Genomic DNA, 230,686 nt, shown 5'->3' with positions numbered 1-230,686 from the left:
AAACAAGCTGAGGTTGGGATTGCCGTTTCGAATGCGGCAGATGTTGCAAAAAGATCAGGCAAAATGGTTCTTTTAAATGACGGTTTATCTTCAATAGTTAAGATACTTGATGCCGGACACAGAGTTTACCAGAGAATGACGACATGGTCATTAACCAAGCTGGCCAGAACTGCTCAACTAACCATGCTATTGACCTTTGGCTATTTATTCTTCAACTATATTCCGATGGCTCTAAACGCCATGGTTATTTATACAATCATGAATAATATGGTGACGATGATGATCGGTACCGACAGAACCCATATCACATATAAACCTGAAAATTGGAATATGGCAAAATTGGCTAAGATTGCCTTTTCATTAGCTTTCGGCTGGACGGTAATTGGAATAGCAGGTATTGCTTATCTTAATACTCATGGCTGGAGCCATGGCACCATATCAACAATGGTCTATGTCTATTTAGTTCTAAGTGCAATGTTTATTGTCCTGATCACCAGAACTAAAAAGTATTTCTGGCAAGATTACCCTTCTAAAGCTGTTGGCTTAACCCAATTAGGTGATGTTCTCTTAACTGTCGTTTTAGCTTTATTAGGAATTGCTATGACGAAAATTAGCTGGACGAATTTGCTACTCACTTTCGCTGTTGCCCTAGTGGCTGCCATACTGATTGATCTCTTTTACCAACCAATTATGAAGAATCGCTAATTAAATAAAAGCAAAGAGAAAAACCTGATAATGGAAAAAACTCCATTATCAGGTTTTTAGTTTTGAATAGATTGTTATTGTGATATTTGATAACAATTTTTTCTTTTATTTAAGTAGTTCATAAACATATGAGGTTTCGTTAGGACGGTAAGCGCCATGCAAATAACCTACTTTAGAAAAACCCATCTTTGCAATCAAATGTTGCATGGCTTTATTGTCTTCGTGAGTATCAATTCTGATTGAGTCAATATCGTCCCTGTTGTTTTTGATGTCATTGATAACAGCCTGTAACAGCTTGGTAGCATAGCCTTTACCAGAATGCTGAGAATGAATTGCCACACGATGAATAACCACATATTTATTAGTATCAGCCAACCATTTGCCATCTAAATGATCATAAACATGGTCTGGTCCGTCCACTATGGCAATAGCACCAACTGTTTCCTGGTCTTCAGAAACAGCCAAAAAGGCCCAGCCGTTTTCAATATCTTCTTTAATTTGTGCTTTTGACGGATAATCTCCTTGCCACTGATCAACACCACGTTCAGCCAGCTGATTGGCTCCGTCTTTTAAAATAGCGATAATTCGGTCAAAATCGGCCATTGTTGCTCTTCTTAATTGCAAATTACTCTATTCTCCTTTTTTAAAAATACTGTATCATTATATATACTTGACTTTGTCTTGTAAAAAATTTGCACTCAAAAAGAGCATAAAAGTTTTCATTTTTCAGAAATCGTTTTCCTTAAAATTTAAGTTTTGCGTCAGCAATTTATTTTAGTCATGAAAAAAGTGCTCCTAATAGTTGACTTTATGGTCTAACTATTAAGAGCACTTGAGATAAAAGCAGTATTTAATTGTAATTCATGAATTCACCATAAATTGCTAGCTTTTGGTGATTTTAAGCACCATGATATTTAACGAGTGAAAATACGTCAAGTCCTGGTAATTTTTCTTTTCCCTTCAAATCTGGTAATTCAATATAAAAAGCTGAACCCACTAGTTCTCCACCAAGATTTTCAATTAGCTCTTTACATGCCCTTAAAGTTCCTGCAGTAGCAAGTAAATCATCACAGACTACTACACGCTGACCAGGTTTAATAGCATCTTTATGAATTTCCAAGCTGTTTGAACCGTATTCCAGATCATATGAAGCCCTTTCGACTTCCCGCGGTAATTTATGCGGCTTTCTAGCTGGAACAAAACCAATACCCAACTCTGTAGCCACAGGGCAACCAACAATAAAGCCACGGGCCTCCGGACCAACAATTACATCAGCATTTTTACTTTTAACATATTCAGCTAACTTATGAGTAGCTGCTTGAAACAACTTGCCATCCTGTAGAACAGGGGTAATGTCACGAAAGATAATACCCTTATTAGGGAAATCCTTAACACTTGCAATATGTTTCTCAAAATCGTTTGCCATAAGAAGAAAAAACCTCCAAAACTTAACTTTCTTGCTAAAGCTTACTCGACCTTAATATTCTAACAGATTTTGAACTTAAAAGCATTAAATCCGTGAGAAATTAATGTTGTTTTAATTGCTCATTCACGTACATTAGTAATTTTTGACTTGGCATCTGTCTTAAATCAGTTATAAATTTAATTTGGGAATTAGTTGCCCTAAAATAATTAGAATCTGTTAATTTTCTTTTTATGGGATTGGCAACGCCGAATATTCTATCATCTTCTAATTTGACAAATTTTAGTTCAAAAAACACCCGCAAAATGAAAAGAATCTTATCATAAGTGATTTGTAAAAATAAACCTACCGCTCGATAATCGGCTACAGCCAAACCAGGGTGAGAATACACGTATTTCAGCAGCCTCACAAAATCAGCTTTTAGCGGTAGTTGCTTAACAGGCAATTGATCCATAATAAAGCGCAAATAAAGTTGGTCGTAATTATTAGTTAAAGCTAAATTGAGTTCCTGCAGATTACGGGGAACATCTAGAAAAGCAGCTACTTCACCCTCATTCTTATAATCATTTACCAAAGTAATTTTAGCTGGATCAATATCATACAGGCTAGAAGCAATATTTTTATTTCTTTTATCAAAAATCAAATACCTATCGGCAAATCCCATTATGTATTTTTCATTCCGCAAATCAATAACAGGTGCAGGAACTGCTAATTTTGGCGCAGCAAAAATGATGCCCTTGATTATTCCTTGTAGTTTTATCTGATTACGATAACAATTTTCCTGCAGCTCAATAAATATTTGATCTACATATGGTAAGAGAATCTTGGTCAAATATTTTTTGTTAAAGCCGACAACATCAATATTCTTATTATTTTTTCCAATATTTAACTTAATATGGTTTTTTTCTTTTCCCATGTAAAAGCAGCTATTTATTGCAGGATGCAATATGCTGAAAACAGGAGTTACATTATCGCTGCCAAACGGCCCCGCCTTTTTAATGTCAGTAATTATTTTCAAGTCAAGATTAGAAAATGGTAATTCACAATCATAATAGCGAATATTTTGATTATAAATTCCTTTAAAACTTTTCTCGAAAGTGGCACGCAATGAAGTTATCTTGTCTTCTGTCATTGACAGACCACAGGCAAAGTCATGACCGCCAAATTTGAGAAACAGTTTATCTTTCAAAGGTTCTAATGCATTAAAAAGATTAAAACCGTCTACAGACCTCCCAGAACCTTTTATGATTCCCTTGTCATTTTTAGTCAATACTATAGTTGGTTTGTGAGTTTTTTCTACCAGTTTATTGGCAACTAATCCTAAAACGCCTTCATGAAACTTAGGATTATATAAAACTAAGGCTTTCTTTCTTTCCCAGCCATTATTTTTAATTTGATTGAGACAGGAATTGTAAACTTTACTAGTTAAATTTTTACGTTTAGCGTTTAATTCTTCAATTTTATCTGCAATCTTTTCTGCCTCATCATCAGTTTCACACAAAAGAAGGTCTACAGCTAAACTGGCATTATCCAGTCTGCCAACCGCATTCAGTCTTGGTGCAATATTAAAACCAACATCTGTTTCATCTATGTGTCCCATTTGCAAGCCGGCTTTTTTTATTAGAGCTCTCAAACCTGGTCGCTCAGTTTCGTTGAGCATTTTAAGGCCCCGCTTGACGAGAATGTGGCCTTCCCCTGAGACTTTAACCATGTCGCCGATTGTACCAATCATTGCCAGCTCCAATAATTCTGGCATTGAATCTTGCATCAAGGCTCGGCTAATTGTATAGGCTACTCCAGCGCCGCAATAGTCATCAAACGGATATTTTTGTCCGGGGTAATTACAATGAACTAGGGCATAACTTTCAGGCACTTTATCTTGAAATTTATGGTGATCAGTAATTATTGTATCTACACCTTCACTTTTAGCAAAAGCAACCTCGTCAACCCCAGTAATCCCGTTATCTACAGTAATGATCAGTTTAGTCCCATCTGCTACAATTTTCTTGTAGGCATCAAGATTTGGACCATAGCCATCTTTAAAGCGATCAGGAATGAAGAAATGAACATCGGCTCCTAAAATTCCCAGCGTCTCCATCATGATACTGGTGGCAGTAATACCATCTGCGTCATAATCACCATAAATAGTAATTTTTTCACCTGCATCAATTGCCTGGTTAATCCTTGTAGCAGCTTTTTGCATATCGTGCATTAAGTACGGGTCTGCTAAATCGTCTTCAGTTGCATTAAACCAAAATGCAAGTTTTGCGTCAGTATTTATTCCGCGCAAAGAAAGCAGCTTAGCCGTAATCGGACTAAGCTGATACTTTTCAATCAATTCTGGAGCTAATTTTTCACCCTTGCGCTCACGCCATTCAATCATTAACTAATTCAGCCTTTTTATTTTCCTACTATTTTGAATTTAAATCATCATCATTCATTTTTAAAACTGCCATAAAAGCATCTTGAGGAATTTCAACATGCCCTACAGCCTTCATCCGCTTTTTACCCCTCTTTTGCTTTTCTAGTAATTTAGCTCTTCTATCAGGGTCTCCCGTATGAATTTTCCAAGTAACATCTTTACGGTATGGCTTAACAGTGGCACGCGAAATTATTTTAGCACCAATTGCTCCCTGAATATCAACCTCAAAGTTTTGCCGCGGAATTAATTTCTTAAGCATCGAGGTCATTTGTCTTGCTCTATTTTGTGCTTCATCCCGGTGGGCTATGAAACTTAAAGCATCAACAACTTGCTTATTCAAAAGAATATCAATTTTAACTAAATCTGTTGCGCGGTAACCCGTAATTTCGTAATCAAGAGAAGCATAACCCTTAGTAGAAGACTTCAAATCATCAAAAAAGTCATAAATAATTTCGGCTAATGGCATATTGTAAATTACGTTAATCCGATATTTGTCTAAATAGTCCATTGTCACAAACTCGCCCCGTTTGCGTTGACATAATTCCATCACAGGACCGACAAAATCATTCGGTACCATTACTTCTGCTTTAACAAAAGGTTCCTGCACTTCCTTATATTCACCTGCAGACGGTAAATCAGAAGGATTATCAATTACTTTGGTCGTACCGTCATTCATAATTGCATGATAATCTACAGAAGGGGCAGTCATAATCAAGTCTAGGTCAAATTCCTGTTCAAGTCTCTCCTGCACCACATCCATGTGGAGTAAACCTAAAAAGCCGCACCTAAAGCCAAAGCCTAAAGCGGTTGAAGTTTCAGGTTCAAATTCTAAAGCAGCATCATTGAGCTGCAATTTTTGCAAAGCTTCTTTAAGATCATCATATTTTGCATTGTCTACGGGATACATACCTGAATAAACCATTGGTGGTATTTGCCGATACCCAGATAATGGCTCAGCTGTGGGATGTTCCGCTGCAGTAATTGTATCACCAACACGAGTTTCACGAACGGACTTGATGTTAGCCGTTAGGTAACCAACATCCCCCGCAATCAGAATATCCTTTTTAACCGGATGTGGACTAGAAACTCCCACTTCAGTTACTTCATACTCTTTACCCGTATTCATGATTTTTATTTTATCGCCAGGTTTAACCGTACCTTCTTCAATCCTGACAGAGAGAACTACCCCGCGATAGTCATCATACTTAGAATCAAAAATTAATGCTTTAAGTGGGTTTTGCAAATTACCCTGCGGTGCCGGAATGTCTTTTACGATTCGTTCAAGCAACTCCTTAATGCCCTGACCAGTTTTACCAGAAACTTCAACAGCGTCGGATGCATCAAGTCCCAGCATTTCTGTAATTTCTTCTTTAGCCTGCTCTGGGTTAGCCGAAGGCAAATCGATCTTGTTTATTACAGGCAATATTTCTAAATCATCATCAATTGCCAAGTAAGTATTTGCCAAAGTTTGGGCTTGTACGCCTTGCGAAGCGTCGACTACTAAGAGCGCTCCTTCACACGCGGCTAAAGAACGTGAAACTTCGTATGAAAAATCCACGTGTCCTGGTGTATCAATTAGATGAAAAATGTAGTCTTCGCCATCTTGAGCATGATATTTAATTTCAACCGAGTTCATCTTAATGGTAATACCGCGTTGGCGCTCAAGCGGCATATCGTCTAACATCTGATTTTTTAATTGGCGTTCAGATACTGTATCGGTCAACTCTAAAATACGGTCCGCAATCGTTGATTTTCCATGATCAATATGAGCAACAATGGAAAAGTTGCGAATATGTTTTTGATAATCTTGTAATTTTGTTATGTCCATAAATAATTTGCACCCTTTACTCTATCTTTATTATAGCAAATTCAACAGACTGTATAAAACTAAATAAGAAACATGACAAAATTAAAGAGCTAATTCCTTTATATTTTAGGAATCAGCTCTTGTTCAAATTGCCAAAAATGTTAATAATACTTGATTATACCGTGCTTATCAGGTTTTCCATTTTTTGCAAAAAGTTTCATATATTTATGAAATTCTTTTTTTGCCCATTGAGGTGCATCCGCCGATATAGTTATCCCGGTATCATTTTTATTCCAATATTTATAACCCTTAGGACATTCTAACATTGCAATTTTTCTTCTATTTTAATCAAAAAGATCTAATCAGTGAAGTTATGATAACGTAATTATCACTGCAATTTTTCTTTTAGCCTTTCAAAAAATCCTTTTTCTTGCGGCATTATTGACCCTCCACCTGCTTTGACAAAATCAACTAGAGCCTGTTTTTGCTTCTCATTAATTGATTTTGGAATTTGAACTTGAACGGTAGTAATCTGGTCACCATTACCGTTGCCACGCAAATACGGAACACCTTGTCCGTGGATGGTAAACTTCTTATTTGGTTGAGTACCTGCAGGAATTTTTAGCTTCTTTTCGCCGTGTACAGTTTTAACATTAATCTCATCGCCTAACGTTGCCTGGGCAAATGAAATTGGAACGGTCGTATAAATAGTTGTACCTTTACGCTCAAATTCCTTTGATGGTTTAATCCGATAATTGATGTACAAATCACCGTAAGGACCACCATTTTTACCAGCTTCGCCTTGACCTTCATAACGCAATTGCTGACCATTATCTATTCCAGCAGGAATATTAACTTCAATGGTATTCTTACCGTCAATTACGCCATTACCATGACAAGTTTGACATGGATGTTCAATAATTACACCTTTTCCATGGCATTTGTCACAAACAGCTTGCTGTCGTATCATACCTATCAGGGATTTTTGAGTAATAGTCATATAACCTGAGCCATTACATTTATCACAAATTATCGGATGTGTGCCTTTTTCAGCACCATTGCCCCCACAAGTTGGGCAGGTTTCACTCCTAGTATAGGAAACTTGTGTTTTCTTACCCGTAATTGCATCCATAAAATCAATAGACAACGTATAATCTAAGTCCTCACCGCGAGTTGGCGCCGTGGGATTTACATGTTGTTGATTGGCACCTGTGGCACCACCGAAGAAATCATTAAATATATCGCCAAAATCACCGAAGCCCCCAAAGTCACTGTATCCTTGACCAGCACCGCCAAAACCTCCTTGACCATTGACTCCAGCTGAACCAAATTGATCATATTGGGCTCTTTTTTGCTTGTCATGTAATACTTCATAGGCTTCGTTAACCTTTTTATATTTTTCCTCAGCACCAGGCTCATGGTTTAAATCGGGGTGATACTTCTTGGCAAGTTTGCGATAAGCAGAGGTAATTTCTTTGTCACTGGCATTGCGATCTACTCCCAGCACTTCATAATAATCTTCTTGTGCCATCTATAAGCTCCTTAACCTTACAAAAGAAAAGAACTACTTTTCCTGGCAGTTCTTTTCTAATTTATTCAATTATAAACCCTTTACTTATCTGGGTCTACCTTATGAAATTCACCTTCACCTGCAGAACCATTATTACCATCTTGTGAACCAGGATTTTGTGGTCCGGCTTGAGGTCCAGCTTGTCCTTGTGCACCTTGAGCTCCACCATTAGCTTGGTACAATTTGACTGCTAAGTCTTGTGCAACCTTGGATAATTCATCTTTCTTAGCTTTCATTTCATCCAAATTGTTGTCTTTTTGAGCTTTCTTTAAAGCATCAAGTGCATCTTGAACTTTCTTAGTATCATCATCAGAGACTTTGCCTTTGACATCTTTCAAGGTCTTTTCAGTGGAGAAGATTAATTGATCAACTTCATTACGTAAGTCGACTTCTTCTTTCTTCTTCTTATCCTCTTCCGCATGTTCTTCAGCTTCTTTTTGCATCTTCTTAATTTCTTCATCAGATAAGCCGGATGAACTCTTGATAGTAATCTTTTGTTCTTTACCAGTTCCCATATCCTTAGCAGAAACATTAACGATACCGTTCTTGTCAATATCAAAAGTAACTTGAATTTGTGGTACACCACGAGGGGCTGCAGGAATATCAGTTAATTCAAACCGTCCTAAAGTCTTATCATCGGCAGCCATTGGGCGTTCACCTTGCAAAACGTGCACGTCAACAGCTGGTTGATTATCAGCAGCAGTTGAGAAAATCTGGCTCTTTGAAGTTGGAATAGTTGTATTCTTTTCAATAAGTTTGGTAAATACACCACCCATTGTCTCAATACCAAGTGATAATGGGGTTACATCAAGTAAAACAACATCCTTAACGTCACCTGAAATGACACCACCTTGAATAGCAGCACCTAAAGCAACAGCTTCGTCTGGGTTAATTGAGTGATCAGGTTCTTTACCAGCCCACTTCTTAACTGCATCCTGTACAGCAGGAATTCGGGTAGAACCACCATTTAAAATGACTTTGTCAATGTCATTAACTGTTAAATCAGCGTCTTTTAAAGCATTATCAAATGGGATCTTAGTCTTTTCAACTAAGTCAGAAGTTAATTCATCGAATTTTGCCCGAGTTAAATCGGCTTCAAGGTGCAATGGGCCAGATTCACCTGCAGAGATAAATGGCAATGAAATATGGGTTGCTGAAACACCAGACAAATCTTTCTTCGCTTTTTCAGCAGCATCCTTTAATCTTTGCAAAGCCATCTTATCTTTTGAAAGGTCAACGCCATTTTCATCTTTAAAGTTCTTAATCAGCCAATCAATAATCTTATTATCAAAATCATCACCACCAAGGTGGGTATCACCATTAGTTGACAATACTTGAAAGACGCCATCACCTAACTGCAGTACGGAAACATCGAAAGTACCACCACCAAGGTCGTAAACTAAGACTTTTTCATCTTCTGCGTCCTTGTCCAAACCATATGCAAGTGAAGATGCAGTAGGTTCGTTAATGATTCGCTTAACATCAAGGCCAGCTATTTTACCAGCATCCTTGGTAGCTTGACGCTGAGCGTCATTAAAGTATGCAGGTACAGTAATAACAGCATCGGTTACTTTCTCGCCCAAATAATCTTCAGAGAATTTCTTGATATACTGCAAGATCATTGCTGAAATTTCCTGTGGTGTATAAGCTTTATCACCAATTTTGACCTTATAATCAGTTTCGCCCATGTGACGTTTAATAGAAGAAATAGTATTGGGATTGGTAATTGCTTGTCTTTTGGCAACTTCACCAACTTGGATTTCTCCATCTTTAAAGGCAACTACTGAAGGGGTAGTGCGATTTCCTTCTGGGTTAGTAATAATTTTGGGTTCTTTACCCTCCAAAACGGCAACTGCTGAGTTAGTAGTTCCGAGGTCAATTCCGATAACTTTTGACATTGATATGCTTCCTTTCAATTATTGTGCTACAACAACCATAGCCGGTCTTAAAGTACGATCCTTGTACAAGTATCCCTTTTGTAAAACTCGTACAACATGATCTTTTTGATCATCATTTTCAGCTGCAACGGTTTGAACAGCTTGGTGTAAATTGGGATCAAATTTGACACCTTCAGCTATAATTTCACTGATACCGTGATCTTTCATCGCTTTAACCAGTGAATCAAGTGTCATCTGGACACCTTTTTTAAGCTGTTTTGATGCTTCGTCATCGACTTTAGTAGCTAAAGCTCTTTCTAAATTATCCATCGCTGGCAAAACATCTTTAGCTAAGGATTGAGACTCATATTTGATAAGCTGCGCTCTTTCTTTATTGTAGCGATTTTGCATATTTTGCATCTCAGCTTGACTGCGCAAATACTTATCTTCCAGATCGTCTTTTTCTTTTTGCAATTGAGTCAAATTACGCTGCAATTTACTTTCCAAAGACTCTGGTTTCTTTTCTTCGTTAGCCTTAGTCTTAGAATTTTCTACTTCTGTCTTTGACTTTTTATGCTCATCTTTTTTTGGCTCTTTTTTTGAGTTTTTACTATTATTTTCTTCTTTACTCACGGCTAACCTCCTTTATTTGAATCTACCATAATAATCAAGTAATTTTTTAGATAGTTCGTTTCTGAAATACTCGAGTAATCCAATCACCTGAGAATACGGCATATTATCAGGGCCAAGTAAAGCAATTATGCCCTTTCCATGAGAGCCAACGCTGTACTCTGCCGTAAGCAGACTGTAATCCTTTAACAAATCATTTGATAATTCGGATCCTAAACTAACTCGAACCGGATACCTGTCGCTTTTCAAATTTTGCCTATTGTCCAAAATACTGGAAATCAAATCATTATGCTCAATCATTTCATAGAGCGATCTTAAGTTTGAAATATCGTCCAGAGAAATGTTGTTAAGCAGGTTAATCTGACCATCAACATAGGTTTGCTCACTGGCAGCATCGTTAATAACATCCTCGACCAAATTAATCAGTTCAGAGACATGAGCAACTTTAAGTTTATTGCCCAAAGTCTTTTTAAGATAGTCTGGAGTAACTTGATCTAAAGTTTTGCCCACCAGCTGATCGTTAATCATGCGCACAGCCTGTTCAATTTCATCACCATTAACATTATAAGGTAAAGTATAAACCTGGTCATGAACGTCACCGTCACTAGTTCCTAAGACAGCCATAATCTGTCTGTTAAACAATGGCACGATACGAAAACCAGTAATAGTTAATTCACTATTTTCAGGACCTTCCGCAAATGCTGTGTAATTGGTTAGATCCGATAAAATTTTGACAGCTGCCTGTACGATATCGTTAACCTGATGAAATGGTTGATCAAGCTGACTAATGATTCGCTTGTATACAGAAGATGAAATTTGTAAAGGTTCAACTAAATTGTCAAGATAGTAGCGGTAGCCTTCAGTTGAAGGCACGCGGCCACTAGACAAATGAGTTTTCTCAATCAAACCCTTATCTTCTAAAACAGCCATTTCGTTACGAATAGTAGCACTTGAAACCTTAATAGGCAGTTGATTCATAACAGTTTTGGACCCAACAGGATCATGTGTCTGCGTAAAATCATTGATAATTGTTTTTAAAATTAATTCTTGACGTTCGGTCAACATAAATATCGCCCTCACTTTTAGCACTCAATCTGATTAGGTGCTAACAATTTATATGATACTAGCTTTTAGCAGAATGTCAAGTTGAGTGCTAACTTTTTTCTTAAAAAACGTCAATCATTTTTTCAGTATCATTAATTAATTCATCGCAGCAAAATAATTTTTAATTTCAGCCTCGTCTTGACTCATTTGTTGTGTTAGCTCTTTTAAATTGGCAAATTTAATTTCACCACGGGTATACTTATACCATTTAATTACCATTTCCTCATCATAAGCTTCCTGATCAAAGCCAAATAAGTTTGACTCAATATAAAGCTTTTTCCCCTGATTGATAGTCACATTATAGCCTACACTTGTCATTGAGTCATACCACTTACCACAAATCTTGGTTTTAGTCGCATAAACGCCAATTTTAGGAACAGCCTTGTCTTCACTCCAAACCAAATTAGCTGTGGGAAAACCTAGTTTATGCCCATTGCGCAAACCGTGACCTACATAGCCTGACATAACATAGGGAAAGCCTAACAACTTAGCGGCTAATTCCATATTTCCGCTAGTAATCGCTTTTTTGATTTCCGTAGAACCAATTTTTTGACCATCATAAGACTGCTTAGGGACATTAATTATATTGAACCTTCCCTGAGCAAACTTAGGGAAATTTTTCATATTAGCCGTGTCTTTAGGGCCATATGTGTAGTCAAAGCCAGCAACTACAGTGTCAGCATGTAATTTTACTATAATATTATCAACAAATTCCTGTGCAGTTAGTTTACTAAAAGCTTCATTAAAGTGCATCACCAACAAATAGTCAACTTTAAGTTTCTGCATCTTGTATGCTTTTTCTGGAAGAGTATCAATGTATGTAACTTTTTTATTTTGATAAACTTCTTTTGGATGACGATCAAACGTCATTACTACTAGTGGTAAATGTCTTTGCTTTGCTTTTTCTTTTGCGATTTTGATTAATTCTTGATGTCCGCGATGAACCCCATCGAAGAAACCTAAAGCAAGAATTATATTTTGGGGAATTATGTTTTCCTTAAAAGGGTATGTTAAATGGATAATTTCCATAATAAGACCTTCATTCACCTATTCATTTTGTAAAAGCATTAAATAAGGGCGATAAATGGTACCATCTTTGCGATAGATTGCCTTAACTTTATTATTGTAACTTAATGCCACCTTTTTTGCATTCGTTTTCAAAGAAATAGCTGCACCATTTTTAACTTTAGACCATAATTTATCATCAAGATCCATTTGCACGTAATTTCTAAAAAAAGAATCAATTGGTTGAATAATTTGATCAATTAATTTAGGATCTTCGGTAATTTCAGAAAGTTTTACAGACTGACTAATATCAAAACCTGAACTAGATGTGCGGCGCAAACTTTTCATTACTGCTGGTATTTTCAGTTGGGTACCTAAATCATTTATTAAAGAACGAACGTAGGTTCCTTTACTACATTCAATTTCAAAGTCAAACATTTCTTGACCTTTTTCTTTATCAAAGATAGGTTCATTTACAAGATTATAAGCAAAAATTTTAACTTGCCTTTTAGGTCGTTCTACCTCAATGCCAGCTCGTGCATATTCATATAAATGCCTACCGTTAACCCTCACAGCAGAATAGATCGGCGGCACCTGTTCAATTTGTCCCACAAATTCTTGCATTGCATCTTTTATCTCAGTTGATTTGACTTTATTCGTGATCTTTTTGCTAGCTGTTATTTTGCCGCTAATATCGCAACTATCAGTGGCAAAACCAAGTATTCCCTGGCCGATATATCTTTTATTTTGAGTATGCATTAACTCAATTAGTTTAGTAGCCTGTCCTATTGCGATTGGTAAAACACCTGTAACATCAGGATCAAGAGTACCAGCATGACCTATTTTCTTAATGTGCAAGACTTTGCGTAATTGATAGACAACATCAGCACTCGTCATGCCTTTTTCTTTGTCTATCACCAATATACCATTTAACATTTTTCCCGTACCTTAACCATGAAAAAAGCGCCTAACAGCGCTTTTATTAATTATTTCGATTTTCATCCTGCTTTTTAACTTCAGCAATTAACCGATCAATTTTGCTACCGTATTTAACTGAATTATCTCGTTTAAATATTAATTCAGGAACTTTGTAGACAGTTAAGACTTGACCCAACAAATGCCGCATCATGCCCTTTGCCTTATTTAAACCAGCTGCAGCCTCTTCTTCCTTTTTAGCATCTTCTGAAAGAATACTGTAGTAAACAGTAGCATACGAGAGATCATTAGTGCATTCAACTGCTGTAATAGTAACGTCATTAACACGTGGATCACGAATATTTTTGCGCAAAATTTTCGTTAATTCACGGAGGATTTCTCCTTCAACACGACCAATTCTGTGTTTCATGCTTTCCTCCCTGTTAATTACTCAGGTTTGACTTCTTGCTTTTCAACGGCTTCCATCTCATCACCAATTTTGATATCATTGTAGCCCTCAATTGTTAAACCACAGTCAAACCCTTGTTTAACCATTTTAGCATCATCTTTAAATCTTTTAAGTGAAGCCACTTTTCCAGTATATATTACAACACCGTCACGAATCAAATTGATTTCAGAATCTTTTGAAACATAACCAGAATCGACAAAGGCACCAGCAATTGTTCCTACCTTGGAAACCTTCCAAGTTTCCCGTACTGTCAAATTGCCCACAACCTTATCTTCATAAGTTGGTTCAAGCATACCCTTCATGGCTGCTTTAACATCGTCAATAGCCTTGTATATGATGCTATACAGACGAATATCTACACCATCTGTTTCAGCTTGTGACTTTGCGGTAGCTGTTGGACGAACATTAAAGCCAATTATGAAGGCATTCGAAGCGCCAGCCAAGGTAACATCTGATTCATTTACAGCACCAACTCCAGCATGAATGATGTTTACACGCACACCTTCAACTTCTATCTTTTCAAGTGACTGCTGTAAAGCCTCTACAGAACCTTGAACATCCGCTTTTAAGACAACATCTACTTCCTTCATGTTTTCTTTTTTCATTGTGTCAAACAGGTTATCAAGAGTAACATGTTGAACATTTTCACGAGATTGTTGCAAAGCTTGTTGCGCTCTTTGTTCACCAACACTTCTAGCCGTCTTTTCATCATCGAACACTACTATTTTATCAGCAGATTCTGGAACATCATTTAATCCGGTAATTTCTACTGGCATTGATGGAGTAGCCTTTTCGACTTGACGACCGCGGTCATTAGTCATAACACGAACTCTACCAAAGCGGTTCCCAACTACAATTGGATCGCCAACTTTTAGTGTTCCTTGTTGAACCAAAAGGTCGGCAACAGGACCACGTCCACGAGAAAGTCTGGCTTCAATAACAGTACCAATTGCTTTTTGCGTTGGGTCTGCTTTCAATTCCATCACATCCGCTTGCAAAAGGATCATTTGCAAAAGTTCATCAACATTTTCACCAGTTTTAGCAGAAATGTTAACAAATATTGTGTCACCACCGTAATTTTCCGGAATTAAATTGTACTTCATTAACTGCTCAGTAACATGCTCAGGGTTTGCTCCCGGAACATCCATCTTGTTAATGGCAACAATAATTGGAACTTTAGCACTCTTAGCATGATCAATTGCTTCAACAGTTTGAGGCATTACACCGTCATCTGCAGCAACAACCAAGACAACAATATCGGTAATTTCTGCTCCACGTTCACGCATATTTGAGAATGCGGCATGTCCTGGTGTATCCAAGAAAGTAATTGGCTGATTATCAACTCTTACCTGATAAGCACCAATTTTTTGCGTAATTCCTCCAGCTTCATGAGCCGAAACATGCGTATGACGTAAACGATCAAGCAGTGTTGTCTTACCATGGTCAACGTGTCCCATAATAGTAACTACTGGTGGGCGTTTAATTAAATGCTTAGATTTCAGAGAAGCTTTCATTCTCTTGTCATAAAGATTATCAATGTCAGATATATCCTCATGCACCTTTTCTTGAGCATTAATATTATATTCAGCCGCTACTAACTCTATTGCATCTTTATCAAGGGATTGATTTTGATTAGTCATGACACCCAGCATAAATAATTTTTTGACTATTTCAGCTGGCTCTCTGTGCAAAATTTTTCCTAAGTCTTGAGCATTCATACCCACTTCGTAAACCAGAGTATCTGGTAATGGCCGCTCTTTTCTTTGCGTTGGCTGCTTTTTAGGTACTTGTTCAAACTGCTTCTTCTTATTTTTACGCTTACGCTTTTCTTGGTGTTTCGAATAATTATTTGCACCATAGGTTTGATTTTTACCTTTTCTGCCTGGCTTGCCAGAGTTACGACCATGACCGTTGCCACGACGTTTTTCTTCTTTTTCGGGTTCAGGAGCAGCAGTATCTAAAATTTTAGGCTGGCGAACAGGCGTAGACTTTTGATTATTCTTAAACCTGGCTGGTGAAGGTTTAAGAATTTTAGGTCCAGTCACTTTAGGAGCAGTAGTTTCAGTTTTAACTACTTTATTTTCATTCTTAGAAACAGGTTTATTAGTTTCAGCAGACGTTGGTTTAGTTTTAGTCTGATTTTCCTTATAAGACTTTTGTGCTCTTTCTGTTTGCCGATTTAATTTTTTCTCTTCCACTCGTTGTTTTTGCTTTAATTGCTTTAATAAATCTTGGGCTACTGGTTTAGAAGTTTTTTGACTCAAATTGGAATGTTGTCTAGTGCGATCTTGACTTTGTCTAGATCTATTATTTGACTTGTGAAAGTTATTGTTTTTTCTATTACTTTTACCATTCTTAGTTTCATCATGCTTTTTTTCATTTTTACGAATTGAAGTAACAGAAATTTTGATTTTACTGCTCTTTTTCGCTGGTCTTTCTTGCTTTTTGGCGGGAGCGGAGCTACTGCGGAAACTACCCTTTATTTGCTCTACTTGTGTATCTTCAAGTGATGACATATGATTTTTAACATCAAACCCCAGGTCCTTTGCTTTATTGACCACAGTTTTATTATCGATGCCTAATTCTTTCGCCAATTCATAAATTCTTGTTTTAGTCATCAAATCACACTCCTTCTTTGATTTTTTGTAACAATGCTTTGCCAAAACCAGTATCAGTAATTCCCAAAACTTTACGCTTTTTACCAATAGCTTGGGAAATTTCACTACTATTAAATTCTGTAATCACAGATACGTTATTTTGTTTTCCAATCTTGGTAATCTTTGCGGTGGTATCCGTCTGTGCGTCTTGAGCTAAAATAATCAGCTTAACTTTTTTAGCCTTTACGCTTATTGACACAATTTCAAATCCTGAAACCAGTTTACCTGCCTTTTGGCTTAGTCCTATTAAATTTAATGCTTTTTGTCTATTTTGCAAACCTATTTATCACCAAACAATTCTTTTCTTGCCTTTTGATGGTCAACATATGAATAAAGCTCTTGGTAAAACTCTTCAGGCACTTTTGTTCCTAAGCTGCGCTCAATCAATCCCTTTTTCTGAGCGTTTTTGATCTGACTTGGATCAAGTGAGACATATGCTCCTCTACCAGGTTTCTTTCCAGTAGGATCAACTGCGATATTTTTTTCTTTGTCTACCACAATTCTGACCAATTCTTTTTTGGGCTGCATAGTATTAGTTAACAAGTCTTTTCGCATTGGAATCTTTCTTTTTTTCAAAAAGTTTCACCCCTTGCATTACTCTTCAGTAGTATCTATCGTTTCACCGTTAGTAGCTTCAGCTTGAAGTCCATCTTCTGTTTTGGTCTCATCAGATGAAGTTTCTGCTTCAGGTTCTTCTTCTGCAGCAGAATCTTCTGTTATATCACTTGCAGAACTTGCATCACCTGCTACTAAATTGTCAGACTCAGCTTCTTTATTTTCCTTTTCAGCTTGATCACTGCTTTCATCAACAAATTCTACTTCTGATTCTGGTCTGATATCTATTTTATAACCGGTTAACCGTGCAGCCAAACGAACATTTTGGCCCTTTTTCCCAATTGCCAGTGATAATTGGTAATCAGGAACTATTACTAAAGCACTTTTTTCATCGTCTTCATCGCCAAATTGCACGGCAATAACTTCTGCAGGATTCAAAGCATTAGCTATATAATCTGATGGATCTTCTTCGTATTTAACTACATCTATATTTTCACCGTCAAGTTCGTTGACCACATTTTGCACTCTGGCACCTCTTTGACCAACGCAAGTACCAACCGGATCAATGTTAGGATCATTCGATTTCACGGCAATCTTGGTTCTGTCTCCTGCTTCACGTGCAATTGAAACAACTTCTACAGTTCCATCGTAAATTTCAGGTACTTCCTGTTCAAATAACCTTTTTACCATATCAGGGGCAGTGCGTGAAACCGTAATTTGGGCTCCCTTAGAATCCGAGCCAACGTGAGTCACTAAAACGCGAATCTGATCTTGTGGATTATAAGTTTCACCTGGCATTTGATCATTGCGAGGCATTACTGCTTCAACATTACCAATTTTAACATAAACAAAGCGATTATCACGTCTTTCAACTGTGCCAGTTATCAATTCATCTTCATATTGAGAATATTCATCAATAATATGGTTTCTTTCAGCTTCGCGTAAATGTTGCATAATAACCTGTTTAGCAGTTTGAGCAGCAATACGACCAAAGTTCTTGGGAGCAACCTCAAAACGAATTTTATCACCAAGTTCATATGCCCGGTTAATTGTCAAAGCATTTTTTAAACTGATTTCTAGGCGTTCATCATGAACTTCCTCAACGACAGTTTTTTCAGTCATTAATTTGAAGTCCCCTCTGCGTTCGTCGAATTCAACTATGACATTTGTTGCTTGGTTATAATTCTTTTTATATGCTGCAACTAATGCCGCTTTTATTGCTTCAACAATTACATCTTGTTTTATACCTTTAGTTTTTTCCAAAGTAGCAAACGCTTCAAGCATTTCTTTAGACATAATTTCTAAATCAACCTTTCTAAAACTCAATTGCAAAACGAATATTTGCAATTAATTTACGGGGAAGTGATAAAACCCTTTTCCTTGTTTTTACTCTTATTTCAAGTTTGATTTCGTTATCATCATAAGATTTTAAAGTTCCCTCATATTCCTTTTCGCCTTCAACTTTTTGATAAAGGTTAACATGTACATAGTCATTTAAAGCCTTTTGCCAGTCAGAAGCATTTTTTAATGGTCTCTCGATACCAGGTGAAGAAACTTCTAAAATATATGGATCAGGAAATGGATCAGGTTGCAACTGATCAAGTTTCGTAGATAATAGTTCACTTAACCCCGCAATTTCATCCATATCAATACCATTTTCACGGTCAACGTATATTCTTAAATAATTCTGACCTTTTTCTTTAACATATTCCATATCGACAAACTCATCGTTTCGTTCAGCAATAATTGGTTTGATCTCTTCGATAACAGAATCTTTAACTTTCGCCAAGTACTTTCCTCCGTAATAAAAAGAGTGAGCAAATTTGCCCACTCCGAATCATTTATTCGAACTTCTTTAGGAAGTATAACACATTTATATTAATACTGCAAAATTTTAAAAGAGTGAGAGTTGATTTTGGTCTGGCATACCTGCTAAGACTTCGTTATCCTCCAAATAATCCATGATCGATTGCGATACTTTGCCCCGATTAGCCAAATCTTCTTTGGATAAAAACTCTTGCTCAGTTCTAGCAGCCACAATCTGTTTAGCTGCATTGTTTCCTAATCCAGGAACAGCATTGAACGGTGCTAAAATAGTATGCTTATCTATTATTTTAAAATTGGTCGCTTCTGACCTATTTATATCGACCATTTTAATTTTAATTCCACGTTCTAAACATTCATTAGCAATTTCAAGAACAGTTAACAAACTCTTGTCCTTTGCCGATGCATCGTTTCCCTGATTCTGAATATCGGCCATTGCCTTTTTGACCGTATTTTTACCATGACTCATAGCGACCAAGTCAAATAAGTCGGCACGGACTGAAAAATAAGCGGTATAGTAAATTTCAGGATAATAAACCTTGAACCAGGCAATTCTAAGAGCCATTAGGATATAAGCGGTAGCATGGGCCTTAGGAAACATATACTTAATTTTGAGACACGACGGAATATACCAGTCAGGTATCTTATCGTTTTTCTTTAAAACAGCCATGTCTTCATCACTAATTCCGCGGCCATGACGCACAGATTCCATTGTAGAAAAGGCTACTTCAGGTTTAACACCCCAGTGGATCAGGTCCATCATGATATTGTCACGACAGCCAATAACATCTTTTAACTTACACGTACCATTATTAACCAATTCCTCGGCATTTCCTAGCCAAACGTCAGTACCATGTGACAAACCTGAAATTTGCAACAGCTCAGAAAAAGTAGTTGGCTTGGTTTCTTCAAGCATCCCTCTAACAAATTTAGTACCAAATTCCGGTACCCCTAGGGTACCTGTTTCTGATTGAATTTGATCAGGGGTCACACCTAATATTTTAGGACTTGAAAATAGTGACATCACTCCGGGATCATCAGGTGGGATTGTTAACGGATCAACGCCTGAAAGATCCTGCAACATCCTAATCATCGTTGGATCATCATGGCCTAAAATATCAAATTTCAAGATATTATCATGAATGGAATGAAAGTCAAAATGCGTCGTTAACCAGGCAGCATTAACATCATCTGCTGGGTATTGTACCGGAGTAAAGTCATAAATATCCATATCATCGGGAACCACAACAATTCCTGCCGGGTGCTGACCTGTTGTCCTTTTAACGCCGCTGACTCCAGCTGCAAGACGATCTAGTTCTGCTCCGCGCAAATTCAATTCTTTTTCTTCATCATAATGCTTAGCATAACCATAGGCTGTTTTATCTGCCACTGTGGCAATTGTACCGGCACGGTATGAATTATCAGGTCCAAACATTACCCGAATAAAGTTATGAGCCACTGGTTGATAGTCACCAGAGAAATTCAAATCAATATCTGGAACTTTGTCACCATGGAATCCTAAAAATGTTGCAAATGGAATATCCTGTCCGTCTTTAACTAACTCTGCCCCACAGTTGGGACACTTTTTATCAGGCAAGTCATAGCCTGAACCAAATTCACCATTTTCAAAGAACTCCGAGTATTTACATTTTGGACAACGATAGTGCGGTGGCAGAGGATTGACTTCAGTGATTCCTGACATTGTAGCAACAAGGCTGGAGCCCACAGAGCCCCGAGAGCCAACTAAGTAGCCGTCTTTATTAGATTTAGCCACCAATCTTTGTGAAATCAAGTAAATAACTGCATAACCATTTGAAATGATCGAGTTGAGTTCCATGTCAAGTCTGTCTTGAACTATCTTAGGTAACGGATCTCCATAAAGTTCATGAGCCTTGTCATAAGTCAAACGTTTCATTTCTTCATCTGCATTATCAATGTGAGGAGGATAAAGTCCATCTTTAATAGGTGAAATTTCTTCAATTGATTCAGCTATTTTATTAGGGTTGGTTATGACTATTTCCTTAGCAACATCTTCACCTAAAAAGCTAAATGCGTCCAGCATTTCCTGAGTGGTGTAAAAGTGCATATCAGGCTGCTTTTTGTTTCTATCAGGATTGCTGCGTTGTGCCGAAATTAAAATTGTACGGTAAATAGCATCATGTTCCTCAATGTAATGCGCGTCACCAGTAGCTACCACTGGTTTATTCAATTCCTTACCCAATTTATAAATGTTAGTCAGAATTTCTTCAAGTTCGGCTTCATCGGCAATCAAATGATCTTCAATCATAATGGAATAATTTGCGGGAGGTTGAATTTCGAGATAATCATAAAAGCGGGCTTTTTTACGGGCCTCATCATATCCCTTCTGCATCATTGCGACAAAAACATCGCCCTCAGAACAACCTGAACCGTATAACAAACCTTCATGATTTTTCACCAAATCAGACTTTGGCGTTCTTGGTATCCGATAAAAATCTTTTGTACTTGCGATTGAAACCAACCTGTACATGTTTTTAAGACCCGTCTGATTTTTAGCTAAGATAGTCATGTGTTGTGGTCGTGCTCTCTTAAACACTTGACCTTGAGCAGCATATTCGTTCATCTTACCTAAATCATCTTCATGATACTTTTTGGTAAAAGCTTCCAGAAGCTTAAACATTAAATAGCCCGTAGCCTCAGCGTCCTGATTAGCTCGATGATGATGCTCTAAGACTACATTATATTTTTTAGCCAGTGAATCAAGCGTATGTCTTGATTGTTCTGGGTGAAGCAAGCGCGATACTTCAAGTGTATCCACTACCGGTTGAGTTATTTCGCTGAGGTCTGCCCGTCTTAATGCAGCATTAACAAATCCAACGTCAAATTGCACATTATGACCGCAAAGTGGTCGATCGCCATAAAAATCTTGAAATTGCTTAATTACTACAGCTTCGTCATCAGCAGCCCCAACCATTTCATCAGTAATTGAAGTTAAGTTAATTGTCTGTTCGCTTAATGGATGGTGGGGATTAATAAATTTATCGAATCTTTCTAGAACTTCACCATTTTTCATCTTAACGGCGCCAATTTCAATAATAGTATCGTAAACAGAAGAAAGACCAGTTGTTTCAACGTCAAAAATGACAAATTCACGATCTTTATAAGTCATTGATGCAGGATTAAGAACAAGCAGAGCATGATCATCAATCATATTAGCTTCAAGACCATAAATAATTTTGACGCCATTCTTTTTACCAGCATTATATGCTTCTGGAAAGGCTTGAACATCGGCATGGTCTGTAATGGCGATTGCTTTTTGACCAAACTTTTTGGCGGCTTTGACAAAGTCTGTTGCCGTATTGGTTGCATCAAGCTGACTCATATTGGTGTGCAGATGTAATTCTACTCTTTTTTCTTCGCCTTGATACTTTTCCGTTCGACCGACATGCTCAATAATTTCCAAAGCGGAAATGTTAAAAACTGTATCATGACTCCACTGGTCCTGAGAAGCTGATCCCTGCATTTTTGCCCAGATTCCAGGTTTTATGTCTTTCATACTTTGAATTTGATCTTTATCAGAAACAAATTTCTTAAATGAGATAGAATCAGTATAGTCTGTTATTTCACCAGTAAATATAATTGAACCGGTTTTTAATTCTCTGCTGGAAATATTAAAAATATTTCCCTCTATTACAACATTTCTGCTGCCATCGATAACATCTTTAATTTGTGTTATAGGCAGATTTTCATCAAGCTTACGGTTGCCATAACGACTTTTTTTAGTAGGATAACTTGGAGTTTTGACTTTTTCTTGTGTTGGAGCAGCATCATATTCTTCCTGCATATTTTGCTCATGCTGCTGCTGCAATTCTTGCAGACTGGCTAAATTATTGAGAGAATTTTCATCATCGATTTCAGTTACAAACTTTAAATTAAAGAAACCGTAATTCCTCATTTCTTCAGCTAGCTCATCAAGCATCTTTTGTTCAAGCAGCCCATCAACAACCAAATTATCTACGGGAATAATCCAGCGTCCATCTTCCTTTTTAGGTTTATGGCTGGAAATAAATTCTCGAGCCACCGGCTGCAAAGCCTGAGAATTCTGGACAGCATAGTGCCAATAATCGGTTAAGTAGTCATCCGCTCCATCCAGAGAACGAATATACAAGCGAGTATTTACAAAAGAAGAAAAATTAGCGGTTATTGCCTTATTTAGTGCATCAAAAGTTGTAAATTTTAACGGTGTAGTAAAAAGAACGTGGATATCCCACCTGTGTTCTCTAGCGTAAACATCCACGTTCTCAATTTCGCCTTTTTGCAACAATTTATTATCTGCAAATTCTTGCGGAAACTTTATTTGCTGCAATAACCTTAAAAATAGTTTATTTTTATCAGTCACGAAAATTATCCTAACTCTTTATTAACAAAATCATCTAATTCAGACAGTGTCATTTCAGTAGCTTTTTCGTCAGCAGGTCTTTTGACTTCGACTACACCTTCAGCTGCTTTTTTACCGACTGTTACCCTGACCGGAGCGCCAAGTAAGTCAGCATCCGCAAACTTCACACCAGCACGCTCATTACGATCATCATATAATACATCATACTTAGCACTATATTTTTCTTCAAGTTTTTGAGCCAGAGCAGATTGATCATTATCTTTCATTTTCATTTGAACGATATGAAGACTAAATGGTGCGATTTCTTTGGGCCAGGCTACACCATTTTTGGTTAAATGTTGTTCAATGACCGCAGATAATACTCTAGTAACACCAATGCCGTATGAACCCATTATAACGGGCTGGTCTTTACCATTCTGATCTAAAAAGTCTGCACCCATAGTTTTGGTATAATATGTTCCCAGTTTAAAAATATGACCAACTTCAATAGAAGTAGTGAATTTTAAAGGGAGATGATCAACCGGATCCGGTTCACCTTCATTGGCTACCCTAATATCTCCAAACTTGTCTGGATTAATATCACGCTTTAAATTCACATTTTTAAATTGAAAACCAGTTTTATTAGCACCAACAACAACATTATACAAGTTTTTTACCGTGTTATCTGCAACAACTTGATCTGCCCAGTCAGCATTAATTGGTCCGACGCTACCCTTAGTGACACCAGTTATCTGTTCTAGTTCATCATCTGTAGCTACTCTAAGTGAATTTACATCTAACAGGTGCTTTAATTTTACTTCGTTGATCTGTTTGTCGCCACGAATTAAAACCAATACCTTTGCTTTTTCATCAGCAAGGTAAAGGATACTTTTAACTATCCGTGTAGCTGGCACTTGCAGGAATTGAACAAGATCAGAAATAGTTTCTTTACCTGGAGTAGCAACTTCTTCAACTTGCTTTAATTGTTCTTCTTCTGGCTTGAAAGTATCGACACTTGAAGCCATTTCTAAGTTAGCTGAGTATGTTCCTGTTTCATTAGTGGCAATAGTATCTTCACCAATTGCTGCAGGAGCTTGGAATTCTGTCGAATTTTTGCCACCCATAGTACCAGAATCAGCAATTACTGGGGTAACCTTTAAACCACACCGATGATAAGCGGCCGTAAAAGCTTTCTTTTCATCCTCAAACTGCTGATCAAGTTGCTCTTTGGTAGCAGCAAAGCTATAGGCATCAAGCATTATAAATTCACGAGACCTTAATAAACCAAAACGAGGTCTGTTTTCGTCCCTAAACTTTGATTGAATTTGGAAAAGAGCGATTGGCATTTGTTTATAGCTCTTTAAATCTTTAGCGACAATATCAGTAAAAGTTTCCTCATGAGTCGGTCCCAGTAAACTTTGGCGACCATGTCTGTCCTTTAATTTAAACATTTCAGGCCCATATTTTTGCCATCTACCCGATTCTTCCCATAGAGTCGCAGGCAAAAGATCTGGCATTGCCATTTCCGGCACGTTGATTTTTGCCATTTCTTCGCGCATTATTTTCTCGGCTTTACTTAAGACGCGATATCCTAAGGGCAAATAGGCATAAACTCCAGCTGTTACTTGGCGAACATATCCACCTCGCAACATTAATTTATGACTTTCAGCAACAGCATCAGCTGGTGCCTCTTTTAAAGTCGGCATAAATAATTTAGATTGACGCATTAATTCTCTCTCCCAAATTGTTTTTTATTTAATTTTTTTATTTAATAAAGTACCGGTAGATATCATTGCCCGTTACAGCAATAATTAAAACTAACAGTAAACCGAAACCGATTAATTCCACTATAGCTTCATGATTTTCAGAAATTGGTTTACCACGAATGATTTCAATAATGTTTAATAAAAATTTACCACCATCTAAGCCAGGAATTGGTATTAGGTTAACAATACCTAGGTTAATAGAAATCATTGCCAAAAAAGCTAAAATATAGGTGAAGCCCATTTTAGAAACCTGTGAAGTCTGTGAATAAATCCCAACTGGGCCGGAAAGTTTATTTAAGCTGAAGTGACGGAATAAACCACCAACTGCATTAAAAATCATCCCCGTAGTGGAAACGGCTGTATCCCAGCCCCGCTTAAACTTAGCATTAAAACTATCATCGCTTTTGGCTCTAATTCCAATCTGATAAACTTTTTGCCCCTGCACCTTAACGACTTGTGGTTGAACACTTATCACTTTTTGGTGATTATTTTTGACCACCGCAATATTAGTTTTTTCGCCTTTGCTTTGATAAATTTCTTCAGATATTTGTTCAAAAGAGGTTATTTTATGACCATTAACAGCCGTTATTTTTGAACCAGGCTCAAGTTTTGCAAGCGCAGCCGGCGAATTTGGTGCCACTTCTGCTACTTCTGTAGTAGCTGGTCCAGGAACGGTAAAGGTCCAAATCAAAAAAACAACAAAACCCAGAATAATATTCATCAAAGGGCCAGCAATGTTAGTAGCTAATTTTTGCCAGACATTTGCTTCTTGAAACTGCGTGTCACGGGGAGCAATAATCAGTTCAGTATTTGATTGATCAATGATAGTGGCATCATGATTAACATGATATGTTACTAGTTTTTCTTCTTCGCCGTTTTCATACCCTGAAATAAAGAGTTTATCAACTAGATCAAACTTAGTGATCTGCAATGGAATTCCTTCAAGCGGGACATCCGACTCAGAAGCATCAATCCTGACTACTTCATTTTGCTGATTAAGTTGTAAAACTACTCTCATACCAGGAGCTAACGTAGTTTCATCATCTTTACTTGCCAAACGCACATAGCCACCTAAAGGCAGCCATCTAATGGTATAAGTAGTAGGATTGCGTCGTACTTGGAAAAGTTTAGGTCCCATCCCAATTGAAAATTCACGCACTAAAATGCCGCATTTTTTAGCAACAATAAAATGCCCAAACTCATGGACAAAAACCAATATTCCAAATACAACTAAAAAGATTAGTATACCTTTCACAAGAATTCTCCTAGTGCATGATTCCCATTAGAGCAGCAAATACAGGCAAAACAAAGAGCATACTGTCAAAACGATCTAAAATACCGCCATGACCAGGTAGTATTTTGCCAGAATCCTTAACCCCGTAATATCTCTTATAAGCTGATTCAACTAGGTCGCCCATTTGGCCAACAATTGATAGCACAAAGGCAAAAATAATCATTTCAACTTGAGAATGATTTAAGTTGACAAAATAAACATAAATTGCCGCACAAATCACTGCACAAATTGTGCCTCCAATTGATCCTTCCCATGTTTTATTGGGACTTATCACAGGCCATAACTTATGTTTACCAATTTTTCGGCCAATCATATATGCACCTGTGTCAGTAAGCCATACAACGACAAAAACGTAGCAAAGAAGTGCAAGACCATTACTTGCATTTCTGACGCTTGCCATATAATGAAAGCCTGTGCCGACATATAATGAGCCTAAAGTATAAACGGCTACATCGTCAAAAGTGGTTTTATTTTTAGTTAAAACAGTCCAGGTAAGCATTAGCATGATAAGGGCAAAATAAATACCATATTTCGTCCAGTGAAATGGCATTGACTGGATAAAATTATCTGGTACAGCCCAAGTGATTGTAGCCAGTAACGCCAATAAAAAATTGACTGAAACCAGAATTTGCTTTTTCATTAAAAAGAATTCACTAATACCAACGGCTGCAAAGATGACGGTGAGCCATTCCATCCAGAGCCCACCCATAATTACAATAGGAATAAATAAAATTAAAGCAATTACTGCTGTGATTATACGTTGTTTCATATAAATACCTAACTATCCGATTCATCAAGTTTGCCGAAACGACGATGACGATTCTGAAAATCATTAACAAATTTTTCTAAATCAGTTTTAGTAAAATCTGGCCAATTTTTCTCACTAAAAGCAAGTTCTGAATAAGCTAACTGCCAAAGCATAAAATTAGAAATCCTTTGTTCACCAGATGTTCTAATTAATAAATCAGGATCGCTATATTCGCCAAAACTCGCAGTCATCAATCTGTGGGAAATCATTTTCTCATCAATTTCTTCGCTTGTTATCGCATTTGTTTCAACGAGCGTGGCAAGTTCTTTTACTGCAGTCGTAATCTCTCTTCTAGAGCCATAATTGAAAGCAAAGTTCAAAATTAAGCCGCTATTTGTGGCGGTTTCCGCCATTGCTCTTTGGACGACATCATAAGTCTTAGGCGGCAGCTCATCCAAGTAGCCCATAATATTCACTTTGACATTTTCCTTCATCAGTGTAGGCATAAATTTATCAAAAAAACGCACTGGCAAGTTCATCAGATATGCTACTTCCTCCTTAGGTCTGGCCCAATTTTCTGTAGAAAATGCATATAGTGATAAGACTTTGATACCAAGCTGATCTGCTGCCAAAGTTATTCTTTCGACATTATTCATGCCTTCGTAATGGCCTGCAATTCGTGGTTTCCCTTGCCTAGTTGCCCAACGACCATTACCATCCATTATAATAGCTAAATGGTTTAATTGATTTTTTTTACTTGCCATTTAATTAGCCTTGTGTAATTTCCTTACGCTTTTCTTCCGCAATTTTGTCGATTCTTTTAGTAGCATCATCCGTAACTTTCTGCACTTTCTTTTCCAAATTGCGTTGTTCGTCTTCCGTGATTTCATCGTCTTTCTGTTGTTTTTTCAGACTGTTCATAGCATCACGACGAACATTCCTAATGGCAATCTTACTCTCTTCAGCCATCTTGTTGACTTCTTTGGCAATTTCTTGTCGTCTTTCACCAGTAAGTTGCGGAATCACTAAACGGATCACCTTACCATCATTTGCAGGTGTTAAGCCCAAGTTTGAAGCCAAAAGAGCATGTTCAATATTATCAAGACTGCTTTTGTCATAGGGCGTGATTAATAATACTCGCGGCTCCGGAATAGTGACACTGGACATTTGCGTTAGTGGTGTCGGGGCACCATAATAATCAACTTTTACACCTTCAAGTAAAGCTGCATTAGCAACACCAGCACGAATAGAGCCCAAGTTTTTTTCAAAAACGGTAATTGATTTATTCATATTATCTTGTGCTTTTTTAATAGCATCATTATTCATTATTTTCTCCTCCGATTACTGTTCCAATATTTTCACCTAAAACCACTTTTTTAATATTACCTTCAGTATTAACGTTGAATACAATAAGAGGGATGTTCGTGTCCATTGAAAGTGAACTTGCCGTTCTGTCCATGACTTTTAAGTTTTTAGAAATAAGATCTAACTGAGAAAGTGCACTATATTTTTTGGCATTGGGATCAACTTTCGGATCAGCAGAGTAAACTCCGTCAACTCCATTTTTAGCCATCAGAATGACATCCGCGCCTATTTCAGCGGCTCTTAGTGCAGCAGTGGTATCAGTCGAAAAGTAAGGATTACCAGTGCCACCACCCATAATTACTACTCGCCCTTTTTCTAAATGACGAATTGCTTTTCTTCTAATATATGGTTCTGCTATTTGTCTCATTTCAATCGATGTTTGTAATCTAGTAGGTACGCCTACATGTTCCAAGCCATCTTGAAGAGCTAAACCATTCATTATAGTAGCAAGCATACCCATATAATCAGCTTGTGAACGCTCCATTCCTAGTTTTGCACCAGTTTCACCTCGCCACATGTTACCGCCACCAACGACAATACCAATATCAACACCGAGATCATGAACTGATTTGATTTCTTTTGCTAAATGACTAATGACCGTGGGATTTATTCCAGTTCCTTCAGCACCAGCAAGAGCTTCACCAGAAATTTTTAAAACTATACGCTTATACTTAACTTTAGTCATGACAGCCTCCTCTATTAACTTTAGTTATTCTACCATATAAAAAGCGCAAATGTGGACTTAGAAATAAAAGAGAGGGATTTCTTAAAAAAATTCTTTGAACTAAAAATTAACGGGAAAAGCAAAAAATCTCAAAGTTATCTACTTCGAGATTTTCAAAATATAATTAATATTTATTTTCCCTATTAATTTGCAGCAATAAATTATAAAGTGACCCATACAAATTTGAATCGTTCCTAAAATGAGCAGAAACAATGGCAGGCTTAGTTAAAGTATTTCCTATAATAGGGTTCTTTTCCTGTACCAATTTGTCATATTCTTTGTTAATACCACTTATTAAAATTGGTTGGGCACTGATACCACCACCAATAGCAATTTTTTCAACATCTACTACGGTTTGGATATTGAGAATTAAACCAGCTATTGTAAGACAATAGTTCTGAAAGATATTTACCGCGTCAGGTGACTTCTCCTTAATTGCCTCAAAAGCATGAAGTCCATCATTTTCTTTAGGATAATTAAGTTTGTGGTTTATCTTTTTAATAAAATTGACGGCAGAGCCAATGTTACCCAAAGAGCCCTGCATATTATCTGGGTGAGACAAATCATTAATCATAAAACTTAATTCACCAGCCTGATAATGTGTTCCTCTTAATAAGTGACCATCAATAATTATACCACCGCCAACTCCTGTTCCCAAAGTAATAGCGGCACAATTTTGTTCACCTTTTAGACTCCCCAACCAGTTTTCAGCTAGAACACTGGCTTTACCATCATTAATAACAGCAACCGCTATGTGATACTTTTTACCATATATTTCGGCAAAGTCAATGCCATCTAAAAATGGTAAGGCCCCGCCAAATCTTATTTTAGTATTTTCAATTTTACCAGGAGCACAAAAGCCGATGCCCTTGATATCTGAAATATAGCGGTTAACAATCTGGTCAATATTTTCTAAAAACTTTGCTTTATCTTGATCAGTAGCAATTTTATCTTTTTCAATTATATTTCCAGCAGAATCTAATTTAGCAAATTTAATTTCAGTTCCACCAATATCAATGCTCAAATAATTTTTCATAAATCTCTTCCATATAATGACAAAATCAATAAAACCGTTTGGCTTTAAAGCTAGCACAATCCAGCACTCAAAATTTTACACCAAAACAGTTTTAAATTTGAAATATAATTTATTACTTGGTGTTTAAATTTTATTTCAACAAGTTGTTCATTATAGCAAAATTTACAATTTTAGAACAGCTTTTATTTATGCTGCTTAAAAAGCCATGGTAAAAGCTCAGGATTATTATATGCATATGCCCAGCTAGCATGTGGATTTGGTCTCACTTTTCCTTTAGGGAAAATTGTCACCTTCAGTTTCTTTCCCCCAGCGTTTTTAATTGCCTCCTCAGCTTTTTTAGTGCCTAAAACCCCTACTACCGGATCATCTTCAGCATGAAAAGCCCAGATCGGTAGTTGCGCCAAGGACTGTCCTTCTTCACTCGTAGCCAACATATATCTGCCCTTTCCTTGTTCTCCATAACCTTTTTTGCCATCTTCATAGACATAACCTGAACAAGGAACGAGTGCTGCAAACAAATCAGGATAATTAGCTCCCAAAAACCAGGTAGTAGAGGCACCATTTGAAAGTCCTGTTAGATAAATTCGTTTTGAATCAATATTATATTCTTTTGTTATCTGTTTCAATAATTGAAACAGAGCAGCGCGAAATTCTTTTCTAAACCAACCATTTAATGTCGGTGCCCAGGTAGCTTGGGGAACCAAAATTACAGCATTCTCTTTTTCCTTAGCATATCTATATAAGGTCTTGGGGACATCATTTCCTAAAAGTGGCATACCATTATAAAAGCCGCGTTCACCTGAACCATGTAAAAATAATACCAAAGGCCTGGGAACATTTTTATTACCAGAAGCATAAATTGAATAGCTCAACTGTACTTTATCGGTTTGTATGATTTTTTCTGCAAAATCTTTTAAGAAGGGATCTTTGCGGTATTCTGCTGCAATATGTGGTAAATGATTTTTAACTTGAACAAGAATATTAGGCAATGATACATTATTAATAAATTTCTCGGCATCAAAGCTTAAAACTGACAATTCACTCATTTCTTCAAAGTAATAAATTAAGCTATTTGATTTTTCTTCAACGTTTCTAATATTAATTTCTTTATTATTTACCGTAAAAGAAACGTCCTTTTTTAGTTTTTTTAAATCAGTATCAGACTTGAGCATAGCACTAGTGACAAAAGTGCCATTATCTGTAACTTCTTCTTGGTAAATTATATTAATATTCATTTTGTGATACCTGCCTTAATTTCTTTTTGCTAACTTATTGCGCAAAACTGCTAGTATTATAAAAACTATTCCCACGAACACCAGGTACCACATTCCTATTTTAATAATAGCAATTGGGCCGGAAACACCTAAAATGGATGCTGTCAGCGCCATTGTATATGGGGAAAGGAATGCTCCCCCATTATTAAATACCTTAGCAAGAGAGAGGAAAAAGTCTTTCGAAGTTGCGGGCACATCTTCCATTACTGCGCCATAAATGTAAGGAAAAATGATATTAGTGGCCGAAATAATCATCATTGAAATGGTAAATACCAGCATGTTAGGCGAATGTATGATGCCCCAATAACCGATAATACCTAAGACCATTGCAAATACAGGAGTATAATGTTTCAGCACTTTATAAATTTTGCCGTAAAAAGCGGTAAAAACAGCTCCCACAAGACCAGCCAAAGCTAAAGAGGTGGAAAAGAATTCCTGATGATTCAAATTTAATTGCTGGATTACTAGTGGCGCATCAGTTTGTTGTGGCATAATGGCATTGAAATAAACAAAAGACATCAAAATAGCTATTAAAGCCAAAACTGGTACATTTGTGGTCTTTTTTTCAGCTTTAGCATTTTTGAAAATTTCTTTTTGTTCGGCTTGTATTCGGTTTTCAGTACTTTGTGTATATCCCAAGGCAAAAAGAATAATAATTGGGATAAAAAGCAAATAAACTAAGTATGCCGCATGCCAATTTATTCCCAGTAATAGTCCAGCAACAAAAACTGCTAGGCTTTGGCCAAATGTTTGAATGGCCGACTGGTATCCCAGAAGTGTCCTTTGTTCATCTCCTGCCCAAATATCACCTATTAAACTCGCAGTTGAGGTGGAATAAAGTCCATTACCCATTCCGAGAACAAATCTCGATACCTGAATTACATGAAAATTATTTATAAAAAATGGTAAGGTTCCACCAATTAAACCTAAAAATAGCCCCAGCAAAACGGTTTTGCGCTTACCTAAATATTTAATAAAAATAGATGACAACAGCACAAAAATTACCATTCCGATTGATGGTATAGTCAGTAAAGCCTTCACATTTGCTGATCCTTCACCTGAAAACTGCTTTTCCATCATTGGCATAGTACCAGAAACTGCACTGGCAGCTGTCAATAAGGTTGAAATAGCTAAAATACCTATTTTTAAAAGCGGCTTATTTTTATCAATTTTAATAGTCATAGCTCCTCCTTAATATGTAATCGCTTGCATTAACTACACACTAAGTATAGGGAAAATGTGCTTTACAAAGTTAAAAAATTAACTTATAATAGGCAAATTATTGACTTTTTAATTGTTCACGATATTGTTTAGGAGAAACTTGGTATATTTTTTTAAATAGCTTTTGTAGGCTCTTAACATTAGCAAAGCCACAATGATCGGCAATAATATTAATGGGTAAGTTGGTATTGGCAATTTCCTGATAAGCATATTGTAATCTAATCAATTGGAGGTAATGCATAAGACTTGTATGAACTTCCTTTTCAAAAAGACGATCAAGATAATTTTTAGAGAAATTAAAGTGTTTTGCTATATCGCTAAGTGTCAAATTTTCGGTAAAATTTTGCGAAAGATAAGCAATAATTTCTTTAACTTTATCCTGTTTTTTAACCTCATTAAATGTTAAAACTTCGTTTTTTTGGACTAAAAAATCTTGCAGAAGATGCGAAAATAGTAAATAAAAGTGCCCGAGAATTTCAATTTGAGCATAGTGATTATCCTTCTTCGTCCACAAATAATAAATGGCCGCTAACTCCTTTTTAATAATTTTATTTTTCTTAGGATCGGTATGTTGGGAAACAAAATAGTAATTAGCAATATTAGGCACCATCTTTTTCATGGTTTTTGCAGGAATTAAAAGAGTGAGCGATCTTCTTTTGTCACCTGGAGCAATGTTTTCAACACCATGAACTTCTCCAGAATTTATAATTATGAAATCTCCATCTTTTAAATGAGTTTTATGACCTGAAACAAAATAGTCACCATCACCGTGTACTGTATAATCAATTTCGAGAGATTGATGCCAGTGCTTAGTGATTTGAATAACAGACTTGTTATGAATAATGATTTTAAACGGTAAAATTCCTTGTGTAATGACTATTTCGTGTCGAAACATTTTAATTGCCCCCTCCAGGTAAATAGCCGCTTGCTAATAGAAAATGGCGTAAAAGTTGGTTGAACTGGCTTGGTACTTCTGCCATTATATCATGTCCACAGTTATCCAAAATGGCGCACTTAATGTGTAGATTATTTTGACACATCCACTCGGCAAATTTTGCATTGTAATATGGACTTTGGCGGGAAGCAAAAACAGCCATTTTACGATCAGTATATTTTATAAGATCGCGCCAATCATATTGAATATGCTCTTGTAAAAGGTCCAGATTGCTTTGTCTATTAAAAGGGAACTTTCTTTTAATTAAATTAAGTCTATGAGTTACATCCGAATCAAGTCCATGTAAAGTTTCCTGAGTATTCGGGGCTTTTTGACATTGAGTTTTGTAATTTTGAGCAGTGAAATTCATAAAGCCAAAATGCCAATTTGTCGTGTTTAGCATATATGGACTCTGATCAACAATACAAGCTAAATCAATTAAGCTTGGTTTGCTATCAATTAAAGCAAATAAAACGCTGCCTCCCATTGAGTGACCAATAAAAGCAGCGTGATTAATTGCAAGAAAATCCAACAATTCAATTAGATCAGTAGTTAATCGCCTAAGAGTATGACCGCATGCCGTCCGCTCACTTTGACCCATGTTACGATGATCATAAGTTAAGACCTGGTAACCCATATCCACTATATAAGAGATTTGTTTCAGCCAAATTTCTTGATAACCTCCAAAACCGGTTATTAGCACTATTGGTTTACCTTTGCCGTAGAGATGAAAATTTAAATTTACACCGTCTTTTGTTTGATAATAGCTCATCTAGTTTACCTTTAAAAAATGCCATGGATCAGCCGTAAGGACTGGGCCAGCAGTTGTCTTGACTAATACTTTGGGACTACGGTTTGCTGCGTATTCTGCTAACGCAAACCCATTTTGTCCTTTAACTACCTGAACATCTGCATGAACTTGATATTGGTTTAGCATGGTCATTAATTTTCTAGACTGTTCAATATTAATCTTTCTTTTTGCAACTAAAATTATGTCTAAATCACTTCTATGATTTAAATTATTTTGTACCATAGCAATGCCTGTTGCCATTTCATAAGCCAAGGAGCCTCCAATACCCCAAACATATTCACTTAATATGGGATATATTTTTTCCAGAGCTTGAAACTGAGGCAGCTTTCGCCTTTCAGGAGCTAATTTTTGCCATGATTTGTTTTTTATAAAATAAGCTGGACTATAACGACTTATTACTCGCTTTTTCACTAAAAATCCAGCTAAACGCTGACTCCTACGACTTCCTCTCAAACCCACAGGAATAAGTCCCTGCTTTGCAAGCCCACGTCTGACAACAACGATTTTTGCTTTAGACAAAGAATCCTTTGCCCAGTCAGGTAAAGGATTCCCTTTTAAAATTAAATCATGGTTGTCATTGAATGTTAGCAAGTCATGTGGCCAAACTTGTTTTATTTCTTCCATTGATCAAACACAATCCGGCGCATTTCGTTTGTCGCTTTTCGTCCACTTTCAACAGCAATTGGTGTCTCGTATCTAAAACTTAAATCAGTTGGTTGATTCTTTGTGCTTGCAATTGCTTCATCAATAATTGTTTCAATCTTTTGAGTCGCTTCCACATTAGCATCCCATGAAGAAACGTCAGGCACTAACTTGTATAAAGCACCAAGTTTTTCATAATTATGAATATCATAGGCCATTGCTGGAACGTGCTTAGTAGCCTCTTCAAGTTCCGCAATTGTACGCTCAGTAATTCGAGCGGCAGAAGCTTTAGACATAGCCTGGATTGTGATTGAATCGTCTGTTAAAGCAATAATGCGATTTGATTGCAATCCGTGGGCCAAAAATCCACCTGAAACAGCATCACCAGGAATAAAGGCAATTACGGGATGCCCAGATTGACGGGCTTTTGCGTAAGCCGCAGCAGCAGATGCCAAACTTATATGAATACCAATTAATTCCTCTTTATAACCATAAGCCTGACTTGGTACATCCACCACTAAAACCAGCGGACGCTTTGTCTGCTTATCTTTATCTTCTGCAACAATCTGGTTAACAACTTTAGCTACTAAGAAACCTTCCTGTAAGCCAACTTCACCTTCTCGTACTCGAGGAAAACGATTATGCTCATCAGGAACAATAGCAATATATTCTTTCCCATCTTTTGCAGCATGAAGAACCGTAGAGTAATTAGATTCAGCATTTTCAATTCCTGTCAGTTTTTCAAACCAGAGTCGACCACGTGATTTTGTTTTTGGTTGTTTACTTGCATGAGCTTCTTGAACTTCATGCTCTACTGGATTGTTTGCCGCAAATAAATTACTATACTCCTTGGTATCTAGGGGTTGAGTAAAATCAATTTTATCTATTAAAGAAAGATAAAAATCAGCTTGCTCAGTTCTATGTGCATCCTTATTTTCCATAATTGCATCTGAAATAGCTTCTTTAATGGCTGCAACATCATCTGTAACGACTTCATCAGCAATGCCAGTTTTAACCCTTTGACGTGTGCCTAAAGTGTCCCATATTAAATTCTTATCACTTGAATCAAATTCTCTAACACCAGCTTCTTGCTCTATAACTTCTGGGCCATTCAGCGCAATCCTGGCTTTTGGAGTTGTAATAAGGTATGAGAGAATTGCACTTGTAATAGACATGCCGCCAAAACTACCTACTCTTCCAGGTACAACACCTATTACCGGCACATATTTCTTGAGAGCAATAACTGCATTTTGTATTTCTGAAATTGACAACAACCCGTAATTAGCTTCCTGCAAACGTACGCCACCAGTATCAAGGATAATAATTGGATACTCTTTTTCACCTTTTTTATTATCCTCAAGCGTTTTTTCTAAGGCAGCTACAATTTTTGCACCAGAAACCTCACCAATTCCGCCTCCTTGAAAGCTTCCTTCAATTGAGATTATAACGGCATCCTTTTTGTTTAATTTACCTTTGACGACAATCACACCATCATCACTTTCAGGAACAATGTTTTGTGGTTCCAAATGTGGTGAAATGAAATCAAATTCAGGGCCAACAATTTCGCGGCCTGAATTTTCATCAAGTAAACTAAAAGCACGTTGACGTCCATTCAATTCTACAAAACTATTTTTCATCGTTTAATGCCTCCATTGCTTGAGTGAGGCGAAGATTAACCACGCCTGGGGTCGCTCCAAAATCATGAATAACAAATTTACCCTTTAAAGGATAACGAGTAAAAAAGCGATCAAGAACATTATGCCAAACTTCTTTGAACCCATCACTACCAGTTACGATGTCTACCGTTGTCTTCTCAGCCGGATAAAGTAAGATTTCCAAGTCTCCGGAAGCCACTACACCAACATGAACAAATTTTTTTACAGTTTCTGAATTTTGATAAGTAAAATTAAGTTTCTCCATTTTATTGACCTCCATTATGACCATGATCTGAACTTAGCCGGTGGATTGTATAAACCGTGTGACCATTCGACCAGATCATCCATTGTTTGAGCAGCTAGTAATGAGCGTTTAGCATCTTGTCTGCGAACTCCTAAGTCTTCAGGAAAAGCAACAATCCCTTGGGCGCGCAATTTCTTAACCTCTGCAGAATCAGAACGAAGCCCAATAGGAGTGACACCGGCAATTGCTTCAATAGCAGCTTTACGCTCTTGCATACTATCTGTTTTATAAAGATATGCAATCCCTTCTTCAGTCACAATATGCGTGGTATCTTCTGTGTAAATCATGATTGGCACATTAGCTAGTTTTGCTTCTTTTCTAACTTCCTCTGCGTCCAAATGATCGACAAAAACTGGTTTTTTATTTGAACCAAAGGTTTCAACCATTTGTACCACTAATTTTTGACCTTTTGCTAACGGATTATCGGCCGGCTTTAAGCTTTGCCAGGCTGCAGTCGAATGCCGTCTCCCTGTTGGATTTGAGCCCATGTTAGGAGCACCACCAAAGCCTGATAAACGACCATGAGTAACAGTAGAAGAGTTGCCCCACTGATCAATTTGCAAAGTTGAGCCAACAAACATATCGCAGGCATATTGACCAGCTACCTGCCCAAGAGCACGGTTAGAACGCATAGTGCCGTCTTTACCCACAAAGAAAATGTCAGGACGAGCAGCAATATATTTTTCCATACCAACTTCTCCGCCGAATGAATGGATCGAATCGACCCAGCCACTTTCAATTGCAGGAATTAAAGTTGGAGTCGGGTTCAATTCCCAGTTGCGACAAATTTTACCTTTAAGACCTAACTGCTCGCCATATGTTGGCAGTAAAAGCTCAATGGCAGAAGTATTAAAGCCGACACCATGGTTAAGAGTTTGAACATTATGTTTTTCATAAATTCCGCGAATTGCCATCATTCCCATCAAAATTTGCAATTCACTAATTGCTTGGGGGTCACGCGTAAACAAGGGTTCAAGTTGATAAGGTTTATCAGCAGGAATGACTACATCTACCCAATCAGCCGGAATATCTACCCGAGGAACCTTGTCAACAATTTCATTTGCCTGCACAATGACAATTCCATCGTGAAAAGCTGCTGCTTCAACTATTGTAGGTGTTTCTTCAGTGTTAAAGCCGGTGTATAAATTACCTTCATGGTCAACTTTGTCCGCTGCTACTAAAACAACATTTGGAATTAAATCAATGAACAAACGCCCAAAAAGCTCTAGATAAGTATGAATGTCACCTACTTTCATGGTCCCATCGGCAATCATCTGTGATACTCGCGTACTTTGTGGGCCAGCATATGAAAAGTCCATTTTAGTAGCAATACCTAAATCAAAAATATCAAGATGTTCCGGCCTGGAAATGCTGGACATAATCATATGCAAATCATGAACTTTTTCCACATCTACTTTAGCTAGGGCTTCAGACAAGAAGGAAGCCTGTTTCTGGTTATCACCTTCTAAAACCACTTTATCCTGAGGCTTAATTAAAGTCTCAAGAACCTTAACAACATCTTCCGTTTGAGCAAATTTACCATCCAGAAGCTTACTTGCACTATTTAGCCGAGCAAGCTTTGCATCTCGATGAGAATGCCAATTTCTTTCACTCATTTTATTATCCTTTCCATTTATTTAGTAAAAAGTCGGCATCTGACACTGACATTTCACTTAAAACAATATTAGCTATTTGATCTGTTTTCATTTTTAATAATTTGGTAAACGCGTTCCCGGGAGAGAACTCAATACTAATTTGAGGATTATACTCAAGCGCCACATCGATCATTGTTTCCCAAAAAACTGGATGGATTAAATTATTTGCTAAATCATATTTAACTTCTTCAGCTTTTTTCACAGGATGACCATTATTATTTGCTAGATAAATACAATCAGGATCCTGCAAGTTCAGCTTTGTTATTTCCTGACTCAATTTATTTGCTACTTTTGCCATTAAAGGCGAATGTGATGGGTTGGGAACGCGCAACAATTTAGCCTTTGTCGCACCACTTTTAGTAGCAAGATTTAGTACCTGCTTAATAGCAGAAAGCTTGCCTGACAATGTGTTTTGCAATTCCGAATTTTGATTAGACAAATATACCGGATTTTCTGAGGTATGTATAGTTTTAACCATTTCAGCAACTTCTTGCCGAGATAAACCTACTATTACTCCCATACCATAGCCTTCTGGATAAGAAGACTGCATTAATTTTGCCCTTAAACTAACTAATTTAAAAACATCCTCTTTAGTAATTACATTTGCGGCATAAGCAGCGCCAAAAACTCCGAGAGAATGACCCGCAACAAGATCTGGTTGCCAACCCATTTTTTTAAGTTGATCAACCTCGCTAACTTGCAAAAGCAATATACTTAGCTGTATCTGTTGTGAATCTTGGTAGCCTTCTAAACTGTCTGTTAACTTCACTCCCGTCCAATTTTCAACTTTTAATTTCAAATCTGGGTCTATATCTTTTAACATACCTGGGTTTTGACCTCCCTGCCCAGGAAACAACCACAAACACTTCACGTTATCACCTCTTTGGATCTCACAATATTAGTTTAATCCCATTTAATAACCATTTATAATAGAAAATAGGAATAATAGTTAACTAAAAAGTTATTAATGAAGGTAAAAAATGAACTTAACAAGTCTGAAGTATTTTGTCAGTGTTGCAAGCCTTGGATCAGTTACTGAAGCTGCTAAAAGGGCGTTTGTAAGTGAATCGGCAATTAGTAAAACGATTAAACAACTTGAAGAAGAAATTGGGGTTAAGTTGTTTGATCGTCAAGGAAGAACTATTAAATTGAATCAACAAGGAAAAGTTTTTTACACGTATGTTTCTGACAGCCTTAATTTATTGAATCGTGGCATAAACGCTGTTAGGGTTAATTCTATAAACAAAACCAGTGAAATTAACGTACTTTTTACCGTAGGTTCTCCCTTAATTCCAATTATTGCTTTAAAAATGCAAAAATTACTGCCCAATGTCAGTTTGAACATTCATCAAAGGACAACCTTTGCCAAGGATCTCAAGCAATTCGATTTTATTATTTCTTCAAATAAGATCACCGATTTTACGACAATTCCACTTTTAAGAGAAGAAATTGTAATTGGCTGGAAAAGAAACTTTATGCGAAAAAAGAATATGTTTAATATCACTGAACTAGAAAATTTTACTTTTGTAGGTGAAAATGACGAAACAGAATTACAGCAAACTATCAATAAATTTATGCTCAGTAATGATTTAAAATTGAATTTTAAATACCAGTCAGATGAACCGGCGACTGTTAGAGAAATGATCATTGCTGGATTAGGAATAGGTTTTATTCCTTCAGTAACTTGGGGAGAATACTTTAAAAATTCTAATGCAATTGATATTGCCAGAATTATTCCTAAACCTCCTCATCGCATAATTTATTTAAACACGCCACATCAGACATTAACTGACACGCAAAGATTGTTCAGTAATGAAATTGCCAATGTATTGGTAGAAGCACAATCATATTAAATTACAGAAAATGAGCTTGCATTTTTTTAAAAAAGCGCATATATTGAATTTAACTTCTTAGGGATCTCACAAATCTACTAAGAAAGGTCTTAAATAAAATGGATAAATATCATTATCCGGCATACGAAATAGCTGACATAGGTGATTACCTGAAGGTTTTTGCTTGCAGCGCCGTTATGTCTCAACCAATAATGTCCTTAATTATGGGAGTGGGACAACCATATAATACGCAAGATATTTTTGGCGTTATGTATAATTTGGTTAAGTACACTGCTCCAGCATTTATCTTTGGCATTTTGTATACAACTATTCGTACTAACGATATAGCAGGCAATTTTTCATACCAAAAACATTTACGAGCAAACTGGTCAAATTTGTTTGTTCCTACAATCTGGTGGACTTTGATCTACTTGTTGGGAATGCCCTGGCTTCAGCAAATAAGAAAGTTCAATAATTTTGGTACATTTTGCTGGCAATTTGTCAACGGTAACGCTGCTCCTCATCTATGGTATAACACCATGATGTTACAATTTATAATTTTGATGCCAATTTTCTGGGGAATCAGTCGTTATGTTACTAACAACGTAAAACGGGGTTTATCAGTTGCCGGTATTACGTTTGTTTTGTATTTTTTCTGGCTGTGGTTTTATGACTTTTACGTTTTTCATGGGCCACACGAAAAAAGCTGGTATCTGCTGGATCGTATTTTCATTTCGTTTGCGATTTACGGTGTTTTTGGTGTATTGGCGTGGCAATTTAGGGATTACGTTAACACATTTTTATATAAGTTTTGGTGGCTAATTTTAGTTGTTTTTGCTGCATGCTTTTTCTGGACTAATTTTGAATTACATGGCTTTGGCCATCCGGTTCTTTTTGCAAATGCGCCTTATTATAAACCATCAATGACATTTTATTGCTTGGCTGTAATTGCTTTGGTAGCTGCACTATGTCTATTTAATATCAGGCACAAATCGGAGAAATGTTTAAAAATTTTTCACTTTTTAGCAACCTATGCCTATAGAGCATATTTATCAAATGTGTTTTGGGATCAACTGCTGTGGCGTGGACTAAATATGAGTTATCATGCCGTTTACCATCCATTTCTAACCTTTTTTGGCATGTGGGTACTGACATGGACATTATCCTTCACTTCAGCATATTTTCTTCATATTTGGTGGTCAAAAGCAAAAAAGTTCTTAAGCGGGTTTAGTCTAAAATAATAAATATTTCTAACCAAAAAGCACCTTGACACTAAAAAGAGTCAAAGTGCTTTATTTTTTTACTTTTTTACTATAGAAGCAATGCCTGCCATAATATTTAAGTACTGCTTTTCATTTTCTACAAAAGAATCATTGTTAACAATAATATCTGCTATGTCCTTTACTTTTAGTGCCCCATGCTTGATTTTGAACTGATCCTTATTTTTGGTCCGTTCTACTATTTCGTCAAAAGTAAAATCTTTGCCGTTATCAATTGTTTGCTTTTGGTATTCTCTTTGTGAGCGAACTTCAAGAGGCGCTTCAATGTAAATGTTCATCATTTTAGGACCCAGTTCTTTTTTAAGATAGACACCTAATTCCGAACGGTAGAGGCTTTCTATTGATGCATAATGAATATTTTCTTCTTGCATTTTACCTATTAAACGATATAAAAACTCTTTAAACACTTGTTCAGTGTCTTTGGCATAAAGATTGGTAAAATCTTGTTCTGATGGATGTCCAGTGAACTGATAATTACGTTCTATCATCATTTCTTTTTCTATTGCAATAATCTTCATTCGTTTAATACCAATGCTGTCAAAATAGATTCCAGCGGCAGATTTACCGCATTCACTTAATCCGCCCAAAGAAAACATACCTTTGACAAAATTTTTACGATTTTCAAAATCTTGCTCAGTAAATTCCATTTTCACGCCTCCATTAAAAACTAAAATACTGCGCTGTAAATTAACAGTGCAGTTTTAAAGTATACACGGAATGCTAATCTTTTGCAAGCGATTTCATGATAAATCAAGTGATTTTCATTACAAATTCGGCTCCGTCTGGAGTAGACAAGAAAATAGCTCCAGCTATTAATAAGAAACCGACCAAAAAAGCAATATATTTTGTTGTTTTAGAAAACCGACCAGCAAAGCTAAGATAAATTAATATTGCTCCAAAGGCAAGACCTAAAACCATAATCCAAAACTTCATAAATTTCCTCCTATGTTACTATTTTCACCACTTACTTTTTATTGGTATCCAGGCCTCATCATATCTGATATGCTTTTGCGAATTATCTAAGACTAAAAGTAAGGAAGTTATGATATCACCATTTAAAAGATAATTATTTTCTTTTAAATAAGATCTTATAGAATTTAACCACCCCTTATTATCAATATTTTGAGCATTACCCACTACAACTGTATGCAAGCAAGTTTTGGAAGGGATAGTATTAACACGATTACTATTTTTTAAACCAAAAGCTTTGAAATATTTTTCGCTGATAATCATTTCAATTTCTGGTTCAATTTTTGATGTTTTATTCAAAATATCCTTTTTTCTATAACGGATTGAGCCATTCGTTATCGGCATTAACTCATTCCAAGTGCGATATTCATCTGTTTGTTCTTGATTACTTTTATGAGGACCGTCCATTTCTCGTAAAAACAATGTTTTTAATGTTGGTGATTTTGTTATTTCAAAAAAACGCTGATAGTTTAAAACTTTTTGTAAAAGTTTTATGTTATGAGTCATTACTTCTATGGAGGCTTTAATACGGTCAAATTCTTTTTCAGAATCATGCAAATTTTTTATTAAAAACTCTAAAGCAATATGTTCTTTGGGAGCATTTAAGACATCCAGTGTGTCATTAAGAGTTAAACCCGACTGACTAAGATACCTAGCCATGAAAATTCGATATGTATCATTTAAATTAAACTGTCTCTGTTTATTATTGCCTACTCTTTTAGGGTTGATTAATTTTTTTCTCTCATAATATTCTATGCCTTTAATGGAAATTCCAAAATACTTTCCCAACTGTGAAGAAGTATAAACATAGGGATACGCTTTATGATCTATCATTTTTCTACTTCCTTTGCATGCTTATAGCTATATTAAAGCAGAAAAAAAGACTTTAATATATTTTGTCAAAGTCTTTTAAATTTTTTTAACTAGTTTTCATTCAATTTAGAAACTGCATCTTTAGCTGCAGCGCGTCCAAATACTCCACAATTTAGTAATGACATACCATCTCCAAAGTAATCGATTCCCATTACTCCACTGTCAGCACATGAACCGGCTGCGTATAATCCTGGAACGGGCTTTTCAGTACTGTCAAGAACCTGACCGTTTTCATTAATTTTTGCTCCAGTATAACCATCAGTACAAATTTGTGGCATTCTTAAAATGTAAAATGGCGCAGTTATTTTGATCATATTTTTACTGTTTTTGTGGAAGTCCTCATCTTTTCCTTTTTCACAGAGTATATTGTACCGCGAAACTGTTTCTTTGAGGTTATCAGGATTAATTCCAACATCCTTTGCCAATTTTTCAAGATTATCTTCTTTATAACCAAAGTTTTTACCATGAATTGTCTTTTTGGTTAGGCCCAATTCCGTCATAACTGGGTACTTTTCTGCCGTCTTCTGCCCATAAACGGCATAGCCTTCATCATAACCATTACGCCAGCATCTTTTAGTAAACTCAAATGTGAAATCATCTTCAGAAACCAGTCTGTGACCGCCACCATCAACACATAAGACATCATAGTTTGGTAAAGTAGGAGATTCAGGAATCGCCTCTGGGAATTTATCGCCAAAAGAGACACCGTAAAAGTAATACATAAATTGCAAATAAGGAACATTTATTATTTTGGCATTAACCTGCTTGAAAAAGTTCAAAGCTGATCCATCGCCATTGCCAACTATTACCTCTATATTGGTCATTTTAGGATTAAGTTCCTTAATTTTTGCCATATTTGCGGTATAAGAACCTGTTCCAACTATTACCGCTGACGCATAGATCGACAGTTTATCACCATCTACAGTAGTTGCTTTAACACCTTTAACTTTTCCATCTTCCACGATTAGCTCATCTACTTTTATTCCCAATCGCAGATCTACACCTTTTGCTTTGGCTGAATCAACCAGAGCATGAATTAAAGTGGTTCCCATACCTTTAATAGTGTGAGCGCGTTTTGTTAATCTTGGCTTTTTAGGAGCTATATTAACCACTTTATCCCATTTTATTCCCTGATTTTCTAAAAATGAAATATAATCTGCAGACTCATTAGCTAGCTTGCGTAACAATTTGGGTTCAATATTTGGCTCATCACCATAAACAGTCATTAAATCATTATAAAAGTCATCGGCTGAGTCCTTAATCCCCCTTCTCTTTTGTTCATCCGTATCAGCACCCATGACAAATCCTTGTGCACGGGTAGTAGAACTGCTATAAGTTTGTCCTGCTTCTAGAAGGATTACTTTAGCACCTTCGTCTGCTGCTTCAATTGCAGCACTAAACCCAGTTAAACCTGCTCCAATAGCTATAACATCTGTATGTATTTCCTTATGCTTAGGAGCAGGTTTGTGAATTTTGCGATTTGCAAAAGATTGTGGGTTACCCTCTGCTTTTGAAATTGCTTTTGCAACACCAGAAAGGTATGCATTTGAAGAAACTGTTGCACTAGTGATCACATCAACAGCAGTAGACTGATTTTCTATTATTTTATTTTTTAACAAATCAAATGCCATTCCGCCAATTACTGGCGTATCAGTATATTCTGGCACAACAATATTTGTTATTTTATTATCTTTAAATGTGACATTCATCAAAGCCCTGCCAGTACCAGGCAGTCCCTGGTTTTCTTTAAAAGACTTTACTTCAACTGTATAATTACCATCTTTTACAGTAGTTTCTGTTTCGGCTTCTACACCATTAAGCTGATTCTCAATTTCTTTTAGCGCATCATTAAAACCCTTAGAGGTTCTGGAAGCACCAGAAACAGCATCTACTTGAAAACTCTTATTTTTATTAGCTGCAGTAATTAATTTGGGTAAAGCCTTTTCGCCGATATCTTGGCTTTCATTACTTGAAATTAACTGTATTTCACTTAATTTATTGTCAGCAAATTCTCCTTTTAAAACTATCTGACTCTTAAATCCCTGGCCTTTACCTACAAATGATTTCTTAGTCATCTTTAAATCTCCTTATTAAATATCTTTTACAAATTTATTTTAATTGATGAAGTAACTTCATCGTCAAGATCATAAGTGATAAAAGTCACAATTTTTATAAAAAAAGTATCTTGCTGCCAGTGCAACAAGATACAGTGCCAATTTTTATAAAAGCTCTAGCACTTAAATACATTTCACTTTCCTATGTGATTTTCATTATAAAGTCCGCTCCGTCTGGTGTAGCTATAAAAATGGCTCCAGCTAACAGTAAAAATCCTGCTAAAAAAGCAATATATTTTGTTGTTTTAGAAAGCCGACCAGCAAAGCTAAGGTATATTAGTATTGCTCCGAAAATTAGTGAAAGAATCATAACCCAGAAACCCATAAATATCACCTCGTTTTAAATAAATCTAGTTATAAACAAAATTTTGTCCTTTAATAAATACTGCACTAATTCTAAAAGAAATTCCGCAATAAATGTAAATTGCTTTTAAAAATAAAAGAAAATTTAAGTTTTTTTGTTGAGATAGCTGTTTATTTTATACGTTATCTTGTTTTTTCTTATCATTTAGGCTTGATTAAGATTTTTGTTACCTTAAAATGAGCGTTCAACTGAATACAAAAAGCCCTCATCAATAGAGATGAGAGCTTTTCATCAGATAATTTTATCAAAAATATCTATTTCATTTGTTCTTTTACTTCAGCAGCAAAGTCTTCTTGTTTCTTTTCAATACCTTCGCCAACTTCGTAGCGCTTGTAGCCGACAACTTCGCAGCCTTCTGATTTAGCATATTCTGCTACAGTCATGTCGCCATCTTTAACATAAGGTTGGTCTACTAAACAAATTTCACTAAGATACTTGTTTACTCTACCTTCAACAATCTTAGGAATAATCTTAGCAGGTTTGCCTTCATTTTCAGTTTCCTTAGTGAAAACTTCTTTTTGACGATCAAAGTCAGCCTTTGGTACAGAATCTTTGTTCAAGTATTCTGGATTAATTGCGGCAACGTGCATGGCAATGTTCTTAGCTGCTTCTTCACTGTTTCCTTTTAAGGTAACAACCGCAACAATTGCACCACCATTATGCTTGTATGCACCAAAGACTTCGTCATCATTTTTAGTAATTAAATCAAATCTTCTTAAAGTGATTTTTTCACCAATAACTGCTGTTAAATTAGTGATAGCATCACCAATTGTTGAATCAGCCAACGGAGCTTTCAATGCTTCGTCAACGTTTGCTGGTTTCGCTGCCAAAATAGCTTTGGTAACATCATCTACCAATTTAATGAATTTGTCATTAGATGAAACGAAGTCAGTTTCTGAGTTGACTTCAACCACAACTGCATCGTTGCCATCAAAAGCATATTCAGCCAGGCCTTCAGCTGCGATACGACCACTCTTCTTCGCAGCTTTAGCAACGCCATTTTCTCTTAAAATGTCAATTGCTTTTTCAATATCACCATCAGCTTTAACCAAAGCCTTCTTGGAATCCATCATGCCAGCACCGGTGCGGTCACGTAGTTCTTTTACTTGTTTAGCAGTAATATTTGCCATTATTTTCCCTTCCAAATAAAAACTTATTAATAATTAAAAACTAGTCTTCATCTGAGTCAGAAGTTTCTTCAGCTTCTACTGCTTTTTCTGCATCATTTTCAGTATCAGCATGCTTTTCTTCTGCACCCTTAGCCATTTCAGCTTCGGCATTATCGTCATCTTGACCTTGTTTACCTTCAATAACAGCGTCAGCCATGGCACCAGTAATTAAACGAATTGCACGGATAGCGTCATCATTTGCCGGTATGACTACATCAACTGGATCTGGATCAGTGTTAGTGTCAACCATAGCAACAACAGGGATACCAAGAATGTTAGCTTCGTGAACAGCAATCTTTTCTTTCTTAGGATCAACTACGAATAAAACGTCAGGAATTCTAGGCATATCTTCAATACCACCTAAGAATCTTTCCAATTTATCCTTTTCTTTAGTCAAAAGAGAAGCTTCCTTCTTTGGCAACACATCAAATGTGCCATCTTCTGACATCTTCTTCAAATCTTTTAATCTTTGTACTCGGCTTTGGATAGTCTTCCAGTTAGTCAAGGTACCACCTAACCAACGTTGGTTAACGTAGTATTGACCAGCACGAGTAGCTTCCTCAGCAATTGAATCTTGTGCTTGCTTCTTAGTACCAACAAAAAGAATAACTCCGCCATTTTGAGCAACGGCTCTAACAAAGGCATAAGCATCATCCAACATTTTGATGGTTTTTTGCAAATCAATGATGTAAATACCATTTCTTTGGGTGAAGATATACGGAGCCATCTTAGGATCCCATCTTCTGGTTTGGTGACCAAAATGGACACCAGCTTCAAGCAATTGTTTCATTGAAACTACTGACATATTAAATTCCTCCTACGGTTTTAATCCTCTCAAGCGGTCATTTCAGTATTTCACCATTGTGTGGCACCAAAATACTGATCGCCCTTGATGTTTTCTACATATATGCTAAAACGCATACGTTAAAATAATACTAGATTATTGCTGAAGATGCAAGGCTAAAAGTCAACTTTATGCTCTTTTAAAAACTTTTCTTTCCATAATCTGTTATGGTGTTTAAACCAGTATTCTCTTTTAAGTGCCAAATTTTTATCCTGAAATTCTTCATGATAAATTAACTTTACTGGTCTGCGTGATTTAGTATATTTAGCACCCTTACCGCTGTTATGTGCCTCTAATCTTTTTAGTAAATCATCTGTAAAGCCCCCATAAAAGCTGCCATCACTACACAACAAAACATAAAAAAAGTATTTTTTAATTTTTTCCCTTTTAGCCTTTTCTTGTACAGTCTCACGAATGATACACTGAATAGCAGGAAGATAATTGCCTTTTTGATCGTGTACCTCAATTGCATCTTTTAACACTAATCCGTCGCTACCAGTATGCTTAACTGCTTCAATAATTATCAAATTGCAGTCTTCTCCACGGTGAGAAACGTATGGCTGGATCACTTTTATACTCAAATCATGCTGAAGACAAAAATAAGCAATTTCGTTTAACCGCTCAGGCCTATGAACCATAAACATTTTTCCCTTCATCTTAAGCAGGCCGCTCGCCACAGCAATTATTTCTTCAAGATTAATTAAGATCTCGTGTCTAGCAATGGCTTTTGCTGGATCGGGATTAACTTTATGGTTTGGCGCCACTTTAAAATACGGTGGGTTTACGACAATAACATCATAAGAATCTTTTCTTAAAAATTTGGGGGCAGCCTTAACATTTTTTTGAAAAACTTGAATCCTATTTTCCATATGGTTTAATGCAATAGATCGTCTGGCCTGTGACGCCACTTCTTTTTGAATTTCAATTGCATCATATTTGGCACGATTAAAATAAGCCATATACATTGTGGCTGCACAATTACCGGCACATAAATCAGCTACTTTAGAACTGTCTTTGATAGCATTTTTTGCGGTTGCCGCTAATAACAGCGTATCTAGAGAGAAACTAAAAGAGGTCTTATTTTGAATAATTCGTAAATCATCACTATACATATAATCAATGCGTTCATTTTTCAATAATTTTGCCATAAAAATTTGTCCTCTTCCTCAGCTTTGTTATAATATTCTACATCAATTGGAGGAAATTATGTTTTATCATTTTATTCGTCCCGTAGCTCGCTTTATAGTTTGGCTATTAAACGGACATCTACACGTTAATCATAAAGAAAGAATTCCAGAAGGCAACTATATTTTAGCAGCACCGCACAGAACATGGTGGGAACCAATATTGTTTGCACTTGCCGCTAGTCCCAAAGAATTTATGTTTATGGCTAAGATAGAATTATTCAAAAATCCCATATTGCGCTTTATCTTAAAGCACGCACATGCTTTTCCTGTTGATCGGAAACATCCTGGACCTTCAGCTTTAAAAACACCAATTAAAGGTTTGAAAAATGGGAACTATTCACTAATTATTTTCCCCTCGGGTACCAGACATTCAGCTGAAATGAAAGGTGGCACTATTGCTATTGCCAAGCTGTCGAGTAAGCCCATAGTCCCCGTCGTTTATCAAGGTCCCCTCACGTTTACCGGATTGCTAAAACGGCAACCTTTGGAAGTTTGTTTTGGCGAACCATTCATGGTTGATCGTAAAACTAAGCTTACACATGAAAATGAAGCACAGATCGATAACAAATTAAAAAAGGCCTGGGATAAAATTGATTACGAACAGAATCCAAATTTTCATTACCATCCTCAATAAAAAGAGATAGTTTTACATAAAAATTATTTTATTCCAGTGTTAGAATATTAGTGTAAAAATGTCAGACGGAGGATTTTGAAAATTGTTAGAAAAAACTTTTTACAGAACAATGTTAAGTAAGTCTTTCCCGTTCCCGGTTAAAGTAACTTACTGGGACGGTAAAAGCGAAATATATGGAAACGGTACTCCGAATATTGAGATTATTTTTAACGAAAAGATCCCAACCAGCGCTATTTCTAAAAATGCTTCTTTAGCTCTTGGAGAAGCATATATGGATAAAAAAATTGAAATTAAAGGGAGTTTGCAAAAATTAATTTGCGGAGCTTATGAAAGTGCTGGAAGCTTTTTGCGCTCCAGTAAATTCCGGAAATTTTTACCAAAAGAAAAGCATACAGAAGAACAAAGCGAAAAAGATGTTCAACGTCATTATGATATCGGTAATGACTTTTACAAATTATGGCTCGATCCTACTTTAACTTATTCCTGTGCTTATTTCGAAAATGAAAATGATGACCTTGAAACTGCGCAGTTGGCAAAAATACATCATATTCTCAACAAATTAAATCCGGAAAAAGGCAAAACTTTACTTGATATTGGTTGTGGTTGGGGAACGCTCATGCTGCTAGCTGCAAAGGAATACGGCCTAAAGGTGACCGGTGTAACCCTGAGTGAAGAACAATATAAGTTAGTGCAAAAGAAAATCTATGATCAAAACTTACAAGATGTTGCTGAAGTTAAATTAGAGGACTATCGGGAATTAGGCAATCAACAGTGGGACTACGTAACTTCTGTCGGCATGTTTGAACACGTTGGTAAAGAAAACTTAGGCCAATACTTCGGAGATGTTGCAAAATACTTAAAGAAGGACGGAGTCGCTTTAATTCACGGTATAACTCGTCAACAGGGTGGTGCTAAAAATGCTTGGCTTAATAAGTACATTTTCCCAGGTGGTTATATACCTGGTTTAGCCGAAAATATCGACCATATTATTGCAAATAATATGCAAATTGCAGACATCGAAATGCTAAGAAGACATTATCAAAAAACTTTGGAAATTTGGGATCATAACTTCAACAGCAAACGAGATCAAATTCAAAAGAATATGGGCGAACGTTTTACCCGAATGTGGGATCTATACTTACAGGCTTGTGCTGCTTCCTTTGAATCGGGAAATATTGATGTTGTGCAATATCTCATTACCAAAGGACCATCCGGTAAAAATTTACCTATGACTAGGAAATATATGTTAAACAAGTAAAAAAATATCACATACAAAAAAGCTGATAAAACAAAATTTATCAGCTTTTTTAATGTTAAAACAAGAAAATATTTTAAGGCTCAAAAATTTTTCCTGGGTTGATAATATAATTAGGGTCAAACAGCTTTTTAACTTCACGCAATAAATCAGTATATTCTTTGCCATAAAAGTCTTCAAAGTAATTTGCTCTGGCATAACCAATACCATGTTCACCTGACATATTACCATCAAGAGATTTAGCAGTCTTATATAGTTCAGAAATAACCTTATCGCTGGTCTTGGCATATTCTTCATCTGTCATATTGTCAGAGCAAAGGTAGATATGCAGGTTACCATCGCCTGCGTGACCAAAGTTTGGAATGCGAATATTTAGTTCCTGTTCAAGTTCTTCAATACGATCCAAAACTACAGGAATGTGATTTATTGGTACACAAACATCAATTTCGTCCATTTTTGGAGTGGAATTTTGAATTGCTAAAAGCAATTCTTCACGACATTTCCAAATTTTCTTGGCTTCTTCGGAATCAGCACCCAGGACAACAGCTTTTTCAGCTTTAAACGGCTTTACTACTTCCAAAGTTTCCTTCAGCTCAGCCTTCCACTCATCTTCAGTAAAGGCATCAATACCAATCATAATGAAGCCATCACCTTTTTTAAGTGGAAATTCATCTTTAGCATATGATTCCCATAATTTAATCACTTTACGTCCCATAAATTCAACAGTTGTTGGCACAACACCTGATCTTAGGATAGCCGGAACGGATTTAATTGCATCATTTAGAGTTGGAAATGGAATAATAGCATTTATTGACTTGTGAGGTTTTGGATATAACCGGATTGTAACTTCCGTTATAACCCCAAGAGTACCTTCAGCACCGATAAACAAATCTTTTAACGAATAACCTGACGATGATTTAACTGCTTTGGAGCCAAATTTATATAACTTGCCATTTGTCAAAACAGCCTTGATCTCACGAATATGCTCTCTGGTTACACCGTACTTTATAGCCTTAAGACCACCGGCGTTTGTTGAAACATTTCCGCCTATTGTAGCCCAATGCATAGCAGGTGCTGGCATATAAACAAATGGCTTATCAGCACAAAACTCGTCTAGGTCCTTCAACCTGATTCCTGCTTGAACTGTCATTGTCAAGTTTTCAGGATCGTATTCTAAAATCTTATTCATCTTGATCATATCAAGTGAAATTCCGCCATCAACTGTCAAGTTAGCTCCCATTAAACCGGTGGAATTACCTCTTGGAACTAAAGGTATTGAGTGGTCACTTGCATATTTAACAACGTTCATGACTTCTTCATTAGTTGTCGGTTGAATTACCAAATCTGGCATTGCCCTCACAGTACGAAATTGGTCATGATCCCAGTGCTTTGTGGGATTAGTAATAAATCTTTCTGGATCTGAGATAAATTTTCTTAAATTTTCCAAATCAGTTTCATTGATTTTATGATATTCCATTATAATTCCCTTCTTACTAAAAAGCATAGTATCCTATGCTTATAAATTAATTTACCCTATACTGGAAACGCTGTCAATAGTGTATATATTTATAACGTATATAAATATTTTCCAAGTTAAAAGTCCATTAAAAGTTTGAATTACACTTATTTAATCCTAGAAAATAAAAAATAAAAGCTTTTAATTTGGTTTCTTTTATTAAAAATAGACACAATAAAACCTCCAAATTGAAATAATTTGGAGGTTTTATCAAAGTTTTTATCGACTAACGTTTTTACTTTTGACTGTTCTGTAATGTATACAAGTTATAATAATAACCCTTTTGTGAAAGAAGCTCTTCGTGATTACCCCTTTCAACGATTTTGCTGTCATTTAATACAATAATTTGATCTGCATCCACAATAGTTGAAAGTCTGTGCGCAATAGCAAGAGTAGTACGACCCTTACGAAGCCGTTTCAAGCCCTGTTGAATAAGTGTTTCGGTTTCAGTATCAACATTTGCTGTAGCTTCATCTAAAACTAAAATTTTAGGATCAGTAACTAATGTACGAGCAAATGAAATCAGTTGTCTTTGTCCTTGGCTAAATTCACTTCCTCCTTCACCCACTTTTGCATGATATTTACCAGGAAGATTTTCAATAAAGCCGTCCGCTTGGACAGTTTCAGCAGCCTCTTTTATTTGTTCATCAGTAATATCTTTATTATAAAGACGGATATTTGAATTTATATCCCCATAAAACATGAATGGCTCCTGCAATACCAGGCCAAGTTTTTTACGCAGTTCAGCTTTAGGATACTTTTTAATATCTACACCATCAATTAAGACTTCACCCTGATAGAATTCATAAAAACGCATCATCACGTTTATAATTGAACTTTTACCTGAGCCAGTATGACCTACAATACCGAGAGTTTCACCGGGATTAACGGTGAATGAAATATCATGTAAAATTTCGTTTTTACCATCGTATGAAAAACTGACGTGCTTAAATTCAATTTTTCCTTGTGTTATTGTCAGGCCTTTTTCAGCATTTTGTTTAGGTTCATAGTCAGTATTATCCAGAATCCGGAAAATTCTCTTGCCCGCAACGATACCGTCCTGGAAGAAAGTCATTTGATCCATCATATTAGCGATTGGATTGAAAAACTGTGAGATGTACTGTGAAAATGCGTAAACCACACCAGCTGGTACAAAAGTTTCCCTTAATGGAAAACCAAAGTACATTAAAGTTAAAGCAAGGGCGAGTGAATACAGTAAACTAGTCAAAGGGGAAAGCAAAAGAGAATTAAGATTTATCATATTAAATCTTGTTTTCATTAAAGCTGTATTTTCATCTTCAAAATGATTAGTCATACGTTTTTCCTGCTTAAATTGCTGGATTAACGAAACTCCTTCGATTGACTCATTCAGGTTAGTATTAATGCGACTCAATCGCTCACGGTAACTGCGGTAAAGTTTGGAACTTCTTTTAGAATATTGCCATATTATTACCAAGAGTAAGGGCAGAAAAGCCAACACAATCAGCCCAGCCATCACATTTGTTGAAAACATTGCCACCATGGCTGAAATGATTGAGAAAAACGACATTACAACACTAGATAAAACGGTAAGAAAATTACTCAATGTCATAGTATCATTAGTTACTCTTGAAACTATCGATCCAGCCGGAGTTTGATCAAAGTAGCGCATTCCCAGAGTATGTAATTTTTGATACAATTCCGCACGCAAGCCTTCAAGCGATTTTTCAGAACCTAGGGCAAAGAAGTACTCGTATGTGAATTGTAAAATTCCTTTGACAACTGAACCAAAAGCATAGAGAAAACCAGCAAATAATATTATTTGAGTGGTTACATCTGCTTTTACCAAAAAGTTATCTAAAAAATACTGTAAACCATAAGGCAGCAGAACATTAATTATACTTACTAAAAGCGCTCCAATTCCGGCAATAATCATTTCGTTCTTAAAATGCATTACAAAACGCAAAAGGCGCTTAAAAATGCTGAGCTGTTCTTTTACTGGTATTTCTTGAGACCAAACAGATTGAAATGAGTTTTCATCATCCATCTTATTCACCCACCTTGTCTTCTAATTCCTGTCTTTGCCACATATCAGCGTACCAGCCATCTAGTTTGAGTAACTGATCGTGAGTACCTCTTTCAACAATGCGGCCGTCTTTTAATACTAAAATTAAATCGGCATTCATGACAGAAGTAAGTCTGTGTGTCGCAATTAAAGTTGTCTTGCCTTGTCTTTCTTTCTTTAAAGAATGCAAAATAGCCATTTCTGTTCTGGCATCAACAGCAGAGAGAGCATCATCTAAAACTAATATTTGACTGTGCTTAAGTAAAGCTCTTGCAATCGACATCCTTTGCTTTTGCCCACCAGAAAGTGAAACACCATTTTCACCAACCAGGGTGTTGTAGCCACCCGGCATTTCTAAAATGTCATTGTGTAAATCACTCTTTTTTGCGGCAGTGATAATTGCATCCTTATCACTATCTGCATTTGAAAATGCAATGTTCTTTTGAATACTAGTAGAAAATAAATAATTATCCTGCGGTACATAAGAAATTTGCCGCAATAAAACATTAAGTGGAATTTCTCTAATATCATACCCATTTAGAGTTATCTGGCCATCATACTTGTCAAATTCTCTCAGCAAAAGCTGAATTATAGTTGTTTTACCGGCTCCAACTTTACCAACAAGTCCCAAAGTTTGTCCCGTTTTTAGAGTAAAATTAATATTATTCAGCACTTGAACATTTGGTTCATCCGGATATGCGAAAAATTTAACGTGATAAGCAAGATCCCCTGCTATGTCCTTAGCCGAAATCTTTTGATCTGCAAATTTATCAGTAATTTCTGATTTTTCTTCCAGCAACTTTTCTATCCGGTCGTAACTGGCACTACCACGCTCTAAGATGTTAAAAAGATAACCAATCGCAAACATCGGCCAAACCATATTGCCAATATATGCAATAAAAGAAACCAGTTGACCAATGGTAAGAGCTTTATTGAAAACCAAAAGACCACCATAAATAATGGTAATAGTATAGGTTAAACCAATAAGCAATGTTCCTAAAGGATCAAACAGTGAATCCCATTTAAAAACTTGTTTATTAATTTTAATGGTGTCTTCAACCATCTGGTCAAAAGCGGCAGTATCTTCTTGACCCTGACCAAATGTTTTTAAAACTTTAATACCTGAAACTGATTCCTGCGTTTTATTATTCAGCCTTGAAAAAGCCGCTTGGGATTTGTCAAATGCATCGTGAAGCCTGTCACCTAATTTCCAAGCTCCCCAAGCTAGAAATGGTAATGGCAAAAGAGCAACAATCGTCAGGCGCCAATCAACAAATGCAATCATTGCAACCATAGTCGATACACTCATGATAAGAGAATCCACCAAAGTTAAAACGCCTTCACCCGCAACTTCCTGGACAGCTGAAACATCATTTGTGGCATGAGCCATTAAGTCCCCGGTTCTGTGACGTTGATAAAAAGTACGATCCATCGCCATAAAGTGATCAAATAATTTCGATCTCAATTGCAATTCAAGTTCAGCAGCTCCACCCCATATTTGTCTACGCCAAAAATAGCGAAAGCCATAAAGCAAAAGGGCGGAGAAAATAATAGCTAAAATTAACAGACTATATTCTTGCCAGCTAATGTGACCCTTATCCAATTGATCTGCCATTAAGCCTAATATTCTTGGTGGTACTAAGTTAACAACAGATGTAAGTGCTAAAAATGTAATACCGATGAGGTAACGCTTTTTCTCTTTTTTAAAGAACCAACCTAATTTAAAAAATATTCCCATTATTCACCTTAAAATTCAGTAAAAAAGCGGAGAAATTATTCTCCGCCGCACTAATTCAATCTAGTAAAATTGTTATTTTTGGTGCTTCATCATGTTCATCACTTGGTTGACCTTCTTAGCCGAAGGCTTTTGGCCCATTTGAGACATCATAGCAACAATCATATCTTCACTGATTGGCGGATTATCTTTAAAATATTTTTTCATATATGATCTAGCACCATAGAAGCCCCCTACAAGGCCCAATAATAGTGCAATCACAATCAGAAAAATCGCTAATCCTAAATTCATAAAAAATCACCTCAATTTGTCCAATAGTTATATCTTACCTAAAAAATAAGGAAAATTAAAGATCAAAGTTAATCTTTTCTTAAACCTTTTTTTCTTTGAGCTCGCTTTGCTTTCTCAGACGTAATTTCCTTACCATTCTTGTCAATTATGACTAAATTTTCAACATCTTGCTTGAAGCCAGCTCTAAAATTTTTGATAAATTCCTGGTGTAATTCCTTACGTTCTTTCTCTTCAGCTTCAGTTAAGCCTACGGATTTCTTTTTGTGATAAAGCTCATTAATACGATTGATTAATTTTTTTTCGGGATCTTCACTCATCTTTGCACCTCTCAATTAAAAAATTCTACCTTATTTTGGCAACGAAAAAAAGTATAAATTTTTTTAGAACGTTTGTTTGCATTATACGAAATATTTTGCTAAAATTAAATATATAAGAAAACGTTTATAATACTGGAGATAATTATGACAACTAAACAAAATACTAAGCAGTTGCAAATTCTACGCTATATATATGAAACAGTTGAGGACAGAGGATTCCCTCCTACTGTACGCGAAATTTGTCATGCTGTAGATTTATCTTCAACTTCAACTGTACACGGCCATTTATCTAGGCTAGAAAATAAAGGTCTACTGATCAAGGATGCCACCAAACCAAGAGCTCTGGAAATAACCGATGAAGGTAAAAAAGCAATTGGCGTCCAGCCGAAAGAAATTCCCGTAGTTGGTGATGTCACAGCTGGTCAACCGATTTTGGCTGTTGAAGATATAGAAGATTACTTTCCCTTACCTCCAGATCTGGCAAACGATGCCGGAGATCTTTTCATGTTGAGAGTTCATGGTGAAAGTATGATAAACGCTGGTATCTTAAACGGAGACAATGTCATTGTCCGTAAGCAGTCTTCAGCAATCAACGGAGAAATTGTAGTGGCTATGACCGATGAAAATGAAGCAACTGTAAAACGGTTTTACAAGGAAAAAGGTCACTATCGATTGCAGCCTGAAAATGATACGATGGCACCGATTATATTGTCAAGTGTTCACATTTTAGGTAAGGTAGTTGGTCTGTACCGTAATACTATTATTTAATAAAAGAACTTTATAGCATTATTGGGATAAATAAAAATCATTTTTTACGAGTTTCAATAATGCTTTTTATTTGCAAAATTTCTCCTACTTCTTCCAGCACTTTTTTCTGCATTTTTAATTTGTTTATTTTTGCATTTATAACAGCTATTTTATCCTTAATTAACTTTAAGTTTTGTTTACGCTGCTTTTCAGTACTACACGACTCATCGTGTAGTTTTTTTATGTCCTTTATTTCTTGAAGTGAAAAGCCTAAGCCTTGGAACTCTTTAATTGCTTCAAAAGTATCAGTTTCGTTTTCAGTAAACCAATAGTTTTTTCCCTTACGACCAGGATTTAATAATTTTAAATAGATATAATGTCTAACGGTATCAGGTGTAGTATTTTCCTTTTGAATAAATTCTTTCAAATACATAATTATTTCCTTGACGTTGGGTCGACCCCAGATGGTTAAATTTTTGTGGAGGTATTAAAATGTCATATCTTACAATCTTATTTAATATTATATATGGTGTTATCATGATCAGCGCCAGCTTTCTATCTTTTACTAGTTTGCCAATTTGGCTAATCATGATCAACGTTTTGTTTGCATTAGGCATTATTGCCGGAAGTTTTCTAAAAAAACCACTTTTAACTACTATATTTCTAGTAGCAGTTTTACTTACCGCTCTAGCAAATGGAATTTTTCTTTACGGACAAATCACTTGGTCTCACTGGTTTATCAGACTTATTTTGACTATTATTTTGATTTGCTTGAACTTTAAGTATTTTTAGATATTTATCTAGCAAAACTCCTGTTAATAGTCAAGCGTAACTTCTCAAAATACTGTCATGATGGCAAGAAATTGACTTTCCACAACTAATGCATTAAATCTATTCACAAACTTTATATTGAAAATATACTTGAAAATGTTGTTTCTAAAGCTTTTATGTTATTTGCTTGTGAATTGTGTGGCTGTTTCACTTTGGTTCCACAGCAGTATTTTTTCACAAACTTGGTTAAATTTCCTTAATAATATTTGCTGCCAAATTAATGGCTGTCTCATGAGCATCTCTGCCCCAGCTTCTGTCATCATGCTTTTCTAGGTCTTTAAGAGAATCCGCTGTAAATAATATTTGTGCAAAATCTGCCTCTCTAAATTGTGCACACGCAGCCATTGCTGCACATTCCATCTCTACACAAGAGGCTCCCAACTCTTTAGCCTGCTTTACTTTCTTGACAGTTTCCCTAAAGAAGCCATCAGTTGTCCAGGTAGTTACTTCTTCAACCTTAAGACCTTCTTCTTTCAGCAATTTTTTGGTCTTAGTTAAAAACTCTGACTTTAAGTCAATATACGTTCCTGGTTTCATATAGTGGAAAGAAGTGCCCTCATCTCTAATAGCTTTTGTAGGCACTAGAAAATAGTTTTCTGGTAAATCAACTAAGCAGCCTGCTGATCCTATTGCTAAAATCTGTTTAACTCCGTAACTTATTAACCAATCTAATAGCGCTACAGCAGCTGCAGCACCTATCTTTGCCTGACAAAAAGTAATTTTTTGTCCGTCTAAATCAACCTCATAAATTGGAGTTTCTCCTTCGAAGCAGTCAAAGAATCCAAGCTTTTTATGAGGATAACGAGCCAAAAAATCACTGATTACAGCAGGAGTTAAGAATGCAAACAACAGCTTGGGCTGAAAATGAAAGTTATTAATTTCTTGTTCGTGATCGGGTTCTAAAACAGCCCTCGGATCAGTATCAAAAGTTAACAAAAATGGTTCTTTCATAATTCTCCTCCTCAATAAAAATATATTGCTAAAGATTTTAACATAAACAAAAAAGAGAATCATCCCTTTTGGAAATGATTCTCTTTCACTTAAGCGTGAATTAACGACGCTTTTCTGCAATTCTAGCAGACTTGCCGTGACGATCACGTAAGTAGTAAAGTTTAGCACGACGTACACGACCATGACGCAATACTTCAACTTTAGCAACACGGGGATCGTTTACAGGAAAAGTACGTTCTACACCAACACCAGATGCCATTTTACGCACTGTGTAACTGGCACCAATGCCAGTGCCCTTACGCTTGATAACTACGCCTTCAAACATCTGAATACGTTCATGTGAACCTTCGACAACACGCACATGAACACGAACTGTGTCCCCTGCACGGAAGTCAGGTATATCATCACGTAATTGTTCTTTAGTTAATTCTTGAATTAATGGATCCATTTTTATTTTCTCCTTCTGCGGCATTCATTAGCGTTTTCTACGTCAGCGGAATACCCCTAACTATTAGTGCAAAATAAATTTACACCTCAATCATACTAGCAAAAATACCAGGTAAAATCAAGTTTGATCTTCTTCTTGTTTTATTTCTGCCAGCATTTTTTCTTCTTCTGCACTTAAAGCATGTTGCTCAAGTAAATCTGGTCTGCGTAAATAAGTTGCACGCAATGCTTCTTTATGACGCCACTGCGCAATTTTTTGGTGATTGCCTGAGGTTAAAACCGCTGGAACTTTCATTCCTTGAAAATTCTCCGGTCTAGTGTATTGGGGATATTCCAGTAACCCATGAGCAAAGCTTTCCTCTACTGGTGAAGCATCATTACCTAAAATTCCGGGAATTAACCTGACTGTAGCGTCTATCATACTCATTGTTGGCAGTTCACCACCTGTCAAAACATAATCACCGATTGAAACAATTTCATCAGCCAAATCATAAACGCGTTGATCAAAACCCTCATAATGACCGCAAATAAATGTCAGGTTTTCTGCTTGAGACCAATCCTGCGCCATTTTTTGATTAAAAGTTTTACCCTGCGGTGCGGTAATGATTACTTTACCTTTATTCTTAATTGAGTCGAGTGCTTTTTTGATCGGCATAATTTGCAAAACCATGCCAGCACCCCCACCATAAGGACTGTCATCAACGTGATGGTGAATATCAGTGGTAAAATCACGAAAATTGACTAAATTGAGCTGCCATTTGCCATCATCTAGCCCACGCCCAAGCATCGAAGTCGTGAGCGGGGTAAACATGTCAGGAAAAAGCGTCAATACATTAATCTTCATTGCGTAATCCTTCCAAAAGTTCTACAAATATCTTTTTATGTGCAATATCTATTTTCTTAACTACTTCATCAATATAGGGGATTAAATATTCATTACCATTTTGTTCGGTAACTTCCCAGACATCGTTTGCACCGGGAGTCTCAATACCAGTTATTTTACCTAAATCATTGCCTGACTGATTATCTATGATTGCACAACCCAAAATATCGCGGTAATAATATGCGCCATCAGGCAGGTTATGTTGATTTTGCTTGCTGACAACTAGCGTTTTTCCTAGCAATTTTTCAGCGCTATCAATATCAGTTATTTCATTAAATTGCACTAGCCAAAATTGCTTAAAAGGTCTACCGCATTTAACAGTTAATTTGGTTTGCGGATTATCCTTTAAAGCTAGTTCTTGGTTTGAGGCAAAGCGTTCTTCAGGAAAATCAGTAATCAGAGCAACTTTTACCTCTCCTTTTAGTCCATGGGTAGACAATATACGCGCAACATCATAAAATTGCATAGTTTCTCCTACTCAAAGAAAAAAGCTTGAAGCAGTTGACTTCAAACTTTTAATAAACGATTCACTATTTATTGAACTTTGAATCATGCAGCTTCTTCATTAAGCCTGCACCTGAAAGTAGTGAACGTACAGTATCTGAAGGTTGTGCACCCTTCTTTAGCCATTCAAAAATTTTATCTTCATCTAATTTCAATTCCTTAGGAACGGAAACTGGATTATAATAGCCAACTTCTTCAATAAAACGACCATCACGTGGCATTCTGGAATCAGCGACAACAATTCTGTAAAATGGCTTTCTCTTGGCACCCATACGGCGCATACGAATTTTTACTGACATAAAATTATTTCCTCCTAAAAGTTACGTTAAATAATATAGCACGTATTTTTAAAGGTGTAAAGTGTTTTTACTTAACAGGTGCTTTTTTTATGAATGATACCTCTTGACCTTCATCCGTTTTTTCTTATTCTTCTTAAATTTCTTCCCCATGTGACGCATAGCCATTCGTCCCATTGGTGAATTCATTCCAGGCAAATTATCCATTCCCTTAAAATTACCTTTGGTAATTTTACTCATCATATCTCGGGCTTGTTTAAATTGCTTAATCATTCTGTTGACTTCAACAATTGGCCGACCGGAACCAGCTGCGATTCTCCTTCTGCGACTTGGATTGAGCAATTCGGGATTTTCTCGTTCTTCTTTAGTCATAGATGAGATGATCGCTTTTATGTAGACAATTTGTTTTTTATCAAAATTAACATTTTTAAGCTGTGGATTGTTAGCCATTCCGGGAATCATCTTCATCAATTGATCAAGAGGACCCATTTTCTCAACTTGTTCAATCTGATCGACAAAATCGTTGAAATCGAAGGTATTTTCCTTCATCTTTTCAGCAACTTCTTCAGCCTTTTTGGCATCATAATCCTGCTGGGCTTTTTCAATTAAAGTCAGCATGTCGCCCATGCCTAAGATTCTTGATGCCATCCGGTCAGGATAAAACGGCTCTAAGTCAGTTAATTTTTCACCCTGTCCGGTATAGATAATCGGTTTACCAGTTACAGCTCTGATTGACAGTGCAGCACCACCACGAGTATCACCGTCAAGTTTGGTTAAAATCACTCCCGTAATATCTAAGCGGCTATCAAAGCCTTTGGCAACATCTGTTGCAGCTTGACCTGTCATGGCATCTACTACCAATAAAATGTTATCTGGCTGCGCCACCTTTTTAACTTGCTCAAGTTCTGCCATTAACGGTTCATCAATTTCCAAACGACCAGCCGTATCAATGATGACATAATCATTTTTATTTTTATCAGCTTGACTTAAACCATTTTGGACAATTTGAGCGACGTCTTTTTCGTCTCTTTCACTATAAACAGGGACTTTTAACTGGTCACCAATTTGCTCAAGCTGGTCAATGGCGGCTGGACGATAAACGTCGCCTGCAATTAACAGCGGCCGCGCTTTTTCTTTTTGCATTAATCTGTTAGCCAACTTGCCCACTGTGGTAGTTTTACCAGTACCTTGCAATCCTACCATCATGATAATAGTGGGAATGTGCTTAGACTTGTTTAAGGTTACGGCACTTTCCCCCATCATCTTGGTTAATTCGTCATTAACGATTTTAATAACCTGCTGACCGGGATTAAGGCTTTCCTGAACCTCTTTACCCAAGGCTTCTTGTTTAATCTTTTTGATAAAATCTTTAACAACCTTAAAGTTGACGTCAGCCTCAAGTAAGGCCAGTCTGATTTCTCGACTGGCGCTATTGATATCTTCTTCAGATATTTTCCCTTTACCGGTTAAATTTTTTAAAGCTTTTTGAATTCTCTCACTTAAATTTTCAAATGCCATAGAATTATTCTCCCCTCAGTTGGTTTAATAAATCAGTAGTTATTTGCAAAGCCAGGTCTGACTTGTCTTTCCGAAGTGCAGTCGTAACTTTAAGCAATTTGTCTTCTATCATGTTGTAATCTCTTTGCATGTGCAATTTATCTTCGTATTTTTTAAGCAGGCGCCGGCAACGACGCAAATTGTCGTATACGGCTTGACGAGAAACTTGATGGTTTATAGCTATTTCTCCTAAAGATAAGTCATTATAATAATAATCTTCAAAATAATCTTGTTGACTCTTGGTTAAAAGACTACCATAGTATGCGTATAGATCGCCTAGCATTTCATTTTTTTCAAGTTCGTCCATTACTCTCACCTTGAACCAGTATAGCAAAAATGTCAGAAGTTGACGATCTTGAAAGCCAAAATTTAAGTAAATGAAAAATATAAATTCTTGCTTTCTGAAATGTAAATCTGTATCATTATTTTTAATTTGGTTTTGGGGATACCTATGTCAATTTTGAATAAATTATCCCTTAAAATTCTACAAACGGTACATATTATTATATAATTTCGTACCGTTTTTTATTTGGAATCTCTGCCAAAATATCTGAATGAGGTAAGTTAGTAACAACTGTTTAACCCGTTCGCATTTAAACATTAGCAAGTGCTTTTAAAAACGCAGTGTATTTTCAAACAAATTATAAACTAAAGTTAAGGGGTAGTTTAATGTGAATTTATGGCAATTAATGAATCGCAAAGAAGATCCAGGCATTTATCAAGAAAAAGACGGTCATTTAGTTAGAACGCTCAAGGTGCGTGACTTCCTGGCACTTGGTGTGGGCACAATTGTTTCTACTTCAATTTTTACTTTGCCTGGAGAGGTTGCGGCTTTACACACCGGTCCGGCCGTAGCCATATCATGTGTGATAGCATCTATTGTCGCCGGTCTGGTAGCTTTTGCTTATGCAGAAATGGCTGCAGCTATGCCTTTTGCAGGTTCAGTTTATTCTTGGATTAATGTCATTTTCGGTGAATTTTGGGGCTGGTTTTCAGGCTGGGCTTTACTAGCAGAGTATTTGATAGGAATGGCCTTCATTAGCTCCGGTTTGTCAGCCAATTTGCGTGCACTAATTGCTCCACTCGGCTGGAAACTACCTGCTAGTTTAGCTAATCCATTAGGTGTCAATGGCGGTTTATTAGATTTGGTCGCTCTATTAGCTATTTTATTAGCAGCCTTTCTAGTTAGTTTTGGCGTTTCTAAAGCCTCTAGAGTTGAAAACATCCTGGTAGTTGTCAAAGTGCTCGCTATTTTACTTTTTGTCGTTGTTGGCTTAACAGTTATCAAAAAAGCTAACTTTATTCCTTTTATACCTCATTATCGCGCCACAAGTCACGGTCCTTTTGGTGGCTGGCAAGGAATCTATGCCGGAGTTTCCATGATTTATATCTCCTTTTTAGGCTTTGATACAATCGCTTCAAACTCGGCTGAAGCTGTTAATCCCCAAAAGACTATGCCGCGTGGAATTATCGGCTCTTTATTAATTGCGGTGGTGCTTTTTGTGGCTGTGAGCTTGGTTTTAGTGGGTATGGTTCCTTACCAGCAATATTTAAATTCTGCTGAACCAGTCGGATACGCTTTGAGAACAGCCGGTTTTACTCACATAGCCACCATAGTACAATCGGTTGCTATTTTAGGGATGTTTACAGCTTTGATCGGCTTATGTATGGCAAGTTCCCGCTTAGTGTATTCATTTGGCCGTGATGGTATGATTCCTAATAAACTGGGTAAATTAAATAATAATCACCGTCCCGCAAACTCATTATGGATTGTGGCGCTAATTGCGATTATTATTTCAGCTTTTATTCCCTTTTCATTTTTAACACAATTGGTTTCTGCCGGTACTTTGATAGCTTTCATGTTTGTTTCAATCGGTATTTACCGTTTGAGACCACGTGAAGGAAGAGATATTGCCGATCCGGCTTTTAAAATGCCCTGGTATCCGGTCCTTCCGCTTCTGGCATTTTTAGGTTCTTTTGCTGTTTTTTGGGGATTAGATCTGCAAGCAAAGAAATACATGTTAATCTGGTCACTAATAGGGATTGTTATCTATTTTGTTTATGGTATTCGTCACTCAGCCATGAACAAAAGCAACAAAAATTGAATCATTTAGCTATAGTTAACAAAAAAGTCTGGAAAAATTTTCCAGACTTTTTTAAATATTTTTAAACCAGAATTGAATTTATAGGTTTTCATCCATATTAAAAGTTAATTTTGACATATTAATTGAATCAATCATCATTTGCGCCCATAATTTCTCAGACCGTTTTCTGGTATAAGCAACTGTTTCTTGGTTTGCTTTGGTTAAGTATGAAGTCAACTCACTGCCATTTTTAGTTCCTGCTGCTTTAATAACATCATAAACCCGGCGACGATAATATTGGTTCAATTCATTTAAATAATCTGTATCCAATTGCACAAATTGTGGATAGTGGGTTTCTACCAAAGCCGCCAGTGATTTATAGTACCACCAAGCATCGTTAAGATTATATGTCATAGAAGTATTATTATATGAAGGATCCGTGTCCTTCATATTAGCAAAAAATGGTACAAATGGTGTGAAAGTTGGACCACCAATGCACAACCACATAATAGCAGCTTTATCATGATCAACATCATTTCTAATTTGCAAGATATGAGAATTTTGGGTTCTGTTTAATCCAATTGGCCGAAAACGGTGTTTTTGCTCCTCTGTTCCTTTACCAAATGGATCATAAGGTGTGTTTTGGTAATGACTGCCGAGGACAAATTCAATATCCTCTCTGGTTATTTTCTTCGCCGCACGCCGAATGAATGGTAAATCACCGTCAGTCGGTTCTTGTTCAATTTCAGGGTTAAAATATTTTTGACCATACCAAACTCTATTAGTGTTATAGTAACGATCTTGTTCACTATAAGTGCCAAAAATGTGGCGGAAATTCCAACCTTGATGATCAACATTTAAATGATTTTGCGAAACAAATTCTTGGATTCCATCACTCCACATAAAGTTTGCAGTATCATCAAAATCAACTTGTGCGATTGAAACCCGGTTGGCTGCTATTGCATAAGCATCATCTGGAATACGCTGTGCTACCCAGTGATGGCCGGTAACTATTTCCATATACCATATTTCATCTTTATCACTAAAGAGAACTGAGTTACCAGCTGGCGAACCGAATTTGGCAATCAGTTTTCCTAAATATTCAACTCCGTTTCTAGCAGAATCAATATATGGCAGCACAACAGATTGCATGCAATCTTCGTCAAGTCCGTCCTTTACCAGGGGATCGAAAGCTAGTGCACGTTCATTGCCATATGTCGATTCAGTACAGGACATAGCAACATTTTTTTGATTAATGCCGCTCTCATCGTAATAGCCGCGATTTTTATAGTCAACGTTAGGTACAGCTGGAACCGCCTGAGCGTTTTCCGGTAAGTCTAACTTAAAATTGTTTAACCAAGATTTAATTTGACGGCCACTTTCATTTTTAGCTGCAGGTCTGATAATGAACTTTTGCGGCGTAATAGGACGAAAAGTATCATCATTCCGAGCAATCATAGTTGAACCATCAACCGACGCATTTTTACCTACTAAAATTGTTGTACACGCACTGTATGCTTTCATTAAGTATCTTCCTTTTGCACAAATTTTATTCTTAAATTAAATCATGAAATAGTCCAACTGCATAATTTGCAGCATCAAAATCTGCCAAATCGCTTGCCTTTTCACCTAAACCGACTAATTTAACCGGTAATTTCATTTCGTTTCTGATCGCTAATACTACCCCACCTTTTGAGGAGCCATCTAACTTAGTGAGCACCAAACCTGTTAGTTTGGTAGTTTTATCAAAATCTTTGGCCTGCAATAATGCATTTTGACCCGTTGAGCCATCAAGCACTAAAAGAGTTTCAGTAGGTTCTTCTGGAGCTTGCTTTTTTATCGTTCTTTCAATCTTTTCCAGCTCATTCATTAAATTCTTTTTATTTTGCAATCTACCAGCTGTATCCACAAGTAAAAAATCATAATTTTCTTGCAGAGCTTTTGTCGTGGCGTCATAAACAACAGAAGCCGGATCGGCTTGTTCCTTGCCAGTTACAACAGAAACACCAACTCTTTTTCCCCATTCACTGAGCTGTTCAACTGCACCAGCTCTAAATGTATCGGCTGCAGCTAAGAGAACAGACTTACCTTGGTCCTTAAAACGTTTTGCCAATTTGCCAATTGTAGTGGTTTTACCGGCGCCATTGACTCCGACAAAGAGATAGATATTTGGTTTACCGTCATTATGAACAGTTAGCTTTTCATTTTCTGAATTACCACTTTCATCATAAAGGTCAACTAATTTTTCTACTATCACCTTTTTTAAATCGTCTCGAGATTTGGCTTTTTGCAATTTAGCTTCATCACGCAGTTCGTCTGTCAGTTCTTCAGCTGTTTCATAGCCAACATCAGACTCAATTAGTAGCTCCTCCAAATCGTCAAAAAAGTCTTCGTCAACTGTTCTAAACTGTGCGAAAAAGCGATTTAATCTAGCACCAAAACCTTGATTCGTTTTCTCCAAGCCTTTTTCATATAACTCAGTTTCATCCTCCTGATCTTCGCTAGCTGTTTCGTCCTCAGCTTCTTCATTTGGAGTCTGCTCCAGCGATGAAGTAGTAAAATCTTCATTTTGCTTTTCAGATTCATCTGTCTCAGCAGAATCTTTTTCTATTGCAGCTGACTCGTTACTACCGTCTTTAGTAATTTTTGTTTTTTCATCTTCTGCTTGGTCAGCGGAAACGTCTTGATCCTCTTTAGGACTTTCGTTTTTAGGTTGATCATTATTTTCGTTATTTTTGGTTTCGTCATTTTCACCAAACAATGATTTTTTAATTTTATCAAATAAACCCAATTTTATTTCACCTCATTTTTTAATTCTTTTAAAGAAACGGATAATACTTGTGAAACTCCTGATTCTTGCATTACAACACCATAAAGCTGGTCTGCTCTTTCCATTGTGCCCCTTCTATGTGTGATTACAATAAACTGGGTATGCATGTCATATTCTTCTAAAAAGTTGGCAAAGCGAGTAACATTAGAGTCGTCCAACGCAGCCTCGACTTCATCTAACACGCAAAATGGCACTGGCTTAACCTTCAGCATGGCAAAAAGAAGAGTGATTGCGGTCAATGCCCGTTCCCCACCAGAAAGTAAACTGAGTCTTTGCAGTTTCTTTCCTGGTGGTTGAGCTATAATTTCGATACCGGTAGCTAATAAATGATCCGGGTCAGTTAAGACTAGCTTGGCACTACCGCCCCCAAAAACAACTGGGAATAGTTCATTGAAGCTTTTAGCTACAGCAGTGAAAGTTGTTTTAAACCGATTACAAACTTCTTGATCAAGTTCTGACATTGATTCTTCTAAATTATCTCGCCCTTTTAGCAAGTCATTTTGTTGAGCATTAAGAAAATCATACCGTTTCTTAACATTATCATACTCTTCAATTGCTTTTAGATTAACTGGCCCGATATCAGCAATAGACATACGATGCAATTTCACATCTTTTTGCAGTTGGGCACGATTTGCTTCGGTATTTTCCTTTTCTGCTTGATTCAAAGCTGCCTCATATGTTAACGAGTAATCAGAACTCAGGGTATCTAAACGCTGGTCTATCTGGCTATTTAATTGCGCTATTTTGACAGAATATTCTTTTTGCTCGGCAGCCGCATCTTTACGCAGATCATAATTTCGGCTTGCCACCTGATCAAGCTGGTTAATTTGTGCATCATACTGGCCTAGTTTAGAACTCAAACTATTAAGCTGCTTTTGTAATTTCTGCTTCTTAACGGCGCCATCATTTTTTTCCTGCTCAAAAGCTGTCTGTTTTTTATGATCAAGAAGATCATTCTGTTTAAGTTCATTTAATTTTTGCTCTAAAGTAGCAATTTGTTTTTGCTGCTGGTTTGCATCCCGCCTTTTTTCAGATATTTGTTTTGTAATATTTTCCAACTTGTTGGCATAAACAGCAATCTGCGGATCAAGCTCGTTCAATTTGGACTGAATATCATGATTTAGTTCAGTAAAATTTTTAATACGCAGTTGCAGATCACTAATTTTTTGCTTTTGCTGAGAAATATCTGTTTGAAATCTCTTCTTTTCTTTTTCCGCTTGCATAATCTTTTGCTTAGTGGAATCAATTTCCTGATCGCGTTCTTCTTTTTGCTGCTCAAATAAACTATTAGCAGCCTTTAACCTGTTAACTTCTTTTTCCTGATTTTGATACGAAAGTGCTGTCTCACCTAAATTCTGTTTCAGATTTTGGAGCTTTGCTTGTGCATCTTTTACTTTTTTGAGCAAAACATTATTTTTCTTATTGACAACAGCTAAATCTGCTTCGCTATTTTTTATTTTCAGCTGTAATTTGCCAATTTTTTGCTTTAGTTCACCAAGTTCTGCTGTAGTTTGAAGCGGAGAATTACTTTTTTGATTGCGCACTCCTCCTGTCATTGAACCACCAGGTGAAATAACATCGCCATCAAGCGTAACAATACGATAGCGAGAAACGCGTTGCCTAATTTTTAGCGCATTATTTATGGTATCAACTATTATGGTATTACCAAGCAAATAGTTAATCGCGGGCGTAATATTTTGACCAGGCAAACTTTTAACTATTTCACTTGCAATACCTTGAAAGCCAGAAAAAGATGAAATCGTATTAATCGTCGAGGAAGGGATCGAATACTCCCGCAAGCCATCAAGGGGTAAAAAAGTAGCTCGTCCAGCACGATTTTCTTTTAACTGGTTAATGGCATCCCGAGCATCCAGTTTTGTTGCAGTTACTAAATTTTGAACTCCATTACCCAGAGCCGTAGCCATGGCAATTTCATATTTTGCAGGAAAAGTAATTAATTCACCCACAGCACCTATAACACCATGGTAATCTGCTAAATTATTTAGCACATTTTTAACACCATAAAAATATCCTTCGTGACGTTTACGGATATTTTCCAGTGCATCATGGCGTGCCCTTAATTGACTGAATTGTTGGCTTTCTGTAGAAAGAGAATTTTGCAAAGTCAACAAATTATTTTGCGTTAGTTCTTGCTCTTCAGATAGCTCCTTTATCTGTTGTTTCTTATTTTGATAATCTTGTTTAAGCCTTTTGCCTTCGACCTGAAGTCTATTAAGTTCATCTTTTTCTGTTTTTAGTTCGTCAGAAACATTTTCTGTTTGCAGTTGGGTATTATCACTAAGCTTTTTTAGTTCAGAATTAAGATAAACGATTTCATTGTTATTAGAAGTTTGATCTTGTAACAACTGAATATAATTTGATCGCAGCTGCTCTAAATTTTGGTTCAGTTGTTCCGGGTTTTCTTTAAGCTGTGCCGTTAACCCTACTCTCTTATTATTCAGTTCCTCTTGTTCTTTTTTTAGATAGCTTTCTTCTTCAAGCAGATTAGTTGTTTCCTTTCTGGTACTCACTACCTGCTCTTTTAAGTCGCTTAACTCGGACTGATATTCTTTTTTAGTAGCTTCATTATACTGTTTGCTCTGCTCGGAAACTTGCAAATGCGTATTTATTTCGGAAAGCTTTTTTGTCAACGAAAATAAATCATTTTGGACTTGATCTTTTTGAGCATTTAAAGTCTGAAATTCTTTTCTTTTGTCAGCTACCGCACCCTGAGATGTCTTAACTTCTTGATCTAATTTTGTTAACAGATTTTGATTTTGGTCAGCTTTTTCTTGCACAGTTTGTTTTTGTTTATCTAAATCTTGAATCTCAAATGCTAACAAAGTTTTTAGTTCCTGATCCAGACCTTTTTTCTGAAATTGATATTCCTTTGCGAGAGAGCTTTGTTCATGAAGTGGCTCAATTCTCTGCTCCAGTTCTTTGACTAAATCATTGATGCGCACCAAGTTATCTGTTGTCTGTTGTAATTGAACTTTTGCTTCTTCTTTTTGCTTTTTAAAATGTAATACTCCAGCTGCTTCCTCAAACAGTGAGCGCCGCTCTTCAGGACGGGAATTTAATACTTGATCAACCCGTCCTTGTGAAATGATGGCTAAGCTTTCTTGTGAAATGCCAGAATCCAGAAACAAAGCTCGGACATCTCGTTGTCTAACACTTTTTTTATTTATTAAATATTCGTTATCTCCCGACCGTAAAATTCGCCGAGTTACAATTACCTGCTCATCCTTAAAATTAAGTTCACCTTTTTTGTTGTCAAAAATAAGGGAAACTTCAGCGTGATTGGCCGGCTTACGAAATTCACTACCCGCAAATATCACATCTTTCATGTTTGAGCCCCGCAAAGACTTGGCGCTTGACTCACCCATGACCCATCTTATTGCTTCGGTAATATTGCTTTTACCACTACCATTAGGACCAACTATGCCAGTAATACCAGTATCGAATTCTATTTTTGTTTTTTCGGCAAAAGATTTAAAGCCGTCAATTATTAGTTCAGTTAGTGGCACACACTCATCTCCCTAATTAAGCTTATTTAAAGCGGTTTTTGCAGCCTCTTGCTCTGCAGCTTTTTTATTATGGCCTTGCCCTTGAGACAATACTTTGCCATTGACAACTAACTGTACAGTAAAACTAGACGGCAGCTGTTCTTCTTTCAGAACTTCATATTCAATCTTTACTGGTCCGTTTTGCTGCAGCAATTCTTGTAAATCTGTCTTATAATCACGTGAAGCATCAAATTTCCCGGCATCAATTAACGGATACACTGTTAAACTCAAAAAATGTTCGACTGCTTCCATGCCCTGATCAAGAAAAAGCGCTCCGTTAAATGCTTCAAAAACATCCTCTAGCAGTGTCTTACGAGAACGTGCACCAGCTTTTTCCTCACCATGACCTAGATTAATTTCAGCCGGAAAGCCAAATTTCTGAGCAAATTCCGCAAAGCCTTCAGTATCAACAATATTAGAACGCATTCTGGTTAATTCACCCTCATTGAGACTCGAGAAATTACGATAAAGGTAATCAGATATTGCTAATTCTAAAACTGCATCACCCAAAAATTCCAACTTTTCATAATCACGAATGCCGTCTCCAGGATGCTCGTTGGCATATGAAGAGTGGGTAAAGGCTTCTTCTAATAACTTCTGATCGTTAAATTTAATTTTATATTTCTTATCTAATCGATTAATAAACTTGGTACTAACCATTCTATCATCTCCTTAATAACCTAAATTATACCAGTTTTTGAGTGTAAAAAAGAAAACTATTGTTTCAAAAAAACAATAGCCTTCTAATTTTTATTCTATATTAACTTTTATTTTGTATAAGCAACCTTGTACCAAAGTGGATGTCCGTTATTTTGCTTAGATGGCTTTTGTGAATAACCGGTAAGTTTGCTGTTAACGGCATCAATTTGATATGCATTGTAAAGCGGAACAACATAAGCCTGATCAAACATGTATTTTTGCCATTCATGGAATTTTTCTACACGATACTTATGGTTAAACGCTTTTTGAGAATCCATCTCTTTGATTAGTTTCGTATTTTCTGGAGTGACAAAACGTGAATAGTTGGACATTGTCCCTTCACTGTACATTTGTTCTTGAGAAGGTTCAGACGAAAGACCCCATGCAGCCATAAACATGTCAACGTCAGGTGAATCATGTTGAACTTTATCATAAAATGAATTAAATTCTGTCAAGCGGCCACCGACCAGTTTAACATTTAAACCAATTTTATTCCATTGTTGAATAAAGTTTTGCATGATTGGTTGTTGAATTGAATTACCAGACATAGCCATGAAATGAATAGTTAATGGCTTGCCATTAGGTTGTACACGCCACTTGCCTTTTTTCTTGTAGCCAGCTTTATCTAAGATTTGATTGGCTTTCTTAATGTTATAGGTATACCCTTTAACACTTTTATCAAAATAATCACCGAATTCTGCTGGAATTAAAGTTGGAACTTGGAAGCTTAAGCCATCAGTATAGTGTCTATAAACAGCATCAGTATTCATTGCATAAGCTATAGCTTGACGTAATGCCTTGTTATTCATTTTGGCTTTCGGATTCATCACGTTCTTTGATTTTTTACTATCCCATTTACCAACCTTGAAAGCTAAATAACTGTAATATAGAGGAATTTTAGCAACAAATGTGACATCCTTGGTATCCTTAACTTGTTTCCACTGGCTGTTAGTAACCCTGATAATATCAAATTTATGATTTTTAATTGATTGTGAAGCAGAGTTCGGGGAAACAACTTGATAAACAATTTTATCTAATTTCGGCTGACCACGCCAATAATATTTATTTGGAACCCAGGTAACAGATTGACCACGTACAATTTTATCAAGCTTATAGGGACCAAAGAACAAAGGATTCTTTCTCAACTTATCTGATGATTCCAGTTTTGCGAAAGGAACATCTTTTAAATAGTGATATGGTGCGGCTGCCTCCCAAATATAGCCGTTACCACTATAATACATACCAGGTTTTAATTCTTTGCAGTGTAACACTACTACTCGTCCATCTGGACCATCAGGCATTTCTATTCCTGAAATTGTTTTGGCCTTGCCTTCATGATATTCTTTCAACCCATTAATAATATTGAGTTGATTGGCGTATCTTTGAGATTTAGTTGCTTTATTTGCAATTATCTCATACGCGAATTCTATATCCTTGGCAGTAACCTGCTTACCGTCAGACCATTTAACGCCCTTTTTAACTGTGATAGTGGCAGTATTGGCTTTACGATCGAGTTTAAGAGTAGCTGGACCCTTATCGTTTATCTTGTAATCATCATCTGTTTCAAATAATGATTCTTGACCAGGACTTGCGACATCAGCACTTGGTTGATCCATTTGCAGTTCTTCGTTAAAGACGCCGGTGAATGGTGTATCAGTTATTTCAGCAACTTTAATTGTTCCACCCTTCTTGGCAGTCTTAACTGGGGTTTCAACTGGGAATTTGCTAGCAGTCTTAGCTCCCTCATTGCTAGTGCTCTTATTGCTTTTACCACAAGCTACTAAAGTTAACGTAGCTGTTGTTACAATTCCGACTGTGCCTATAATTTTTCTTGTTCTCATCATACATGTCTCCTTTATATGCAAAGTTAATAGTATTTTGGAAACAAGCTAACAGATAAATGTTAACATTAATCATTAAAAAAGCAAGGCAAATCCAGAAATTATACTGTCTATAAATAGTAAAGTAATTAAAAAATAAATATTATTCAAATAATAAAAATTCTTTCAAATGTTTTGAGTAATAAATATCATAAAGAATTAAATTTATATTTTAAAAGATATAAATGATTCATATATATCAGTATGACACTACAAGTATTAAGGAAAAACTTTAAAAAGCAAAAATAAAAAATACCAAACTATTTTGCTAGCCTGGTATTTTTACTTAAATTCTATTATTTAACAAAACCAACTTGGTACCATAGCTGGTGACCATTGTTATTTTGTGATGGCTTCAAGGAGTATCCAGTAATCTTGTCATTTACAGAATAAATTTTATAAGCATTTACTGTTGGAACAACATAAGCCTGGTCAAACATGTATTTTTGCCATTCGTGGAACTTTTGAACACGATATTTATGGTCTAAAGCCTTTTGAGAATCAATTTCATCAAGTAGTTTACTGTTCTCTGGAGTTACAAAACGTGAGTAATTAGATGGTGTTGCTTCTTTGTAAAGGTCTGCTGGAGATGGTTCACTTGAAAGGTTCCAACCTGCTAAGAACAAGTCTACTGAAGGATCATCGTGTTGAACCTTATCATAAAATGAGTTGAATTCTGTCAAACGACCACCGACTAAGGACACATTCAAGCCAATTTTATGCCATTGTTGCAAATAATTCTGAATAAGTGGCTCTTGTACAGCACTCCCTGACATCGCCAACAGATTAATTTTCAACGGCTTACCATTTGGTTTAGCACGCCATTTACCCTTCTTTTTATAGCCAGCTTTATCCAAAATTTGGTTTGCTTTTTTCAGGTCGTAAGTATAACCCTTAATGCTCTTATCATAGTAATCACCAAACTGTGCCGGAATCAAAGTTGGGACATGGAAAGAAAGCCCTTTGGTATAGTGTTTATAAACTTGGTCAATATTCATCGCATAAGCCATTGCCTGACGTAGTGGCTTATGATTCATTTTGGCATTAGGATTCATGACATTTTTGCCCTTTTTGGCATCCCACTTACCAACTTTAAATGCCATGTAACTATATGACAAAGGAATTTGAGCGACAAAATTTACATTCTTAGTCTTTTTAACTTGATCCCATTGTGAATTAATAACCTGAATAATATCAAATTTGTGACTCTTAATTGCTTGACTAGCGGAATTAGGATTAATAACCTGGTAAATGACCTTATCTAATTTTGGTTTACCACGCCAATAATATTTGTTTGGTGTCCAAGTTACTGATTGCCCACGAACGATCTTGCTGACAGCATATGGGCCAAAGTATAACGGCTTTTTCCTAATTTGATCAGACTCTTTTAGCTTACTAAAAGGAACATTCTTTAAGTAGTGATATGGTGCAGCTGATTCCCAGAAATAACCGTTACCACTGTTGCTCATACCTGGTTTCAATTCAGGGTAATGAAGCACAACTGTTCTCCCGTTAGGACCATCAGGCATTTCAATACCTGAAATCGTCTTGGCCTTACCATCATGATATGCTTGTAAACCTTTAATAGTGGCTAACTGACTAGTATATCTTTCTGATTGTGTGGCCTTATTAGCGAATATTTCATAGGAATATTCCACGTCTTTAGCAGTAACCTGCTTGCCATCTGACCACTTAACACCCTTCTTGATAGTGATGGTGACAGTCTTATTCTTTTTATCCAACTTCATTGTAGCTGGACCTTTATCGTTAATTCTATATTTATCATCAGTATCAAAAAGTGATTCTTCACCAGGAGATGCAACTTCACTGTCAATAGCACTCATAGCTAACTCATCAGAAAAAATTCCTGTGAATGGTGTATCTGTTTCTAAGGCAACTTTAACAGTTCCACCCTGTTTAGCTTCCTTCTTGGGTACTGCTACCGGAAACTTACTAGCTGTTTTAGCATTAGAATTGTCATTGGCCTTATTATTAGATTTACCGCAAGCTACCAGCGTTAAAGCAGCTGCTGTTACTACCCCCAATGATTTATATAAATTAGATTTTTTCATCTCTACATAACTCCTTTTTATTATCAGGAAAATTTAATTTTCAAAACAAGTTAATAATTAAATATTACCACATAAAATTAAAAAAGCAACGGTTTATTCATTTTTGTTTAATAGATATTTATTTCAAAAAGAGCAATTTCTGATGTTAAATGTTGCCGTAAATACCTAATACCAACTTTATCAGTCTTTATGGGGTAGAAATTAAACAGTTTAATTTTTGAATTTCTTGTCATAAAAGTTAGTGATAGAGAAATTAAAGAAAAAACTGCTAATGAATAATTTAGTAATTTTTCAAAATTATCCATTAGCAGAGATTTTAAAATATTAATGATAAAACTAAGTTTTAATTTTCTCTTTGCCGCGCATCTCCAGCCCTTTGTAAAGCACGACCAACATAATTGATACTTAAAGAAATAGCTAGTAGCAGTATTGTAGCCGGCAGCCATAACCAAGGCCTGTTGACAACGTTAACCGGATCATTGGCAAATCCAATTAAAGTACCTAAGGAAGGAACTGTAGGCGGTAACCCGTAGCCAATAAAGGATAAAGTTGCTTCAATACCGATGTTTCCGGCAACTGTCAGTACCACATCAATAATTAGCATAGAGCCAATGTTTGGTAGGACTTCTCTAAACATTATTTTCAAGTCTGATGAACCAGAAGTTTTTGATGCCAGCACATAGTCTCTTCCTCTTTGAGAAAGAACAAATGCCCTAAAGTATCTTGCCGTACCTGTCCAGCCAAACATCGAGATTATCCAAACTAAAGTAATAGGGCTGTAATGTGGTATAACAGTTACCAAGACAATTTCTATAGGCATTGTTGGCAAAACCTGCACAAAGTCCACTATTCTCATAATGACAGCGTCAACATAGCCACCATAATATCCTGAAACAAGGCCAACAACTAAACCAACGGTCTCACAAACAGCAGTAACCCCAAGTCCGATAAGGATAGAATTACGACCACCCATAATTAATAAGTTAAGAATATCTCGTCCACCATCATCAGTTCCCAGAATATGACCATCAGTGAACCAGCCTGTATAAGCATCGATTATATTTGCTTCAGTAACTTTATCAGAGTTTAAGAATAGTGATCCGCCAAAAGTTAATAGTAAAACTAAGACTACCACTATGAATGCAGTTAAAGCTTTCCTGTCCTTAACAACTTCTCGTACAACTACTCTAAAACTTGAAGCAGGAGAAGAAACTCGCACTTTCTTGGCTTTATCAGTTGAAGTGGTTTTATTTTTTTTCAACATTTGTCTCCCCTTCTTTACTTTATCCTAATTCTTGGATCTACAATGCTCATTATAATATCTGATAATAAATTACCGAGTAAAGTAAGAAAACCAAAGATTAAAATTAATGCAGTTAGCGTAGTATAGTCACGCTGTTGTATTGAGTCTAAGAACAATTTTCCCATACCAGGATAGCTAAAAACAGTTTCAATAATCATTGAACCACTTAACAGACCAGTTATAACTGTACCAAATGAAGAAGCTATAGGTAACAAGGAATTACGTAAAATATGTTTATTAAACACAACTTTTTCAGGAACTCCTTTACTGTGGGCTGTTCTAACATAATCTTCAACTTTATTATCGACAATTCCTGTTCTTAAATATTGCACGATTCCAGTAGTCGTTATCAACGCACTCAGGATAGCTGGGAAAATGATATGGTAAAGCTGACTGCCTAATGTACCCCAGAAACCAGAAGCATTAGGAGAAACCGAACCTGAAATAGGGAACCAGCCTAAGAGAAAGCCAAACAGCCAGATACCTAAAATGTAAAATACAAAAGGAGGAATAGCAAAAGTAACATAATTAAAAATTTGTACAGCTTGATCTTGCCATTCATCTTGATGTTTACCAGCAATCACACCAAGAGGGATTGAAATACTGTAACTGATTATTGTTGTTAACAGCGAAAGCCAAAAAGTGTTTACAGCTCTATCAGCAATTAAAGATGTCACCGGAACGTGCTGAATGTAACTGGTACCCAAATCACCTTTAAAAATATTACCTACCCAACGAGCATATTGTACTGGGACTGGATCATATAGTCCCGCAGCTCTTTTAAGAGCCTCTAGTTGCTTAGGGTCAGTATTAGGATTAATTTGTCCCGTAAATGGGTCTCCCGGCATCATTTTTGCCAAGAAAAAGACTAAAATGCTTAAAATGATCAATTGTGGGATCATAATTAAAACACGTCTTAAAACAGTTTTCCACATGATTATGCTCCCTCCTTATCATTTGTTTCTTCTTCAACTATTTCTTTTTCAGGTAAAGCGACTAAATGTTTATCTGATACGTGTTTAAGTGGAAAAACTCGTCCATCTTTGTCGTACCACTTACTTTGATCATTCTGAAATTCTTGTTCAACTTCTTGACGGTGTTTCTTATGTTCATCTCGATGTTCAACATCTACTTGCGGAATAGCGGAAAGCAGCCTTTTCGTATAGATGTGCATTGGATGCTGATAAATATCTTCTCTTGAACCAATTTCAACCAAACGACCACGATGCATAATAGCCAAATTCTCAGACATATGCTTAACGACACCTAAGTCATGAGAAATAAAGAGGTAAGCAATATTGTACTGCTGCTGAATATGCTTCATAAAGTTCAGCACCTGTGCTTGAACTGATAAATCTAAGGCACTGGTTGGCTCATCAGCGACAACCAGACGTGGATTAGTAGCAACCGCTCTGGCTACGCCAATTCTTTGTCTTTGACCGCCTGAAAATTCGTGCGGATATTTATATATTGAGTCACTAGGCATTCCAACGATATTAAGTAATTCTTGCACACGATCACGCTCTTGATCAGTTGTTAAATTTTCAAAATTGCGTATTGGCTCTGCAATAATATCCTCAATTCGTTTTCTCGGATTTAAACTTGACAGAGAGTCCTGAAAAATCATTTGGACATCTTTATTGTAATTGAGTCTGCGGCGATTTTTGGATTTGGTAATATCGACACCCTTATACATAATACTGCCGCTGGTAACAGGTTCAACCCCAACAATAGCCTTGCCTGTAGTCGACTTGCCTGAACCTGATTCACCTATAAGTCCGTATGTTTCTCCTTCATTGATAGTAATACTAATATCATCAACGGCACGAACATAATCGGTAATACGATTCCAAAAACCAGATCTGATAGGATAATGAACTTTTAAGTTTTTTACTTCAATAATTTCTTTAGCCATAAACTACTCCCCACTCACTTCATCTTGAAAGTGGAACGTCTTCCAGCAAGTACATCTAACCCAATGCCCTGGTTCAACTTCATGCATTACTGGATTTTCCTCATGGGCACTTGCAGGTATCCACGGTATTCTAGCAGCAAACCTGTCACCTTTTCTAGGCATATTTTGCAATGATGGAACTGTTCCTTGAATAACATGTAAATCTTCTTCTTCATCTTCAGATTGAGGCATTGAATTTAACAAAGATCGGGTATAAGGGTGAAGTGGATGTTCAAAAATTGTTTTGACATCAGCTTTTTCTACTATTTGACCACCATACATAACAGCAACCTCATCAGCTGTTTCAGCAACTACTCCCAAGTCATGAGTTATTAAAATAATACCAGATTGAGACTGCTTTTGGATATCTTCAAGCAAGTCCAAAATTTGTGCTTGAATAGTTACATCAAGGGCAGTTGTCGGCTCATCAGCAATGATAATTTCAGGTTTACATGCAACAGCCATGGCAATAACCACACGTTGCCTTAATCCACCAGATAATTCAAATGGATACATGGCGTATGTTTCTTCAGGTTTCGGCATACCCACCTGATTAAAAAGCTCAATTACACGTGCATGACGTTGTTTCTCATCCATATCTGTATGGTAATACAAAGTTTCTGCTACTTGATCACCAACTCTCATTAGTGGATTTAAACTGGCCAAAGGATCCTGAAAAATCATTCCGATTTTATTCCCACGAATTTTATCGAACAGTGATTCATTCAGGCCTACCAAGTTCAATTCATTATAAAGAATATCACCTGTTACTTTTGTATTTTTATGGTCGTACAAACCGATAATACTAGATGCGATTGTACTCTTACCACAACCAGATTCACCTACAATTGATAAAATTTCATTCCTTTTCAAAGTTAAATTAATATCATCTGCAGCATCATAAAATTTCCCATTTAAACGATATGCTGTATGTAAATGCTGGATATCTAGCAAGAGATCACTTTGTTTTTCCAAAGGTCATTTCCCCTCTCAAATCTTCAATGAATTTATTAAAGATATTTAATAAATTTATTTAATTTCTAATTATAACCGTGAAACAAATTGTATGCAAACTAATAATTAATTTTTTTAATTAGTTTTGATGATTTGCAACGTAATTAACAGCATCACCAACAGTTTTAATTTTTTCTGCATCTTCATCAGAAATCTCGGCGCCGAATTCATCTTCTAATTGTAAAATGAATTCCACTAAGTCAATGGAATCAGCGTCCAAATCACTAGTGAAATTAGTTTCATCAGTTATTTTGTCTTTATCAACTTCAAAATTATCTGCTAAAATATCCCTGATTTTATTAAAAATTTCTTCTTTACTCATGTTGCTACTCCTTGTTGTTACTTGCTTTCGTTAGCAAATTCTGCTTTAAAATTATCAATTATTTTTTCCTGTAAAATTTTATCAATTTGCTTAATTGTAAAATATACAGCACGCTGATCTGAACGACCGTGTGTTTTAACTACAGGAGCATTAACTCCGAGTAAAACAGCACCACCATATTTAGCTACATCAAATTTTGAAATTAAACTTTTTAGTGCCTTTTTAATCATCAATGCACCTAATTTAACAAAAGGTCCATTATTGAGCAAACTATCTTTTAACAGATGGATTAAAACACCAGAAGTGCCTTCAATATTTTTTAAAACTGCATTGCCTGTAAAACCGTCTGTCGCAATTACATCAGCTTTACCGTCCAATAATTCGTTGCCCTCAATGTTACCTATAAAATTAAGCTTGCTATTCAGCAATAATTGAAAGGCTTGCTGATGAACATCATCACCTTTATCATTTTCAGCCCCGTTATTAAGCAGACCAACCCGGGGGTTTTTTATTCCTCTGACTTTTTCAGCATAATATGAGGCCATTTTAGCCCAAGCCAGCAAATATTCCGGTCTGCTTTTGGCATTTGCACCAACATCGATCATATTGAAACCATCATCAGAATTCTTTACTGGCAGGGTCGGCATAAAACCCGGACGAGTTACTCCTTTAATTCGTCCTATTATAAATATACCACAAGCTAAAATGGCACCCGTATTTCCTAGTGAAAAAAGTGCATCTGCCTTGCCCTGCTTCACAAATTGCGCCGCCACGACAAGTGATGAATCCTTTTTAGACCTAATTGCCTTAACTGGTTCATCTTCATCATTAATTATCTGAGTGGTATTAACAACTTCTGTTTGACTTTTATCCTCGCCTAATAGTTGCGTTATTTTCGCTTGATCGCCAAAAAGTATAAATTTCGTTTGCGGCAGTTCTTTTTTTGCCTGCAATACTGCTTGAATAATCTCTTCAGGAGCATTTTCTCCGCCCATTGCATCAATAGCAATAGTTCTCATCTTATCCTCAACCTTTACTAAGTTCTTTTTTGTTGTAATTGCTTATATTCTAACACTTGTTTTAAAGTTTTATTTTCTGATTTTTGCAAGAGAGGATCATTTTTAATCAATTTTTTGGCCTCTTTTTGTGCCACTACCATGGTATTGTAATTGTTAACAACGTCTCCTACCTGAAATTCAGGTAAACCAGATTGTGCCTTACCAAACAGATCACCTTCACCGCGCATCTTTAAATCTTCTTCTGCTAACTTAAATCCGTCTGTTGTTGATGCCACTATTTTCATACGAGACTTACCGGCCTGGGTGTTGGGATCAGCTAAAAAAATACAGTAACTCTGAGTTTTTCCCCGACCAATTCGTCCACGCAACTGGTGCAGTTGACTAATACCAAAGCGATCAGCATTATAAATGACCATCATATTAGCATTAGCAACGTCTACTCCTACTTCAATTACGCTAGTAGTAACCAAGATATTAATATCACCTGCGGCAAAAGCAGCCATAATGTCGTCTTTTTTATTTCCTGGCATTTGCCCATGAAGTAAAGCAACCTTTTCATTAGGAAAGTCACGACTTAGCTTGTCGTAAAGCTGTTCAGCATTTTTTAAATCTAAGGCTTCCGATTCTGAAATTAAAGGTGTGACAGCATATATTTGGAATCCCTGCTCTAATTGCTCATGCATTAGTTGATATACTTGATCCATTTGCGTGCTCGTTTTCCACCAGGAAACTATCTTTTTTCGTCCTGCCGGCAGGTTGTGTATTTCGGAAATAGTCATGTTGCCATACACTGTTAAAGCTAAAGTTCGCGGAATTGGTGTGGCTGTCATTGCTAAAACGTCAGGCAAATTTCCCTTATTGACTAAGGCTTGTCTTTGATTAACACCAAAGCGATGTTGTTCATCAATAATAACTAATCCCAATTTTTTAAAAATCACACTAGATTGAATTAAAGCGTGAGTACCTATCACAACATTAATAGTACCATCAGTTAGTTCATTATAAATTTCTCTACGCTCCAAAGTTTTGGTAGAACCCGTCAAAAGAGCACAGCGAACTCCCATAGGTTTCAGCAACTCATCAATCTTTTTAAAATGTTGGGTTGCTAATATTTCTGTTGGAACCATAAGGGCAGCTTGAAAGCCGGCTGTCACTGCCGCAAAAAGTGCATAAACAGCGACTATTGTCTTTCCAGAACCCACATCCCCTTGCAACAGTCGCTGCATTTGAACTGAAGAAAATAAATCAGTAAAAATTTCGTTAATTACATGCTTTTGATCTGCAGATAGTTCAAATGGTAGTGACTTAGTAAGCTTGGCAATTTCATCTAAGTTATACTTTTTAGCAATCCCCTTATTACGCGGATTGTATTCAGTCAACTGGGCTAGTTCAGTTTGAAATATAAAAAACTCTCTAAAAATGGCACTTCTTTTAGCAACCTGAGATTCTGTAGCATTTTGTGGATGATGCATTTCTTGTACAATACTACTTTCAGGTAGCAAACGATATTTTTGCCTTATCTTAGTAGGGACAACATCGTCAACTTCAGCTAAATAATCATCTAAGGCAAGATTGATTAAGTCTATTAGTTTTTTTTGCTTAATTTGCCGGTTTACTGAATAAATGGGTGCCATACCACTGTCATTTTCTTTTGCTGCAACGAACTTAAAGGCAGCCAGGCTTTGTCTAGCAGCATTATACTTACCGTAAATTGCTACTTCTTTACCAACCGCAATTTTTTCTTTTAACCAGGGTTGATTAAAAAAATTGACCATGATGACATCATGGTCAATTCTTAACTTAAAACTAAGGCGGCTTTTTTTATATCCAAACCTGGTTACAAAAGCATCTGTTGCAACAATTCCCTTTAGCATTACCTTTTGACCATCCATGATCTGATCAAGAGGAATCGTTTGAAGTTCATCATAACGAAATGGAAAATAATACAACAAATCATAAACGCTATAAATTCCCAAACTTCCAAGAGCAGCAGCAGTCTTTGTTCCCACACCTTTCAAATCGGTTACTGGAGCAAAAAGTTCTTTTGCTATCATAATTACTCAACGGAAATCAGGAAATTATATACTGGCTGACCACCATCATGAAGCTCAAATTCAAGGTCATCATGCTTTTTCTTTAATTCATCAACGAGCCTTTGCGCTTCGTTTTTATTAGAATCACGCCCATACATTACTGTGATAATTTCTGAATCTTCATCCAGCATTTTTTCTATCATAGAGGAGGCAGCAACAATTAGATCAGAAGCCGCTACTTTAATATCTCCATCAACTATTCCTAAAAAGTCACCTTGATGAATTGCTATATCATTAATCGTTGTATCACGGTTAGCTTTAGTAACTTCTCCCGAAACAACAGTATCAAGTGCATCAGTCATGTTAGCAACATTGTCATCAAGAGAATCATCCGGATCAAACGAAAGCATCGCCGTCAAACCCTGTGAAATAGTTTTAGTAGGAACTATACCAACAGGAATATCACTAACTTCTGCAGCTTGTTTAGCCGCCATAATAATATTACCGTTATTTGGCATTACAATTGCTTTTTTGGCACCCGATTTTTTGATTGAATCGATAATATCTTGAGTTGAAGGGTTCATAGTTTGTCCACCAGAAATTATCCGGTTAACTCCTTCACTTTCAAACAGCTTACGAATACCGTTACCTGAAGCCACGGCAATAACAGCAAAATCAACGCTTTCTTGATTCTCTTCATTGTTATTGACAATAGTTTCATGTTGAATTCGCATATTATCAATCTTTATTTTTCCTAACTGACCAAACTGACTGCCATATGCAAAAACAGCTCCAGGTTGCTCTGTATGAATATGAACCTTTGCTACTTCTTCATCTGAAACAGCTAAAAGAGAATCACCAAGTTTAGACAAGTGCTCTCTAAATTCATCTAAATTAAAGGTTTTCTTTGCCGGAACGTCAGCAGTTAAATCAACCATAATTTCAGTACAGTAACCATTAGCAATATCTTTAGTGGAAAGCTGAGATTGGACGGATTGATGATGCATTGCATTAATCATTTCATCCATTTCCCCTTCGTCAGGCTGGTAACGATCAGCAAATTCTTCGCCTAGAAGTCCTTCAAGAAATCCTTCATAAATAAATAAAAGTCCTTGTCCTCCTGAATCGACTACTCCAACTTGCTTCAAAACCGGCAATAGGTCAGGAGTTGATTTTAACGCTCTTTTGGCGCCTTCAACAATCGCTTTCATGACTTCTGCAACATCATCGGTTTCATTGGCTTTATTAGCACCTTCCTGTGCACCAATTCGGGCAACAGTCAAAATTGTTCCTTCAACGGGTTTCATGACACCTTTATATGCAGTGGCAACTCCATTAGAAAAAGCATTGGCTAATTCCTGTGCATTAAGTGTTTTCATGCCCTGAGTGGCTTTATAGACTCCTCTAAATAGCTGAGAAGAAATAACTCCACTGTTGCCCCGAGCTCCCATTAACATTCCTTTTGCGAGGCTTTCTGTCAAGTCCCCTACGCTATCACTATTATTTTGGGCAACAGCCTTTGCACCACTTTCAATAGTTAAATTCATATTTGTTCCAGTGTCTCCATCAGGAACCGGGAAAACGTTCAAAGAGTTGATAAACTCTGCATTGCGTCCAAGTCTGTGTGTGGCAACGCGAACCATATCTCTAAATTTTTTACTGTCTATTTCCTTTAAAACCAATATTTTTAACCTCCGCTTGAGTTATTCGTCAAGCACTTTAACACTTTGAACGATGACATTGACAGCTTTAGTTTCAATTCCAAGTTGATTTTTCAAATTGAATTTAACACTATCCTGGACATTGCGGCTTACTTCAGATATTTTTAGACCATAGCCGACAATTATATAGACATCAACTGTAATCCGATTATCTTCAGACCTGACAACGACACCACGTTTATAATTTGCTCGATTTAAAATTCCGTCGAAACCGTCACGGATAGCATTTTTTGAAGCCATGCCAACAACGCCGTAATTGGATGTAGCCGCACTTCCGACAACAGTTGCAATCACTCCGTTTGATATATCAATCAAACCGTTCTTTGTTTTGATTTTTACAGCCATGTTTACCTCCGTATCATTGTTCTCAATATTATGAATCTATTTTATCATAGTAATCAAGTTTAAATACAAAATTCCCTTCATAAAAAATACTTTTGGAGTTGCAATGATCTTAAACTTATGCTATCTTAACTTAGTATGAAAACACAATAAAGGGGGTTTAGCAAATGGCAAAAGACTATATCACTGGCAAAAAGACCACTTTTGGTAACACACGTTCACACGCGTTGAATTCAAACCGTCGTGCGTGGAAGCCAAACCTTCAAAAAGTTCGTATTCTTGTTGATGGCAAACCAAAGCGTGTATGGGTTTCAACTAAGACTTTAAAATCTGGTAAAGTTACCCGTGCCTAAATAAAAAGTTTAAAAAAGCAGAAGAAATCTTCTGCTTTTTTTGTTGCTTAAATATTTTGAAAACGATTAATATCTTTAGACTGGATGACCGCTACTACTCCTCTTGAAAATGAAAGTTCAAATGTATCTTTTTCTGGTAAAAATTCATTCGAGCTAAATGAGACAGGATTTGCACTCCTAAAATTGGACAAATTATATTTAGCTCCATTTATATTTAAATTCAGTACCTTATTTAAGGTTGCTACTCCAAAATATTGATAACCTAGCTGCCTTTTAACTAAATGTTTTCCAGCATTATAAAATTTAATTGAATTTTGCTGGTCAATAAGTGTTATTTTTTCTGCAAACTGGTTAAATTCGGGCTTAAGAACCATAAATAAATTAGACAAAAAGTGATCCAAGCGTCCACCCGTGGCACCAAAAATAGTCAAATGAGAAACACGGTAATCTAAAAAGGCGCAGCGAATAGCCAGCTCAGCATCAGTCCAATCTTTTTCTGGATTCGAATATCTAATATCAGCAACATTTTTTTCGATTTCTGCTAATTCATTTCTTTTTAGTGAATCAAAATCTCCTTCGGCCACATCTACCTTAATGCCCATTTTTTGTAAAAGAAGCGACCCGCGATCGACACCTATTACTAAATCACCAGTTCTATTAGCTTTTAGAAATTGCTCTTTGAGATCGTCAGGCCATAACTGTTTAGGCGCTCCTAACAGTGCAAAGGATTTCATTGCAGTATGCCTTCTAACTCTGTAATTTGCTGCTTAATACCATTCTGACAAAATAAATAAGAGCCAGCAACGAAGATTTTTGCTCCTGCATCCTTAGCAATTTTAGCAGTTTGTTTGTTAATTCCCCCATCAACTTCAATTGGTACTGTTCCAGCGCTTAAACTTACGGCCTGCTTAATCCTTGAAGAAGATTCCGGAATGAATTCTTGACCGCCAAAACCGGGATAGACAGTCATTAGTAAAATTTGATCAACTTTACCAAGAAATTTCTGTAAAACAGAAATTGCAGTATCTGGATTAAGAACTAGACCCGCTTTAACATTGTTTTCTTTTAAATAATCCAGCCAATAATTGAGTTTATTCTCATTCATTGCCTCATAGTGAAGTAACACTATCTGTGCACCGGCTTTGACAAAAGCAGGTACCAATACATCAGGGTTATTACTCATTAGGTGAACTTCAACTTCAGTTGTCGGAAAAGTCTTTTTAAAATCAGATACGAGCTGCGGACCAAATGATAAATTTGGCACAAAATGTCCATCCATAATATCGATATGAAAGCGGCTGATGCCGCAATCAATCGCCATTTGAATATCTTTTTCCAAATTTAGATTATTGATATTTAAAATTGACGGTGCAATCACTATTTTTCTCCTCACTTTAAATACTCGGGCAGCCTGCCGTTTTCTATTTCTTTGCGTATTAACAAATAATCATCATAGCGGCTTTTTTTAATTTTTCCCGCTTCAACTAATCTTTTTACTTCACAACTGGGTTCGTTTAAATGCTGACAACCACGAAACTTACAATTGCTACTGGCTTTTCTAAATTCAATAAAATAATCACATAACTCTTTTACTTTAATTGGCGTAAGGTCAATTGCTGAAAAGCCTGGAGTATCTGCAAGAAAGCCTTTTCCTAAAGGAAAAAGGTTAACTGTTCTGGTGGTATGCTTACCCCGATTCAAGGAATTAGAAATGGCGCCTGTTTCCTGCTTGACGTCACTTTGAAGTGAATTAATTAGAGTGGATTTACCTGCTCCTGATTGTCCTGCAAGAGTCCAGATGTTTTCAGCAGCAATCTCATGAATCAGGTTATTGGCGACCTCTTCTTGGCTATAATAAATTCGATATCCTATAGCGTTATAGTAAAGCAAGTCTTCGTGAATCTTGTTTAGCTTTGAACTACTTAGTAAATCGCTCTTTGACAGGTAAATACTTACAGCAACGCCTTGCCATGAAAAGAAAGTTAAAAAGCGATCCAATAACTGCAAAGAAAAATCGGGTTGAACTGCTGACATTACTAGTAAAACATGATTCACGTTTGCTAAAGCAGGTCGACCAATCAGGTTTTTACGAGGTAAAACTTCCACCAGGTAATTTGTGCCTTGGTCATCAATTTGGATTTTAACGTGATCACCAACAGTTGGTTTTAATTTATTCTTGCGAAAAACTCCCCTGGCACGAGTTCTTACAATATCATTAGCAGTTTGAACGTCATAAAAGCCTGCAATCAGACCAATAACAATTCCCTGATCCTTTCTAATCATTTTTGACCTTCTCATTTAAAATTACCTGGCCATCGCGTACTACTTTCAGTTGGCCAGGGCCGTCCCTAAGTTCGAATGGGATTGAGAAATTCATATCTTTTTTGATATATAAATCCCGGTAAATATTATCAATTGAGTGATTATCATCCGCAATATATATTTGAACATGATTACCGCGCTTATTATCAGAATCATCTTCATCATTATCTTCGTAGCTAACCGTAAAGTTTTTAATTGCCGTTAAATCGCGTTTCTTTTTTGCTCCTTCTGAAACATTAACAGAAATTGTACTTCCACGAGGAACCTGTGTACCTGCAGCCGGACTCATGGAAATAATCATTCCCTTCTTTACTTTGCTGGAATATGCAGAGCTAACTTGCAGTGTTAAGCCGTGTTTATGTGCAAATTCTTGTGCCTGCTTTAAAGAATAATCTTTTAAATCAGGTAATTTAATCATATGATGCTTCGAACGCGGATTTTTCCCTTTAGATATTACTAACGTAATTGTTGTTTGTTCCGGCTTTACTTCAACGTCGGCAGCAACACTCTGAGAAATGACGTGATCAGGTGGAACACTTGATGAAAATTGATTCTCACGAATCACTTCAAAACCTAATTTTTCAAGTTTTTGGACAGCAATACCATATTCATCACCAGTGACATCAGGTACTTGAACCATACCTGCTCCATCAGAAATATACAGGTCTATATAGCGACCTCGTTTTATTTCCGAGCCAGCAACAGGTGCAGTTTCAATTACTTTGCCACGATCAATACTATCAGAATTTCTATGCTTTATTTTGCCAACCTTTAAGCCAACACTTTCAAGTTTATTTCTAGCTTTCTTCTCACTCAGATTTGTCACATCGGGAATGCGGATATCACTATTTTTGTTATTATTGAGCACAAAAAACATCAAGCCAATTATTAAGATGGCTGCAAAGCCTACAAAAAGCCACCACCATTTATATTTACGTAAAGCTTGCGTAAAGCTGGAACGATTCTTGTGATAGTCAGCAGTCTTGTCTTGAGTTCTGTTTTCCGCATCAGTCTTTTCGACTACTCGATTGGGTTTGAAATTCGGCAAAATAATGGTTTCATCATCATTATTGCCATGAGTGGGTTTAAAAACTGGCTCATTAGCCCGGCCAGGTTCCAAACTGGTATCAAGGTCATCTTTCATTTCCTTAGCAGAATTATACCGGTCGCGCGGATCTTTGGCTGTTGCTTTTAAAACTACATTCTCTAATGGTTGCGGAATATTAGGATCTTGTTTTCTGATTGAAGGAATTGGCTCTTGAGCATGTTTTAAAGCAATTGAAACGGCGGAATCGCCATTAAAAGGCACATTTCCTGTAATCAATTCATATAAAATAATCCCCAAAGAATAAATATCAGATTGTTTGGTTACCAGTCCACCTCTAGTTTGCTCGGGGGACATATAATGAACAGATCCGATTGCGGAATTGGTTTGGGTGACAGAATTTTGATTTAAGGCCACAGCAATACCAAAATCGGCAATTTTGATATTGCCATGCTTGTCCATTAAAATATTTTGCGGTTTTAGATCCCGGTGAATAACATTATGCTTATGAGCCAATGACATTGCACTCAGTATTTGGTCCATGATTTTAATGATATTACCTAAATTCAAGGGTGAATTTGCTCTAATATATTCTTTTAAATCAGGACCATCTACATATTCCATAACCATGTACGGCAGACCATGGTCAGTGCCAACATCCAGAACCATCACTATGTTTGGATGACTTAATTCACTGGTAGCAAGTGCTTCTCTTTGAAAACGGGCCAAGGTCTGAGGTTCTTTTTGTAAATCAAGCCGCAAAATTTTAACGGCGACTTTTCGCTGCAGAATAATATCTTCAGCTAGATAAACATTTGCCATGCCGCCTTCACCTAAAGTATCAATTATACGATAGCGGTCGCCTAACAAATAGCCCTTATTGATCATTGCTTGTCACCACTCTCATTTAGAATTAAACAAGCAGTGATATTGTCCTCACCACCCAAACGATTAGCTTCGTCAATCAGCTTTTGGCAACGACTTTTTAAAGACAAATCTTTTGTCGCAAGTATCTGTTGAATCTGGGGATCACTTAATGAATTAGTTAAGCCATCAGTGCAAAGCAAAATAATATCATTATCATTTAAAGCAATCTGCTTATATTCCGGATCAATTGTGCTGGAAACTCCAAGTGACTGAGTAATGATATTTTTTTGAGGATGATTTCTAGCTTGCTGCTTAGTAATTTGACCTAGTTTAACCAATTCATTGACTAGAGAATGATCTTCTACAAGTTGGACGAATTGGCCATCTGAATAACCATAGGCCCTTGAATCTCCTAAATGAGCGATTAAAGCTTCATTGTTGAAAACCACAGCCAATACTATTGTTGTCCCCATGCCATTTAAATCTGGAAAACGGTCAGCCGTTCTCAAAATTGTTTCATTCTCATTACTTAGTTGAACATTCAGCCATTTACGTGCACTGTTTGAATCGTAAAAGTCGGTGACACCGAAATTGTGACCCAAATGACTTACAGCCATAGTCGAAGCCACATCTCCACCTTGATGTCCGCCCATGCCGTCACAAACAATAGCCAATAAAGCATTTTTTTTATTTTTAAAAACCTGTACAGAATCCTGGTTGCTCTTGCGTATTCGTCCAATACTAGAAGCAAATGCTGTTTTTATCAAAATCCTAACCTCGCAATTTAAACTTAGCAATAAAGAAGCCATCGCTACCATAACTATCCGGTAAGATTTTAAGCATCCCCTTTGGGGCTTTTAGCTTACCCGCTGTAAAAGGCTGTAATTCATACTCATCATGCCTTTTTAAAAAAGCTTTAACTACGTCTTCATCCTCTTCTTGGGAAATAGTGCATGTCGCATACACTAATTCTCCATCTTGACTTAATAAGGAACTTACATGATCTAAAATATTTAATTGAATTTGTTGCAATTTAGTTAAGTCATTTAATGTTTTAGTATAACGGATTTCCGGCTTCCGCCTAATAAGACCTAATCCAGAACAAGGAGCGTCCACTAAAATTTTATTAAATTGCTCTTTTTTAAATTCTTGATCTGCTTTTCTAGCATCAAGTGGCTTGACAATTACTTTTGATGCCACATGCATTCTGCTGGCATTCTCTTTAACTAAACGCAGCTTATTTTCATGTATATCAAGGGCGGTAACATGACCCTGCTTCAAATTTTCAGCGATCTGAACAGTTTTACCTCCTGGTGCACTACAGGCATCAAGAACTTCTTCATTACCCTTAAAAGAAAAAGCACTTACCGCCAAACTAGCAGCTTCATCTTGAATTGTCAATCTGCCTTGTTTAAATAAAGCAGTTTTAAAGATTCCTCCATGTTCTAAAATCAGTTCATCTGAAGCAATTTGAGAATCAGCAGGAAGAAATCCTAAATTTGATAACTCTTTTTTGACCGAATTATAATCAGCCAATTTTGAAACTCTCACTGTATTTTTAGACGGTTTATTAATACTAGCTAATATGGCAGCGGTTCTATCTTCACCCCAATGACTAATCAAGTACTGAACTAACCATTTAGGTGTGCTTTCTTTGACACTAAGATAAAGCGTTTTGTCTTTTTTATCTGGCAAAATTGAGCCTCTCCTTAACAAAGCACGTAAGATACCGTTGACAATTTTAAATCCAGCAGAATGCCTCTTACCGTATTCTTTTGCCAATTTATTAGCCTCATTTAGGACCGCTCTAGCGGGAATGCTGTCCATAAACAAGATTTGGTAAGCAGACAGCAATAATAATGGCCAGAGGTAATCTTCCTTGAGTTCTGTCTTCAATAAATCATGAAGTTGATACTCCAAATAAATTTTTTCTTGTATAGTGCCGTAAACAATTCTGGTTGCTAAATTCTGATCAGCTTGAGTAAGCTTAGCCTCACGCAAACTATTATTAAAACTAATATTTGAATAGGAACCTGAACACAATACACGAATTAAAGTAGACAGAGCCACTGACCGGGCGCTTTTAAGAGCCGACAATTTTATCACCTATAGCAAAGCTTTTTCCTTGTCCGTTTAAAAAGCTTTTTACAGTCATTTTTTTCTTTCCTGCTGGCTGAACCTCAAGTAAATTTAAAACTGTATGATTGGCAAAACTGATAGCAAAACGTTTTTTATTAGCAACTACTGTTCCAGCTGGTAGAGTGGTAGTTTCTGGAGCCACTTCGGCTCGCCATACTTTAAACCTTTTATTATCAACCAGCAAATAAGCTCCAGGATCAGGATTAAGACCGCGAATTAGGTTGTTGGCCTCCGTTGCAGTCATACTTATTTTTATTTGTTCCTGCTCTTTGCTAATATTTGGAGAAAATACTACTTTAGTTTCATCTTGAGCCGTTTTTTTCTGAGGATCTGCAATAATTTGAGGCAAAGTCTGAAGCAACAAGTCACGTCCCAAAAAAGACAATTTTTCAAACACGGTTCCTGCTGTATCATCTTTTTGAATGGCGATTGCTTTTTGAGCATATATGGCACCAGCATCCATTTGCTTAACCATTTCCATAATTGTCACTCCAGTTTGCTTATCTCCGTTGATCAGAGCGTATTGGATGGGCGCCCCACCACGATACTTCGGCAATAATGAACCATGAACATTAACTGCAGCTATTTTAGCTGATTGCAAAAATTTACTAGGTAAAAATTGACCATAAGCAGCAGTGATAATCAAGTCTGCCTGCATCGCTGTTAGTGCAGCTACTTCTTCTGATTTTGCCAAATGAGCAGGTTGAAAAACTGGTAAATTTAATTTTTGAGCTAAAACCTTAACTGGAGACTCAGTAACTTCCTGCTTGCGACCAACTTTTTTGTCAGGTTGAGTAACCACTGCCTTGATTTCATATTTTTCATCTGCAAGCGCCTTTAAAATAGGCACGGCAAATTTAGGTGTTCCTAAAAAAATTATTGATGTCATTAAACATTCCCCTTTACATTATGCGTTCAGGCTCATTATCAATATAGACAGATAAGCCATACTTTTTCATTTTTTGTGCCGAATCTTGGATTTGATGTAATAACTGGTTAAGATTATCTTCTTTTTTATATTTTACCAGTATTTGATAATAATATTTGTTTTTTAGACGAGAAATTGCACTAGGTGTTGGACCTAAAACTATTGTTGCTTGGTGTAATTTTGGCTGTAACCATTTTTTTATCTTAAAAGCCTCTCTAGCAGCATTTTGTTCTTTTTTCGCAGCTACTGAAACCAAAACAGTATAAAAATATGGCGGATAATTACCAGCATGTCTAACACGCATTTCGTATTGATAAAAACGTTCATAATCCTGTGTCTTAGCTAGTTTAACCGCATAATGACCTGGATTAAATGTTTGGATGATTACCTCTCCCTTTTTTTGAGCTCGACCGGCTCTGCCTGCCACTTGAGTGAGTAATTCAAAAGTACGTTCAGAAGCATTATAATCTGGCAGCCAAAGACCTGTGTCAGCATTAACAACCCCTACCAGTGTTACATTAGGAAAATCCAGTCCCTTAGCAATCATTTGCGTGCCCAGCAATATATCAGCTTCATGGTTGCCAAATGCATCTAAAATCTTTTTAAATGCACCCTTTCTTCTTGTAGTATCTACATCCATCCGTAAGACGCGAGTACCTGGTAATAATTGATTTAGCTCTGTCATTACTTTTTGGGTACCAGTTCCCAAAAACCGTATTTTTTTACTTTGACAATTTGGACATTTTTCAGGAATTGCCGTCGCATAACCACAATAATGGCACTGCATTTTATTTGTATCTTTATGCATAGTCAATGAAAGATCGCAATTAGGACACTTCATGACATAGCCACATTCACGACAAAGCATGAAGTTAGCAAAGCCCCGCCGATTTAACATTAAAATTACCTGCTCATTCTTAGCTATTCTTTGCTTTATTGCGTTAACCAACTCGGTAGAAAGGTCGAACTGCCCACCAGTATATTTTGCCTTTTTTAAATCCACAATGTTAACTTGGGGTAAACTTTGTTTATTAGCACGATGTGGTAACCTCAACAATTGATAAACGCCCTTTTGCGCGCGTGCTCTGCTTCCAAGAGACGGGGTTGCGCTGCCTAATATTAGGGGACAAGAGTGATACTTACTGCGCCAAATTGCAACCTCCCGCGCGTGATAGCGCGGATTGTCCTCTTGCTTGTAGGATGATTCATGCTCTTCATCGATCACGATCAAGCCAATATTTTCTAAGGGCGCAAAAACTGCACTTCTGGCTCCCACCACAACACGCACTTCATTACGTCGTATGCGACGCCATTCATCATACATTTCGCCTTCAGACAAGCCGCTATGCAAAACAGCAACTTGTTGACCAAATCGGCTCTTAACTTGCTCAACCATTTGTGGAGTTAAAGATATTTCCGGAACCATCATTAAAGCATTTCTGCCCTCTTTTAGCGTAGCGCTGATAGCATTTAAATAGACTTCAGTTTTACCGCTGCCAGTCACACCTTCCAATAAGAAGATACGCGGCTTTTTTACTTTAATTGCTGGTACTATATGGTTAAGTGCCTCTTTTTGATCCTTGTTTAGCTTAATTTTTTTAGACTCATCTTTGGAGCGATTATAGTCTGTCAATGGATCACGATATTTTTCAATCTGCTTTTTATTAAGCCAGCCCTTTTTGACAGCATTAGTTAGTGAAACAGTATTGATGTGTGTATTATTTTCAATTTGACTTTGCATTAAAGGAAAATTATTAAAATTTTCGATTAAATACATAATGAGCTGCTTTTGTTTGACAGCATTTTTCCTTAATGACTCGTAGATACGGACATATTCTTTCTTAGTTTTGCATAAAGAATATTCGTTTTCAGTTTTAACCCGGGCTTTATTTTCAACAAGGTATTCAACTTTGGCATCATTTGAATGCAATAATTGACGTATGGCGGCAATTTGCTTATTGTCGGTTATTTTAGTTAAATCCAATGGGTCTCCCTGGAAAAGACCCATTTTTTGCGCCTTTGCTGAATTAGGTACCAGAATTTTACGGTAGTTGGCCCGCATAATTCTTGGAAGCATCGTTTTTAAAATTGATATGCGATAAGAATAAATATTATCAGCTAAATCCTTTGACAGCTTTACTAATTCCGAAGTTAGCGGCGGCATTTCATCAACCACTAAAAGTAAATCTTTTAATTTACCTTGATATTGACTTGTCGTATTTAGTCCTACCACGAAGCCTTGTAATTTGCGTGGACCGAATGGGACAAAGACCCTTGAGCCTATTTCAACTTTACCAAGTTCCTTTGGCACATGATATTCAAAGACTCGATCCGTTTGCTTAGCCGCAACATCAACGATTACTTGTGCAATCATTTAATCACCTTCAAAAAATGACCTCCATCTCTTTTAGGATGGAGGTCATAAATTTTATTAATTACTGATTAACCTCGCGATGATTGGGATCAACGGTAACTTTACCAGCTTCTATTTCTTCTAAAGCCTTACCAACTGGTTTTTGTGATTTGTAGCTTTTTAAAGCTTCAGGATCACCATCTTCCAATTCATGTGCTCTTTTGGCCGCAAGAACTGATAAAGAATATCTTGAATCAACCTGTGCCAACAATTTATCAATAGATGGATATGTAACTCTCATTTTAGTCCTCCTTAACCATTTTGCGATAAGTATCAATGACACGTTTTACACTAACATGTTCTGCTTCGACAATCGCCTTGATATGATCAACTGCATTGGCAACTGTATCATTAACAACAGCATAATCATAATCCTGCATCACCAGAATTTCTTGACGAGCCTGCTTTATCCGGCCCATAATCACATCTTCTGATTCAGTACCACGATTTTCCAACCTGGTATGTAATGTATGCAAATCAGGTGGCGTGAGAAAAATAAACACTCCATCAGGCATTTCTTGTCTAACTTTTTGGGCACCATTAACGTCAATTTCCAGCAGAACATCTTTACCTTCATCAAGCATTTTTTCAACTGGTGCCTTAGGAGTGCCATAATAATGGTTCACATATTGATTATACTCCAAAAGTTCATTTTGACTGATTGCCTGCTTAAATCGTTCTTCAGTAACAAAAAAATAATCTTTACCATTGATCTCTCCAGGCCGTGGCTGTCTGGTTGTCATGGACACGGAATATTCAAATGGAAAAACTTTATTCTTCACAATTGCACTTTTAACGGTACCCTTACCTACTCCCGAGGGACCCGAAAGGACAAGTAACAAACCTTTTTCTGTCATACCAAACTCCCTTATGAAAAGCTATTGTATCTAGTTTGCACTAAAATGATAATATTTTCAAGTCATGGTATTTTTAACCAACAAAAAAATTTAAATTTAATACTTGTTTTTTAGAACAGATGTTCTTATAATATAAGTTGTCAAACAAATGTTCGGTTAAATATAAGGGATGGTTTGATGAAAAACTCACTAAAAAAACTTTGTCACTATTTTTTCGATTATGATGATGAAAAATTAAGTATTTACAGCCAATATAATTATGAAATTTTAGCTGAACTCAATAGAGCTCTACTTGGCCGCTCATATGTGCTAATCAGTTATCAGGACGGAACAAGTGAAATCGGCCAAATTATCAACCGTATTTCTGCAGGGCGCTTTATTTTGCGTTCAGTAAATAAAAAGATTATAAAGATTATTGATATTGATAATATTTTCAGAATTGATCTTGAATAGTCAATTTTACTAAAATAATTTATTGCCAGGAATCAATGTGATTCTTGGCTTTTTAAATAAAGTGTTTCACTTAGTATTTTAAAACCAGCTTTTTCATAAATGTGAATAGCCGCTTTATTTTCAACATCAGCATTTAAAGCAAAAACTCTGCTGCCTTCCTTTTGCAAAATTGCAATCATCTTTTTGATAAAAAATGTCCCAAAGCCTTGTCCCCGAAATGGCTTATCAATAAACAAGCCAAAAAAGTAATCTTCGTTATCGCCATGATCAACAGCACAATAGCCAGCAACTTCATTACCTGTTAACAACAAAAAGCTTATAGTATCTTTATCTGCCAATGCATTTTTAACATATTTTGTAGATGTCGCAATCTCATCTCCAAAGGCATGACTGTGAGCCTTAGCAACTTGATCAACATATTTCTCGGTTAAAAGTTTAACTGCTAAAATTTGATTTAATCTATCTGCTTTATCAAGTGGCAAAGGTTTTTCAGTCCGCATGTAGTAATCAGAATCTTCTTTGACCACAGTTAAGTTGCAATTCGCTAAAAAGTCTGGATTTTTTGCTAAAAAAACTTTTTCTGTTGGAAATTCCCACTTATGATAACCATATTGCAACAAAATATGTTTGGCACGTTTCCACATTTTGCTAGCAACGTGGTGTCTGCGAAATTCAGTATCAACTACTATGTTGACTTCGACTTCTTCAGCAGGACCGTCATCAGCATAAAGCATTGTTAAACCGATTAACTTTTGCCCTTCATAAGCCAAGACAAATGTTGGCATATCACTGAAATAGTTGTACTTGTTGCTTAAATAAATATTTGAATAGGTGTTATCAGCTTTATTTATTCTTTTATTTAAGCCAGCAGCCTGTTTAGTCTCCTCGTTATTTAAAGTAATTCTTTCAATAACTTTCATTCTTTTCCCTTTCACTATTATTATTTCTTTTTTCTTTTAAAGCTCCTCATCAAATCCTTAGCATTTTGTTTAGCCGCTTGCGTCACGTCACTACCAGCCATCATTTCTGCAATTGCAGTAATTGTTTCTTCTTGAGTTAGAGGCCCAATCTGAGTATAAGTAGCACCATCTTTGACTTTCTTGGCTACCAAATATTTCTGATCTCCCGCAGCTGCTACTTGCGGTGAATGTGTAATTGCAATAACTTGTTTATTTTCACCAATTGAATGTAATTTTTGACCAATTGCCGCGGAAACGCGACCGGAGACGCCAGTATCAATTTCATCAAAAATCATTGTTCCTACTGGTTCAACTTTACTGAAAATTGCCTTCAAAGCCAAAATCAAACGGGATTGTTCTCCTCCTGATACAATCTTGACCAAAGGCATTAATTCTTCACCCGGGTTTGGTGCTATTAAGAAGACAATATTATCTGTACCATTCTTAGTAAAAGTTTTGGTCGTAGCAAAATCTATACTAAAGCGGGCCTTAGCCATATATAAATCTGCTAATTCCTGCTTGATTTTGCTTTCCAAACTCGCAGCTACTTTTTTTCTCATGTCATGCAGACTTTTTGCTTCAGCCTGAAGCTCTTGTTCAAGATTTTTGAGCTGCTTTTGCAGTTTTTCCTCATCAAGTCCGCCAGATTCATATTGACCCAATTCAGTCTGGATTTTGTCATAAAAAGCAAAAACATCTTCTAACGAAGGACCATATTTTTTCTTGAGTGAATTAAGTAAATCTAACCTGCTGGAAACGTATTGAAATCTTTCCTCATCAAAGTCCATTTCGTCAAGAACATTTGATAATTCACTGCGCGCATCACTTAAAGCAAAAACCCCATCATCAATTGTCTTGGCAATATCTTTAAATTTTGCACCATACTCTGTGAGGTCATTTGCGGCGCTTTGAGCATTACCTATTAAAGTTTCAATACCGTGATCCTCGTCATCATATAATTGCATTAAATAATTTGCAGTATCAACGATTTTTTGATAATTATTTAATTCATTATATTCTTCTTCAAGTTGATCATCTTCATGAGGATCTTTCAAGTCAGCCTTAGACAGTTCGTCATTTTGAAAGGACAGAATATCTTGTTTTTGTGCCATTTCCTGTGCATTTTTATGCAAATGACTAATTTGCGCTGTTAATTTTTGCCACTTTTTAAAATTTGATTGGTAAAGTGAGAGTTCTTGTTTAAAATCATTTGACGCGTAATTATCCACTAAATCGATTTGTCTATCCTGATCCATTAAAATCTGCTGGTCATTTTGGCCATGAATATCAACCAGATAATTACCCAGCTCTCGTAAAACATTAATTGTGGTTAATTGACCGTTTATTCGAACAATATTGCGTCCTTTAACAGCTAATTCCCTGCTGATAATCAATTGGTTGTCTGTATTGGGAATACCATATTTTTCACAAATTTCAGTAATTTTTTTAGTCACATGGTCAACTTCAAATAAGCCTGTAACAACAGCCTTTTTCTCACCACTGCGAATCATTTCTTTTTGACCACGGCTGCCCATTAATAAAGAAACTGCATCGATAATAATAGATTTCCCAGCACCAGTTTCACCAATTAAGACAGTCATATTTTCTTGAAAGCGAACCTTCAATGCTTTTATAATGGCAAAATTTTTAATATCCAGTTCAACTAACATTTCTTTCTCCTAAAGATCGGCAACAGCCCGAGCAACCACTTCTTCCGGGGTCCCAGACCATAATAATTTTCCGCCATCTTTTTCTTCTTTTTGTAAATGTATTAAAAATTCAATATTACCTTTGCCACCTTTTATCGGTGAATAGTCAATATTAAGAACATTAAATCCAATTGCTCTGGCTCTTTCAATTGTATGCTTAATGACAGCGCAATGAACAGCGTGGTCGTGGACTATTCCATGTTTGCCGACATGCTGTGGACCTGCTTCAAACTGCGGTTTTATTAAACAAACTGCATCACAGCCATCTTTTAAGATCTGAAACATCGGCGGCATAATTAAATCAAGCGAAATAAAAGAAACATCTGTCATCGCAAATTCGGGCTGTCCGTGAGTGAAATCACTTAGCTGACTATAACGAAAATTTTGTTTTTCCATCACAATTACACGAGGATCATCTCGCAGCTGCCATGCAAGTTGATTATAGCCAACATCCAGTGCGTAAACGAGTTTAGCCTTATTTTGTAAAGCCACATCTGTAAAACCGCCAGTAGAAGCACCGATATCAAGGCAGATTTTATCTGATAAATCAATCTGAAAAGATTTTAAGGCTTTGGCAAGCTTAAAACCTCCACGAGAGACATACTTCTTATCATTTTTTTTGATATAAAAAATTTCATCAACGGGAAAACTGGTACCGCTCTTATCTATTCTCTGGTGATTATGATCAGAAACTAATCCGGCCATAATAGCCCGTTGAGCCTGAGTCCGCGAATGAAATAATCCTTGCTGAACTAATAAAATATCCGCTCTCTTTTTTACCATTACAATACCTTTTTATATAAATCCAGAAATCCTGCTAAAACATGTGAGTCAATATTTTTTAAAGATTGCTGAGCTTCATTAATTAGAGCAGATAACTCTTCACGGCTTTGGGCAACTCCAAGTAAAGTTAGGGTATTATTCTTACCATTTTCGGAATCTTTATGCGTTTTCTTACCTGCTTCTTCACTAGTTTCGACCACATCAACTAAATCATCATAAATTTGATACGAACGACCAAAAGCATAAGCAAATTGGAGAAGTTGCTTTCTTTGGGACATATTTGCATGACCATAATCTGCTGCCATTTCAACACACGCTCTGAGCAAACAGCCCGTTTTTAACCATTCCATCTTATTTATAAATTCAGAATTATGAGCGACACTTTCATTATTAGTAGAGTCGATATCTAAATACTGACCGCCAACCATACCATTGGGACCCACTGCTTTAGTAATAATATTCACTAAATTTGCTGAGTTGCTTCCTTGAGCGATCCACTGAATTCCCATTGGTAATAGTGCATCCCCAGCAAGAATTGCTTCAGCTTCACCCCATTTTTTATGACTTGTTAATTTTCCTCTACGAAAATCATCATTATCCATCGCGGGTAAGTCATCATGAATTAATGAATATGTGTGAATTAATTCAATTCCACACGCGATTCTTATTTCGTTATCACTAATTTTGGCTTTCAGTGCAGCTAAAGTTGCTAAAAATAGTAAGGGACGCAGCCTTTTACCACCAGCCATAACTGAATATGACATGATTTGACTTATCTTTTTATCTGTAACTTCACTTTCAAGATGTTCTCTTAAAAAGTTATCTATTACTGGAGTCCATGTTGCTTTGAATTCATTAAATGTCATTTTTACTCTTCTTTATTTTTCAGGTGCAGCAGCATCATTGGGGTCAAGCTTGCGTTCAGTACCATCACTCTCAATTAATTTTGCTACTGTTTCTTCAGCTTCAGTTAATTTTTTATTCAAATTGCGGCTTAATTTGACACCTGTTTGAAACTGCTCAAGAGCATCTTCCAGTGGAATATCACCGTTTTCCAAATTATTAACAATTGTCTGCAATTCTTTTAATTCTGCTTCAAAATTATTTTTCTTAGTGGCCATTTTTTTCTCTCCTAGTTGAACCAATTATTGCTGTCGCTTGTCCGTCTTTAAAATGCAGTCTGACTTCATCTTTTATTTTAACTTGAGCAATAGAACTAACAGTTTTATTTTGTTTATCAGTAACAAAAGCATAGCCTCTGTCCAAAGTTTTGAGAGGACTGTAATCATTAAGTTGCTGCCCTGTCTGACTCAAAGCATTGCGTTTTACTTGTAAACACTGCTTCGTATTAGCAATTAACCTCTGATAATAAAAATCTGATTGCTGCAATAACGCTGCAATTTTTTTACCAGGACTGACTGCAAGCAGTCTTTGCTTTTCCAACTGGTAACTTTGTCTTCTGCGTTCTAATTGACGCACCATATTATTATGTAAATTATCTCGCAAAAGGTCTAATGTTTGTGCCTGTTCATCATACAGTCGTGTAGGTTCTCGCATGATAACAGAATTATTAATCCGATTTAAAGTATCACGCCGAATTCTGATTGTATTTTGCATACTAGAAACAAGACTATTCTGCATTTGACGAATATTAATTAATTCATCTGCCAAATTAGGAGTGGCGTATTCAGCAGCTGCTGTGGGAGTAGCAGCGCGCACATCTGCAACTAAATCACATAATGTAGTGTCCGTTTCATGACCTACTGAAGAAATAACCGGCATTTTCATAGCAAACACTTGTCGTACTACACTTTCTTCATTAAAGGGCCATAAATCTTCAAGCGAACCACCGCCACGACCGATTATCATAACATCATATTTATCTTTAAACTGAGCTATTTGCTTCATCGCAGATACTAATGAATCGGCAGCCGAATCTCCCTGGACTTGAGCGGGGAACAAATCAACTTCTGCATGAGGAAATCTCCTGTTAACCGTCACTAAAATATCATGGATCACAGCGCCAGAAGCACTGGTTACAACGGCAATATAATCAGGAAAACGAGGTAAGGGCTTTTTATATTTTTGGTCGAATAATCCTTCATTTGCAAGTTTTCTTTGCAACTGTTTCAGTTGTTCATATAAGGCTCCTAGTCCTGCCGGTTCCATCGATTCTGCATAAAACTGGTAAGAACCCTGTGGCCCATAAACACTAACGTAACCCGTTACATAGACTTTCATCCCCTCTTCAGGCTTAAACTTTACTTTATCAAAATATGACCGAAACATTACTACATTAATTTTAGATTTTTCATCTTTTAGTGAAAAATACTGGTGAGAGTTGCGGCGATAACGGAAATTAGACAATTCACCCTGAAGAAATACTTTATGTAAGTAGGGATCGTTTTTAAACTTTTGAGTTATATAGTAATTTAGGTCCGAAACTGTGAGATATTTAGCACTTTCCATATTTTCTCCTTGTCAACTGGACAACCTGTTCCATAAGAGATTCAACTGTGAGTGGCCCCACTCCTCCTGGCACCGGAGTAATAAAGCTGGTTAGCGGTGCAACCTGAGCAAAAGCGACATCACCGACAGTTTTACCCTTTACGCGACTGATGCCCACATCTATGATAACTGCACCTTTTTTGACCATATCAGCAGTAACTAAGTTAGCTTGTCCAGTTGCTGTCACCAGAATATCAGCTCTTTTGGTATATTCTGCCAAATTCTTTGTTTTTAAATGTAAAATTGAAACTGTTGCATCCCTTTCAAGCATTAATGCAGCTAAGGGTTTGCCTACAATACTACTTCTACCTATAATCACGGCATTTTTACCTTTTAAAGTAATGTGATAATAGTCTAGTAAAGCCAAAATGCCATGTGCTGTTGCGGGTTCAACAAAATGTTCCCCTTGCCATAAACGTCCTATGTTTGCAGGTGTCAGACAATCAACATCTTTTTCAGGATCAATAGCTGCTAAAACTTCATTTAAATTAATCTGCTTTGGTACAGGTAATTGAATCATGATGCCATTAACCGCTTTTTCATTATTCAGACGTTTAATTAATTTTAATAGCTCTTGCTGCGGTACCGTTTTTGGCAATTGAAACAGTTTTTGCTCTATGCCAATCTGATCTGCTCTGCTCTTTTTAGTTTTAAGGTAAATTTTACTGCTAGGATCGTCACCAATATTAATTACGCAAAATAGTGGCTGCACCCCCAGCGATTTTAATTCGCAAACTTGCTTTTGCAATTTTCGAGCACGAATATCAGCCAAGCGCTTGCCATCTAAAAGCTGCCCCATTTTTGTCATTTCCTTTTCTAAAAAAATAGTCGGCATAAAGCCGACTATAAGATATTTTTAGATAAAGTTTGCTAACATACCATTAATAAATGGTTTATCTTTGGGATCAGCAAACTCATCACACAAGTTCAAAGCTTCATTAACTGCAGCTTTTGGCTCAATTTCTTTACTGTATTTTATTTCATACAGAGCAACTTCCAAGATGGCCAGCGAAATTTGGTTAATACGGTTAATCCGCCAGTTTTTCTTTAAAAAACCGGCTAATTCACCTTTTAACTCATCCCGCTTTTCAATTACTCCTTCAATTATTTCTTTAGAATAAGCAGGAAGTTCTTTCAAATCAAGCATTGCAACAGTTTTGGCTTCAACTTCACTGGCCGTATATTTAAGATCTTGGTTTGCTAAATAAACGACCTGCATTGCGACTCTACGACTTTCGTGTTGATTCATTTTTACCCTTTTCATCTATGTCAGAAAACAGTTGTGAAGTACCACTACCATCCTCTTCTTCCTCATCTGGGAATTCTAGACCGGTAACATGCACGTTAATTTCGCTAAGAGTTAAATCTGTCATCTGTAAAACCTGCTGTTTCAAAGACTTCTGCAAGTTCGTTGCTATTTGAGGTACATTTTTTCCTGCCTCAATGCTAACGTAAACATCGGCGGTTAAATTGTGTTCGTCATCAATGTTAACAGAGACGCCTTTGCCATGGTTTTCTCTACCTAAAACGCGATTGATTCCAGATTTGACGTTACCGTGCATTTCGGCAACTCCATCCACTTTTTCGGCAGCAATCCCCATAATAACTTCAAGAACACTAGGATCAATTTCAATTTCTTCACCGTTATTTTTATCATCTAAGACAATTTTTGAACTATCTGCCATTTTTTTACCTCGAAAAATTATTTATTTGCGCGAGATACGTATGTACCATCGACCGTATTAATTACTAAAACGTCTCCTTCATTGATGAAGAAAGGTACGTTAACAACAAGACCCGTTTCCATTGTTGCGGGCTTACCACCACCTGATGAGGTATCACCCTTAATATTAGGCTCTGTTTTGGTAACCGTCAATTCAACAGTGTTCGGTAATTGAATTCCTAATGTTTTACCATCATGCATAATTACACTGACGTTCATATTTTCCTTTAAGAATTTAGCTTCGTCTGTTACTTGTTCATTAGGAATTGCCAGCTGGTCGTAGGTTGTTGTATCCATAAAGACGTAACTTGAACCATCATTATACAAGTACTGCATAGCCTTGGTCTCAATTTCTGCAGTTTCAACTTTAGCGGTTGAGCGGAAAGTGTATTCCTGCACTGCACCAGTGTTCAAGCTCTTTAGCTTTGAACGAACAAAGGCGCTACCTTTACCTGGCTTAACGTGCTGAAATTCAACAATTCGCCATAAGTCATTATTATACTTAATAGTTAAACCATTCTTAAACTCATTAACTGAAATCATTGTCATATTGAGTACCTCATCTCCATAATATTATCTTACCAATTAGTAAGCGATTTTACTATAATTATTATTTATCTTTTACAAAGAAATTAAGTCGTCTTTAGGTAAAGTTGATAGTGTTTCAGGACAGTTATCGTTGATTAAGATGTCGTCTTCGATCCTGACACCACCCTTATTTGGCAAATAAATTCCTGGTTCAACTGTATGAACCATATTATTAATTAGTTCTTGTTTACCAAAAGGCAGAGCCGGCTGACAAAGTTCATGTATCTCAAGTCCTATACCATGACCTATTCCGTGGCCAAAATATTGGCCATATCCTTGTTCAGTAATATAGCTTCTGGCTGCTCGATCAACATCAGAACCGTGGTTGCCGGCAACTGCAGCTTCAATGCCCCGTCTTTGCGCTTCGTGGACGATTTTGTAAATTTTATGCATTTCCTGGTCAACTTTGCCAACCGCAACAGTCCTGGTAATGTCAGCCGCATAGCCGTGATAAAATGCACCAAAATCGATTACAACCATGTCACCATTTTCAATCATTTTGTCACTGGCAACCCCGTGAGCCCAGGCAGAACGTACACCTGAAGCAATAATCGTATCAAAACTAGGACCATCACCGCCATTGACTTTGAAATAGTAATCTAATTTAGCTCCTATTTTCCTTTCAACAGCTCCCGGTTTAATTAAAGGCAAAATTTCATTGAAACTATCCATCGAAATGTTAATGGCTGTACGTAATGTTTCTAATTCAAGGGAGTCTTTGATATTGCGAACTTGTTCGACTAATTCTTGACAAATCTCAAAATCAACTTGCGGGTTTAGTTTTTGCAATTTCGTAAATTCAACCGCTGATACGAACTCCCCTTCAATTAAAACTTTTTGCAAGTTAGCTTTTTGCAATTGATTAGTAATTTCAACGTCTTGATCTTTCGTTTTCATTACCACGTCAATTTCGCCTGGAGCTTCAGCCTTAATCTGGTCAATAAAGCGTGAGTCCGACAGTAATATCCGCTCCCCTTTAGCAGTTAAAATTAATTGTGCTTCTTCACCGGTAAAATTAGTAAGATAACGGTAATTAGCTTGATTAAAAATCAGCAAGCCATCGGCATCACGCTCTTTAATTAGTTCGGTTACTTTCTGTATGCGCCTGTTGATTAGTGTTAATAAATCATTTTGTTCAGTCATGCTTGTATTCTCCTGTATATCAAACTTTTACTTCAATTTTAACCCCAAAGGGATATACAATACCATCACATCATTACTTTTTTAAATAAAACAGAAAAAAGACGAGAAGCATATGCTTTTCGTCTTTTGGTTTAAGAACTAAATTACTTAGCTTCTTCTTCAACCGGAATAACAGAAACTTGTTTTCTGTACTTGTCTTTCCGCTCAAATTTAACTACACCATTTACCAAAGCAAACAGAGTGTCATCTCCACCTTGGCCAACATTTTTACCAGGGTGAATCTTTGTGCCACGTTGACGATAAATGATTGAGCCAGCATGAATAGTTTGGCCATCAGCAGCCTTAGCGCCTAAACGACGACCTGCTGAATTACGTCCGTTGGCAGTAGAACCTCCACCCTTGTGGTGGGCAAATAATTTAAGATTTAAAATATTCATTATTATTTCACCTCTAGTTTAATTCAATTTTCTCAACTGTAACCTTAGTATAAGGTTGACGGTGACCATATTTTGAATGTGAGTGCTTCTTAGGCTTGTACTTAAAGGTTACAACCTTTTTTTCCTTACCTTGCTTTTCAACCTTAGCAACAACTTTAGCACCTTTAACTAACGGTGTACCAACTTTAACGTCCTTGCCGTCTGAAGTAAGAACTACTTCATCAAAAGTAACTTCTTTACCTTCTACAGCATCAAGCTTTTCAACAAAAACACTATCGCCTTCAGCAACTTTATATTGCTTTCCACCGGTTTTAATAATTGCGTACATTTACTACCCTCCAAAAATTACTTAGACTCGCCAATTGAGGTGCTCTAACCAAGACTTATGACCTCAAAATGTGCGGTTGCAGATGTGGAGGAACCCACAAATACAACTATTACATCATACTACTATCAGGTTCAATTAGCAATAAAAAATGTCTTCTTTATCTGCTAAATAAGGTTTAAATTTGCCATTTACCACCATGCACTTTAGCAATGTTTTCGGTGACGATAAATGCTTCACTATCAATTTTACGAGCTTTAGCAACTAGCTGACCATATTCGTTAGTATCAACAACAATCACTAGCTGTTGCTTATCCTGATCACTATAACCACCTACGACATTGTAAACGGTCAAGCCATCATAATCCTGCTGCAGCATTTGACGAATTTTTTCTAACTTATTGTTACTCATAATGCGCACCTGATATTTTTTATCAAAACCAGTTTCTGTATAACGCATAGTCATTGTAGTAATTACCTGAGAAAAAGCGGCCAGCAGAAAAGCTTCAGTACCATCAACAAAGATATTCAAAAAAATGACAGACATATCAATAACCATTAATGATAATGCGGGATCAATATAAAAATACTTTTTTATAATCAAAGGCGGAATGGTAGTCCCACCGGACGAAGCGTTAATGCGATATAGCATTGAAACACCAACACCCATTAAGACTCCGCCGTAGATAACTGCGAGCATATTATTCGAAGTTAATTTAAAACTAGGTGTAATTGCCATTAACACAGGTACTAAAAGGCTGCCTAAAGCCACCTTTTTTAAAGTTTCTTTACCTAAAAAAACGGCAGCTAAAATAAGCATCAGAGCATTGACCACAAATACCGAAAGAGAGCGGTTAATTCCCCAAACAGCATCAATCAATATTGAAATACCTGTAGAACCACCTGCAGCAACATTAATAGGAGCATAAAAGAAATTTATTGATATTGTAATTATTTCTAAACCAGCTAAGAAAAAAAGCCAATATTGCCAGGTATGCTTTTGCGTTTTTGTTTTCATCTCATCTTCCTTCCATAAAATTGTTATTTAATATTGTACAGGAAAAAAGCCAAATCATGCAAGAAATATGGGCTTTCCTATTTAACCTGCAGTAAAATTGCATGAGCAAAAACACAAAGCTGACCTTTATTTCTTAAATTATTAAGAAATTATAAAGAAAATCGTTATGACTATCAGTCAGCAACCTGATAATCGATTGTTTGATTACCTTCATACGCTGGCAAACCCTTTTCAGCACGGTATAAAGCTCGCTCAAACGCTTGGTAGCCTTTACTTGAACTAACTGCAAATTTGATGTGATACTTACTGGCAAATTCACTGATATTCCAAGTACTGTCATGGGCAGCAAATGCCGTTACCAGGATTACAATATCCAGATCCTTGATCTGATTTTCCATGATTTTTTTCTTGCCCTGGAAAGCATCAATGGGGATAGGTATGCCATTATACCTTTTGACTATTCCTTCCAACATCGCCTCATTCTGGTTATTGCCAATAGCAATGCCTACTCGTTGATAATGTAAATCCAATGCCAGCTTAGTTAAATTCTCATCTTTTTCTGCAGTAGTGCTTCTTTTCTTTTTAGCGCTATTAGGCTTCTGCGGTTGCTCAAGCTCATAAATCCAGCGAATTTGAATTGCTTCTTCCGGATTTTTTTTCAAACGAACATCGCCATCATACCAAGCTAAGTCAACAATTGAGCCATCAACTAATCTAATGTTTTCATCCCAATACTTACTCGAATCAACAGGAAGAAGAACCGCCTTACCATTAACACGTAATTTCTTTCCTTGAGCATTGCGAGTAATAGCTAAATGACCCGCGCGTCCTTGCACTACCGCATATTTAAACGTTGAGATTGAATCAACTTCCATAGACGGCAATTCACGAAAGCCAACAACGCGTAAAATAGTTGCTTCATAATGGGAATTCTTATCTTCAGGAACGGCCTCTACTATATCACCACTTTTTAAGTTTAAAGAATGAATTTGAGACTCTTTCAACGTATACACTCTTCTATTACTATCATTAATCAAATCACAGCCAGATAGCAAACGAATTACTGTATACCGTTTTCCTTTCCGATAATCTCTCTTACTCTTTTGGGGAATTTCAAGGGCTTCTTCGAAAACTTTTTTATCAATCATATCTTTAGGCGTTTGCAGCAGATTAATTGCTTGCTTTAGGTTGACTAAATTTTGGCGATATTTTTTATTAATATTTGGAGCAAGCGTTAGTTTTTGAATTGCCGAAAGTGCTGTGTTCTTACTGGCAATATCTCCAGGATTTTTAATTAACCGGGCTAAGCTGGTTAAGAGCAAATTAAGTTGCTCTAGATCAACTTCGATATTATTTTTAGCTGTTACTGTTGCAGTCTGCTCATCAGTCATGCCCAAAATTAATTTAATTGCTGCTATCCCATTCTTTAAGCTCTTATCATCTCCCGCCGTCTGATTAAGAATTCTTTTTAAATTATTGCGATAATCGAACATCATTTTACCTATCTTTTTAGAATTTTACTTAATTATAGCAAATGCAAAAACCAATCTTTAAGCCAGGCTTTTAGTCAGAAGACAAACTAGAAAGCTCCTCCACCAGAACCTCCGCCAAAGCCGCCGGATGAACCACTGGAGAAACTGCTAGAGCCAGAAGATATACCGTCACTAAAACAAGAATCAAAGTTGGCAGTAAAACTGTCTTTGCCCGTGTTTGAAATAAAACCGTAATAGAAGTAATTACTGTTTTGAATCTCTTCCTCACTGAATTCGATTTTCATTTCTTTCATGACTTTGTCTGCTAAACCGAAAGAAACGGCATAAGGCATAATATCTTCCCATAGTATGAGATCACCGACATCTTTCATTTTAAACTTGCCGATATCTCTCAGCATTTTCTTGAAACCGCGTATTTTTTCAGTTTCATTTTTGCCTGTTTCAGAGTATATGCCAATCTTTTTATTACTATAAACTAAAGCAAGAAGACTCAAAAGCAGAATTAAAACTTCACCTATAACTATTACCAAAAGATATTTTAAAGAACTTGTTAATGCAATTACCGCAGACGCAAAGCTCACTGCCATCGTCAAAATAATAATACCGATAACTTTAGCCCGACTATTGGTCAACGTATCAGGTAAATATATTTGTTTTTCTTTACTGTCAAAATAATTAGTTGCCCAGGTATCAAAAGAGTTTCCAAGCTTTTTACCATGGTACTTTTTCAACTCTTGCGTCGTGAATTGGCTACCATCACCAATGGTATTAAAAAGGGCTTTCATTAGAGGATTATTATCAAGAATGCTTTTGTCTAACAAGGTTATTTGATAAAAGGTTTTCCGATGGACCTTAAAATCTGCGATCTTGATCTTTTTCTTAGCCGCTAAGCTAATTAAATATGCCGTAAAGGCCTTATTATCGGGCTTTTTAGCAGTATCCAAAATTTGCGCTAACACTGGATCCACATCAGGTATTTCATAATTATGAGCCAATTCGCGACTCTTGCGCGGCTTAAAACCAACTGCTTTGGTTCTGAAACCTTTAATAATTCCTAGAAGTCCGACAAACAAGCTTAATGCTATTAGCCAAATACTTCTTCTTTCTTTTTTCTGCTTATTTCTAATGGTTGCTTGAGCCAATTCTTTCTCTTGCTTGATAACTGCTTGGCGGTGATTCTTGTTTTTAACATTTTTATTTTTGGCAGTGATACTCACAGGGAAAATACTATGAACTTCGATACCGGTGTCGCCAGCAAGATTCTCAGCTATCATAACAATTTTTCCTTTTTTCGGATTAACTTTAAGGTAGCCATCAAGTGGCCCATGAGCCCAGGCTTTCAGTCCTTTAACTGGTCTAGCGAAAATAACGCTGGCCTTGACATAGTCTAAGTCAGTATCCCAGCCATTACCAATAATCTTAAAATTAAGTTCAGCAATGTCGCGATAATTAATAATGGCGTTGGTTATGCGATAAAAATACGTCACAGTAAAATGGCTGTGATTTTTTATAGGATAAAACACTTTAAAGCGATATCCGCGCTTCATTTTTTTAAGAAGATAGTTATTAACTGTTTGTCTCTTTTGATTTTCATTTTTTACCTGTACTTTTACGTCTTCAATTTTTTGATTTGAATTTAAAGCTTGCCGGTAATAAACGCCATGTGCTCGACTATTGAATTGGTAGGTAATTGCCCTTTTCATTGACAAAGAACCATCAGGATTAACTTTGGCACTTGTGATATTTTTAGCAATATCATAATCAACATCGGCTTTTACTTTTTGTACAGGGCTTAAGCTAACTAGAAGCATGCCTAAGAGACAGATAAATTTTAGTAATTTATGTTTCATAATTTTTCCAATCATTTAAAATAATTATTTTAATTATACCGATTACAAACTACAATTAACATATTAATCTTATAATCTCTTCTTTGCCAACATCAATTTTGCTTTAAAATTATTTAAACAAAATCGCAATTTCTGGTTGCAATTACTTAAATTTTTTTCTATAATAGTTACTGTTCTTGCGCAGGAATACGCAAAACTGACGGTCTGGTAGCTCAGCTGGATAGAGCAACGGTCTTCTAAACCGTGGGTCGTGGGTTCGAATCTCACCCGGATCATTTTGTTATAAATAGTTAACACTTGTTTGAACTCTTAAAGAAAAGAACTATAACAATTCAGTTATAGTTCTTTTTGTTTGCTAGTTCTTCTTAATTTTTGAAATCAACACTCTTTGTCTCTTCGGATTCAAGCGGTAATAACCTGAAAAAATACCTAAAAATGTTAAAACTATAGTTCCGCCAACTAGCAGCAATATGCTGTCTTCGTGAAGTTCTCCGATAAATTCATATAAAGAAGATACCATCTTTAACCAACCACCAAGAGAAACAAAATACCAGGCAGTTGCTTTGTCAATAAAACTCATAGCTGTACGTAAATCTGATTCATTTTTGATAATACTGCCCAAAATTTTGACTGCTCGTCTCTTTTCTAGGTATATTTTGACAATAGGTATAATCCAGTAAAGAGGAGAAATCTTAGGCTGTGCTTTGCTTGATTGATTAAATTCTTTTAAAAACCATTCGTAGTCATAAAGCTCCATTAATCCCTGATATAGAGGAAAAGCGAATAGCAACCAGTCACCCAAAAAACTGATACAGTTAATAAACAGTGTGATAATAAACACTTCTTTCTTTTACAATAGAATAAATTTATATTTTACTTGAGAATATTCTAGTCGTTACTAAAGAGTTATTCAAAACTTTTATTTTTAATTTTTTGGCTTTTTAGTGCGGAAAATATTAAAAAGATAAGATCACGTCAGTTCAGCATTTTAATATTTTGCTTACTTGTATTACTTAAGCAGGATGATTTCAAATTGTTTAATTAACTGCTGTATCAGCTGTTTTCAAATTAAATTAAATTAGGACTTGCTTTTTATTTATTATTAAGTTATGATATTGCTTAAATATTTATGAGAGGTAAAGATTATGACGGCAATTAAAAAAATTAATCAACCGCAAGTTAAATATTATTTCTGGTACTTCAGCAATTTGATCTGAGTGCCTGGTTTGTCATTGTCTTAGACACACAGTTCAATCTTCATGACAATTGTGTGTTCAAAGACTTAAGTACTTTCTTCTCTGAAGACTCACACAGTTGTCGTCATCTGTGTGAGTTTTTTATTTAGGAGAGAAAAATGAATACTTTGAAAAAGATTACGCTAGATACCCTAAACGGCTTGTCAACTGGTATAGTTGTAGCTTTAATTCCCGGAGCCTTAATTAACCAGCTGGTAAAAGCTCTTTTACCCAGTATGCCACAACTAAGTTTTATCTTAGCCTTAACTACCTTTGCTTCAGCGTTGTTACCAGCAATTAGTGCAGTATGCGTCGGCATGACAGGTAAATTGACACCTATTCAAACTTCATCCATCGCCTTAGCGGCAACAGCAGGCGCTGGTAATTTCATGATGAATAACGGTAAAGTCACTGTAACAGGCAGTGGTGATGTCATTAATACCGCGATTACGATTATGATTGCTTACGGACTAGTATTGTTTTTTGGTAAAAAATTAAAGGCATACACGATTTTACTGGTTCCCCTTTTAGTTTTACTAATAGCAGGTGGAATCGGCTGTCTGACGCGCATACCTGTTGGTCAACTCACTAGTTTGATCGGTTTAGGAGTCCAAAAACTGACAGACTTGCAGCCCATTATCATGGGAATGCTAATGGGAATAGTATTCGGCCTGCTCATTGTTTCGCCGATTTCTTCAGTGGGCATCGCCACTGCAATCAGCATTTCTGGTATTGCTTCTGGTTCTGCAAATCTTGGTATTACAGCCGTTTCCTTTGCGTTAGCTGTTTTTGGATGGAAATCCAATAGTTTCGGGACATCAATTGCTCACTTCTTGGGCTCTCCCAAAATGCAAATGGCTAATTTAATGACTAATCCAAAACTACTTATTCCGCTTTTAATCAATGCTGGTATCATGGGTGGTTTGGGAGCAGTCTTTCAAATTCAGGGAACACCAATGAGTGCAGGCTTTGGTTTTTCCGGCTTAATCGGACCCATAGCGGCAATGGCTAATCGGCCCGCAAATTTGTTCAATATTCTTTTAATCGCAATTCTTTTCTTCTTTTTGCCAATTGCGTTGGGCATATTGATGAACTACCTCTTTAATAGCAAAGTACATCTTTTTACAAGTAAAGATTTTGAACTAGATTTCAATTAATTTTAAAACAAACAAAAACTGATAGTTATCAATCATAATCGCTAACTATCAGTTTTTTAGTTTTAATTTACTTACCGCGCTTATAAACCAACTTACCATCAGAAAAGGTTAAGTTAACTTTGGCAAAACGAATTTTTTGCGGATCAATGTCAAATAGATTTCTATCTAATACGATGACATCGGCCAATTTACCAGGTTCCAAAGTTCCCAGTTCATTTTCGAAGGATTCAGCATAGGCTGACCACTTGGTATGAGCCTGCAAAGCTTCAGTCAGAGTAATTGCATGTTCTCGGAAATAACCTCCATCTGGTTTACCTTCATTTGGTTCACAACGCGTTACAGCCGCATAAATTGTCCAAATTGGATTTACAGAGTATACAGCGGGAAAATCTGAACCAAAAGCCAAATGGCTTCCCGCATCAAGTATTTCACGGTATGGCCAAGTGTGTGACAACCTCTCTTTACCAATACAAGGCAAATATCCTCCACTCATATAGTCTCCAATGCAATGTTGCGGTTGAACTGCACACATTACATTTAAACTCTTCAGTCTGTCAATGTCGTCTTGTCTAATCATATCAATATGTTCTAAGGAATTGTGCAAAGTTAACTTGCCAATTTTACTTTTGGCATATTCATATGCATTTAGGGCCATCGTACTTGCCTGATCACCAATAGTATGTATTTTGACAGGGAACCCTTCCTTTTGGGCCGCTAGAACATATTTGTTGAGCTCATCCTGAGTTAAAGAAGTATCACCAAATTTTCCAGGATCATTATCATACTCTTTACTCAAAAAGGCAGTATGAGCTTCAACCACGCCGTCAAGAACTTGTTTCAAACCTGCAACCCTATGCTTATTAGTATGGTACTTTCTCTTCAGTTCTTTCGCACCAGCAATATCTGTCAAGGATGGAAATGATGTAATTCTGGTAGTTAATTCTCCAGATTGTTCTAATTCATCAAATATTTCCGGGATATTGTCATTCGTTAGACCTGACGGATAGACATCAGCAACTGAAGTGATACCTAATTCACGAAAGTGCTTTAGACATTTCAGCAAAGATTGTTTCAGTGTTGGCACATTTAAAACCTCGTCCATCATGGCTTTTGTTGCTGGTGGTTCGTATAGAATACCATTTAGTTCGCCCTGTTCGTCATGACCATATATTCCACCTTGGGGATTGGGCGTATCTTTTTTAATACCAATCTTCTCTAGAGCTATAGAATTGCACCAGACGGAGTGAAGGTCAAATGAATTTAAACATACTGGGCGGTCTAAATTTAAAGCATCTAGTGATTCTTTTGAGGGAGTATGAGGATTATCCCAAACTTCTGCATACCAACCTGTACCATATATCCAAGGATTATCAGGATGCGAATCAGCAAATGATTTAACCATTTGTACACATTCTTCCTCACTCTTACAGTTCATCATTTGAATGCAAAAGTCCGGATCATTTTGAACAGAACCTAGCGAAATGTGCATATGAGAATCGTTAAAGCCGGGCATAATCAAATGATCACCACAATTAATCACGGTGGTTTTTTCATCGATATAACCAGTCATTCTATCTAACGGCACGATCTTCAAGATGCGATTTCCCTTGATTAAAACGCAACCAGATATTGGCTTATCACCAGCACCAGTAAAAATAGCTGATCCTTTTAAAACGAAATCTGCTTTTTCCATTTTTTCTTGCCTTTCTATTTATTTTTTGCTTTACTACCAACTTCAGGCAACGCCAATATACATAGTATCGATAATCCGAAAATTAACGACTCAATCCCTAGATTCTTAGCGTAGTCGTTTCCAGCAATCTTGGACACAATGATTGGAATAAAATATGATATCAGCATTGAAACTGTACCAACTATTCCGCCAGCACTACCAGAATATTTCTCTCCTATTTCTGGAAATTGTATTGGCATAGCTTGAACTATTGGTCCACTAATTGCAGTAAAGAAACCATTAATTACTAACATGGCCCATAAAAAGAAACCAGCTGGTGTATACCAGGTAAAGTACATTACGATCGCACCAATTAATGTCGTTACGGTCAAAAACATCTTGTAACGACCAAGCTTGTTGCACCAAGCTGGACCAATTAAAGAGCCAAAGAAACTACCGACAGTAACTACAGAAGACATAATTCCGGCTGTCGAATTATTAATATGTTGACCTAAATTAAGCGCCTGCGGTAAAAAACCAGCATAAGCAGTTGTTGAGGCGATTCCTAAGCCAGCACAAATTGAGACAATCCAGGTATTTTTACTTTTAATAGCAACTTTTAAATATTTCATTGTCGGTTCTGCTGGCGGCAATGATTCGCCTTTAGGAGTATCACGAACAAAAACTATCCAGCAAATAGTTAAGACTAATAATGAAACAGATGAAAACATGTAAGCAGCATTAACAGACGGAAACCATGAACTAGTGATTTGAGCCAAAGTTATTCCCAAGCATGAAGCTGCGTAGAATACACCCATGGCAGCATCCGTATCCTGCTTAAACCAGGTACCCAAAACTTTAATTAAGTTGGCATTTAAAAGTGAAATAAAAATACCGCATAATAAGAGCATTATCATCATCATGGCAAAATTCGCTGCAATAAAACGGCCAAATGCACCAATGATGGATAAAATACAACCCACTGATATTACCTTTTTAGAGCCAAATTTATCTCCTAAAGATCCAGCCGGAATACTAAGCACAACGGCTACTAGCATTGGCGCCATTAAGAGAGCCGAAAACTCAGCAGTCGTAATATGTAATTGAGGCATAATTACTGTGGCCAACGCCGAAACCTGAAACTGAATATAATTAGCAATAAAACACAACAAACTAACAATCGTTAGAATCACCCAGCGATAAGCAGGCAATTTTTGTTTCTCCATAACTTTTTCTCCTTTTCTGTCTGATCCATTTATGGATTAATTCATGGATCAAGTTAATCAAAAAAGAGTAAAGTTACAATCAACTTTTGTTGTATTTTAGGCGTAAAATGTGCTGCAACTAAGTATTTTTTAAAACTAAACTTTAGTAGTAGATGCCAAAAAGACTAAAAACGGTGCTGTAAATGATTGAGAAATCTAAAAAAGACTGAAAAATCACACACCAGTAACATGATTTCCCAGTCTCTTTGCTTAATTTGAGATTTAGCCAATTATTTTTAGCTTATTTTTCTTTATATTCCATAAAAATATGCATTAACTGACTGCGGCGATCAACAGCTAATTTTTTATAAATACTGTGTATATGTGTTTTCACCGTTCCTACAGAAATATACAATTCATCAGCTATTTCCTGATTCTTCTTACCTTTTAAGACTAGCCTTAATATTTCTGATTCTCTTTTTGTCATATTGTAATAATTACAGAATTCAACAACTTGACTTTCTTCGCTAGCATTCTCCTTTTCGTGAAGCATAGATTGATATTGATTCATTTTTTGCTGCACTAAAATTTCTAAGTTATTTTTATTTGCTTCTTCCTCTTCCCTTTTAGCAAACCAAATAATTAATAAAGACAGGATAATTGAAAAAAGATCTTCATTAAAACCGATAACTCTCATATAACTGGTTAAAATGACAAAACTATTTTGATTTAAATCGTTCAAAAATAAAAATAAGATTCCTTCTAAGCATGACAACGTCATAAAAATAGCAGTCAATATTACAGCTCGATCGTAATATTTTTTCTTGCTATTTTTTCCTTTAGAATCTGATTTAAAAGTGTTACAAAAATAAATTATGCAAAGAAATAAAATACTAGCATCCTGGGTACTCCTTTGGAGTACTCCCGCATTTTGTTCACTATAAGAATTTAACACAAAAGCGACATTTAACAAGGACACAGCAAAAATAGGGATATAGTATAAAATTTTGGGTTTCTTATTTATCATGCTGGACATCAATTTAACATAACAAATTCCCCCTATTATAAATGCTAAAATTCTAATTAAATAAAAGGCTTTGGTATCAATCTGGTAATTACTATTAGTGACTTTTAGCAGATCTGATGAAAATGCTATCGTACTGTCAATTATTAACGTTACATAAAGCAGGCCCACATAGTAAAAAATACCATTATTAGTGGTTTTATAAGCATATTCTGAAACATTTATTACCCATAAATAAAGAACTAAAAAGGCAATATTATAAATATAAACAAATATTTCTTGCAAAATTGCAACTCCCAAATTTTATTTCAAAACTATACACTGAGTTTAACATAATACATCCTAAATTATAAAAATGTTTTTATTATTGTATTTTTGCTTGCCATCATTGCTATAATTTAAGCAAAGGAGAGCATGAAAATGATAAGATTTTACGGTTATAAGCGCTGCTCAACTTCAAGAGCAGCTCAAAAATGGTTAACAGAGCACAATGTTAAATTTGACTTTCAGGATTTGGTAGAGCAACCACCCGAGAAAGCTGACTTAATTAATTGGCTTACCCAACATCAGGATCGCGGGTTAAAGTATTTTTTCAACACGCACGGACAAGACTACCGCAAACTGCATCTCAAAGATCAGGTAGCTGATATGTCAATTGCCGCAGCAGCAGAGATGATGTCCAAAAATGGTAAATTAATTAAACGACCATTGGTGGTTGAAGGTGAAAAACTGACCTGCGGTTTTAATGAAAAGACCTACCAAGAAGTTTGGCTATGATTTACATTAGAGGAAGAAGATTTTTTAAAACCTTCTTTCTTTTTTATTTTAATAACTGGCTTTCTAATGATCTTAATAACAGGTAAAATAATACAAAAAGGAGAATTTTATGAAATACAATCAATACGCTTATGTCAAAACTGATTACCAAACAGAAGTTAAAGAATTGCAACAAATTAAATTTTTACCAGCCGATTATGAAAAGCTTTCTTTTGCTGATCTGCTAGCTGAACTCACAGCAAATGCAGTGGCAGTAGTCGACCTCAATGATGCGGGAGCACGAAAGGCAAAATTAGCCGAGTTTGCTGTATCAGAAACACAAACACTCAAGCAATTTTTAGACGGCAATCCGGTAAAAATAGTGTCTCCCCAATTCTATAACGTGGCCTTGCAACTTTTAGGTTACCACGTTGGGTACGATTATCAACTGGCAGATCCTCTAAAATTCATGAGAAAGCAGGCGTTGCCCTATATTGCAGATATTCATGATCAGCAAGCACTCATCCGCGCCTTTTATCGTTTACTAAATACTCGTGCTAAAAACGGACAGCTTTTAATTGATGTGATGGCGGGTGAAGGCTATTTTTATAACCGCAAAAGCCAATTTACCAAAAATAAGTTTCTCTTTTTTAATGGCAAAAGTATGCCAGTTTTTGATACCAGCAAAATAATCAGAGAAGTAGTTTACGTTGAAAGTGACCTTGACACTGATGGCGACGGCAAGAGCGATCTCTTGCAAACAACCATTTTTCGACCAGTTGAAAGTGAAAATATGCCGGTACCAGCATTATATACAGCTAGTCCCTATTTTGGCGGTATCATTGATAATGAAAAGCGTAACCATAACGTTGACGAGAATTTGAGTGATGCGACTGAATGGGAAAATCCGCAATATCAAGCTGCTGCTATTGTTAAAGCTCAAAAGCCAAACACTGATGATACTGTGTCATATAAGCCGGTCGAACAAGCCGTTGGCAAATCTTCCTACGGTTTAAACGAATACATGTTAGCTCGCGGCTTCGCCAGCGTCTTTGCTGGCGCTATTGGTACCCGCGGCAGTGATGGCCTTAGAATTACCGGCGCACCAGAAGAAACCGAAAGTGCAAAAGAAATAATAGAATGGTTACACGGAGACAGAATTGCTTACACTGATAGATCTAGACAACATGAAACCAAAGCTACCTGGTGCAACAAAAAGATTGGGATGACAGGACGGTCTTATTTAGGAACCTTGCAAATAGCTATTGCAACTACTGGTGTTGCCGGCTTAAAAACGGTTATTTCTGAAGCTGCCATTTCTTCCTGGTATGATTATTACCGTGAGCATGGATTAGTAATAGCGCCAGAAGAATGTCAAGGAGAAGACCTAGACATGCTGGCAGAAACTTGTCAGTCCAACTTATGGGATGCAGGAGACTACTTAAAGATCAAACCTAAATTTGACGCAATGCAAAAGATTTTATTAGACAAAGCTGATCGTAAAACCGGCCAGTATTCTGATTTCTGGGAAAAACGCAATTATCGTCATCATACCAATAATATTAAGTGTTCCTGGATTAGTGTCCACGGTCTCAATGATTGGAATGTCAAGCCGAAAAATGTTTACAAAATTTGGCAAAAAGTCAAAAATCTTCCTGTAGAACATCATCTTTTCTTGCATCAAGGTCCCCACTATAACATGAACAATTTAGTTTCAATTGATTTTACCGACCTGATGAATTTGTGGCTGGTTCATGAACTATTAGGTCTTGAAAACAACGCATATCAGCAATGGCCAACTGTCTTAGTTCAGGACAATCTAAAAGCAGATAAGTGGCATGAAGAAGAGGATTGGAGCAATGACAGCGGAAAAGAAACAGTTTATTTCCCAGCTGATGACAATGAATTAGCAAAGGACACAAGTAGCGAAAAGAGAGTTTCCTTCACAGATGTAGGCGGAACCGAATTTAAAAAAGCCAAAATTTCAGAAAATGACTGGCAATACCAGTTTATTTGTGGCAACAAGAAATGGGCTCAAGCAAGTTTGCGCTTCACGACCGATGAATTTATTCATCCAGTAACAATAGTTGGTCGACCAGAAATTAGAATGCGGGTAGCATCCAGTCTTAACAGAGGTCAAATTTCTGTAGCTTTAGTCGAAATCGGCGATCGTAAACGGTTGACAGCTACTCCCAGAATCTTAATGCCAGGAGGCCAAGAATTAGGCTTTCATTTTCAATTAGACTCCCTGCAAGAATTTATGCCGGATAAGCTGACTCATGCTAAATTAATTACCAAATCTCATATGAATTTGCAAAATTACGCGGATATGAAAAAGCCAAGTAGTATTAAAGTCGGTGAATTTTATGACTTACAATTTAAGCTGCAGCCAACATACTACACAATGCCTGTTGGCAGCAAACTTTGCTTAATTATTTATTCAACCGATCAGGGAATGACCAAGAGACCCCTTGAAAATACTACTTATACAATAGATCTGTCTGAAACTGCTATTAAATTTAGTATTAAATAAAATTTATCTGCACGCACCTTTTTAAGTACAAAAAGAGCAACTGTTGTTTACGCAGTTGCTCTTTTGCTTATTAAATTTTATTTTATGCTTATTGTAGAAAACGAGCGGTTTTCTAAGGCAGTTAGAAGTGCACGGGCAGTGTCCAAGCTAGTAATTAAAGGAATATTTTGCTGGATAGCAGCTTGACGAATAATAAAGCCGTCAGAAGTTTTCGCCAAATCATGTCCCATAGTGTTTATAACCAAATCAATTTTCCCATTTTTAAACTCATTTAAAATATTAGTCTCACTGTGCTGATGAATCTTATCAACCAGAGTAATAGGTAAATGATTTTGTTTTAGGAAACTAGCCGTACCACTGGTAGCAAAAATACGATAACCAATTTGGGCAAATCTTTTGGCAATTGGTAATATTTCCTGTTTATCGCGGTCTTCAATGGTTAACAAAATGTTGCCACTGTCTGGTATTTGCATGTTGGCTCCTGAAAAAGCCTTATAAAGTGCTTTTGGAAAACTCAAGTCGCTGCCCATGACTTCACCAGTTGATTTCATTTCCGGCCCTAAGTAGCTATCAACATCTGAAAGTTTACTAAACGAGAAGACTGGTGCTTTAACACTAATCATTTTTGTTTCTGGTGCCAGACCATCTTTATAGCCTTGCTCCTTTAGACTTTCACCCATAATTACCCGAGTAGCAACCTGAGCCATTTCAATACTGGTAATTTTACTTAAAAATGGCACCGTACGACTGGCACGGGGATTAACTTCAATAATATAAATTTCTCCACCGCGCTCAATTAACTGCAAATTCATTATTCCACGGCAATTAAGCTTTAAAGCCAGTTTTTTGGTAATGTCAGCGATTTTTTGCTTAATGGCAGGTGAAAATGTTTGAGCCGGGTAGACGGCCATAGAATCTCCAGAGTGAACGCCAGCATGTTCAATATGCTCCATTATTCCAGGAATAAGTACTTCTTCTCCGTCACAAATAGCATCAACATCACACTCTCGACCATCGAGGTAGTCATCCACCAAAATTGGATGACTGCTGGCAATGTCAACATGGTTGTGCAAGTAGTCTTCAAGTTCAGGTTGGTTGTAAACAATTTCCATTGCCTTTCCACCTAATACATAACTTGGTCTGACTAAAACTGGGTAGCCCAGCTTCTCAGCTGCTTTAATAACGCCAGCATGTGTGGTAGTGGTGATTCCTTGCGGCTGCTTCAAACCTAATTCTTTTACTACTTGATCAAATAATTCTCGATCTTCAGCTCGATTAAGATCTTCTACGCTAGTACCTAAAATCTTGACACCATGTTTTTCCAAACCAGCGGCCAGATTGATTGAAGTTTGACCACCAAACTGAATAATTACACCTTCTGGCTGCTCTAAATCGCAGACGTTTAATACATCTTCTAAAGTTAAAGGCTCAAAATATAATTTGTCAGAAACGGAAAAATCAGTTGAAACAGTTTCGGGATTTGAATTAATGACAATAGCTTCATAACCCATCTTTTGCAAGGCTTTAACGCAGTGAACTGTGGCATAATCAAATTCTACACCCTGGCCAATGCGAATTGGACCTGAACCAACTACCAACACTGACTTCTTGGAAGTTTTCTGACTCTCATTTTCGGTATCATAAGTAGAATAAAAATAAGGAGTTTGAGAAACAAATTCACCTGCACAAGTGTCCACCATTTTATATACTGGCAGCAAATGATTTTGCTTGCGCAAAGTTCTTACTTTGTCTTCATCTTCATGCCACAAATTAGCGACTGTATGATCACTAAAGCCATATTTTTTAGCATTTTTAAGGACCTCTAGATCATCAGGATTTGCGGCAATAACTTTTTCTAAATCGACAATATGCTTAACAATATCTAAAAAGTAAAAATTAATTTTAGTTAATTCATGCAAGTCCGACATTGAATAACCCCGCCGGAAGGCTTCAGCTAAGTAGAAAAGACGATCATCCTGCGCTCTAACCAGTTTATTTTCGAGGTCTTCATCACTGGCTTTATGGGCTTCAACTGAATAAAAATCTTTTTGATCGATTTCCAGGGAACGAACGGCTTTTTGAAAGGCTTCTTCAGCCGTTCTTCCTATTGCCATAACCTCCCCAGTTGCTTTCATCTGCGTACCCAATTCGCGATTAGCTTTGGCAAATTTATCAAAAGGCCAGCGTGGTATCTTGCAGACAACATAGTCCAATGCTGGTTCAAACTCTGCAAAAGTAGTACCAGTGACTGGGTTTTTAATTTCATCTAAAGTCAGACCCACAGCAATTTTGGCTGCCATCTTGGCAATCGGATAGCCGGTAGCTTTGGAAGCCAAGGCAGATGAACGCGAAACTCTGGGGTTAACTTCAATGACATCATAATTAAAACTATTTGGATCTAAGGCTAATTGAACATTGCAGCCGCCCTCAATCTTTAGTGCCCGAATAAGCTTTAAGGAGCAATCACGCAACATCTGATATTCTTTGTCAGATAATGTCTGTGATGGTGAGAAAACAATTGAATCCCCGGTATGAATACCGACAGGATCAAAGTTTTCCATACAGCAGACAATCATGGCATTATCGTCATGATCTCTCATTACTTCAAATTCAATCTCTTTATAGCCAGCAATCGACCGTTCAATTAAACATTCGGTAACCGGAGACAGTTCCAAGCCATTTTTGGCAATTTTTGCAAGTTCAGCGCGATCATTACAAATTCCACCACCGGTTCCTCCCATAGTGAAGGCGGGACGGACAATAATGGGATATCCAATCTTATCTCCGAAATCTAAAGCTTCTTGGACTGTTTTAACACTGGTTGAAGGCGGAACTGGTTCACCCAGTTTTTGACAAAGTTCCTTGAATTTTTCTCTGTCTTCGGCCTGTTCAATTGAATCAAGTTTTGTTCCTAACAGTTCAATATTTAATTCGTCTAGAATGCCGCTTTTAGCTAACGATAAGGCCATATTCAAACCAACTTGACCACCTAAAGTAGGCAATATTGCATCAGGGTATTCCTTACGAATAATGCGGGAAACTGATTCAACAGTTAACGGCTCAATATAAACCTTGTCAGCAATCGTAGTATCAGTCATGATAGTAGCAGGATTAGAATTAACCAGAACCACTTCATAGCCTTCTTCACGTAAAGCCAAACATGCTTGTGTTCCAGAATAATCGAATTCTGCTGCTTGACCAATAATAATTGGACCTGAACCTATTACCATTATCTTTTTTATATCAGTTCTTTTAGGCATGACTTTCATTGTCCTTTCTTTGATCAATCATTTGCATAAAGTAATCAAAAATCCCTTCCTCGTCGTGCGGACCAGGGGTACTGTCAGGGTGAAATTGAACTGAAAAAGCGGGATATTTTTTATGCCGTAGACCCTCAATGGTCCCATCATTAACTTCTACATGAGTTACCATTAAATTTTCAGGATCAATTGAATCACGACTAACAGCATAACCATGATTTTGAGAGGTAAATCCAATATTCCCAGTAGCAATTTCACGTACAGGATGATTAAAGCCGCGGTGACCGAACTTCATTTTATAAGTTTTAGCACCATTGGCTAAAGCAAAAACCTGATGCCCCATACAAATACCCATGAGTGGTATTTTCTGCTCAACTTCCTGCACCATTTTAGCTGCATCCTTCATTTCAAGCGGATCGCCGGGGCCATTTGACAATAACACTCCATCTGGCTGCAAAGATAAAATTTTAGCAGCTGAAGTCGTGTAAGGCAGAACTATACAATTGCAGTCTCGCTTACTAAGTTCACGTAAAATACTGTTTTTCAAGCCAAAGTCGACAACAACAATATTACGTTTTGAACCCGGCACAGGATATGATTTTGCAGTTGAAACGCGCTTAACTACTCCTGCAGTATTTTTATTTGCTCTTAAATCAGCAGCAATTGCAGCAGCATTTTCCTTAGAATCGCAGATTTGACCCTTCATTGTGCCGTGCGCGCGCAGTTTTTTAACCAATTTTCTGGTATCAATTCCCTGAATTCCCGGAATATTTAAGCTCTTAAGAAAAGCGGGCAGAGTAGTCTGCATGCGCCAGTTGTCGGGATAGCGCGCAACTTGGTGACAAATCACCCCTTTTATTCCCGGTTCAAGTGATTCATAATCAGCTAGCGTAATGCCATAATTACCAATTAATGGGTTGGTAAATACCAGAATTTGATCGGCATACGACTGGTCCGTGATTGCTTCTTGATAACCGGTCATACCAGTGGTAAAAACGACTTCACCTTTGGTTACCCGATCTCCGCCAAAACCTTCACCTGCAAAAATGCTGCCATCTTCCAAAATTAAATATCTCATTTACTTTCCTCCCTTTTGAAAAACAATTTTGCCATCAACCATTGTTAATTCCGTTTGACCGAATACTAAATCTTGATTAAAAGGAGTGTTTCTTGCTTTGGATTTGAAGTCAGAACTATTGATAGCTGCTTTTTGCTCAAGATTAAAAATGGCAATATCAGCTGGTTGATTTATTGCTATTCTTCCTGCCTTTTTAAGACCAAAGGCCTTGGCTGGAGCGAATGTCAACCAATTTAATAACTGCTGTAATGTGAAAGTACCAGTTTTGACAAATTTGGTGTAAAGCTCACTAAAGGCTGTTTCGCTGCCTACAATACCAAACGCAGCATTTTTGAAGCCACCTTGTTTATCCTTTGCAGTATGTGGTGCATGATCAGTCGCAATCATGTCAATCGTACCGTCCAGTAATCCCGCTATTAGTGCTTTTTGATCTTCCCTGGTTCTTAAAGGTGGGTTCATCTTGAAATTGCTATCGTCTTTACTGATATTTTCTTCCCCCAATAAAAGATGATGAGGTGCCACTTCACAGGTAACATTAATACCATGACTTTTAGCAATTCTAATTAATTCAACACTTGTTTTAGTGGAAACGTGACAAACGTGGTAGTGAACCCCAGTCTTTTCTGCCAATAAAAGATCACGCGCAATTTGAGTAGTCTCTGCCAGCTCAGTAATTGGCTCCTGTTTAAGTAGCCGCGCTGTTGGCCCATCATTCATAACGCCATGATTAAAAAGAGAATCATCCTGAGCGTGCTCAGCTATCAGCAAATTATTTTTTCTAGCTTTTTGCATTGCCAAAAACATAGTTTGCGCATCCTGCACTCCTTTACCATCATTACTTAGCGCAACACAACCAGCCTTTTTTAACCCAGCATAATCAGGAATTTCTTTACTATCCTCATCAACTGTGATGGGTGCGTATTGCAAAATATGGACTAAACCAGCTTTGTGATTATTCTGGATCATTTTTGCCAGTAAATCAGGAGTATTAGGAACGGGGTCTACATTAGGCATTGCACAGACTGTAGTAAAACCGCCATGTGCTGCTGCCAATGAGCCAGTTCGGACGTCTTCTTTTTCAGTTTGGCCAGGATCCCGATAATGAACGTGAACATCAACTAGACCAGGGCTAACCAGTTTTTCTTGTGCATTAATCTCTTTTTCAGCTGTTAAATTTTTGCCAATTGCGGCAATCATACCATTTTTGATTAAAAGGTCGCTATGGACTATTTCTCCGCCAGTGTATATGTAACCATTTTTAATAACTGTTGCCATTAGGATAATCCTCCTAAATTGCGTCCCCGCATAACAGCTTCAATCATTGCCATTCTCATAAAGACCCCATTTTCCATTTGACGCACGAACCTACACTTTGGAGCTTCGACCAAATTGCCACTAAGCTCAACATCATGGTTAATTGGACCTGGATGCATAATAATGGCATCATCTTTCATAGCGTTATAGCGTTTCTGATTAATTCCGTATTTGTCATGATATTTTTTAGCATCAAATTTGGCTTCGTTAGGATCTCCTGCATGTCTTTCATGCTGCACCCGCAACAACATCATTACATCCATTTGAGCAACTAATTCATCTATCGGCAGATATTCACCATATTTGTCATATTGTTTGTCATACCAATAATCAGGACCTGAGAAATATACCTTTGCTCCTAACCTGGTTAAAAGTTCCATGTTACTTTTAGCTACTCTTGAATTAGTAATATCTCCTACTATGGCTACCTTGAGATCTTTAAAATGACCAAAATGTTCGTGGATTGTCATCATATCAAGTAAACACTGTGAAGGATGCTGACCGCTACCATCACCAGCATTTATCACACCAATATTAAGGTGTTGGTTTTTATTTGGATATATTAATTTCTCATAATATTCATTTTCCGAATGTCTGATAACCTCAAGGTCAATTCCCAGTGCTGCCATAATTAAAGAAGTATCATACAGAGTTTCACCCTTTTGGGTTGAACTATGAGCAGCATCAAAGGGAATGACTGTCAAACCTAATTTTCTTTCCGCCATTTCAAAACTGGTATGTGTTCTACTCGAATTTTCGAAAAACATATTAGTAACATAAACCGGTTGAGTTAAATGCGGGCGCGCTCCACCATTTTTAAAATATTCTGCGCGCTCGATAAGCGCCCCTACTTCTGCTACAGTTAAATTTTCGACACTGACAAATGATTTTAAGGTTACAAAATTGCTATTTTTCATTTTTTACTCTTTCCACAAAAATAAACCTGAAGCTTTTTAGCTCCAGGTTTACAAAAGGGTCTCTAGTTCAGTCGATGACTCAACAAAATAAACTCAAACCCTTCTGACCCTCTCTGGAGCCAATTAAACGGTTGAATTGATTTCTTATTGCGGCAATGGTTTTAATTCTACATTGTCTTTATTATCAATTTCTTCTACATGGACTGCAATTTCTTCATGTGAAGAAGTTGGAACATTTTTACCAACAAAGTCTGCTCGAATTGGCAGTTCACGGTGACCGCGATCAACCAAAGCAGCAACAGCAATGGAACTAGGTCTGCCTTTGTCCATCAAAGCATCCATCGCTGCTCTAATCGTTCGACCGGTAAAAATCACGTCATCAACTAAAATTACGTGCTTATTACTAATTTCAACACCTAATTCTTTAGAATTAACAACAGGATCCAGCTTCAATGATGCATCATGACGATCATCACGATATAAGGTAATATCAAGCTGACCTAGCGGTACATCAACACCTTCAAGTTTTTCAATTCGATCATGAATTCGTTGAGCTAAATAAACGCCACGAGTTTTAATTCCTATAAGAACTAAATTCTCAGTACCTTTATTGCGCTCAATAATTTCATAAGTAATTCTGGTTAGCGCTCTTTTCATTGCAGATGCGTCCCAAATTTCTTTTGTCATCTTTTTTCTCCTACTAGTGCTTTGCCCATAAAAAAACACTTAATCTGCCTGAGACTAAGCGTTTCGTAAAAGTCAATACTTAATTGAGCTTTCCTTACTAGCCTCTCGGGACTAACTTAAAAGGACATCTATTTAAATATACTTGCTAAAGCAATAGTTGTCAATAGTAAAGCTGCATATTGACAAGTCGGGTTTATTAATTGAATTCAACCTGTCCTACCAGTTCATTGATATCTTTGACTCCGAGTTTCTCTAAAAGCTGCGGCAATTGGTGTGCAATATGCGGGCAAGCCAAAGGGTCTTTAAAATGCGCACTACCTACTTCTACTGCGTTAGCGCCAGCCAGCATAAATTCCACTACATCTTCGGCTGAGCTAATGCCACCCATACCAATGATGGGCAACTGGGTATTTTTTCTTACCTGATTAATCTGGTATAAGGCAATTGGTTTAACAGCGGGACCAGAATAACCGCCATAATTATTTCCCAAAAGAGGTTTACGCGTTTCAATGTTAATGCGCATTCCGGTTATCGTATTGATCAGTGATAAGCCATCCGCACCGCCTGCTTCAGCAGCTTGTGCAATTGCAGTTATATCCGTTACATTTGGTGTTAACTTGACAAAAATAGGCAAGTTAACAACCTGTTTTATAGCAGCAGTTAATTCCGCAACTAATTCGGGATGAACTCCAAAGGTCATTCCACCTTGAGCAACATTAGGACAAGAGACATTAATTTCCAGGGCATCAACCATTTTGGACTGCGATAGTTTTTGCGCAACTTCAATATAGCCTTCTTTACTTTCACCACCGACACTGGCAATCAAAGGAAGTTGGGGATATTGTTTTTTGATTGCTGGTAATTTATTACCAATAACATTATCTACTCCTGGATTGGTCAATCCAACCGAATTTAAAACGCCCTTATCTACAACCGCGATCTGCGGTTGCGGATTACCTAAACGAGCTTTCGGGGTAGTCGTTTTAATAACTAGCGCCCCTAACTCATTCAAGTCAAATTTTTTTGCTGCTGGTACGTCACCAAATCCGAATGTGCCACTCGCCGGCATTACCGGGTTCTTTAAGTTAAGTCCGGGTAATTTAACACTAATATTGGTCATTTTATCCTCCCAAAATGTAAGCTCTCTGTCAGTACAATTATTTTGGCTATATTTTACACAATTTTTTCACCATTTCAAAATAAAATTTGGTTGTATTTTTTAAATAAAAATGGTAATCTCAATAATGATAAACTTTAAACGGTACAGAGAGACCGCAAGTTGAAAACATGACGCAAATTTTAGCTAGTCTATTTTGATGCACTCTCGTACCAAAATAGGCTTTTTTTTCGTGGAGGTTTTTAATGAAAAAAGCAGTATTTGTGGCTTTGGACTATGATAACCAAAAAGAAGTGCAAAATTTACTGGCAAATCTGGGTCGGCCTGAAGAAACCTACCTCAAAATCGGGATGGAACTTTATTATCATTATGGCGCAGATTTAGTTACCAGCCTGGTAAAACAAGGTTACCACATTTTTTTAGACCTTAAATTACATGATATTCCAAACACGGTATACCAAGCTGCAAGACAGATAGCGCATCTAGGTGTCTACTGCACAACCATTCATGCTTTAGGGGGCAGTGAAATGATTACTGCCGCCAAGAACGGTTTAAAAGATGGCACAGTTCAAGGTAGTGAGGTGCCAAAGTTACTAGCAGTAACAGAACTAACTTCAATTACTGCAAAAGTCTTGTCTACTGAGCAAAATTGTTCTTTGTCAATGCCTGAACAAGTTGTCAGCTTAGCCCAAACCGCAAAAAAGGCCGGAGCTGATGGCGTGATTTGTTCACCACTTGAGGTCAAAAATCTAAGAAAGCACTTTGGTTCTGATTTTTTATATGTTACACCGGGAATTAGATTAACTAATAAATCTAACGATGATCAAAAGCGGATTGCAACTCCACAGAAAGCCAAAGAATTTGGCTCCAGCGCAATTGTAGTTGGTCGTCCGATTACCCAGGCAAAAAATCCTGCTCAAATATATCATGAAATTAAAAAGGAGTTTGAATAATGTATCAAGATCAAATCATTAACAAGTTAGTTGAAAAGAAGATTATTACAATATCCCCTAACAAGCCTTACACTTATGCAAGTGGAATGTTATCACCTGTTTATACAGATCTGAGATTAACTGTATCTTATCCAGATTTACGCGACTGGATTGCCTCAGATTTAGCAGCTCTTATTAAAGAAAAGTATCCAGATGTAAGTATCATTGGCGGGGTTGCGACGGCTGGCATTCCTCATGCTGCGTGGGTTGCTGCTAAATTAAAATTACCAATGATTTATGTACGGCCAAAGCCCAAAGATCACGGTAAGGGTAAGCAAATCGAAGGTCTTTTTACTGAAAATGATCGGATTGTTCTAATTGATGATTTAATTACCACCGGTGGATCAGTTATTAACGCAGTGAAAGCCACTGAAAAAGAGGGTGGTCATGTGATCGGGGTAAGCTCAATATTCACCTATTATTTAAAGGATACCACAGCTAATTTTGCTCAAGCCGGTGTTGATTATAGTCCGCTATTAACATACCCAGAACTGCTGCAAAAAGAAAAAGAAATGAATTATATAAATGCTAATGAATACGAAGATTTAAAAACTTGGCATGAAGACCCGTGGGCATGGGGTGAAAAGTTTCAGTAAAAAGTAGTTTCAATATTTTAACATGCATTAAAAACTGGCTAAGTTTGCACAAAAAACAAGCTTAGTCAGTTTCTTTTTATTCAAAATTTAACTTAATGATGCCTAATTGCACTGTTTAGACGAGTACGGTAATGTAAATAGATCAATATCATAAATGGTATTAAAATTAATTGCACCAAATAAAAATATTCAGCTGGTAGCATATCATTCACAAAGCCCATGATTATCGGTCCAAAAGCCATACCAATATCTAGCCCCAAGTAAAATGTACTACTTGCTAGGCCCTGCTCACTAATTGGTGCCAAAAGCATTGCAGTTGACTGCAAAACAGAATACATTAAACCATATCCTACTGCCATAAAAGCAGCCGCCAGACCCATTAAAAAATTATTTTTCATTGTGGCCAATAAAATAAGATATATCAAAGTAGCTGCAACACTCACCCAAAACCATGTACCGAATTTGACAGTATCAAACAGATTTTTAAGTGTAATTCTAATAAGCAATAATACTACGGCATATATTAGAAAGTACGAGCCCACATTTATATTAAGATGCTGCTCTTCAGCATAAGTTACAAGGTCTGCCTGAGTGGCGAAATAAGGAAAAGCAAATAAGGTAGTAAGCATTGCTATGGGCAATACATTTTTTTGAATAATTTTAATGTGCAGTAATGAATTCTGTGCTTGAGATTTATTAATATTTTGCGGTTTTGCCTTATTTCCTACAAACTGAATCATAATGACCATTAAACATGCAGAAATGCCGGAAGCAATAATTGCTAACCGATACCCGGTTTTTTGATAAATATTAATTGCTAGCGCTGGAGCAATAGCCATGGCTAGGGCATTCATCAAGCCATAAAATCCCATCGCTTGACCGACATGAGCACGCGGTACCAAAAAAGCAAGCCAGGTAGTCATACAAACGGTGCAAAGAACGTAGCCCGAACCATTAATTAAACGAAAAAGAAGTAGCCAATTGCTTGTAGGCGCCAACACATAGCCAATTACTCCGACTACTATTAAAACTCCCCCAACCAAGGATAAACGATATTTGGAAAATCTATCCGTTAAATTACCAGCAATCGGGCGCAAAAACATCGCAGCAATACTCATAATTCCCACAATTATCCCCGCAAAAGTACTACTAGCACCTAAACTTTTGGCGTAACCATTGATTAAAGGATTTACAAACATCGTACTAAACATAAAAAAGAACGAAGCTGCCATAACTAATATTACGTCTTTAGTATATATTCGTTTTCTTTTTACCATTTTTACCTCTTATACTTAAAACCCAACTCATTTATTTTATCACTTAAATTCATTTGTTTTTTCCAACAGTTTATAATGAATATATTATTTTGCGTTTAATGCTAGTTTATTAGCTTTTTTATTCATCCGCTAAGCAGGTTGCTTATAAAAACTGTCAAAACAAAAATGCCAAGCTAACCATAGCTTGACATAAAGATCTTTAATTAATTTATTACCCAGATTCAGAAATAGTTTCTATACTAGAGCAAGTTAGTTTAGTAACCCATATAACGATTTCTTTCCCAGTCAGAAACCGTTTGAGTATATTGGGACCATTCCAATTCTTTAGAATCAATAAAGCTTTGAGTTAAATGTTCTCCTAAAGCGTCTTGAATTAACTTGTCTTTCTTAAATGCTTTAAGGGCATTATGCAAAGTCGAAGGCAATGGTTTAATCCCCATTTCATTACGTTGCTTTTCACTTAAAGTAAATAAATTGCAAGTAATTGGTTCCATCGGCATTTTTTCTTCCTTAATTCCTGCCATACCAGCACTTAAGCAAGCAGCCAAAAGCAAATATGGGTTGGCAGTAGGATCAGCTGAACGCATTTCAAGACGAGTATTCAATTCACCAGCAGCCGGTACTCGAACCATTGGTGAACGATTCTTTGAAGCCCAAGAAATATATACCGGTGCCTCAAAACCAGGAATTAAACGTTTATAAGAATTAACAGTGGGGTTACCGACAGCTGTAATTGCACGAGCATGTTCCAAAATACCATTTAAGAAGTACAAAGCCGTTTTTGACAAATGATACTCGTTGTTTTCATCATAAAAGGCGTTTTTATTACCCTTAAATAATGACATATTAGTGTGCATGCCATTTCCTGCTTGGCCTTGTAAGGGCTTAGCCATAAATGTCGCAAACAAGCCATGCCGCTTAGCAATCTCTCGTACGATCATTTTAAAAGTTTGAACACGGTCGGCCGTTGTTAAAGCATCATCAAACCTAAAGTCAATTTCCTGCTGACCGTCTCCAACTTCATGGTGAGCAGCTTCTACTTCAAAGCCGATACTCTCTAAAGTTTCAACAATATCTCGACGGCAGCTCGCACTTTCATCATTTGAAGTTAAATCAAAATATGAGGCATGGTCAGGAACTTCTGTCGTCCAGTTGCCGTTTTGATCAAGTTTAAGTAAATGAAATTCCGCTTCAAACCCGATGTCAAAAGCCGTAAAACCCATTTCCTTCATTTGGCCAATGATTCTTTTGAGATTATTACGTGGATCTCCAGCAAAAGGTTTACCATCTGTGGTATGAACCGAACAGGTTAAACAGCCAATTTTACCACCTGTGCTGTCATCCCAAGGTAAAACGGACCAAGTGGAAAAATCAGGATATAATATCATATCACTTTCTTCCAAACGAACAAATCCGTCGATTGAAGAACCATCAAAGCGGACATCATTACTCAAAACTTTGTCTAGCTGACTATTTGGAACTTCAACTGCTTTAAGAGTTCCGTTAATATCTGTAAAAGCTAGTCTAATAAATCTGACATCTTCTTCTGCTACACTTTTTCTGATGTCATCTGCTGAAATTTTCTTTGTCATGCTTCTCCACCTAAAAAATCATACAATAATTGGTATAGTCTTAATCGGAATTATATTCCTCATTTAAAACTAGATATAAGATTAGCAAATGATTAAATCATTGTAAAGTGGTCTAACACAAAATATTAAAACTTTACCAAAGTTTTACTTTACATTTATGATTATCTATTATTTGTTTTGAAAAATAATTCGTTAACTGCATTAGTAATCGCTATTTTCACATGGGCATAGGTCAATCCACCTTGCATATATAAAGCATATGGTGGCCTGATTGGGCCATCTCCTGAAAATTCAATGCTGGCACCCTCAACGAAGGATCCATCTGCCATGATTACCTGATCCTCATAACCGGTGTCATTACTTGGTATCGGATCCACAAATGAATTAATGGGCGAGTTTTCCTGTAAAGCTTTAGCGAACCTGATCATTTTATCTTTATTATGAAAAATAACAGTCTGAATTAAGTCGGTTCTGTCTTCATTCCATTTAGGAGAAACTTCTAAGCCCATCTTTTCTAAAAGTGCAGACGCATAAATTGCACCCTTAATGGCATTGCCAGTAACGCTCGGAGATATAAACAAGCCTTCAAAATAATCTAAATTGTTATTTAAGCTGGCACCTTCTTCTCTACCTATTCCGCCAGCTGTAAGACGGACCGCTGTGTTTTCAATTAATTCGTGTTTACCAACAACATAACCACCAATTTTAGCCAGGCCACCACCAGCATTTTTGATTAAAGAGCCTGCCATTAAATCAGCACCATATTCTGTAGGTTCATGTTTTTCTGAAAATTCCCCATAACAATTATCAACAAAAATAATGCTCTTAGGTGAAACCTCCCTAATCATAGCAATCATCGGCTTAATCTTACTTACAGTGAAGCTAGGCCTAGTATTATAACCACGTGAACGCTGGATGACTACCATTTTAGGTTGATGATCTGCAAGTAATTTGCGGGCTGAAACAAAATCTACGCTGCCATCAGGTAATAAATCAACGTGAGAGAATTTTACTCCATATGCTTTTAAACTACCTCTGCCATTACCGGCAATTCCGATAACTTGTTGCAAAGTGTCATAAGGCATACCGGTTAAGTACGTTAATTCATCTCCTGGCAGTAAATTACCAGCCATGGCTGTAGCCAAAGTGTGAGTGCCAGAAACAAATTGTGAACGTACTAAAGCATCTTCCGTATGAAATATTTGGGCGTAAATACGATCAAGTTTATCTCGTCCGCTGTCATCTGAACCATAACCGGTACTGCCAATCAAGTCTGATTCTGCAACAGCCTTGTCTTTAAAAGCCTGCAGAACTTTATTTTGATTAAAAAGAATATTTTGCTCAATTTTTGCCAGCTGCGGCTCAATCTTTTTATCAATATCAGCTACAATTTCTTGTAATTCTTTTGGCCAATTATTCATTTAACCATTCCTCAACTTTCTGTAAAATCTCTTGCAAACAATTTTCATCAGCTAAAGGATCAAACCAGTAAACGGGTAACTGGTGGTGAAAATACGTCAGCTGTCTTTTAGCATATCTTCTTGAAGCTCTTTTTAAATTTTTAATACAATTTTCCAGATTATCCTGACCAGCAAAATAAGGGAAAAATTCCTTATAGCCAATAGCCTGTAAGATAGTATATTCTTTATCACGATTTTGATAGATAAAACGAGCCTCGTCGAGTAAGCCCTCGTCCATCATTTGTTCAACACGTTTATTAATCCTAGAGTAAATTTCTGAGCGTGCAGAATTCAATCCAATAATAAAATACTGGTATCGCGGCTCAATTTTGTCCTGTTGTTCTGAAAACTTATGTCCTGTACGATCAATTACCGTTAAAGCTCTTAGAACTCTACGTGAATTGTTTAACGGAATTTTTTGAGCAGCTACTGGATCGCGTTTTTTTAGTTCTCGCCAAAGCTCCGCCTGATCAGTTTTATTTAAATAGTCCTGCCATTTATCTGATATAGCTGCACTTTCTTTACTCGGCTCACCTAATTGCATTTTATTAAGCAAAGCATTAACGTAAAAGCCCGTGCCGCCAACCAACAATGGCACTTTATTTTTCTGCACTATTTGCTCAATAGCTTTTTCTGCTTGCGTGACAAAATCAACTACTGAATAAGGTTTAAAAATTGTTTGAGTGTCGACCAAATAATGGGGTACTAATTTTTGTTCTGTAGGAGTTGCCTTAGCGGTTCCAATTCCGACCTCTCTGTAGACCTGCATGGAATCACCTGAAATTATTTCAGCGTTAATTTTCTGAGCAAGCTCAATTGCCAAAGCAGTTTTACCAATAGCTGTCGGCCCGACGAGAGCTAAAACTTTTTGCATAATCACATTCTCATTCATGAATAACATAGAAAAAACACGTTTGGTCAGTGCAACAAACATGTTTTTTATTTAATATTTAGATTTCTTGGTGCGTCCATCCCACTCATCAAAACCATTCTTCAACCATTTAATTGAAGAAAAATGCTTTTTTTGTAAAAATCTGGCAGCACGTAAAGTAACTGATAAAGAGTCGGAGTACAAATAAACAGGTAAATCTGCTCTCAATTCAGTATATTGGTATTTAAGCATTGTGTAAGGCAAGTTTCTGGCCCCATCAATATGTTTTCGTTTAAAAGGAGCTTTTTCACGTAAATCTACCACTTGCGCTTTACGCATTCCTTTATTAAATTCTTCGTTGGTTAAATCTCCATTACCCAAGCGTTTAGTTTGTATTTTATTCCATAGCCAAACTGCCACAAAAGCTAATATGATAACAATTAAAACTACGTCTAGAATAAGTAAAAAAGATGACATAAGTTGTATTTCTCCCACTAAAATTTTAAAAACTGCTGCACATAAACAATCTAATATTTATGCTTATCTTTATTGTGGCGCTCTTCATACTCATATTCACGTCGCAATATTAATTTAGCGACTAAATAATCATGCTGGTCAATTAAGTGTGAATGGTTAATGTTGTCAAGTTCAAGTGCCATCAACTCAATATCCCAGATTCTTTTGCCGACATGAACAAAAATACCATATTTTTCAAGAAGTTGCTGCACATCATACAAAGTTTTCATTATAAATTGATTACCATGCCCATCCTGACAGTTGCTACACAATAAATAATTAGTAAACAAAGAGCGATAACTCGTTTTTTAACTGAGTATTGCCTTAACGTTTTTTCACCCAGGATTACTGCAACTAAAAATCCCATAGCGAATCCGCCAATGTGACCAGGTATATCAATATTAGGTGCAAACAAATCAATTACTATATTAATTAAAGCCAGCCAAAATGATTGTTTGCCAAGGTAAACCAATATAGGGTTGGCCCGATTCTGCAAAGCAATTGCCGTCATAGCACCAAATAATCCAAATAAGGCCGTTGAAGCGCCAGCACTAATAGCATTATCATTGCCCCAGGCTAAGCTTAATAAGTTACCCCCTATACCAGAAAGAAGATATATTATTAAAAAGCGCCAATGACCAATAATGGTTTCCATGTACATTCCAAGATAATAGATCATAACCGCGTTAGAGACCAGATGCATAATTCCCATATGCAAAAATTGAGCCGTAAATAGACGCCACCACTGATTACCTATGACAACGGCATCATTTTTCATGGCTCCCATTTTCATTAAAACATAAATATTTTCTGAACCACCAATAGCCGTTTCAATTAAAAAGACTAGTAAAAGGACGGCCAATATACTGACGGTTATGTAACAACTTTTCAGGTTTTGTCGCTGATTCATTATAGCCTCAATTAATTCTTTAGAATGGATTCCGGAGTAATAATTGTTTGAATAGCTATATCGGTCGCTTCCACTTTCCAGGGAGCTGTCTTAAAAATCATCTTGGAATTAGCCAAAGCTACCGTTTTAGAATTAGGATGCTTTGACAAAAAGCGGTCATAATAACCTCCGCCAAACCCCAAACGTTGATGTGAATCCAAGGCAAAGGCTAGTCCAGGAACAATAATCAGATCTAAATTATTGTTGATTTGAGCATTCGGCTCATTTACTTCTTCAACACCAAACTTTGACTTGGTTAATTTCGTCATATAACTATAATAGATAAAATCTTGAGTACGTTCAGCATTATCATTTGCACGTGCTAAGTAAACGTCCTTACCTTGATCCCATAACTGAGCAATCAAACCTGATGTGTCAACTTCATAACTCAAGGAAGAGGTTATGCCAATGCTTTGACAATTACTAATGATCTCAGAGTTCATAATACTTTTAAGCAAAACCTGATCTTCAGCATCTTTTTCTGCCGTTTCAGCAAATTTGCTCAAATTTTCAATTTGTTGTTGTCTTATTTCTTTTTTTGTCATGATTCTTCCATATAAAAAATAGCAGGAGCATAGGCTCCTACTATATTAGTTTATTACTTAGTTTCACGATGAAGAGTAGTATGTCTTTCTACTGGGCAATACTTCTTCAAACTTAAACGTTCCGGATGCTTACGCTTGTTTTTCTTAGATAAGTAACTTCTATCGCCACATTCGGTGCATTCCAAAATGATGTTATCTGCCATTTCTTTCACCACCTACGCTTTTATTCTGACTGTATTATCTTAGCATTTTTCTATTATTATTACCAGTAATATTAACAAAATTCTATTTTTTATGTAATTTAAAGTAGTCCTGTACCATAGCTTTGGTCATTTGTAATGTATAGGATCCTTCCAATTTGGGATCCAGTCCGGGAAAAATCACAGCTGTAGCAATCTCAGGGTTATTTGATGGTGCATAACCAACAAAAGTAGCATTGACTAGTTCTGGTGGATTTTTCTGATTAGGATTATCAGGATCGTAATAAAATGTTTGGGCTGTTCCCGATTTTCCCGAAATAGATGGTTTTACTTTTTTCAGTTTATGAGCGGTACCCCAAGAATTTGTACCATGAACAACACGCCAGAAGCCCTGCCTGATGATGTTAAGCTCATCTTGAGTCCAAGGTATGCGTAATTGTACCTGCGGTTTTTTGTTATAATCAATATAAACTTTTTTGCCATTATTTGCGGTTCTACCAACCGACTGCACCACATAAGGCTGCATGCGATAGCCCCCATTGGCTATCGTTGAAACATATTGTGCCATTTGGATAAGTGTATAAGCATCATAGTTACCATATGATAAGTCAAGTACAGAACCTGAAAGAACTAATCCCTGATCGTTGAAAGATCTACCTTGAATACCTGATATTTCCCCTGGTAAATCAATTCCAGTCTTTTGACCCAAACCAAACATATTAAAATTATGGCGCAAAGTTTCAAAGGCTGTTTGAGGCATAGTAATCTTTATTTTAGGAACATAAGACGCATTAACCCATTTCATTGCCAAATGCATCATGTAAATATTACTGGAAACTTCTAGGGCAGTTTCAGCGTCTAAAGCGCTAAAAGTACCAATTGGATATACTGACTTTTTGACCGGCGTACTAGGTAAATAAACAGGGGTATCAGGCATTACATTATTGGTAGGAGTAATTACTTTATTTATTAATCCGCCACTTACCATTGCGCCTTTAACTGCCGAACCCATGACAAACGATTGATTAATAACGCCTAGTGCATTATTGGTAGTTTTATTTTTCTTAGGGTCACGACTGATTCCCGCCATAGCCAAAATTGCGCCAGTTTTAGGATTCATAGCAATGGCATATGCACCATTTGAATAGTGAGCGGCACCTGACCCAATGGCAGAAGCATAGATTTTTTCTAATGAACTTTGAACCTGTTTTTGATATTGAGCATCAAGGGTCAAAACTAAACTTGCCCCAGCCTGCCCGGAATAAACCGCTTTTGACTGTTCAATATCTCCTGAATTCTTAGTCCAAACTTTGCTGGTTGATTTAGTTCCTTTGAGCAGGGGTTCATATTTTTCTTCCAAATACGATGTGCCTACCCGATCATTGCGCGAATAACCATTTGTTAAGTAATATTGTAAGTTATCACTAGGCAAGCCGGCTTTTTCTGTTGATACAGAACCAATAATACTGCGAATAGACGAACCATTAGGATAAGATCTTTGCCAGTCAGTTCCAATACCCACACCAGGAAGCTCTGAAAGGTGCTCACCCACCTCAGCAATTTCTTTATCTGTTAAATGATTATTTTTAATGTAGATTGTAGAAAGAGTATAAGCACCAGAAATTTTATTATAAATTAATGCCGCTGTTTTCTCACGTGCATTCAGCTTAATGTGTTCTGCACTAACCTGTTCTTGGATTTTTTGATTAATTAAATTGTCATCCTGAGTAGCTCTGACGGATTTAGGAACTTTGGCAGATTCTTTTGCACTATTTTCCTTATTTGCCAAATAATAATCAATTACTTGTTGTTCAGTCGGCTGCTCATCCTTGATAGAAATATAATGACTAAGAGAGTTGGAAATTGTATAGATATCCTCAGTTGTAGTTGAAACGCTTTTGGTATACGTAATGGCATTTTTAGCCTTATTTCCTACCAGTACACGGCCTTTATTGTCATACATAACACCGCGGGGAACTTGACTGGAAACTATAGCTGAATTAGATTTTTGTACTTCAGCTTTAAAGCGTGAGCCATAACCTATTTGTAAATAAGCCAGCTGTCCAATCAAAGCCGCAAAAAGAACAAAAATGATACCCAAAATTATCTTCATTCTGATTGGAGTAGAAGCTTGTTTTTTGGCATTATTATTTTTAGTTTTCAGTTTTTTCTTGAAAAAATTCACTTAGCCTCAACCTCACTAAACTAGTGTAATTTTAACAAAAACTAGAGTACAAATCTATTGAGATGGTAACGTTTTGGAAAAACTTTAAGATAGAATACTTATTGACCAGAAAAGCCAAAACTGCACACAAATACTTTTTCGAAAGATCTTCAGTATTTTTTCTAAATGTAATAAAATAAAAGTGGGATAAAATATAGAAAGAAGATCAAACTATGACACTTAAATATCTTATTGGAGTTGATGCTGGAGGAACGCACACTACAGCAATAGCTTATGACTTAAAGGGGCAAAAACTGGCAGAGGCTCAAGCCGGTCCTGGACAAGTAAATACAGACTATAATAATGCCATTACTAACATCACAAAAGCAATCAACGAATTAGTTGACGAAATTGATGGAGATTGTCAACGGATTCTCTGTGGAATGGCTGGTTTATCAGTTATCGGTCACGCGCCAGAAGTAGCCGCTGAAATCTCTGCCAAGGTTGATAACCTGCCAACCAGAGCAGTTACCGACTCTCTCCTGGCTCTTTATAATGGCCTTGAAGGAGAAGATGGTGGTCTGGTTATTGCTGGTACTGGTTCCGTTTTCAATGGCTTACAGCATGGCAGCATTATCACCACTGGTGGCTATGGTTCCATTTTAGGTGATGAGGGCTCAGGCTATGCTATCTCATTAAGTGCTTTAAAATCTGCTTTACTTAGTTGGGATAAACGAGAAGACAACGAATTAATTGGCATGTTTAATAAACTGTTTAAAGTCGATAATTTAAATGATGCTACTGCCAAGTTTTATAAAACCAGCAATTCTGATTTTGCCTCAATGGCTGTGAGCGTGGCACAATTAGCTGATAAAGGTGATCCTTTTGCTTCAGCTGTAATAAAAGAGCAAGCTGAATTGCTTGCAAGAGATATTACAATCGGAATGGACCGGTATGAAGAGCCTAAGCCAATGAAAATTGCGCTGACTGGTTCTGTACTAGCCAATAACCAAATGTTGCGTAACTTCTTAGAAGACAAAGTTCATGAAAAATATCCACAAGCCCAATTTTCAATTTCTAACGGTGAAAATGCTCGTGGTGTTATCTTTGATAAAAGCAAGGACTACCGCTACTTTACTAGTCATTAAATTTAAAAATAAAAAAGACCGGACAGTTACCGCTTCTCTTGTGGAAGGCTAACTGTTCTGGTCTTTTTGTTTTTATAAGCCTTAGCTAAAATAACTCTGTCAAACTAGTTATTTTTCTTCAACTTTATTGATTACTACATCAAATTTGCCACCAGGTGTTGAAATAGTTACTGTTTCACCTTTTTTCTTACCCAAAATTGCTTGTGCAATTGGTGAATCATTAGAAATCTTACCATTCATTGGATCAGATTCGTCACTACCAACAATTGTATATGTCTCCGGTTCATCTTCACCAACTTCAGTATAGGTAACAGTTTTACCTACAGCAACTTCATCAGGATCACTGGCATTAGCATCTACAACATGAGCGTACTTAAGCATGTCTTCAACAACGCTAATGCGGTCTTCAAGATGGCTTTGCTCGTCTTTGGCTGCATCATATTCCGAGTTTTCGGATAAATCGCCATAAGAACGGGCGACCTTGATTCTTTCAATTACTTCTGGCCGCTTTACAACTTTTAAATTTTTTAATTCTGCTTCAAGTTTTTCTTTACCTTCAGCAGTCATCGGATATGATTTTTCAGGCATAAAACTTTGTACTCCTTAAAGTTAAAATTCTTTTTGCACTGGTCTATGATATTCATTTAAACGGTTAATGTCAATAATTAACGTATTTCTACTTTTAGTTGTTTTTCTAGGCTAGAATCAATAGAATTCATTGCTTTGTTGACGATTTCATCAGTTAATGTGTCATTTTCATTGAGAAATGTTAAACGATAAGCAAAGCTCTTTTTATCTTCAGCAATGTGAGAACCACGGTAGACATCAATAATACGCAGGTTATAGAGATATTTTCCACCATTTGCTTTAATAACATCCTCAACAGCTTGATTGGTTACTTCTTTATCTACTAAAATTGACAGATCGCGTTCAACTGCAGGAAACTTAGGAGCGCTTTGAGCAGTAGTCTGTGGATTAAGAATTAACGGAATAATGTCATCAAGATTTAATTCGTAGCCGTAAATTTCGCTATCTTTCATTGCCTTATTAGACTGAGTAACTGGACGATCCAGCATACCAATCATGCCCACATATTTGTTTTTAATGTATATGCCTGCAGTTCTAGTAGGATGCATGTACATGATTACTTCAGCCCGGTATTCAACATCATTCAAATTGATTCCCAGACTTGAGAACAGATTAGTCAATTGACCTTTAACATAAAAGAAATCAATTTTTTCATTATTATTCTGCCAGTTTTCGAAATAAACGTTACCGCTATACAATGCTGCTAAATGTTCATGCTCATTATATTTGTTATTTTCGAAATCATAGACACGTCCCTGTTCAAAAATTGCCAGCTGATTTTGCTTACGTGCCATATTGTAGCTCGCAGCATCGACTAAACCAGTCATTAGATTTTGTCTTAAAGTTGAACGATTAGAATTCAACGGCATTTGGACTGCAACTGGCTTCTTAGGTTCCTTGGAAAAACCAATTGCTTTTTCAAGCGAAGTTAATGAGTAGGAAATAGCTTCAATTAAGCCTTGACCTTGAACTACATTTTTAATACGTCTAATAGTTTCTTCTTTTTTAGAATAGCCGCCATGTGTTTCTGCTAGGACCGGTTGGGTAGACTTAATATTATCATAGCCGTATAAGCGTCCCACTTCCTCAACCAGGTCAGCAGGAATAGCAATATCCCAGCGCCTTGCGGGTACATCGACAACTAAATTGTCACCGTTAATTTCAATTTTAAAATTCAAGCGGGCAAAAATGGCAGCAATTTCTGCAGAGGAAATCTCAGTACCCAACACTTTATTAATATAGGAAATTGTTGTAGTAATTTTTGTTGGTTGACGTTTTTCAGAACTGCCTGTAATGACGCCTTCATTAATTGTTCCAGAAGCATCATTGCGTAAAAGAAGCGCAGCCATATCTAACGCCCTGGTAGTGGCATCCCAATTAACGCCTTTTTCATAACGACTAGAGGCTTCTGTTCTATTGGCATGGCGCAGAGCGGCTTTCCTAATTAAAGTAGGATCAAAAATAGCAGATTCTAACAATACATCTGTAGTGTCTGGTTCAATTTCTGAATTAAGACCTCCCATTACACCTGCCATCATCACCACATCTTCACCATTGGTGATGACAATGTCGTTAGGATCAAGATCAACTTCTTTGTTATTTAACAACGTTAGTTTTTCATCTTTGTTAGCTTTTCTAACTACTAGTTTGTTTGTTTTAAAAGCGCGCGCATCATAACTATGCATCGGTTGACCGGTTAAAAGCATAATATAGTTGGTCACATCAACCACATTGTTAATAGGTCTTATTCCCGCATTCCAAAGTCGTCTTTGGAGCCATAGAGGGCTGTCAGCAATTTTGACATTACTAATTTTGCGCAAGTAAAATTTGGGTGCAAGCTGGGAATCAACATCGACAGTAAAATCGTTGGTCCAATTTGGGCCATCTTCTTTAACAACTACGTCTTCAACTTTAACCGGTACATCAGTGATGGCGCCAACTTCATACGCCGAGCCTTCCATTGACAATGTGTCCGCACGGTTAGGAGTAATGTCAAAGTCAAAAATATAGTCATCCATTCCCAGTAGTTCAAAAGCTGAATCTCCGGGTTTTATTTCTGCATCCTGAGGAAAAACATAGATACCATCCGTGTACTTTTCTGGTACCAAATTATCTGGAAAACCTATTTCTTGTAAGCCGCAAATCATACCGTTTGATTCATTGCCCCGCAATTTGGTTTTCTTGATTTTAACATTATCGGCAATTCTAGCTCCCGGTAAAGCTACCACAACGTCTTCTCCGGCAGCCACATTAGGAGCTCCGCAAACAATTTGGTATGGTTCTGCTTCTCCTACATCAACGTGAGTTAAATTCAAGTGCGTACCAGAAATTGGTTTGCAGTCAATAATATGACCCACTACCAACTTCTTCATACCATCTTCAGGGTGTTTAACTTCTGCTACTTCAACACCTGTCCGAGTTATTTTTTCAGCCAAATCATTAGGATCCTGGTCCAACTTAATAAAATCCTTTAGCCAATTGTATGAAACTAGCATTATCTTTCCTCCCTACTGAACTGTTCCAAGAAGCGGACATCATTTGTGTAAAAATCACGAATGTCATCAATACCATATTTAAGAATAGCGAAACGATCCAATCCTACACCAAAAGCAAAACCGCCATATACATTGGAATCAATTCCAGCATTTTCTATCACATTAGGGTGAACCATTCCGGCACCTAAAACTTCAATCCAACCTGTATATTTACAAATTGAACAGCCTTTGCCATTGCAATTGAAGCAGGAAACGTCCATTTCTACAGAAGGTTCAGTAAAAGGAAAGTAACTAGGACGAAGGCGGGTTTCGCGATCTTGACCAAAAACATGCTTGGCCATGAGTTCTAGAGTTCCCTTTAAGTCCCCCATCGTAATGTTCTTATCAACTACTAAGCCTTCCATCTGCATAAACTGATGGGAGTGAGTGGCATCATCATCATCGCGACGATACACTTTACCGGGCCCCACCATTTTTAAAGGACCTTTAGCAAAATCATGTTTTTCCAGAACTCGTGCCTGATCACCTGAAGTTTGTGAACGCAATAAGTTATCAGAATCAATGTAGAAAGTTTCCTGCATGTCCCTTGCTGGATGGTCTTTAGGCAAGTTCATCATTTCGAAGCAGTAGTGGTCAGTTTCAATTTCTGGTCCCTGAACGACTTCATAACCCATACCAATAAAGTATTTTTCCAAGTCATCTAAAATAATATTAATTGGGTGCTTAGCGCCAAGGTGCATTTCCCGTCCGGGTAAGGTAACGTCTATTTTTTCTTTGTTTAACTGCTCTTCAACTAATGCCTCAACTATCTCTGTTTTGGCGTCATCCAGCTTGCTGTTAAAAAGATCACGTAATTTATTAACACGTTGTCCTACTTCACGTCTATCACTGGGATCAATATCTTTCATTGAATGGAGGATTTCAGTTAATTCACTTTTGCGACCAGTTAATTTAACGCGAACATCATTTAACATTTCCTCGTTCTTAGCCTTATCGATCTCTACCAGACCTTTTTCACGCAGCTCTTTTAACCTGTCAAACAAGTCCATAAAAATTTTCCTTTCAAATCAAACAAAAAAGCTTCATCCCAAAAGGGACGAAGCTTCGCGGTACCACCCTAGTTTGGACACAAAAATGTCCACACTTTCAATTTCGCTAACGGTGAATACCGGAATGGATTAGATTCTACTAGTAAGATGAAATTCACAGTTCCGTTTAAACTTTTCTTTCAGCTCAATAAAAAAGTTTCTCTGACTAAATGATTGCTGCTACTAGTCTTACTCTTTGTAATTAGTTAATAGAATATAACTTTTTGGAAAAACATGCAAGCGAATATGCGAAATTAAACCCATTTATCAGCCCAACCATGAATCTGATCGAAAACGGGTTTTAATTCAGCCCCTTTTTTGGTCAGACTATAAGAGATAATCTTTGTTTTGCTATCAACGGAGCGATTAACAATATTTTCCTTTTCTAGCTCCTTCAGTCTTTCAACCAAAACACGATCAGAGCAAGGCAATACACATTGAGCCAAGTCTTTAAAGCGCATATAATCACCAGCACATAAAGAACTAATGATTAGTCCATTCCACTTTTTGCCAATAATTTTGAATGCGTTAATAAAATGTTCGCAGTATTCGTAATTAGGAGCACCACAATCCGCACAGCGTTTGTCCTTAATACCTTGAGTCATGATATCGTCCTCCCACAAGAAAGCTTAACTTTGTCTTTTATTATATTAAATATACTTACTAAAAACAAGTGTTAGCAGTTAAGCAAAATAATAGATTATAATACCCGCAGCTACGGCTGCATTTAAAGATTCAGCTTTGCCCTTAATAGGAATATATAACTTTTCATCACTCATTTCTGCTATTTCTGAAGTAACACCATGAGCTTCGTTGCCAATAACCAAACCTAATTGGGGCACCTTATTAAACTGAGACAATTGCTTAGCATTTTTATCCAGCATACTAGAATATACAGGTATCGAGTTATCTTGCATTTCTTTAATAACCTCTGTTAGATCCTGCATAATTAATTTAACATGAAACTGACTTCCTTGCATTGCCCTTTGAGTTTTAGGATTGTAGATATCAACACTTGTAGGAGAAAAAACAACACCATCAAAGCCAGCAGCATCTGCTGTCCTAATAATGGTACCTACATTGCCAGGATCAGCCAAATGGTCTAAAAGAACCCATTTGCCAAAATTCACGTGATAGTCTCGAGGTTGTGCAATTTTTAAAACCATAAAAATATCCTGCGAATTTTTAGTACTAGAAAGGTGATGAGCAATAGCCGAATTTATGATAAAAGTTTTCTTACTGGTTATTACCTCAGGAAAATTTTCTTTAATTTTAGTGATTGCCGCAGCACTTCCTAGCAGATAAAGGTATTTTTCTCCTGCTTTGAGTGCTTCTTCAATTAGGTGAAAACCTTCAATTAAGTATAAATTGTTTTTCTGGCGATACTTTTTTTGTTTTAATTTAGATAAATCTTTTATTAAATTATTGTTTACCGAACTTATTTGTTCTAGCATCTGGAAATCTTCTTTCGTTTTTATCAATATATTTTTTAATTTGAAGCTGCTAAAATGTTAAAATCAAGGAAGCAGTATAGGAAGGATTATTATGGGATTTTTTAACAAACATAAAATTAAAAGAGAAAGCAATCCGACCAATGAAACAAGAGAAACCTGGCAATTAACTATCTCAGGCATCGTTCAAGGAGTTGGCTTTCGCTGGAGCGTTTTAAACCTTGCTAAAAAGATGGGATTAGATGGAAACGTGCGCAATAACAGCGATGAAACAGTCACAATTACTTTACAAGCTGAACTAGACAGAGTCAATCAGTTTTGCTCTGAATTACCCAAAAACATTTCGCAATTTGCCCGAATTTCAACTATCAAGAAAGAAAAACTGATAAAAGTGGGCAAAATAACTGGTTTTCATGTATTATATTAGTTATTGGCAAAAAAATAATAATTGGGTGAGTTGAATGAAAAAAATTCGTAAATATGTCGGATTAATTGCTATTTGTTTGGCAGTCATGCTAATTGTCACTGCTTGTGCACAGAGTGGCGGAGCTAATAAGCCACCGACGGGCTTTATATATGGGTCGATTTATAAGTTTATTGGCAAGCCTATGCAAAATATCATGCTCTACTTTTCCAATATCATAGGTGGAGCAAATGGAGCTGGCTGGGCTATTATCTTAATGACCCTTGTAGTTAGAATGATTCTTTTGCCTCTAATGCTTAATCAACAAAAGAAATCAACTACACAACAAGAGAAAATGTCTCGTTTACAACCGCAGATGAAATTAATTCAGGATACTATGAAACGTAAGGATCTGAATCAGGATCAACAAATGACCTTGGCAGGTTGGCAGCGAGAACTCTACTCTAAAAACCATTTATCTCTGACAGGTGGGATGGGTTGTTTGCCACTGATTATCCAGTTCCCTATTATGATTGGTATTTATGATGCTGTAATGTATTCCAAGAGCTTGGCTAGTTCGTCATTTTTCGGTATCTCCTTAAGTAGCAGATCAATTTCAGTCACGATTTTTGCTACAATTTTTGCTTTTGCACAAGGATATCTTTCATTGGTGGGAATTCCCCAAGAACAAAAGAAGCAGATGCAGTCAATGATGCTCATGAACCCTATTATGACACTCTTTATCTGTCTTTCCGTTTCAGGTTCCGTTGCCCTCTATTGGGCTGCCGGCAACTTTTTCTCTATTATTCAGCAATTGCTGGTAACATATATCATCACGCCAAAAGTTAAAAAAGAAGTAGATGAAGAATTAAAGCGGGAACCTATTACTGAAGTAGTGACTAAAGAAAAAGTTAATGAATTGCTTAATTCACAAGTAAGTTCTCCAGTTCAAACTGAAGAAACCAAAGAATTGCATGAATCCTTACGTAATCGTAACAAAGGTAAGCAACAAAAACGACCTTAACTGATAAAATAGCAAAAAAGACCTGTAGATGTCATGGTATGTTTGTAACTCGACAAGCATTATAACAGACTTACAGGTCTTTTTTATTTATTTTATTTTTTGCTTTTTTCCGCTTCTTCGCGCTGGCGCAGCCTTTCAGCCTGAGATTTCGAAAGAGCCGGGAAGTCCATCATAAACTGACTACCCTGTCCCTCAACAGAATCGACGCTAATTTTACCATGATAACTAGTAACTAATTTTTGAGCAATTGATAAACCTAAGCCATTACCGCCTTTTTCTCTGGTTCTAGCTTTATCCACTCTATAAAAGCGGTTAAAGATTTTACTTTGTTCTTTTTTGGAAATTCCTTCGCCATAGTCTTGCACTATAATATGAACTTCATCCTGTGACAAGCCAGCCGACACATTCATTTCTTTACGATCCGTAGAATATTTAACACCGTTGTCAATTAATATGACAAGGAGTTGTTCCAAGTGCCCCTGGTAAATCTGAATTTCTGTATCTTGAGGCAGATCATCCATATCTAACCTGATAGTAAAGTCCTTGTGTACCAAAGACATATCACCAACCACTCGTTTTAACACCTCTGAAACCTTGGTAACTGCGTTAGGATACTGAACATTAATCTGCTCCGCACGAGTTAAATCCAGCATTTCCTGGATAAGATGCTGCATTCTTTTGGCTTCCTGCAGAGAAGCGTCGATAGATTCTGCTAAAATTTGGGGATCATCTTTACCCCAACGCTTCAGCATATTTAGATGTCCTTCAATAACAGCAACAGGTGTGCGTAATTCGTGAGAAACATCTCCCACAAACTCTTTTTGTTGATCAATATAGCGTTGCATACGATCAAGCATCTGGTTGAATGAAACCGCCAGTTCCTGCAATTCATCATGACGGTGAAAATCCCTGATCCTGGCAGTACTATTAGGATCATCATTTACTTCCAAAGCAACATGAGACATTTCCTTAATGGGCTTGACAATATCGCGCACTATTATATAAGCAACTAAAGTGAACAATATAACAGCTATCAACGAAATACGTACCATCCACTTTAACAAGTCCTTCATCAGACCGTTATAGTATGACATTTTATTTTCAACAATAATATAGCCTGTGATTTTACCGGATTTAGCTGATCTCACTTTTTGATAAGTTAGTAGTTCCTGTTTGCGACTTTTAGTGACACGTGACATTTTATAATCATCCCGAAACTTTTTAAAAGTCGGGATTTTACCGCCATTATCAAAAACATCTTCTCCGTGTAAATTATAAACTACTACATTTAAATCAGGATTAGTTAATGAAGATAATAGGTCATCATTGAAAGCTCTATTGCCCTGTTGGTCAGATCTAATTGGCGGATTACCTCTCATTACTTCTCTAGCTGACGGTGTGAGGGCAAAAGAAACATTAGCAATCTGCAATTCAGTTGGAATCCGTGTCAAACTACTATTAAGTTTAGATATCATTTCATTTGAGGTCTGCTTTTGCTGGACCATGGATTGCTGGCCCACAAATGAATATATTATTACAGAAAATACAACAAAAGAGACCATAATTGTCAAAGCCACGACAGTTACCCATCTCACAACAAGAGATGAGTGTTTGGTCTCCTTTTTGTTTTTGTTTTTATTCCTTTTCATCGTCCTCATCTCTTACCATGTATCCAGTTCCCCGAACTGTTTTGATATATGATTGCTTACCGGGAACGTCAATTTTATTGCGCAAATAACGCACATAAACTTCTACCACATTAGTTTCAATGTTTGAACCGGGACCCCAAATCTTAGCGAGCAGTTGGTCACGGCTGACAACATTATTCTTATTCTTAATCAAAGTCATTAACAAGTTATACTCACGCTTAGTCAGATCAACTGCTTTGCCATCACCACGGCGAACAATTCTATTTGCGGTCTCAATTGTAAGATCTTTAAACTTTACAACCTTTTTCTCTATTGAATCGTCCGAAGCATCCTTTTCGATTTTTACTCGGCGTAAAACTGCACGCAGACGAGCTAAAAGCTCTTCAATCGCAAATGGCTTAACAATATAATCATCAGCGCCATGATCAAGACCCGAAACGCGATCAATGACGGAATCACGGGCGGTCATCATTATGATAGGAGTACTTTTGACTTGACGCACTCTGCGAGCTATTTCCAAGCCATTCAGGTCAGGCAGCATCAAGTCTAACAAAATCGCATCAAAGTCTTCTTTTAACGCTAAGTCCAAAGCTTTGCGTCCGTTGCCTTCAACAACTGTGTCATACTTTTCGTGTTTTAGTTCCAATTCAACGAAACGTGCCAAATTCTTTTCATCTTCAACAATTAAGATTCTTGCCATTTTTATTCATCCTTTTTAAAATTTAATTTTGATTAATTTAATTTATATTGTTATTAACAAGTAAAGCATACTTTAAAAGTGCTTTTAAAACAAGATTAAAAACCAGCATTTTGCTAATACTGATTTTTTAACTAATTTAATTATCATTATTTCCGTTATGAATCTTTTCATTATTTTCTTTAAAAAGATCTTTTAATTTAGCAAAAGCAGGATTGATTTGATCATCTTTCTTTTTTTTAAAATCTTTTTCCGAAATGACTCTCCAACCTTTTCCTTCAGGATAAATGCCCTGTTCTTGCTCATTGGTAGTTAAAATTGTTGTTGGGATATTTAGTAAAATGTTATCCTCAATTGCTTTTTGCAGATCAATAACTTCGTGCTCGACTTTGACAATCGGAATATCACTCTCATCAATCTCTTCTTTAGCTATCTCAACATCTGTATAATTTTCACTAAAATGAAAATCTTCTTTAAACTTAACAGGATCTAAGCTGCGACTGGATGGTACTATAAGATCTGCTTGTACCTGAAAATTGCCAGTGACAAATGGTTGATTATAAAATAAATCTCCTGTCACTAAAACTCTATCAACTTGATAGACTAAACCATGACTTCGCTTAATGAAATCATCTGCTACCTGCAAATCACATTCAATATGAGTTACAGGTTCCTTACTATATTTGATCTGCGAATAATTCAGTTTTAACATTTAGACCTCCAATGGACGACGGCCAAAGTTTTGATCCACTTGCAGCAGTTGTTCAAAAAAGCGGTCAACTCGAAGTTGCAGCCTCATTGAGCCACTTTGAGTATTTTTTTGATCAACTTTAGAAATGATATCTGCAGGGGTTTCATTTCTAATCCGTTTAAGATATTTCCTACCTACTTTACTGTATCCCAATAGCAAAAGTGATTCATGATTAAAACTGTCAATCATATCCTCTTGGGTCACATTCATCAAAGTATATAAACTTAGTCGACGCAAGCGTGAATACGTATACCGTTTCGATTTTACTCTACGTAAAAACTCAGTAAACGTTTGTGCAGTATGTATCTCCTGCTTCATTTTATATTCCAGGCCTTCACTCATCTGATATATATTCTGCAATTCTGAAATTGAAGAGGATTCTAACCTGTATTTTAAAAATGGAAACAGCAGATTCCAATTGGGATAATTTTTTTGTTTAAAAAGTAATTTTACTTCTTTTTTAGGCATCCATTCTTCTAATGTAGAACTAACTTCATTATGCAAAATCATATTGCGAATTGCACTTGCGCTTTGAACTACCTTATTACTTTGTAAAACATCGTCATGACCTGCTCCGATGCGGTTAATTGGATGTAAAACTAGAGGAGTACCTAAATTATGGTTGGCTACTGCATAAGCTAAAGCCAAAATCGCATTAGGTTCACTAACTTCATGACCAACTTCACGTGCTACCATCTGATTATATTGAGTTGAATAAGTCTGACTGTAATCATTAAAGTCCATGTGACTTTGAGGAATTTCCGCAATTTTACTACCCAAATAAGCATAATTTTGAGTAGCATCTTCAACTCCAAAAATTAAATCAGTAACGCCCACTTTTACCAATTGGTCGATGCTGCCGAGTGCAAATAAATCTGCAGGCTCAACTGAAGTGGAAAATGGCAGTTCAAATACCAAGTCAGCGCCACTAGCAAGTGCTGTCTGGGCGCGAGTCCACTTATCCATTATTGCCATTTCGCCGCGTTGAACGTAATTTCCAGACATGACGACAATGATCGGGTCTTTGCTTCCAGCTATATAACGAGCCTGATTCATTAAGAATTCATGCCCACTGTGAAAGGGATTATATTCTGCAATGATCCCAACTACACTCATGGTTAGCTAATCTTCCTTTAATTCTAATTTTTTACCATTGACCCATAATTTTTCAACATTATAAAAATCACGAGCATCTTCAGTAAAAACATTTACGACAACATCGCCCAAGTCAAGTAAAAGCCAGTTGGATTCACTCGTACCTTCAACACGGTAATCATAATAATTATGTTTGTGAGCTTCGTCAATAATTGCATTGGCTATTGCGTGCAACTGTCTGTTTGAGCCCGCACTAGTAACTACGTAATAATCTGCTAAAATACTATGTCCTTGCATATCGTAAGCTACTGTATCTTCTCCATGACGGTCGCTAATTGCTTTTAAAGTAAAAGTCAATAATTCTTTGCTAGTCATTTTTCTCCTTATTCATTAATACCCCAAACGTTATATGCGTCTAAAGTACGGGGATAGATTTTATTCCTTTTGTCAATTAAAAATTTAAGAGTGTGTGCTAACTGGTAGCCAACTCCCTGGTTAATATTAGCATAAGTTATTTTACGCGCTTCTTCAACACCTGGAAATGATCTGCCTGGTTCAATATAATCAGCCATGAACACAATTTTATCTAAAGTTGTCATTTCAACGTCAGCAGTAGTATGTTTGCGGACTGCAGTTAGTATTTCCGGATCATTAATCTTTAAATCTCTTTGGATAAAATAGGTACCAACAATACCGTGCCAAATGCTCCGATTCCAATTTAACAGGTCCTGATCGAAGCCTTGTGTTTTAATCACTTCACGATATTCATCAACTGCAACTTGTTTAGCATAATCATGAATAAACCCGGCTAAAGCTGCCTTATCTACATCATAGTGATTAAGCTCGGCCAATTTACGTGCAGTTTTACTGACTCCTATACAGTGTTCAAAGCGGTCAGCAGTCATATTGCTCTTTTCCTTAGCAATAATTTCAGAACTTGATAAAGAAGAATATGTTTTCTTAAATACTAAATCAGTCATGATATAAACCCTTTTTATGAATATAATTTCTAACTGTATCAGGTACCAGATATCTGATTGAACCTCCAATTGCAATCGTTTGTCTAATCAAAGTCGAACTAATATCTATAGCTGGAGAATCAACCCAAATCATCGGCAATTTTGCTTTCTGAGGATAACCAGCCCTTTGAACACCCACTAAGGTTGCTAATTGAGCCAACTTTGTCGGTTCCTTCCATTCACCTAAATTATTGACTTGGTCACTACCCATGATCAAGTAATAATGGTTTTCAGGCTGAGTTTCACGTAAATATCTTAATGTGTCTACAGTATAAGATACTCCTCCACGATATAATTCAAACAGTTTTACCTGAAAACGGGGATTGTCTTGAGTACCTAACTCCAACATATTTGCCCTATCTTGAGCAGAAACACTGGGTTCATTTTTTAGCGGGGGCACATTAGTAGGAATAAACCAAATTTCATCTAAGTGTAATTTAGTCAATACCTGTTCAGCCACTATCAAATGGCCGATATGAATAGGATTAAAAGTGCCACCAAAAATTCCGATCTGGCGACCCTTTTTAGGTGTCAATTTTTCTTCCGCTACAGCCACAGTAGGTGTTTTTTGATAATTTTTTGCAATAGCAATCATTATATCCTCTAAATTAAAGCTCGTCTAATACCCAGTCCGATTTTACCAGGTGTATAAATTTTAACTAAACAATCTGCAGGAACTGTAATAAAACCAATTCCGCCAAAAAGCAAGTCGCTTTTACTACCAGTATGATATTCCTGACCCTTTAAAAGAGGCAGCTTATCACTTTTGGCAGGTGGACTAAGTAATTCACCAATATGCTTTTCGTAAAAGCTGTCCGCGTTTTCGGTTTTAGTTCTGTGAATATACAATCCGCGTGCTGCATAAACTGTAAAGCTTGCTTTTTTTCCTTTTAAATAGTCAACTCTGCCCAGACCAGCCAAAAATAAACTGTTTCCCGGACTAAGCTGAAAAGTAACCGGCTTAAGCTGTTTTTGAGGCGATATTAACTCCAGTTCCTGGGTGTTTAAGTGCGTGGCCAACTGATTCTTAGTCAAAATACCTGGTGTATCAACTAAAAAGTGACCATTCGTTAGCGGAATTTCAATCTTATCAAGCGTGGTCCCGGGAAAACGTGAAGTAGTAATCAAATTTTGAATATCACCCATTTGCTCAATAATAGCATTAAGAAGAGTTGACTTTCCAACATTAGTCGTTCCGACAAAGTAGACATCTTGATCTCGGGAATTATGATCTAGGTAACTTATTAATTCCGGCAAGTTCTTTTTATTTTTAGCACTGACCAAAAAGATTTTTTTAGGGTATAATCCCATTCTATTAGCCTCTTGCCTCATCCAATCTTTAATTTTGCTTTGACGAGAATTCTGGGGAAAGAGATCAAATTTATTGCCCACTAAAATAAAATCATTATTACCTATAAAGCGCTTGAGAGCCGAAAGCAAAGAGTTAGTAAAATCAAACAGATCTACCACATTAACGACCAAAGCTTTTTTTTCTGCTAACGAATTCAATAACTTTAAAAAGTCATCATTGTCCGCTTTGACTGGCATAATCTCATTATAATGACGCAAACGAAAGCAACGTTGACAATAAACGTCATTATCCTCATCTTTGCTTTCTCTTGCCTGCTTTAAACGTGCAGCCGGAAGATAACCGGCTTCTTCTACATTATCAGATTGAAGAACAGCACCACAACCAATACATATAATTTGGTCATCCATTTTTTATAGTCTCCTTAAATTTAACGGGATGTGATAAGCCCAAAAGGAAAAAAATAATTTTTTCAAAAAAACGATTAATTCGGGTATTCCATTTATCAGTTTCAATAAGAGGTTTTACTAACACCGATTCTACCCCAGCTAGATTTCCTGCCTGAATATCAGTAATTAACTGATCACCTACCATCATGACTTGTTCTTTTCTTAAACCCATACTTTTCCTTTTGCGGGTGATCGCAAAAGGCAGTGGCTTTTTGGATTTGGCAACAAAGTCTATATGATAAGGATTCAATACTTTACCCACTCTTTCAGCATTGTTATTAGAAATTACAACAAGCTTAATTTTAGCATGCTCTAACTTCTTATTGAAACTATTCATTTTTTCTGCAGTTTCAAACTCGTTCCAAGCCAAAAGAGTATTATCTAAATCTGAAAAAACAGCTTTGATGCCCATTTTATGCAGCTCAGCAGTATTTAAATGATAAATTGTATCAATCGTATAGCGAGGTCTGAATAACATGCAAAATTCCCTTCATCATATCCATTGCACTAGTTTAATATACCAAATTATCAGCTGCAAGTGCTAAATTTTGACATAAAAAAAACAGCGCCATAAGCGCTATTTTGGTTAATTTAAAGCCTTCTTAGCAGTTTCTGCTAATTTTGCAAAGGTCTTTGAATCGTTATAAGCAATATCAGCTAACATCTTACGGTTAATATCAACACCAGCTAATTTCAAGCCGTGCATTAACTTAGAATATGAAATATCATTTTGTCTTGCTGCAGCATTGATTCTGGCAATCCATAACTTTCTGAAGTCGCTCTTACGTCTTCTTCTGTCACGAAATGCATATCTGTAAGATACAAATAACTGTGTACTTGCAGCCTTAAATTGCATATGCTTTGCGCCACGGTAACCCTTGGCAAGCTTCATAATCTTTTTACGACGTTTACGTGTAACTGTTCCACCCTTAACTCTTGGCATCTAAAATTCCTCCTAAATATCGTTTGATTGATGTAATTAACGCATTTGAGAGAGCATCTGTTTGATGCGCTTCAAGTCGCTGCGTGAAACCATTGCAGCCTTTCTCAAATGACGACGTTGTTTCTTAGTCTTGCCGTGGAAACGGTGGCCGGTAAAAGCGTGATGACGCTTTAATTGACCAGAAGCAGTTCTCTTAAAACGCTTAGCAGAAGCGCGGTGGGTTTTCATTTTTGGCATTTTCTAATTCCTCCAAATTAACTAATTATTTTTGTCACTCTTCGGAGCGAGCATTAAGAACATTGAACGGCCTTCCATCTTAGGTTTGCTAACTACAGTAGCAATATCGGATGTAGCTTCAGCCATTTTTTCCAATACTTCACGACCTAGTTCCTTATGAGTGATTGCTCGACCTCTGAACCTGATCGAAACGCGTACTTTAGCACCTTCTTTAGTGATAAATTTACGCGCATGTTTTAACTTAGTGTTAAAATCGTTACCCTCAATCGTTGGACTTAAACGGATTTCTTTGACACTGACCGTTTTAGACTTTTTACGGGACTCTTTAACCTTCTTTTGTTGCTGGAAACGGTATTTGCCATAGTCCATGATACGAGCAACAGGTGGCTTGGCATTAGGCGAAATTAGAACTAAATCTAAATTTGCAACACTTGCTTGGCGTAAAGCCTCAGTTTTAGTAACAACACCAACTTGTTCACCATCTTCATTAATTAAACGAACTTCGCGAGCGCGAATTTGATCGTTCAATATCAAATTCCTTGGAATAATTCTTCACCTCCGTGTTAATCTGAGGACAAGAAAAAGACGGGTAAACTTTACCCGCCCTTAATCAACAGAAAATATCGATCAGCCTAGAGGTCAACTTAACTTAGGCGAGAAGCGGGAAGCTTCTTCTTGTTCTCAACTAAAATGATTATACTCGTCTTCAGTATACGTGTCAATAAGATAAATCTCAAAATAAAGTTTTTGCTTTATTTATACTAAACGCTTATTAAGTTTATTACCAACTACAGATAATGTAAAGCAGATGATAAAATATAAAAGCGTTAAAGCCGCAAACATTGGCACAATATAATTAGCATTTTGACCATAGATGACTTGCGCATGTTGCATAAGTTCAGGGACAACAATAATAGTTGCTAAAGAAGTATCCTTAATTAAAGAAACAAACTGTCCAATAATAGTAGGTATCATGTGCCGATAGGCCTGTGGCAAAACCACATGCCATAATGACTGCACAAATGTCATCCCGGTTGATCTGGCTCCTTCAATTTGGCCAATTGCTACTGATTGAATACCAGAGCGGACAATTTCTGCAATCATGCTGGACTCAAAGATTGTCATAGCAATAATTGCTGATAAAATTGCCCCTGGCCTGAGGCCAATATTTGGTAGGCCAAAATATGTAAAAAAGATAATTAATAATAAAGGCAGATTTCTAACTAAATCAATAGTAAAACCTACAATTGCCGAAACAAATTTAATCTTAGCATAGCGAATTATTCCTAGGACTGAACCTAAAATGAAACTCAATACAATTGCAAAAACCGAAATAAATAGTGTAACAGCCAGACCTTTTAACAAAAAACCAAAGTTTAACCATGATAGAGCATCAATCCATGTTTGCATTTTAAGTCGCCTCCCTACGCCATTTTCTTTTCCAAGTGCCGCATGTAATAACTTAGTGGCATAGTAATTACCAGATATAATATGCCGATTACAAAGTAGCTGTTAAATGTATCAAAAGTTACAGATGCAATTGCATTGGCTTGATACATTAAATCAAAACCTGCGACAAAAGCCAGTATTGAAGAATCTTTAATTAAATTAACAAATTGATTACCAAGCGGTGGAATAACAATCTTAAGTGCTTGAGGTAAGATTACATAACGCATAGCCTGACTATAAGTCATACCGGTTGACCTGGCACCTTCCATTTGACCTTGAGATACCGACTGAATACCTGAACGAATAATTTCCGCAATAAAAGCTGAGGTATATAGGAACAGACCAATAGTTCCAGCGGTGAAACCGTCAATTTGAACAAAATATTTAGGTACTATTAGATAAAAGAACATTACGATAATCAATAATGGAATATTACGAAAGATTTCAACGTAAATCCTGCCAATCCTATTAGCTGTTTTATTCGGAATAACTTCTAATAGAGCTAATAAAACACCAAAAATCAGACTAAATACTAATGTTAACAAGCTTGATAAAATAGTCCAGCCGAACCCTGCGAATAGTTGACTACTAAAATCATTGAAGATCCGAATCATTTAATATACATCTCCTTATAGTTAAAACCAGGAACTTGACCGAACCACTTTTTGATTAAGCGATTGTATTCTCCACTTTTCTGAATCTTGTCAATAGCTCGATTTATTGCTCTATGAAAAGGTTCTTGATTTTTATTTACTGCAATACCATAAGGTTCTTTAGTATAAGTTCCTCCAGTTACTTCAAGGCTATCAGGACTTTGTGCTGCTAGACCATATAAAATACCATTATCACTGGTCAAAGCGTCGCCTTGATGAGATTTCAAAGCTGATACTGCTTGACCATAATCTTGCATAGCGACAACTTTTGCTCTGGGGGCAACTTTCTTTACAGCCTCAACTGAGTTATCGCCAACGATCCCGATTACAGTTTTGCCATTAAGATCACTGGGCTTTTTAATATCTGATCCTTTAGGAACAAGAAAAGATTTACCGGCCTGAAAATATGATTTAGAAAAACTGATTACTTGGGCTCTTTCTGGAGTAATTGTTAGGGTGGCAATTACCGCATCAACATTTCCGTTTTTCAGCAAAGGTATTCTTGATTGTGAAGTGGCAAGAGTAAAGCGAGCTTGTCCTTTAGGACCTAAAATTTCTTTGGTAATAGCTTTAGCCATATCAATATCAAAACCTTTTTCTTTATCATCTCTGATATCAATTAAACTAAATAGCTTTTTATCACCCTCAACAGCCCAAGTAATAGTATTGGATGAACGAACATTTTTTAAAGCTGATTGATCGGCAACTTTATTACCGCAACCAGATAAAAAGAGCATTCCTATTAATAGTGAGATTGAGCAAATTATTTTTTTCATGATAATGCCCTCCATCTTAATGCGCTATTATTTTGCTTAAGAATTGTTGAGCACGATCTGTTTTAGGCTGCTTAAAAAAGGATGTACTGTCATCATCTTCCACAATCTGACCCTGATCCATAAAGATAACGCGATTAGCTACTTCTTTAGCAAAGCCCATTTCGTGAGTCACAATCAAAGAAGTCATATCGCTGGCTGATGTTACCTTTTTAATTACTTGTAGCACTTCATCAATCATTTCCGGATCAAGTGCTGATGTTGGTTCATCAAATAGTAATAATTTGGGATGCATTGCTAAAGACCGAGCAATAGCGACACGTTGCTTTTGTCCACCGGATATTTGCGCCGGCATATTTTGGGCCTTATCTGCCATGCCAACCATATCAAGCAGATGCATTGCTTGCTTTTTATTTTCGTCTTCCGGTAAATGACTTACAATTCTGGGCGCCAACATGACGTTTTCCAAAACATTTTTATTTTTATAGAGATTAAAATGTTGAAAAACCATTCCCACATCTTGGCGCAACCTGTTTGAATCAGTCTTGGGATTGGATAAATCCTGATTGTTGACTATCAGTTTGCCACCCTGAATTGATTCTAACCGATTTATTGTTCTAATAAGTGTACTTTTACCAGAACCAGAAGGTCCAATCAAAACAACAGTTTCACCTTTATCGATCTGTAAATTGATATTATGCAACGCGTGAAATTTGCCATAAAATTTCTGCACGTCATGAAATTCTACCATTGACATAATTAATGCTCCTTTTAGCAGTTTTAATTTAACTATCCAACCTATTTCTTATCAATTGATTAATTAATCAAAAGTGCATCCCGTCAACACTACATTTTGTTACTCGACGTGCAAATTTTAGCGGTTTTATATTATGGTTTAAGTTATCAAATTATTTCTGCCATCTATATAAACTATTTTTATTAGCTTTTACTCTTTTATTCATTGCGTGAATATGATTTAACATCTTGTTCAATTTCACGAATAAATTCGTCAAAACTCTTTGCTACTTCTTCTTCAGTACCATAGCGGCGAACGTTAACACTGTTGTCCTTGAGTTCTTTGTCACCTAAAACAAGAGTATACGGTACTTTTTGTGTTTGTGATTCACGAATCTTGTAGCCTAATTTTTCATTGCGTAAGTCAGCTTCAGCTCTAAAGCCTCTCTTATTGAGCTCATCACGAACTTTCTTAGCGTAATCTGAATGAGCGTCGAGGTTAACAGGGATTACTTCAACTTGAACTGGAGCTAACCAGGTTGGGAAAGCACCCTTGTATATTTCAATCAAGTAAGCAATGAAACGCTCCATAGTTCCAACAATACCACGGTGAATCATAACTGGACGATGCTCTTCACCATCTTGACCAACATAAGTTAAGTTAAAGCGTTCAGGGAGCATGAAGTCCAGTTGGATAGTGGACATGGTCTCATCAGCGCCTAAAGCAGTCTTAGTCTGAATATCAAGTTTAGGACCGTAGAATGCAGCCTCACCTTCAGCCTCAACGTAATCAAGGCCCATATCATCCATTGCCTTTTTCAGCATTGACTGACTTCTTTCCCACATTTCATCATTGGCAAAATACTTCTTAGTATTCTTCGGATCACGATAAGAAAGTCTGAAGTAGTAATCGGTAATGTCAAAATCTTTGTATACATCCAGAATTAAAGTCAAAATCTTAGAGAATTCACTTTGAACCTGGTCTAAGGTTACAAATGTATGACCATCATTCAAGGTCATTTCTCTTACGCGTTGCAAACCTGACAAAGCACCAGATTTTTCATATCTATGCATCATACCCAGTTCCGCAATGCGAATTGGTAACTCGCGGTATGAACGAATATGATGCTTATAGATTTGAATGTGGGACGGACAATTCATTGGTCGCAATTCAAGCATTTCCCCGTCACCCATATCCATCGGTGGAAACATGTCATCACGATAGTGTGCCCAGTGGCCTGATGTTTTATAAGCGTCAACGTTCATAAGCACTGGGGTATAAACGTGTTGGTAACCGTCAGCGACCTCTTTATCAATGATGTAACGTTCAACTACTCGGCGAATCGTGGCACCTTTTGGCATCCAGTAAGGTAAACCAGCTCCAACTTTGGGATCTACAAAGAATAAATCAAGATCTCGGCCAATTGTTCTGTGATCGCGTTCTTTAATTTCTTCACGACGCTTAATATCGGCATCTAAGTCAGCTTTTTTAAAGAAGGCTGTACCGGAAATTCTTTGAAGCATTGGGTTAGAAGATTGGCCCTTCCAATAAGCACCAGCAACAGATAATAATTTAAACTGCTTAATCTTTCCTGTATTAGGCAGTAACGCATCGAAGCCAAAGTCGATGAAGTCTCCCAGCTTGTATACATGAATTTGGTCATCTTTTTCTGCTTTTAGCAATTCACTCTTATACGGATCATCTTTAAAAATTTCAGATAATTCCGCTTTTGACATGGAAGAAGATGCAATTTTATTTCCAGCTTTAATAACCTTTTTAATTGCTTTCTCTAATTCCGGAAGTTCGTTAACTTTAATCTGGTTTTCCTTGTCAGTATCAACCAAAAATCCATCTTCATTCGCCGCATGCTCACCAAAATGAATCTCAGGATAAGCTTTTTTAGCAACTGCTTCAAATACAAAAGCTACCGTAGCCCGTAAAATATTTAAGCCTGCTTCATCCCTGTCTGTAATAATTGCAACTTCGGCATCTTTATTTAATTCGTAGTCCAAAGAAACAACTTGACCGTTTACTTTTGCTCCAATAGCAGCCTTACCTAAGGATGTACCTATGTCATGTGCTAAAGCAGAAACTGATATTGCATCTTCATATTCCTTTTTAGAACCATCCGGCAAAGTAATTGCAAAACTCATTTTTTCCTCCAAAATCAAATAAATAAAAAAATCCCAGTGCAGTTAAGCACTGGGACGTTAATTAACGTGGTTCCACCCAAAATTTAGTCTGGACTCCAGACTATCTCGTTCAAGATTATAACGGATCCAACCCATTTTTTAATTTCAGGTACGAATGAGTGGGTTGTAACACTAATGGAAGCTTCCAGAATAATGCTTCTCTCTCTGAATCGTATTACAACATGTTCATTCATTGCAGTTAATTATAACCCAATAATTTTTTAATGCAAGTATATTTTCATTAAAAAAATTCAAACTAGACTTTTTAGTCACTAATGCCGCCGGTTGTGCCCAGAAATTACAATTTCAGTGGCTAGAGAATGTATTCTTTCCATTAATCTGGCAGCTTTTACTGGTTCAATGGCATTTTTGGTCTCTTTAAAATGATCTTCTAAGTCATTCATAGCAAAATTGGACGAAAAGAAGGTTGGCAAAACATTATCCATTCTTGCTTGTAAAATTACCGCTAAAACTTCATCGCGTGACCACTGACTCAAATTTTCCGCACCAATATCATCAAGTATTAACAAATCGCAATTTGCAATTTTTTGAACTTCATCTTGCAAACTATTATCATTAAAATGACTTGCCAGACTGGCAATGAAAGTAGGAACATGCAAAAAAACAACATATTTGTTCATAGCAGCAACCTGATTTGCCAGTCCCGCCAATATATAGGTTTTACCAATACCAAAATTACCTGATAAATATAAGCCCTTTTGATGAATATCTCGCGCATAATGATATAAAAACTTTTGAATAGCTGCCATTACTTCTTTTCTTGCGGGAGTCAATTCAATTTGACTCAAACGAATATCATGCAATCCCTCAGGTAAATTAATTAAGCGCAAGTGTTTCTTGATACTAATTTCCCTATCATGAATCAGCTTACTGTCCTCAGGAACAAACTTGAGACTAATGGCATTTTTATTCATGATTAAATCAGGATAGTATCCTTGAGTTACCGGATCTTTTTTATGTTGGCTAAGATAAAATTCAAACAGGCTGGGCAGACTTTTATCAATTATGCTGTCGTTAAGCTGCTCTTGGTGCTGGCTGATAAATTGTTGCACTTTGGGTTCAGCCAATACTTTTTGCTTAATTTTAGCTGTACTTTCCTCATCTGCTTTAGCTGTTTGTCCTTTAACCATAAGTTTTTTGATGGGTTGCATTTTATTTCACCTACTTCATGCCGTTTTGATCTTCAAAATTCTTGAAAAATTCTTTTAATTCTGCACTGGAAACATCCGATTTTACCTTTGGCTTTTGCTTGTTCCAGTCAGTGCCCTTTTCAACCGTTTTTCTGGCAGTATAAGCATGATACCGATTGCTTCTTTGCTTTTGTGCCCTTTTTCTCTTGTCCATGTATTCCAAAGCTTGACTTGCAGTCTTTACCCCGTGTTGCAGCCAATCATGAAGTATTTTATTTGCCAGGCGAAAAGAGATATTAGGACCACTTTTTAAACAAGCATAAGTCAAAACGTTAAGCAATTCTGCCGGTATTCCCTTATCGTTATATAAATTATCAAGCACTTGATATTCACTGGCATCAACAAAATCATTCCGTTCAGTTTTTAAATGATACAAAAACTGGGCTGGAGTATCAGATTGAGCTTTCTGCAATAGCTGCTGTTCATCTTCATTTAAGTGACTATTATTGACAAGCTTGTCTGTTAGTTCTTCTTTTTTTGGCAAATGCCGGCGCGTATCAGTTCCATGAATACTGTTAGCGATAGATTGCTTAATTTGACGCATATTCAAATGATAATCACCATGTAAGCAAGGTATTGCTTCATCAACAAATTCTTGCTCGGAAAGTCCGTACATGCGCATAACAGCTCGAATAGCATCTTCATTCTGATCAATTTCGCTGCCCGCGATTTGATAAATTTCAAATTGCTGCTTCATAAAATCCCAGTCAATATGCTCTTGATCATTGACGGTAGCAAAAGCTTTAGAAACAGAACTGTTTTCTTTAGCAGCTTTTTTCACATCAATAGAAGGATCAATTGCTTCTTGGTCAGGTAAATGAAAAACTTCCATAAAGGATGCAGATACGTTAGGTGCTTCCTTAATTCCACTGATGCTGCTTTGACTTTGCTTAGTTTCTCTAGCAAACTCATGGCTCAATTTATTAAAGGCTGTAACACCCACTTTTTCTTTTAATAAACTTGCTAAAAGTGCGGTGGTAAAAAACTCACTGCTGGAAGGAACACTTTTAAGTTTAAAACATAAAACCTGACCCATAATTTGGTTAGCAAGCAAATGGCTTTCAATTAAACCGACAGCTTCAAGTTTATGCAACGCGGGAAATAATTTTTTGATATCGCAGTCGGCTTGCTCCTGCAAAAAATAGAGACCTTTGGCATCAGAGAGCATCGCTTGCGGATTATAGTCTTCATTTAAGCTTAAATAAACTGCCAGCGCCAGAGATCCTATGAGCGGCTGGTATAATTTGATTAAAACCCGTAAATCCTTCGGAAAAATATCCACCGTGTTAGCAATGAAAAATGGTTGTTTGGGATCATTTGTCTCAAACATAATTAATTACCTTTCTCCCTTTTCGCAATCATATCTTCCATGGTTTTCATGAAGCTGGACATATCTTTGAATTCACGATAAATAGAGGCAAAACGAATATAAGCGACATCATCAATTTTAGCCAGTTCATCCATTACTAATTGACCAATCTTTTTGGAAGAAATCTCACTAACTCCTTGCTGACGTACTTTGTTTTCTACATGATCAACTAATTCTTCAAATTGCGAACTAGATATAGGACGCTTTTGTCCCGCAGCCATGACGCCGTGTAAAATTTTTTTCCGGTTAAAAGGTTCACGAGTGCCATCATTTTTGATTACCAGTAGTGGTGTCGTCTCGACTCTTTCAAACGTAGTAAAACGAAAGCCACAGTTTTCACACTCACGCCGTCGTCTGATTGCACGATTTTCATCACTGGGGCGAGAATCTATTACTTTTGATGCATTTTTATGACAATTAGGACATTCCATATTAATACTCCTCTTTTATTTTAAGAAGCAACTGCTCAAGTTGATATTTCAGATCTTGCTTTGTACCAACATTATTAATTACAAAGTCAGCTAGTTTTTCTTTCTGAGACAAGGACATCTGACTGCGAATACGTTTCAAAGCAGCATCTTTACTTAAATGATCCCTTAACATCAGCCGCTTTAACTGCAAAGATTCAGGTATTGCAATTAATAAAGTGCAGTCACAATATTTTTGACCATTTGCTTCAAACAAAACTGGTGCATCTACAATAATTAAAGGCTTTTTAGCAACCTTGTTTAGCGCAATTTTAGCTTGTATTTCTTTAAAAATCAACGGATGGGTAATTTTATTAAGAATGTCAAGCTGCTTTGCGTCATTAAAAACCATTTGGCCTAAAACTGATCGGTTGATTGATTGATCTTCATTAATTATTTGGAGACCAAACTGTTTTCTAACCAATTCATAACCTTTATTACCAACATTTAAAATATCATGAGCTATTTGGTCACAGTCTATCACGGGTATGTGCTTTTCTTTAAAAAAGATATCTGCTGTGCTTTTGCCGCTGGCTATTCCACCAGTTAAGCCCAAAATAGTTGTCATTTATAAATCACCTGACATTTAGGGCAAAAAGTAGTGCCCCGGCCGTTTACTTTAATTTTTTCAAGAGGGGTTCCGCAACGTTCACAAGGTTCGCCTTTATGACCATAGACCTGCAACATTTTTTGAAAACCGCCGGTCTTGCCATTAGCATCAAGATATGTATGAACAGTAGTGCCCCTTTCTGCTATGGCCAATTCTATCAACGAATTAATATTATCATGCAGTTCTGCTACTTTTTTTGCTGGGATACTATTAGCCATACTTAATGGGTGAATTTTTGTTTCCCACAAAACTTCATCTACGTAAATGTTACCAAGACCGGCCACAACTGACTGATCAAGCAAGGTATTTTTGATATTTTTCTTTTTACGAGCTAGGCCTTTTTGCAAGTATGAAACTGTAAACGCCTGTGAATTTGGTTCAGCGCCTAATTTGCCAATACCGGTACTTTCTTTCTCTGTGCCCGTTGTAATCAACTGCATGCGCCCGAACTTACGCACATCATTGTAACGCAAAGCAGAATTATCGTTAAAAACAATTTGCACATGATCATGTTTATCTTTTTTGGTATTTACTTTGACTAAACGATATTTACCTTCCATGCGTAAATGCGATACCACAGTTAAATGACCACTAAGACGAATAAGCAAATACTTAGCATAACGATCAATTGTTTCTATTCTTTTACCAGCTAACTGCTTTTTAAATTCTTTTGCATCACCAGTTATTATTTTAGGATACCAAACAGTTACTTCTTTAATCGTTTTTCCCTTAATCAAGGGAAGTAGTGTCCGCCTGACAGTTTCAACTTCTGGCATTTCGGGCATTAAAATTACTCCTTACTTAGCATCAAACCAATTGTGACCATAACCAGAATCAGCTACAAGAGGAATATCAAGTCTCACAGCAGACTGCATAACTTCTGGCACAATCTTTTTAATTGTTTCTAATTCATCTTTTGGTACATCAAAAATCAATTCATCATGAACTTGAACCACCATCTTAGTTTTAAGATGCATCTCATCCAATTTTTTCTGCATATTAATCATCGCAATCTTGATAATATCTGCAGCTGAACCTTGAATTGGTGAGTTAATCGCAGTTCTTTCCGCAAATGACCGCACATTATAATTCTTGGCATGAATATCAGGTAAATAGCGCCTTCTGTGCATAATTGTTTCGGCATAGCCTTTTTCACGGGCAACTTGAACTGCCTTATCCATATAATCCTTAATTTGCGGATATTGTTCAAAGTAATTATCAATAAATTCCTTAGCTTGTTTGCGACTGATATTGAGATTTTTAGATAAGCCATAATCAGAAATACCATAGACAATACCGAAGTTTACCGCTTTTGCTCTGCGACGCATTAACGGCGTAACGTCAGAAGTTGATTTCAGATGAAAAATTTTCATAGCCGTATGAGCGTGGATGTCATAACCCGTTCTGAAAGCTTCCTGCATTTGTTCGTCACCGGAAACCTGTGCTAAGACTCGTAATTCAATTTGAGAATAGTCACAAGAGAAAATGTAGCCATCTGGTTCACTTGGCACAAAGGCTTTTCTAATTTGCTTTCCTTCTTCCGTTCTGGTAGGAATGTTTTGTAAGTTAGGATCAACTGAGGACAAACGACCAGTAGCAGTCAATGTTTGTAAATACCTGGTATGAACCCGACCGTCTTTTTGGATAACATCCAGTAAGCCATTGACGTAAGTTGACTGGATTTTAGCAATTTGCCGGTAAGTCAAAATTTGATCAATAATTGGGTTTTCATCTTTTAACTGATTCAAAACATCAACTGAAGTCGAATAACCGGTTTTAGTCTTTTTAACAGGCTTTAAGCCCATTTTTTCAAACAAAATATGACCTAGTTGTTTAGGTGAATTAATATTAAATTCTTCACCGGCTTCATCATAAATTTGCTTTTCCATTTTCTTAAGGTCAACCGCAAATTCATCTTGGAGCTGCGTTAAGGTATCAGCTTGGACTTTGATACCGTTTATTTCCATGACAGACAGAACACGGGCTACAGGGATTTCAATATTGGCAAAAAGATCGTCTTGCTCATGTTCTTTTAGTTTAGCCAGCAGAGTATCTTTTAAGTTTGCGATTGCTTCAATTTTGCCAGCCAAATGGTTGAACAACACCTGATCGTCCTCTGGAATATGGACGCTTTTACCTTTGCCATAAACATCATAATCGCTTTTAACCGAATTATCACCGTACATGCGACAAATTTCACCCATGTCGTCAGAATTATTTTCGTTATTGATTAAATATGAAGCAAGTAGCATATCATAATCAATAGAGCGAGCGTGAATACCCAATCGGTTCAAACCAACTGTAGTTCGTTTTAAATCAAAGACATTTTTGGCAATTTGCTTATTTTCCAGAATATTCTTAAGTTGCGGCTTTTTTAACAGGTCAACATTGCGACTCACATATATTTGCTTATCTATCTTAATGGCAAAGCCAACAAATTGCGCTAAATGATAATTGGCACCCAACATTCCTAAGTAAAAAGTAATAGTTTGGCCAGCTTTAACTGCAAAATTATTAATGTCATTTTCTTCAAGCGCTGTAAAAGCAACTGCTTTATTATCTTTTACTGGTTGGTCTTTTTGCCCAGCAGCACTTTCAGGGTCTAACTGGCTTAAAAACTTGCGAAAGTTCATTTTTTCATAGAATCTGCGCAATTTTTGATAATCGACTGCACGCCTTTTTACATCATCAATCCCAATGGTTAACGGGGTATTACGATCAATTGTCGCCAGCTTTTTACCCAGTAGAGCCTTATCTTTATCATTAATCAGGTTTTCCTTCATTTTAGAAGGCTTCATATCATCTATATGATCATATAAATTTTCTATTGAGCCATATTCCTGGATAAGTTGCGAAGCTTTTTTGGGTCCTATTTTAGTAACACCAGGATAATTATCAGAATTATCACCCATTAATGCTTTCATATCAATGAATTCAGTTGGAGTAACACCATTAACTTCTTTCATGTGTTCAGGGGTATAAGCTTCCAAGTTTAAAACCCCTGATTTAGTAACCATAACAGTGGTTTGAGGAGATGCCAGCTGCGTCAAGTCCTTGTCGCCCGTAACAACCGTGACTTTAAAGCCCTCTTTTTCTCCAATACTTACAAAAGTACCAATAATGTCATCAGCTTCATAGTTATCAAGCTCATATGTAGACAAGCCCAAATCATGCAAAAGTTCCTGAATGTACGGCAGCTGTTCAGATAATTCTGATGGGGTCTTTTGTCTGCCACCTTTGTAGTCAGCATACATCTTATTTCTAAAAGTAGTTTTACCTGCATCAAAAGCAACCAAAACATGGTCAGGTTCAACGTCATTCAGCACGACATCAAGCATATTTTTAAATGTATAAATGGCATTTGTGTGCAATCCTTCAGGATTTCTAAAATTTTCAAGTTGGCGGTATAGTGCATAGAAAGCACGAAAGGCAACTGAATTACCATCAATTAAAAGTAATTTTTTATCAGCCATTTGATCTCCTTAAATTTAAACCAAGTTTCTTTATTCAACTACCATTTTAACAGTTTTTCCATTCATCTTGCATAATACCGATTTTTTAACAAATTAGTTATATTTGGTTTCTCTCTTAAGATTATCACTTCCGATTTTGCTTATTTCACTTTTGTATATGATTTTTAGAACCTTCTTTAAACAAAAACATCAAACTCCTATTGGGTTTGATGTTTCTACTAAATATAATTTTAATTAAGTTTTATGTTTTAGTTACGGACAAATAATCTTTGTTTCTTTAGCAATTTGAGGGTCATTTTCATTAGAAATTAGGATTGCGTCTTTTAATTCTAAAGCCTGAACATTTGAAGATAGGCCAAACTTGCTTGAATCAGCTAATATAAAAGATTGTGAAGTTCTTTTTGCGATCAGCTGCTTCTTTATTGCTTCATCAAATTGTGGTGTTGTGTATCCATTATTAATATCAACACCATTCATGCCAAAAAACGCTTTATCAAAATGGAGCCTGGATAGTAAATCGTTGGTTAATGCACCAGTAAGTGAAGAAGTGACTCCGTTATAATTGCCACCTATTAAAACTATTTCAGCCTTAAAATTACCAACAATATGGCATACTTGTGTATTCGTAGTATAAATTGTGATTCGCTTATTTTTTATTTTATCAAGCAGGAGAGTACATGTTGTACCTGAATCTACATATATTGCATTGCTATCATGAATCTCTTGGGCAGCTAAAACAGCAATTTGTTTTTTCTCTTTTTGGTACTTATGTTCCTTTTTAGTGAATTCGACTTCTCCGGAGCCGTCACTTAGCCTAACAGCTCCGCCAAATAAATATTCAATTTTTCCTTCATCTTCTAAAGTTTTTATATCTCTTCTTAATGTTGAAATAGATACATTGGGTATTTGTTTATGAAGTTCATCCAGTTTGCTCAAATTTTTGTTTTCTAAAATTTTTAAGATTTGATTTTGTCTTTCTATCGGAAGCAATTTATTCTCTTCTCCTTATATGCATAAGTGTGTTGCTTCCTTAATTATACCCCATCTAACTTTATTTTAAGCAAGACGCTCATCTTTTTTGGTAACAATAAAACCAAGAATGATTCCGACAATTACAGAAATCCCCAATCCTATCATCGCATTTAAGAAGTTATTGCTATTTTTAGCTACAAAAGCCGGAAAAGTTGTTACCGAACCAAAAACGAATGCGTTTGTAAATACCTTTGTTAGTCCTAGATAAGCTCCGCCAACGGCACCAGCAATCATTTGTGCTGCCCATATTTTTCGGTTTTTTACCAGTAAACCAAATAGTGTTGGTTCTATTATTGCAGAAAGGCAAATTGTTATTACTCCAGTTAAAGAAAAGCTCTTTAGCTCTTTATTTCGCGTTTTAAGCCAAACTCCTATAGCAGCTCCAATAACACCAAAATTGCAAGCAAAGGTTAATGGACAAATAAAATCAAAGCCTTGTGTAGCAATGTTATTAATCATTATTGGATTTACAGCCCAGTGAATTCCAAAAGATACAAGGAAACTCCATCCACCACCAACAATTACTCCAGCAAGCAGTGGAACATTTTTAATTAACCAATTAACTACATCTGCAACAAATTGACCACCATATACACCGAGTGGACCAATAACAATTACAGTCAGAGGCACCATAACTAAAAGACAAACAAGTGGCACAACCACAAGCTCCAAATCTTTACTGACGTGTTTATCTAACCACTTATACAAATATGAATAAGCCCAAATAGAAATTAGAATTGGAACTACTGTTGAATTGTAATTCATTAAAACTACTGGAATACCCAAAAATGAAGTCATTGCACCGTTGCCGTGGGTACCCATTAATTGAATGAAATCTGGATATAAAAGTGCGCCGGCAATTAATGCAGCAATGTAAGGGCTGACTTTAAATCTTCGCGCAGCCGAAAAAGCTAACAGAATTGGCAAAAAATAAAATACGGCTTTTGAAGCAGCAGTCAAGATGACAAAAGTACCACTTTTCTGACTGATCCATCCTATTTGGCTACAAAACAAAAGTAAGCCATATAAAATTCCCGAACCTGCAAGGGCTGGAAGCAGTGGTGAAAAAATACCGGCAATTGCCGCAAATAAGGCATTGACATATCCTTTAAACCCATGAGGTTTGATTTGCGTACTAACTTCATTATCAGTACTACCATTGACAAGCTTTTCAAATTCATCAAAAACTTTAGGTACTTCAAGACCAATTAATACCTGATATTGTCCACCACCCTTTGAAACATTAATTACACCATCTACTGCCTTCACTTTGGCATCATCAATATTTTCATTTTTTAAATTCAATCGTAACCTGGTTGCACAATGTGTCATATTAGAAATATTACTTGGTCCGCCAACGGCATCCAAAATACCTCGTGCAGTTTCTCTGTAATCCATTTTTCGCCTCCAAAAAAACAATTTTTAATTAAAATAGTTATTTTTTTATAAAATCTAACAATAAATCTCTTGCTTTAATTGCATCATTTTCATTAATCACTTTGTCTATTTTTTCCATGCCTATTCGGTCAAGTAGATTTAAAAAGTATTTCAACATTTCGATATTCTTACTGGTTTCTTGACTAGGGTCTTCGATTACTGGAGCTGTGTCAAAATAATACATGCCATCAAAGTGATATTTTTTCATATAATAGAGAAATTCTAAGGTTTTAAATGGAGTAACGGTGCCGACCATTAACCCGTCATCATGGACACCATAGCCGTCATTAATATGAACCCCAAATAATTCACCACGACTGGCAAAAATTTCAGATCCCATAGCCGGGTTTTCATGTTTCATTAGCATGTGACAATAATCTAAAAGAACGCCAAAGTTTTTACGGTTGATATCTTTTAGAATCATTCCCAAGGTTCCCATGCTGTCAACGAAAGCATAGGCACGGGGCTCATAAGGTTTGTATTCAATACTAAATTTAATATCAGGCGCATAATCTGCGATTTCTTGACAAGCTTGGACAATTCTATGCCAAACCTTTAAATAATCAATTTGAAAGCTGTAGTCAAAACCATCATGAGCACTCCAGATATTAATCATTGAACCACCGATCTCTCGGCAATAATCCACTGCCTGCTTACACATTTCAATTGCATCTTGATAGATCTTATCGTTTAAATTCCCGAGATCACCGTTAAGGTAATGACCTTCAAATCTCATTTCCATTCCGTTAGGACGCAAACCGTTTTCGTCTAACATTTTCTTCATGTCTCGTGCCGGAATCCCGATAGTCTGTTGTGGAAAATTAATATCTACATAGTTAATTCCAACTTTTTTCAGTTCACCAAAAACCTTATCAATCCTATTGTCATAATGTGGCAGGTAAGCATTTAACCTTGTTGCAGTTTTTATCTCTTTCATTAATTCGTCCTCTTTTCGTTTGTTATCGTTTACATTTTTATTATATTTCATTTATTTCCATTTATCAATCATTATTTTTCATTTTATTTAATTTTATTTCATTATTTTTCACAAGATATCATAAAATTTGCGCAAAAAAATAGCCTTACTAGAGTTCTAGTAAAGCTATAAAGTTAAATTACAGTAATTTTTCTAAAGCATCTTCGTATTTCTGGATATCGCCTGCGCCCATGAAAACAATGACACTGTCTTTGTTCTGCGTTAGGTCAGCAATATTATCAAGATCAATCACTTCAGAGCCAGGAATTTCGGCTACTAAATCACTACTTGAAATATCTCCATTTGCCTCTCTTGCGGAAGCATAAATGGGAGTAATGTATGCTTTATCCACTCCGCGCAAAATTTCTGCAAAATCTTGCGCATATTTCTTCGTTCTGGAAAAAGTATGTGGTTGGAATACGACAACTAGTTTTTTATGAGGAAACTTTTGCCTAGCAGCCTGAATTGTCGCACGCATTTCAGTTGGATGATGGGCGTAATCATCAATGATATTAATATCTTTAAAGTCTTTTTCAGAAAAGCGTCGTTTGGCCCCTTGATAAGTAAGTAAACCCGTTTGAATATCTCTAAGAGGAATGTTTTCGGTATAAGCAACTGCTATTACGGCCGTAGCATTCAAAATATTATGATCGCCAAAAAGATGAATTGTAAATTCACCTATCTTCTTACCTTGTCTCAAAACCGTAAAACTTGAACCTGCAGTAGTGCGGTTGACATCAACCACCTGGAAATCATCATCATTTTCAAAACCATAAGTGTATTTGGGAACGGCGGAATGCAATTGTCTTAGTCTGTCATTACCTCCCCATACAAATAGACCTTTTTGAGTTTGATCAGCGGCAGTTTGAAAGGCTGAAGTATAATCTGCCTGGTCTTTAAAATAATCCGGGTGGTCAAAATCAATGTTGGTCATGATTTGATAATCAGGATGATAAGCCAAAAAATGGCGGCGATATTCATCAGCTTCATAAACAAAAAAGCGTGACCCTTTAACTCCTTTACCCTCACCATCGCCTATCAGATAAGACGTGGGCGCTGCTTCACCTAAAACGTGAGCTAAAAGACCGGTAGTAGATGTTTTGCCATGAGTTCCTGAAACACCAATACCAGTATGCATCTTGATTATTTCTTCTACGGTATCAGGATAACTTTGCCAAGTTATATTTTTATCTTCACAAGCTTTAACTTCAACGTTATCATTTTTAAAAGCATTGCCCTTAATTATGACCTGACCCGAGTCTTTGATATTACTTGCATCAAACTCTGTTACATTAATTCCTGCTTTTTTAAGTGGTTCTTGTGTGAAAGTATACTTTTTGATATCACTACCGGCAACATGAAAGCCTAAATCGTTTAACACTAAGGCTAAAGAAGCCATTCCCGTTCCTTTAATTCCAATAAACCAAATTTGCTTATTTTTATCTAACATTTCCCAAGCTCCATATTTTTTATCATTGTTTCTTATTTTACCATTTCTAACGAAAAAAGAGCAGAATCATTAAAAAGCCATGAAAAATCATAATCTTACTTTGCATTACTAAAAAAGGACTCTACCAATAACTTGATAAAGTCCTTTAATCTTATAATTTAATCTGCCCGCTTGCCAAAAGTTCATCACATTTTTCAGGATCAAAGGCGTCTCCCACAGCAAAATCGTCTGGAACTACTAAAATTCCTCGTTTTTGTGGTGCGTGGGGCAAACCTAGTTCTCGTGCTGAACAGATCATCCCATAAGAATCCACATGGCGCAGCTGACCCGGCCAAATCATTTGACCATTTGGCATCAAGGTGCCAGGTAAGGCAACTACTACTTTTTGTCCTTGAGCAATGTTAGGTGCACCACAGACGATTTGCTGTTCCTCACCATGGCCAACATCAACAGTGGTCACATGCAAGTGATCAGAGTCAGGATGTTTTTTACAGCTTTTCACATAGCCGTAAACCAGCGTTGGTTTACCATAAGCAAGTTGATCATTAAAACCAACTTCTGCCAACTTTTTATTTAATGCTGCTAAATCGTCATTAGTCAACTTGACTTGGCCGTCTGCTAGTTTGTCATAATCAATTACCTGGTCGATATTGAAGAAATTATATCCGGTCACATTACCTTCCTCATCAGTAATACGTGTGACATCACCTTTTTCTTCATACTCACTTTTGCCCTTATCCTGACTTAAAATCACAATTAAGGTATTGGGATAGCTGCGTTTATTAATACTAGTAATCATGAATCAATTATCCTCTTTCACTTAGTCCAGTGACCGCAAAAAGCTCTCAACTTCTTCTTTAGTTTTACGGTCCTTATTAACTAGTCTACCAATTTCTTTACCATCTTGGTAGACCACAAATGAAGGAATACCCATGATATTCATTTCTTTAGCTACATCTACAGAACCGTCACGGTCAATTTGATAAAATTTACTGTCAGAAAAATCTTTTTCAATCTCCGGCATAAACGGATCCAAAAAGCGGCAATCTGGACACCAACCAGCAGAAAATTCCAAAACCACACGACCATTTTTGGTAATATCATCTAATTTTTTTTGATCTAATTCTTTTATTTGTTCCATTTTGAAAAAACCTCTCAATCCTTATTATTACTTATTTTACCCCAAAATCAGCATGCAAGGCATAAATTGGGTTACCTTGGCTGGCAAATTTGTGCTCATACTCGGTTTCAATATTTGAAGTTAAAATATCTTCTTTCTCATTATGCAGATCCACTGTAACAAAATCAAAATGCATCCCATAATTATTCATACTTTGAAGAGAGTAAGCAAAAAGACCTGCATTATCTGTTTTAAACTGTATCTGACCATTTTCTTGTAAAACGGTTTGGTATTTTTGTAAAAAAGTCTTATAGGTTAACCTTCTCTTTTCGTGCCTGGTTTTAGGCCACGGGTCACTAAAATTTAGGTAAATGGTATTTGCACTATGTTTTTTAAAAAAGCAATCAATATTAGCAGCATCTGCGCATAAAATTTGTAAATTAGGCAAATTTTGAGCTAGTTTTGACCGTAAAATAATTCCAGCTGCGGTCATCTGCAGTTCAAGAGCAACGAAATTTTTTTCAGGGTGCTTTTCAGCCATTGTGGTGATAAACTTCCCTTTACCCGGACCAACTTCAATTTCTAATGGTTTTGAAATGTCAGCAAACCGCTTTGACCAATCAATCTTTTGGGTTGGATCTGGACGATCTATCACACTTTCTGGATGCTCTTGCACAAGTTTTACAGCCCACGGTTTGTTACGTAGTCTCATTTATTTACAACTTCCTTTTCTTTACTTTTGCTGGTAAGTATAACCTTAATACCGCGTAACTGAAAACAACTAAAATCCCCATTGCTTCAAACAAGTGCAAACTAATAGGCAGTGTAATCAGCCATGAAATGCTAATAATCAACCATTGTACCAACATTATCCCAGTAAGTGCAGAGACTAAGTCTAAGCCTCGTTTAGTACGCGCAATAGGATAAACACGATACATGACATTGGTGTCAAATTCATCAACCATCGGTACTAATTGGTAAATAGTTAAGAATACTACTAAGCAGGACAAGCCTAATGCCCAAAGCCAATTCTGCACTAGCCAGGAAATTAGAATTGCAAAAGCAGTCATTCTAACTACTAAATTAATGTTTTCCGGATTGCGCAGAACTGAGCGCCTATACAAAAACTTATTAGGATTTTCCCTTGCCAAATTTTGAGGTAATAAAAAGTCCAAATATTTCCGTCTTTTAATATTAGTTTGCCTTTCCTTAACATCGGTGAACATACTAAAAGCGTTATAAACAACGTTTTTACGTTTCTCTTCTTGCTCGATGGCAAATTGCCAGTCAAAAAGTGCTGCATGTTGCGGTTTTAAAATAAAAATGATTACAATAATTAACAGCAAACCAGCAATAAATATCATACTTTTTGGTTTAAACATTCCCAAAATGAATAAAAGCAGTAAGAAAATATTCAAAATTGAGATAGAAATTTTACGGTTAAAGAATAAATTATATTCCATAATTTTCAGCTGCATCACTTTGGCCAGAAAAACAGCAAAAACCGCGAAAACATAATCTAACGGTTCAATCTTTGCCTTGATCGTGGCAAAAGGAAATATAATTCCCGCCATTAAAACTAAGCAAATTGTAGGTACAATCAAGCTGTAATTTAGCATTGGCTGCAAATATGATGCTAAATTTTCATCTTCAGGCAGTAAAAATTGTAAATCAGCTGGTTTTAGCAATGTTACCAGTTTGCCTATTAACAGTGGCAACCACAGCAAAATACCAACTAGGGGACGGTAATACCACAGATTTTCAGGCATAGTCTTCATTGCCTGTGCATACCAGAACATGAGTGCTCCAAAAAGAAAAATCAGAGCTAGGATAAAGAAATCATTAAAAACCAATACTAAATATTTCAAAGACTGGCGCAAGTTTTCCTGCAGCCTTCTTTTAGCCAAATCACGCATTTTGTTGCTCCTGACTTAAAATTTGGTAAATTTGGTCAAATGAATCTGTCTCCTTTAGGCCATAATGCATGCGAATTTCAGCCAAAGTACCAGCAGTTTGAATTTTGCCATTATTTAAGACCGCATAACGAGAAACTGCCTGCACACTGTCAGCTAAAATGTGTGTTGACATTAACACCATTTTGCCCTGACCAGCAGCTTCTTTAATCAATTGCACCAAATTGGCCACTGCCAACGGATCAAGTCCAGTGAACGGCTCGTCGATTACCAGCAAGTCAGTATTTGCTAAAAACGCTGAAACAATCATTACTTTTTGCTTCATACCTTTTGAAAAATGAATCGGCAGCCAATCTAACTTGTCATCCAGCCTAAACAGCTGTAACAGCTCGTGAGCCTTTGCCCAAGCCTGTTTTCCATTTAGCTGGTAACTAAGAATAGTCAGGTCAAGATGCTCTTTTAAAGTCAATTCTGAATATAAAACTGGCGTCTCGGGAATATATGCGACTTGTCTTTTAAATTTAGTAGGTTCAGCCGTTAAATCAATGCCATTTAGAGTGATTTTCCCTTTTTGCGGTTTGAGTAATCCTAAAATATGTTTAATAGTAGTAGATTTACCAGCACCATTTAGGCCAATCACTCCTAAAACTTCCCCGGGTTTTATTTCCAAGTTAATATCTTTTATGACTGGTATACCCGTGTAGCCACCAGTCAAATGCTCAATTTTTAAAGTCATAATTCCTATCTTTCTTTTAATGAATTTACTCATTTAATATGATAGCATGATATTAAAAGAAACTAAATTTTGAAATGTAGAGGTATTAAAATGGAAGATTTAGATAAAGATTGTTTATTTTGTAAAATTATTAAAGGGGAAGCCAGCAGCTACACTGTTTTTGAAAATGACGATGTTAAAGCATTTTTAGATTTATCCCAGGTTAATCCTGGTCATACTTTGATGGTGCCTAAAAAACACATCACAAACTTTTTTGATTATACCCAGGCAGATGCTCAACTCTATTTACAATATATTCCTACAATTGCTAATGCAATTAAAAAATTTGATCCGAGAATCACCGGTATGAATATTAGCAGCAATAATGGTGCCAGTGCAAGTCAAGTAGTTATGCATTCACATATTCATTTTATTCCGCGATTTGAAGGTGATGGCTTAAAGATTGCCACCCGTAACAATGCGGAAAAATACACTGACGAAGATTATGAAAAGGTTGCTGCTGCCATTAGAGCACAATTTTAAGGTGACAAGATGAAACGTTTTAGTTTAGGATTGGCTGTAGGTGCAGGCTTTGGCGTGATCCTTTCACTGTTCAAAGATCAAAATGGCAACCGCCTGTTTCCACCTGTGCAAAAGCAAGTAAAGTCATTAAAAGAAGATATTAGTGACATTTCTGCTGCAAGTAGTAAATTTAAAACTGCTCAGCAAGAATTAAAAAAATCTTTACCGCGAGCAAAGAAAGCTGTTTCTGAGTTACAAAACGAAATAGAATATTATCAGATCAGCATTAATCGTATCATCGGCAAGCTGAAAGCCAAAACTGCGACAATTAATTCCAATAACGCAACTGAAACTAATAGTTCTAAAAAATAGTAAAGAAACTCTCTTTTTTGTTTTAAAAAAATAAAAATGAAAACCAGTTTTGCCAGTTTATGTTATATTAGTTGTCGGTGACTTAATTTATTAAGGATGTGGAGAATTTATTTTATGAAAAAATATATTAAAAAAGCTGCAGCTGTGATTGCCGTAGCCGGTATGGCATTATCAACAGCTGCTTGTTCTAATGGTGGCAAAACTGTTGCTTCTTATAAAGGCGGCAAGATTACCCAGCAAGAGTATTATGATGATATGAAAAAATCTCAGGCTGGTAAAACCGCTTTAGCAAATATGATTATTAATCGTGTTTTAGAGCAACAATATGGCAATAAGGTTTCAAAAAAGCAAGTTGATAAACAATATAGCAACTATAAGAAACAATATGGTAGTCAGTTTGATGCCGTTTTGCAACAAAATGGTATGACTGCTGCAAGTTTCAAGCAAAACCTAAAAACAAACTTGCTGACCGAAGCCGCCTTGAAAGATATTAAAAAAATCTCAAAGAGCCAAGAAGAAAAAGCCTGGAAAGCATATCAGCCTAAAGTTACAGTGCAACACATATTAGTTTCTAAGAAATCTAAAGCCGAAGAAATTACTAAAGAATTAAAGAATGGTAAAAGCTTCAAGAGCCTAGTTAAAAAGTATTCTTTAGATACTGGAACCAAAAGTAATGAAGGTAAGCTGCCAGCATTTGATTCCACTGATACTAGTTTAGATCCTGCTTTTAAAAATGCAGCATTTAAGCTAAAGACCGGTGAAACTACGAAGAGCCCCGTTAAATCTCAATCAGGCTACCACGTAATTAGAATGATTAAACACCCTGCCAAAGGTTCTTTTGCTTCACATAAAAAAGAAATTGATGATCAAATTTATCAATCAATGTCTCAAGATCAACAAACTATGCATGATGTCCTTGCCAAGGTAATTAAAAAGGCGGGAGTCAACATAAAGGATAATGATCTAAAGGATGTTTTAGCTGCTTATGTTTCTACTTCAACAAATAAGAAGTAATTAAACCTATTACAGTTAAGACCAGTTCTTTGCTGAAAATATAATAATCCCGTTAACAGTCATTTTTATAAATGGCGGCTAACGGGATTTTTTTGCATTAATTTTAAAATATTCTGATTGAATAACTAAGTTGACACAATTTACTAACTAATTAGCAGTTAAACTACATAGATTATATAAATCACCTTTTTGCTCAATCAATTCTTCATAAGAACCTTCTACAGTAATAGTGTTATCTTCCATGAAAAGCACGGCATCATATTTTTTAAGATTATAAAAAAGCAGTTTGATCAAAATTATTTTTACATTTATCAAAATGTTGCGTGAACGAGAAATTCTGCTTAAATTAAGGCAAATGAAAAAGCAGCTAAAAGTAATGTCGTACTTTTAGCTGCTTTCTAGCTCTCCGTTTGCAAGTATAAAGCTAATATTTTATATTTTTTGCTAACCCTCAATAAAGTTATTTGCTTCTCAGATGCTCTGAGGAACTATTCTAATTTATGTGATTTAGCTAAAGATTCATCATCTTTAGGTCTATAAAATTTCCGGCCACCCTGACTCATAATATTTTCGGTAAAATTGCCCGGTCGTGTATGTTGTAAAGCATTAGTAATAGCGTAAATTGACGCATCTAAATCATCAATGCGATGTAACAATTCTGCTTCAAGAAGTGCCGGCAATTTAGGTGAGCCATACTCAAATTTACCATGATGAGACAAAACCATATGACGCAGCAAGAGCAAGTCTTCAGATTCAAGGTCAATATTTAGTTGTTGCGCCGCTAACATTATTTGCTCGTCAATTAAAACCAAGTGGCCAATCAAGTTACCTTCATTAGTATATTGAGTTGCCGCTGGACCAGTTAATTCCAATACTTTACCCATATCATGTAAAATACAGCCAGCATATAATAACGAACGATTAATTTGCGCATAATTATTTACCAGGCCTTTAGCATCCCGCAACATTGATAATGTATGGTATGCCAGACCTCCACGCACGGCATGGTGGTTACTTTTTCCAGCTGGAAACTCAAAGAACCGCTTGTCCCATTTTTTTAATAAAAACCGTACTATCCGGTTCCAGGTTGGATTCAAAATTTCAAAAACGTACTGATTGATTTCTTCTTTCATATCAGCAACTTTTTCTGGGGCTGATTTAATAAACTGCCTGAGATCATAACCTTCTTCAGGGCCAACAACCCGTAGACTATAAATTTTTATTTGTGGCTGCCCCTGATATTCTTCCCGTTTGCCGTTAAGTTCAACAATTGTTCCTGAATTAAATGTAGAGGCATCTTGGTCATTGGCATCCCAAAAATTACCGCGAATTTCACCAGATGAATCACCAAATGACATTGCTAAATAGAGCTTACCCTTTTTGGTATGTCTTAGTTGCGAGTTCTTAATTAACACGACCAGTTCTAACTCTTCGCCATCATTATAATCCAGCAAACGTTTATACATGTTCGGTTCCTTTCTTAAAAGTTAGCGGCTGTAATTGCAGTTTATCAACAAGGCTTTTTTGAGCAGTAAAGATCAATACCTGGTTGCTTTGCGCAATTGTCTGCAGCAACTTTTCAATTTCATTGATCCTTTGGTCATCAAAGTTAACAAAAGAGTCATCAATCAAAATTGGTAAATTAATTTGATCCTTTATTTGTTCAACAAAAGCCAATTTCAAAGCAAAATAAAGTTGCTCAGAGGTACCCCGAGAAAGATATTCCACCGCTAATTTTTTACCATCAAAACGAGTAACCGTTATTTTTTTACCTATTTCAATATTATTATACCGATTATTTGTTAATAGTCGCAAATATTCTTTAGCAGTAATCAGCATTTTCGGAAAACGTTCATTAGATGCAAGATCAAGTGCGCGGCTAATCCACTTGGCAGTAAATAAATTAGCCAAATACTCTGCGCTTAAATTTCTAAGTCTGGTTCTTAAGTTTGCTAATTTTTGTTTTTCCTCGAATACCGCCGTTGAACTGGCCAGATTTTCCATCTTGACTTTAGTTTCAGCCTTTTTACTTTGTAAAAGGTTAATATTTTCATTTAGTAAGGAAATTTGAGCAGCTAAATCCTGTAATTTCTTTTGTCCACTACTTTTATCATGTACATATTCTTGCAGCTGGATAAGGTCGCTTTGCAAACTAGATTTGAGAGCACTAATTTGGTTTTTAATATTATCCTGTCTCAGCTTTTGTTTTTGGATTTCTCGATATTCATCTAAGCTGCTAACTTGAGCTCTTGCCAAAATCATTTTCAATTTAACATTAACTTCTTGGAGCTCTTCATTATTTTCAGTTAAATAGTTTTTTAAACTATTTTGCTCTTCTCTGCGCTTACGATCCGTGTCTATTTTTTCAGCAAGCTGATCTAATGCAGTCAATACATCAGAAAAATTAGTACCTATTGCTTGTTTCAGTTCTTGACCTAACTGCATTGCAAAGGGCGTGAGCAAATCAGATATTTCTGTTTTACGTAACTGATTTCTCTTTAAGTTTTGGGATAAAACCTGGTACTGCCGCCATTCGTTGATCAAATTATTAAGATCTAAATTGCTAGGATCAATGCCATATTGTTTCTCAAATAAAAGCTGTTGCTCTTTAACTTTTCTGCTTTTTTCAGACTGTGCTTCATTTGATTTTTGCACTTGCTTTTGCTGGTAGTAACCAAGCACTGCAAAAGCTACCCCAACACCAACAGCCAAAAAACCAAGGGCACGAGCAATGAACATTAAAATTAGTCCTAAAATGAAAATAGTTCCACCTAGCAAAAGAAATTGCTTAGGCTTATTACTTTTATCCTGGTTAATAACTGTTTCTTTTAGCGGTAATTTGTGAAAATCTTCCTGCAACTTAATTACTTGCTCTTGAGTCAATGCAGCAATTTTGTTCAAGTTGGGATCAAGAGTAATGAGCTGCTGTTGTTCGCTTTTAATTTGCGTCTCTTTTTGTAAGCAGCTATGGTATTCCGCTTGCCACTGCAAAATTTCCGGCTTCTTTTGCAGCAGCTTTGTTTCACTAATATCCTCATCTTTAACTTGGGGATATTCAGTTAGCTTTCCCGTGATTTTTTGCTGTTTTTTACGCAAAGTTTCTGCTTGAATTGCTAAATTTTGTGCAGATTGATATTGCTCCGAGTCAAAATGAATTGCTTTGGTCTGACATTGTAAATCCTGCAATTTTTCGTAACTGGGTACAAGCTTTTCAACTTTTTCCAAGTTGTCATATTTTCTTTGCAGATCTAGTCTTTTTGCTTCTTCACGGTGTTGCAGCTCTTCTTGTTTTTTTAAGTCACTATTCAGTTCTTTATACACAGAAAATTCATTTTCAGAATCACTGACTTTACTTTGCTGCTCTTGAATCTGCAGTAAAAGTTGGTTAACCGGAAGTTTTCTGCCCCTCTTTTTAAATAAACTATCAGCATTTTTGGCAAAATTATCGCGCACAGTTATCAATTTGTCACTGTCGGCTGCGCCCAAGTAATATATACGTTCTAATAAGTCATTTTGCTTGATCTGGTCAACTTTTGTCAACATATCCTGGTTAAAGATAAAACTGTCGGCATAAAAGTCACCGTCAATATTCTTTATTTGGTCAAAAAAAACATTTTCGGGCACTACTTGATTGTCACATTTAACTGTTAGTGTGCCCAATTTAGAACCTTTGCCGTGGGCGTATAGGCGTTCCAGTTCATAGCGCTGTCCTTTTTCATTTTCAAAAAGCAAATACCCTCCCATTGGGCTAACTTGGGCCAAAGGAGTGTAGTTTTCAAAAAAAGGGGAATTGTGTGAAGCAAGATGAAAGCCAAACAAAATTTGTTTAATAAAAGCAACGATTGTGCTTTTCCCTGCTTCATTTGTACCATAAAAGACGTTAACGTCGGTATTAAGTAAATCAAAAGTGAAATTTGAAAATTGACCAAAATTAATTATCTTAAGTTTAATTAATTTCATCATTGACTCCTTTCAATTTACTGTTCAGCTTGACTTCTGCCAGTTGTTTAACTTCCTGAATAAAACTTGGGTCCTGGGCCAAATTATTGGTAAACTCAGTTTTTAAGGACCAGTCTTTACTAATTTGGGCAAATTGATCCGGAGTAAAAATCTCTTCTTCAGCCTGTGTAAAATATTTTTGATCATTAACAGCAACAGCTAATTTGCTTCCATTAAGGAAACGCACATCTACCAGTTGAGAACCATGAGCAAGTTTTTCTGAAATCATTTGCCAAAAATCACTGTCTTGAATTAATTCGGCTTCTTTTTCATTTAAAAAATCTGCACCGATTATTTGTAGGCAAAAATAGCTAGTGGTAGTCGCTGGCAAACAATTAATTATCATCTTTTCCAGCTCGGTTTTTGCTATTGGCTTAGTTAATTCAAGCTGCCTTTTATCCCAAGTAATAAGATTAGTCTGAACAAAATGAATTTTGGTTTTCTTTGTTTGTTCATCAATAGTGCCTAAATAACAGCCTTTGGGACCAGTTTCGTTAATGTGACGGCCCTGAATATTACCAGGATAAACTATTAGTGGCGTTTCTGACAATATTTGCCTTAAATGGATATGACCCAGAGCAAAATAGTCATAATTAAGATTTTGTAATTCACTTAAGGTAAATGGAGCATATACATTTTGAGAGCTCAAACCCGCCCTTTCCTGAGCATGCATAATACCAAAAGTGTAATGGTTATGTTTAGGAGGAAATTGGGCAGCAAGATCATCTGTAATGTGATTAGCCAAATATGAAAAACCAGTCACATCATAGTCAAAACCACTTCTGGTAGTGTAAGAGGCAGTTTCAACTTTTTCGTCCTCACCTAATAATTTAAAATACGGGCTTTCAGGCACCAATAGGTCTTCTTTTGCCATATGATCATGATTACCTAAAACCATAACTACTTGTATTTCAGCTGTGATTAGCCGCTCAATTTCGCGCGCAAAAAAAATCTGGGCGCTGGGATTAGGCTTAAAACTGTCAAAAGTGTCGCCTGCAATTAAGACTAGATCAACATTTTCCCTAATAGCTAAATCGACAATGTTAGTTAAAGATTGCATTGGAGCTTTTTGAATTTGATTAAAGCTCTTAGATGGTAAAAAAGATAGCCCCAAAAATGGACTATCTAAATGTGCGTCAGCAAAATGGATAAATTTCATCGTTATATTTTAATTTCTAAGGCCGTCATAAAGGTCATTAATGGGTTTGGTAATTGCCTTTTGAACATCTTCAATTGTTTTAGAGACAGCCTGCTCAGCTTGCAAAAGTTGCAATATTTGATCATTCTTTTGCACTTTTTCATTCAACTTTTTATAATCTTCCTCTAAATCCTTAGGAAAGTCTCTTCCTTCAGTTTGAGAATTAATGATTTTAGTTTGCATCTCATCCATTTGCTTGAATAAAGCTGCACTTTCCTCATTATTTTTCACGGCATTGACAGCATTTTCTAAAGCCTTAAATTCATCAAGCTTTTGGAAATCTGTCGCCACCTGATTTGCTGAATCGTAAATATTTATCATATTTTTTCCTCCTAATTAGTGACCTAAAAGTCCTTTTATGTCATTATACCATTCATTAATCTTTTCACTGGCAGATCCGAGCCCTTTTTCAATTTTTTTACCAAAACCTTGCGTCCAATCAGTACCAGCACCGTTATTTTGAATAATTTGCCTTGGCGCTTGTTCTCTAAATTGATTTTGTGCTGTATACGGCAAAATACCTTCCATTTCAGCTTTATAAAGCCTTGTGATACCAGTTTCGGATACACCGTGCATGAAATGCTGCTGATTAGTGCGATCAAAGCCGACCCAAGTTGCTACAACAACATCTGGAGTATAACCAACGATCCATTGGTCCTTAGTGCCAAAACCGTATGAATTAGGAACTTCGGTAGAACCGGTTTTGCCAGCAACTCGATATCCGGCAGGTTGAGCTGAAGTTCCTGTACCGCCTGCAAATACGCCTAACAGCATTGTAGTCATCTCTTTAGCAGTATTTTCAGAGATAATTCGATGAGTACCCGTATCGTGATTTTCCGCAATCACATTGCCACTTGCATCAGTAATTTTGGTAATAAAGTAAGAATTATTCGGTAAGTTACCTTTATTAGCAAAAGCCGAATAGGCACGAGCCATTTGAATAGGTGAAACACCAGTCGATAATCCGCCTAAAGCCAAAGCTAAATTTTGATCCTCTTTTGCTACCTTCAAGCCGAAATTATTAGCAGACTGGACACCTTTAGCTACTCCAATGCGGTCTAATAGCCAAACAGCAGGCACGTTTTTACTTTGCGCCAAAGCCACATACATAGGAATTTTATCCGAATAACCGTTGTCAACATTGTGGGGCTGATAGCCATTCTTCCCGAAACGCTGCAGTTTGTTAGAAAGCTGGGAATCATAATGATATCCTTGCTGCAAGGCAGGCGCATAAGAAACAATAGGTTTAATAGAAGAACCAGGTTGCCTCTTCATTTGTGTCGCGCGATTATAACCGCGAAAGACATGCTTGCCCCGTCCTCCTACTACAGCGCGTACTGCACCAGTAGTAGGATCCATCACTACCGTAGCACCCTGAGTTTTAGTTCCATCAGCGGCATTTTGAGGGAATAAGTAATCCTGGTTAAACCTTTCTTGCAGCTGACTCTGATAATTTTGATTAAGAGTAGTGTATATTTTCAGACCCTTATTCATGACATCTTCTTCTTTTAAGCCATAGCGATTAATTGCTTCATCCACGACAGCGTCAAAGAAGTAAGGATAACGATAACCATCTTTATTATGATATGTATCACGTAAAGTTAAACCAATTTTTTGTTCGCTTTCTGCCTGTGATTTTGACAATTTTTTATTATCAACCATCAAATTCAAAATTAAATTGCGTCGCGATAAAGCATAAGACATGTGATCAATGGGATTATACTTGCTAGGATTACGCAAAATACCTGCTAACGTGGCACCTTCACCAACTGTCAGCTGACTGGCATTCTTGCCAAAATATTTTTGGCTGGCATCTTCTACGCCCCAGACGCCATTACCAAAATAGGAATTGTTAAGATACATCGTTAGTATATCTTTTTTGGAATAAACATGATTAAGTTCGATAGCAAAGAAAAGTTCCTCAACTTTACGCGAAAATGTTTGTTTTTGAGTTAATAAGGCATTTTTAGCTAATTGCTGGGTGATAGTTGAACCTCCTCCGGCAATTTGCCCGTGATTAAGCACTATACCTAGAGCGGCACGCCCCATTCCCTTAATACTAAAGCCGGGATTTTTCCAAAAAGTCCTGTCCTCGGTCGAAATTACAGCATTTTTCACGTTAGGTGAAATTTTGTTGTATTCAACATAAGTTCCCTTTTGTGAGTATAATGAGCCTGCTCGTTGGTTTTTTTGGTCATAAATTCCCGTCGTAACAGGTAATGACGCTTTTAAATTTGATATATTGGATGTTTTAACTTTAACGGTATAATAAGTACAAACCAAGAGAATGACGGTAAGCAAAATCAAAATGATCCAGCGACCGATAAAAAAACGATGATCAAAACGGTACCATAAGCCACGTTTCTCGTTTTTCTTTGGTTCATTGTTTTCCATTTTATCTGCTCCTTTAGAAACAATTAAAATTGTATCATATTAGAGGATATTACTTTTATTTTCAAAAAGATTTAACAAATATTTATGAGCTATTATTTTACATTTAATTTTCCCCAAAATCTCAAACCATGCTCAGTAAACGACTTATTGCGTCTTTTGCTGATCCCACGCAAATGGCGTCATTACTTACGAACTGAACACCAGATTTTGATTAACGGCACTTATCATTATTTTAATCAAATGGTCTTTCCAGACGATAAAATTGAGCTGTGGCTAAAACACATTGAGAGTGGTCAAAATACTTACCCAGCAAGCGGACAAATGCCAGAAGTGATTTACGAAGATCAAAATCTGTTAATTATTAATAAACCCGCAGGACAAAAAACACATCCTAACTTAAATGAAACCAACACTGCCTTGAATGATTGTGCTACTTACTTAGGGTACTCTCCTTTTATTGTACATCGTTTGGATATGCTAACCAGTGGTTTACTTTTGGTTGCTAAAAATCCGGCAGTTGTTCCTATTTTAAATCGTGAATTAAGCAGTAAAATTTTTCACCGTGAATACTTGGCAGTAGTCAACATGAATAAGCCAATAGCAGATACTGGCATAATTAACCTGCCCCTTGGACGAGATCCACTTGATAAGCGCAAGCGCAAAATTGTTGCTGACGGACTTAAAGCAATCACACATTACCAAATTCTAAAGTGCTTTAGCAATAATACTGCTTTAATTAAGCTCGACTTAGAAACAGGAAGAACACACCAAATCCGTGTTCATTTAGCGGCAATAGGTTGTCCAATTGTGGGTGATCCTTTGTATAATCCCACTTTTATAAGCAAAGAATATTTACATTTAACCGCTTATCAAATTTCTTTGCTGCTGCCATTTTCATTTGAAGAATTAAAGGTCAATCTGCCTAAAACTAAAATACCTTTGCTCAAGTAAAAAATCCCTCAAGAGCTTTTACTTAGGTATTAAGTAGTAAAAAATCCTGTTGCTTTTTCCCATAATAAAACAATGGTCATCTAATTAATATCACATTTAGCACAATTATTATCTTAATTACGCGACTTCATTAGTGTAAATTACCAGATGCTCTTGTATAATTCTATTATTGAAAATTTATATAAAGAAATTGAGAGTGAACATGAATAATCAAAAAATTGCTGATTTAGCAAAAAATGTTATTGACACGTTTAATTTACCTAGTTTAGGTGTAGGCGTTTATCATAAAGGTGAAAGTTACAGTCACGTCTTTGGTGATGCAGAGCAAAATAGTTTGTATCCTTTAGCATCAATTTCAAAAACCTTTTTTGCCACTGCAGTTTGCCAATTAGCTGATTCAGGTAAAATTACTTTGGATGACCCGTTAAAAAAATATTGGCCTGATTTCAAACTAAGAGATAAATATGCCGCAGACCATTTAACTTGGAGGGATGCTCTAAGTCACCAAAGTGGATTGCCAGCTCATGACTTAATGCGTTTTACTAATATGAACAAGCATGATCTTACTTTAAAAGAAAAGGCAGAACGTGTTGGTTTTTTAGAGCCCAATCATGAACTGCGTTACAAAATGCAGTATAGTAACCTGGTTTTTGCTGTTGCTACATATGCTTTTGAACAAGCTATTAATCAAGATTATGGTATTTATGAGCACGAGCATTTACTGAAGCCTTTGCATTTGAATAATACCTATGTTAATCATCACGAGGCACCACGTGAAAGAATAGTCAAGCCGTATATTAGAGATAATGACATTACCGAAGAAGTGCCATTTATTGCGCCTGGAAAAGTTGGTGGTGCGAGCAGCATGCTTTCAACTATATCTGATTTGCTAACTTGGGCCAAATACCAATTAAAATTGCAAAAAGAAAGCAAAAATAACGCAATGGCTGAGCATTTTCTACCTCAATCTATTATGTCTCCTAGCCGTGCGTATGGCGGCGCAAATTTTGGCGCTTATGGTCTGGGCATGATGATGGAAGATTACCGGGGACATAAATATTTCTACCATAGCGGTTCATATATTGGCTATTGTTCTTTCATGGGCTTTGTTCCTGACCTTGACTTAGCTTTTGTCTCAACAACAAATATGGATTCAACTGATGCCATTTTTGCTTTAGCTTATCAAACTATTGATAATGTTCTGGATATTCACGAAACAGACTGGACCAGTAAAATTAAAAAGATAGTTGATAAAAAAGTAGCAACTCGTGAGAAAAGAATTAAAGAACAAATAGGGGAAATCCCACAAAGTGTTGAAGCAGAAGATAATCTTTTAGGTGATTATGAAAACCCAGGCTATGGTTTAATTACACTAAAAGAAAAAAATGGTGATTTATTGGTTACCATCGGTAAATGGGACTACCCGGTATTTGTAAATGAAGAAGGCAAAATGTTTGTAGAAGAAAGGCTGTACCAGCACGAACTTTTGCCAATTGAACTTCAGGAAAAACAAGTTTTATTATGGACTGACCGCGCACTTAACAAACCAACGGTATTTAAAAAGATAAACTAAAAAGCCTAACTTTTTCAAAATTAAAGCTAGGCTCAGAATATTTTCTAGGCAACCAGCTTGATTAAAAGCTGGTTTTTTTATTTAATATCTGAACTAATCCATGGCACAACTTTACCTATTAGCTCATTAAGCTTGGTAAAATCGCCAGTTTCAACATTATAAGTATGATTTGCATTTTCTACAGTAAAAGAATCTACATTAGTCATATGACAATTTTTAATAAAGTTTAAGCTAATATTGGGGTCTAAAGTTGGATCACTGGTGCATACTTCAACTAAAATCGGATTTTTAAAGTTTTTAATGTTATCATTCAAAGTTGTTTTCAATTCGTCAAAGAATCTGCGGTATACGAGTTCAACACCACCGCTACTAGTATGAACAATGCAGTAACCCAAATTATCCATTTCAAATTTATCATATGCCATTTCCAATGGTTCTGAAGTATTAATCGCACCATTTAAAGAAACTATAATTTTAGCTGGTAAATCTGAGCAGGTAAATACTAAACGGCCACCGAGACTATGACCCAACAAGCCAACATTATTTTCTGCAACATACGGTAAATTTTGTAAATAGCTAAAACTGGCCTTGACTTCTTCTGTCATTACTTTCATACCATAATTTTCTCTAGAATATAGGTTCTCACCCATACTGCATAAATCTATTCTAGCTGCTACTATTCCTGCCTCAACTATTTTTTTACTGATTCTTGCCAGCATATGATTATCATTGTTTCTAGAGGACATGAAGCCATGAACCAACAACATAGCCGGAAATTTATCTCCACTATCTGGAATATCAATCTGTATCGGCACTTCATGATCAATGCACTTTAAAAACCGTAATTCTTCACGCACGTCAATTATCTCCTTGTGTAAGTCTCGATGATTTTATGATTTAGATATATTATACTGTTGTTTTTAATCAAGTGTTATCTAATTAAGATATGAATATTTGACTGCGTCTAAAAAGGACTACGATTTTGGAAACAATATTTCAACACTGTAGTCCTTTTATTAATAATTGCGGTTTAATTAAATCTTATCTGCTCTCCAAGGATCAATGCCTTCATATAATTTGGCTTTGCCGATAGAATTAAATACTTCATTTTTATGGTGTATTACTTTTTTGCCTGCTTCGATTGCTTCCGGGAAAAGATTATTTGGATCCCAGCCATCATTTTTAGCTAGTATTTCACGTGCTTTTTGGAAAAATGCATTTTTATAATCAGAGGCCAAATTTACTTTACTGATACCATTTCTCACAGCCTCAGAAATTTGTTCATCCGGATTCGAAGATCCGCCATGTAAAACTAAAGGTGTATCAGGAACAGCTTGAACGATTTTTTTTAATATATCAATTCTAATTTTAGGAGTAACATCAGGAGGATAAATTCCGTGACTAGTGCCTATACCAACTGCTAAAGTATCAACACCCGTTTCTTCAACAAATTTTTGTGCTTCTTCAGGCGTGGTATAAATGCCTTCTTTTTTATGACCTTCGATGTGTATACCTGTTTTACCAATAGTTCCTACTTCACCTTCAACAGAAACACCAACTCTATGAGCCATTGTTACTGTTTCTCTTGTTAATGCGACATTTGTTTCCCAGTCTTCAGCTGACATATCAATCATTACTGAACTAAAGCCATCATGTATTGCTCGGGCTGCGCTATCTACAGAATCACCATGATCAAGGTGAAGGGCTACGGGAATTTTACTGTCACGAATACGCGTTAAAACATAAGTAACAAAATCATCCTTACAATATCTTAATTCTGTGGGGTGAATCATTATTATTGCTGGAGCGTAATCTTTTTCACATTGTTCAATTACCGTTCTTACTAATTCAAGATTGGAAACATTATAAGCTCCAACTGCAAAATTATTTTTCCTAGTTACACGTAACAACTGATTCATATTTACTAATGTCATCTTTTTCTCCTTATTTTAAAAACTACCTTTTAATTAGATTTAAAATTTTCACAAACAAGTAATAGACATCACTTCCCTTACAAATGAAAATTTTTTACTGCAGATTTATGCTTGATAAATCAACATTTTTCTCTTCATCATCTTGAGTTTCATTAACTTGCTCTTGATTTAACGGCTTTTTTATAACTGCTAGTAAAATTCCTGTTACTAATGAACCAACTAATAAAGCAATTACTGCTATACCTGGCTTAGACATTGCGGGAATAACAAAAACTCCACCAGAAGGTACTGGGCTTTCATTTCCGAAAGCATAACTGATCATTCCTGTAATTCCGCAACCAATCCAGGTACATGGTAAAGTACGTAACAAATCATTCATTGCAATAGGAATAACACCTTCTGTAATCATGCAACATCCCATTGGGAAAGCCACTTCAATGTTCTCAACTTCTTTTTTAGTATAGATATTCTTATGAAATAATTTAGCTAAAAAATAAGACATTGTAACTCCGAAAGGAGGTACCATTGAAGCTAAAACTTTGATTCCTTCAGGTCCTTTGATTCCGTCAAGCAGTAAACCATCACAAATCAAATTTGGAATCTTACTTATTGCTCCTCCATAATCCAAGCAGCCAATCCAGCCAATTAAAAAGCCATACAATGCTCTTTGAGACCGATATAAATTGGTAATAAAGTGATTAAGAGCTGTTGTTGCTGCAGTCAATGGCTGACCCAGCAAGAAGAACATTATCAATGCGGTAAATATTGCAGTAACAGTAGGAACTATCAGCATCGGCATAAGTCCATTAGCCCACCGGGGAACTTTGATTTTTCTAATACCTAAAGCAATATAACCTGCAATAAATCCACCAATTATGCCTCCCAGAAATCCAGCTCCCAAAAACGAAGCTATTTGTCCTGCTAAGAATCCAGGAGCAATCCCTGGTCTATCAGCAATTGAATAACCGATATAACCTGCAATAAATGACGGCAAAAGGCCCATTCCCAAAACACCAAGTGTAGTCATGCTATTAGGAAAGTTCATTTGAGCCAAACTGGTAACTTGCTTACCGCCCATCAGGTTTCCTATTGCTATCAATAGACCTGAAGCTACAACAAGTGGAAGCATATAAGAAATAGACGTTAGCAGGTGCTTTTTGACAGCAGAACCAGCTTTTTTAGCACCTGTGACAAATGTATTCATTTAAATCACTCCTTTTTACTTTTTCTTTCTTTTATTTCTTCTTCTATTTTTTCTAAAAGCTTTTTAGGAGCTTTAACCACTAGTGAAGTACCAACTTTTACGGTTGGAATATTTTTAAAACGTTCATTACCGGTAGTAGCTATATCAACTGCCAGCAAAGCAACATCAGCTTCAGCAATTTGCTCTGGTGTCAAGGCATTTTCTGTACCTATCGTCCCCTGAGTCTCAATGTGAATCTCATCTCCTAGTTCTTTTGCTGCTTTTTCCAACTTAGCTTTTGCTAAATAAGTATGTGCAATACCAGAAGTACAAGCACAAACGCAAACAATTTTCATAATTAATCATCTCCTCTAATTTGCACACAAAAGATTAATAACACTATCTTTATTTGTGGCAGCATGTAGTTTCTTAATAAAGTTATCGTCAGATAACAAAATTGCTACTTTTTGTAAAAGCTTTAAATGTAATGTATCTGCATCCTGATCCCTAACAGCAAATAAAATTACAGCAGTAACGGGCTGGTCATCTAAAGTTTCCCAAGGTATTGGATGGTCGCTTAGACCAATCGTTATCATAGTATTTTTGACAGCTTTTGATTTACCGTGAGGGATGGCTACTCCTTGTCCTATACCGGTTTCACCTTCTTCTTCTCGATTAAAAACATCATCTACGAATTCCTGAATGTTAGTAATATCGTCATCCTTTTGCAAAAGATGACTGAGCTCCTTAATTACATCTTCTTTAGTTTTTCCATTTAAATGAAGGTCAATTAAGTTTGGATTAATGACTTTCGCAATATCGATTTCTTTTTCAGTCAAATTTTTATGACCTCCTATCTTTTTAAAATTTGAGCAATTTCTGCTGCATTTTCAGCTGCATTGATTTCCGCAATTACAGTATCATCTGCAAGTTTATTCATGATGGCAATTATCTCTCTGAAACCACTGCTCGACTTTTTTACTACTTGGGGAACTATTAAGCAGATAAGCTTATTAACCTTAGAGTTATCAAGACAATTCCAATCAGATATCAATGTATTTGATTTACAAATCAGTAACCAAGGAGAAAAATTGCGGTCTAAGATTATGTGAGGAATGGCAACTCCCTTCACTAAAGCAGTATTAGCGATTTTTTCTCTAGTCGATAGACTTTGCAGAACTGTTTCGTTTCTCACATTCATTTTGCGAGCAACAATATCTGCTATAATTAGGAAAGCTGTTCTTTGATCGGTCAAACTTCTATCACAAGTTTTAAGCAAAATTTCGTTCATTAATGATTTTCCTCACTACGTTTTTAACTTTTAACTCATCTTTTTTTGTAAAAAAAGCGCTAACTAATTCGACAGGAATGTTTCCGTGAAGATTAATGGGAACAGTGCTAATTAACAACTCAATTTCAGGCTTATTTCTGATAATAGTTTCAATATCATAATTTGAGGCAAGACCTACAATTTCAATTTCAGGAATGGTATTTTTGATCTTGGTAGAAATTATTCCCGAAGTTCCAATTCCCGTTGTACATATCACGTAAGCTTTAATTTTCGTGTTCGATTTATTATTTTCTTCGTAATATTTAGCAAAATATAAGCAGATAAAGCCTGTTTCATCATCTGAAATTACCGGTAAGTTAAATTTTTGACTGACCAATTTTGCTGCATTCTTAGTGGCAATAAAAACCTGGGGATATTCCAGTTTAATATCTTTTAATAAAGCATTGGGTAAAGCTATCTTCATTTTTAGCCTGCTTATCATTGCTAAAACATGATTCTTAATTTCATTTTTAATAGATGGTGAAAAATCACAGTGTAAATAAGTAGATACCTTGCAAATAAAAAAGTCGGTGACTTCGTCGGCCAAATCGCGATCATCAAGAACAATTCCGTCAAATGAATTGAAGCGCGAAGTTAGTAAGTACTTAAATAGGTAATAGACTTCTGGATCCAATTCTTTGCCGTTAAAGCCCAAGTATTTCTTAATATTAGCTACAATGCTCTTGCAAATACTAAAAATTTCAGGATTCATTTTAATTTCTGCCTGTAACCCAGTATCTAAAGAAATTGATTTATCCATAGATTTATATTTTTTGGCTCTTATTAACAAAACATAAATATGAGCAAAAAAATTTATATTATATGGATACGGTAAAGAACCATTTAATACTCGCAAGGCCATTTCAACTTGACTTAAAGCAAAATTAAAGTCTTTTTGATCTAATTGAGAAGTATTTTTTCGTAATGTCTCAATATCTGTAGACTTGTCAATATGAAGAACTACTTCCATCAAAGCACTTCTGATATCTTTTTCGGTACCAATAATTTGAACCGACCTTTGTTTGCTTTTTAGTTTTAAGTTCCATTTACATATTTTTTTACTTATTTGTCTTTCATCATTCCTCAGTACTGGTTCGCTGATATACAAACTGTTTACTAAATCATAAATTTTAACCTCACTGGGAGAAGCAAAAAGCAATTTTGCCAGCATGTTTTCTTGTCTAAGTTGTGTGGATGAATCATTGTGAACATCATTATTTGCTACGTTCAAGTAGTTGGAATAATTAAGTTCATAGCCTCGCCCCCTTTGGGAAATAATTATTGGTTTAGAATATTTTTTATTAATACTATTAATATGGCGGGATATTGTTTTTTTTGAAACTTTCAAGCCATTTGATAGTTCTTCAGAAGTAATGAACTTGTTGTGAAGCTTAAGATAATCAATAATTTCTTGACTAATTTCTTTACGCACTTATCATCCCTCCTGATATTTTTATTTTGCTACTTATGTAAACGCTTAATTAATCAAAAATTGTCCGTTGAAAAAGGAATCAACGGACATTTACATTAATTATAAATATTTAAGCATGTTATAATTTCTTCTATTCCTTCACTCTGTATGACTAAATTCAATATTTTTGAATAAAAAAAAGCCTTCTAAACTAATAAATTGGCTTAGAAGGCTTTTTCATGCTTTAAAATTTTTTTTAATAACTAGTATTAGTTAACTTGATATCAGTAATACAAAATTATTTTATATTTCGACAAATCCATGGAATCATTTGATTGTTCAATTCATTTAATTTTGTATAATCACCTGTTTTGGCATTAAAGGTGTGATTTGCTCCTTCAATAACAACTGAATCAACATTTTTCATATGACAATTTTTGACAAACTTAAGTCCAATATTTGGATCAAGAGTAGGATCGTTAGCTGCAATACAAACCAATATTGGGTTTTTAAAGTTACTAATATTCATATTAAGTGTATCTTTCATGTCTCTTTCAAATTTCTGATATATTAGTTCAACTCTGCCATCACTGGTATGCATAATACTATAACCTAACTGCTGCATTTCTAATTTATTATACGAAGGAACCATCATCACATTGGTATTGATTGCACCATTTAACGTAACAATTAATTTAGCAGGTAGGGTTGAACAAGTAAACGCTAAACGTCCACCAAGACTGTGACCCAGCATACCTACATGTTTTTCAGAAATATATGGTAAAGACTGTAAGTAATTAAAGCATGCCTTAACCTCATCAATCATAATTCTCATACCATATTTTTCACGAGAGCAGATGTTTTCACCCATACTGCAAAGGTCCATTCTTGCTGCAGCAATACCATTTTTGGTCAATTCTAAACTTATTTTTTGCAACATATGGCCATCCAAATTTTTGGCTGACATAAACCCATGAATTAAAAGTATGGCAGGAAATTCTTGACCTTTATCTGGTAAATCTATTTGCAATGGTACTTCATGATCAATACATTTCACAAAACAAAGTTTTTCTTTCATAATTATCTCCTTAAATTTCAGCAATAAGTTTATTTTTCTCAAACTTAATGTTTTTGTATTTGTTTGAGTTTAGTAGCACTACAATTACAGTATCATCTAACTTACGCTTTTTTAATTGCTCTCGGTGCAATACAGCTATTTTTTGTCCTTGCGCAATTTGATCACCTGGTTTAATTAATACGGAAATATCATTTGGCTGAAGTTTCATAGAATCCAAAGTTAAATGCAGCATTACTTCATCACCATGATCACCTCTGATCGTAATCGCATGCTTTGTTGGCGCAATTGAATTAACCTTACCGTCAATAGGAGAGTAGATGTCATCACTTTCCGGCTTAACTCCAAAGCAGCTTCCTAAACTTCCACTAGAAAATGCATGGTCACTTATTTCACTTTGAGAAATAATTTTGCCTATTACGGGAGCAGAGACGATATCACTTTTTAGATTTGACAACTGTTTAGCCTCTTTAAATTTATGACTAACATTTGACCTGTTGGTGTCATTATCTGATTTTTTCCTATTAAAAATAGATTTTAATGACATTTGATCTACTTTGGCATCATCATTCCATGACCATTTGGTGAACCAAACACCTATAAAGGATACTATCGCAACAAGCACAATTCCTCCTATTGCTTTAATTAAATTATTAGGATCCTTTGCATTGTAAAACAAAAGTAGATTAGTTAAATAATATGCACCATACGCATATGCTTTCGTCCCTACTATTCCGTTGTATATACTTAAAATTAAGCCAGTGACAAAATCTACAGCATACAAAACTGGCATTTTGTATAGAATACCATAAAGAGTCGGTTCTGAAACACCGCCAAATAGAGCTGAGATAGCAGCTGTCCAGGAAATATTTCTTCCTTTAATATTTTTTGATTTTAATGCAACCCATAATGCTACGAATCCAGGTACTAGCGTACCTGCCATAAACCAAATGTTGATAATATCGTCATAACCTAGAGTGCTTAAATTTTGAGTTGCTATCGGAATTAATGCCAAGTGGAAGCCCGGCATAAAGACCCCAACTGTCATTGCAAAAGTATATATAGCGGGTACTGTTAGCCAAGGCACTGTTTTTCTAAGGAATGCTATGAATGTACTAATACCATTCGTAAACAGACCGCCTAACGGTCCCGTCAAAGTTAATGTAATAATTGACATTAAAAGTAGTAAAGATACTGGTTTTAAAAAATAACGAATTGAATTAGGAATTATTTTTTTAAGCCAACGATCAAGTAAGCTCATAATCCAAATGGATAAGATAATTTGAACTACTTGACCATTGTATGTTTGCAAATGAACTGGCAACCCAAAATAAGATGTAAAGCCCGTTGCAGAACCTTTTGCAACTAAATTATTCCAATCGGGATAAAGTAAGAAGCAAGCTAGCATGATTGATAAAATTGGATCTGTATCAAATTGCTTAGCGGATGAGTATGCCACCATGACTGGCAAAAAGAATAGAGCTGTTTGGCCCAAACTGTTTAAAATAATATAAGTTGAATCAGTAGTTTTCAAATGGAAAAACATTTGAGCAACTATAATAATTAGGGAGAAAAAACCAGCACAAATTAAAGCAGGAATGACAGGTGCCATAATTTTGGCGACTAACTCCAAAAACTCCACAAAAAGCGTTCCAATATTTTTGCGCTTTTTGACGCTTTGCTTATTTTCTACATTTCTTGCACCTGAGAAACCGGCAACCTGCCCAAAAGCATTATAAAGATCTTCAATAATTTGACCCACAATGACCTGGACTTGGTTTGAAATGATTTCTACTCCCAAAACGCCCTCTATTTGAGTTAATTTCTTTTTATCGATATTTTCAGTACTTTTTATGCCTAACCTTAATCTTGTAGCACAATGATTGACTGAAGTTAAATTGTCCTTGCCACCAATATACTGCAAAATTTCCTTAGACATCTTATTGTAATCTAAAGCCATTTTTTACCTCATTTCAATTATCTGAATAAATTAGACGTTGTAAATGTAGTAACAAATATTTCTGTTCTAATTTGTCCATTGAATGTCCATATTTTTCCTTCAGCTTGTTATTAATATTCTTTATTAGCTGTTTCGTATTAGTAATATATTCTTGGTCAAAATCAAATTTGATGTTTTGATCGTGATATTCCTGATTGGATACAAAGCGATAAGCATAGTATTGCAAATGTGTTCTAAACCTTTTATATGAAAAACTTTTTTTATCAAGATTGGGAAAAGCTGCATTTACTTCCCCTTCGACTTCTTTAACAACTTCCATTATCTGCTTGAGCTCATTCATTCCATTGTTATTCCCAATCAAATTAACAACATCTATAGTTAAAAAACCAATTTCATCATCAGGTAATTCAACATTTAAAGCCGCATCCAAATAATCCAATATCCATTCCGCAACTTGAAATTCTTTGCGATAAAAAAGCTCAGCTTCCTGCATAAAACCAAAAGGCATACTAATACTATGTTTATAGCGATACATTATTCCTTCAATATGATCTGAAATAACAAAGTATGCATCATCTGCAAGTGGCTGTTCTAATTTTCTTTCTGCATAGCGAATAATAATAGTGGCCATTTCAAAATATTCATCAGGTATTTGTTCAATTAGTTTAGTAATTTTTTGATCAGCATTAGTGTAAATTTTGTCAATTCTCGACTTATCTATTTCATCTCCTTCTTTTTTACCAAAAGTAATTCCTTTGCCAATAACAATAATTGAGTCTGAAGAACTATTTGTACAAATAGCTGCACTGTTATTTAGTTTATGAAGAATCTTCAATTTCTACCTCCTTTCTGGTTCAAGACAAAATAAAAAAGGCCAAATATTAACTACATTAAAATAGTCTAATATTTGGTCTTGCTTTCAAAACGAAATAGCACCCATATTTAATTTCATGAATTTTGCGCCGAAGCTAACAATTTCACTGAAGTTATTATATTTTATTTCAGGGCCCATTGCAAACGATTTCAAAAAATATAATTTTTAAATAGTTCCATCTAAGGTTATTTGTTCCGCGATTTGTTGTATTTTCTTAACAAACTATTTGAAAAAGGCTGAATTACAAAAGTTTTCGCTTTTCAAGTTTTATAAACTTTGGTTTTTGTTCATAAATGAGAGTTCTTGACTTAAAAAGCTTTGATACTACTTAGTTGAAATCATTAAGGTGTTTACCTCAAATTTCCACAGTAAAATTTTTTCTTGATTTTTATTTATCTTTTTCCACCAAAAACTGGAAAATGACTGGCAGAGCCATAATCAAAAGTATTAATATTTTCTAAAGTAGCCATATCATCTTCACTTATTTCAAAATTCAATTCGGAATTTTGTCTCATATGTTCTGGATTGACAGACTTAGGTAAAACTACGGTATTTAGTTGCCAATCGTAACGAATACAAAGTTGTGCAACTGAAACATGATATTTTTCTGCCATTTTTTGAATTACAGCATTATTTAAAGCTTCGCCATGCGCAACAGGTGAAAAAGACTCAACTATAATATTTTGCTGCTGACAAAAATCAATTAGCTTTTTAGGTGTCGCACCAATATGACAAAGAATTTGGTTAACCATAGGCTTAACATTACTATTGTCAATTAAGTTCTGCAAGTCTTCCGGTTGAAAACTAGAAACTCCAATAGCACGCAATTTTCCTTCTTTCAAAGCGTCTTCTAAAGCGCGCCAAGTTTCTAAGTTACCTGCAAAATGCCGATCATCAGATTGGTTTACCTCTTTCCATGGCTGCGGATTATGGATAATCATCATATCTAAATAATCAAGATCCATTCGCAAAAGAGTTTCATCAATAGATTTTTTAGCTTTTTGATAGTCTTTAATTTCAGCCTCTATTTTTGAGTTAACAAAAATTTGGTCACGAGCAATACCTGAATTTTTAATCCCCTGACCTACTCCACTCTCGTTATGATAAGCTTGAGCAGTATCAAGATGCCTATAGCCCATTTTTAAAGCAGATTCGACTGGTAAAGCCACTTCACTATCGGGAATTTTCCAAGTTCCCAATGCCAGTTTAGGGATCTTTACCCCGTTATTAAGTGTAAATGTTTCTTCAAAAATCATAATTTTTCCCTCCTTATGCCTTTTCTTGAGTATAACGCTTAACTTCATGTTTAAGTCAATCATTTTTCATTTAGATTTTTAAAACTTTTTTAGTTACAATTGAGTTTAAATAGATAAAAGAAGGCAAATTTATGAAATATGTTTACTTAATGCGTCACGGACAAACTTTGTTTAATGTCCAACATAAAATACAGGGCTTTTGTGATTCACCACTGACCACTCTGGGAATTAAACAAGCACAAACTACGAAAAAAGAATATTTTGAAAATGAACAGATTACTTTAGAAGAAGCTCATTGCTCCACTTCTGAAAGGGCGATAGATACTTTAAAATTAGTCACCAATTTACCCTTTAAAACTCATAAAGATTTACGAGAATGGAATTTTGGTGCGTATGAAGGTGAGGGGGAGCACCTTAATCCGCCTTTACCATACAAAGATTTTTTTGTTCAGTTTGGTGGAGAATCTCAAGAACAAGTGGTTGCCAGAATTAATAAAGCGATTACAGAGATTGTAGAATCTTCATGCCATAAACAAATTTTAATCGTCTCCCATGCCGGAGCTATAGCTAATTTTTATAGAAAGTGGGAAAAATATAATATATTTAACCGTAATAATCACTATCAGAATTGTGCCGTTTTAAAATACGAATATGAAAATGGTATTTTTCGTTTGCAGTCAATATTTAATCCTAGCTGCTAAAATAAGCAAAAAAGGGAGATCAACCTAAACAGTTGAACTCCCTTTACTTAATTATCAATTTATTCCAAATTCAATGAACTCTTATCAAAACCAGCTGACTTAATCTTGTCATCAATTGATGGAGTACCAAGCCAAGTGATCATTTCCTTCATTGAAGCTGTAATTGCTTCAGTACCAGGAAGAAGGAGCTTACGAGGGTCATAACCCTTGTTGTCCTTGTCTTCATCTTTGTGGGCTTCAAAGTACTTACGGGTAGCAGCTTGGAAAGCCAATTGGAATTCAGTGTTAATGTTAACTTTAGAAATTCCAAGGGAAATAGCCTTCTTAACTTGCTCTTCAGGAATACCTGAACCACCATGTAGTACCAATGGAACAGAAACTGCATCAGCAATTTCCTTTAAGCGATCAAAGTTCAAGCCCTTCCAGCCTTCTGGGTAAACGCCGTGAATGTTACCAATACCACAAGCAAGTTTGTCAACTCCTGCGGCTACGAAAGTTTTTGCGTCTTCAACAGATGCTAATTCACCACCATCGGCTCCTTGGTTTTCACCAATTTTACCAATTTCAGCTTCAACTGAAATACCGCGTTCATGAGCCAACTTAACGATTTCCTTGGTTTTAGCTAAGTTCTCTTCAGTTGGTAAAGCATGACCATCAAACATAACGGATGAGTAACCAAGAGCAATACATTCTTTAGCAGCTTCAAAGCTACCATGGTCTAAGTTCAATACAACTGGAACAGAAATGTCCATTGCATCCATTTCATCTTCAACTAAGTCTTTAGCAACTTTATAGCCACCCATGTACTTAGCTGCACCCATAGAAACCTGAATTAAAACCGGAGTTCTAGTTTCTTCAGCTGCTTGCAAAATTGCACGTGTCCATTCCAAGTTGTTAGTGTTATAAGCACCTACTGCATAATGGTTTTTACGAGCATCCTTAAAGATTTGATTACCATTATCTAAATATGCCATTAAATATACCTCCTAATAAACTTACAGTCATATTGTATCGTATTAATTAAGCATTGAACAATCTTTTATTTGATGAAAACGTTATTTTTGAAAATTTTTACATTTCTTTAGGAGCATTAACACCTAATAGTCGCAAAGCCTCGGTTAAAACAATTGAGGTTGCTTGAACTAGTGCCAGTCGAGCACTTATTTGATCATCATCAACCAACACTTTGACATTAGCATAATATTTATTAAACTTCTTGGCTAAATCAAGTGCATATTTAGCAATAATTGACGGTTCAAACTTAGCACTGCTGCGAGCAATGATTCGAGGGAAGTCGGCCAAAGATTTAGCAACTCCAAAAGACCAGTTATCATCTATCTTTATATTAGAAAGACCAGGTTTATGCCCTTGTTCAGCAGCCTTACGCAAAACACTTTGAGCACGCGCGTTTGTGTATTGCACGTAGGGACCAGTATCCCCTTCAAAACGGACAACTTCATCAAGATCAAAATCAAAGTTTTCAGTCCGCTCGTTTTTCAAATCGTGAAAAATTACTGCTCCAACTCCCACATCATGAGCGACCTGGTCTTTATTAGCTAAATCAGGATTCTTTTGCTCAATTTGCTTTTGCGCCAAGTTAACAGCATCCTGTAAAACCTGATCAAGGAAAACTACATTCCCTTTTCTAGTAGAAAGCTTTTTACCATTTTGAGTAATTAAGCCAAAAGGAACATGATAAATTTCGTCAGCCCAATCATAGCCCATTTTCTTCAGAACGGTTTTTAACTCTACAAAATGCTGGGACTGTTCATTACCGACAACATAAAGCATTTTGACAAAATGATACGTATTTTGACGATAAATGGCTGCTGCCAAATCACGTGTTAAATAAATACTAGTGCCGTCAGACTTCACAATCAAAGCTGGATTTTCATCTTTACCCATGTCAACAACTTGTGCACCGCGAGATTCATGCAAAAGTCCTTTTTCTTTTAATTCATCAATAACTGGCTGCATCTTATCATTAAAGAAAGCTTCGCCTTTATAAGAATCAAAAGTAACTCCGAGTTCTTTATAAATGCGATTAAAATCAGTTAAAGATACGTCCCGGAACCATTGCCATAATTTAACTGCTTCGGGATCGCCATCTTCTAGTTTTTTAAACCAAGCACGTCCTTCATCATCCAGTTCTGGATGTTTTTCAGCCTCTTTGTGAAATTTTACGTAGTACTTAAACAAATTCATGATGGGGTCTTTTTTCACATCTTCTTCAACGCCCCAATGCTTATAAGCAGCAATTAATTTTCCAAATTGAGTGCCGTAGTCACCTAAATAATTAATTTTTATAGGCGTATAGCCAACTTTTGCCAAAGTTTTAGCAATTGAATTACCAATCACAGTCGACCTTAAATGGCCCATAGACATTGGCTTGGCAATATTAGGACTAGACATATCGATCGGGACATTGCCCTTTCCTAAGTTTTGATCCCCAAAGTGCTCTTTTTGCTGCAAAATTTCTGCAAGAGTTTGCGAGATCAATCTGCCATGATCTATTGAAAAGTTAACGTATGGACCTACAGCTGTGATAGATGCAAAATCAGTGCTCTTTAGCTCACTGGCAATATTTTGTGCAATAACTGCAGGATTTTTGTGTTCCACTTTTGCCAAAGCAAAGGCTGGAAATGCATAGTCACCCATCTTTTCATTTTTGGGCCTTTCAATTAACGAACTGATTTGCTCTTTGGAAAGGTCAACCTGTCCAGCAACCAACTCGACAACCTTGTCTTTAAAATCCATTTTTCCCTCCTAAATGCCAAAAAAAGTCTCTCCTTCACTAACTTGAAGAAGAGACGAGTATAACCCGCGGTACCACTCTTTTTGATACAAAGTATCCGCTTATTAAATTTTCTAATTGGTCGGTTAGACACGCCTTCAGTCATTTTTCCAGCCTGACTCTCATCAATCTCAAGCTCGCTATATTGGAAAAAATGCCTACTACTTCTAACTACTTTCATCAAATGATTATAACAGCAAATAATGTCTGCGCCAAATTTTTTAGTTATTTTTGATAATTACCTTTGTGCCGGCAGGAATGTTTTCAACCAACCAACGTGAGTCGGGAACACTTAGCCTGATGCAACCGTGAGAAGCAGGCTTAACTCCCAACTTTTCAGCCTCTTTAATGTTGTATTTGCCATTACTTTTTGTAGGAACCGAATGAAAAAGATAAACATTTTCCTTGTCCCAGCTGGTCCAGTTATTAGCGCCCTCGTTTAATTCAGGATTATAAAAAGAATCTCCACGATCATACTTTATTTTGTATGTTCCGGTTGGTGTTAATGATTTATTCTTTTTAAAAAGTCCTGCACTCGCTAACATGGTATATATTCTTTGATTGCCACGTAAAACATAAACACGATTACCTTTAAGCGATACTCTAATTTTCAAATTGTTTTCAGAATGCTTTATTTTGGGATAAGGCTTAGTTTCACTCGTTTTTTTCCAATTGAAAGGAGAACGCAAGTCTTTAGGGTCTTGATAAGGACGGTAAGATGCAGCAGTTTTTATAACCACTGTTTTCTTGGCATCCTTAGTTTTATTATCCATTTTAGGCTGAGTAGGCATGAAAACCCGCGCAAGACTGATAGCGCATATTAGAATAATACAAAAAGCAGTAAGAACTTTTAATAGACTTTTTTTCATATAATAACTTTTCTCCAAATCATATTTGTGTTTCAACGGAAAATCTATCCTTTGTCAGCATATTGATTCATCAACTGAGGCAATATTGCACTTATTTTAGTTGGGCGCACCACATAATCCGTTTCAGCAATTCTATCGCCAGCTAAGGAATGAAGATAAATTGCAGCCAGGACTGGATCTAGCGTGCCACCAAACTGTGCTATAAAGCCACCAATTATCCCTGCTAATGTATCTCCCATTCCACCGGTAGCCATACCAGGATTACCGCTAGTATTTACAAAAATTTCGTTAGTACTAGTATAAACATGAGTGCGATTTGATTTTAAAACCAAAATAACATTTTGGGTAGGAAAAATCTTTTTTAAAGCACTCAAATTAGCACTATCAGTTTGATAAGGAATTCTAATTTGACTTAAACGCTGCCATTCCATTTGATGAGGTGTTAAAACGATCAAGCCAGCACTGGTCGGGATTAGCTTAGGGTCTTGTCCAATTAAATCCAAAGCGTTTGCGTCCAAAACTAATGTTTGATTTGAGGAAACATTCTGACAAAGAGTAAGCATCATTTGATGAGCAAAAGAGTTAGTTCCTAACCCTGGTCCGCAAACAATAACATCCATTTTAGTGATTAAATTTAGTAAGTTCCGATCACGCCAATCAATGAACATTACCTCAGGATTACGAGCATGTAGTGCATTCAAGTTAACTGGATGGGTAGCTACTGAAATTAGACCTGCACCGCTATTAAGCGCAGCTTCAGCTGCCATAATGATCGCACCACCATAATTTTCATTGCCCCCAATTAACAGGATTCTGCCATAATTACCCTTATGTGAATTACTGGGTCGTTTTTTAATTACTTTTGTCAAAATCTTTGCAGTTATTTCAGACATGATTAGCCTCCAAATAGCCAACGCCAAAATCGAATTAAAAAGTTAACTTTATTAGTTGATTGCAATGCCTGAGCAGGTAAAAGTAAGCCATTAGGCTGTTGCAGAGAAATAATTTTATTTTTACCGGCTTTAAAGAAATAGTAATTAATTCTTTGCCCTACTTTAATGGGAGCTTCAACAACTTTTGCCTTTAAACCCACTTTAAATTTTGGACCATTTTGAGGCACCCAAATCAGACTTTTATTCTTCATACCAATATTTATTTGTCTGGCTTCTCCGTTGTGAACTTCTACATTAGTATGACCAATAATTACTTCATTACGCTGAAAGACTAGAGGCTGATAGTTCTGATAAACATAATCAAGTAACTTGCCAGTCTGAATAAAACGCGCTGGGTCAGTATTGGTTAAATGTTTTGCTCCCATGATGACCGTGATGATTCTGCCACCCTGATGGCGCGCGGTTGCAATAAAACAAGCACCAGCAGCATCTGTTGTTCCCGTCTTTAAGCCATCAATCTTAAACCGTTTGCGATACTGCGGCAGCCCTTTTAGCATCCAGTTAAAATTGCTCATTGGTATCGCCATTTTTTGGTCAATAAAATTCATTTTAGCAATTTTAGTAGTTTTGAGCACTTCCGGAAAATCTTGAATTAAATGCTGCCCAATGATTGCCATCTCTTTGGCCGACAACATATTTTCGGCATCTTTATCTGCATCTGGATAGCCATCGTTACCCACGCTCTTGTTAGGCAAGCCGCAAGTCGTGTATATCTGATCGCTCTTAATACCCCATTTATTTAGTTGCTGTCTCATTTGCTTGACAAAAGCTACTTGGGAACCACTAACTGCTTGTGCTAACATCATTGCAGCTCCATTAGCCGATTCAATTAACGTTGCCTGATACAACTGCCTGATTGTATAGGTATGCTTCATACGCAGCGGAACGTTGGAATATTCTCTGTTACTTGCAACAGCAAAGATTTGCTGAGTTGGCGTTACTTTAGTATCCCAGTTTATTTTATTCTGGTCAATCGCCTTTAGTGTCAGATAGACAGTCACCAGTTTGGTCATCGAAGCTATAGGTAACTGCTTGTTAATGTTTTTACCATACAGCAACTGTCCTGTTTTACTGTCTATAGCAATTGCCGCCTTGGCATCAATGTTGACTTCATTTTTATTATAGTTATCAGGTAACTCTGGGGCAGCTTTTACATCCACAGGAACCACTAAAATTAATAAACTGATAAAAATTAAAATGATCGCTTTAGCTTTCTTTTTCAAGTATAAATCACCCTTTCCTGATTTTTTTTAATTATTTTACGTTTTATGATTACATTTTACCAAATTTTTGGTATGATTATTACTGTGCTAAAAATAATAAGCCCCGATGGCGGAATTGGCAGACGCGCAGCGTTCAGGTCGCTGTTTAGGTAACTAAGTGAAAGTTCGAATCTTTTTCGGGGCATTTGTGTAGGAAGAGCTAATCTCTAGGGATTAGCTCTTTTGCTATTCTGATACTTTTGCGATGCGCAAGCAATAAAAGTGAAAGCTCCAAAGACCCTGACTCCCACTTAACTACTCGACTCTGATGAAGCCAACATCATAATCCGCATATGTTGCAAACAATAATATATTTTTGTGTGTGGCATGCTTTGAATTTGATTTTTCCCATATTGATATTGTAACTAGTATTTTTATAATAAAAAATATTTTAATATATACTTTAATGATTATTTTGTATTAAAATTAATACAAAAGGAGGCACAGTCATGCAAAAACGATTAACAAAATCCCAGGATAAAGTTATATCCGGCGTATTTGGCGGTGTGGCAGAATATTTCGGTTGGGATAAAGCGTGGACCAGAATTGGTGGTGCAGCATTAATACTATGTACAACATTTCCCGGACTGCTTTTATATATTATTGCTGCAATTGTGATGCCTGAAAAAAATCGTCATGATGATACTCTTGATGGTGAATTTCATAAGCCTTAAACTGATTGTAAAAATATAAATTGAATTTCAACACGTTATTTAAGCCTTTCTAAACTAAATTAATGTGAGATTAGCTAAAAATCCAAGTATATATGAGCAAAACCGCTCATTTATACTTGGATTTATTTTTTAGTCAAGTTGACCTTTTTTTAATTAAAGAATATGATTTAGACAATAATTTACTTAAAGAAAGGTTAGCGTATTATGAGCTTAGACGTTAATATACTTCCATCCGATTACATTGACTTATCTATTGGAGATTTTCGTTCCGGAATAAACAAGAGAATAATTGATAAATTAGTAAAAAGAGTTGAGCATGCTGGAAATGGATATACTCCGGGTTTAGGACTGCCTGAACTGAGGGAAAAGATTGTATCATATTACAGTGAAACCTATGGTATAAAGGATATTGACATCAATAATATTCAAATCACCGTTTCATGTCTGCATGGTGCTTTTTTATCATTAAGATCTATCATCAATACTAAATCTGATGAAATTATTGTTGTTGCCCCATTTTTCCCTTCATACTTAAATTTAATTGCAGGCGTTGGCGCAACTCCAGTAATTGTTAAATCAGAGTCTCCTACTTTTGCACTGCCAATTGAGCAAATCAAAAAAGCCGTCAATGCAAATACCAAGGCTATTATTATTAATTATCCTAACAATCCTACTGGAGCCAGTTTATCGCCAACGGACCGAGAATTCTTGAATAATCTCTGTGAAGAAAAAAATATTTTCGTGGTTGACGATCACGTTTACAGCGATTATCCTAGCAATTACCAATACCAACCAATTTCAACTGATATTTCTCATCAAATTTTAGTCAGCAGCTTTTCCAAAAGTTTTGCTATACCCGGAATACGTCTTGGCTACGTCATTGCACCGGCCAATATTATTGAACGGGATGGCTTTTATAATGAAGGTATCACTTTTAGTGCTCCAACTATTAGTCAGTTCATCGGGGAAATAATTTTGGAAGAACCAGAGAAATATACCTACCATATTGAGGAAATTAAACAGACCGGTGCAGAATTAACCAAACTTTTTACTAGGAGTAAATATTTTCCTTGCTCCTCATACAAGGGTGGCTTATACATGTTTATTGAAGTACCAGAAACCATCAAGGACATTGACCTATACTATAAATTGCTGGAAAAACACTTTCATGTAATTGTGGCCAGGGGAAGTGATTTCCAATATTCAGACAGATACTTCAGAATTTCTCTTTCAACCGAAAAAGGAATTTTAGTAAAAGGTGTACAAAAAATTATTGATTGTGTAGATTACACTTTGAATTATATTAAGTAGCACGTATAAAATTACAAGAATAATTTAAAGATTATTATATTAAAAAAAGCTCAGCAAGCGCCAGAGTTCATTCTAGCAGCCTAGGAGCTTTTTTATTTTACCTCACTTTTTACCCAATTCATAATTAATCTTAAGTTGTTTAATTAAATAAAATAAAAAATGATACCGACTGAACAATCGGTATCAAATTCGCTTATATTAGGTTTTATTTAAGCACGAATGTGCAGTTTTTCCAATATTGGAATGATTTTATTTCCTAAAATTTTCTGCGCTAAATTAGACTTAATAGCCGCAAAGCCATAAAACACGCAACCCACAACTACCGCGACAAAAACAATGACAAGTGACTGTAAGCTGCTTGCAGGACTTAAGAACAACTCCAGTCCTTTTTCTACTGCCAAAACCAGCAAAAACATGATAACTGAAAATGCAGTAATGCCAATAAAACGTCGTCTTGTACGATCCTGATTGAAATTGTAATTAATCTTAAGGTGTTCTATCGCCATAAAGATAATGACAAGCATTCCTAAATTAGTGGCAATCAATGGGCCAAATATTTTAAAGACATAAATCATGGGGTATTGCATTAAAATCTTAATGATTAACCCTAATACTAAATATTTAATTGCAAGTCCATTTTCCGATAGGCCCTGTAAAATAGCCATTAATACCGTAAACAAGCCCAAACTAATAGCTGTAAAGGAAGAAAGGTAAAGTACATTTGATCCTAGTTTGTCATATCCGTAAAAGATGGTATAGATTGGTGTAGAAATCGCAGCCATGCCAAAGGAAGCGGGAATCATGACAAATAGAAATAAATCTAAAGTATTACCAATTTGGTCAGAAATTGCATGAAAATCATGCTTAGTGTGAGCTGCAGACAACAGAGGAATTGTCGTCACAGCCATAGCACTTGCTAAAGACACAATGATCATTATCAACTTATTGGCATTAAGCGCAAATAACGCATACCAAGTTTCAATTGTATTATTAGTTGCACTAACCAAACTTGAAATAATTGGATGAAAGCTATATTGGTCTACCAGATAAAAAAGTTGAATACCTGCATCAATAATTATAAAAGGAATTGCCTGGGCAATAATTTCAGCAAAAAGAGCAGAAGTTGAAACCTGTATTTCATTATTGGAATTTTCAACTAACTCGTTAAGTTTATTACGTCTAGACAGCAAAAACCACGTTAAAATAGCTATGCCAAAAACTGCTCCAATCGCAGCAGCCAAATTTGATTGCACCACCGCATCAACAAAATTACCATGCTGTACTTGCATAATAATATAAGCAGTTAACAGCATCCAAATTACTCGTGCTAATTGTTCTACAAACTGGGACATTGCTGACGGCATCATGTCTTCGTAGCCTTGAAAATAACCCCTCATAATACTTAATACAGGAATAATTAAGATGGCGTAAGACAGGCTTCTCATTACCCTTACTTGTCTTGGATCAATTTGTGAACCATTAGAAGCTAAAAAAGGTGAAGCAAAATACATCACTGCAGCAGAAATAATTCCTAGAAATACCATTAATATTAAGCCGCGATGAAAAAGCTTACGTCCAACTCCGTACTCATTAAGCGCATTATACTTAGCCACCTGTTTAGCAACAGCACCTGGAATGCCCGCAGTGGATATTAAAATAAAAATACTATAAATGTTATAACTTCTGGCAGTTAAGGCATTGGCAATATTACCATAGGGCGACATCCAATAAAACCATGGAATAATATAGAGAGCACCCAAAATACGTGAGGTAATAGAGCCGAAAGTCATCCATGCACTGCCCTTAATAAAGGTATTTTGTGTATTTTGTTCAGATAAATTATTTTCTTTCATTAAAGTTCCCTAAATCTAGTCTACTAACTATATTATTGTGAATGAAAATGGGCAATTAACAACAAATATACTTTGCACTTTAGGAAAAATTAACTTTATTTAGCTACAATATTGACAATCTTATTTGGTACGACAATGACCTTTTTAATATCTTTGCCTTCTAAAAATTTCTGGACGTGAGGCAATGCCAATGCTTGTTTTTGAGCTTGATCTTTATCCATGTCAACAGCCGCCTTAAAATTGCCACGCAGCTTGCCATTTACTTGAACCATAATTTCGACTGTTGATTCAACCAGTTTGGCTGAATCATAGGTTGGCCATTTGGCAAAAGTTACGGATTGCTCATGACCAAAGATTTGCCAGATTTCTTCCATCATGTGAGGAGCGATTGGGGCTAAAAGCGTAATGAAACCTTCCGCATATTTTCTTGGAATCGTTTTTGCTTTTTGCGCAGCATTAACAAAGACCATTAATTGAGAAATTGCAGTATTGAAATGTAAGTCATCAAAATCTTCAGTTACTTTTTTAACAGTTTCGTTATAAATTTTATCTAAAGTGCCATCGTTTTCAGCCACAATATTTTCTTGTGGTATGGCTTTAAGATCCAAATCATTAACGAACAGACGCCAAACTCTGTCTAAGAACTTTTTGGTTGAAGCAGGACCATTATCATCCCAGTCAATGGATGCATCAAGGGGTCCCATGAACATTTCATACATTCTAAGACTGTCTGCACCATACTCATCAATGACATCATCTGGATTAACTACATTACCTTTTGACTTGGACATTTTATCATGATCTTTCAGGATTAATCCTTGATTGAATAGTCTTTGGAATGGTTCTTCATTAGGAACAACACCTAAATCATACAATACCATATTCCAGAATCTGGCATAAAGCAGGTGCCGGACAGCATGTTCTGCGCCACCAATATAAAGGTCAACTGGCATCCACTTCTTTAGCATTTCGTAATCAGCCAGCTTATTATCATTATGTGGATCAACAAAGCGTAAGAAATACCATGATGAACCTGCCCAATTAGGCATGGTATTAGTTTCTCTTTTACCTTTACGACCGTTTTTGTCAACTACATTTACCCAGTCCTGCAAGTTTACCAATGGACTTTCAGGTGTACCTGACGGCTTAATGTCGGTTGCATGAGGTAAAACGAGCGGTAATTCATCTTCTGGAACCAATGTAGTTTCTCCATCTTCCCAGTGAATTACTGGAATTGGTTCACCCCAATAACGCTGACGACTAAATTCCCAGTCTCGTAACTTGTAATTAACCTTTTTTTCTCCAGCGTGGTGTTCAGTAAGCCACCCAACGATTTTATCCTTTGCTTCTGCATTGTTAAGTCCATTTAAAAACTCTGAATCTATATGAGGGCCGTCACCAGTATATGCTTCTTGTGCAACATCTCCGCCCTTAATAACTGGTTTAATAGGCAAATTGAATTTCCGAGCGAACTCATAATCACGCGTATCATGGGCCGGTACAGCCATTACGGCACCAGTCCCATAGCTAGCAAGAACATAATCAGCAATCCAAATTGGAATTTCTTTGTTGTTTACGGGGTTAATGGCGTAAGCGCCAGTAAAGACTCCAGTTTTGGTTTTATTTAAATCTGTTCTTTCAAGGTCGGACTTAGATTCAATTTGCTTAATATAAGCGTTAACTTCATCTTTTTGACCAGCGGTCATAATTTTTTGGACTAATTTATTTTCAGGAGCTAAAACAGCATAGGTTGCGCCAAATAAAGTATCTGGTCGGGTACTAAAGACATCAAATGTTTCATTAGAATTTTTAACCTTAAAAGTAATTTGGGCACCTACTGACCGCCCAATCCAGTTACGTTGCATTTCTTTAATATTTTCTGGCCAGTCAAGATTATCCAAACCGGCAAGAAGACGATCTGCATATTTAGTTATTCTCAACATCCATTGCTTCATGTTGCGCCGATATATAGGATAACCACCGCGTTCAGTCTTACCATCAACAATATCTTCGTTAGCAACAACTGTACCTAAATCAGGTGACCAGTTAACCGGTGCTTCCGCTTCATAGGCCAAATCATTTTTATACATTTGTTCAAATGTCCATTGGGTCCACTTGTAATACTTAGGATCGCAAGTTGCTAGTTCCCTGTTCCAGTCGTATGAGAATCCTAGAGTATTAAGCTGCCGTTTGAAATTGGCAATATTTTCAGTAGTAACAACTGCCGGGTCTTGCCCAGTCTGAAGAGCATACTGTTCAGTCGGAAGGCCAAAAGCATCCCAGCCCATTGGGTGCAGTACATTATAGCCTTGGCTACGTTTCATCCTTGCAATGATATCTGTTGCTGTGTACCCTTCGGGGTGTCCTACGTGAAGTCCCTTACCAGATGGAAAAGGAAACATATCTAAAACATAAAAATTCTTCTTTTTGGGATCGTTACCTGTTTTAAAAGTTTGATTTTTTTCCCAGTAATCCTGCCATTTTTTTTCAACAACTTTGTGATTGTACATATTTTTACCTCATAAAAAAAGTCCTATGAAATTCTTTCATAGGACGAATAATCGCGGTACCACCTAAGTTCCACGCCAAAAGCGTGACACTTCTTGCCCCTTAACGCGGATAGCAAACGTTAGAATTGTTCCAGGCTCAGTTCACAATCTTTTTTCTAGTCTTGCACCAACCGACTTTTCTCTATAGAAAAATAAAACTGCTACTAGTTCCTGATCTTTATTTTTTGACCAATAATGATTATAATTTACCACAAATGCAAAAAAAAACAAGGGGAGAAAATTTTTGAACAAAACGATACAAACAAAGAGAGACACGATAATACCTGCGACCATATTTTTGATTTTGTACGCGATCTGGGCAATTTTAGTTGCTTCTGAAAATCAATTTATTCACAATTTTGACCAATCAATGATTAATATTATCTGCAACAATAATCCTATTATAATCAAGTTTGCGACAACTTTTACTAATTTAGGAAATACAAATGTAATCACAATTGAAACTATAATTTTGGTGATTGTTTTAGCACTTAGCAAAAGATTTGCATGTGCTGTTTTTACTACAGGAACCATGATAGGTGCTAACGGCTATAATTGGATCATCAAGCATGCTATTGCAAGGCACAGACCACTTACTGAACATCTTGTTGCTGCACATGGTTACAGTTTTCCCTCAGGTCACTCTGTTGGCAGTGCTACTTTATTTGGAATTTTAATTGTTCTAACAATTTTATTAATCAAAAATAAAGCTGCTAAAACAGTATTATGTCTTGTTTGGGCTTGTTTTCCAATATTAATTGGTTACACCAGAATTTTCATTCATGTCCATTATCCATCTGACGTAATTGGGGGTTTTCTAGAGGGAATCGCATTTCTCTTAATTGGATACTCCTTTCTTTACCATTATTATTTAGAAAGTCAAAGAGCACAAAGCAATTTATACTAAGTAAAAGGATTCAAACTGATTTAAAGTTTTGAATCCTTTTTTTAGTATCAAAATCATTCTAATCCAGCGCTAACCGCTCAATGACTTTTTTGTAGGCAGGATATTGTTTGAGTAAATCTGCCTTTTTAAGCAGTTCAAAGTCGTGATAATCAAATCCTGGCGAAACTACACAGCTTACTAAACAAAAACTATCTGGTTTTACAACTTCCGAAGCAAAAATGGTATTCTTCGGAACTCTAAATTGCATTCTTTCACCAGCAGAAACATTTTTACCCAATTTAACGGCTGAATATTTACCTTCTGGAGTAATACAGTGAATAGTAATCGCTTCACCGTCATGGTAATACCACATTTCATCATGATTCAAACGGTGAAAGTGAGAACAACTTGTGTCATCAAGCAAAAAATAGATGGATGTATAATAAAACCGTTCTGCTTTACTATCTTCATCATAAAACTGCTTATCACTCGCATAAACTTGCCTGAACCAGCCACCTTCTTGATGCGGTTCAAGATTTAGTGCTTTGATATAATCGTCACGTTTCATTTTTTCTCCTTAACAAAAATTCAAATTATATATACAAATTTAACTCATTTTCACTTTAAAGTCAGCTAGTAATTTTTAAAACAAAAGTTTAACTACATATTAATTTTTCAATTTATTAATTAAATTTACCCTTTGGATAATAAATATTATATGAATTTTTGATTGCAAAAAAGGAAATAATATTATATCATCAAGTAACAAAATATTTGCACTTAAAAGGTATTGTGTTATTGCTGTGATATTAATTTTAATATTAAAGTCATAAAAACTGCTAGATCAATAATTTTAATCTAGCAGTTTTTTTAAACCTAAATTAAGAGGTGACGAAAAATGCCGTACGTGAAGTTAAAAGTTAAGCAAATGCTCAAAAGTAAATTTACCTGGATCAGTCTGTTAGCTATTCTAGTAGGTTGCCTCTCTTTTTGGACAAAGAATTATTATGCTAGCAAGTCTGACAGTATGGAACTTAGTACTGCAAAAGCTAATGTAGCTATTCAAAAGAAAAACGTCATATATTTTCAAAAAGAACTCAAACAGAAAAAATTAGATGAGGACAATAAGAAGCAAATAAGAAAAAGTCTAAAGGGTTCCCAATCAGATATAGCTGAAAAACAAAAACTCATTAAGGCCCTCCAGTCCAAAGATTGGCAAAAAGCCTATCCGATCATGATTAAAGAAGCCAAATTTTGGCTTGCTGATGCTAAGAAAAATGGCTCGAATAGTGAAGCCGTTGCTATAAGTAAACGTGATTTATTGGAACTGCAAACATTAGCCAAACAACATTTACCAAAAGAACAGACTATTAATCCAGTAAAAGGCGGTTTTTTTCTTATTTTTGTTATGGAACAATTCTTACCTATACTTGTAGTCCTAGCCGTTATTTTTGTTCTGGTAAAAATATTTGCAATTGATTACTTTGACCGTATGAGGCTAGGCAACTTATTACCGCAAAATAGATTGGTATTAAGCGAATTTTCTACTGGTTCTTTAATGGGTTTCTGTTATTTTCTCGTTACCTTCTTGTTGATTTTTTTGATACCTAGTCTTTTTGCCGGAACTGGCAATTTTAACTATCCAATTGCGGGCATGAACCCTGTGACTAAAGAATATATTTTTATTCCAATGCATCAACTCTTGTTGCCAATTTTAATGTTAGAATTGTTAAGTTTTATCTTTATCTCAGGCATGGTGTTATTTTTCGTTCAGTTTTTTAAGAATCCTATTATTGCGTTACTTTTTTCTGTACTGGTATTGGTTGGAGGTATGGTTATCCCACAATACATAGTAGCTGAACGGAGCTTTGCTCAGTTCATTCCGATGAGCTACTTCTTTGCTTTACAACCAGTGAATGGCATGTTTGGTATCAGTAATTCCTATGTCATCGCAGATGAAACGAAATTGGTAACTTATCCGCAAGTAAATTTTACTAACGGTGTAATTGTTTTACTAGTAGGAATATTAATTCTTTTGCTTCTAAATTACTTTGTCGCCGAAAAAGCACAAAAAGGAATAAAAACAAGTTAACTTTATCAAAATTATCTTAAAACGTCTAAACTATCTTTTTAATTTTATATAAAGAGGTGAGAAAAATGCCATATTTTAAGTTACAAATCAAACAGGTGCTCAAAAGTAAATTTACCTGGATTAGCCTTTTAGCCATTTTACTCGGATGTTTTTATTTTTGGATAAAAAACTACAATTCTCGCTATATTAATCCGCGCATAATAGAAGCTAAAGAAAATATAGCTCTGGAAGAGAAAAATGTCAGATATTATCAAAAACAGTTACAAAAAGCTAATTTGACCAAAACAACCCGCCACAAAATTGAACTGGATCTGGCAGAGAATAAGTCATCTATGAAAGAATTTAAGACCTTAATTAAAGCAATTCAAACGAATAAGTGGCAGCAGGCTTATCAAATCATAATAAAGCAGGAAAAATACAATCTTGCTGATGCAAAACGTAATGATGCCAGTAAAGAAAATATACTGGCAATTGAAAGTAATATTCAAAAATTACAGTATCTGAAACGAAATAACTTACCAGAAGAAAATGAGCACTATTCTGTTAAGGGCGGATTTTTTATATTAGAAATGATGCAGGAAGTCTTGCCACCTTTAGCAGTTTTAGCCGTAATTTTTATTCTGATCAAGTTATATTCGTCCGGTTTTTATGAACGAATGCTTCTAGCAAATCTTTTACCGCAAAAAAATCATTTGCTGATTGAATTTGGCGCTGGTTCGTTAATTGGATTCGGTTATTTCTTAGCAGCATTTCTATTGCTTTTTATTATTCCGAGTATATTTTTCGGGACTGGTAACTTTAAATATCCGATGATGGGCATAGACGCAGTAGCTAAACGGAATATCTTCATTCCAATGTATCAGTTGTTTTGCCCTACTTTAATTTTAGAATTATTTAGCTTTATGTTCATTGCAAGTGTGGTTTTGCTTTTCGTACAAGTATTTAAAAACCGTCTGTTGGCATTATTCATTTCTGTTCTGATATTAGTTGGTGGTATGGTTCTCCCACAATACGTAGTAGCAGCGAGAAATTTTGCCCAATTCATCCCCATGAGCTATTTTTTCTCCTTACAACCAGTCGATGGTATGTTTGGCATCAGTAATGCCTATGTCTTTGCTGATGAAACTAAATTAGTTACTTATCCGCAAGTTAATTTTACTAATGGCATGCTAGTTTTAGCCCTAGGAATTATTATTCTGTTATTTTTAAACTACCTCACAGCACGAAAAGCCCAGAAAGGGAGGAAAACAAGATGATTGAAATTAGAGATTTAACCCTTACATTACGCGAACCCATACTCAAAAATGCCAATTTTAACTTTCAAAATGGCAAAATATACATGCTTCATGCACTTAACGGCACTGGTAAAACCAGTGTCCTCAGAACTATGGTCAGCTTACTGGCGCCAAGTTCAGGCCAAGTCTTGTTTGACGGCAAGCCTTTTGCTGAAGTCAAAAGCCAGGTTTTTTACCTCGAAACTTCTGACTGGTTTGACAAAAATCTTTCGGGGTTCGATTATATGCAATTTGTTAAAAACGAGTGGCATTCAAACCTGGATCTACAAGATATCATAAACCGCTGGGGAATGAATAATTATGTAAAAACTGCAATTAGAAAGTATTCATTGGGGATGAAGCAAAAATTGGTGGTTGCCCTTTACGAGTTAAGTGATGCCCAGTACTTACTAATGGATGAAATTAATAATGGCCTTGACAGTGATAGCCGGCAAACTCTTTATCAGGAATTAGCCAATTTAGCAAAGCAAAACAAGCTTATTATTATGGCTTCTCATTATCAAGATGAAGTAGCAGGAATTGTTGATGATACTTTGACATTAAAGCACCACCAATTAGTTCGAGGATAGAGCTATGGCCTATTTCGAATTACAATTTAAAAAAGTATTTAAAAATACTTTGACATGGCTAATTTTAAGTATAGTGCTAATATGTGCAGGGTTTATTTTAGGCTATAATGCTTTAAAAGGTGATCAAACTACAATCCGTTACCAAATAAACCAAGATTTAAGCCAGCAGAAACAGTCCCAAGCTAATTTGCCCCCGGTTAAAAATCAAAATAGAAATGAGCGGCAGATATTAAAAGCCCTAGATAATGAAAATTGGGATCATGCATATGAACTGATGATTCGTCAAAATAACAGGCAAGCAGCGCAAGTCAAAATTGGTGGGGCTGATCTCAGACAAGAAATTAAGCAGAAAAATGCCCGTTTGCATGCTCTAAAAAAAGCAAATTTACCAGAACAAAATGAGCAGCATCCTAAACAGGGTTGGTTATTCCTATTTAAACTTTCAGAAGGATTTTTGCCTGCAATGATCATCGTCATGCTTTGTTTTATATTAAGTAATATTTTCGCATCAAAGTATGTTGATCATTTAAATCGTGCCGTATTGTTACCAAACAAGCACAGTGTAATCCTAGATATCACTTTTGGATTACTAATTGCTTTTTCACTAACTCTTTTCAGCAGCGTTTTAATCTGGGGACTTTGCAGTCTGCTTTTTGGTAGTGGCTCACTCTCTTATCCAATTCAAGGAGTTATTTTGCCAGGAATGCTCAAAAATACTTATCAACCACTTTCTGTTTGGTTAAAGCCTGCGCTTGCTTTATCTACCTTGGCATGCATCTTCATCGTGCTTTTGGTACAGCTTTTAGCTCAAATTACCCGTAATCAATTAAGTTGTCTTTTCTTAGCACTATTCATACTGTTAGGTGGTGCAATTTTACCATTTATTTTACAATCAACCTCTGGTGTTGGGGGAATGACTAAAACCGCAGTTGTGCAATACATACCAATGACTTACCTGCTTTCAACTCAGGTGGCAACTGGAAACTTAGCAACAAGATTTAACAACTCACAGCTTAATTTTATTTTTGGCTATAGAATTCTGATAGTCTCAATTGTCATTCTCACCATCCTCAATTTTTTATGGCCATGGCTTTCAAGGCAGATGAAGAAATTAGGTAAAAATAGTCAAATAAGTTAAAAATAAAGGAGTCTGGGAGAAATATATATTTTTCCCGGGCTCTTTTGTTTTTTACTCTAAATAAATTTGTCTCATTTTAGTTTTAAAATCAAGCGGCAAATCCAACCCTTTAATCAAATAGTTATCAAAATCACCATAATTTTGCTTAATAGCCTTAAAATATCTTTCTAAATAGGATTTTTGCACAGTTAAAGCCACAGCCACATCTTCTAATTGGGAACTGGTTAATTGGTCTCTTAAGTAGTCCAAAATCGCTTGATTTTCTTGTTTTCTAGCCGTAATTGTTTTTAAGTAATCAGCAAAAATTTGCTCATCACTCACTCCCAGGCTTTTCAAAATCAAAGCCGCTGCCACACCCGTACGATCTTTACCAGCAAAACAGTGAAAGGCAGTCGGCACCGGATCATTTATTAGTGTCAGCAAAAACTGGTGATAGCCTTTTTGTGCTGAATTTTGGAGTGCTAATTCTTCATAGGTGGTAAGCATATCCTTTTCAGCTTGATTGTTAGCAGAAATAATTTCATCTACACTTGCCTGATTAACTTGAGCGTCTTTTAAAACATCAATTACAACATAATCTAATCCTGACCACAAGTAATCCGGATATTGTTTTCTTTCTTCCTCACCCCTAAAATCAAAAACTCTCCTAATTTGATATTTATTCTGGACCTGTTCTTTTTGGTAGGCGGTTAGATTATATAGCTGGCCACACCTAAATAAAAGTCCATCTTTGACCTTTCTTCCGTCAGCGCCAACATTTCCACCTAAGGAACGCCAATTTGTAATTTCCCTTGCCATTTTTACTGCTCCCGTTAAATTTTATTTTTAATAGTATTAATTATAATTTCTAAGAAAAGATATTTCTACTGCGGAAGATATTTTTAAGCAAAAAACCGCTGGACAATTCTTCCAGCGGTATTATTTAAATTTTGTATTATTAATTATTACTATCTGCTTTTTGATAAATACAGTTAAAAATAACGGAGATAATAATTGCAGCAAGTGAAACGCAGTAAACACCTTTTAAGGCGCTAAACAACACTTGTCTTAATTGAGGTACTAAGTTTGCAGCCAGTTCTTGAGCCTTAGCTGACGAAACAATTTTATTCATCATACCTTGTGTCAAGTTCGAATGTTTAGCAAGTTGGCTCGCCACAATGGTGTTAAAGGTAATACCAAAAATTGATACCATCATGGTTTGGCCTAAATATCTCATCAAAGTGTTAAAAGAAGTGGCTACACCAATATTTTCTTTAGAAACTAAAACTTGTGAGCGCACCTGTGAAGCAGTTAAAACTCCCCCAAAGGAAAAGCCATTTAAGGTAGCAATCACACAGAATACCCAAAACGGCGTGTGTATCGGCACAATCAGCAACATACAATCTGCCACTAACAACACTGCTAATAAGCCAAAGAAAGTTTTCTTAACACCCCAACGGCTTAACATACCGCCAATTAAAAATGATCCTACAACCCACATTACAGAGCTTGGGGTCACCGCAAAACCGGCGATTGTAGCAGATGTACCATTAATGCCCTGCATCCAAGTTGGAATATAAAATTCGAAGCCAATAACTACGCCGGCGACTAACAGCGTAATCATATTTACAGCTAGGAACTCTCTGCCTTTTAGCATTGATAGTGGCATTATTGGGTCTTCTGCGCGTTTTTCTTCATGATAGAAGATAACAGCACTGATAACGATTAAAGCGACTAGAGCGGCTAAAACAAGCGGTTTGATTGTTCCCAAATCTTGCAATGTGAACATCAAAGTCAAAAGTAAAACTATTAACCAAAATGTTCCCTTAATATCAAGTTTTGATTTTTTCTTATTTTTGGGTTCCTTTAGGAAAAAGATAATTAATAGTAATGCAATGATCCCTATTGGCACATTAATATAAAAAACCCAGTGCCACGAAAGGTTTTGCACAATAAAGCCACCTAGTAATGGGGCAATGACTGAAGCTACGCCCCAAAATCCTGAATTGAGGCCTAACATTTTTGTTCTTTTTTCAATACTATATAAATCAGCAATGATTGTCATAGCGACCGGCTGAACTGCTCCGGAACCCAATCCTTGAATAACACGGAATAAAATCAGTTCAACCATATTTTGAGCTTGGCCGCAAAGTGCAGACCCAATAACAAATAACGCTATTCCAAACAAAAAAATTGGTTTACGTCCAATACTGTCTGCTAATTTGCCATATAAAGGAGTTGATACAGCGGTCATAAACAAAAATATTGAAACAACCCAATTCATAATTTCCAACCCATTTAGATCAGAAACAATTGTCGGCATTGCAGTAGAAACGATCGTACCTTCAATAGCAGTCATAAATGTGGTCATAAAAATCGCAATCATTACTACTCGTACATTTGTTTTCTTCAAAATTACAACTCCCTTACTTATGAAAAAAATTACTTATTTTCGTTAACAAAGTCTAACAATTCTTGAACTTTATCGGTCTTTTCCCATGGTAAATCTACATCTGTCCGGCCAAAATGACCATAAGCTGCCGTTTGCTCGTAAATCGGTCGTCTAAGATTCAGCATTTTTATAATACCGGCTGGACGTAAATCAAAAACTTTACGGACGGCCTTGGTCAATAAGTCATCGCTAACTTTTCCCGTTCCTGCCGTATCGATCATAACTGAAACAGGATGAGCGACACCAATTGCATAAGCCAATTGAACTTCACAACGCTCAGCTAGGCCTGCAGCAACTATATTTTTAGCTACATATCTTGCCGCATAGCTGGCACTACGGTCAACTTTTGTTGGATCTTTGCCTGAAAATGCACCACCACCATGACGAGCGTAGCCGCCATAGGTATCAACAATAATTTTACGGCCAGTTAAACCTGAATCGCCTTTTGGTCCACCAATAACAAAGCGACCCGACGGATTAATCAAAAACTTGGTCTTTTCGTCCAGGTACTTCTCAGGTATTACTTTTTTTATCACCAGATCAGTCATAGCCTGACGAATTTCCTTGTTAGAAACTTTATCATCGGTTTGAGTAGAAATAACCACAGTATCAACCCGCTTAGGCTTCTGCTTTTCATCATATTCAACCGTTACCTGGGCCTTAGCATCAGGCCTAAGCCATGTTAAAGTGCCATCTTTACGGAGTTTTGCAACTTGCCGCATTAAGCGGTGAGCCAGTGAAATTGGTAAAGGCATTAATTCAGGCGTTTCGTTAATTGCAAAGCCGAACATCAAGCCTTGATCACCTGCACCAATTTGATCCAGCTGATCATTATCAGATTGATTTTCACGTGTTTCAAGTGAATGGTCAACACCTTGAGCTATATCCGGTGATTGTTCATCAATATCAATTAAAACGGCGCAATTATTGCCATCAAAACCGAGCTCAGGTTTATCATAACCAATTCTCAAAACAGTCTTGCGAACAATGCTTTGAATGTCAACATATGCAGTTGTAGAAATTTCTCCAAAAACATAGACAATTCCAGTATTGACAATAGTCTCGCAAGCAACATGAGCTTGCGGATCCTTGGCAATAATAGCATCCAAAATTGCATCTGAAATCTGATCAGCAACTTTATCTGGATGACCTTCAGAAACTGATTCTGAAGTAAATAAACGTTTTTCCATAATAGTCCCCCTATAGACAATAGCTATTCGGTTACAAGGCATCTCCGTTAAAGGATCCTCTCAGGACTTGAACCGATATTTTTATTTTTCGTTCTATGTTTTTATACATTATTTGATAATAAAAAAAGCTACCGCAGGTTCGGTAGCCATAGAACGATGGAGGATACAGGGCTCGAACCTGTGACCTCCTGCTTGTAAGGCAGATGCTCTCCCAGCTGAGCTAATCCTCCAAAGTGACCCGTACGGGATTTGAACCCATGTTACCGCCGTGAAAGGGCGATGTCTTAACCACTTGACCAACGGGTCATTGTTCTGAATCAAAGCACATTCAATAGTATACCTATTCTGAAGGAAAATGCAAAGATTCAATTTATTAGTTAAATCAATAAATAATGGCGGCGCGAACTTCCCTTCACACCACCATTATTATGGAGGATACAGGGCTCGAACCTGTGACCTCCTGCTTGTAAGGCAGATGCTCTCCCAGCTGAGCTAATCCTCCATTTTGTTGTTGTCTCTCGACCACTTCTAATAATTTAGCATAAGTTTCTTTTTATGTCTACACTTTTTTAAAATTTTTGTTTGATTCGTGTGATGGGTGTTATTTTGAGGGTTGGTAATTAATTAGACCAAGTGTCCAAAAATTTTGCTCAAACAAGTGAATCATAGAATTTGTTAGCAAGTTTTATGCAACATAAATATATTAGCATTCTTATTTCCAATAACTCTAAAATCGTTCATTATCAAAACAAAAGGAGATTTAGTTGAGACATATTTTCTCTTTAGCTAATAATTATCATGTTTCTAATTGTAAATGTACCAAGAATACCATATAGTACAGGTAAGAACTTGTACATAAAGGTTTAGCTCTTTTCTCTTCTGGAACACCAGAATTGAAATTTACTGTTGTATCGTTGTCATTCGGTAGTAATTGTTAAGCCATTGCTACATCAGCTTTGATTTTGCGTAACTGTACTTTTCTCAACGCATCAACTTGATATCCTTTAAGCAATTCTTTTGCGGCTGTTATCCGTTCTTTTTATGAAACTTCTACTTTTTTATATAGTCCTTTAGTAGTTAAAAATGTTTCTATTTATTTACCCTGAATAGCTTTCTTGAGCATTTGTTAATTTAGCAGATTCAAAACTTTAATCTTTTCTTCTGGATATTTTTAGTTATGGTTTTTCAGGTTTTCATTTCTAATTGAATATGCAGTTCGATTACCGTAAACAGCTTTTAATGGAGCTTCTGAAGTATTAGTTGCCCTATTTACTCATCAAAAAAATTTTGTTGTTTTACAGTTTAGTCTATGCTTCACATCATTTCATTTTTGAGCATAAAAAGATCACTATTGGGATACTTTTAGTACATGATAATGTCACTCTCTAAGAGTTCACTTATATTTATTACTTTTTTGATGCATAAATTTTGTTTTTATGATTTACCAAACAGCCGATTGCCTGATTTTGTTGTGGAACATCAGCAGAATCTACTTCTTTTATTTCCATAAATTTTAAAATTGACGCGTTCGGTTGAATATTATTTCCTACATTTTGATTTGTCACTTCTTCTCTCCACACTTCACGATAATAAATGCCATCAATTGACTTATAAAACAAGCATATGTCCTTACTCATGTTAACTACTTCATCATAACTTGCAAATACATTATGAGGTGAGAAAAGTATTTTTTCTTTATCCACTACCGGTGTGCAAGTACATATTGTATCCGAATACTTTAGCTTTTTATTATTGTCGTAATAATTAATTTGCAATACAATATCTAGTGCTATATTTGGCGTCACACTCCTAAATTCATAAAGATACCCTTTAAAAAAAGATATTTGCGTTTTATTTATATTTTTCGAATAAAGAAAAAGATATCCAGCATCATCAGTATTTACCCAAACTACTTCTTTTTCTTCTTGTATTATATTCTTTTGAATAACAGTAAAAAAAGGTCTATTGCTTAATCTCTTTTCGACTTTTTCTTCCCGTCTATCATTTTCATATTCTTTTCTCTGCTCATATATTTGCCAATATGCGAAAACGATTGCTACTAATGCGCCTATACTACTTATCCATTCAGCCCCTGTACCATTACTTAACCAGTACCAAAAATCGTTAAAATTCATCATATCGCCTCTGATAGTAATATTATCAATTAGGATGTTATTTTTATATGTGTTTCATGTAATTTACATTTTTCACAGTATTCCAAGTTATAAGTGTAAATAGAAAATGGCGTCTATCCTTTATATAATTGAATTAAAGATAAAGTTAAAAAATTTATAATTTTTTATTAACTTTATGATTAATTTATTTAACTAGTTCATATGTTTTCTTAAAGTAACTGACTTACACGGATAGAATTTAGCTTTCATGTCTTTAATGACATAATCTGAAACTTTGGGAACCATCATATTTTTATCTTTAAAGCGTAATGCTTAGAATCTTTATAATCCATTCTTACTGAAACAATTCCTCTTGTAATTGTTCCATTACATCAACAACATCTGGTTTCTTTCTATATTTCTTGTTTTCCTCCAAATAAAAAAAGGCTGTTTAAACCGTCTCATAAGTAATATTATTTATGTTTTATTTTTTCAGCATAATATATATTAGTTGTACCATACTCTACGCCTTTTACATCATTAAAGGTTTGGTCTTTTAAACTACATTTTGTTATAACGATATTTTTTCTGTTATTGTCAGAAACAAAGCTATAAATATGATATCCACAGAATATTAGTAATATATTGAAATAAAGAGTGTTATTGCTAATAAAAAAGATCCCTTCTATGATTAATAAAATTAAATTTGAAATCACAGATGGCCAAGATTCAGGCTTTAAGGAAATGATTGGCACAATAAATGTAACAAAAAAATTTAAAACTGCTGAATCATTCAAAGTTAAGTTTTTTATAGATATTGGGCTTTTGCCCTTAAATGTTTTTTTCATTCTACATAGCCAGGAAATAAATATTACAATAGAGAGAAAGCTTATAACCAAAAAAATTATCCAGAGAGTCGGATTCAAATTCCATGTTTTGACAATTGATATTATTGAAATTTGATTCATTGAGTTCAAAAAAACCATAATAAATAAAGGTATATATGAAGATAAAAATAAAAATATCTTTAGACAAATTCCCATAACTTTTTGCAATTTTTTCATATTTCCCCTCTACAAACTAAAAAGTAAAGAAATTATTTAGAAATTAAATTTTTACGTTCATCAACTCCGTTCTCTTCGCCAATTAGCGTTTTATAATATGCATCTTGCATAAGATTAATAAATTCTCCTAACTGAGAATTATTATTGTAAACAAGCTTGTCAGCTATAGTGTCTACTTCAATATCTAATCCAAGTTTATCTATAGCATCTTTGGTTCTATCTAATTTAGTTAAAAATAAATTTATTCTACTAGTTCCTTCCAATTTAGAAAGTCTTTTTATATAGTTCTGATTATTTAATGCATCAATTTTAAGTTGATCAAAATTTTTGATTTTCTGGTGTAATAATTCTGAACTCAATACCCGTTCAGCGGCTTCTTTAAACTCGTTTTTTAATTTAAGAATTCTTTCAAATGATATATGTTGTAAAATCAAAATATCATCTTTATATATAAAAAAGTCCACCCAGCTATCGGTTCCTAAAACATTTTCTGTATCAAGCGAACTATATACTCCACCTTCTAGCATTCCCCAAATTCCAGTCTTTAATGCTTTAAACTTTTTCGTACGTCTAACAGCATAAAAGTCATGTTTATCATCATTATCTTTAAAAGAAAACTTATAAACAAAAAAATCAAAATCATCTATTTTAATATCATCATCGCTTTCAAATGGACCTTTTAGCGCCTTAAAAATTAGATTAATTTGGTTTTGATACCTGGTTACACTCGTACTTTCAATTTTATCGTCATCGCATCCAATGATATTGTACTCCGTATTATCATAATCTTTAAACTTATCTATATTAAATTCTACAATATGCTTTAATTGTTTTTTCAGCTTATCTTTTATAGTCGGATTTATTACTTTTAACTCTTTCAGATTATTCTTTTTATCTGTTGACCAATGACACATATACATGTCAACTTCAATTAAATCATTGTTTAACAATTTTTTTATTTCATCTAAGTTCATTGTTTCCTCCATGTTAAGTAATTCGTACAATTAATTTATACACCTAAGACAAATTAAAAACCATACTCAAAGTATGATTTATTACGAATTACTTAAACATGAATAAATTAGTTTACCGTCATTACGGACAATAACGATTATTTAAATTGAACTTGCTACTAAATGATTGTATCTGGGTAAATCAGATTAGCATGATTTTTCAAACTAACAAACTATTAGCTCCACATTTTGACACGTTCACTGAGTTGATCTATTTGCTTCATCACGCCAATGGATCATACGTCTATTGCGGTGTCGAGAATCGAACTCGCCTACAACCATTACAGCAGCTCAGGTTGTTATTTACATTTTAAGGAGACACTTTTAAATGAAAAAAATAAAAGAATTGTGTAAAAAAATCACTTAATCTATATACAATGCTAATATAACACATAATAAATCCAGCCTTCCCCCAATTATAACCCGATTTTTAAATACCTTAAGTTCTGGAATTTTTAGAATATAAATTGTTTTCTAAGTATCAATAGTATCTGCAAACTGACATAGAGCATAATGTTTTAAATCACTATATATGGAATCACTGTATTGCACTTTAGCTGCTACTTGCCAATCAGTAAGCTCTTCAATGTAAAGTGATTTAAAAATCGTTCTGAATGGTTGCTTTGAACTATCAGCGCATTGTTCAATGGCATGATAGGCTGCTTGCCATTTATTTTGTGCTTCAAAGATTGATGCAGCGGAGTTACTCATAGTACCTGTAGGATCGAGCTGTGGACTGCTAAGAACAGTATGATGATAACCAGCTTTAATAAGTTAATTCTCAAAAGTTATATTTGAAAAAGTCATGTACCTTCTGAGTGGTTTTTCTGATCAATATCAATAAGTTAAGAAATATACTTGTTAATGATTTTAGGAAAGCTCCAATATTAATATAGGATTTAGCAAAGCAATTGGTGACACTAGTTCTTTTTCTTTTGAGTTTTCAACTCAATTTTTAAAATATGTTCTTAAAGAGATATTAGTGGATAAAAAATGCCTAAAAGAGATCCATATATTAAAGAATATAAAAATAAGCGTGGTGAGCGTTTGTCTAAGTTCCATTTTCACGGAGCTAATGGGAAATGGTGTACATTAACAAAACCTGCTCAATGGCTAAATGCAATTTACAAAAAGAATCCTAATTTAAGGCGAATTACTATCCATGGTTTCAGACATACATTTGCAACTTTGCTAATAAGTGAAACAAACATAAAACCAAAAACAGTTCAAATGCTAATGGGACATGAAGATATTAAGATGACTTTAGACATTTATACTCATCTAAATGATCAAAATAAAATTGATGCCACTAATTCAATTAGGGAGTTAAATATTTAGCTTTTTTATTTTTTATACTTTTATGCCGTGCAAATGCCGTGCGAAAGCATAATAAAAGCTTGTAATAGTTGATATTACAAGCTTCTTATTATTAATAGCGGAGTGTGAGAGATTTGAACTCTCGATACAGGATTAACCCATATACATGATTTCCAATCATGCTCCTTAAGCCACTCGGACAACACTCCAAATTAACTCCGGCTGTCAGACTCGAACTGACGACATCTTGATTAACAGTCAAGCGCTCTACCAACTGAGCTAAGCCGGAATACTAAAAAGCACGGCAGCGTCCTACCCTCGCAGGCAGTCTCCCACCAACTACTCTCGGCGTGAAGAAGCTTAACTACTGTGTTCGGCATGGTTA

At 36.2% G+C, this 230,686-nt stretch carries 214 protein-coding genes, 7 tRNA genes, 1 rRNA gene, 1 pseudogene, 1 riboswitch and 4 other annotated features (1 of these 228 cut by a window edge); of the genes and pseudogenes, 34 read left to right on the top strand and 189 right to left on the bottom strand.

The genetic code is table 11. The annotated features are described in order from the left end of the window. Positions 1–705, top strand: partial view of an HAD-IC family P-type ATPase gene (locus ACFQ32_RS01110; RefSeq protein WP_046324982.1) — the final stretch only. It extends 1,569 nt beyond the left edge of the window; 705 of the gene's 2,274 nt are visible here — the last part of the coding sequence; the start codon falls outside the window, past its left edge; it ends in the stop codon at positions 703–705. A 105-nt stretch (positions 706–810) separates the two neighbouring features. On the opposite strand, the gene ACFQ32_RS01105 is transcribed toward ACFQ32_RS01110, so the two are convergent. The 34 genes from ACFQ32_RS01105 to ACFQ32_RS00940 all read right to left on the bottom strand — a co-directional run bounded on the left by ACFQ32_RS01105 (position 811) and on the right by ACFQ32_RS00940 (position 39,572). Continuing rightward, the gene (locus ACFQ32_RS01105) at positions 811–1,329 is read right to left on the bottom strand and encodes a GNAT family N-acetyltransferase (protein ID WP_046324983.1); all 519 of its coding nucleotides are present in this window, start codon (positions 1,327–1,329) and stop codon (positions 811–813) included. A 274-nt stretch (positions 1,330–1,603) separates the two neighbouring features. Next, positions 1,604–2,131, bottom strand: a complete 528-nt coding sequence (locus ACFQ32_RS01100; RefSeq protein WP_046324984.1) for an adenine phosphoribosyltransferase — start codon at positions 2,129–2,131, stop codon at positions 1,604–1,606. A gap of 100 nt (positions 2,132–2,231) precedes the next feature. Next, complete coding sequence (gene recJ / locus ACFQ32_RS01095) at positions 2,232–4,508, bottom strand: single-stranded-DNA-specific exonuclease RecJ (RefSeq protein ID WP_046325224.1); 2,277 nt, start codon at positions 4,506–4,508, stop codon at positions 2,232–2,234. Positions 4,509–4,539: 31 nt separating this feature from the next. Then, on the bottom strand, positions 4,540–6,378 hold the full coding sequence (lepA, locus tag ACFQ32_RS01090) for a translation elongation factor 4 (RefSeq protein ID WP_046324985.1): 1,839 nt from the start codon (positions 6,376–6,378) through the stop codon (positions 4,540–4,542). Between the two features lie 140 nt (positions 6,379–6,518). Beyond that, complete coding sequence (locus ACFQ32_RS01085; protein ID WP_167334242.1) at positions 6,519–6,683, bottom strand: hypothetical protein; 165 nt, start codon at positions 6,681–6,683, stop codon at positions 6,519–6,521. 62 nt (positions 6,684–6,745) lie between these two features. Beyond that, complete coding sequence (gene dnaJ / locus ACFQ32_RS01080; RefSeq protein WP_046324986.1) at positions 6,746–7,888, bottom strand: molecular chaperone DnaJ; 1,143 nt, start codon at positions 7,886–7,888, stop codon at positions 6,746–6,748. Between the two features lie 80 nt (positions 7,889–7,968). Beyond that, entirely contained in the window at positions 7,969–9,825 is a 1,857-nt protein-coding gene (dnaK, locus tag ACFQ32_RS01075; RefSeq protein ID WP_046324987.1) for a molecular chaperone DnaK, read from the bottom strand. A gap of 18 nt (positions 9,826–9,843) precedes the next feature. Then, positions 9,844–10,437: a nucleotide exchange factor GrpE gene (gene grpE / locus ACFQ32_RS01070; RefSeq protein ID WP_046324988.1), complete on the bottom strand. Its 594-nt coding sequence runs from the start codon at positions 10,435–10,437 to the stop codon at positions 9,844–9,846. A gap of 12 nt (positions 10,438–10,449) precedes the next feature. Continuing rightward, complete coding sequence (gene hrcA / locus ACFQ32_RS01065; protein WP_046324989.1) at positions 10,450–11,499, bottom strand: heat-inducible transcriptional repressor HrcA; 1,050 nt, start codon at positions 11,497–11,499, stop codon at positions 10,450–10,452. Positions 11,500–11,634: 135 nt separating this feature from the next. Next, positions 11,635–12,567: a riboflavin biosynthesis protein RibF gene (gene ribF, locus ACFQ32_RS01060; protein WP_046324990.1), complete on the bottom strand. Its 933-nt coding sequence runs from the start codon at positions 12,565–12,567 to the stop codon at positions 11,635–11,637. Positions 12,568–12,585: 18 nt separating this feature from the next. After that, positions 12,586–13,479: a tRNA pseudouridine(55) synthase TruB gene (truB, locus tag ACFQ32_RS01055; protein WP_046324991.1), complete on the bottom strand. Its 894-nt coding sequence runs from the start codon at positions 13,477–13,479 to the stop codon at positions 12,586–12,588. A gap of 46 nt (positions 13,480–13,525) precedes the next feature. Further along, positions 13,526–13,888 (bottom strand): ribosome-binding factor A, encoded by a 363-nt coding sequence (locus tag ACFQ32_RS01050; protein ID WP_046324992.1) that lies wholly within the window; start codon positions 13,886–13,888, stop codon positions 13,526–13,528. Positions 13,889–13,905: 17 nt separating this feature from the next. Then, on the bottom strand, positions 13,906–16,545 hold the full coding sequence (infB, locus tag ACFQ32_RS01045) for a translation initiation factor IF-2 (RefSeq protein ID WP_046324993.1): 2,640 nt from the start codon (positions 16,543–16,545) through the stop codon (positions 13,906–13,908). Positions 16,546–16,549: 4 nt separating this feature from the next. Further along, positions 16,550–16,861 (bottom strand): L7Ae/L30e/S12e/Gadd45 family ribosomal protein, encoded by a 312-nt coding sequence (locus ACFQ32_RS01040; RefSeq protein ID WP_046324994.1) that lies wholly within the window; start codon positions 16,859–16,861, stop codon positions 16,550–16,552. A gap of 2 nt (positions 16,862–16,863) precedes the next feature. Continuing rightward, positions 16,864–17,160 (bottom strand): RNase P modulator RnpM, encoded by a 297-nt coding sequence (rnpM, locus tag ACFQ32_RS01035; RefSeq protein WP_110446180.1) that lies wholly within the window; start codon positions 17,158–17,160, stop codon positions 16,864–16,866. A gap of 18 nt (positions 17,161–17,178) precedes the next feature. Next, the gene (gene nusA / locus ACFQ32_RS01030; protein ID WP_046325226.1) at positions 17,179–18,435 is read right to left on the bottom strand and encodes a transcription termination factor NusA; all 1,257 of its coding nucleotides are present in this window, start codon (positions 18,433–18,435) and stop codon (positions 17,179–17,181) included. Positions 18,436–18,454: 19 nt separating this feature from the next. Continuing rightward, positions 18,455–18,928 (bottom strand): ribosome maturation factor RimP, encoded by a 474-nt coding sequence (rimP, locus tag ACFQ32_RS01025; protein ID WP_046324995.1) that lies wholly within the window; start codon positions 18,926–18,928, stop codon positions 18,455–18,457. A gap of 105 nt (positions 18,929–19,033) precedes the next feature. Next, positions 19,034–23,341, bottom strand: coding sequence for a PolC-type DNA polymerase III (locus tag ACFQ32_RS01020; protein ID WP_046324996.1), 4,308 nt, complete (start codon positions 23,339–23,341; stop codon positions 19,034–19,036). Positions 23,342–23,346: 5 nt separating this feature from the next. Beyond that, positions 23,347–25,047: a proline--tRNA ligase gene (locus ACFQ32_RS01015; RefSeq protein WP_046324997.1), complete on the bottom strand. Its 1,701-nt coding sequence runs from the start codon at positions 25,045–25,047 to the stop codon at positions 23,347–23,349. A 37-nt stretch (positions 25,048–25,084) separates the two neighbouring features. Then, the gene (gene rseP / locus ACFQ32_RS01010; RefSeq protein WP_046324998.1) at positions 25,085–26,341 is read right to left on the bottom strand and encodes an RIP metalloprotease RseP; all 1,257 of its coding nucleotides are present in this window, start codon (positions 26,339–26,341) and stop codon (positions 25,085–25,087) included. Between the two features lie 10 nt (positions 26,342–26,351). Then, positions 26,352–27,149, bottom strand: a complete 798-nt coding sequence (locus ACFQ32_RS01005) for a phosphatidate cytidylyltransferase (RefSeq protein WP_046324999.1) — start codon at positions 27,147–27,149, stop codon at positions 26,352–26,354. Positions 27,150–27,157: 8 nt separating this feature from the next. Further along, positions 27,158–27,892 (bottom strand): isoprenyl transferase, encoded by a 735-nt coding sequence (locus ACFQ32_RS01000; protein ID WP_046325000.1) that lies wholly within the window; start codon positions 27,890–27,892, stop codon positions 27,158–27,160. A 4-nt stretch (positions 27,893–27,896) separates the two neighbouring features. Next, entirely contained in the window at positions 27,897–28,454 is a 558-nt protein-coding gene (gene frr, locus ACFQ32_RS00995; protein WP_046325001.1) for a ribosome recycling factor, read from the bottom strand. Beyond that, positions 28,447–29,178, bottom strand: coding sequence for a UMP kinase (gene pyrH / locus ACFQ32_RS00990; RefSeq protein WP_046325002.1), 732 nt, complete (start codon positions 29,176–29,178; stop codon positions 28,447–28,449). Before pyrH ends, frr begins: the two co-directional genes overlap by 8 nt. A 163-nt stretch (positions 29,179–29,341) precedes the next feature. Then, positions 29,342–30,253: an ROK family protein gene (locus ACFQ32_RS00985; RefSeq protein WP_046325003.1), complete on the bottom strand. Its 912-nt coding sequence runs from the start codon at positions 30,251–30,253 to the stop codon at positions 29,342–29,344. A 182-nt stretch (positions 30,254–30,435) separates the two neighbouring features. Then, positions 30,436–31,488, bottom strand: coding sequence for a carboxylesterase family protein (locus ACFQ32_RS00980; RefSeq protein ID WP_046325004.1), 1,053 nt, complete (start codon positions 31,486–31,488; stop codon positions 30,436–30,438). Positions 31,489–31,503: 15 nt separating this feature from the next. Further along, positions 31,504–32,709 carry an MFS transporter gene (locus ACFQ32_RS00975; protein WP_046325005.1) on the bottom strand — a complete coding sequence of 402 codons (1,206 nt, stop codon included), beginning with the start codon at positions 32,707–32,709 and terminating at the stop codon, positions 31,504–31,506. Between the two features lie 97 nt (positions 32,710–32,806). After that, positions 32,807–33,643 carry an AraC family transcriptional regulator gene (locus tag ACFQ32_RS00970; protein ID WP_046325006.1) on the bottom strand — a complete coding sequence of 279 codons (837 nt, stop codon included), beginning with the start codon at positions 33,641–33,643 and terminating at the stop codon, positions 32,807–32,809. A gap of 1 nt (position 33,644) precedes the next feature. Continuing rightward, on the bottom strand, positions 33,645–34,454 hold the full coding sequence (locus ACFQ32_RS00965) for an alpha/beta fold hydrolase (protein ID WP_046325007.1): 810 nt from the start codon (positions 34,452–34,454) through the stop codon (positions 33,645–33,647). Continuing rightward, entirely contained in the window at positions 34,455–35,117 is a 663-nt protein-coding gene (locus ACFQ32_RS00960; RefSeq protein ID WP_046325008.1) for a malonate decarboxylase holo-ACP synthase, read from the bottom strand. Continuing rightward, positions 35,105–36,772, bottom strand: a complete 1,668-nt coding sequence (gene mdcD / locus ACFQ32_RS00955) for a biotin-independent malonate decarboxylase subunit beta (protein ID WP_046325009.1) — start codon at positions 36,770–36,772, stop codon at positions 35,105–35,107. The genes ACFQ32_RS00960 and mdcD overlap by 13 nt, the downstream gene beginning before the upstream one ends. Further along, positions 36,762–37,055: a malonate decarboxylase acyl carrier protein gene (gene mdcC, locus ACFQ32_RS00950; RefSeq protein WP_046325010.1), complete on the bottom strand. Its 294-nt coding sequence runs from the start codon at positions 37,053–37,055 to the stop codon at positions 36,762–36,764. The genes mdcD and mdcC overlap by 11 nt, the downstream gene beginning before the upstream one ends. A 14-nt stretch (positions 37,056–37,069) precedes the next feature. Next, complete coding sequence (gene mdcA / locus ACFQ32_RS00945; protein ID WP_046325011.1) at positions 37,070–38,710, bottom strand: malonate decarboxylase subunit alpha; 1,641 nt, start codon at positions 38,708–38,710, stop codon at positions 37,070–37,072. A gap of 4 nt (positions 38,711–38,714) precedes the next feature. Beyond that, positions 38,715–39,572 carry an ACP S-malonyltransferase gene (locus tag ACFQ32_RS00940; RefSeq protein WP_046325227.1) on the bottom strand — a complete coding sequence of 286 codons (858 nt, stop codon included), beginning with the start codon at positions 39,570–39,572 and terminating at the stop codon, positions 38,715–38,717. A gap of 157 nt (positions 39,573–39,729) precedes the next feature. Here ACFQ32_RS00940 and ACFQ32_RS00935 point away from each other — a divergent pair, with 157 nt between their 5' ends. Continuing rightward, positions 39,730–40,602 carry a LysR family transcriptional regulator gene (locus ACFQ32_RS00935; RefSeq protein WP_046325012.1) on the top strand — a complete coding sequence of 291 codons (873 nt, stop codon included), beginning with the start codon at positions 39,730–39,732 and terminating at the stop codon, positions 40,600–40,602. Positions 40,603–40,700: 98 nt separating this feature from the next. Then, on the top strand, positions 40,701–41,822 hold the full coding sequence (locus ACFQ32_RS00930; RefSeq protein WP_046325013.1) for an acyltransferase family protein: 1,122 nt from the start codon (positions 40,701–40,703) through the stop codon (positions 41,820–41,822). 59 nt (positions 41,823–41,881) lie between these two features. Here ACFQ32_RS00930 and ACFQ32_RS00925 read toward each other — a convergent pair whose 3' ends face one another. The 7 genes from ACFQ32_RS00925 to ACFQ32_RS00895 form a co-directional block, all read right to left on the bottom strand. After that, on the bottom strand, positions 41,882–42,508 hold the full coding sequence (locus ACFQ32_RS00925; RefSeq protein ID WP_046325014.1) for a hypothetical protein: 627 nt from the start codon (positions 42,506–42,508) through the stop codon (positions 41,882–41,884). Between the two features lie 103 nt (positions 42,509–42,611). Further along, positions 42,612–42,794, bottom strand: coding sequence for a hypothetical protein (locus ACFQ32_RS00920; RefSeq protein ID WP_046325015.1), 183 nt, complete (start codon positions 42,792–42,794; stop codon positions 42,612–42,614). Between the two features lie 24 nt (positions 42,795–42,818). Then, entirely contained in the window at positions 42,819–43,664 is an 846-nt protein-coding gene (locus ACFQ32_RS00915; protein WP_046325016.1) for a MerR family transcriptional regulator, read from the bottom strand. An 89-nt stretch (positions 43,665–43,753) separates the two neighbouring features. Next, on the bottom strand, positions 43,754–45,778 hold the full coding sequence (locus ACFQ32_RS00910; protein ID WP_046325017.1) for an FAD-dependent oxidoreductase: 2,025 nt from the start codon (positions 45,776–45,778) through the stop codon (positions 43,754–43,756). 657 nt (positions 45,779–46,435) lie between these two features. Further along, positions 46,436–47,311, bottom strand: a complete 876-nt coding sequence (gene tsf / locus ACFQ32_RS00905) for a translation elongation factor Ts (RefSeq protein WP_046325019.1) — start codon at positions 47,309–47,311, stop codon at positions 46,436–46,438. 40 nt (positions 47,312–47,351) lie between these two features. Continuing rightward, complete coding sequence (gene rpsB / locus ACFQ32_RS00900) at positions 47,352–48,155, bottom strand: 30S ribosomal protein S2 (RefSeq protein WP_046325020.1); 804 nt, start codon at positions 48,153–48,155, stop codon at positions 47,352–47,354. Positions 48,156–48,310: 155 nt separating this feature from the next. Then, positions 48,311–49,342: a GIY-YIG nuclease family protein gene (locus tag ACFQ32_RS00895; protein WP_046325021.1), complete on the bottom strand. Its 1,032-nt coding sequence runs from the start codon at positions 49,340–49,342 to the stop codon at positions 48,311–48,313. Positions 49,343–49,400: 58 nt separating this feature from the next. Here ACFQ32_RS00895 and ACFQ32_RS00890 point away from each other — a divergent pair, with 58 nt between their 5' ends. Together ACFQ32_RS00890 and ACFQ32_RS00885 are read left to right on the top strand one after the other, a co-directional pair. Then, entirely contained in the window at positions 49,401–50,015 is a 615-nt protein-coding gene (locus ACFQ32_RS00890; RefSeq protein WP_046325022.1) for a lysophospholipid acyltransferase family protein, read from the top strand. 82 nt (positions 50,016–50,097) lie between these two features. Further along, on the top strand, positions 50,098–51,273 hold the full coding sequence (locus tag ACFQ32_RS00885; RefSeq protein ID WP_046325023.1) for an SAM-dependent methyltransferase: 1,176 nt from the start codon (positions 50,098–50,100) through the stop codon (positions 51,271–51,273). 73 nt (positions 51,274–51,346) lie between these two features. Here the strand turns inward: ACFQ32_RS00885 and ACFQ32_RS00880 are convergent, their stop codons facing one another. From ACFQ32_RS00880 to ACFQ32_RS00860, 5 genes are all read right to left on the bottom strand, one after another. Further along, entirely contained in the window at positions 51,347–52,747 is a 1,401-nt protein-coding gene (locus tag ACFQ32_RS00880) for an FAD-binding oxidoreductase (protein ID WP_046325024.1), read from the bottom strand. Positions 52,748–53,021: 274 nt separating this feature from the next. Continuing rightward, positions 53,022–54,812, bottom strand: a complete 1,791-nt coding sequence (locus ACFQ32_RS00875) for an ABC transporter ATP-binding protein (RefSeq protein WP_046325025.1) — start codon at positions 54,810–54,812, stop codon at positions 53,022–53,024. A gap of 1 nt (position 54,813) precedes the next feature. Continuing rightward, positions 54,814–56,568 carry an ABC transporter ATP-binding protein gene (locus ACFQ32_RS00870; RefSeq protein WP_046325026.1) on the bottom strand — a complete coding sequence of 585 codons (1,755 nt, stop codon included), beginning with the start codon at positions 56,566–56,568 and terminating at the stop codon, positions 54,814–54,816. A 72-nt stretch (positions 56,569–56,640) separates the two neighbouring features. Beyond that, a complete protein-coding gene (locus tag ACFQ32_RS00865; RefSeq protein WP_046325029.1) occupies positions 56,641–56,856 on the bottom strand; it encodes a YneF family protein in 216 nt (71 codons plus the stop codon). 68 nt (positions 56,857–56,924) lie between these two features. Further along, the gene (locus ACFQ32_RS00860; RefSeq protein WP_046325031.1) at positions 56,925–57,173 is read right to left on the bottom strand and encodes a DUF896 domain-containing protein; all 249 of its coding nucleotides are present in this window, start codon (positions 57,171–57,173) and stop codon (positions 56,925–56,927) included. Between the two features lie 144 nt (positions 57,174–57,317). Here ACFQ32_RS00860 and lexA point away from each other — a divergent pair, with 144 nt between their 5' ends. Beyond that, complete coding sequence (lexA, locus tag ACFQ32_RS00855; protein ID WP_046325032.1) at positions 57,318–57,941, top strand: transcriptional repressor LexA; 624 nt, start codon at positions 57,318–57,320, stop codon at positions 57,939–57,941. A gap of 37 nt (positions 57,942–57,978) precedes the next feature. On the opposite strand, the gene ACFQ32_RS00850 is transcribed toward lexA, so the two are convergent. Further along, entirely contained in the window at positions 57,979–58,347 is a 369-nt protein-coding gene (locus ACFQ32_RS00850; protein WP_379906728.1) for a MerR family transcriptional regulator, read from the bottom strand. 65 nt (positions 58,348–58,412) lie between these two features. On the opposite strand from ACFQ32_RS00850, the gene ACFQ32_RS00845 reads away from it, so the two are divergent. After that, positions 58,413–58,712: a hypothetical protein gene (locus ACFQ32_RS00845; protein ID WP_046325034.1), complete on the top strand. Its 300-nt coding sequence runs from the start codon at positions 58,413–58,415 to the stop codon at positions 58,710–58,712. 225 nt (positions 58,713–58,937) lie between these two features. On the opposite strand, the gene ACFQ32_RS00840 is transcribed toward ACFQ32_RS00845, so the two are convergent. The 7 genes from ACFQ32_RS00840 to ylxM form a co-directional block, all read right to left on the bottom strand. Beyond that, the gene (locus tag ACFQ32_RS00840) at positions 58,938–59,705 is read right to left on the bottom strand and encodes a nucleoside phosphorylase (RefSeq protein WP_046325228.1); all 768 of its coding nucleotides are present in this window, start codon (positions 59,703–59,705) and stop codon (positions 58,938–58,940) included. 97 nt (positions 59,706–59,802) lie between these two features. Beyond that, positions 59,803–60,150, bottom strand: a complete 348-nt coding sequence (gene rplS, locus ACFQ32_RS00835) for a 50S ribosomal protein L19 (RefSeq protein ID WP_034981588.1) — start codon at positions 60,148–60,150, stop codon at positions 59,803–59,805. A 117-nt stretch (positions 60,151–60,267) separates the two neighbouring features. Next, positions 60,268–60,993 carry a tRNA (guanosine(37)-N1)-methyltransferase TrmD gene (gene trmD, locus ACFQ32_RS00830; protein ID WP_046325035.1) on the bottom strand — a complete coding sequence of 242 codons (726 nt, stop codon included), beginning with the start codon at positions 60,991–60,993 and terminating at the stop codon, positions 60,268–60,270. Further along, positions 60,983–61,498 (bottom strand): ribosome maturation factor RimM, encoded by a 516-nt coding sequence (rimM, locus tag ACFQ32_RS00825; RefSeq protein WP_046325036.1) that lies wholly within the window; start codon positions 61,496–61,498, stop codon positions 60,983–60,985. The genes trmD and rimM overlap by 11 nt, the downstream gene beginning before the upstream one ends. Positions 61,499–61,562: 64 nt before the next feature. Further along, complete coding sequence (gene rpsP, locus ACFQ32_RS00820; RefSeq protein ID WP_038523039.1) at positions 61,563–61,835, bottom strand: 30S ribosomal protein S16; 273 nt, start codon at positions 61,833–61,835, stop codon at positions 61,563–61,565. Between the two features lie 87 nt (positions 61,836–61,922). Continuing rightward, positions 61,923–63,350 carry a signal recognition particle protein gene (ffh, locus tag ACFQ32_RS00815; protein WP_046325037.1) on the bottom strand — a complete coding sequence of 476 codons (1,428 nt, stop codon included), beginning with the start codon at positions 63,348–63,350 and terminating at the stop codon, positions 61,923–61,925. A gap of 4 nt (positions 63,351–63,354) precedes the next feature. Then, positions 63,355–63,696, bottom strand: coding sequence for a YlxM family DNA-binding protein (gene ylxM, locus ACFQ32_RS00810; protein ID WP_046325038.1), 342 nt, complete (start codon positions 63,694–63,696; stop codon positions 63,355–63,357). A 364-nt stretch (positions 63,697–64,060) separates the two neighbouring features. Between ylxM and ACFQ32_RS00805 the strand changes: the two genes are divergently transcribed. Then, positions 64,061–65,494 (top strand): APC family permease, encoded by a 1,434-nt coding sequence (locus tag ACFQ32_RS00805; RefSeq protein WP_046325039.1) that lies wholly within the window; start codon positions 64,061–64,063, stop codon positions 65,492–65,494. 78 nt (positions 65,495–65,572) lie between these two features. Here the strand turns inward: ACFQ32_RS00805 and ACFQ32_RS00800 are convergent, their stop codons facing one another. The 15 genes from ACFQ32_RS00800 to ACFQ32_RS00730 form a co-directional block, all read right to left on the bottom strand. Continuing rightward, a complete protein-coding gene (locus tag ACFQ32_RS00800; protein WP_046325040.1) occupies positions 65,573–66,997 on the bottom strand; it encodes a C69 family dipeptidase in 1,425 nt (474 codons plus the stop codon). 31 nt (positions 66,998–67,028) lie between these two features. Continuing rightward, positions 67,029–68,264 (bottom strand): signal recognition particle-docking protein FtsY, encoded by a 1,236-nt coding sequence (ftsY, locus tag ACFQ32_RS00795; protein WP_084619562.1) that lies wholly within the window; start codon positions 68,262–68,264, stop codon positions 67,029–67,031. 2 nt (positions 68,265–68,266) lie between these two features. Further along, a complete protein-coding gene (gene smc, locus ACFQ32_RS00790; RefSeq protein ID WP_046325041.1) occupies positions 68,267–71,830 on the bottom strand; it encodes a chromosome segregation protein SMC in 3,564 nt (1,187 codons plus the stop codon). A 12-nt stretch (positions 71,831–71,842) separates the two neighbouring features. Then, complete coding sequence (rnc, locus tag ACFQ32_RS00785) at positions 71,843–72,529, bottom strand: ribonuclease III (protein ID WP_046325042.1); 687 nt, start codon at positions 72,527–72,529, stop codon at positions 71,843–71,845. 107 nt (positions 72,530–72,636) lie between these two features. Further along, the gene (locus tag ACFQ32_RS00780) at positions 72,637–74,409 is read right to left on the bottom strand and encodes an oligopeptide ABC transporter substrate-binding protein (protein WP_046325043.1); all 1,773 of its coding nucleotides are present in this window, start codon (positions 74,407–74,409) and stop codon (positions 72,637–72,639) included. A gap of 335 nt (positions 74,410–74,744) precedes the next feature. After that, positions 74,745–76,520 carry an oligopeptide ABC transporter substrate-binding protein gene (locus ACFQ32_RS00775; RefSeq protein ID WP_046325044.1) on the bottom strand — a complete coding sequence of 592 codons (1,776 nt, stop codon included), beginning with the start codon at positions 76,518–76,520 and terminating at the stop codon, positions 74,745–74,747. Between the two features lie 343 nt (positions 76,521–76,863). Beyond that, the gene (locus ACFQ32_RS00770; RefSeq protein WP_046325045.1) at positions 76,864–77,784 is read right to left on the bottom strand and encodes an ABC transporter permease; all 921 of its coding nucleotides are present in this window, start codon (positions 77,782–77,784) and stop codon (positions 76,864–76,866) included. Positions 77,785–77,798: 14 nt separating this feature from the next. Next, positions 77,799–78,758 (bottom strand): oligopeptide ABC transporter permease, encoded by a 960-nt coding sequence (gene opp4B / locus ACFQ32_RS00765; RefSeq protein WP_046325046.1) that lies wholly within the window; start codon positions 78,756–78,758, stop codon positions 77,799–77,801. A 2-nt stretch (positions 78,759–78,760) separates the two neighbouring features. Further along, positions 78,761–79,738: an ATP-binding cassette domain-containing protein gene (locus ACFQ32_RS00760; protein ID WP_046325047.1), complete on the bottom strand. Its 978-nt coding sequence runs from the start codon at positions 79,736–79,738 to the stop codon at positions 78,761–78,763. Positions 79,739–79,741: 3 nt separating this feature from the next. Further along, on the bottom strand, positions 79,742–80,752 hold the full coding sequence (locus ACFQ32_RS00755; RefSeq protein WP_046325048.1) for an ABC transporter ATP-binding protein: 1,011 nt from the start codon (positions 80,750–80,752) through the stop codon (positions 79,742–79,744). A 118-nt stretch (positions 80,753–80,870) separates the two neighbouring features. Beyond that, the gene (gene acpP / locus ACFQ32_RS00750) at positions 80,871–81,113 is read right to left on the bottom strand and encodes an acyl carrier protein (protein WP_046325049.1); all 243 of its coding nucleotides are present in this window, start codon (positions 81,111–81,113) and stop codon (positions 80,871–80,873) included. Between the two features lie 17 nt (positions 81,114–81,130). Beyond that, the gene (gene plsX, locus ACFQ32_RS00745) at positions 81,131–82,132 is read right to left on the bottom strand and encodes a phosphate acyltransferase PlsX (protein WP_046325050.1); all 1,002 of its coding nucleotides are present in this window, start codon (positions 82,130–82,132) and stop codon (positions 81,131–81,133) included. A 17-nt stretch (positions 82,133–82,149) separates the two neighbouring features. Further along, the gene (recG, locus tag ACFQ32_RS00740; RefSeq protein ID WP_046325051.1) at positions 82,150–84,186 is read right to left on the bottom strand and encodes an ATP-dependent DNA helicase RecG; all 2,037 of its coding nucleotides are present in this window, start codon (positions 84,184–84,186) and stop codon (positions 82,150–82,152) included. Between the two features lie 2 nt (positions 84,187–84,188). Beyond that, complete coding sequence (locus tag ACFQ32_RS00735; RefSeq protein ID WP_046325052.1) at positions 84,189–85,847, bottom strand: DAK2 domain-containing protein; 1,659 nt, start codon at positions 85,845–85,847, stop codon at positions 84,189–84,191. Positions 85,848–85,868: 21 nt separating this feature from the next. Next, positions 85,869–86,231 carry an Asp23/Gls24 family envelope stress response protein gene (locus tag ACFQ32_RS00730; RefSeq protein ID WP_046325053.1) on the bottom strand — a complete coding sequence of 121 codons (363 nt, stop codon included), beginning with the start codon at positions 86,229–86,231 and terminating at the stop codon, positions 85,869–85,871. 164 nt (positions 86,232–86,395) lie between these two features. Here ACFQ32_RS00730 and rpmB point away from each other — a divergent pair, with 164 nt between their 5' ends. Continuing rightward, positions 86,396–86,581 (top strand): 50S ribosomal protein L28, encoded by a 186-nt coding sequence (gene rpmB / locus ACFQ32_RS00725; protein WP_046325054.1) that lies wholly within the window; start codon positions 86,396–86,398, stop codon positions 86,579–86,581. Positions 86,582–86,628: 47 nt separating this feature from the next. Here rpmB and ACFQ32_RS00720 read toward each other — a convergent pair whose 3' ends face one another. The 10 genes from ACFQ32_RS00720 to gmk form a co-directional block, all read right to left on the bottom strand. Then, complete coding sequence (locus tag ACFQ32_RS00720; protein ID WP_046325055.1) at positions 86,629–87,315, bottom strand: thiamine diphosphokinase; 687 nt, start codon at positions 87,313–87,315, stop codon at positions 86,629–86,631. Next, the gene (gene rpe / locus ACFQ32_RS00715; RefSeq protein ID WP_046325230.1) at positions 87,312–87,962 is read right to left on the bottom strand and encodes a ribulose-phosphate 3-epimerase; all 651 of its coding nucleotides are present in this window, start codon (positions 87,960–87,962) and stop codon (positions 87,312–87,314) included. The genes ACFQ32_RS00720 and rpe overlap by 4 nt, the downstream gene beginning before the upstream one ends. An 8-nt stretch (positions 87,963–87,970) precedes the next feature. After that, positions 87,971–88,864, bottom strand: a complete 894-nt coding sequence (gene rsgA / locus ACFQ32_RS00710; RefSeq protein WP_046325056.1) for a ribosome small subunit-dependent GTPase A — start codon at positions 88,862–88,864, stop codon at positions 87,971–87,973. Then, positions 88,857–90,836: a Stk1 family PASTA domain-containing Ser/Thr kinase gene (gene pknB, locus ACFQ32_RS00705; protein WP_046325057.1), complete on the bottom strand. Its 1,980-nt coding sequence runs from the start codon at positions 90,834–90,836 to the stop codon at positions 88,857–88,859. The genes rsgA and pknB overlap by 8 nt, the downstream gene beginning before the upstream one ends. Continuing rightward, complete coding sequence (locus ACFQ32_RS00700; RefSeq protein ID WP_046325231.1) at positions 90,833–91,582, bottom strand: Stp1/IreP family PP2C-type Ser/Thr phosphatase; 750 nt, start codon at positions 91,580–91,582, stop codon at positions 90,833–90,835. The genes pknB and ACFQ32_RS00700 overlap by 4 nt, the downstream gene beginning before the upstream one ends. A 4-nt stretch (positions 91,583–91,586) precedes the next feature. After that, positions 91,587–92,912: a 16S rRNA (cytosine(967)-C(5))-methyltransferase RsmB gene (rsmB, locus tag ACFQ32_RS00695; RefSeq protein ID WP_046325058.1), complete on the bottom strand. Its 1,326-nt coding sequence runs from the start codon at positions 92,910–92,912 to the stop codon at positions 91,587–91,589. Continuing rightward, on the bottom strand, positions 92,899–93,843 hold the full coding sequence (fmt, locus tag ACFQ32_RS00690; protein WP_046325059.1) for a methionyl-tRNA formyltransferase: 945 nt from the start codon (positions 93,841–93,843) through the stop codon (positions 92,899–92,901). Before fmt ends, rsmB begins: the two co-directional genes overlap by 14 nt. Before the next feature lie 13 nt (positions 93,844–93,856). Beyond that, on the bottom strand, positions 93,857–96,256 hold the full coding sequence (priA, locus tag ACFQ32_RS00685) for a primosomal protein N' (RefSeq protein ID WP_046325060.1): 2,400 nt from the start codon (positions 96,254–96,256) through the stop codon (positions 93,857–93,859). Positions 96,257–96,317: 61 nt separating this feature from the next. Further along, on the bottom strand, positions 96,318–96,536 hold the full coding sequence (gene rpoZ / locus ACFQ32_RS00680; RefSeq protein WP_046325061.1) for a DNA-directed RNA polymerase subunit omega: 219 nt from the start codon (positions 96,534–96,536) through the stop codon (positions 96,318–96,320). Position 96,537: 1 nt separating this feature from the next. Then, positions 96,538–97,152, bottom strand: a complete 615-nt coding sequence (gene gmk / locus ACFQ32_RS00675) for a guanylate kinase (protein ID WP_046325062.1) — start codon at positions 97,150–97,152, stop codon at positions 96,538–96,540. Positions 97,153–97,329: 177 nt separating this feature from the next. Here gmk and ACFQ32_RS00670 point away from each other — a divergent pair, with 177 nt between their 5' ends. Beyond that, positions 97,330–97,605 (top strand): hypothetical protein, encoded by a 276-nt coding sequence (locus tag ACFQ32_RS00670; protein WP_046325063.1) that lies wholly within the window; start codon positions 97,330–97,332, stop codon positions 97,603–97,605. A gap of 32 nt (positions 97,606–97,637) precedes the next feature. Here ACFQ32_RS00670 and ACFQ32_RS00665 read toward each other — a convergent pair whose 3' ends face one another. The 16 genes from ACFQ32_RS00665 to ACFQ32_RS00590 all read right to left on the bottom strand — a co-directional run bounded on the left by ACFQ32_RS00665 (position 97,638) and on the right by ACFQ32_RS00590 (position 112,141). Beyond that, positions 97,638–98,525: a GNAT family N-acetyltransferase gene (locus ACFQ32_RS00665; RefSeq protein ID WP_046325064.1), complete on the bottom strand. Its 888-nt coding sequence runs from the start codon at positions 98,523–98,525 to the stop codon at positions 97,638–97,640. A gap of 20 nt (positions 98,526–98,545) precedes the next feature. Beyond that, positions 98,546–100,234: a DNA repair protein RecN gene (gene recN, locus ACFQ32_RS00660; protein ID WP_046325065.1), complete on the bottom strand. Its 1,689-nt coding sequence runs from the start codon at positions 100,232–100,234 to the stop codon at positions 98,546–98,548. A gap of 9 nt (positions 100,235–100,243) precedes the next feature. Beyond that, a complete protein-coding gene (locus ACFQ32_RS00655; RefSeq protein ID WP_046325066.1) occupies positions 100,244–101,056 on the bottom strand; it encodes a TlyA family RNA methyltransferase in 813 nt (270 codons plus the stop codon). Then, complete coding sequence (locus tag ACFQ32_RS00650) at positions 101,056–101,922, bottom strand: polyprenyl synthetase family protein (protein ID WP_046325067.1); 867 nt, start codon at positions 101,920–101,922, stop codon at positions 101,056–101,058. Before ACFQ32_RS00650 ends, ACFQ32_RS00655 begins: the two co-directional genes overlap by 1 nt. 12 nt (positions 101,923–101,934) lie before the next feature. Then, on the bottom strand, positions 101,935–102,177 hold the full coding sequence (locus ACFQ32_RS00645) for an exodeoxyribonuclease VII small subunit (RefSeq protein ID WP_046325068.1): 243 nt from the start codon (positions 102,175–102,177) through the stop codon (positions 101,935–101,937). Further along, a complete protein-coding gene (gene xseA, locus ACFQ32_RS00640; protein WP_046325069.1) occupies positions 102,167–103,525 on the bottom strand; it encodes an exodeoxyribonuclease VII large subunit in 1,359 nt (452 codons plus the stop codon). The genes ACFQ32_RS00645 and xseA overlap by 11 nt, the downstream gene beginning before the upstream one ends. Then, a complete protein-coding gene (locus ACFQ32_RS00635) occupies positions 103,512–104,363 on the bottom strand; it encodes a tetrahydrofolate dehydrogenase/cyclohydrolase catalytic domain-containing protein (RefSeq protein WP_046325070.1) in 852 nt (283 codons plus the stop codon). Before ACFQ32_RS00635 ends, xseA begins: the two co-directional genes overlap by 14 nt. 57 nt (positions 104,364–104,420) lie before the next feature. Beyond that, positions 104,421–104,813 carry a transcription antitermination factor NusB gene (gene nusB / locus ACFQ32_RS00630; RefSeq protein WP_046325071.1) on the bottom strand — a complete coding sequence of 131 codons (393 nt, stop codon included), beginning with the start codon at positions 104,811–104,813 and terminating at the stop codon, positions 104,421–104,423. Further along, positions 104,791–105,249 carry an Asp23/Gls24 family envelope stress response protein gene (locus ACFQ32_RS00625; protein ID WP_046325072.1) on the bottom strand — a complete coding sequence of 153 codons (459 nt, stop codon included), beginning with the start codon at positions 105,247–105,249 and terminating at the stop codon, positions 104,791–104,793. The genes nusB and ACFQ32_RS00625 overlap by 23 nt, the downstream gene beginning before the upstream one ends. Positions 105,250–105,266: 17 nt before the next feature. Next, a complete protein-coding gene (gene efp, locus ACFQ32_RS00620) occupies positions 105,267–105,836 on the bottom strand; it encodes an elongation factor P (protein ID WP_046325073.1) in 570 nt (189 codons plus the stop codon). A gap of 72 nt (positions 105,837–105,908) precedes the next feature. Further along, positions 105,909–107,018, bottom strand: a complete 1,110-nt coding sequence (locus ACFQ32_RS00615; protein ID WP_046325074.1) for a M24 family metallopeptidase — start codon at positions 107,016–107,018, stop codon at positions 105,909–105,911. 143 nt (positions 107,019–107,161) lie between these two features. Beyond that, positions 107,162–107,455 carry a 50S ribosomal protein L27 gene (gene rpmA / locus ACFQ32_RS00610; RefSeq protein WP_038523172.1) on the bottom strand — a complete coding sequence of 98 codons (294 nt, stop codon included), beginning with the start codon at positions 107,453–107,455 and terminating at the stop codon, positions 107,162–107,164. 13 nt (positions 107,456–107,468) lie between these two features. Further along, positions 107,469–107,783: a 50S ribosomal protein L21 gene (rplU, locus tag ACFQ32_RS00605; RefSeq protein WP_046325075.1), complete on the bottom strand. Its 315-nt coding sequence runs from the start codon at positions 107,781–107,783 to the stop codon at positions 107,469–107,471. A gap of 13 nt (positions 107,784–107,796) precedes the next feature. Next, positions 107,797–107,871, bottom strand: a sequence feature (ribosomal protein L21 leader region). An 87-nt stretch (positions 107,872–107,958) separates the two neighbouring features. Beyond that, on the bottom strand, positions 107,959–108,798 hold the full coding sequence (locus tag ACFQ32_RS00600; protein ID WP_046325076.1) for a YitT family protein: 840 nt from the start codon (positions 108,796–108,798) through the stop codon (positions 107,959–107,961). Between the two features lie 173 nt (positions 108,799–108,971). After that, complete coding sequence (locus ACFQ32_RS00595) at positions 108,972–110,291, bottom strand: DUF2325 domain-containing protein (RefSeq protein ID WP_046325233.1); 1,320 nt, start codon at positions 110,289–110,291, stop codon at positions 108,972–108,974. An 86-nt stretch (positions 110,292–110,377) separates the two neighbouring features. After that, complete coding sequence (locus ACFQ32_RS00590) at positions 110,378–112,141, bottom strand: DUF2207 domain-containing protein (RefSeq protein ID WP_046325077.1); 1,764 nt, start codon at positions 112,139–112,141, stop codon at positions 110,378–110,380. 201 nt (positions 112,142–112,342) lie between these two features. Between ACFQ32_RS00590 and ACFQ32_RS00585 the strand changes: the two genes are divergently transcribed. Continuing rightward, positions 112,343–112,416: transfer RNA gene (locus ACFQ32_RS00585), tRNA-Arg, on the top strand. An 80-nt stretch (positions 112,417–112,496) separates the two neighbouring features. Here ACFQ32_RS00585 and ACFQ32_RS00580 read toward each other — a convergent pair. Beyond that, the gene (locus ACFQ32_RS00580) at positions 112,497–112,982 is read right to left on the bottom strand and encodes a hypothetical protein (RefSeq protein ID WP_052724654.1); all 486 of its coding nucleotides are present in this window, start codon (positions 112,980–112,982) and stop codon (positions 112,497–112,499) included. A gap of 513 nt (positions 112,983–113,495) precedes the next feature. On the opposite strand from ACFQ32_RS00580, the gene ACFQ32_RS00575 reads away from it, so the two are divergent. Then, positions 113,496–114,533 (top strand): PTS transporter subunit IIC, encoded by a 1,038-nt coding sequence (locus ACFQ32_RS00575; RefSeq protein WP_046325078.1) that lies wholly within the window; start codon positions 113,496–113,498, stop codon positions 114,531–114,533. Between the two features lie 67 nt (positions 114,534–114,600). Here ACFQ32_RS00575 and ACFQ32_RS00570 read toward each other — a convergent pair whose 3' ends face one another. From ACFQ32_RS00570 to ACFQ32_RS00560, 3 genes are all read right to left on the bottom strand, one after another. Next, a complete protein-coding gene (locus ACFQ32_RS00570) occupies positions 114,601–116,226 on the bottom strand; it encodes an amidohydrolase (protein WP_046325079.1) in 1,626 nt (541 codons plus the stop codon). Positions 116,227–116,240: 14 nt separating this feature from the next. Next, positions 116,241–117,431: an MFS transporter gene (locus ACFQ32_RS00565; RefSeq protein ID WP_046325080.1), complete on the bottom strand. Its 1,191-nt coding sequence runs from the start codon at positions 117,429–117,431 to the stop codon at positions 116,241–116,243. 280 nt (positions 117,432–117,711) lie between these two features. Continuing rightward, on the bottom strand, positions 117,712–118,719 hold the full coding sequence (locus ACFQ32_RS00560; protein ID WP_052724655.1) for a LuxR C-terminal-related transcriptional regulator: 1,008 nt from the start codon (positions 118,717–118,719) through the stop codon (positions 117,712–117,714). Between the two features lie 135 nt (positions 118,720–118,854). On the opposite strand from ACFQ32_RS00560, the gene ACFQ32_RS00555 reads away from it, so the two are divergent. Together ACFQ32_RS00555 and ACFQ32_RS00550 are read left to right on the top strand one after the other, a co-directional pair. Then, positions 118,855–119,211, top strand: a complete 357-nt coding sequence (locus ACFQ32_RS00555; protein ID WP_046325081.1) for an arsenate reductase family protein — start codon at positions 118,855–118,857, stop codon at positions 119,209–119,211. A 109-nt stretch (positions 119,212–119,320) separates the two neighbouring features. Continuing rightward, entirely contained in the window at positions 119,321–121,723 is a 2,403-nt protein-coding gene (locus ACFQ32_RS00550) for a Xaa-Pro dipeptidyl-peptidase (RefSeq protein ID WP_046325082.1), read from the top strand. A 77-nt stretch (positions 121,724–121,800) separates the two neighbouring features. On the opposite strand, the gene carB is transcribed toward ACFQ32_RS00550, so the two are convergent. The 6 genes from carB to ACFQ32_RS00520 all read right to left on the bottom strand — a co-directional run bounded on the left by carB (position 121,801) and on the right by ACFQ32_RS00520 (position 130,099). Continuing rightward, positions 121,801–124,983 carry a carbamoyl-phosphate synthase large subunit gene (gene carB, locus ACFQ32_RS00545; protein ID WP_046325238.1) on the bottom strand — a complete coding sequence of 1,061 codons (3,183 nt, stop codon included), beginning with the start codon at positions 124,981–124,983 and terminating at the stop codon, positions 121,801–121,803. Continuing rightward, on the bottom strand, positions 124,976–126,061 hold the full coding sequence (locus tag ACFQ32_RS00540; RefSeq protein WP_046325083.1) for a carbamoyl phosphate synthase small subunit: 1,086 nt from the start codon (positions 126,059–126,061) through the stop codon (positions 124,976–124,978). The genes carB and ACFQ32_RS00540 overlap by 8 nt, the downstream gene beginning before the upstream one ends. After that, a complete protein-coding gene (locus tag ACFQ32_RS00535; RefSeq protein ID WP_046325084.1) occupies positions 126,062–127,336 on the bottom strand; it encodes a dihydroorotase in 1,275 nt (424 codons plus the stop codon). Continuing rightward, positions 127,336–128,292, bottom strand: a complete 957-nt coding sequence (locus tag ACFQ32_RS00530) for an aspartate carbamoyltransferase catalytic subunit (RefSeq protein WP_046325085.1) — start codon at positions 128,290–128,292, stop codon at positions 127,336–127,338. The genes ACFQ32_RS00535 and ACFQ32_RS00530 overlap by 1 nt, the downstream gene beginning before the upstream one ends. Positions 128,293–128,436: 144 nt before the next feature. Beyond that, on the bottom strand, positions 128,437–128,979 hold the full coding sequence (gene pyrR, locus ACFQ32_RS00525) for a bifunctional pyr operon transcriptional regulator/uracil phosphoribosyltransferase PyrR (protein WP_046325086.1): 543 nt from the start codon (positions 128,977–128,979) through the stop codon (positions 128,437–128,439). Between the two features lie 196 nt (positions 128,980–129,175). Then, complete coding sequence (locus tag ACFQ32_RS00520) at positions 129,176–130,099, bottom strand: dihydroorotate dehydrogenase (protein WP_046325087.1); 924 nt, start codon at positions 130,097–130,099, stop codon at positions 129,176–129,178. Positions 130,100–130,341: 242 nt separating this feature from the next. Between ACFQ32_RS00520 and pyrF the strand changes: the two genes are divergently transcribed. Beyond that, entirely contained in the window at positions 130,342–131,049 is a 708-nt protein-coding gene (gene pyrF, locus ACFQ32_RS00515; protein WP_046325088.1) for an orotidine-5'-phosphate decarboxylase, read from the top strand. Then, positions 131,049–131,684 (top strand): orotate phosphoribosyltransferase, encoded by a 636-nt coding sequence (gene pyrE / locus ACFQ32_RS00510; RefSeq protein WP_046325089.1) that lies wholly within the window; start codon positions 131,049–131,051, stop codon positions 131,682–131,684. The genes pyrF and pyrE overlap by 1 nt, the downstream gene beginning before the upstream one ends. 92 nt (positions 131,685–131,776) lie before the next feature. Here pyrE and ACFQ32_RS00505 read toward each other — a convergent pair whose 3' ends face one another. From ACFQ32_RS00505 to ACFQ32_RS00460, 10 genes are all read right to left on the bottom strand, one after another. Next, positions 131,777–132,961 carry an MFS transporter gene (locus ACFQ32_RS00505; RefSeq protein WP_046325090.1) on the bottom strand — a complete coding sequence of 395 codons (1,185 nt, stop codon included), beginning with the start codon at positions 132,959–132,961 and terminating at the stop codon, positions 131,777–131,779. A gap of 254 nt (positions 132,962–133,215) precedes the next feature. After that, a complete protein-coding gene (gene glnA, locus ACFQ32_RS00500; protein WP_046325091.1) occupies positions 133,216–134,553 on the bottom strand; it encodes a type I glutamate--ammonia ligase in 1,338 nt (445 codons plus the stop codon). Between the two features lie 161 nt (positions 134,554–134,714). After that, positions 134,715–135,974, bottom strand: a complete 1,260-nt coding sequence (locus tag ACFQ32_RS00495) for a methionine gamma-lyase family protein (protein WP_046325092.1) — start codon at positions 135,972–135,974, stop codon at positions 134,715–134,717. Next, positions 135,967–136,887 carry a tRNA (adenosine(37)-N6)-dimethylallyltransferase MiaA gene (miaA, locus tag ACFQ32_RS00490; RefSeq protein ID WP_046325093.1) on the bottom strand — a complete coding sequence of 307 codons (921 nt, stop codon included), beginning with the start codon at positions 136,885–136,887 and terminating at the stop codon, positions 135,967–135,969. The genes ACFQ32_RS00495 and miaA overlap by 8 nt, the downstream gene beginning before the upstream one ends. A 69-nt stretch (positions 136,888–136,956) precedes the next feature. Beyond that, a complete protein-coding gene (locus ACFQ32_RS00485; protein ID WP_046325094.1) occupies positions 136,957–137,361 on the bottom strand; it encodes a rhodanese-like domain-containing protein in 405 nt (134 codons plus the stop codon). A gap of 50 nt (positions 137,362–137,411) precedes the next feature. Beyond that, positions 137,412–137,630: a YqgQ family protein gene (locus ACFQ32_RS00480; RefSeq protein WP_046325095.1), complete on the bottom strand. Its 219-nt coding sequence runs from the start codon at positions 137,628–137,630 to the stop codon at positions 137,412–137,414. Beyond that, positions 137,630–138,310, bottom strand: coding sequence for a rhomboid family intramembrane serine protease (locus tag ACFQ32_RS00475; RefSeq protein WP_046325096.1), 681 nt, complete (start codon positions 138,308–138,310; stop codon positions 137,630–137,632). Before ACFQ32_RS00475 ends, ACFQ32_RS00480 begins: the two co-directional genes overlap by 1 nt. 11 nt (positions 138,311–138,321) lie before the next feature. Continuing rightward, positions 138,322–138,894, bottom strand: coding sequence for a 5-formyltetrahydrofolate cyclo-ligase (locus ACFQ32_RS00470; RefSeq protein ID WP_046325097.1), 573 nt, complete (start codon positions 138,892–138,894; stop codon positions 138,322–138,324). Positions 138,895–138,947: 53 nt separating this feature from the next. Continuing rightward, entirely contained in the window at positions 138,948–139,097 is a 150-nt protein-coding gene (gene rpmG / locus ACFQ32_RS00465; RefSeq protein ID WP_081945351.1) for a 50S ribosomal protein L33, read from the bottom strand. Between the two features lie 82 nt (positions 139,098–139,179). After that, positions 139,180–141,207, bottom strand: coding sequence for a peptidoglycan D,D-transpeptidase FtsI family protein (locus tag ACFQ32_RS00460; RefSeq protein WP_370448589.1), 2,028 nt, complete (start codon positions 141,205–141,207; stop codon positions 139,180–139,182). Between the two features lie 284 nt (positions 141,208–141,491). Here ACFQ32_RS00460 and ACFQ32_RS00455 point away from each other — a divergent pair, with 284 nt between their 5' ends. Further along, positions 141,492–142,406 (top strand): N-acetylglucosamine kinase, encoded by a 915-nt coding sequence (locus ACFQ32_RS00455; RefSeq protein WP_046325099.1) that lies wholly within the window; start codon positions 141,492–141,494, stop codon positions 142,404–142,406. 108 nt (positions 142,407–142,514) lie between these two features. On the opposite strand, the gene greA is transcribed toward ACFQ32_RS00455, so the two are convergent. The 5 genes from greA to ACFQ32_RS00430 form a co-directional block, all read right to left on the bottom strand. Next, on the bottom strand, positions 142,515–142,994 hold the full coding sequence (gene greA / locus ACFQ32_RS00450; protein ID WP_046325100.1) for a transcription elongation factor GreA: 480 nt from the start codon (positions 142,992–142,994) through the stop codon (positions 142,515–142,517). A gap of 77 nt (positions 142,995–143,071) precedes the next feature. Beyond that, positions 143,072–145,489, bottom strand: coding sequence for a phenylalanine--tRNA ligase subunit beta (gene pheT / locus ACFQ32_RS00445; RefSeq protein WP_046325101.1), 2,418 nt, complete (start codon positions 145,487–145,489; stop codon positions 143,072–143,074). Then, entirely contained in the window at positions 145,489–146,538 is a 1,050-nt protein-coding gene (pheS, locus tag ACFQ32_RS00440; protein WP_046325102.1) for a phenylalanine--tRNA ligase subunit alpha, read from the bottom strand. Before pheS ends, pheT begins: the two co-directional genes overlap by 1 nt. 40 nt (positions 146,539–146,578) lie before the next feature. After that, positions 146,579–146,783, bottom strand: a binding site (T-box leader). A 48-nt stretch (positions 146,784–146,831) separates the two neighbouring features. After that, positions 146,832–147,182 (bottom strand): winged helix-turn-helix transcriptional regulator, encoded by a 351-nt coding sequence (locus ACFQ32_RS00435; protein ID WP_046325103.1) that lies wholly within the window; start codon positions 147,180–147,182, stop codon positions 146,832–146,834. A 78-nt stretch (positions 147,183–147,260) separates the two neighbouring features. Then, positions 147,261–148,031 carry a TrmH family RNA methyltransferase gene (locus ACFQ32_RS00430; protein ID WP_046325104.1) on the bottom strand — a complete coding sequence of 257 codons (771 nt, stop codon included), beginning with the start codon at positions 148,029–148,031 and terminating at the stop codon, positions 147,261–147,263. A gap of 91 nt (positions 148,032–148,122) precedes the next feature. Between ACFQ32_RS00430 and ACFQ32_RS00425 the strand changes: the two genes are divergently transcribed. Both ACFQ32_RS00425 and yidC read left to right on the top strand, forming a co-directional pair. After that, complete coding sequence (locus tag ACFQ32_RS00425; RefSeq protein ID WP_046325105.1) at positions 148,123–148,455, top strand: acylphosphatase; 333 nt, start codon at positions 148,123–148,125, stop codon at positions 148,453–148,455. Between the two features lie 34 nt (positions 148,456–148,489). After that, positions 148,490–149,455, top strand: coding sequence for a membrane protein insertase YidC (gene yidC, locus ACFQ32_RS00420; RefSeq protein WP_046325106.1), 966 nt, complete (start codon positions 148,490–148,492; stop codon positions 149,453–149,455). A 92-nt stretch (positions 149,456–149,547) separates the two neighbouring features. Here yidC and ACFQ32_RS00415 read toward each other — a convergent pair whose 3' ends face one another. From ACFQ32_RS00415 to ACFQ32_RS00260, 32 genes are all read right to left on the bottom strand, one after another. Continuing rightward, positions 149,548–151,113, bottom strand: coding sequence for a HAMP domain-containing sensor histidine kinase (locus ACFQ32_RS00415; RefSeq protein WP_143444016.1), 1,566 nt, complete (start codon positions 151,111–151,113; stop codon positions 149,548–149,550). Then, entirely contained in the window at positions 151,091–151,804 is a 714-nt protein-coding gene (locus ACFQ32_RS00410; RefSeq protein ID WP_046325108.1) for a response regulator transcription factor, read from the bottom strand. Before ACFQ32_RS00410 ends, ACFQ32_RS00415 begins: the two co-directional genes overlap by 23 nt. A 136-nt stretch (positions 151,805–151,940) precedes the next feature. Beyond that, positions 151,941–152,513 (bottom strand): DUF177 domain-containing protein, encoded by a 573-nt coding sequence (locus ACFQ32_RS00405; RefSeq protein WP_046325109.1) that lies wholly within the window; start codon positions 152,511–152,513, stop codon positions 151,941–151,943. Then, on the bottom strand, positions 152,514–153,668 hold the full coding sequence (locus ACFQ32_RS00400; RefSeq protein WP_046325110.1) for a nucleotidyltransferase: 1,155 nt from the start codon (positions 153,666–153,668) through the stop codon (positions 152,514–152,516). A 6-nt stretch (positions 153,669–153,674) separates the two neighbouring features. Beyond that, positions 153,675–154,022: a ribosome silencing factor gene (rsfS, locus tag ACFQ32_RS00395; protein WP_046325111.1), complete on the bottom strand. Its 348-nt coding sequence runs from the start codon at positions 154,020–154,022 to the stop codon at positions 153,675–153,677. Positions 154,023–154,030: 8 nt separating this feature from the next. Continuing rightward, the gene (gene yqeK, locus ACFQ32_RS00390) at positions 154,031–154,627 is read right to left on the bottom strand and encodes a bis(5'-nucleosyl)-tetraphosphatase (symmetrical) YqeK (protein ID WP_046325112.1); all 597 of its coding nucleotides are present in this window, start codon (positions 154,625–154,627) and stop codon (positions 154,031–154,033) included. Continuing rightward, positions 154,620–155,261, bottom strand: a complete 642-nt coding sequence (locus ACFQ32_RS00385; protein ID WP_046325113.1) for a nicotinate-nucleotide adenylyltransferase — start codon at positions 155,259–155,261, stop codon at positions 154,620–154,622. Before ACFQ32_RS00385 ends, yqeK begins: the two co-directional genes overlap by 8 nt. An 8-nt stretch (positions 155,262–155,269) precedes the next feature. After that, the gene (yqeH, locus tag ACFQ32_RS00380) at positions 155,270–156,385 is read right to left on the bottom strand and encodes a ribosome biogenesis GTPase YqeH (RefSeq protein WP_046325114.1); all 1,116 of its coding nucleotides are present in this window, start codon (positions 156,383–156,385) and stop codon (positions 155,270–155,272) included. Next, the gene (locus tag ACFQ32_RS00375) at positions 156,378–156,902 is read right to left on the bottom strand and encodes a YqeG family HAD IIIA-type phosphatase (protein WP_046325115.1); all 525 of its coding nucleotides are present in this window, start codon (positions 156,900–156,902) and stop codon (positions 156,378–156,380) included. The genes yqeH and ACFQ32_RS00375 overlap by 8 nt, the downstream gene beginning before the upstream one ends. A gap of 108 nt (positions 156,903–157,010) precedes the next feature. After that, a complete protein-coding gene (gene rplT, locus ACFQ32_RS00370) occupies positions 157,011–157,367 on the bottom strand; it encodes a 50S ribosomal protein L20 (RefSeq protein WP_034980161.1) in 357 nt (118 codons plus the stop codon). Positions 157,368–157,403: 36 nt separating this feature from the next. Continuing rightward, positions 157,404–157,604, bottom strand: a complete 201-nt coding sequence (gene rpmI, locus ACFQ32_RS00365) for a 50S ribosomal protein L35 (RefSeq protein WP_034980158.1) — start codon at positions 157,602–157,604, stop codon at positions 157,404–157,406. A gap of 21 nt (positions 157,605–157,625) precedes the next feature. Then, a complete protein-coding gene (gene infC, locus ACFQ32_RS00360; RefSeq protein WP_046325116.1) occupies positions 157,626–158,138 on the bottom strand; it encodes a translation initiation factor IF-3 in 513 nt (170 codons plus the stop codon). A gap of 37 nt (positions 158,139–158,175) precedes the next feature. Further along, positions 158,176–158,287, bottom strand: a sequence feature (ribosomal protein L20 leader region). Between the two features lie 73 nt (positions 158,288–158,360). Beyond that, the gene (locus ACFQ32_RS00355) at positions 158,361–159,014 is read right to left on the bottom strand and encodes an amino acid ABC transporter permease (RefSeq protein ID WP_046325117.1); all 654 of its coding nucleotides are present in this window, start codon (positions 159,012–159,014) and stop codon (positions 158,361–158,363) included. A gap of 14 nt (positions 159,015–159,028) precedes the next feature. Further along, positions 159,029–159,667: an amino acid ABC transporter permease gene (locus ACFQ32_RS00350; RefSeq protein ID WP_046325118.1), complete on the bottom strand. Its 639-nt coding sequence runs from the start codon at positions 159,665–159,667 to the stop codon at positions 159,029–159,031. Beyond that, complete coding sequence (locus tag ACFQ32_RS00345; RefSeq protein WP_046325119.1) at positions 159,664–160,482, bottom strand: transporter substrate-binding domain-containing protein; 819 nt, start codon at positions 160,480–160,482, stop codon at positions 159,664–159,666. The genes ACFQ32_RS00350 and ACFQ32_RS00345 overlap by 4 nt, the downstream gene beginning before the upstream one ends. A gap of 16 nt (positions 160,483–160,498) precedes the next feature. Beyond that, entirely contained in the window at positions 160,499–161,236 is a 738-nt protein-coding gene (locus ACFQ32_RS00340; RefSeq protein ID WP_046325120.1) for an amino acid ABC transporter ATP-binding protein, read from the bottom strand. A 197-nt stretch (positions 161,237–161,433) separates the two neighbouring features. After that, positions 161,434–163,368 carry a threonine--tRNA ligase gene (gene thrS, locus ACFQ32_RS00335; RefSeq protein WP_046325121.1) on the bottom strand — a complete coding sequence of 645 codons (1,935 nt, stop codon included), beginning with the start codon at positions 163,366–163,368 and terminating at the stop codon, positions 161,434–161,436. 311 nt (positions 163,369–163,679) lie between these two features. Continuing rightward, on the bottom strand, positions 163,680–164,579 hold the full coding sequence (gene dnaI / locus ACFQ32_RS00330; protein WP_046325122.1) for a primosomal protein DnaI: 900 nt from the start codon (positions 164,577–164,579) through the stop codon (positions 163,680–163,682). 10 nt (positions 164,580–164,589) lie between these two features. Continuing rightward, positions 164,590–165,948, bottom strand: coding sequence for a DnaD domain protein (locus ACFQ32_RS00325; RefSeq protein ID WP_046325123.1), 1,359 nt, complete (start codon positions 165,946–165,948; stop codon positions 164,590–164,592). 2 nt (positions 165,949–165,950) lie between these two features. Then, positions 165,951–166,418: a transcriptional regulator NrdR gene (gene nrdR, locus ACFQ32_RS00320; RefSeq protein WP_046325124.1), complete on the bottom strand. Its 468-nt coding sequence runs from the start codon at positions 166,416–166,418 to the stop codon at positions 165,951–165,953. Between the two features lies 1 nt (position 166,419). Beyond that, positions 166,420–167,022 carry a dephospho-CoA kinase gene (gene coaE, locus ACFQ32_RS00315; RefSeq protein ID WP_046325125.1) on the bottom strand — a complete coding sequence of 201 codons (603 nt, stop codon included), beginning with the start codon at positions 167,020–167,022 and terminating at the stop codon, positions 166,420–166,422. Next, positions 167,019–167,849: a DNA-formamidopyrimidine glycosylase gene (mutM, locus tag ACFQ32_RS00310; RefSeq protein WP_046325126.1), complete on the bottom strand. Its 831-nt coding sequence runs from the start codon at positions 167,847–167,849 to the stop codon at positions 167,019–167,021. The genes coaE and mutM overlap by 4 nt, the downstream gene beginning before the upstream one ends. A gap of 12 nt (positions 167,850–167,861) precedes the next feature. After that, entirely contained in the window at positions 167,862–170,537 is a 2,676-nt protein-coding gene (polA, locus tag ACFQ32_RS00305) for a DNA polymerase I (RefSeq protein WP_046325127.1), read from the bottom strand. A 252-nt stretch (positions 170,538–170,789) separates the two neighbouring features. Next, on the bottom strand, positions 170,790–171,527 hold the full coding sequence (locus ACFQ32_RS00300) for a DeoR/GlpR family DNA-binding transcription regulator (RefSeq protein WP_046325128.1): 738 nt from the start codon (positions 171,525–171,527) through the stop codon (positions 170,790–170,792). Positions 171,528–171,593: 66 nt separating this feature from the next. Continuing rightward, a complete protein-coding gene (locus ACFQ32_RS00295) occupies positions 171,594–172,967 on the bottom strand; it encodes a PTS transporter subunit EIIC (protein WP_046325129.1) in 1,374 nt (457 codons plus the stop codon). A 37-nt stretch (positions 172,968–173,004) separates the two neighbouring features. After that, positions 173,005–173,934, bottom strand: a complete 930-nt coding sequence (locus tag ACFQ32_RS00290; protein ID WP_046325239.1) for a sugar phosphate isomerase/epimerase family protein — start codon at positions 173,932–173,934, stop codon at positions 173,005–173,007. 187 nt (positions 173,935–174,121) lie between these two features. After that, positions 174,122–175,432 carry a UDP-N-acetylmuramate--L-alanine ligase gene (gene murC / locus ACFQ32_RS00285; protein ID WP_046325130.1) on the bottom strand — a complete coding sequence of 437 codons (1,311 nt, stop codon included), beginning with the start codon at positions 175,430–175,432 and terminating at the stop codon, positions 174,122–174,124. 151 nt (positions 175,433–175,583) lie between these two features. Next, on the bottom strand, positions 175,584–176,231 hold the full coding sequence (gene ytpR / locus ACFQ32_RS00280) for a YtpR family tRNA-binding protein (protein WP_046325131.1): 648 nt from the start codon (positions 176,229–176,231) through the stop codon (positions 175,584–175,586). A 21-nt stretch (positions 176,232–176,252) separates the two neighbouring features. Continuing rightward, positions 176,253–176,573, bottom strand: a complete 321-nt coding sequence (locus ACFQ32_RS00275) for a thioredoxin family protein (protein ID WP_046325132.1) — start codon at positions 176,571–176,573, stop codon at positions 176,253–176,255. A 31-nt stretch (positions 176,574–176,604) separates the two neighbouring features. Then, a complete protein-coding gene (gene trmB, locus ACFQ32_RS00270; protein ID WP_046325133.1) occupies positions 176,605–177,264 on the bottom strand; it encodes a tRNA (guanosine(46)-N7)-methyltransferase TrmB in 660 nt (219 codons plus the stop codon). A gap of 4 nt (positions 177,265–177,268) precedes the next feature. Beyond that, positions 177,269–178,468, bottom strand: a complete 1,200-nt coding sequence (locus tag ACFQ32_RS00265) for an ABC transporter permease (RefSeq protein ID WP_046325134.1) — start codon at positions 178,466–178,468, stop codon at positions 177,269–177,271. Then, positions 178,461–179,201, bottom strand: a complete 741-nt coding sequence (locus ACFQ32_RS00260; RefSeq protein WP_046325135.1) for an ABC transporter ATP-binding protein — start codon at positions 179,199–179,201, stop codon at positions 178,461–178,463. The genes ACFQ32_RS00265 and ACFQ32_RS00260 overlap by 8 nt, the downstream gene beginning before the upstream one ends. A 90-nt stretch (positions 179,202–179,291) precedes the next feature. On the opposite strand from ACFQ32_RS00260, the gene ACFQ32_RS00255 reads away from it, so the two are divergent. The 3 genes from ACFQ32_RS00255 to ACFQ32_RS00245 all read left to right on the top strand — a co-directional run bounded on the left by ACFQ32_RS00255 (position 179,292) and on the right by ACFQ32_RS00245 (position 181,088). After that, the gene (locus ACFQ32_RS00255; protein ID WP_046325136.1) at positions 179,292–179,723 is read left to right on the top strand and encodes an HIT family protein; all 432 of its coding nucleotides are present in this window, start codon (positions 179,292–179,294) and stop codon (positions 179,721–179,723) included. Positions 179,724–179,732: 9 nt separating this feature from the next. Continuing rightward, on the top strand, positions 179,733–180,074 hold the full coding sequence (locus ACFQ32_RS00250; RefSeq protein ID WP_046325137.1) for a hypothetical protein: 342 nt from the start codon (positions 179,733–179,735) through the stop codon (positions 180,072–180,074). A 114-nt stretch (positions 180,075–180,188) separates the two neighbouring features. Further along, a complete protein-coding gene (locus tag ACFQ32_RS00245; protein ID WP_046325138.1) occupies positions 180,189–181,088 on the top strand; it encodes a peptidylprolyl isomerase PrsA in 900 nt (299 codons plus the stop codon). 488 nt (positions 181,089–181,576) lie between these two features. Here the strand turns inward: ACFQ32_RS00245 and ACFQ32_RS00240 are convergent, their stop codons facing one another. Genes ACFQ32_RS00240 through ACFQ32_RS00220 form a run of 5 tightly spaced genes read right to left on the bottom strand, consistent with a single transcriptional unit; the run spans position 181,577 to position 188,679 of the window. Continuing rightward, positions 181,577–182,554: a 3'-5' exoribonuclease YhaM family protein gene (locus tag ACFQ32_RS00240; RefSeq protein WP_046325139.1), complete on the bottom strand. Its 978-nt coding sequence runs from the start codon at positions 182,552–182,554 to the stop codon at positions 181,577–181,579. Continuing rightward, positions 182,547–185,051 carry an AAA family ATPase gene (locus ACFQ32_RS00235; RefSeq protein WP_449273596.1) on the bottom strand — a complete coding sequence of 835 codons (2,505 nt, stop codon included), beginning with the start codon at positions 185,049–185,051 and terminating at the stop codon, positions 182,547–182,549. Before ACFQ32_RS00235 ends, ACFQ32_RS00240 begins: the two co-directional genes overlap by 8 nt. Beyond that, positions 185,035–186,246: a metallophosphoesterase family protein gene (locus tag ACFQ32_RS00230; RefSeq protein WP_046325141.1), complete on the bottom strand. Its 1,212-nt coding sequence runs from the start codon at positions 186,244–186,246 to the stop codon at positions 185,035–185,037. The genes ACFQ32_RS00235 and ACFQ32_RS00230 overlap by 17 nt, the downstream gene beginning before the upstream one ends. Positions 186,247–186,255: 9 nt before the next feature. After that, on the bottom strand, positions 186,256–186,606 hold the full coding sequence (locus ACFQ32_RS00225; protein ID WP_046325142.1) for a YlbF family regulator: 351 nt from the start codon (positions 186,604–186,606) through the stop codon (positions 186,256–186,258). 15 nt (positions 186,607–186,621) lie between these two features. Beyond that, positions 186,622–188,679: a PBP1A family penicillin-binding protein gene (locus ACFQ32_RS00220; protein ID WP_046325143.1), complete on the bottom strand. Its 2,058-nt coding sequence runs from the start codon at positions 188,677–188,679 to the stop codon at positions 186,622–186,624. An 84-nt stretch (positions 188,680–188,763) separates the two neighbouring features. Between ACFQ32_RS00220 and ACFQ32_RS00215 the strand changes: the two genes are divergently transcribed. Continuing rightward, the gene (locus ACFQ32_RS00215; protein WP_046325144.1) at positions 188,764–189,630 is read left to right on the top strand and encodes an RluA family pseudouridine synthase; all 867 of its coding nucleotides are present in this window, start codon (positions 188,764–188,766) and stop codon (positions 189,628–189,630) included. 202 nt (positions 189,631–189,832) lie between these two features. Further along, positions 189,833–191,203: a serine hydrolase domain-containing protein gene (locus ACFQ32_RS00210; RefSeq protein WP_046325145.1), complete on the top strand. Its 1,371-nt coding sequence runs from the start codon at positions 189,833–189,835 to the stop codon at positions 191,201–191,203. 77 nt (positions 191,204–191,280) lie between these two features. On the opposite strand, the gene ACFQ32_RS00205 is transcribed toward ACFQ32_RS00210, so the two are convergent. From ACFQ32_RS00205 to ACFQ32_RS00155, 11 genes are all read right to left on the bottom strand, one after another. Next, positions 191,281–192,060, bottom strand: coding sequence for an alpha/beta hydrolase family protein (locus ACFQ32_RS00205; protein WP_046325146.1), 780 nt, complete (start codon positions 192,058–192,060; stop codon positions 191,281–191,283). 177 nt (positions 192,061–192,237) lie between these two features. Further along, positions 192,238–193,137 carry a ketose-bisphosphate aldolase gene (locus ACFQ32_RS00200; RefSeq protein WP_046325147.1) on the bottom strand — a complete coding sequence of 300 codons (900 nt, stop codon included), beginning with the start codon at positions 193,135–193,137 and terminating at the stop codon, positions 192,238–192,240. A 94-nt stretch (positions 193,138–193,231) separates the two neighbouring features. Next, positions 193,232–194,341, bottom strand: a complete 1,110-nt coding sequence (locus ACFQ32_RS00195; protein WP_046325148.1) for a PTS fructose transporter subunit IIC — start codon at positions 194,339–194,341, stop codon at positions 193,232–193,234. Between the two features lie 5 nt (positions 194,342–194,346). Then, positions 194,347–194,676, bottom strand: coding sequence for a PTS fructose transporter subunit IIB (locus ACFQ32_RS00190; RefSeq protein WP_046325149.1), 330 nt, complete (start codon positions 194,674–194,676; stop codon positions 194,347–194,349). Positions 194,677–194,691: 15 nt separating this feature from the next. Beyond that, the gene (locus ACFQ32_RS00185; protein ID WP_110446304.1) at positions 194,692–195,159 is read right to left on the bottom strand and encodes a PTS sugar transporter subunit IIA; all 468 of its coding nucleotides are present in this window, start codon (positions 195,157–195,159) and stop codon (positions 194,692–194,694) included. A 14-nt stretch (positions 195,160–195,173) separates the two neighbouring features. After that, positions 195,174–195,611, bottom strand: a complete 438-nt coding sequence (locus ACFQ32_RS00180) for a PTS sugar transporter subunit IIA (protein ID WP_046325151.1) — start codon at positions 195,609–195,611, stop codon at positions 195,174–195,176. Continuing rightward, positions 195,592–197,082 carry a BglG family transcription antiterminator gene (locus tag ACFQ32_RS00175; protein ID WP_046325152.1) on the bottom strand — a complete coding sequence of 497 codons (1,491 nt, stop codon included), beginning with the start codon at positions 197,080–197,082 and terminating at the stop codon, positions 195,592–195,594. The genes ACFQ32_RS00180 and ACFQ32_RS00175 overlap by 20 nt, the downstream gene beginning before the upstream one ends. Before the next feature lie 277 nt (positions 197,083–197,359). Further along, on the bottom strand, positions 197,360–198,139 hold the full coding sequence (locus tag ACFQ32_RS00170; protein WP_046325153.1) for an alpha/beta hydrolase family protein: 780 nt from the start codon (positions 198,137–198,139) through the stop codon (positions 197,360–197,362). A 10-nt stretch (positions 198,140–198,149) separates the two neighbouring features. Next, a complete protein-coding gene (locus tag ACFQ32_RS00165; protein ID WP_046325154.1) occupies positions 198,150–200,096 on the bottom strand; it encodes a PTS glucose transporter subunit IIA in 1,947 nt (648 codons plus the stop codon). A 13-nt stretch (positions 200,097–200,109) separates the two neighbouring features. Then, positions 200,110–200,931 (bottom strand): PRD domain-containing protein, encoded by an 822-nt coding sequence (locus ACFQ32_RS00160; RefSeq protein ID WP_046325155.1) that lies wholly within the window; start codon positions 200,929–200,931, stop codon positions 200,110–200,112. A 431-nt stretch (positions 200,932–201,362) separates the two neighbouring features. Then, on the bottom strand, positions 201,363–202,229 hold the full coding sequence (locus ACFQ32_RS00155) for an aldo/keto reductase (protein ID WP_046325240.1): 867 nt from the start codon (positions 202,227–202,229) through the stop codon (positions 201,363–201,365). A gap of 128 nt (positions 202,230–202,357) precedes the next feature. Here ACFQ32_RS00155 and ACFQ32_RS00150 point away from each other — a divergent pair, with 128 nt between their 5' ends. Then, entirely contained in the window at positions 202,358–202,927 is a 570-nt protein-coding gene (locus ACFQ32_RS00150; RefSeq protein WP_046325156.1) for a histidine phosphatase family protein, read from the top strand. 59 nt (positions 202,928–202,986) lie between these two features. On the opposite strand, the gene fba is transcribed toward ACFQ32_RS00150, so the two are convergent. The 5 genes from fba to ACFQ32_RS00125 form a co-directional block, all read right to left on the bottom strand. Beyond that, on the bottom strand, positions 202,987–203,901 hold the full coding sequence (fba, locus tag ACFQ32_RS00145) for a class II fructose-1,6-bisphosphate aldolase (protein WP_034980057.1): 915 nt from the start codon (positions 203,899–203,901) through the stop codon (positions 202,987–202,989). Positions 203,902–203,998: 97 nt separating this feature from the next. Continuing rightward, positions 203,999–205,684: an arginine--tRNA ligase gene (gene argS / locus ACFQ32_RS00140; RefSeq protein ID WP_046325157.1), complete on the bottom strand. Its 1,686-nt coding sequence runs from the start codon at positions 205,682–205,684 to the stop codon at positions 203,999–204,001. A 258-nt stretch (positions 205,685–205,942) separates the two neighbouring features. Beyond that, positions 205,943–206,590 (bottom strand): L,D-transpeptidase, encoded by a 648-nt coding sequence (locus ACFQ32_RS00135; protein ID WP_046325158.1) that lies wholly within the window; start codon positions 206,588–206,590, stop codon positions 205,943–205,945. Between the two features lie 44 nt (positions 206,591–206,634). After that, positions 206,635–207,483, bottom strand: coding sequence for an NAD(P)H-hydrate dehydratase (locus ACFQ32_RS00130; RefSeq protein ID WP_046325159.1), 849 nt, complete (start codon positions 207,481–207,483; stop codon positions 206,635–206,637). Positions 207,484–207,485: 2 nt separating this feature from the next. Continuing rightward, positions 207,486–208,766, bottom strand: a complete 1,281-nt coding sequence (locus tag ACFQ32_RS00125) for a serine hydrolase (protein ID WP_046325160.1) — start codon at positions 208,764–208,766, stop codon at positions 207,486–207,488. A gap of 100 nt (positions 208,767–208,866) precedes the next feature. On the opposite strand from ACFQ32_RS00125, the gene ACFQ32_RS00120 reads away from it, so the two are divergent. From ACFQ32_RS00120 to ACFQ32_RS00110, 3 genes are all read left to right on the top strand, one after another. Further along, positions 208,867–208,950 (top strand) — tRNA-Leu (locus tag ACFQ32_RS00120). A 304-nt stretch (positions 208,951–209,254) separates the two neighbouring features. Beyond that, positions 209,255–209,479: a PspC domain-containing protein gene (locus ACFQ32_RS00115; protein ID WP_046325161.1), complete on the top strand. Its 225-nt coding sequence runs from the start codon at positions 209,255–209,257 to the stop codon at positions 209,477–209,479. Between the two features lie 204 nt (positions 209,480–209,683). Beyond that, on the top strand, positions 209,684–210,790 hold the full coding sequence (locus ACFQ32_RS00110; RefSeq protein WP_046325162.1) for a pyridoxal phosphate-dependent aminotransferase: 1,107 nt from the start codon (positions 209,684–209,686) through the stop codon (positions 210,788–210,790). A gap of 209 nt (positions 210,791–210,999) precedes the next feature. Here ACFQ32_RS00110 and ACFQ32_RS00105 read toward each other — a convergent pair whose 3' ends face one another. Together ACFQ32_RS00105 and leuS are read right to left on the bottom strand one after the other, a co-directional pair. Beyond that, positions 211,000–212,643: a putative polysaccharide biosynthesis protein gene (locus tag ACFQ32_RS00105; RefSeq protein WP_046325163.1), complete on the bottom strand. Its 1,644-nt coding sequence runs from the start codon at positions 212,641–212,643 to the stop codon at positions 211,000–211,002. Positions 212,644–212,738: 95 nt separating this feature from the next. Next, entirely contained in the window at positions 212,739–215,153 is a 2,415-nt protein-coding gene (gene leuS, locus ACFQ32_RS00100) for a leucine--tRNA ligase (RefSeq protein WP_046325164.1), read from the bottom strand. A gap of 36 nt (positions 215,154–215,189) precedes the next feature. Further along, positions 215,190–215,380 (bottom strand) — a binding site (T-box leader). A 56-nt stretch (positions 215,381–215,436) separates the two neighbouring features. On the opposite strand from leuS, the gene ACFQ32_RS00095 reads away from it, so the two are divergent. Further along, positions 215,437–216,099, top strand: a complete 663-nt coding sequence (locus ACFQ32_RS00095) for a phosphatase PAP2 family protein (RefSeq protein ID WP_046325165.1) — start codon at positions 215,437–215,439, stop codon at positions 216,097–216,099. Between the two features lie 58 nt (positions 216,100–216,157). Here ACFQ32_RS00095 and ACFQ32_RS00090 read toward each other — a convergent pair whose 3' ends face one another. Further along, entirely contained in the window at positions 216,158–216,646 is a 489-nt protein-coding gene (locus tag ACFQ32_RS00090) for a cupin domain-containing protein (protein ID WP_046325166.1), read from the bottom strand. Between the two features lie 330 nt (positions 216,647–216,976). Between ACFQ32_RS00090 and ACFQ32_RS00085 the strand changes: the two genes are divergently transcribed. The 4 genes from ACFQ32_RS00085 (at position 216,977) to ACFQ32_RS00070 (ending at position 221,172) form a co-directional block, all read left to right on the top strand. Further along, a complete protein-coding gene (locus ACFQ32_RS00085) occupies positions 216,977–218,170 on the top strand; it encodes a hypothetical protein (RefSeq protein WP_046325167.1) in 1,194 nt (397 codons plus the stop codon). A 65-nt stretch (positions 218,171–218,235) separates the two neighbouring features. Next, on the top strand, positions 218,236–219,426 hold the full coding sequence (locus ACFQ32_RS00080; protein ID WP_046325168.1) for a hypothetical protein: 1,191 nt from the start codon (positions 218,236–218,238) through the stop codon (positions 219,424–219,426). Next, positions 219,423–220,034: an ATP-binding cassette domain-containing protein gene (locus ACFQ32_RS00075; protein WP_046325169.1), complete on the top strand. Its 612-nt coding sequence runs from the start codon at positions 219,423–219,425 to the stop codon at positions 220,032–220,034. The genes ACFQ32_RS00080 and ACFQ32_RS00075 overlap by 4 nt, the downstream gene beginning before the upstream one ends. A gap of 4 nt (positions 220,035–220,038) precedes the next feature. After that, positions 220,039–221,172, top strand: a complete 1,134-nt coding sequence (locus ACFQ32_RS00070; protein WP_046325170.1) for a hypothetical protein — start codon at positions 220,039–220,041, stop codon at positions 221,170–221,172. A gap of 51 nt (positions 221,173–221,223) precedes the next feature. Here the strand turns inward: ACFQ32_RS00070 and ACFQ32_RS00065 are convergent, their stop codons facing one another. The 10 genes from ACFQ32_RS00065 to ACFQ32_RS00020 all read right to left on the bottom strand — a co-directional run bounded on the left by ACFQ32_RS00065 (position 221,224) and on the right by ACFQ32_RS00020 (position 229,695). After that, positions 221,224–221,970, bottom strand: coding sequence for a tyrosine-protein phosphatase (locus ACFQ32_RS00065; protein WP_046325171.1), 747 nt, complete (start codon positions 221,968–221,970; stop codon positions 221,224–221,226). 139 nt (positions 221,971–222,109) lie between these two features. Continuing rightward, positions 222,110–223,564, bottom strand: coding sequence for an MDR family MFS transporter (locus ACFQ32_RS00060; protein WP_046325172.1), 1,455 nt, complete (start codon positions 223,562–223,564; stop codon positions 222,110–222,112). Positions 223,565–223,593: 29 nt separating this feature from the next. Then, positions 223,594–224,793, bottom strand: a complete 1,200-nt coding sequence (metK, locus tag ACFQ32_RS00055) for a methionine adenosyltransferase (protein ID WP_046325173.1) — start codon at positions 224,791–224,793, stop codon at positions 223,594–223,596. Continuing rightward, positions 224,791–224,871: riboswitch (SMK box riboswitch) on the bottom strand. (Overlaps the previous gene by 3 nt.) Before the next feature lie 79 nt (positions 224,872–224,950). Then, positions 224,951–225,023: transfer RNA gene (locus tag ACFQ32_RS00050), tRNA-Val, on the bottom strand. 4 nt (positions 225,024–225,027) lie between these two features. Then, a tRNA-Glu gene (locus ACFQ32_RS00045) sits at positions 225,028–225,099 on the bottom strand. Between the two features lie 123 nt (positions 225,100–225,222). After that, positions 225,223–225,295, bottom strand: a tRNA-Val gene (locus tag ACFQ32_RS00040). 904 nt (positions 225,296–226,199) lie between these two features. After that, positions 226,200–226,928, bottom strand: a complete 729-nt coding sequence (locus ACFQ32_RS00035; protein WP_046325174.1) for a hypothetical protein — start codon at positions 226,926–226,928, stop codon at positions 226,200–226,202. 452 nt (positions 226,929–227,380) lie between these two features. Beyond that, complete coding sequence (locus tag ACFQ32_RS00030; protein WP_084619567.1) at positions 227,381–227,971, bottom strand: hypothetical protein; 591 nt, start codon at positions 227,969–227,971, stop codon at positions 227,381–227,383. Between the two features lie 32 nt (positions 227,972–228,003). After that, positions 228,004–228,945: a Kiwa anti-phage protein KwaB-like domain-containing protein gene (locus tag ACFQ32_RS00025; protein ID WP_046325176.1), complete on the bottom strand. Its 942-nt coding sequence runs from the start codon at positions 228,943–228,945 to the stop codon at positions 228,004–228,006. 513 nt (positions 228,946–229,458) lie between these two features. Next, the gene (locus ACFQ32_RS00020) at positions 229,459–229,695 is read right to left on the bottom strand and encodes a hypothetical protein (protein WP_046325177.1); all 237 of its coding nucleotides are present in this window, start codon (positions 229,693–229,695) and stop codon (positions 229,459–229,461) included. 309 nt (positions 229,696–230,004) lie between these two features. Here ACFQ32_RS00020 and ACFQ32_RS00015 point away from each other — a divergent pair. Beyond that, positions 230,005–230,322, top strand: a pseudogene (locus ACFQ32_RS00015) (tyrosine-type recombinase/integrase); the annotation flags it as partial. 98 nt (positions 230,323–230,420) lie between these two features. Here the strand turns inward: ACFQ32_RS00015 and ACFQ32_RS00010 are convergent. The 3 genes from ACFQ32_RS00010 to rrf form a co-directional block, all read right to left on the bottom strand. Continuing rightward, a tRNA-Ser gene (locus tag ACFQ32_RS00010) sits at positions 230,421–230,510 on the bottom strand. Between the two features lie 7 nt (positions 230,511–230,517). Beyond that, positions 230,518–230,590, bottom strand: a tRNA-Asn gene (locus ACFQ32_RS00005). Positions 230,591–230,600: 10 nt separating this feature from the next. After that, positions 230,601–230,686 (bottom strand): 5S ribosomal RNA (gene rrf / locus ACFQ32_RS10280); the annotation flags it as partial.

The organism is Lactobacillus melliventris (genome assembly GCF_042679465.1).
Classification (GTDB): domain Bacteria; phylum Bacillota; class Bacilli; order Lactobacillales; family Lactobacillaceae; genus Lactobacillus; species Lactobacillus melliventris.
This window is presented reverse-complemented; position numbering and strand designations above follow the sequence as displayed.

Bases quoted from the DNA above. Each gene is read 5' to 3' on its own strand.
- ACFQ32_RS00210 (WP_046325145.1), top strand. From the start codon at position 189,833: ATGAATAATCAAAAAATTGCTGATTTAGCAAAAAATGTTATTGACACG.
- greA (WP_046325100.1), bottom strand. From the start codon at position 142,994: ATGCCTGAAAAATCATATCCGATGACTGCTGAAGGTAAAGAAAAACTT.
- ACFQ32_RS00880 (WP_046325024.1), bottom strand. From the start codon at position 52,747: ATGGAATATCATAAAATCAATGAAACTGATTTGGAAAATTTAAGAAAA.
- ACFQ32_RS00910 (WP_046325017.1), bottom strand. From the start codon at position 45,778: ATGACTAAGAAATCATTTGTAGGTAAAGGCCAGGGATTTAAGAGTCAG.
- mdcD (WP_046325009.1), bottom strand. From the start codon at position 36,772: ATGAAAAATAGTTTTGTAGAATTGAATGGACGTCAACGTGCTTTTAGT.
- ACFQ32_RS01005 (WP_046324999.1), bottom strand. From the start codon at position 27,149: ATGAAACAACGTATAATCACAGCAGTAATTGCTTTAATTTTATTTATT.
- ACFQ32_RS00020 (WP_046325177.1), bottom strand. From the start codon at position 229,695: ATGAGTAACTCCGCTGCATCAATCTTTGAAGCACAAAATAAATGGCAA.
- ACFQ32_RS01085 (WP_167334242.1), bottom strand. From the start codon at position 6,683: ATGTTAGAATGTCCTAAGGGTTATAAATATTGGAATAAAAATGATACC.
- ACFQ32_RS00575 (WP_046325078.1), top strand. From the start codon at position 113,496: ATGAATACTTTGAAAAAGATTACGCTAGATACCCTAAACGGCTTGTCA.
- ACFQ32_RS00470 (WP_046325097.1), bottom strand. From the start codon at position 138,894: ATGACAAAAAAAGAAATAAGACAACAACAAATTGAAAATTTGAGCAAA.
- ACFQ32_RS00665 (WP_046325064.1), bottom strand. From the start codon at position 98,525: ATGAAAGTTATTGAAAGAATTACTTTAAATAACGAGGAGACTAAACAG.
- ACFQ32_RS00550 (WP_046325082.1), top strand. From the start codon at position 119,321: ATGAAATACAATCAATACGCTTATGTCAAAACTGATTACCAAACAGAA.
- ACFQ32_RS00645 (WP_046325068.1), bottom strand. From the start codon at position 102,177: ATGGCCACTAAGAAAAATAATTTTGAAGCAGAATTAAAAGAATTGCAG.
- leuS (WP_046325164.1), bottom strand. From the start codon at position 215,153: ATGTACAATCACAAAGTTGTTGAAAAAAAATGGCAGGATTACTGGGAA.
- ACFQ32_RS00655 (WP_046325066.1), bottom strand. From the start codon at position 101,056: ATGGTAAAAAAGAGAGCGGATATTTTATTAGTTCAGCAAGGATTATTT.
- ACFQ32_RS00600 (WP_046325076.1), bottom strand. From the start codon at position 108,798: ATGAAAACAAAAACGCAAAAGCATACCTGGCAATATTGGCTTTTTTTC.
- ACFQ32_RS00230 (WP_046325141.1), bottom strand. From the start codon at position 186,246: ATGAAATTTATCCATTTTGCTGACGCACATTTAGATAGTCCATTTTTG.
- mutM (WP_046325126.1), bottom strand. From the start codon at position 167,849: ATGCCCGAAATGCCAGAAGTTGAAACTGTCAGGCGGACACTACTTCCC.
- glnA (WP_046325091.1), bottom strand. From the start codon at position 134,553: ATGACAAAGAAAATTTCAGCAGATGACATCAGAAAAAGTGTAGCAGAA.
- mdcA (WP_046325011.1), bottom strand. From the start codon at position 38,710: ATGAGTGAAAGAAATTGGCATTCTCATCGAGATGCAAAGCTTGCTCGG.
- dnaK (WP_046324987.1), bottom strand. From the start codon at position 9,825: ATGTCAAAAGTTATCGGAATTGACCTCGGAACTACTAACTCAGCAGTT.
- ACFQ32_RS00505 (WP_046325090.1), bottom strand. From the start codon at position 132,961: ATGGTAAAAAGAAAACGAATATATACTAAAGACGTAATATTAGTTATG.
- ACFQ32_RS00775 (WP_046325044.1), bottom strand. From the start codon at position 76,520: ATGAAAAAATCTAATTTATATAAATCATTGGGGGTAGTAACAGCAGCT.
- opp4B (WP_046325046.1), bottom strand. From the start codon at position 78,758: ATGTGGAAAACTGTTTTAAGACGTGTTTTAATTATGATCCCACAATTG.
- metK (WP_046325173.1), bottom strand. From the start codon at position 224,793: ATGGAAAAACGTTTATTTACTTCAGAATCAGTTTCTGAAGGTCATCCA.
- ACFQ32_RS00425 (WP_046325105.1), top strand. From the start codon at position 148,123: ATGGGATTTTTTAACAAACATAAAATTAAAAGAGAAAGCAATCCGACC.
- ACFQ32_RS00635 (WP_046325070.1), bottom strand. From the start codon at position 104,363: ATGGGGCAGCTTTTAGATGGCAAGCGCTTGGCTGATATTCGTGCTCGA.
- recN (WP_046325065.1), bottom strand. From the start codon at position 100,234: ATGTTAGTTGAACTGGATATTAAAAATTTTGCCATTATAAAAGCATTG.
- rplS (WP_034981588.1), bottom strand. From the start codon at position 60,150: ATGGATCCATTAATTCAAGAATTAACTAAAGAACAATTACGTGATGAT.
- ACFQ32_RS00555 (WP_046325081.1), top strand. From the start codon at position 118,855: ATGATAAGATTTTACGGTTATAAGCGCTGCTCAACTTCAAGAGCAGCT.
- ACFQ32_RS00250 (WP_046325137.1), top strand. From the start codon at position 179,733: ATGAAACGTTTTAGTTTAGGATTGGCTGTAGGTGCAGGCTTTGGCGTG.
- gmk (WP_046325062.1), bottom strand. From the start codon at position 97,152: ATGACAGAAAAAGGTTTGTTACTTGTCCTTTCGGGTCCCTCGGGAGTA.
- ylxM (WP_046325038.1), bottom strand. From the start codon at position 63,696: ATGGACGAACTTGAAAAAAATGAAATGCTAGGCGATCTATACGCATAC.
- ACFQ32_RS00865 (WP_046325029.1), bottom strand. From the start codon at position 56,856: ATGAATTTAGGATTAGCGATTTTTCTGATTGTGATTGCACTATTATTG.
- ACFQ32_RS00530 (WP_046325085.1), bottom strand. From the start codon at position 128,292: ATGAAAAATAGCAATTTTGTAACCTTAAAATCATTTGTCAGTGTCGAA.
- nusA (WP_046325226.1), bottom strand. From the start codon at position 18,435: ATGTCTAAAGAAATGCTTGAAGCGTTTGCTACTTTGGAAAAAACTAAA.
- pheT (WP_046325101.1), bottom strand. From the start codon at position 145,489: ATGCTAGTTTCATACAATTGGCTAAAGGATTTTATTAAGTTGGACCAG.
- dnaI (WP_046325122.1), bottom strand. From the start codon at position 164,579: ATGCAACCCATCAAAAAACTTATGGTTAAAGGACAAACAGCTAAAGCA.
- ACFQ32_RS00240 (WP_046325139.1), bottom strand. From the start codon at position 182,554: ATGTATAAACGTTTGCTGGATTATAATGATGGCGAAGAGTTAGAACTG.
- ACFQ32_RS00915 (WP_046325016.1), bottom strand. From the start codon at position 43,664: ATGATAGATCATAAAGCGTATCCCTATGTTTATACTTCTTCACAGTTG.
- ACFQ32_RS00235 (WP_449273596.1), bottom strand. From the start codon at position 185,051: ATGATGAAATTAATTAAACTTAAGATAATTAATTTTGGTCAATTTTCA.
- murC (WP_046325130.1), bottom strand. From the start codon at position 175,432: ATGTTAGATAAAAATAAGCAAATTTGGTTTATTGGAATTAAAGGAACG.
- ACFQ32_RS00980 (WP_046325004.1), bottom strand. From the start codon at position 31,488: ATGAATATTAATATAATTTACCAAGAAGAAGTTACAGATAATGGCACT.
- pyrF (WP_046325088.1), top strand. From the start codon at position 130,342: ATGAAAAAAGCAGTATTTGTGGCTTTGGACTATGATAACCAAAAAGAA.
- ACFQ32_RS00275 (WP_046325132.1), bottom strand. From the start codon at position 176,573: ATGGAACAAATAAAAGAATTAGATCAAAAAAAATTAGATGATATTACC.
- ACFQ32_RS00090 (WP_046325166.1), bottom strand. From the start codon at position 216,646: ATGAAACGTGACGATTATATCAAAGCACTAAATCTTGAACCGCATCAA.
- acpP (WP_046325049.1), bottom strand. From the start codon at position 81,113: ATGAGTAAAGAAGAAATTTTTAATAAAATCAGGGATATTTTAGCAGAT.
- efp (WP_046325073.1), bottom strand. From the start codon at position 105,836: ATGACAATGATTTCAGTTAATGAGTTTAAGAATGGTTTAACTATTAAG.
- ACFQ32_RS00670 (WP_046325063.1), top strand. From the start codon at position 97,330: ATGAAAAACTCACTAAAAAAACTTTGTCACTATTTTTTCGATTATGAT.
- ACFQ32_RS00960 (WP_046325008.1), bottom strand. From the start codon at position 35,117: ATGGAAGAAATAAAACAAGTTTGGCCACATGACTTGCTAACATTCAAT.
- ACFQ32_RS00930 (WP_046325013.1), top strand. From the start codon at position 40,701: ATGGATAAATATCATTATCCGGCATACGAAATAGCTGACATAGGTGAT.
- ACFQ32_RS00345 (WP_046325119.1), bottom strand. From the start codon at position 160,482: ATGAAAAAAATAATTTGCTCAATCTCACTATTAATAGGAATGCTCTTT.
- yqeH (WP_046325114.1), bottom strand. From the start codon at position 156,385: ATGGATGACCAAATTATATGTATTGGTTGTGGTGCTGTTCTTCAATCT.
- miaA (WP_046325093.1), bottom strand. From the start codon at position 136,887: ATGCAAAAAGTTTTAGCTCTCGTCGGGCCGACAGCTATTGGTAAAACT.
- ACFQ32_RS00325 (WP_046325123.1), bottom strand. From the start codon at position 165,948: ATGTTTGAGACAAATGATCCCAAACAACCATTTTTCATTGCTAACACG.
- rpsB (WP_046325020.1), bottom strand. From the start codon at position 48,155: ATGTCAGTAGTTTCAATGAAACAATTGCTTGAAGCTGGTGTCCATTTT.
- ACFQ32_RS00225 (WP_046325142.1), bottom strand. From the start codon at position 186,606: ATGATAAATATTTACGATTCAGCAAATCAGGTGGCGACAGATTTCCAA.
- ACFQ32_RS00895 (WP_046325021.1), bottom strand. From the start codon at position 49,342: ATGGCAAAATTATTGAAAAATGAACGCATTGATTATATGTATAGTGAT.
- rsgA (WP_046325056.1), bottom strand. From the start codon at position 88,864: ATGATTAGAAAGGATCAGGGAATTGTTATTGGTCTGATTGCAGGCTTT.
- ACFQ32_RS00200 (WP_046325147.1), bottom strand. From the start codon at position 193,137: ATGACATTAGTAAATATGAATCAGTTGTTACGTGTAACTAGGAAAAAT.
- ACFQ32_RS00760 (WP_046325047.1), bottom strand. From the start codon at position 79,738: ATGGCTAAAGAAATTATTGAAGTAAAAAACTTAAAAGTTCATTATCCT.
- ACFQ32_RS00920 (WP_046325015.1), bottom strand. From the start codon at position 42,794: ATGAAGTTTTGGATTATGGTTTTAGGTCTTGCCTTTGGAGCAATATTA.
- ACFQ32_RS00925 (WP_046325014.1), bottom strand. From the start codon at position 42,508: ATGGAATTTACTGAGCAAGATTTTGAAAATCGTAAAAATTTTGTCAAA.
- ACFQ32_RS00135 (WP_046325158.1), bottom strand. From the start codon at position 206,590: ATGAAAAAAAGTCTATTAAAAGTTCTTACTGCTTTTTGTATTATTCTA.
- ACFQ32_RS01015 (WP_046324997.1), bottom strand. From the start codon at position 25,047: ATGCGTCAATCTAAATTATTTATGCCGACTTTAAAAGAGGCACCAGCT.
- ACFQ32_RS00195 (WP_046325148.1), bottom strand. From the start codon at position 194,341: ATGAATACATTTGTCACAGGTGCTAAAAAAGCTGGTTCTGCTGTCAAA.
- ACFQ32_RS00115 (WP_046325161.1), top strand. From the start codon at position 209,255: ATGCAAAAACGATTAACAAAATCCCAGGATAAAGTTATATCCGGCGTA.
- ACFQ32_RS00870 (WP_046325026.1), bottom strand. From the start codon at position 56,568: ATGGGAATATTTTTTAAATTAGGTTGGTTCTTTAAAAAAGAGAAAAAG.
- rpoZ (WP_046325061.1), bottom strand. From the start codon at position 96,536: ATGAGAGTTACATATCCATCTATTGATAAATTGTTGGCACAGGTTGAT.
- ACFQ32_RS00720 (WP_046325055.1), bottom strand. From the start codon at position 87,315: ATGAAATCCTTTGCACTGTTAGGAGCGCCTAAACAGTTATGGCCTGAC.
- ACFQ32_RS00265 (WP_046325134.1), bottom strand. From the start codon at position 178,468: ATGCGTGATTTGGCTAAAAGAAGGCTGCAGGAAAACTTGCGCCAGTCT.
- lexA (WP_046325032.1), top strand. From the start codon at position 57,318: ATGACAACTAAACAAAATACTAAGCAGTTGCAAATTCTACGCTATATA.
- ACFQ32_RS00080 (WP_046325168.1), top strand. From the start codon at position 218,236: ATGCCATATTTTAAGTTACAAATCAAACAGGTGCTCAAAAGTAAATTT.
- trmB (WP_046325133.1), bottom strand. From the start codon at position 177,264: ATGAGACTACGTAACAAACCGTGGGCTGTAAAACTTGTGCAAGAGCAT.
- ACFQ32_RS00260 (WP_046325135.1), bottom strand. From the start codon at position 179,201: ATGACTTTAAAAATTGAGCATTTGACTGGTGGCTACACGGGTATACCA.
- ACFQ32_RS00940 (WP_046325227.1), bottom strand. From the start codon at position 39,572: ATGTTAAAAGATATAGACCCAGATTTGAAATTAAAAGTTGAAAATTGG.
- ACFQ32_RS00485 (WP_046325094.1), bottom strand. From the start codon at position 137,361: ATGTCATCTTTTTTACTTATTCTAGACGTAGTTTTAATTGTTATCATA.
- ACFQ32_RS01100 (WP_046324984.1), bottom strand. From the start codon at position 2,131: ATGGCAAACGATTTTGAGAAACATATTGCAAGTGTTAAGGATTTCCCT.
- ACFQ32_RS00650 (WP_046325067.1), bottom strand. From the start codon at position 101,922: ATGACATTTAATGAATTCAAAGCAACATGGACTCCAGTAATAGATAAC.
- ACFQ32_RS00860 (WP_046325031.1), bottom strand. From the start codon at position 57,173: ATGAGTGAAGATCCCGAAAAAAAATTAATCAATCGTATTAATGAGCTT.
- dnaJ (WP_046324986.1), bottom strand. From the start codon at position 7,888: ATGGCACAAGAAGATTATTATGAAGTGCTGGGAGTAGATCGCAATGCC.
- ACFQ32_RS00770 (WP_046325045.1), bottom strand. From the start codon at position 77,784: ATGTTGAAAAAAAATAAAACCACTTCAACTGATAAAGCCAAGAAAGTG.
- rpsP (WP_038523039.1), bottom strand. From the start codon at position 61,835: ATGTCAGTAAAAATTCGTATGCGCCGTATGGGTGCCAAGAGAAAGCCA.
- ACFQ32_RS00030 (WP_084619567.1), bottom strand. From the start codon at position 227,971: ATGAAAAAATTGCAAAAAGTTATGGGAATTTGTCTAAAGATATTTTTA.
- yidC (WP_046325106.1), top strand. From the start codon at position 148,490: ATGAAAAAAATTCGTAAATATGTCGGATTAATTGCTATTTGTTTGGCA.
- ACFQ32_RS00415 (WP_143444016.1), bottom strand. From the start codon at position 151,113: ATGAGGACGATGAAAAGGAATAAAAACAAAAACAAAAAGGAGACCAAA.
- ACFQ32_RS00085 (WP_046325167.1), top strand. From the start codon at position 216,977: ATGCCGTACGTGAAGTTAAAAGTTAAGCAAATGCTCAAAAGTAAATTT.
- ACFQ32_RS00935 (WP_046325012.1), top strand. From the start codon at position 39,730: ATGAACTTAACAAGTCTGAAGTATTTTGTCAGTGTTGCAAGCCTTGGA.
- thrS (WP_046325121.1), bottom strand. From the start codon at position 163,368: ATGAGTTTTGCAATTACTTTGCCGGATGGTTCTAAAAAGGAATATGAA.
- ACFQ32_RS00035 (WP_046325174.1), bottom strand. From the start codon at position 226,928: ATGAATTTTAACGATTTTTGGTACTGGTTAAGTAATGGTACAGGGGCT.
- ACFQ32_RS00845 (WP_046325034.1), top strand. From the start codon at position 58,413: ATGTCATATCTTACAATCTTATTTAATATTATATATGGTGTTATCATG.
- ACFQ32_RS00730 (WP_046325053.1), bottom strand. From the start codon at position 86,231: ATGGCTGTAAAAATCAAAACAAAGAACGGTTTGATTGATATATCAAAC.
- rpmA (WP_038523172.1), bottom strand. From the start codon at position 107,455: ATGAATATTTTAAATCTTAAATTATTTGCCCACCACAAGGGTGGAGGT.
- frr (WP_046325001.1), bottom strand. From the start codon at position 28,454: ATGAATAATGATGCTATTAAAAAAGCACAAGATAATATGAATAAATCA.
- ACFQ32_RS00570 (WP_046325079.1), bottom strand. From the start codon at position 116,226: ATGGAAAAAGCAGATTTCGTTTTAAAAGGATCAGCTATTTTTACTGGT.
- ACFQ32_RS00065 (WP_046325171.1), bottom strand. From the start codon at position 221,970: ATGGCAAGGGAAATTACAAATTGGCGTTCCTTAGGTGGAAATGTTGGC.
- ACFQ32_RS00800 (WP_046325040.1), bottom strand. From the start codon at position 66,997: ATGAAAGCATACAGTGCGTGTACAACAATTTTAGTAGGTAAAAATGCG.
- pheS (WP_046325102.1), bottom strand. From the start codon at position 146,538: ATGGACTTGTTTGACAGGTTAAAAGAGCTGCGTGAAAAAGGTCTGGTA.
- hrcA (WP_046324989.1), bottom strand. From the start codon at position 11,499: ATGTTGACCGAACGTCAAGAATTAATTTTAAAAACAATTATCAATGAT.
- ACFQ32_RS00180 (WP_046325151.1), bottom strand. From the start codon at position 195,611: ATGAACGAAATTTTGCTTAAAACTTGTGATAGAAGTTTGACCGATCAA.
- ACFQ32_RS00110 (WP_046325162.1), top strand. From the start codon at position 209,684: ATGAGCTTAGACGTTAATATACTTCCATCCGATTACATTGACTTATCT.
- mdcC (WP_046325010.1), bottom strand. From the start codon at position 37,055: ATGGAGAAACTTAATTTTACTTATCAAAATTCAGAAACTGTAAAAAAA.
- ACFQ32_RS00890 (WP_046325022.1), top strand. From the start codon at position 49,401: ATGTTTTATCATTTTATTCGTCCCGTAGCTCGCTTTATAGTTTGGCTA.
- ACFQ32_RS00215 (WP_046325144.1), top strand. From the start codon at position 188,764: ATGAGCTATTATTTTACATTTAATTTTCCCCAAAATCTCAAACCATGC.
- ACFQ32_RS00025 (WP_046325176.1), bottom strand. From the start codon at position 228,945: ATGAACTTAGATGAAATAAAAAAATTGTTAAACAATGATTTAATTGAA.
- ffh (WP_046325037.1), bottom strand. From the start codon at position 63,350: ATGGCATTTGAAAATTTAAGTGAGAGAATTCAAAAAGCTTTAAAAAAT.
- ACFQ32_RS00150 (WP_046325156.1), top strand. From the start codon at position 202,358: ATGAAATATGTTTACTTAATGCGTCACGGACAAACTTTGTTTAATGTC.
- coaE (WP_046325125.1), bottom strand. From the start codon at position 167,022: ATGACAACTATTTTGGGCTTAACTGGTGGAATAGCCAGCGGCAAAAGC.
- ACFQ32_RS00405 (WP_046325109.1), bottom strand. From the start codon at position 152,513: ATGTTAAAACTGAATTATTCGCAGATCAAATATAGTAAGGAACCTGTA.
- fba (WP_034980057.1), bottom strand. From the start codon at position 203,901: ATGGCATATTTAGATAATGGTAATCAAATCTTTAAGGATGCTCGTAAA.
- ACFQ32_RS00535 (WP_046325084.1), bottom strand. From the start codon at position 127,336: ATGGCAACAGTTATTAAAAATGGTTACATATACACTGGCGGAGAAATA.
- ACFQ32_RS00595 (WP_046325233.1), bottom strand. From the start codon at position 110,291: ATGTTCGATTATCGCAATAATTTAAAAAGAATTCTTAATCAGACGGCG.
- ACFQ32_RS00295 (WP_046325129.1), bottom strand. From the start codon at position 172,967: ATGGATTACAGAGAAACTGCACGAGGTATTTTGGATGCCGTTGGCGGA.
- ACFQ32_RS01000 (WP_046325000.1), bottom strand. From the start codon at position 27,892: ATGGCAAGTAAAAAAAATCAATTAAACCATTTAGCTATTATAATGGAT.
- ACFQ32_RS00590 (WP_046325077.1), bottom strand. From the start codon at position 112,141: ATGAAACATAAATTACTAAAATTTATCTGTCTCTTAGGCATGCTTCTA.
- ACFQ32_RS00190 (WP_046325149.1), bottom strand. From the start codon at position 194,676: ATGAAAATTGTTTGCGTTTGTGCTTGTACTTCTGGTATTGCACATACT.
- ACFQ32_RS00520 (WP_046325087.1), bottom strand. From the start codon at position 130,099: ATGACCAATATTAGTGTTAAATTACCCGGACTTAACTTAAAGAACCCG.
- ACFQ32_RS00385 (WP_046325113.1), bottom strand. From the start codon at position 155,261: ATGATTGCTATTGCAAAAAATTATCAAAAAACACCTACTGTGGCTGTA.
- ACFQ32_RS00075 (WP_046325169.1), top strand. From the start codon at position 219,423: ATGATTGAAATTAGAGATTTAACCCTTACATTACGCGAACCCATACTC.
- recG (WP_046325051.1), bottom strand. From the start codon at position 84,186: ATGATAGCAAAAGAACTTTTTGCTCCAGTAACCGATTTGAAAGGTGTG.
- ACFQ32_RS00965 (WP_046325007.1), bottom strand. From the start codon at position 34,454: ATGAGCTATTATCAAACAAAAGACGGTGTAAATTTAAATTTTCATCTC.
- ACFQ32_RS00475 (WP_046325096.1), bottom strand. From the start codon at position 138,310: ATGAATCAGCGACAAAACCTGAAAAGTTGTTACATAACCGTCAGTATA.
- xseA (WP_046325069.1), bottom strand. From the start codon at position 103,525: ATGGAAAGTGCTAAATATCTCACAGTTTCGGACCTAAATTACTATATA.
- ACFQ32_RS00975 (WP_046325005.1), bottom strand. From the start codon at position 32,709: ATGACTATTAAAATTGATAAAAATAAGCCGCTTTTAAAAATAGGTATT.
- ACFQ32_RS00165 (WP_046325154.1), bottom strand. From the start codon at position 200,096: ATGGCTTTAGATTACAATAAGATGTCTAAGGAAATTTTGCAGTATATT.
- ACFQ32_RS00625 (WP_046325072.1), bottom strand. From the start codon at position 105,249: ATGGCAGATAGTTCAAAAATTGTCTTAGATGATAAAAATAACGGTGAA.
- ACFQ32_RS00780 (WP_046325043.1), bottom strand. From the start codon at position 74,409: ATGAGAACAAGAAAAATTATAGGCACAGTCGGAATTGTAACAACAGCT.
- ACFQ32_RS00875 (WP_046325025.1), bottom strand. From the start codon at position 54,812: ATGGATGATGAAAACTCATTTCAATCTGTTTGGTCTCAAGAAATACCA.
- rsfS (WP_046325111.1), bottom strand. From the start codon at position 154,022: ATGACTAGCAAAGAATTATTGACTTTTACTTTAAAAGCAATTAGCGAC.
- ACFQ32_RS00105 (WP_046325163.1), bottom strand. From the start codon at position 212,643: ATGAAAGAAAATAATTTATCTGAACAAAATACACAAAATACCTTTATT.
- ACFQ32_RS00070 (WP_046325170.1), top strand. From the start codon at position 220,039: ATGGCCTATTTCGAATTACAATTTAAAAAAGTATTTAAAAATACTTTG.
- ACFQ32_RS00615 (WP_046325074.1), bottom strand. From the start codon at position 107,018: ATGACTGAACAAAATGATTTATTAACACTAATCAACAGGCGCATACAG.
- ACFQ32_RS00170 (WP_046325153.1), bottom strand. From the start codon at position 198,139: ATGAAAGAAAAACTTTGTTTTGTGAAATGTATTGATCATGAAGTACCA.
- pyrH (WP_046325002.1), bottom strand. From the start codon at position 29,178: ATGACTAAAGTTAAGTATAAGCGTATAGTTTTAAAAATTTCTGGTGAA.
- ACFQ32_RS00495 (WP_046325092.1), bottom strand. From the start codon at position 135,974: ATGAATAATTGGCCAAAAGAATTACAAGAAATTGTAGCTGATATTGAT.
- ACFQ32_RS00350 (WP_046325118.1), bottom strand. From the start codon at position 159,667: ATGATTCGGATCTTCAATGATTTTAGTAGTCAACTATTCGCAGGGTTC.
- carB (WP_046325238.1), bottom strand. From the start codon at position 124,983: ATGCCTAAAAGAACTGATATAAAAAAGATAATGGTAATAGGTTCAGGT.
- rplT (WP_034980161.1), bottom strand. From the start codon at position 157,367: ATGCCAAGAGTTAAGGGTGGAACAGTTACACGTAAACGTCGTAAAAAG.
- plsX (WP_046325050.1), bottom strand. From the start codon at position 82,132: ATGAGAACTATTGCTATTGATGCAATGGGCGGAGAAAATGCTCCTGAA.
- tsf (WP_046325019.1), bottom strand. From the start codon at position 47,311: ATGGCAAATATTACTGCTAAACAAGTAAAAGAACTACGTGACCGCACC.
- rimM (WP_046325036.1), bottom strand. From the start codon at position 61,498: ATGCAATTTTATGATGTTGCGCGTATATTGTCTACCCATGGACTAAAA.
- ACFQ32_RS00130 (WP_046325159.1), bottom strand. From the start codon at position 207,483: ATGTCTGAAATAACTGCAAAGATTTTGACAAAAGTAATTAAAAAACGA.
- rnc (WP_046325042.1), bottom strand. From the start codon at position 72,529: ATGGTTAGTACCAAGTTTATTAATCGATTAGATAAGAAATATAAAATT.
- ACFQ32_RS00220 (WP_046325143.1), bottom strand. From the start codon at position 188,679: ATGGAAAACAATGAACCAAAGAAAAACGAGAAACGTGGCTTATGGTAC.
- ACFQ32_RS00970 (WP_046325006.1), bottom strand. From the start codon at position 33,643: ATGTTTCGACACGAAATAGTCATTACACAAGGAATTTTACCGTTTAAA.
- fmt (WP_046325059.1), bottom strand. From the start codon at position 93,843: ATGACATCAATAATTTTTTTAGGAACACCTAAATTTGCCGTGCCTATT.
- ribF (WP_046324990.1), bottom strand. From the start codon at position 12,567: ATGGAAATTATCCATTTAACATACCCTTTTAAGGAAAACATAATTCCC.
- ACFQ32_RS00985 (WP_046325003.1), bottom strand. From the start codon at position 30,253: ATGAAAAATTATTTGAGCATTGATATTGGTGGAACTGAAATTAAATTT.
- ACFQ32_RS00400 (WP_046325110.1), bottom strand. From the start codon at position 153,668: ATGAGTGTAGTTGGGATCATTGCAGAATATAATCCCTTTCACAGTGGG.
- rpmB (WP_046325054.1), top strand. From the start codon at position 86,396: ATGGCAAAAGACTATATCACTGGCAAAAAGACCACTTTTGGTAACACA.
- polA (WP_046325127.1), bottom strand. From the start codon at position 170,537: ATGGCTGATAAAAAATTACTTTTAATTGATGGTAATTCAGTTGCCTTT.
- lepA (WP_046324985.1), bottom strand. From the start codon at position 6,378: ATGGACATAACAAAATTACAAGATTATCAAAAACATATTCGCAACTTT.
- trmD (WP_046325035.1), bottom strand. From the start codon at position 60,993: ATGAAGATTAATGTATTGACGCTTTTTCCTGACATGTTTACCCCGCTC.
- ACFQ32_RS00245 (WP_046325138.1), top strand. From the start codon at position 180,189: ATGAAAAAATATATTAAAAAAGCTGCAGCTGTGATTGCCGTAGCCGGT.
- ACFQ32_RS00375 (WP_046325115.1), bottom strand. From the start codon at position 156,902: ATGTTATTCAGACCTCGCTATACGATTGATACAATTTATCATTTAAAT.
- ACFQ32_RS00355 (WP_046325117.1), bottom strand. From the start codon at position 159,014: ATGCAAACATGGATTGATGCTCTATCATGGTTAAACTTTGGTTTTTTG.
- ACFQ32_RS00460 (WP_370448589.1), bottom strand. From the start codon at position 141,207: ATGAAGATAATTTTGGGTATCATTTTTGTTCTTTTTGCGGCTTTGATT.
- nrdR (WP_046325124.1), bottom strand. From the start codon at position 166,418: ATGGAATGTCCTAATTGTCATAAAAATGCATCAAAAGTAATAGATTCT.
- pyrR (WP_046325086.1), bottom strand. From the start codon at position 128,979: ATGACAAAAGAAATTTGGGACGCATCTGCAATGAAAAGAGCGCTAACC.
- ACFQ32_RS00410 (WP_046325108.1), bottom strand. From the start codon at position 151,804: ATGGCAAGAATCTTAATTGTTGAAGATGAAAAGAATTTGGCACGTTTC.
- ACFQ32_RS00480 (WP_046325095.1), bottom strand. From the start codon at position 137,630: ATGAAAACTTTGTATGATGTGCAGCAACTTCTTGAAAAATATGGTATT.
- infB (WP_046324993.1), bottom strand. From the start codon at position 16,545: ATGACTAAAACAAGAATTTATGAATTGGCGAAAGAATTAGGCATCGAT.
- ACFQ32_RS00565 (WP_046325080.1), bottom strand. From the start codon at position 117,431: ATGGAGAAACAAAAATTGCCTGCTTATCGCTGGGTGATTCTAACGATT.
- argS (WP_046325157.1), bottom strand. From the start codon at position 205,684: ATGGATTTTAAAGACAAGGTTGTCGAGTTGGTTGCTGGACAGGTTGAC.
- ACFQ32_RS00435 (WP_046325103.1), bottom strand. From the start codon at position 147,182: ATGACTCAAGGTATTAAGGACAAACGCTGTGCGGATTGTGGTGCTCCT.
- ACFQ32_RS00340 (WP_046325120.1), bottom strand. From the start codon at position 161,236: ATGTCAATGGTAGAATTTCATGACGTGCAGAAATTTTATGGCAAATTT.
- ACFQ32_RS01050 (WP_046324992.1), bottom strand. From the start codon at position 13,888: ATGAAACACAGAATTGGTCGTGTTGAAGGAGAAATCCTCCGTGAATTA.
- rplU (WP_046325075.1), bottom strand. From the start codon at position 107,783: ATGTACGCAATTATTAAAACCGGTGGAAAGCAATATAAAGTTGCTGAA.
- yqeK (WP_046325112.1), bottom strand. From the start codon at position 154,627: ATGACTGATTTAGTATTTAAGAAAACATATTCTTCTTTATCAAGTTCT.
- pyrE (WP_046325089.1), top strand. From the start codon at position 131,049: ATGTATCAAGATCAAATCATTAACAAGTTAGTTGAAAAGAAGATTATT.
- priA (WP_046325060.1), bottom strand. From the start codon at position 96,256: ATGATTGCACAAGTAATCGTTGATGTTGCGGCTAAGCAAACGGATCGA.
- ytpR (WP_046325131.1), bottom strand. From the start codon at position 176,231: ATGATTACTAGTATTAATAAACGCAGCTATCCCAATACCTTAATTGTG.
- ACFQ32_RS00540 (WP_046325083.1), bottom strand. From the start codon at position 126,061: ATGAGATATTTAATTTTGGAAGATGGCAGCATTTTTGCAGGTGAAGGT.
- ACFQ32_RS00430 (WP_046325104.1), bottom strand. From the start codon at position 148,031: ATGCTAGAACAAATAAGTTCGGTAAACAATAATTTAATAAAAGATTTA.
- ACFQ32_RS00255 (WP_046325136.1), top strand. From the start codon at position 179,292: ATGGAAGATTTAGATAAAGATTGTTTATTTTGTAAAATTATTAAAGGG.
- rpmI (WP_034980158.1), bottom strand. From the start codon at position 157,604: ATGCCAAAAATGAAAACCCACCGCGCTTCTGCTAAGCGTTTTAAGAGA.
- rpmG (WP_081945351.1), bottom strand. From the start codon at position 139,097: ATGGCAGATAACATCATTTTGGAATGCACCGAATGTGGCGATAGAAGT.
- pknB (WP_046325057.1), bottom strand. From the start codon at position 90,836: ATGATCAATAAGGGCTATTTGTTAGGCGACCGCTATCGTATAATTGAT.
- ACFQ32_RS00455 (WP_046325099.1), top strand. From the start codon at position 141,492: ATGACACTTAAATATCTTATTGGAGTTGATGCTGGAGGAACGCACACT.
- nusB (WP_046325071.1), bottom strand. From the start codon at position 104,813: ATGAATCAACACGAAAGTCGTAGAGTCGCAATGCAGGTCGTTTATTTA.
- truB (WP_046324991.1), bottom strand. From the start codon at position 13,479: ATGTTAAATGGTATATTGGTGATAGACAAAGAAAAAGGCATGACGAGT.